The 230,686-nt window shown below is 51.2% G+C and carries 206 protein-coding genes and 1 tRNA gene (2 of these 207 cut by a window edge); 73 read left to right on the top strand and 134 right to left on the bottom strand.

What is annotated here, in order from left to right; translation table 11 throughout:
- Window positions 1-2,100, bottom strand: partial view of a class I SAM-dependent DNA methyltransferase gene (locus AC4QZR_RS05880; RefSeq protein ID WP_494480066.1) — the 5' portion only. Its footprint begins 1,419 nt before the window's first position; only the first 2,100 of its 3,519 coding nucleotides appear in the window; its start codon is at window positions 2,098-2,100; the stop codon falls past the left edge of the window.
- Between the two features lie 61 nt (window positions 2,101-2,161).
- On the opposite strand from AC4QZR_RS05880, the gene AC4QZR_RS05875 reads away from it, so the two are divergent.
- Both AC4QZR_RS05875 and AC4QZR_RS05870 read left to right on the top strand, forming a co-directional pair.
- Window positions 2,162-2,986, top strand: coding sequence for a hypothetical protein (locus AC4QZR_RS05875; RefSeq protein WP_494480065.1), 825 nt, complete (start codon window positions 2,162-2,164; stop codon window positions 2,984-2,986).
- Between the two features lie 299 nt (window positions 2,987-3,285).
- Entirely contained in the window at window positions 3,286-4,560 is a 1,275-nt protein-coding gene (locus AC4QZR_RS05870) for a DUF937 domain-containing protein (protein WP_494480064.1), read from the top strand.
- Window positions 4,561-4,647: 87 nt separating this feature from the next.
- Here the strand turns inward: AC4QZR_RS05870 and cls are convergent, their stop codons facing one another.
- The 21 genes from cls to AC4QZR_RS05765 form a co-directional block, all read right to left on the bottom strand.
- The gene (gene cls, locus AC4QZR_RS05865; protein ID WP_494480063.1) at window positions 4,648-6,120 is read right to left on the bottom strand and encodes a cardiolipin synthase; all 1,473 of its coding nucleotides are present in this window, start codon (window positions 6,118-6,120) and stop codon (window positions 4,648-4,650) included.
- A 188-nt stretch (window positions 6,121-6,308) separates the two neighbouring features.
- A complete protein-coding gene (locus AC4QZR_RS05860) occupies window positions 6,309-6,572 on the bottom strand; it encodes a hypothetical protein (RefSeq protein ID WP_494480062.1) in 264 nt (87 codons plus the stop codon).
- Window positions 6,573-6,726: 154 nt separating this feature from the next.
- On the bottom strand, window positions 6,727-7,686 hold the full coding sequence (locus AC4QZR_RS05855; protein WP_494480061.1) for a calcium/sodium antiporter: 960 nt from the start codon (window positions 7,684-7,686) through the stop codon (window positions 6,727-6,729).
- 62 nt (window positions 7,687-7,748) lie between these two features.
- A complete protein-coding gene (locus AC4QZR_RS05850) occupies window positions 7,749-8,216 on the bottom strand; it encodes a COG2426 family protein (protein WP_494480060.1) in 468 nt (155 codons plus the stop codon).
- 147 nt (window positions 8,217-8,363) lie between these two features.
- The gene (locus AC4QZR_RS05845; RefSeq protein WP_494480059.1) at window positions 8,364-9,794 is read right to left on the bottom strand and encodes a dicarboxylate/amino acid:cation symporter; all 1,431 of its coding nucleotides are present in this window, start codon (window positions 9,792-9,794) and stop codon (window positions 8,364-8,366) included.
- Between the two features lie 30 nt (window positions 9,795-9,824).
- Window positions 9,825-10,484: a DedA family protein gene (locus AC4QZR_RS05840; RefSeq protein WP_494480058.1), complete on the bottom strand. Its 660-nt coding sequence runs from the start codon at window positions 10,482-10,484 to the stop codon at window positions 9,825-9,827.
- A gap of 33 nt (window positions 10,485-10,517) precedes the next feature.
- Window positions 10,518-10,730 carry a Sec-independent protein translocase subunit TatA/TatB gene (locus AC4QZR_RS05835; protein WP_494480057.1) on the bottom strand — a complete coding sequence of 71 codons (213 nt, stop codon included), beginning with the start codon at window positions 10,728-10,730 and terminating at the stop codon, window positions 10,518-10,520.
- 250 nt (window positions 10,731-10,980) lie between these two features.
- On the bottom strand, window positions 10,981-11,322 hold the full coding sequence (locus AC4QZR_RS05830) for a hypothetical protein (RefSeq protein WP_494480056.1): 342 nt from the start codon (window positions 11,320-11,322) through the stop codon (window positions 10,981-10,983).
- 235 nt (window positions 11,323-11,557) lie between these two features.
- Window positions 11,558-12,286 carry a VIT1/CCC1 transporter family protein gene (locus tag AC4QZR_RS05825; RefSeq protein WP_494480055.1) on the bottom strand — a complete coding sequence of 243 codons (729 nt, stop codon included), beginning with the start codon at window positions 12,284-12,286 and terminating at the stop codon, window positions 11,558-11,560.
- A 682-nt stretch (window positions 12,287-12,968) separates the two neighbouring features.
- A complete protein-coding gene (locus AC4QZR_RS05820; protein ID WP_494480054.1) occupies window positions 12,969-13,913 on the bottom strand; it encodes a sterol desaturase family protein in 945 nt (314 codons plus the stop codon).
- A gap of 109 nt (window positions 13,914-14,022) precedes the next feature.
- Window positions 14,023-14,652 carry a TlpA family protein disulfide reductase gene (locus AC4QZR_RS05815; protein WP_494480053.1) on the bottom strand — a complete coding sequence of 210 codons (630 nt, stop codon included), beginning with the start codon at window positions 14,650-14,652 and terminating at the stop codon, window positions 14,023-14,025.
- Between the two features lie 249 nt (window positions 14,653-14,901).
- Window positions 14,902-15,264: a hypothetical protein gene (locus AC4QZR_RS05810; RefSeq protein WP_494480052.1), complete on the bottom strand. Its 363-nt coding sequence runs from the start codon at window positions 15,262-15,264 to the stop codon at window positions 14,902-14,904.
- A gap of 55 nt (window positions 15,265-15,319) precedes the next feature.
- Window positions 15,320-16,582 (bottom strand): MFS transporter, encoded by a 1,263-nt coding sequence (locus AC4QZR_RS05805; RefSeq protein WP_494480051.1) that lies wholly within the window; start codon window positions 16,580-16,582, stop codon window positions 15,320-15,322.
- A gap of 87 nt (window positions 16,583-16,669) precedes the next feature.
- Window positions 16,670-17,083, bottom strand: a complete 414-nt coding sequence (locus AC4QZR_RS05800; RefSeq protein WP_494480050.1) for a DUF6691 family protein — start codon at window positions 17,081-17,083, stop codon at window positions 16,670-16,672.
- Between the two features lie 26 nt (window positions 17,084-17,109).
- Window positions 17,110-17,667: a YeeE/YedE family protein gene (locus AC4QZR_RS05795; RefSeq protein WP_494480049.1), complete on the bottom strand. Its 558-nt coding sequence runs from the start codon at window positions 17,665-17,667 to the stop codon at window positions 17,110-17,112.
- 97 nt (window positions 17,668-17,764) lie between these two features.
- Window positions 17,765-18,094 carry a rhodanese-like domain-containing protein gene (locus AC4QZR_RS05790; protein ID WP_494480048.1) on the bottom strand — a complete coding sequence of 110 codons (330 nt, stop codon included), beginning with the start codon at window positions 18,092-18,094 and terminating at the stop codon, window positions 17,765-17,767.
- A gap of 159 nt (window positions 18,095-18,253) precedes the next feature.
- Window positions 18,254-19,666 carry an MBL fold metallo-hydrolase gene (locus tag AC4QZR_RS05785; protein ID WP_494480047.1) on the bottom strand — a complete coding sequence of 471 codons (1,413 nt, stop codon included), beginning with the start codon at window positions 19,664-19,666 and terminating at the stop codon, window positions 18,254-18,256.
- A gap of 122 nt (window positions 19,667-19,788) precedes the next feature.
- Window positions 19,789-20,646, bottom strand: coding sequence for a sulfite exporter TauE/SafE family protein (locus AC4QZR_RS05780; RefSeq protein WP_494480046.1), 858 nt, complete (start codon window positions 20,644-20,646; stop codon window positions 19,789-19,791).
- A 131-nt stretch (window positions 20,647-20,777) separates the two neighbouring features.
- Window positions 20,778-21,425: a Crp/Fnr family transcriptional regulator gene (locus AC4QZR_RS05775; protein ID WP_253404247.1), complete on the bottom strand. Its 648-nt coding sequence runs from the start codon at window positions 21,423-21,425 to the stop codon at window positions 20,778-20,780.
- A 334-nt stretch (window positions 21,426-21,759) separates the two neighbouring features.
- Window positions 21,760-23,097 (bottom strand): MBL fold metallo-hydrolase, encoded by a 1,338-nt coding sequence (locus AC4QZR_RS05770; RefSeq protein WP_494480045.1) that lies wholly within the window; start codon window positions 23,095-23,097, stop codon window positions 21,760-21,762.
- Window positions 23,098-23,221: 124 nt separating this feature from the next.
- Window positions 23,222-24,064, bottom strand: coding sequence for a universal stress protein (locus AC4QZR_RS05765; RefSeq protein ID WP_494480044.1), 843 nt, complete (start codon window positions 24,062-24,064; stop codon window positions 23,222-23,224).
- A gap of 186 nt (window positions 24,065-24,250) precedes the next feature.
- Between AC4QZR_RS05765 and AC4QZR_RS05760 the strand changes: the two genes are divergently transcribed.
- The 6 genes from AC4QZR_RS05760 to AC4QZR_RS05735 all read left to right on the top strand — a co-directional run bounded on the left by AC4QZR_RS05760 (window position 24,251) and on the right by AC4QZR_RS05735 (window position 28,181).
- Window positions 24,251-24,499: a hypothetical protein gene (locus tag AC4QZR_RS05760; RefSeq protein WP_494480043.1), complete on the top strand. Its 249-nt coding sequence runs from the start codon at window positions 24,251-24,253 to the stop codon at window positions 24,497-24,499.
- A 6-nt stretch (window positions 24,500-24,505) separates the two neighbouring features.
- The gene (locus AC4QZR_RS05755; RefSeq protein ID WP_494480042.1) at window positions 24,506-25,009 is read left to right on the top strand and encodes a DUF2243 domain-containing protein; all 504 of its coding nucleotides are present in this window, start codon (window positions 24,506-24,508) and stop codon (window positions 25,007-25,009) included.
- Window positions 25,010-25,181: 172 nt separating this feature from the next.
- Window positions 25,182-25,652 carry a thioredoxin family protein gene (locus AC4QZR_RS05750; RefSeq protein ID WP_494480041.1) on the top strand — a complete coding sequence of 157 codons (471 nt, stop codon included), beginning with the start codon at window positions 25,182-25,184 and terminating at the stop codon, window positions 25,650-25,652.
- A gap of 32 nt (window positions 25,653-25,684) precedes the next feature.
- The gene (locus AC4QZR_RS05745; RefSeq protein WP_494480040.1) at window positions 25,685-26,746 is read left to right on the top strand and encodes an FAD:protein FMN transferase; all 1,062 of its coding nucleotides are present in this window, start codon (window positions 25,685-25,687) and stop codon (window positions 26,744-26,746) included.
- Between the two features lie 5 nt (window positions 26,747-26,751).
- Window positions 26,752-26,979, top strand: coding sequence for a DUF4266 domain-containing protein (locus AC4QZR_RS05740; RefSeq protein WP_253404271.1), 228 nt, complete (start codon window positions 26,752-26,754; stop codon window positions 26,977-26,979).
- Window positions 26,970-28,181 (top strand): DUF3570 domain-containing protein, encoded by a 1,212-nt coding sequence (locus tag AC4QZR_RS05735; RefSeq protein WP_494480039.1) that lies wholly within the window; start codon window positions 26,970-26,972, stop codon window positions 28,179-28,181. The genes AC4QZR_RS05740 and AC4QZR_RS05735 overlap by 10 nt, the downstream gene beginning before the upstream one ends.
- A gap of 46 nt (window positions 28,182-28,227) precedes the next feature.
- On the opposite strand, the gene AC4QZR_RS05730 is transcribed toward AC4QZR_RS05735, so the two are convergent.
- Complete coding sequence (locus tag AC4QZR_RS05730; protein WP_494480038.1) at window positions 28,228-30,894, bottom strand: cation-translocating P-type ATPase; 2,667 nt, start codon at window positions 30,892-30,894, stop codon at window positions 28,228-28,230.
- Window positions 30,895-30,977: 83 nt separating this feature from the next.
- The gene (locus AC4QZR_RS05725; protein ID WP_494480037.1) at window positions 30,978-31,862 is read right to left on the bottom strand and encodes a patatin-like phospholipase family protein; all 885 of its coding nucleotides are present in this window, start codon (window positions 31,860-31,862) and stop codon (window positions 30,978-30,980) included.
- A gap of 237 nt (window positions 31,863-32,099) precedes the next feature.
- Between AC4QZR_RS05725 and AC4QZR_RS05720 the strand changes: the two genes are divergently transcribed.
- The 6 genes from AC4QZR_RS05720 (at window position 32,100) to AC4QZR_RS05695 (ending at window position 41,435) form a co-directional block, all read left to right on the top strand.
- Window positions 32,100-33,161, top strand: coding sequence for an NAD-dependent epimerase/dehydratase family protein (locus AC4QZR_RS05720; protein ID WP_494480036.1), 1,062 nt, complete (start codon window positions 32,100-32,102; stop codon window positions 33,159-33,161).
- Between the two features lie 40 nt (window positions 33,162-33,201).
- Entirely contained in the window at window positions 33,202-33,978 is a 777-nt protein-coding gene (locus tag AC4QZR_RS05715; RefSeq protein WP_494480035.1) for a glycosyltransferase family 2 protein, read from the top strand.
- Window positions 33,965-34,615, top strand: coding sequence for a lipid-A-disaccharide synthase N-terminal domain-containing protein (locus AC4QZR_RS05710; protein WP_494480034.1), 651 nt, complete (start codon window positions 33,965-33,967; stop codon window positions 34,613-34,615). Before AC4QZR_RS05715 ends, AC4QZR_RS05710 begins: the two co-directional genes overlap by 14 nt.
- A 6-nt stretch (window positions 34,616-34,621) precedes the next feature.
- Window positions 34,622-36,253, top strand: coding sequence for an ArnT family glycosyltransferase (locus AC4QZR_RS05705; protein WP_494480033.1), 1,632 nt, complete (start codon window positions 34,622-34,624; stop codon window positions 36,251-36,253).
- 169 nt (window positions 36,254-36,422) lie between these two features.
- On the top strand, window positions 36,423-40,433 hold the full coding sequence (locus AC4QZR_RS05700) for an Ig-like domain-containing protein (protein ID WP_494480032.1): 4,011 nt from the start codon (window positions 36,423-36,425) through the stop codon (window positions 40,431-40,433).
- A gap of 6 nt (window positions 40,434-40,439) precedes the next feature.
- On the top strand, window positions 40,440-41,435 hold the full coding sequence (locus tag AC4QZR_RS05695) for a PorP/SprF family type IX secretion system membrane protein (protein WP_494480031.1): 996 nt from the start codon (window positions 40,440-40,442) through the stop codon (window positions 41,433-41,435).
- 3 nt (window positions 41,436-41,438) lie between these two features.
- On the opposite strand, the gene AC4QZR_RS05690 is transcribed toward AC4QZR_RS05695, so the two are convergent.
- The 3 genes from AC4QZR_RS05690 to AC4QZR_RS05680 all read right to left on the bottom strand — a co-directional run bounded on the left by AC4QZR_RS05690 (window position 41,439) and on the right by AC4QZR_RS05680 (window position 44,303).
- A complete protein-coding gene (locus AC4QZR_RS05690; protein ID WP_494480030.1) occupies window positions 41,439-42,689 on the bottom strand; it encodes a GAF domain-containing sensor histidine kinase in 1,251 nt (416 codons plus the stop codon).
- A gap of 12 nt (window positions 42,690-42,701) precedes the next feature.
- Window positions 42,702-43,769 carry a COX15/CtaA family protein gene (locus AC4QZR_RS05685; RefSeq protein WP_494480029.1) on the bottom strand — a complete coding sequence of 356 codons (1,068 nt, stop codon included), beginning with the start codon at window positions 43,767-43,769 and terminating at the stop codon, window positions 42,702-42,704.
- A gap of 75 nt (window positions 43,770-43,844) precedes the next feature.
- Window positions 43,845-44,303 carry a hypothetical protein gene (locus AC4QZR_RS05680; protein ID WP_494480028.1) on the bottom strand — a complete coding sequence of 153 codons (459 nt, stop codon included), beginning with the start codon at window positions 44,301-44,303 and terminating at the stop codon, window positions 43,845-43,847.
- Window positions 44,304-44,528: 225 nt separating this feature from the next.
- Between AC4QZR_RS05680 and AC4QZR_RS05675 the strand changes: the two genes are divergently transcribed.
- The 4 genes from AC4QZR_RS05675 (at window position 44,529) to AC4QZR_RS05660 (ending at window position 52,145) form a co-directional block, all read left to right on the top strand.
- Window positions 44,529-44,948: an HYC_CC_PP family protein gene (locus AC4QZR_RS05675; protein WP_494480027.1), complete on the top strand. Its 420-nt coding sequence runs from the start codon at window positions 44,529-44,531 to the stop codon at window positions 44,946-44,948.
- 100 nt (window positions 44,949-45,048) lie between these two features.
- On the top strand, window positions 45,049-48,810 hold the full coding sequence (locus AC4QZR_RS05670) for an efflux RND transporter permease subunit (protein WP_494480026.1): 3,762 nt from the start codon (window positions 45,049-45,051) through the stop codon (window positions 48,808-48,810).
- Complete coding sequence (locus AC4QZR_RS05665; RefSeq protein ID WP_494480025.1) at window positions 48,807-50,237, top strand: TolC family protein; 1,431 nt, start codon at window positions 48,807-48,809, stop codon at window positions 50,235-50,237. Before AC4QZR_RS05670 ends, AC4QZR_RS05665 begins: the two co-directional genes overlap by 4 nt.
- A 135-nt stretch (window positions 50,238-50,372) precedes the next feature.
- Window positions 50,373-52,145: an efflux RND transporter periplasmic adaptor subunit gene (locus AC4QZR_RS05660; protein WP_494480024.1), complete on the top strand. Its 1,773-nt coding sequence runs from the start codon at window positions 50,373-50,375 to the stop codon at window positions 52,143-52,145.
- A 398-nt stretch (window positions 52,146-52,543) separates the two neighbouring features.
- Here the strand turns inward: AC4QZR_RS05660 and AC4QZR_RS05655 are convergent, their stop codons facing one another.
- The 18 genes from AC4QZR_RS05655 to AC4QZR_RS05570 form a co-directional block, all read right to left on the bottom strand.
- Entirely contained in the window at window positions 52,544-53,062 is a 519-nt protein-coding gene (locus tag AC4QZR_RS05655) for a GreA/GreB family elongation factor (protein ID WP_494480023.1), read from the bottom strand.
- Window positions 53,063-53,198: 136 nt separating this feature from the next.
- A complete protein-coding gene (locus AC4QZR_RS05650; RefSeq protein ID WP_494480022.1) occupies window positions 53,199-54,119 on the bottom strand; it encodes a lytic transglycosylase domain-containing protein in 921 nt (306 codons plus the stop codon).
- 279 nt (window positions 54,120-54,398) lie between these two features.
- Window positions 54,399-55,541 carry an alpha/beta hydrolase-fold protein gene (locus AC4QZR_RS05645; RefSeq protein WP_494480021.1) on the bottom strand — a complete coding sequence of 381 codons (1,143 nt, stop codon included), beginning with the start codon at window positions 55,539-55,541 and terminating at the stop codon, window positions 54,399-54,401.
- A 43-nt stretch (window positions 55,542-55,584) separates the two neighbouring features.
- A complete protein-coding gene (locus AC4QZR_RS05640) occupies window positions 55,585-56,535 on the bottom strand; it encodes a GNAT family N-acetyltransferase (RefSeq protein WP_494480020.1) in 951 nt (316 codons plus the stop codon).
- Between the two features lie 313 nt (window positions 56,536-56,848).
- Window positions 56,849-58,303: an NADH-quinone oxidoreductase subunit N gene (locus tag AC4QZR_RS05635; RefSeq protein WP_494480019.1), complete on the bottom strand. Its 1,455-nt coding sequence runs from the start codon at window positions 58,301-58,303 to the stop codon at window positions 56,849-56,851.
- Complete coding sequence (nuoM, locus tag AC4QZR_RS05630) at window positions 58,300-59,892, bottom strand: NADH-quinone oxidoreductase subunit M (RefSeq protein ID WP_494480018.1); 1,593 nt, start codon at window positions 59,890-59,892, stop codon at window positions 58,300-58,302. The genes AC4QZR_RS05635 and nuoM overlap by 4 nt, the downstream gene beginning before the upstream one ends.
- Window positions 59,889-61,775: an NADH-quinone oxidoreductase subunit L gene (nuoL, locus tag AC4QZR_RS05625; protein WP_494480017.1), complete on the bottom strand. Its 1,887-nt coding sequence runs from the start codon at window positions 61,773-61,775 to the stop codon at window positions 59,889-59,891. The genes nuoM and nuoL overlap by 4 nt, the downstream gene beginning before the upstream one ends.
- Before the next feature lie 4 nt (window positions 61,776-61,779).
- Window positions 61,780-62,088, bottom strand: a complete 309-nt coding sequence (gene nuoK / locus AC4QZR_RS05620) for an NADH-quinone oxidoreductase subunit NuoK (RefSeq protein WP_494480016.1) — start codon at window positions 62,086-62,088, stop codon at window positions 61,780-61,782.
- A complete protein-coding gene (gene nuoJ / locus AC4QZR_RS05615; RefSeq protein WP_494480015.1) occupies window positions 62,085-62,642 on the bottom strand; it encodes an NADH-quinone oxidoreductase subunit J in 558 nt (185 codons plus the stop codon). Before nuoJ ends, nuoK begins: the two co-directional genes overlap by 4 nt.
- Window positions 62,643-62,645: 3 nt before the next feature.
- Window positions 62,646-63,161, bottom strand: a complete 516-nt coding sequence (gene nuoI, locus AC4QZR_RS05610) for an NADH-quinone oxidoreductase subunit NuoI (protein ID WP_494480014.1) — start codon at window positions 63,159-63,161, stop codon at window positions 62,646-62,648.
- A gap of 221 nt (window positions 63,162-63,382) precedes the next feature.
- Window positions 63,383-64,354, bottom strand: coding sequence for an NADH-quinone oxidoreductase subunit NuoH (nuoH, locus tag AC4QZR_RS05605; RefSeq protein WP_494480013.1), 972 nt, complete (start codon window positions 64,352-64,354; stop codon window positions 63,383-63,385).
- On the bottom strand, window positions 64,324-67,059 hold the full coding sequence (gene nuoG, locus AC4QZR_RS05600) for an NADH-quinone oxidoreductase subunit NuoG (protein ID WP_494480012.1): 2,736 nt from the start codon (window positions 67,057-67,059) through the stop codon (window positions 64,324-64,326). The genes nuoH and nuoG overlap by 31 nt, the downstream gene beginning before the upstream one ends.
- Window positions 67,041-68,342: an NADH-quinone oxidoreductase subunit NuoF gene (gene nuoF / locus AC4QZR_RS05595; protein WP_494480011.1), complete on the bottom strand. Its 1,302-nt coding sequence runs from the start codon at window positions 68,340-68,342 to the stop codon at window positions 67,041-67,043. The genes nuoG and nuoF overlap by 19 nt, the downstream gene beginning before the upstream one ends.
- A gap of 19 nt (window positions 68,343-68,361) precedes the next feature.
- Window positions 68,362-68,826 (bottom strand): NADH-quinone oxidoreductase subunit NuoE, encoded by a 465-nt coding sequence (gene nuoE / locus AC4QZR_RS05590; RefSeq protein WP_494480010.1) that lies wholly within the window; start codon window positions 68,824-68,826, stop codon window positions 68,362-68,364.
- An 18-nt stretch (window positions 68,827-68,844) separates the two neighbouring features.
- A complete protein-coding gene (nuoC, locus tag AC4QZR_RS05585) occupies window positions 68,845-70,593 on the bottom strand; it encodes an NADH-quinone oxidoreductase subunit C/D (protein ID WP_494480009.1) in 1,749 nt (582 codons plus the stop codon).
- A gap of 591 nt (window positions 70,594-71,184) precedes the next feature.
- On the bottom strand, window positions 71,185-71,823 hold the full coding sequence (locus AC4QZR_RS05580) for an NADH-quinone oxidoreductase subunit B (RefSeq protein WP_256488590.1): 639 nt from the start codon (window positions 71,821-71,823) through the stop codon (window positions 71,185-71,187).
- Window positions 71,824-71,936: 113 nt separating this feature from the next.
- Window positions 71,937-72,371 (bottom strand): NADH-quinone oxidoreductase subunit A, encoded by a 435-nt coding sequence (locus AC4QZR_RS05575; protein WP_253404366.1) that lies wholly within the window; start codon window positions 72,369-72,371, stop codon window positions 71,937-71,939.
- 29 nt (window positions 72,372-72,400) lie between these two features.
- Window positions 72,401-72,838, bottom strand: coding sequence for a CBS domain-containing protein (locus tag AC4QZR_RS05570; protein ID WP_494480008.1), 438 nt, complete (start codon window positions 72,836-72,838; stop codon window positions 72,401-72,403).
- A gap of 316 nt (window positions 72,839-73,154) precedes the next feature.
- Here AC4QZR_RS05570 and ppsA point away from each other — a divergent pair, with 316 nt between their 5' ends.
- Window positions 73,155-75,563 carry a phosphoenolpyruvate synthase gene (gene ppsA / locus AC4QZR_RS05565; protein ID WP_494480007.1) on the top strand — a complete coding sequence of 803 codons (2,409 nt, stop codon included), beginning with the start codon at window positions 73,155-73,157 and terminating at the stop codon, window positions 75,561-75,563.
- Here the strand turns inward: ppsA and AC4QZR_RS05560 are convergent.
- The 5 genes from AC4QZR_RS05560 to AC4QZR_RS05540 form a co-directional block, all read right to left on the bottom strand.
- Window positions 75,560-76,438, bottom strand: coding sequence for a ribose-phosphate pyrophosphokinase (locus AC4QZR_RS05560; RefSeq protein WP_494480006.1), 879 nt, complete (start codon window positions 76,436-76,438; stop codon window positions 75,560-75,562). The two genes, ppsA and AC4QZR_RS05560, sit on opposite strands and share 4 nt — an antisense overlap.
- A complete protein-coding gene (locus AC4QZR_RS05555; protein ID WP_494480005.1) occupies window positions 76,435-77,946 on the bottom strand; it encodes a thymidine phosphorylase family protein in 1,512 nt (503 codons plus the stop codon). The genes AC4QZR_RS05560 and AC4QZR_RS05555 overlap by 4 nt, the downstream gene beginning before the upstream one ends.
- Window positions 77,939-78,796, bottom strand: coding sequence for a restriction endonuclease (locus tag AC4QZR_RS05550; protein WP_494480004.1), 858 nt, complete (start codon window positions 78,794-78,796; stop codon window positions 77,939-77,941). Before AC4QZR_RS05550 ends, AC4QZR_RS05555 begins: the two co-directional genes overlap by 8 nt.
- Window positions 78,797-78,874: 78 nt before the next feature.
- Window positions 78,875-79,738 carry a DUF4488 domain-containing protein gene (locus tag AC4QZR_RS05545; protein ID WP_494480003.1) on the bottom strand — a complete coding sequence of 288 codons (864 nt, stop codon included), beginning with the start codon at window positions 79,736-79,738 and terminating at the stop codon, window positions 78,875-78,877.
- 72 nt (window positions 79,739-79,810) lie between these two features.
- Window positions 79,811-80,332: a DUF2911 domain-containing protein gene (locus tag AC4QZR_RS05540; protein ID WP_494480002.1), complete on the bottom strand. Its 522-nt coding sequence runs from the start codon at window positions 80,330-80,332 to the stop codon at window positions 79,811-79,813.
- A gap of 193 nt (window positions 80,333-80,525) precedes the next feature.
- On the opposite strand from AC4QZR_RS05540, the gene AC4QZR_RS05535 reads away from it, so the two are divergent.
- The gene (locus AC4QZR_RS05535) at window positions 80,526-81,626 is read left to right on the top strand and encodes a hypothetical protein (protein WP_494480001.1); all 1,101 of its coding nucleotides are present in this window, start codon (window positions 80,526-80,528) and stop codon (window positions 81,624-81,626) included.
- Between the two features lie 205 nt (window positions 81,627-81,831).
- On the opposite strand, the gene AC4QZR_RS05530 is transcribed toward AC4QZR_RS05535, so the two are convergent.
- The 3 genes from AC4QZR_RS05530 to AC4QZR_RS05520 all read right to left on the bottom strand — a co-directional run bounded on the left by AC4QZR_RS05530 (window position 81,832) and on the right by AC4QZR_RS05520 (window position 84,829).
- On the bottom strand, window positions 81,832-83,490 hold the full coding sequence (locus tag AC4QZR_RS05530; protein WP_494480000.1) for a M1 family metallopeptidase: 1,659 nt from the start codon (window positions 83,488-83,490) through the stop codon (window positions 81,832-81,834).
- Between the two features lie 153 nt (window positions 83,491-83,643).
- Complete coding sequence (locus tag AC4QZR_RS05525; RefSeq protein WP_007659836.1) at window positions 83,644-83,835, bottom strand: cold-shock protein; 192 nt, start codon at window positions 83,833-83,835, stop codon at window positions 83,644-83,646.
- A 226-nt stretch (window positions 83,836-84,061) separates the two neighbouring features.
- On the bottom strand, window positions 84,062-84,829 hold the full coding sequence (locus AC4QZR_RS05520) for a S1/P1 nuclease (protein WP_494479999.1): 768 nt from the start codon (window positions 84,827-84,829) through the stop codon (window positions 84,062-84,064).
- Between the two features lie 174 nt (window positions 84,830-85,003).
- Between AC4QZR_RS05520 and AC4QZR_RS05515 the strand changes: the two genes are divergently transcribed.
- From AC4QZR_RS05515 to AC4QZR_RS05505, 3 genes are all read left to right on the top strand, one after another.
- Window positions 85,004-86,113: a DmpA family aminopeptidase gene (locus tag AC4QZR_RS05515; RefSeq protein ID WP_494479998.1), complete on the top strand. Its 1,110-nt coding sequence runs from the start codon at window positions 85,004-85,006 to the stop codon at window positions 86,111-86,113.
- The gene (locus AC4QZR_RS05510; protein ID WP_494479997.1) at window positions 86,097-86,957 is read left to right on the top strand and encodes an aminotransferase class IV; all 861 of its coding nucleotides are present in this window, start codon (window positions 86,097-86,099) and stop codon (window positions 86,955-86,957) included. Before AC4QZR_RS05515 ends, AC4QZR_RS05510 begins: the two co-directional genes overlap by 17 nt.
- Before the next feature lie 122 nt (window positions 86,958-87,079).
- Window positions 87,080-87,901, top strand: coding sequence for a phosphatase PAP2 family protein (locus tag AC4QZR_RS05505; protein ID WP_494479996.1), 822 nt, complete (start codon window positions 87,080-87,082; stop codon window positions 87,899-87,901).
- Between the two features lie 38 nt (window positions 87,902-87,939).
- Here the strand turns inward: AC4QZR_RS05505 and AC4QZR_RS05500 are convergent, their stop codons facing one another.
- From AC4QZR_RS05500 to AC4QZR_RS05480, 5 genes are all read right to left on the bottom strand, one after another.
- On the bottom strand, window positions 87,940-89,214 hold the full coding sequence (locus tag AC4QZR_RS05500; RefSeq protein ID WP_494479995.1) for an SdiA-regulated domain-containing protein: 1,275 nt from the start codon (window positions 89,212-89,214) through the stop codon (window positions 87,940-87,942).
- Window positions 89,215-89,291: 77 nt separating this feature from the next.
- Window positions 89,292-90,566 (bottom strand): sensor histidine kinase, encoded by a 1,275-nt coding sequence (locus AC4QZR_RS05495; RefSeq protein WP_494479994.1) that lies wholly within the window; start codon window positions 90,564-90,566, stop codon window positions 89,292-89,294.
- Window positions 90,566-91,240 (bottom strand): response regulator transcription factor, encoded by a 675-nt coding sequence (locus AC4QZR_RS05490; RefSeq protein ID WP_253404417.1) that lies wholly within the window; start codon window positions 91,238-91,240, stop codon window positions 90,566-90,568. The genes AC4QZR_RS05495 and AC4QZR_RS05490 overlap by 1 nt, the downstream gene beginning before the upstream one ends.
- Before the next feature lie 400 nt (window positions 91,241-91,640).
- A complete protein-coding gene (locus AC4QZR_RS05485) occupies window positions 91,641-94,148 on the bottom strand; it encodes a penicillin-binding protein 1A (RefSeq protein ID WP_494479993.1) in 2,508 nt (835 codons plus the stop codon).
- A gap of 475 nt (window positions 94,149-94,623) precedes the next feature.
- A complete protein-coding gene (locus AC4QZR_RS05480) occupies window positions 94,624-95,412 on the bottom strand; it encodes a hypothetical protein (RefSeq protein WP_494479992.1) in 789 nt (262 codons plus the stop codon).
- A 522-nt stretch (window positions 95,413-95,934) separates the two neighbouring features.
- On the opposite strand from AC4QZR_RS05480, the gene AC4QZR_RS05475 reads away from it, so the two are divergent.
- On the top strand, window positions 95,935-97,458 hold the full coding sequence (locus AC4QZR_RS05475; protein ID WP_494479991.1) for a malate:quinone oxidoreductase: 1,524 nt from the start codon (window positions 95,935-95,937) through the stop codon (window positions 97,456-97,458).
- A gap of 230 nt (window positions 97,459-97,688) precedes the next feature.
- On the opposite strand, the gene AC4QZR_RS05470 is transcribed toward AC4QZR_RS05475, so the two are convergent.
- From AC4QZR_RS05470 to AC4QZR_RS05460, 3 genes are all read right to left on the bottom strand, one after another.
- Window positions 97,689-99,620, bottom strand: coding sequence for a M13 family metallopeptidase (locus tag AC4QZR_RS05470; protein ID WP_494480383.1), 1,932 nt, complete (start codon window positions 99,618-99,620; stop codon window positions 97,689-97,691).
- A 381-nt stretch (window positions 99,621-100,001) separates the two neighbouring features.
- Window positions 100,002-100,451 carry a GNAT family N-acetyltransferase gene (locus AC4QZR_RS05465; RefSeq protein ID WP_494479990.1) on the bottom strand — a complete coding sequence of 150 codons (450 nt, stop codon included), beginning with the start codon at window positions 100,449-100,451 and terminating at the stop codon, window positions 100,002-100,004.
- A gap of 9 nt (window positions 100,452-100,460) precedes the next feature.
- Window positions 100,461-102,074, bottom strand: coding sequence for an AprA-related methyltransferase (locus tag AC4QZR_RS05460; RefSeq protein WP_494479989.1), 1,614 nt, complete (start codon window positions 102,072-102,074; stop codon window positions 100,461-100,463).
- A gap of 102 nt (window positions 102,075-102,176) precedes the next feature.
- Between AC4QZR_RS05460 and AC4QZR_RS05455 the strand changes: the two genes are divergently transcribed.
- The 3 genes from AC4QZR_RS05455 (at window position 102,177) to AC4QZR_RS05445 (ending at window position 105,777) form a co-directional block, all read left to right on the top strand.
- Window positions 102,177-102,734, top strand: a complete 558-nt coding sequence (locus AC4QZR_RS05455) for a fasciclin domain-containing protein (RefSeq protein WP_494479988.1) — start codon at window positions 102,177-102,179, stop codon at window positions 102,732-102,734.
- Between the two features lie 182 nt (window positions 102,735-102,916).
- Complete coding sequence (locus AC4QZR_RS05450) at window positions 102,917-104,371, top strand: M16 family metallopeptidase (RefSeq protein WP_494479987.1); 1,455 nt, start codon at window positions 102,917-102,919, stop codon at window positions 104,369-104,371.
- A gap of 5 nt (window positions 104,372-104,376) precedes the next feature.
- Complete coding sequence (locus AC4QZR_RS05445; protein WP_494479986.1) at window positions 104,377-105,777, top strand: M16 family metallopeptidase; 1,401 nt, start codon at window positions 104,377-104,379, stop codon at window positions 105,775-105,777.
- Window positions 105,778-106,295: 518 nt separating this feature from the next.
- On the opposite strand, the gene AC4QZR_RS05440 is transcribed toward AC4QZR_RS05445, so the two are convergent.
- From AC4QZR_RS05440 to AC4QZR_RS05400, 9 genes are all read right to left on the bottom strand, one after another.
- Window positions 106,296-106,535 (bottom strand): hypothetical protein, encoded by a 240-nt coding sequence (locus tag AC4QZR_RS05440; RefSeq protein ID WP_253404442.1) that lies wholly within the window; start codon window positions 106,533-106,535, stop codon window positions 106,296-106,298.
- A 197-nt stretch (window positions 106,536-106,732) separates the two neighbouring features.
- Window positions 106,733-109,276 (bottom strand): ATP-dependent helicase HrpB, encoded by a 2,544-nt coding sequence (gene hrpB / locus AC4QZR_RS05435; RefSeq protein WP_494479985.1) that lies wholly within the window; start codon window positions 109,274-109,276, stop codon window positions 106,733-106,735.
- Window positions 109,277-109,310: 34 nt separating this feature from the next.
- A complete protein-coding gene (locus tag AC4QZR_RS05430; RefSeq protein WP_494479984.1) occupies window positions 109,311-109,814 on the bottom strand; it encodes an ankyrin repeat domain-containing protein in 504 nt (167 codons plus the stop codon).
- A gap of 48 nt (window positions 109,815-109,862) precedes the next feature.
- The gene (locus AC4QZR_RS05425; protein ID WP_494479983.1) at window positions 109,863-110,159 is read right to left on the bottom strand and encodes an antibiotic biosynthesis monooxygenase family protein; all 297 of its coding nucleotides are present in this window, start codon (window positions 110,157-110,159) and stop codon (window positions 109,863-109,865) included.
- 33 nt (window positions 110,160-110,192) lie between these two features.
- Window positions 110,193-114,308, bottom strand: coding sequence for a chemotaxis protein CheB (locus tag AC4QZR_RS05420; RefSeq protein WP_494479982.1), 4,116 nt, complete (start codon window positions 114,306-114,308; stop codon window positions 110,193-110,195).
- A 34-nt stretch (window positions 114,309-114,342) separates the two neighbouring features.
- Window positions 114,343-115,905, bottom strand: a complete 1,563-nt coding sequence (locus AC4QZR_RS05415; protein ID WP_494479981.1) for a GAF domain-containing protein — start codon at window positions 115,903-115,905, stop codon at window positions 114,343-114,345.
- Window positions 115,906-116,138: 233 nt separating this feature from the next.
- Window positions 116,139-116,885, bottom strand: coding sequence for a carboxypeptidase regulatory-like domain-containing protein (locus AC4QZR_RS05410; protein ID WP_494479980.1), 747 nt, complete (start codon window positions 116,883-116,885; stop codon window positions 116,139-116,141).
- The gene (locus tag AC4QZR_RS05405) at window positions 116,872-117,444 is read right to left on the bottom strand and encodes an RNA polymerase sigma factor (protein ID WP_494479979.1); all 573 of its coding nucleotides are present in this window, start codon (window positions 117,442-117,444) and stop codon (window positions 116,872-116,874) included. Before AC4QZR_RS05405 ends, AC4QZR_RS05410 begins: the two co-directional genes overlap by 14 nt.
- Before the next feature lie 157 nt (window positions 117,445-117,601).
- Window positions 117,602-117,742: a hypothetical protein gene (locus AC4QZR_RS05400; RefSeq protein WP_494479978.1), complete on the bottom strand. Its 141-nt coding sequence runs from the start codon at window positions 117,740-117,742 to the stop codon at window positions 117,602-117,604.
- 23 nt (window positions 117,743-117,765) lie between these two features.
- On the opposite strand from AC4QZR_RS05400, the gene AC4QZR_RS05395 reads away from it, so the two are divergent.
- Complete coding sequence (locus tag AC4QZR_RS05395; RefSeq protein ID WP_494479977.1) at window positions 117,766-118,377, top strand: hypothetical protein; 612 nt, start codon at window positions 117,766-117,768, stop codon at window positions 118,375-118,377.
- A gap of 80 nt (window positions 118,378-118,457) precedes the next feature.
- Here AC4QZR_RS05395 and AC4QZR_RS05390 read toward each other — a convergent pair whose 3' ends face one another.
- Entirely contained in the window at window positions 118,458-118,961 is a 504-nt protein-coding gene (locus AC4QZR_RS05390) for an ExbD/TolR family protein (RefSeq protein ID WP_494479976.1), read from the bottom strand.
- A 174-nt stretch (window positions 118,962-119,135) separates the two neighbouring features.
- On the opposite strand from AC4QZR_RS05390, the gene AC4QZR_RS05385 reads away from it, so the two are divergent.
- Both AC4QZR_RS05385 and AC4QZR_RS05380 read left to right on the top strand, forming a co-directional pair.
- Window positions 119,136-120,158: an alcohol dehydrogenase catalytic domain-containing protein gene (locus tag AC4QZR_RS05385; protein WP_494480382.1), complete on the top strand. Its 1,023-nt coding sequence runs from the start codon at window positions 119,136-119,138 to the stop codon at window positions 120,156-120,158.
- A 109-nt stretch (window positions 120,159-120,267) separates the two neighbouring features.
- On the top strand, window positions 120,268-120,975 hold the full coding sequence (locus AC4QZR_RS05380) for a hypothetical protein (protein ID WP_494479975.1): 708 nt from the start codon (window positions 120,268-120,270) through the stop codon (window positions 120,973-120,975).
- Here the strand turns inward: AC4QZR_RS05380 and AC4QZR_RS05375 are convergent.
- From AC4QZR_RS05375 to tatA, 5 genes are all read right to left on the bottom strand, one after another.
- Window positions 120,972-121,790: an anti-sigma factor gene (locus AC4QZR_RS05375; RefSeq protein ID WP_494479974.1), complete on the bottom strand. Its 819-nt coding sequence runs from the start codon at window positions 121,788-121,790 to the stop codon at window positions 120,972-120,974. The genes AC4QZR_RS05380 and AC4QZR_RS05375 overlap by 4 nt on opposite strands.
- Complete coding sequence (locus AC4QZR_RS05370) at window positions 121,783-122,340, bottom strand: RNA polymerase sigma factor (protein WP_494479973.1); 558 nt, start codon at window positions 122,338-122,340, stop codon at window positions 121,783-121,785. The genes AC4QZR_RS05375 and AC4QZR_RS05370 overlap by 8 nt, the downstream gene beginning before the upstream one ends.
- Window positions 122,341-122,505: 165 nt before the next feature.
- Entirely contained in the window at window positions 122,506-123,306 is an 801-nt protein-coding gene (locus AC4QZR_RS05365; RefSeq protein WP_494479972.1) for a ferritin-like domain-containing protein, read from the bottom strand.
- Between the two features lie 8 nt (window positions 123,307-123,314).
- The gene (locus AC4QZR_RS05360; protein ID WP_494479971.1) at window positions 123,315-124,025 is read right to left on the bottom strand and encodes a ferritin-like domain-containing protein; all 711 of its coding nucleotides are present in this window, start codon (window positions 124,023-124,025) and stop codon (window positions 123,315-123,317) included.
- Between the two features lie 169 nt (window positions 124,026-124,194).
- Window positions 124,195-124,428, bottom strand: a complete 234-nt coding sequence (tatA, locus tag AC4QZR_RS05355) for a twin-arginine translocase TatA/TatE family subunit (protein WP_494479970.1) — start codon at window positions 124,426-124,428, stop codon at window positions 124,195-124,197.
- A 322-nt stretch (window positions 124,429-124,750) separates the two neighbouring features.
- Between tatA and arsB the strand changes: the two genes are divergently transcribed.
- Window positions 124,751-125,794 carry an ACR3 family arsenite efflux transporter gene (gene arsB / locus AC4QZR_RS05350; protein WP_494479969.1) on the top strand — a complete coding sequence of 348 codons (1,044 nt, stop codon included), beginning with the start codon at window positions 124,751-124,753 and terminating at the stop codon, window positions 125,792-125,794.
- Window positions 125,795-125,811: 17 nt separating this feature from the next.
- Here the strand turns inward: arsB and AC4QZR_RS05345 are convergent, their stop codons facing one another.
- Entirely contained in the window at window positions 125,812-127,449 is a 1,638-nt protein-coding gene (locus tag AC4QZR_RS05345) for a mechanosensitive ion channel family protein (RefSeq protein WP_494479968.1), read from the bottom strand.
- Window positions 127,450-127,783: 334 nt separating this feature from the next.
- Between AC4QZR_RS05345 and AC4QZR_RS05340 the strand changes: the two genes are divergently transcribed.
- Entirely contained in the window at window positions 127,784-128,908 is a 1,125-nt protein-coding gene (locus AC4QZR_RS05340) for a hypothetical protein (protein WP_494479967.1), read from the top strand.
- A gap of 93 nt (window positions 128,909-129,001) precedes the next feature.
- Here the strand turns inward: AC4QZR_RS05340 and AC4QZR_RS05335 are convergent, their stop codons facing one another.
- The gene (locus AC4QZR_RS05335; protein WP_494479966.1) at window positions 129,002-130,396 is read right to left on the bottom strand and encodes an MATE family efflux transporter; all 1,395 of its coding nucleotides are present in this window, start codon (window positions 130,394-130,396) and stop codon (window positions 129,002-129,004) included.
- 251 nt (window positions 130,397-130,647) lie between these two features.
- Entirely contained in the window at window positions 130,648-131,730 is a 1,083-nt protein-coding gene (locus tag AC4QZR_RS05330; protein WP_494479965.1) for a sensor histidine kinase, read from the bottom strand.
- A 289-nt stretch (window positions 131,731-132,019) separates the two neighbouring features.
- Between AC4QZR_RS05330 and ypfJ the strand changes: the two genes are divergently transcribed.
- Window positions 132,020-132,919 carry a KPN_02809 family neutral zinc metallopeptidase gene (gene ypfJ, locus AC4QZR_RS05325; RefSeq protein WP_253404490.1) on the top strand — a complete coding sequence of 300 codons (900 nt, stop codon included), beginning with the start codon at window positions 132,020-132,022 and terminating at the stop codon, window positions 132,917-132,919.
- A gap of 112 nt (window positions 132,920-133,031) precedes the next feature.
- Here ypfJ and AC4QZR_RS05320 read toward each other — a convergent pair whose 3' ends face one another.
- Window positions 133,032-134,177: a serine hydrolase domain-containing protein gene (locus tag AC4QZR_RS05320; RefSeq protein WP_494479964.1), complete on the bottom strand. Its 1,146-nt coding sequence runs from the start codon at window positions 134,175-134,177 to the stop codon at window positions 133,032-133,034.
- A gap of 216 nt (window positions 134,178-134,393) precedes the next feature.
- On the opposite strand from AC4QZR_RS05320, the gene AC4QZR_RS05315 reads away from it, so the two are divergent.
- The gene (locus AC4QZR_RS05315; RefSeq protein WP_253404494.1) at window positions 134,394-134,984 is read left to right on the top strand and encodes a fasciclin domain-containing protein; all 591 of its coding nucleotides are present in this window, start codon (window positions 134,394-134,396) and stop codon (window positions 134,982-134,984) included.
- Between the two features lie 275 nt (window positions 134,985-135,259).
- Window positions 135,260-136,231 (top strand): aldo/keto reductase, encoded by a 972-nt coding sequence (locus AC4QZR_RS05310; protein ID WP_494479963.1) that lies wholly within the window; start codon window positions 135,260-135,262, stop codon window positions 136,229-136,231.
- A gap of 3 nt (window positions 136,232-136,234) precedes the next feature.
- On the opposite strand, the gene AC4QZR_RS05305 is transcribed toward AC4QZR_RS05310, so the two are convergent.
- From AC4QZR_RS05305 to AC4QZR_RS05295, 3 genes are read right to left on the bottom strand one after another with little or no spacing between them, the layout of a single operon-like run.
- On the bottom strand, window positions 136,235-137,128 hold the full coding sequence (locus tag AC4QZR_RS05305; RefSeq protein ID WP_494479962.1) for a DUF5777 family beta-barrel protein: 894 nt from the start codon (window positions 137,126-137,128) through the stop codon (window positions 136,235-136,237).
- Between the two features lie 2 nt (window positions 137,129-137,130).
- Entirely contained in the window at window positions 137,131-137,697 is a 567-nt protein-coding gene (locus tag AC4QZR_RS05300) for a YceI family protein (RefSeq protein ID WP_494479961.1), read from the bottom strand.
- Between the two features lie 9 nt (window positions 137,698-137,706).
- Complete coding sequence (locus AC4QZR_RS05295; RefSeq protein WP_494479960.1) at window positions 137,707-138,093, bottom strand: hypothetical protein; 387 nt, start codon at window positions 138,091-138,093, stop codon at window positions 137,707-137,709.
- 207 nt (window positions 138,094-138,300) lie between these two features.
- Here AC4QZR_RS05295 and AC4QZR_RS05290 point away from each other — a divergent pair, with 207 nt between their 5' ends.
- Window positions 138,301-140,856 carry a beta-N-acetylhexosaminidase gene (locus AC4QZR_RS05290; protein ID WP_494479959.1) on the top strand — a complete coding sequence of 852 codons (2,556 nt, stop codon included), beginning with the start codon at window positions 138,301-138,303 and terminating at the stop codon, window positions 140,854-140,856.
- Between the two features lie 94 nt (window positions 140,857-140,950).
- Here AC4QZR_RS05290 and AC4QZR_RS05285 read toward each other — a convergent pair whose 3' ends face one another.
- The 5 genes from AC4QZR_RS05285 to AC4QZR_RS05265 form a co-directional block, all read right to left on the bottom strand.
- Window positions 140,951-141,193 carry a hypothetical protein gene (locus AC4QZR_RS05285; RefSeq protein ID WP_494479958.1) on the bottom strand — a complete coding sequence of 81 codons (243 nt, stop codon included), beginning with the start codon at window positions 141,191-141,193 and terminating at the stop codon, window positions 140,951-140,953.
- Between the two features lie 204 nt (window positions 141,194-141,397).
- Window positions 141,398-142,207, bottom strand: a complete 810-nt coding sequence (locus AC4QZR_RS05280) for a hypothetical protein (RefSeq protein ID WP_494479957.1) — start codon at window positions 142,205-142,207, stop codon at window positions 141,398-141,400.
- Window positions 142,208-142,724: 517 nt separating this feature from the next.
- Window positions 142,725-143,528, bottom strand: coding sequence for a TspO-related membrane protein (locus tag AC4QZR_RS05275; protein ID WP_494479956.1), 804 nt, complete (start codon window positions 143,526-143,528; stop codon window positions 142,725-142,727).
- Between the two features lie 92 nt (window positions 143,529-143,620).
- Entirely contained in the window at window positions 143,621-144,478 is an 858-nt protein-coding gene (locus tag AC4QZR_RS05270; RefSeq protein WP_494479955.1) for an agmatine deiminase family protein, read from the bottom strand.
- Window positions 144,479-144,558: 80 nt separating this feature from the next.
- Complete coding sequence (locus tag AC4QZR_RS05265; protein WP_494479954.1) at window positions 144,559-144,864, bottom strand: hypothetical protein; 306 nt, start codon at window positions 144,862-144,864, stop codon at window positions 144,559-144,561.
- A gap of 198 nt (window positions 144,865-145,062) precedes the next feature.
- On the opposite strand from AC4QZR_RS05265, the gene AC4QZR_RS05260 reads away from it, so the two are divergent.
- Window positions 145,063-145,740 (top strand): hypothetical protein, encoded by a 678-nt coding sequence (locus AC4QZR_RS05260; protein ID WP_494479953.1) that lies wholly within the window; start codon window positions 145,063-145,065, stop codon window positions 145,738-145,740.
- Window positions 145,741-145,822: 82 nt separating this feature from the next.
- On the opposite strand, the gene AC4QZR_RS05255 is transcribed toward AC4QZR_RS05260, so the two are convergent.
- A complete protein-coding gene (locus AC4QZR_RS05255) occupies window positions 145,823-146,815 on the bottom strand; it encodes a DUF2382 domain-containing protein (RefSeq protein ID WP_494479952.1) in 993 nt (330 codons plus the stop codon).
- A gap of 102 nt (window positions 146,816-146,917) precedes the next feature.
- On the bottom strand, window positions 146,918-147,598 hold the full coding sequence (locus tag AC4QZR_RS05250; protein WP_494479951.1) for an OmpA family protein: 681 nt from the start codon (window positions 147,596-147,598) through the stop codon (window positions 146,918-146,920).
- Window positions 147,599-148,441: 843 nt separating this feature from the next.
- On the opposite strand from AC4QZR_RS05250, the gene AC4QZR_RS05245 reads away from it, so the two are divergent.
- The 6 genes from AC4QZR_RS05245 to AC4QZR_RS05220 all read left to right on the top strand — a co-directional run bounded on the left by AC4QZR_RS05245 (window position 148,442) and on the right by AC4QZR_RS05220 (window position 158,289).
- Window positions 148,442-149,272, top strand: a complete 831-nt coding sequence (locus AC4QZR_RS05245) for an SDR family NAD(P)-dependent oxidoreductase (protein WP_494479950.1) — start codon at window positions 148,442-148,444, stop codon at window positions 149,270-149,272.
- A gap of 51 nt (window positions 149,273-149,323) precedes the next feature.
- Window positions 149,324-149,992 (top strand): NAD(P)H-binding protein, encoded by a 669-nt coding sequence (locus tag AC4QZR_RS05240; RefSeq protein ID WP_494479949.1) that lies wholly within the window; start codon window positions 149,324-149,326, stop codon window positions 149,990-149,992.
- 848 nt (window positions 149,993-150,840) lie between these two features.
- Window positions 150,841-154,032, top strand: a complete 3,192-nt coding sequence (locus tag AC4QZR_RS05235) for a SusC/RagA family TonB-linked outer membrane protein (RefSeq protein WP_494479948.1) — start codon at window positions 150,841-150,843, stop codon at window positions 154,030-154,032.
- Window positions 154,033-154,096: 64 nt separating this feature from the next.
- Window positions 154,097-155,539 carry a SusD/RagB family nutrient-binding outer membrane lipoprotein gene (locus AC4QZR_RS05230; protein ID WP_494479947.1) on the top strand — a complete coding sequence of 481 codons (1,443 nt, stop codon included), beginning with the start codon at window positions 154,097-154,099 and terminating at the stop codon, window positions 155,537-155,539.
- Between the two features lie 91 nt (window positions 155,540-155,630).
- Window positions 155,631-157,154: a calcineurin-like phosphoesterase C-terminal domain-containing protein gene (locus AC4QZR_RS05225; RefSeq protein ID WP_494479946.1), complete on the top strand. Its 1,524-nt coding sequence runs from the start codon at window positions 155,631-155,633 to the stop codon at window positions 157,152-157,154.
- 100 nt (window positions 157,155-157,254) lie between these two features.
- Window positions 157,255-158,289, top strand: coding sequence for an endonuclease/exonuclease/phosphatase family protein (locus AC4QZR_RS05220; protein ID WP_494479945.1), 1,035 nt, complete (start codon window positions 157,255-157,257; stop codon window positions 158,287-158,289).
- On the opposite strand, the gene AC4QZR_RS05215 is transcribed toward AC4QZR_RS05220, so the two are convergent.
- The 3 genes from AC4QZR_RS05215 to AC4QZR_RS05205 form a co-directional block, all read right to left on the bottom strand.
- Window positions 158,279-159,607 (bottom strand): serine hydrolase domain-containing protein, encoded by a 1,329-nt coding sequence (locus AC4QZR_RS05215; protein WP_494479944.1) that lies wholly within the window; start codon window positions 159,605-159,607, stop codon window positions 158,279-158,281. The two genes, AC4QZR_RS05220 and AC4QZR_RS05215, sit on opposite strands and share 11 nt — an antisense overlap.
- A 613-nt stretch (window positions 159,608-160,220) precedes the next feature.
- Complete coding sequence (locus AC4QZR_RS05210) at window positions 160,221-161,750, bottom strand: DUF5723 family protein (protein WP_494479943.1); 1,530 nt, start codon at window positions 161,748-161,750, stop codon at window positions 160,221-160,223.
- 254 nt (window positions 161,751-162,004) lie between these two features.
- The gene (locus tag AC4QZR_RS05205) at window positions 162,005-163,891 is read right to left on the bottom strand and encodes a gamma-glutamyltransferase family protein (RefSeq protein ID WP_494479942.1); all 1,887 of its coding nucleotides are present in this window, start codon (window positions 163,889-163,891) and stop codon (window positions 162,005-162,007) included.
- A gap of 260 nt (window positions 163,892-164,151) precedes the next feature.
- On the opposite strand from AC4QZR_RS05205, the gene AC4QZR_RS05200 reads away from it, so the two are divergent.
- Genes AC4QZR_RS05200 through AC4QZR_RS05180 form a run of 5 tightly spaced genes read left to right on the top strand, consistent with a single transcriptional unit; the run spans window position 164,152 to window position 170,364 of the window.
- Entirely contained in the window at window positions 164,152-165,744 is a 1,593-nt protein-coding gene (locus AC4QZR_RS05200; protein ID WP_494479941.1) for an AAA family ATPase, read from the top strand.
- Window positions 165,732-166,694, top strand: coding sequence for a hypothetical protein (locus AC4QZR_RS05195; protein WP_494479940.1), 963 nt, complete (start codon window positions 165,732-165,734; stop codon window positions 166,692-166,694). Before AC4QZR_RS05200 ends, AC4QZR_RS05195 begins: the two co-directional genes overlap by 13 nt.
- Window positions 166,682-168,457, top strand: coding sequence for a DUF58 domain-containing protein (locus AC4QZR_RS05190; protein ID WP_494479939.1), 1,776 nt, complete (start codon window positions 166,682-166,684; stop codon window positions 168,455-168,457). Before AC4QZR_RS05195 ends, AC4QZR_RS05190 begins: the two co-directional genes overlap by 13 nt.
- Complete coding sequence (locus tag AC4QZR_RS05185) at window positions 168,450-169,025, top strand: hypothetical protein (RefSeq protein ID WP_494479938.1); 576 nt, start codon at window positions 168,450-168,452, stop codon at window positions 169,023-169,025. The genes AC4QZR_RS05190 and AC4QZR_RS05185 overlap by 8 nt, the downstream gene beginning before the upstream one ends.
- Window positions 169,012-170,364, top strand: coding sequence for an AMP-binding protein (locus tag AC4QZR_RS05180; protein WP_494479937.1), 1,353 nt, complete (start codon window positions 169,012-169,014; stop codon window positions 170,362-170,364). The genes AC4QZR_RS05185 and AC4QZR_RS05180 overlap by 14 nt, the downstream gene beginning before the upstream one ends.
- Here AC4QZR_RS05180 and AC4QZR_RS05175 read toward each other — a convergent pair.
- From AC4QZR_RS05175 to AC4QZR_RS05115, 13 genes are all read right to left on the bottom strand, one after another.
- Complete coding sequence (locus AC4QZR_RS05175) at window positions 170,340-171,359, bottom strand: AAA family ATPase (protein ID WP_494479936.1); 1,020 nt, start codon at window positions 171,357-171,359, stop codon at window positions 170,340-170,342. The two genes, AC4QZR_RS05180 and AC4QZR_RS05175, sit on opposite strands and share 25 nt — an antisense overlap.
- 200 nt (window positions 171,360-171,559) lie before the next feature.
- Window positions 171,560-172,807 carry a sulfate adenylyltransferase subunit 1 gene (locus tag AC4QZR_RS05170; protein WP_494479935.1) on the bottom strand — a complete coding sequence of 416 codons (1,248 nt, stop codon included), beginning with the start codon at window positions 172,805-172,807 and terminating at the stop codon, window positions 171,560-171,562.
- Between the two features lie 3 nt (window positions 172,808-172,810).
- A complete protein-coding gene (gene cysD, locus AC4QZR_RS05165; protein ID WP_253404580.1) occupies window positions 172,811-173,716 on the bottom strand; it encodes a sulfate adenylyltransferase subunit CysD in 906 nt (301 codons plus the stop codon).
- A gap of 1 nt (window position 173,717) precedes the next feature.
- On the bottom strand, window positions 173,718-174,440 hold the full coding sequence (locus AC4QZR_RS05160; protein ID WP_494479934.1) for a phosphoadenylyl-sulfate reductase: 723 nt from the start codon (window positions 174,438-174,440) through the stop codon (window positions 173,718-173,720).
- Window positions 174,406-174,696: a DUF2061 domain-containing protein gene (locus AC4QZR_RS05155; RefSeq protein ID WP_494479933.1), complete on the bottom strand. Its 291-nt coding sequence runs from the start codon at window positions 174,694-174,696 to the stop codon at window positions 174,406-174,408. The genes AC4QZR_RS05160 and AC4QZR_RS05155 overlap by 35 nt, the downstream gene beginning before the upstream one ends.
- Before the next feature lie 83 nt (window positions 174,697-174,779).
- Window positions 174,780-175,220: an RrF2 family transcriptional regulator gene (locus AC4QZR_RS05150; RefSeq protein WP_494479932.1), complete on the bottom strand. Its 441-nt coding sequence runs from the start codon at window positions 175,218-175,220 to the stop codon at window positions 174,780-174,782.
- Window positions 175,221-175,475: 255 nt separating this feature from the next.
- Window positions 175,476-175,916: a hypothetical protein gene (locus tag AC4QZR_RS05145; RefSeq protein WP_494479931.1), complete on the bottom strand. Its 441-nt coding sequence runs from the start codon at window positions 175,914-175,916 to the stop codon at window positions 175,476-175,478.
- Window positions 175,917-176,148: 232 nt separating this feature from the next.
- Window positions 176,149-176,556: a hydroxyisourate hydrolase gene (gene uraH, locus AC4QZR_RS05140; RefSeq protein ID WP_494479930.1), complete on the bottom strand. Its 408-nt coding sequence runs from the start codon at window positions 176,554-176,556 to the stop codon at window positions 176,149-176,151.
- A 14-nt stretch (window positions 176,557-176,570) separates the two neighbouring features.
- A complete protein-coding gene (locus AC4QZR_RS05135) occupies window positions 176,571-177,104 on the bottom strand; it encodes a heme-binding protein (protein WP_494479929.1) in 534 nt (177 codons plus the stop codon).
- A 63-nt stretch (window positions 177,105-177,167) separates the two neighbouring features.
- On the bottom strand, window positions 177,168-177,737 hold the full coding sequence (locus AC4QZR_RS05130; protein WP_494479928.1) for a Crp/Fnr family transcriptional regulator: 570 nt from the start codon (window positions 177,735-177,737) through the stop codon (window positions 177,168-177,170).
- 226 nt (window positions 177,738-177,963) lie between these two features.
- A complete protein-coding gene (locus AC4QZR_RS05125) occupies window positions 177,964-179,028 on the bottom strand; it encodes a M20 metallopeptidase family protein (RefSeq protein WP_494479927.1) in 1,065 nt (354 codons plus the stop codon).
- A gap of 21 nt (window positions 179,029-179,049) precedes the next feature.
- On the bottom strand, window positions 179,050-180,390 hold the full coding sequence (locus tag AC4QZR_RS05120; protein WP_494479926.1) for an amidohydrolase family protein: 1,341 nt from the start codon (window positions 180,388-180,390) through the stop codon (window positions 179,050-179,052).
- 77 nt (window positions 180,391-180,467) lie between these two features.
- Window positions 180,468-181,316 carry a helix-turn-helix domain-containing protein gene (locus AC4QZR_RS05115; RefSeq protein ID WP_494479925.1) on the bottom strand — a complete coding sequence of 283 codons (849 nt, stop codon included), beginning with the start codon at window positions 181,314-181,316 and terminating at the stop codon, window positions 180,468-180,470.
- A gap of 445 nt (window positions 181,317-181,761) precedes the next feature.
- Here AC4QZR_RS05115 and AC4QZR_RS05110 point away from each other — a divergent pair, with 445 nt between their 5' ends.
- From AC4QZR_RS05110 to AC4QZR_RS05070, 9 genes are all read left to right on the top strand, one after another.
- Window positions 181,762-183,516, top strand: coding sequence for a cbb3-type cytochrome c oxidase subunit I (locus AC4QZR_RS05110; protein WP_494479924.1), 1,755 nt, complete (start codon window positions 181,762-181,764; stop codon window positions 183,514-183,516).
- Window positions 183,517-183,576: 60 nt separating this feature from the next.
- Window positions 183,577-184,590 (top strand): cbb3-type cytochrome c oxidase subunit II, encoded by a 1,014-nt coding sequence (locus AC4QZR_RS05105; RefSeq protein WP_494479923.1) that lies wholly within the window; start codon window positions 183,577-183,579, stop codon window positions 184,588-184,590.
- Window positions 184,591-184,628: 38 nt separating this feature from the next.
- Complete coding sequence (locus AC4QZR_RS05100; protein WP_494479922.1) at window positions 184,629-184,874, top strand: hexameric tyrosine-coordinated heme protein; 246 nt, start codon at window positions 184,629-184,631, stop codon at window positions 184,872-184,874.
- Between the two features lie 14 nt (window positions 184,875-184,888).
- Window positions 184,889-185,146 carry a hypothetical protein gene (locus AC4QZR_RS05095; protein ID WP_494479921.1) on the top strand — a complete coding sequence of 86 codons (258 nt, stop codon included), beginning with the start codon at window positions 184,889-184,891 and terminating at the stop codon, window positions 185,144-185,146.
- A gap of 4 nt (window positions 185,147-185,150) precedes the next feature.
- The gene (locus AC4QZR_RS05090; protein ID WP_018477367.1) at window positions 185,151-185,552 is read left to right on the top strand and encodes a hypothetical protein; all 402 of its coding nucleotides are present in this window, start codon (window positions 185,151-185,153) and stop codon (window positions 185,550-185,552) included.
- A 2-nt stretch (window positions 185,553-185,554) separates the two neighbouring features.
- Entirely contained in the window at window positions 185,555-185,950 is a 396-nt protein-coding gene (locus AC4QZR_RS05085) for a group III truncated hemoglobin (RefSeq protein ID WP_494479920.1), read from the top strand.
- A 33-nt stretch (window positions 185,951-185,983) separates the two neighbouring features.
- The gene (locus AC4QZR_RS05080) at window positions 185,984-186,268 is read left to right on the top strand and encodes a cupin domain-containing protein (protein ID WP_494479919.1); all 285 of its coding nucleotides are present in this window, start codon (window positions 185,984-185,986) and stop codon (window positions 186,266-186,268) included.
- Window positions 186,269-186,420: 152 nt separating this feature from the next.
- Window positions 186,421-186,858, top strand: a complete 438-nt coding sequence (locus tag AC4QZR_RS05075; protein WP_494479918.1) for an RrF2 family transcriptional regulator — start codon at window positions 186,421-186,423, stop codon at window positions 186,856-186,858.
- A gap of 302 nt (window positions 186,859-187,160) precedes the next feature.
- The gene (locus tag AC4QZR_RS05070; RefSeq protein WP_494479917.1) at window positions 187,161-187,691 is read left to right on the top strand and encodes a cysteine hydrolase family protein; all 531 of its coding nucleotides are present in this window, start codon (window positions 187,161-187,163) and stop codon (window positions 187,689-187,691) included.
- Between the two features lie 169 nt (window positions 187,692-187,860).
- On the opposite strand, the gene AC4QZR_RS05065 is transcribed toward AC4QZR_RS05070, so the two are convergent.
- Complete coding sequence (locus AC4QZR_RS05065; RefSeq protein WP_494479916.1) at window positions 187,861-188,232, bottom strand: LLM class flavin-dependent oxidoreductase; 372 nt, start codon at window positions 188,230-188,232, stop codon at window positions 187,861-187,863.
- Between the two features lie 342 nt (window positions 188,233-188,574).
- Here AC4QZR_RS05065 and AC4QZR_RS05060 point away from each other — a divergent pair, with 342 nt between their 5' ends.
- On the top strand, window positions 188,575-189,447 hold the full coding sequence (locus AC4QZR_RS05060; protein WP_494479915.1) for a helix-turn-helix domain-containing protein: 873 nt from the start codon (window positions 188,575-188,577) through the stop codon (window positions 189,445-189,447).
- Window positions 189,448-189,516: 69 nt separating this feature from the next.
- Here the strand turns inward: AC4QZR_RS05060 and AC4QZR_RS05055 are convergent.
- A tRNA-Glu gene (locus AC4QZR_RS05055) sits at window positions 189,517-189,588 on the bottom strand.
- 139 nt (window positions 189,589-189,727) lie between these two features.
- Window positions 189,728-190,591: an SDR family oxidoreductase gene (locus tag AC4QZR_RS05050; protein WP_494479914.1), complete on the bottom strand. Its 864-nt coding sequence runs from the start codon at window positions 190,589-190,591 to the stop codon at window positions 189,728-189,730.
- 179 nt (window positions 190,592-190,770) lie between these two features.
- Between AC4QZR_RS05050 and AC4QZR_RS05045 the strand changes: the two genes are divergently transcribed.
- Window positions 190,771-192,096 carry a type IX secretion system plug protein gene (locus tag AC4QZR_RS05045; RefSeq protein WP_494479913.1) on the top strand — a complete coding sequence of 442 codons (1,326 nt, stop codon included), beginning with the start codon at window positions 190,771-190,773 and terminating at the stop codon, window positions 192,094-192,096.
- 192 nt (window positions 192,097-192,288) lie between these two features.
- Here the strand turns inward: AC4QZR_RS05045 and ychF are convergent, their stop codons facing one another.
- Window positions 192,289-193,386 carry a redox-regulated ATPase YchF gene (gene ychF / locus AC4QZR_RS05040; RefSeq protein WP_494479912.1) on the bottom strand — a complete coding sequence of 366 codons (1,098 nt, stop codon included), beginning with the start codon at window positions 193,384-193,386 and terminating at the stop codon, window positions 192,289-192,291.
- 131 nt (window positions 193,387-193,517) lie between these two features.
- Window positions 193,518-193,874: a DUF3276 family protein gene (locus tag AC4QZR_RS05035; protein ID WP_253404669.1), complete on the bottom strand. Its 357-nt coding sequence runs from the start codon at window positions 193,872-193,874 to the stop codon at window positions 193,518-193,520.
- Window positions 193,875-194,022: 148 nt separating this feature from the next.
- On the opposite strand from AC4QZR_RS05035, the gene AC4QZR_RS05030 reads away from it, so the two are divergent.
- Together AC4QZR_RS05030 and AC4QZR_RS05025 are read left to right on the top strand one after the other, a co-directional pair.
- A complete protein-coding gene (locus AC4QZR_RS05030) occupies window positions 194,023-194,433 on the top strand; it encodes a septal ring lytic transglycosylase RlpA family protein (RefSeq protein WP_494479911.1) in 411 nt (136 codons plus the stop codon).
- A gap of 13 nt (window positions 194,434-194,446) precedes the next feature.
- Entirely contained in the window at window positions 194,447-195,358 is a 912-nt protein-coding gene (locus AC4QZR_RS05025; RefSeq protein ID WP_494479910.1) for a DUF58 domain-containing protein, read from the top strand.
- 31 nt (window positions 195,359-195,389) lie between these two features.
- Here the strand turns inward: AC4QZR_RS05025 and AC4QZR_RS05020 are convergent, their stop codons facing one another.
- From AC4QZR_RS05020 to AC4QZR_RS05010, 3 genes are all read right to left on the bottom strand, one after another.
- Window positions 195,390-195,770 carry a rhodanese-like domain-containing protein gene (locus AC4QZR_RS05020; protein WP_494479909.1) on the bottom strand — a complete coding sequence of 127 codons (381 nt, stop codon included), beginning with the start codon at window positions 195,768-195,770 and terminating at the stop codon, window positions 195,390-195,392.
- A 211-nt stretch (window positions 195,771-195,981) separates the two neighbouring features.
- Window positions 195,982-196,617 carry a DNA-3-methyladenine glycosylase family protein gene (locus AC4QZR_RS05015; protein ID WP_494479908.1) on the bottom strand — a complete coding sequence of 212 codons (636 nt, stop codon included), beginning with the start codon at window positions 196,615-196,617 and terminating at the stop codon, window positions 195,982-195,984.
- A gap of 47 nt (window positions 196,618-196,664) precedes the next feature.
- Window positions 196,665-197,705 carry a threonine aldolase family protein gene (locus AC4QZR_RS05010; RefSeq protein WP_494479907.1) on the bottom strand — a complete coding sequence of 347 codons (1,041 nt, stop codon included), beginning with the start codon at window positions 197,703-197,705 and terminating at the stop codon, window positions 196,665-196,667.
- A 79-nt stretch (window positions 197,706-197,784) separates the two neighbouring features.
- Here AC4QZR_RS05010 and AC4QZR_RS05005 point away from each other — a divergent pair, with 79 nt between their 5' ends.
- Complete coding sequence (locus tag AC4QZR_RS05005) at window positions 197,785-197,967, top strand: hypothetical protein (RefSeq protein ID WP_040574265.1); 183 nt, start codon at window positions 197,785-197,787, stop codon at window positions 197,965-197,967.
- 107 nt (window positions 197,968-198,074) lie between these two features.
- On the opposite strand, the gene AC4QZR_RS05000 is transcribed toward AC4QZR_RS05005, so the two are convergent.
- Both AC4QZR_RS05000 and pyrE read right to left on the bottom strand, forming a co-directional pair.
- Window positions 198,075-198,572 (bottom strand): metallophosphoesterase family protein, encoded by a 498-nt coding sequence (locus tag AC4QZR_RS05000; RefSeq protein WP_494479906.1) that lies wholly within the window; start codon window positions 198,570-198,572, stop codon window positions 198,075-198,077.
- Window positions 198,573-198,586: 14 nt separating this feature from the next.
- Window positions 198,587-199,225: an orotate phosphoribosyltransferase gene (pyrE, locus tag AC4QZR_RS04995; RefSeq protein WP_494479905.1), complete on the bottom strand. Its 639-nt coding sequence runs from the start codon at window positions 199,223-199,225 to the stop codon at window positions 198,587-198,589.
- 109 nt (window positions 199,226-199,334) lie between these two features.
- Between pyrE and AC4QZR_RS04990 the strand changes: the two genes are divergently transcribed.
- The gene (locus AC4QZR_RS04990) at window positions 199,335-200,015 is read left to right on the top strand and encodes an NUDIX hydrolase (protein ID WP_253404705.1); all 681 of its coding nucleotides are present in this window, start codon (window positions 199,335-199,337) and stop codon (window positions 200,013-200,015) included.
- Here the strand turns inward: AC4QZR_RS04990 and coaD are convergent.
- The 3 genes from coaD to AC4QZR_RS04975 form a co-directional block, all read right to left on the bottom strand.
- Window positions 199,969-200,448 carry a pantetheine-phosphate adenylyltransferase gene (gene coaD, locus AC4QZR_RS04985; RefSeq protein WP_494479904.1) on the bottom strand — a complete coding sequence of 160 codons (480 nt, stop codon included), beginning with the start codon at window positions 200,446-200,448 and terminating at the stop codon, window positions 199,969-199,971. The two genes, AC4QZR_RS04990 and coaD, sit on opposite strands and share 47 nt — an antisense overlap.
- Window positions 200,449-200,665: 217 nt before the next feature.
- Window positions 200,666-201,553 carry a DUF3822 family protein gene (locus tag AC4QZR_RS04980; RefSeq protein ID WP_494479903.1) on the bottom strand — a complete coding sequence of 296 codons (888 nt, stop codon included), beginning with the start codon at window positions 201,551-201,553 and terminating at the stop codon, window positions 200,666-200,668.
- Window positions 201,554-201,618: 65 nt separating this feature from the next.
- On the bottom strand, window positions 201,619-202,107 hold the full coding sequence (locus AC4QZR_RS04975) for an NUDIX domain-containing protein (RefSeq protein WP_494479902.1): 489 nt from the start codon (window positions 202,105-202,107) through the stop codon (window positions 201,619-201,621).
- 37 nt (window positions 202,108-202,144) lie between these two features.
- Between AC4QZR_RS04975 and AC4QZR_RS04970 the strand changes: the two genes are divergently transcribed.
- The 3 genes from AC4QZR_RS04970 (at window position 202,145) to AC4QZR_RS04960 (ending at window position 204,714) form a co-directional block, all read left to right on the top strand.
- A complete protein-coding gene (locus AC4QZR_RS04970) occupies window positions 202,145-202,594 on the top strand; it encodes a PaaI family thioesterase (RefSeq protein WP_494479901.1) in 450 nt (149 codons plus the stop codon).
- 187 nt (window positions 202,595-202,781) lie between these two features.
- Window positions 202,782-204,188, top strand: coding sequence for an ATP-dependent DNA helicase (locus AC4QZR_RS04965; protein ID WP_494479900.1), 1,407 nt, complete (start codon window positions 202,782-202,784; stop codon window positions 204,186-204,188).
- Between the two features lie 79 nt (window positions 204,189-204,267).
- Window positions 204,268-204,714: a DUF1573 domain-containing protein gene (locus AC4QZR_RS04960; protein WP_253404716.1), complete on the top strand. Its 447-nt coding sequence runs from the start codon at window positions 204,268-204,270 to the stop codon at window positions 204,712-204,714.
- A 77-nt stretch (window positions 204,715-204,791) separates the two neighbouring features.
- Here the strand turns inward: AC4QZR_RS04960 and AC4QZR_RS04955 are convergent, their stop codons facing one another.
- The 7 genes from AC4QZR_RS04955 to AC4QZR_RS04925 form a co-directional block, all read right to left on the bottom strand.
- Entirely contained in the window at window positions 204,792-205,169 is a 378-nt protein-coding gene (locus tag AC4QZR_RS04955) for a DUF423 domain-containing protein (RefSeq protein WP_494479899.1), read from the bottom strand.
- Window positions 205,170-205,225: 56 nt separating this feature from the next.
- Window positions 205,226-206,143 (bottom strand): glycerophosphodiester phosphodiesterase, encoded by a 918-nt coding sequence (locus AC4QZR_RS04950; protein ID WP_494479898.1) that lies wholly within the window; start codon window positions 206,141-206,143, stop codon window positions 205,226-205,228.
- A 109-nt stretch (window positions 206,144-206,252) separates the two neighbouring features.
- Complete coding sequence (locus AC4QZR_RS04945) at window positions 206,253-206,708, bottom strand: DUF2750 domain-containing protein (RefSeq protein WP_494479897.1); 456 nt, start codon at window positions 206,706-206,708, stop codon at window positions 206,253-206,255.
- 42 nt (window positions 206,709-206,750) lie between these two features.
- Complete coding sequence (locus AC4QZR_RS04940; protein WP_494479896.1) at window positions 206,751-207,437, bottom strand: YggS family pyridoxal phosphate-dependent enzyme; 687 nt, start codon at window positions 207,435-207,437, stop codon at window positions 206,751-206,753.
- A gap of 142 nt (window positions 207,438-207,579) precedes the next feature.
- Complete coding sequence (locus AC4QZR_RS04935) at window positions 207,580-208,632, bottom strand: vWA domain-containing protein (RefSeq protein ID WP_494479895.1); 1,053 nt, start codon at window positions 208,630-208,632, stop codon at window positions 207,580-207,582.
- Window positions 208,613-209,524: a hypothetical protein gene (locus AC4QZR_RS04930; RefSeq protein ID WP_494479894.1), complete on the bottom strand. Its 912-nt coding sequence runs from the start codon at window positions 209,522-209,524 to the stop codon at window positions 208,613-208,615. Before AC4QZR_RS04930 ends, AC4QZR_RS04935 begins: the two co-directional genes overlap by 20 nt.
- Complete coding sequence (locus AC4QZR_RS04925; RefSeq protein ID WP_494479893.1) at window positions 209,517-210,398, bottom strand: DUF58 domain-containing protein; 882 nt, start codon at window positions 210,396-210,398, stop codon at window positions 209,517-209,519. Before AC4QZR_RS04925 ends, AC4QZR_RS04930 begins: the two co-directional genes overlap by 8 nt.
- 59 nt (window positions 210,399-210,457) lie before the next feature.
- On the opposite strand from AC4QZR_RS04925, the gene AC4QZR_RS04920 reads away from it, so the two are divergent.
- The gene (locus AC4QZR_RS04920; RefSeq protein WP_494479892.1) at window positions 210,458-210,868 is read left to right on the top strand and encodes a DUF4296 domain-containing protein; all 411 of its coding nucleotides are present in this window, start codon (window positions 210,458-210,460) and stop codon (window positions 210,866-210,868) included.
- A gap of 1 nt (window position 210,869) precedes the next feature.
- Here AC4QZR_RS04920 and AC4QZR_RS04915 read toward each other — a convergent pair whose 3' ends face one another.
- Entirely contained in the window at window positions 210,870-211,226 is a 357-nt protein-coding gene (locus tag AC4QZR_RS04915) for a tRNA-binding protein (RefSeq protein WP_494479891.1), read from the bottom strand.
- A gap of 183 nt (window positions 211,227-211,409) precedes the next feature.
- Here AC4QZR_RS04915 and AC4QZR_RS04910 point away from each other — a divergent pair, with 183 nt between their 5' ends.
- On the top strand, window positions 211,410-212,954 hold the full coding sequence (locus AC4QZR_RS04910; RefSeq protein ID WP_494479890.1) for an FAD-dependent oxidoreductase: 1,545 nt from the start codon (window positions 211,410-211,412) through the stop codon (window positions 212,952-212,954).
- A 70-nt stretch (window positions 212,955-213,024) separates the two neighbouring features.
- On the opposite strand, the gene AC4QZR_RS04905 is transcribed toward AC4QZR_RS04910, so the two are convergent.
- The 4 genes from AC4QZR_RS04905 to egtB all read right to left on the bottom strand — a co-directional run bounded on the left by AC4QZR_RS04905 (window position 213,025) and on the right by egtB (window position 217,522).
- On the bottom strand, window positions 213,025-213,612 hold the full coding sequence (locus tag AC4QZR_RS04905; RefSeq protein ID WP_494479889.1) for a DUF922 domain-containing protein: 588 nt from the start codon (window positions 213,610-213,612) through the stop codon (window positions 213,025-213,027).
- Between the two features lie 72 nt (window positions 213,613-213,684).
- The gene (locus tag AC4QZR_RS04900; protein ID WP_494479888.1) at window positions 213,685-215,025 is read right to left on the bottom strand and encodes an MATE family efflux transporter; all 1,341 of its coding nucleotides are present in this window, start codon (window positions 215,023-215,025) and stop codon (window positions 213,685-213,687) included.
- 219 nt (window positions 215,026-215,244) lie between these two features.
- A complete protein-coding gene (gene egtD, locus AC4QZR_RS04895; RefSeq protein ID WP_494479887.1) occupies window positions 215,245-216,252 on the bottom strand; it encodes an L-histidine N(alpha)-methyltransferase in 1,008 nt (335 codons plus the stop codon).
- 4 nt (window positions 216,253-216,256) lie between these two features.
- Window positions 216,257-217,522 carry an ergothioneine biosynthesis protein EgtB gene (gene egtB, locus AC4QZR_RS04890; protein ID WP_494479886.1) on the bottom strand — a complete coding sequence of 422 codons (1,266 nt, stop codon included), beginning with the start codon at window positions 217,520-217,522 and terminating at the stop codon, window positions 216,257-216,259.
- 140 nt (window positions 217,523-217,662) lie between these two features.
- Here egtB and AC4QZR_RS04885 point away from each other — a divergent pair, with 140 nt between their 5' ends.
- Window positions 217,663-218,742, top strand: coding sequence for an o-succinylbenzoate synthase (locus AC4QZR_RS04885; protein ID WP_494479885.1), 1,080 nt, complete (start codon window positions 217,663-217,665; stop codon window positions 218,740-218,742).
- An 85-nt stretch (window positions 218,743-218,827) separates the two neighbouring features.
- On the opposite strand, the gene AC4QZR_RS04880 is transcribed toward AC4QZR_RS04885, so the two are convergent.
- The 3 genes from AC4QZR_RS04880 to topA form a co-directional block, all read right to left on the bottom strand.
- On the bottom strand, window positions 218,828-221,611 hold the full coding sequence (locus tag AC4QZR_RS04880) for an outer membrane beta-barrel protein (RefSeq protein ID WP_494479884.1): 2,784 nt from the start codon (window positions 221,609-221,611) through the stop codon (window positions 218,828-218,830).
- A 297-nt stretch (window positions 221,612-221,908) separates the two neighbouring features.
- On the bottom strand, window positions 221,909-222,607 hold the full coding sequence (locus AC4QZR_RS04875) for an SIR2 family NAD-dependent protein deacylase (RefSeq protein WP_494479883.1): 699 nt from the start codon (window positions 222,605-222,607) through the stop codon (window positions 221,909-221,911).
- A gap of 194 nt (window positions 222,608-222,801) precedes the next feature.
- On the bottom strand, window positions 222,802-225,234 hold the full coding sequence (gene topA / locus AC4QZR_RS04870) for a type I DNA topoisomerase (RefSeq protein WP_494479882.1): 2,433 nt from the start codon (window positions 225,232-225,234) through the stop codon (window positions 222,802-222,804).
- A gap of 167 nt (window positions 225,235-225,401) precedes the next feature.
- On the opposite strand from topA, the gene AC4QZR_RS04865 reads away from it, so the two are divergent.
- The 4 genes from AC4QZR_RS04865 to AC4QZR_RS04850 form a co-directional block, all read left to right on the top strand.
- Window positions 225,402-225,890 carry a SixA phosphatase family protein gene (locus AC4QZR_RS04865; RefSeq protein ID WP_494479881.1) on the top strand — a complete coding sequence of 163 codons (489 nt, stop codon included), beginning with the start codon at window positions 225,402-225,404 and terminating at the stop codon, window positions 225,888-225,890.
- Window positions 225,891-225,988: 98 nt separating this feature from the next.
- Complete coding sequence (locus AC4QZR_RS04860) at window positions 225,989-226,735, top strand: ParA family protein (protein ID WP_494479880.1); 747 nt, start codon at window positions 225,989-225,991, stop codon at window positions 226,733-226,735.
- Between the two features lie 133 nt (window positions 226,736-226,868).
- The gene (locus tag AC4QZR_RS04855) at window positions 226,869-228,341 is read left to right on the top strand and encodes a HAMP domain-containing protein (RefSeq protein WP_494479879.1); all 1,473 of its coding nucleotides are present in this window, start codon (window positions 226,869-226,871) and stop codon (window positions 228,339-228,341) included.
- Between the two features lie 8 nt (window positions 228,342-228,349).
- Window positions 228,350-230,686, top strand: the 5' portion of a protein-coding gene (locus tag AC4QZR_RS04850; protein ID WP_494479878.1) for a HAMP domain-containing protein. The gene runs 741 nt beyond the window's last position; 2,337 of the gene's 3,078 nt are visible here — the first part of the coding sequence; its start codon is at window positions 228,350-228,352; its stop codon lies beyond the right edge, outside the window.

Below are 230,686 nucleotides of genomic sequence, written 5' to 3'. Positions count from 1 at the left end.
TGCACCGTCAGCACTATCTACCCATGGATGGTCAGGTATGGCAAGCGTGATAGAAAGCGGCGGATTTGCCTGCATCTGTGCTTCAATCACGCGGCGGTTAAAAGTCTGTTTTATGCTATTAGTCGTGATAAAACCAAATCGTTCAGCCTTATCTGCGCGAACAATTTCAGCAGCTTTATACCACCAAAACATCACGAAATCGGCACTATCCGGAACTGCGCCTTTGTATACCTTTCGGAGCGCTTCGGTATAGCCATCGCCCAAAGCTTCGCGCATACGGGCCGGGCCAATAAACGGTGGATTGCCGACAATAAAATCGGCTTCGGGCCAGGTGGCGGGTTTGGGGTCGAGGTAATCGTAGACGATGGTGCGGGCGGTTTCGTCGGGCACTTCCTGTCCGGTAACCGGGTGCGGTTTGGTGCTGTGGCCGTCCCAGCGGGTAACGGGCAGTCCGTTGGCGTCGAGGCGCGGTACTTTGTCGGTATAGCTTAGCACGGCGTCCTGTTGTTTGATGTTGCCGTACTCGCGCAAAATCGGGTCGCTTAGGCGAGTGGCCGAGCCGTGCGTCCGGAAGTGCCATTGCAGGTAACCGATCCAGAGCACCACATCGGCAATGGCAGCTGCGCGTGGGTTAACCTCCAGGCCGAGCAGCTGCGCCGGCGTTACGGTATAGGCGCCCGTCATGTCGAGCCCCAGCTGACCGGGGAAATGGACCAGGTGTTTCAGCACTTCGCCCTCCAGCCTTTTGAGGTGCTCCAGCGTCACGTACAGGAAATTACCGCTTCCGCAGGCCGGGTCCAGTACGCGCACCGAGCAGAGGCGGCGGTGAAAGTTCTCAATCTCTTTGCGGGCTCCGGCCTCGTCGCCGGCGTCCTCGAGTATGGCCGAAGCGGTGCGGGCCGCTTCCCACTCTTCGCGCAGCGGCTCAATCACGGTCGGCATCACGAGGCGCTCCACATAGGCGCGGGGCGTGTAGTGGGCACCCAGTTTGTGGCGCTCGCGCGGCTGCAGCGCACGCTCCAGCAAGGTGCCGAAGATGGCAGGCTCTACCTCGGCCCAGTCGGCTTCGGCAGCCAGCACGAGCAGGTCGAGCTGCGCCGCCGTAATGGGCAGCGCCTCGGGGTTTTTGAACAGGTAGCCGTTAAAACGCGGAATTTTGGTATGCAGTATAGCGGCAAATCCGCCTGTGTCCATTTTCTCCCACAGCGCCTGCAACGCATCCTGGAAGTGCTCGAGGTTCTGGCGGTAGTCCTGCAACAGTCTGGTGAAGGAGTTGTCGGGCAGCAGCTTCACGTCCTCGGCAAACATAGTAAAGAGGCAGCGCATCAGGAAACCCGCCACCTGCTCCGGGCTATGGCCGGCCTGTTCGAGCGAGGCCGCCAGCTTTGCCAGCTGCTCGGCCAGCTCGCGGGTAACACGGGCTGCACGGCGGCTCGGGTCCAGCTCCAGCGGCTCCGTGAAGAGCAGGCGCAGGCGTTCGCGCACCTCGGTAAGGTGCAGCTCGTCGAGCGTAATTCTATAGTGCTGCGGATCGGGGAAAGGCACATAGGTCTTGCCCTGTCGAGCGAAGTCAGCGTACAGATCGATGCAGTAGCCCACGTCCACCACGGCCAGAAATGGCGGCCATCCTTCGGTAGTGGGCAGGGAGCGGGCGTAGCGCAGGGCCTGTTCCTTGGCCTTTTTCATTTCGCGCTCCCAGGTACGGGTGTCGCGGGTGGCGGTGCCGGTCTTAGTTTTTACACGCTCGCCGCCCAGCAGCTCGGCCTCTGTTATACCTGCCTTGTCGGCGCCCTGCTTGGCCTCCAGCACAAAGCAGTCCTTTTTGTAGAGGTCGATGAAGTTGGTACTCGTCTTGCCCTCGCCATCGTCAAACACCACGGGCCGCTCAAAGGTATAGGTTGCCTCGTGCACCTTGTCGGTAGCCGGCTGCGGTTTCTCCACGCCCAGCAACTCGCACAGCTCCGACAAAAACAGCTGGTAATTAGCACGTTCCGAAGCGCCGGAGGCTTTCCAGCGGGTGATGAAGTTTGTAATGGCTGGGGTAGAGGTATGGGGCATGAGCAGCTTGAATTCAGGGTATAGGAGAATAGTCAGAAGCAATATATAAATTTTTAGCTATATTTGTTTAAACATCCTCATCAAACATTTATTCAAATCTTACATGAAAGCAAATTTACTCTATGCGCTATTAGCCATTCTGTTCCTGTCTTCAGGCTGTTCATTTAATGACAAAGACCCAGAGCCGGAGAAAACATACCTGCTGCAGCGGAAATTCTCAGAAGTGATTTTTCCTAATGGAGGAGGGGGCACAATCGACCTGACTTATACTTATGATGATAACAATCTGCTTACAAGAATAAGTGGAGTTACATTTTGGAAGGGTGAGTTAAAGACGATTTATACCAAACTGGCTTACGATAGCAAAGGTAGAGCAGAGCGGATTAACACTTTGTCAGGTACAGAATGGATTCTTTTTTATAATGACAAAGACCAACTGGTGAAAGTAACAAGAGCCTATCTAGGTTCGATGATGGGCTCCTATATGCACTACTACGATGATAAAGGCCGACTTTCAGAAATTAAATTTTACTCAGGAGCTTTAAGTGAGGGCAATTTATCGAATCACAGAGTAATTTCTTATCCCGGCGCTAATCAGATTAAAATAGCGATTCAAGTAGGGAATGAAAAAACAAGCGAATACACGTTGTTGACGGATGATAAAAAGAGAAACCTCCCAGCACTACCACATCAAATTTCGTCTGAATTTTTCTCAGAAGAACTGATGTCCGAAGGTATAATTACCCAGCATAACATTATAAGCTATGAGCAATTAGTTTTTAACAAAATGACTGGTACAAGTAATATAACAGGCCCAAGCTATCAAACAGAGTTTACTTATAACGATGGTGGCTACCCCTCAACATGTGTAAGAACATTTCAAGAAGGTTCAATACAGAAAGTAACCTATACCTACGCTGTGAAGTAAGTTTGATCATGTGTATAAAAGGCCCTCCTCCGCATTCGGAAGAGGGCCTTGTTTTTTTGCGGCGTAGCCTATTCCTGAGTGATCAACAAGGCGATGTAGCGCACGCATTTGGTTCGATTATAATTTCTACAAGTAGTATATGCTCCTATCAGCCAACTGCGGCAATAACAGCAGGTGTAGGGCTAAATAACAGTAAATGAATCTGTTATAAGAAATGTGCTTTGTGGTATATAGCAACAAAATTGTATTAAATCTGTATAATGTTTAATTGACTTTGTTAAACTTTAATCAAACATTATATGGCAGATTTACTCGAGTCACTGCGGGGTTTTATATCCCCAGACCTCATCTCAAGAACCAGCAGGGAGTTAGGCGAGAGCGAGCCTGCCACTGCAAAAGCGTTTGGAGGCATCATACCTGCCGTGTTGGCCGGATTGGTTAACCGCACCTCCCAGCCGGGTGCCATGAGTTCTATTTATAACATGATCCGGGGAAGCGACAGAGGTATATTGTCCAGCTTGAGCGGTACTGTTCCGGGAGCACCGGGAAGTACGGCGCCTGTTGGCAACCAGTTCCTATCCCAGATCTTTGGCAATAACATAGGCGGCGTCGAAAATGCACTCAGCAATTTTGCAGGTATAAAATCCACATCCGTATCTGCCATACTCGGTTACATAGCGCCGTTGGTGTTAGGCTTCCTGGGTAAAAAGGTGCACGATGATGAGCTGGACGAAGGTGGCCTGAGCAGTTACCTGAGCAGCCAGAAATCAGGCATTATGAGTGCCCTCCCTGCCGGACTGGGCAGTGCGCTGGGCTTAGGCAGTTTAGGTGGAGCCGCAGCTGCCGCCGCGCCACATATCGATAGACCACCAAGACCAGCAGCCACGGCCGCGACCGAAAGAGTCCATCCTGCTGCCCCTGAACCTCGCAAAAAAACAAACTGGCTCTGGCCATTGCTGGCGATTGCCGCACTCCTGTTGCTTATTTTCGGACTCCGCAATTGCAACGATGATACAGAGGATGTGACCACGGACCCAACTACCACCACAGCTCCAGCCACCACAGAGCAAAATCCGGCTACCACAGAGGAGAGAATGGATTCAAGGCAAACCGACGTGGCGATGACCGAACGAGAGATTCCGGGAGGAGTGGTGCTCAATATCCCGCCGAATGGCATCGAAAGCAAACTGGTGGCCTTTATTGAGGATGAAAACAAGGTGCCTGACAAAACCAGTTGGTTTAGTTTCGACCGATTACATTTTGAGACTGGAAGCGCCCGAATTCAACCTGAGTCCCAGGAGCAGATTGATAACATCGTCAAGATACTGCAGGCGTATCCGCAGGTTAACATCAAAATTGGAGGCTACACGGATAACGTTGGCCAACCGGCTGCCAACCTGAAGCTTTCTCAGAGCAGGGCCGACGCTGTGAAAAATGCCATACAGCAGCAAGGTATAGCAGCCAATCGCCTGGAGGCGGAAGGGTATGGCGAACAGCACCCGGTGGCAGACAACACGACCGAGGAAGGCCGTGCCCAGAACCGGCGCATTGATGTATTGGTAACCAAAAAGTAACCAATTCTGCAGTACGGCTCTTAGTGGAGCTGGCATCAGAACAGACGGGAAAACCAGGGCGGCTTTCCCGTCTGTTTTTTTATTTGATCACAGGAGCGGGGAGATGAGCTTGAATACTTTTTCGATGAGTTGCCGGTACAGGGGGCGGGCTTTCCATTCCTCCGCATTTATTTCCGTGGCATGCGTCAGGTCCTGGAAAAAGGCATTGCGTAGTTCCCCGGCAAAAGCGGTGTCGTACACCACGGCGTTCACTTCAAAATTAAGGTCAAAGCTGCGGTAGTCCATGTTGGCGGTGCCCACCATCGACAGGTTTTGGTCCACGACCAGGGTTTTGGCATGGATGAAGCCTTTCTGGTAGAGGTAAATCTGCACGCCAACCTCCAGCAGGCTTTCATAATAGGAGCGGGCCGCGGCATTTACAATATAGGAATCAGAATTTTCCGGCACCAGCAGTTTCACCGTCACGCCGCCCATGGCCGCAATTGACAAGGCATCCAGTATGCTTTCGCCAGGTATAAAGTAAGGCGTGGTGAGCAGGATCTCTTCTTTTGCCAGGGCAATGGCCTGCAGGATGGAGAACATGATGGTGGGCTTGGGAGAGTCGGGGCCACTCGACGCGATCTGCACCACGGTGTTGCCCGGCAAGGTGTCAGGTGGGAGAAAGTATTCCTTCTCCGGCTCCAGGTGTCGTTGCGACGAAAAATTCCAGTCCGTAAAGATCAGGTACTGCAGGTAAAATACGCCCGGCCCGTCGATGCGCAGGTGCGTGTCGCGCCAGTAGGGTTGACCTTTCTGATCGGGGTAATTAATATACCTGTCGCTTACGTTAATGCCGCCGATAAAGGCCGTTACGCTGTCCACCACAATGATCTTGCGATGGTTCCGGTAATTGAGCCGGTTGGCCAGCAAAAGGAAATGTACTTTGTGAAAAGGGTATACCTCCACGCCGGCAGCCTGCAACTCCTTCCTGAAAGTCCGGCGGATGGACCGGCTGCCAAAGTCATCATAGATCAAACGCACGATGACGCCTTCTTTTGCCTTCCGTATCAGCAGCGCTTTGAGTTTGTTGCCGATGTGGTCATTCCCGATAATGTAGTACTCCAGGTGAATGTGGTGCCGGGCATTTTCGATGGCTTCAAACACCTCGGCAAACTTCTGTTCCCCATTCAGCAGCAGCTTTACTTTGTTGCCTGCAGTCAGGGGGCTGAGATTATCCTGGAGCAGCAGGCGGGCTAGGGGCTTATAGTGCCGCACCTCCGCGCGGCTTTCCCTGAAGTTCTGTTTGGAAGTAGAGATGATCCTGCGCTCAATCTGGTTCATGAGCTCCACATTCTGCAGCAGCTTTTTAGAGTACAGGCTGCGCTTACGGTAGTTGATACCAAACGAGAAATAAAACAGGATACCAAAAAAGGGCACGAAAATGACCAGCAGCAGGTAGGCGAGCGTTTTGATCGAGGAGCGGGTGTCGTAAATGATGCGCAGGCACACCAGGATCAGGATGCCCAGGTATAGCGTTTCTCCGATCAGAAGCCAGTTGATGTCAGAGAGCGCCAGTTGCATGCAAAGCCGGGTTTTGGTTTTAAGAAGTGTACACACGGTACATACGCTATTGGCCACTACTTCTGCCATCCAACGCAAATTCCTGTTTTATAACCGTAAGAGGTGGTTGGAAATTGTTGGCAACAAAAAAGCCTTACACATGCAGCGTCAGGCTTTCATTGGAATTTGATATGTGCGATGAGTGAATACTACAGTAATTCGGGGGCATCTGCTTGAGTGGACGATACCAATTTTCGAAGCCTGCTGATCCCGCTGGCATCAATCTCTTCGCCTTCCCCGGAGACGTTACGTAATTCGGTGATGATGTTTTGCTCACTGATGAACATACGGTCTTTATACAGTCCGGCTTTAAAAAAACGACAGTAGAGCCGATCTTCACCGACAAAAGTAAGAACTATTAAATCGCATTCGCAGGTTTCGAGCTTTTGTAATAACTCGGTTAATTCACTCATGCTTAAAAGGCGGTAAGGTGGTATTACAGTATAAACGGAATTTGAGCTATAATGAATGATATGTTTACAGCTTAAAGTATGAAACTTTAAAGTAAATGGAAAAACAAATATAGCAAATAGCTAACGATTATAATTAGGATAATTACAAGTTTCTCTACTCCTGGCTGATCAGCAGCACGATGTAGGCTACATAGAGCAGCAACAGCACCATACCCTCACCACGCGATAGCTGACGCCCTTTGCCAACGAAAATAAAAATGAATAACAGCAAACAGGCGCCGATGTTCATAAAAATATCGGTGAAGGCAGCCGGATTAACCGGCACCGGCGCAACGACCGTCGACACGCCCAGAATAAGGAAGATGTTGAAGATGTTAGATCCCACCACGTTGCCGATGGCAATGTCCACGTTGCGTTTGCGCACCGCCACCACCGAAGTGGCCAGTTCCGGGAGCGAGGTGCCGATCGAGACGATGGTCAGGCCGATGATGCGTTCAGACAGACCAAAGGCTGCCGCGATATTCACGGCACCCGTCACGATCAGCCTGCCGCCAATCACCAGGCCTGCAAGACCCAGCACAATAAAGAGCACTGACTTCAGGTAGGTATAGTCCTTTGTTTCTGTTTGCTCGTCATCCGCATTTCCGCCCAGTCCGATCACTACATTATAAACCAGGAAAATGGCGAAAAAGAGCAGCAGTATGAGTCCGTCGGAGCGGGTGATGATATTGCTTGCAGCGCCATCGAAGTAGATATCGCTGGCTATAATGAGCACGACCACGGCCGCAAGAAAGCTTAGCGGTATCTCGAGCCAGGTGGTGTTGCGCTTGACGGTGAGGGGGAAGATGAGGGAACAGACCCCCAGAATGGCCAGGCCGTTGAACAGGTTACTACCGATGACGTTGCCCAGCACCATGTCTGTGTTCTTGTTAATGGCCGCGAACACGTTTACTACCAACTCGGGCGCTGAGGTGCCGAAGGCCACGATGGTCAGACCAATTACAATGTTCGGAACACCCAGCTTTTTAGCGAGGGCAGAGGCGGCGTCCACCAATTTGTCGGCCCCGAATATAAGGGCAACGAAGCCACCCAGGAGAAGGAGTATGTTTAGCATGCGAGGATCAATTTATCTGGGCCGTGTACCGGAAACAGATTGCGTTACGATTTAACGCAAATCTACGGGAAAGTTTTCAAACCCTCGTTTCCCAGGTACGATCCGCCCGCCATGATCAGGCACGAAATAATGACCCCGATGCTCACAGCCATAAAGGCTTTGCCGCGCTTTATTTTGAGCACGTAGGCGGCAATGGTGCCCATGTAAGCGCCTGTTCCGGGCAGCGGAATCATCACAAAGACCATCAGTCCCCAGAAGCCATACTTCTGAATTTCGGACCCAACGCCTTTCTTGGCCCTTCTGCCCAGCCTGATCACGCCTTTTTTGTAAAGGCGGTTCGGCCAGAGTTTTTTGCTGAACGACTCGATCAGCCAGGCGAGCAGGGGGAAGATGAGCAGGTTGCCGACAAGGCCCACCACAAACGCCCAGAAAACGGGCATATCATTGAGTACGGCGTACGGAATGCCTGCTCGCGCCTCGCCAAAAGGGGAGATGCTGAGCAGGAAGGTATAAATCAGGATTTCAAACATAAAAAGCGGCAGGGTAACAGAACCCTGTACAGAAAAAAGTAGGACTATAATTACAAATGTGCGAAAAAAGTTGAAGCGACGCGATCCGATCGGTTTTTATACTAATAGGACTGCTTCGCTTCAACAAAAATGGCTTAGCAATTGGGGTTAAGCGGAAACAGGTTTTTCTTCTTGTTCTACCTGCAGTTCCGGGTTCGTCGTTTCTACCAGGCCTACTTCCGGCTCCGGATTAAACTCACCTTCCCAACGCGCCACGACGGCGGTGGCCAGGCAGTTACCGGTCACGTTGATGGAAGTGCGGGCCATGTCCATGAGCTCGTCTATACCCAGGATGGCAAACAGCGGCCACACCGGCAGGTTGAACGAAGCCACGGTGCCCAGCAGGATCACAAGCGAGGCACGCGGCACACCGGCCACACCTTTGGAGGTTAACATCAGCGTAAACACCATCAGCAACTGCTGCTCCCAGCTCAGGTCGATGCCTGCGGCCTGCGCCACAAACACAGCGGCCAGCGCCAGGTATAGCGTCGTGCCATCCAGGTTAAAGCTGTAGCCAGTCGGCATCACAAAAGCCACGATACGGCGCGGCACGCCCAGTTTCTCCATCTCTTCCATGGCACGTGGCAGGGCTGCTTCCGAACTGGTGGTGGCAAAGGCAATGGAAACCGGACCGGAAATGGCTTTCAGGAAACGCACGATAGGAACGCGGGCGATGAGCGCAATCGGCAGGAGCACCAGCAACAGGAAGGCCAGCAGCGCCACGTAGAGAGTAGCCAGCAACTGGAACAGGTTCACCAGAATACCAAAGCCCATGTGCCCCACGGTATAGGCAATAGCGGCACCCACACCCACCGGGGCGAAGTACATGATGATGTTCGTGAACTTGAACATGGTCTCAGAAAGGCTCTCGCAGAAATCGATCATCGGCTTGCGCTTCTTCTCCGTCACCATGGCCAGACCAATGGCAAAGATCACGCTGAACACCACGATCTGCAGTACTTGTCCTTCAGCTACTGACTTGGCAATGTTTTCAGGAAAAATATGCAGGATGATATCTTGCCAGGTTTGTTTGGCTGGCGCCACAATCTCCTCGGTCTCGGCAATACCGGTCATATCAATGCCTTCGCCGGCTTTGCTGATGTTGATGGCAGCCAGGCCGATAAAGAGGGCAATCGTAGTCACCACCTCAAAATAGAGGAGCGCCTTCCAGCCCATGCTGCCAATCTGCTTGAGGTTGGCATGTCCGGCTATACCTACCACCAGCGTGGCGAAAATGAGCGGCGCTATGATGGTTTTGATCAGTTTCAGGAACACTTTGCTGAGCACGTTCAGGCTCTGTCCAACATCTGGGAAATCGTAGCCGATCTGGGCGCCGATTACCATACTGATCAGAATCCAGGTGGTGAGGGAGCGTTTTTGGATTCCGTAGAGTATCAGCACACCGGTGCCGGCCCAACGGATGGCGGTGAGAACCTGGGTAGGCAGGGCAATAACTTCATACTGCTGCAACACCGTCAGTAGGGCGGCAATGCTGATGCAGATCAGGGTAAAGAGTGGCAGTATGGCCTTCTTGTTCATAAATTTATTTGTCTAAAGCTTTGATTTTTATTAACTCTGCGCAGTTTTTCTCTTTGACAGCCAGCCTTTGATGGCGGCGATGATAGGAGGGGTAATGGAAAGGATGATGATGGCCAGGATAAGCAGGGAGAAATGGCGTTTCACGGCCGGCAGGTTACCAAACAGGTAGCCGATCATCATAAAGAATACCACCCACACCAGGGCTCCGATCACGTTGAAGCTGAAGAAGCGCTTGTAATTCATCTTGGCTATACCTGCCACAAAAGGAGCGAAGGTGCGGACGATGGGCACAAAACGCGCATAGATGATGGTGAGTCCACCATATTTTTCATAAAATTTCTGCGTCTGGTCGATGTGGGAGCGGCGCATAAACCAGAAGTCGCGCAGGTAAATGTGGCTTCCGATCTTACTCCCTACGTAGTAGTTGAACGAGTCGCCCATGATGGCGGCCACAACCAGCAATACCATCAGCAGCACCAGATTAAGTCCCGATGCAGGTATGGCAGCCAGCGCGCCGAGCGCAAAAAGCAGTGAGTCGCCAGGCAGGAAAGGCGTAACAACCAGGCCCGTCTCACAGAACACGATCACAAACAAAATGAAATAAATCCACTGCTCGTACTCCTGCACCAGTTCAACCAGATGCCTGTCAATGTGGAGAACAAAGTCTACTAAATAATAAATAAAATCCATCGGTATTTATGCTATGTGTGCCGGGCTTGGCTGCTATTTCTTCTCGTCGGTGTTTTGTACTGATTTGTAGATCTCGCTTTTAATCTCGTTAGTAGCGTCCTTAAACTCGCGTATACCGCGGCCCAGGCCGCGCGCCAGTTCGGGTATGCGTTTGGCGCCAAAAAGTAGTAGGAAGGCGAAAATGATAAGGACCACTTCAGAGCCCCCCAAGCCACCTATAAAGGCGAAAATTCCGATGCTGTTCATATTGAGATAAGGTAAATTCTGTATAAGTAATAAGATTTAAAGGTCCCGCTTTAAGTGCAGCCAGAGGTTTGTAGCTAGATGTCAAAGGAAGCGGGCTACAAAGCCACCCTGCAAATGCTCGAGGCTAAATGAGTAAGCGGGGGAGGATGAAGCAGAGTTTACAACAATCCACGCTATACCTGCAGGTACGAGGCGGAGCAGACAGCTGCGCTGGAGCAGGATCTAGCTGTAAAAAATGTATGTCAACATACTAGGGAGCTTGCGGCTGACTGGAGGTATAATAAAACTGGCAAAAAAAGTTATCGCCTGGCGCCCTTGCCGAGTAGGGTGGAATCGCCTGTAGGCTGGAAAACCTGATGTGAAATGATTTTGTATCCGGTGCAGAAGGCTGCAGGCTGAGCGTCAGTAGGGAGGTTGTTCCTTCCTGGGCCAGGTATAACTTACCGGATTGCAGGCCTGTAAGGGTGTTGTCTCTGCCTGCCGGGTCAGCTTGTGTTATACTGGCAGTGCTGCTCTGCGCTACTTGTGTTGTACCATGGGCATAGGTTACTGCGCTATGGAACAGAACAGCCCAAAGCAGAGCGAGCGACATGATCAAATGCCTCAGTAGGCGGTATTTAGGCAGATTCTGGGCCATAAGCCATCGCAAATATAATACAAATTGCAAGTAAGTGAGTGATCTGTGAATTAAATTTACAGACTGCTGAAAAACCGTATTTGTGCGCTTTGTCAGATCCAGGCATTTCAACTGGACCGTGTGGCAAAAAAGTGCTACCGGCAAGGCCGCAAGTGGTTAAAGCAGCATTTCATACCTGGCTGGGCGGGGCTTACAGAAACACCTGTTCCAGCACGTCGCCCACAAAATAAGCCAGCGAAGCCGCCAGGCCACCCAGCAGAAGCGTCTCCGCTATACCTGCCAGCATGTTGCGCTCTGTTACCATACTTTTCAGGGCTCCTACTATTGTAAGGGCAATGCCGGTGAGGACGCTGGAGTAAAGGAATAGTTCTTCGCCGGCTATACCTGAATCCAGGCCGGCAAAGATGTAGGCCAGCAAAGGAATGGCCCCGACTATGACAAAGCTGATAAAAGTGACCGAAGCTGTTTTGACCGGCGTCTTGTCGTCCTTGGTCATCTCCAGTTCCTCTTTCATCATGGTATCCACCCACACGTGCTTGTCCGCTGTGATCACCTCGACTACCTGGTTCAACAGCTCGCCTTTAAAACCTTTGGCCTCGTAAATCTCCCGAATTTCGTCCTTCTCCGTTGCGCTCAGGTGCTCGACCTCCCAGTACTCGCGGGCTTTGTGCCGGTCAAAATTATCGCGGGAAACCTTCGTAGAGAAGTAGTTGCCGACCGACATAGAGAAGCCGTCGGCAATCAGGTTGGCGAGCCCCAGGATGATTACCACCGATATGCCCAGGCTGGCGCCCTCCGCTCCCGCCACTACGGCAAACGTCGTGATAGCCCCATCAACGCCGCCATACACGAACTCGGAAATATATTCTTTCTTGAAGAAAAGAATTTTGTCTTGTGACTGTAATTCATGGTGTTGCATGGCGCGGAGCGTTAAGGTATTATGCTCAAGTTACAGGAAAAAAAGAATAATTCGGAAAACTGAGAGTTGAAGAGTTTGGGAAATGAAGAGTAGCGTCGTTACTAGGTAACCTCGTGCCGGTAAAAGGCGACAGGAGCAGGTAACTATAGTGGTTGTTTGCAGACGCAGGTTATGGCCTATCGGAATTGTGCAGGCGTATTTGTTTGTCTGGATCAGGATTTTCAGGATGCTCGTGCATGATTGTCATCTTCCTAGCCCCTTCGATGGGGACTTTTTGGTATTTCTGATTCTCAGGTATAGACTTTTATAGCTTCAGCAGCTCTCATGACGTACCGGGGCCAACCACCCCTAACATATTCTTATCCTTATAGAGGGCCCCTACCCCCAGGCGGGGAATCTGTCGCTGCTAATTCTCTAGGTATACGCCTTGTGGCTACAGTTTCATGTGCACGATTTTTTGCCTACTGGGGATAGGGGCCCTCGATTTTTTCATCAGGGAAAAAAGTAGGGCCTGCCCGGCGAGGGCAAGCAATGAAACAGCTTGGGAAGCTATACCTGCAAAGCATTAGCTACAGAGCAAAGTAAGCTATACCTATCCCAGTGGCCCCACCATAGCAGTTACGAGCGTGGACGCTTGCGCCATAAGCAACTACTTCTCTGGCCATAAGCAGCGTTACCAATTCTAAACCAGTGTGCTTTCCTCTGCAGCAGGTATAGACTGCTTTGCTTTCATAGGCTTCACTTCCTCTTCAGGTATAGCCGAACGCTCCTTAAAAGGATAAAACTGCTGCTCCAGAAAAGACTTCGGATAAGCCTCCACTTCTTCGAAACCAAGTTCGATGTCGCGCCCATCTTCCGGCATATAAGCCGTGCCAAACAGGTAATCCCACACGCTCAGGCTGATGCCATAATTGGCACCGTAGCGATGAGGCAGAACCTTAGCGTGGTGCCAGATGTGCATTTGCGGGTTGTTGAATAAATAGCGGAGCGGACCCAGGGGGATGTGCAGGTTGGAGTGGTTAAAATGGCCTATGGCGGTCGCGAAGATGTGCATCAGAAAGAAATCCTGAATGCCGAAACCGATCATGGCCAGCGGAATGTACTCGATGGTGCGGTAGACCACTGTTTCGCCCCAGTGGAAGCGCAGGTGCGCCGCAAAGCCCATTTGTTGCACCGAGTGGTGCACCTTGTGGAAGCGCCATAGCAAATCAGAATGGTGGAGGAGACGGTGTACGTTCCACTGAATAAAGTCGCGCAGTACAAAGAGCGTGAGCAGTTGCGCCCACACGGGCCACGACTGTATCTCGAAAGCCACTAAATTCTGAATGCCGAACAGGGCCAGGAAATCGTTGAAGGCCTCTACACCGATGTTGGAAATGGCATTGAAACCAACCAGCGAGAAGAGAAAAAAATTGAAGAACATGTAAAAGCCGTCGAGCCAGAAATCCTGCCGGATCAGTGGCTGTCCTTTCCGCCAGGGCACCACGATCTCAAGCAGCCAGAATAACAGCGAGAGCCCCAGTAGCCAATAGAAATAGTTGCCCCAGCCCGGGTGCAGTAATTCACGCCACAGGTAGTTGCCGTAGTCTGAAAAAGAGGTCGTGAAGATGTGCCAGTATTTTTCCATGCCGCGCTACTGTCAATGTTTTTTAAAGCTAAATCGTTCCAAACAGTTTGCTGAGGTAAGTATAAAAAAATAGTCGGCTTTATGTTTCAGCCGACTATTTTTGATAAGCTTATTTTGCCAGTCCCTCCAGGAACTCGCGCACTTCTTTGGTGTCGTACTCAGCCATACCTTCCTGCTTGGCCACGATCTTACCCTCCGGAGAAATAATGAACGTGGTAGGTATAGCATTGCTGTAAAACTCCTGTGGGAATTGGCTGGCCGGGATGTATACCGGGAAAGTATATTTTTTCTTGTCGATGAATTTCTTCACCTTCTCCATACCGCCTTCATCCACCGATAGCATCACGAACGCCACTTTGTTAGGGTCCATTTTTTTGTACAAACTGTGGATGTTCGGCATCTCGGCAATACAAGGTGGGCACCATGTCGCCCAAATGTTGAGGAATACTACTTTGCCTTTCAGACTTTCGAACGATACGGTTTTGCCGTTCATGTCCACCATTTTGAATCCGGCACCGGCCATGGGCGCACTGGAAGTTTCGAGGGTCGTTGTTTTGGATGTGGTGGCGACGTCCTCTATGTTCGGTACATCCGCATTCTTTATACCTGTTGCGAGCAATATGCGCTGTACCTGCCCGATGGCCTCGGTGTGCAGACCCGTCAGGTATAGGATGCCGAAAATACCGAGTGTTATTGCCCAGCCAGGTATATTTTTGATTGAAAATTTATTCTTGTTCATGCTATTATATTTTGAAGAGTTGGTCTTGCCAAATCAGTAAAAATCAATTTTGGTATATCAGTCTTATACTTTATCCTTCCAGGCTTAGAGCCGGATAGGTATATATCCATGCCATCTGTAGCTCTGTTTGCACAGAGTTGCACTTACATCTTCCATAAGTGTGTTGGTGTGGATGCTAAACTGACTGAGCTTATCATTTCAGGCTAAAGACTGTAAATTATGCAAATCCAGTTTAGTGCATGCGTAATCTTAAGATAATCGCGGCGGATCGGGGTCAGCGCCTAAATGCGGCGAGAGGTAACGGAGCTGAGCAGGCGTAGCGGACTGCTTCCCGGTAGCAGAATGGAAGAGTAAGTCAGACAGAGCAGCATCCACCACAGCGTAGAGTTGTGGACCGCAGTCAACCAGGACGGTGGCGGGAGTGTTTCGCTCCGAGTGCGTCTGATGTTTCAGGCATTTTCTGGCGCAGGGGCGCTTCAGTTTTTTATGGTCGGTTGCTGCATTCAATTCACTCTTTAAAACACAGTCAAGCCCACTCACCGGCTTTTGGGAAGTAGCCTGGGTGAAAAGGAGTAACAGAGTACCTAAAAGAAGGAGCAGCGTTTGCTTCATGGTTTTAGTGGAGGCAGCAGGTATAGCCAGCCGGTAATCACGTAAATTTACAATACTAAGTCCGGATTGCCAAGTTCGACGCACATTCCGGGCTATGCCACAAGAGCTTTTTAGTGCAGCACATGCGTATTTCGGAAAGTACACCGGCGCCTACGGTCAGGATGGCTGTGCCCAACAGTACAAATTCCACGCCAAAAAGATCGCTGAAAACACCGGCCACCACGGCGCCTGCCACATAGCCGAAGTCGCGCCAGAAACGGAAGGTGCCCAGGCTCTGCGGCCGCTGCTCCGGGTGCGTGTTTTCGGCTACTACCGACAGAAAATTAGGATATACCAACGCTGTGCCGGCCCCCAAAAGTACCAGTGCCACGATCACGACCGCATAGGCCTGACTGAAGAAGAGCACACCAATGGCTATACCTTGTAGTAGCATTCCCAGGCTCAGCAGTTGTTTTTTGCAAAGTACATCACCGAGTTTGCCTGTCACCAACTGCCCGATGCCCCACACCGCCGGGTAGATGCCTGCCAGTAAACCGACCTGCTGCAAGGTATAGCCTTTTGACATCAATAACACGGGCAGCAAACCCCATAGGATGCCGTCATTCATGTTGTTCACAAAGCCACTCAGCGTGACAGAGCCCAGGTTGGCATGCCGCCAGGTCGTGTCTTTCCAGACGCTACGCAGAAGAGGTATGCTTGTCTGTGCCGTTTCCGTTTTGACGTGGGCATGGGTATCGCGTACGAAGAACCTTGTCTGGAGTAGGCCTATGATGGAGAAAGCTATACCTGGAAAAAAGGCGTAGGTCACTTCTCCTGTTGTGGAAGCGATGTAACCGGCCAGGAACGCCACCAGACCGACAGCCAGGTAACCGGCAAATTCGTTGATGCCCATGGCCAGTCCGCGGTTCTTTTCGCCTACTAAGTCTATCTTCATAACCACGGTTGCAGACCAGGCCAGTCCCTGATTTATACCTAGCAGCAGGTTCGCAAAGATCACCCACCACCAGTTGGTGGCATACAGCAGGAGCCAGGGTACCGGCAAGGCGAAGAGCCAGCCAATTAAGAGCAGTTGCTTGCGGGTGAAGCGGAGCGTGAGCCGGCCCATCATCATGTTGGCAAATGATTTGGCCAAACCAAATGCCACGATAAATGACAAGAGCGCCGTGTGTCCGCTGATACCGAAAACTGTTTCGGCAAATTCCGGAATCACAGAGCGCTCCAGCCCAATCATGGCGCCGACAAAGCCGTTGATCAGCACCAGTAGCCAGAACTGCTGCGCATTCTCTCTTAAGCCTAGTTTTGTATCAGTTGTCGACATGGTCCTCTAGTTTTGTGGTATGCTTGAAAACCACCGCTTGTGGCAGATGGCTTTCAGCACGTACTCAACAATTAGCCAATTTCTTACTTAATGTGGTAATCTGTCTTTGAGGGCTCCGTACAGGTATGTGCCTGACAGCGCTCCGGCTATTGCAATGAAGATTGCCCAATAGCTGTAGCCTATGTTCACGAACATCGGTCCCGGGCAGGAGCCTGTAAGTGCCCAACCCAAACCGAAAATGGTACCGCCGACGATGTAACGCGGAATCGATTTTTCCTTCGGTGTGAACACAATGGGGTTGCCCTGGTAATCACGCAGTTTAAACTTCTTGATCAGGAAAGTAGCCAGCGTACCCAGCACCACTGCCGTACCAATGATACCATACATGTGGAAGTCCTGGAAACGGAACATCTCCTGAATGCGAAACCACGAAATAGCCTCCGACTTACTCATCACGATGCCGAACAAAATGCCGGCTATTATAAATTTTATACCTTTCACGATTTATACATTAAATAAGTGAGGACTTAGAAAATTAGAGGCATCAACACAAAAGTGGTGATCAAGCCACCGATGAAGAAGCCGATCACGGCGATCAGGGAGGGTAGCTGCAAGTTGGAAATACCACTGATGGCGTGTCCTGACGTACAGCCGCCTGCATAACGAGCACCAAAGCCGATGGCAAAGCCGCCCAGCAGCAGAATCAGAAATCCTTTGAGGCTGAAAGCTGCGCTCAGACTGAAAATTTCCTCAGGCTGCATACCGTCAGGAGATGAAATACCCAGTTGCTGCAGATCCTGAATCGTGGCCTGTGATATCTGAACGGCTTCCCCGTTCGAGAGAAACTCTGCCGAGATGAAACCACCGATGATGGCGCCTACCAGGAACAGCAGGTTCCAGGTCTGGGTACGCCAGTCAAAATCAAAAAACTTAACCGTTTTGCCGGCCCCGCAGGCCGAACAAATAGTGCGCAGGTTGGAAGAGAAACCAAACGACTTCCCGAAAAACAACAGCAGCACCATAATAAAAGCAATGACGATACCGGAGGTATACCAGGGCCATGGTTGTCTTAAAAGCTCTAACATTTTTTTTTAAAAATTTAATTACTGTTTAGGGTTTAGGAGAGAAGAGCAGGGAAGGAGCGAGGTCGCTTGCCCCTTCCGTATCTGCTCCGTTTTTTGGTTAGTTGTTTGGCCAGGCGCCTATACCTCCCGCGAGGTTGTAGCACTTGAAGCCCTGTGCGCTCAACAGGTCGCAGGCGGAACCGCTGCGGTTGCCACTGCGGCAGAACACGAAGTATTCTTTGTCTTTGTCGAGCGAGCTGAGCGCATTCTGAAATTGCCCTGAGGTCACGTCCAGGTTCCTGGCGCCCTTTATGGTGCCGGAGGCAAACTCACCGGCTGTTCTTACATCCAGCAGCTCCGCTTTAGGCGCGTTCTGGAATTTTGTTTTGAATGCTTTTCCGTCCAGATCTTCGTAATTCTTAGGAGCGGATTTGAAGATATTGAACATGGCTTTTTAGATCTTGTTGTTTGTGATTTGAAATTAACAATACAAAGGTACAGGTATAGCAAGCGGGGTTCAGTGACTTTGGTCACGCAACCTGGATTTAAAAAAAGTGGGGCCAGTCTCAGACCGGCCCCGCTTTCCTTATCAAAACACTAAACCATTTTACTTCAGTGTGGACGGACAAACGTAGGCTGTTCTGGGTACGTCTGTATCGGCTATGGCTTTAAAGCCGCCTTCCACGTTGATGACGTTGTCAAAGCCTCTCGCCTTCAGGATCGACGCCGCGATCATGGAACGATATCCACCGGCGCAATGGATGTACAGGTCTTCCTCTTTCGTCAGTTCGGCCAGTTGATCGTTCAGGTAATCGAGCGGGGCGTGCTGGGCTGTCTCCACGTGCTCGGCCTGGTACTCGCCGGGCTTGCGCACATCTACTACTTTTATGCTGTTGTCTTTGGCATAATCAGCCGCAAAAGTCGCTGTTGAGATCGACCTGATGGTATCCACTTCCTTGCCAGCCATCTGCCAGGCTTCAAAACCGCCCTGCAGGTAGCCAAGTGTATTGTCGTAGCCGACACGGGCCAGTCGGGTCACCACTTCTTCTTCACGGCCTTCGTCGGCAATGAACAGGATCGGCTGCTGTACATCCGGAATCAGAGCGCCTACCCAGGGAGCAAAGTTGCCGTCGATGCCGATGTTGATGGCGTTCGGGATAAATCCGGCAGCAAAAGTCTCGGGTTTGCGGGTGTCCAGCACCAGGGCGGCTGTTTCGTTCACGGCGGCTTCAAATGCCTCCGGCGACAATGCCTGCTGGCCTTGGGAGAGCACGTCGGCGATGTTGGCGTAGCCTTCCCTGTTCATCTTCACGTTCATCGGGAAGTAGCCGGGAGGAGGTAGTAAACCATCGGTTACCTCTTTTACAAATTCTTCTTTCGTCATGTCGGCGCGCAGCGCGTAGTTCACCTTTTTCTGATTGCCGAGCAGGTCGGTGGTTTCCTTGCTCATGTTTTTGCCACAGGCAGAACCGGCGCCATGCGCAGGGTATACGATCACGTCATCCGGCAAAGTCATGATCTTGTTGCGCAGCGAGTCGTAGAGGTGCGCGGCCAGCTGTTCTTCTGTCAGGTCAGATTTTACCGCCAGGTCAGGACGGCCAACGTCGCCGATAAACAGCGTGTCGCCAGAGAAGATCGCTGTTTCCTTGCCGTTCTCGTCGAGCAGCAGGTAGGTGGTCGACTCCATGGTATGACCCGGTGTGTGCAGCACCTTGATGGTCACGTTACCAAGTTTTAGCTCTTCGCCATCGGCAGCAATGTGCGCCTCAAAAGTAGGCTGCGCATTCGGTCCGAAAACGATCTGGGCGCCAGTGGCTTTGGCCAGGTCCACGTGACCCGAAACAAAGTCGGCATGGAAGTGCGTTTCCAGTACATATTTAATTTTGGCGTTGGCCTTTTTAGCCTTTTCAAGGTATGAGCTGATCTCACGTAGCGGGTCAATAATGGCCACTTCACCATTGCTTTCGATGTAGTAGGCGCCTTGTGCCAGGCAACCGGTATAGATCTGTTCTACTTTCATGGGTATAGGAGTTTAGGTCTTTTAATTTTTGATTGATGCTGTCACCTGCTTAACTGGTGACGATACAAATATCAGCATATAATCTGCGCGACACAGTGACATTGGTCACGCAAGCGTTTTTTTTAGAAGAAAAGCTCTTTCCCGATGATATAAACACCCATCATCAGGACGAACCATCCGAAAAATGTTTTGAGTTTGTCGGCTTGTATTTTAGTGGAAAGGGCGGTACCGATGAAGATACCGGCAATGGAGATGGCCGAGAAAATACCCAGGAACATCCAGTCGATCTCGTAATTGAAAATGTCACCGATAAAGCCGAAAAGGGACTTTGCTGCGATGATGAGCAGGGAAGTGCCCACCGCCATTTTCATGTCGAGCTTACTAAATAGCACCAGCGCAGGTATAATCAAAAAGCCACCGCCCGCACCGACTAATCCCGTCAGAGTACCAACTACCAGACCTTCGGCCAGAATGCCGCCGTAGTTGAATTTGGGTTGCGGGTGCACTGTGCCGTTTCCTTCCACATCAATTTCCGTATCGATGTTCTCGTCTACCATGTCCACTGGTTCAGTTGGAGCAGGATTCTTCTTTTTCCTGATCATACTGATCGAGGCGAACACCATCAGGCCGGCGAAAAGCAGCATCAGCATAATGCCTTTGGTCACCAGAAAGTCGCCTACCGAGAATAATTCTTCCGGTATGGCTGGCACCAGGTAGCGGCGCGTCAGGTATACTGCTATGATAGAAGGTATACCAAACACGATAGCTGTCTTCATGCTGACAAGACCATTTTTGTAGAATTTGTAAGAACCCACCAGGCTGGTAAGCCCCACGATAAAGAGCGAGTAGGCTGTGGAGACAACGGGGCTTAGGCCGATCAGGTATACCAGTACCGGCACAGTCAGAATAGAGCCGCCTCCACCAATCAGCCCAAGCGAAAGGCCGATAAGCATGGCCGCCAGATAACCTAGAATTTCCATTGATGTTGTCGTTTGTTTTGTAACATGCTACAAAGGTATAGCGATCCGGACGGACTGGCAGTGACTATTATCACAGAGGGAGGAGTTAAGCGTTTTATTTGTAGGAATAGGTCTAGACCTGACCCTACGAACTAAACCACCTCCAGATCATGTACTTCGATGTAGTTTCTGTGCAGTGCAATGGCACCGGTCTGTTCCAGTTTTTTGAGGAGGCGGGAAATGACTTCACGGGAGCTGTTGAGCTCGAGGGCGATCTGCTGGTGCGAAAGGCGAATCTCTTTTCCGCTCACTTTTACGTGGCGCTTGAGGTAGAATAACAAGCGCTCGTCGAGGCCTTTGAAAGCGATGCTATCGAGGGTTTGCAGCAGCTCTTCGAAGCGCTGGCGGTAGGAAGCGATCACGAAGTTGTGCCAGGTCTTATACTTAGCCAGCCACTGCTCGGAAAGGTGTGAAGGGATCAGGATAACTTCCGCTTCCGTCACGGCTTTGGCCATGATCTGGCTCTGCTCGTCGCGGGCGGTGCACATCATGGACATGGCACAGGCATCCCCCGGTTCGAGGTAGTACATCAGAAATTCATTGCCTTCGTCGTCCTCGCGGTATACCTTAAGCAGCCCGCTCAGAAGCAGCACCGTGGAACGGATGAACTGCCCGGTGCGCATTACCTCTTCACCTTCTTCCACCTGCCGGATGGTGCTGTGCGCCAGAATATCATCAAGGAGCGGCTGTTCGAACTGCGGGAATTTCTTCAGGATATTTTCTTTCTGCGTTATTTCCATGTGGTATGAATTTAATGAAGTAGAATAAGCAAGATAGACATTCCTGCTTTCAAGAGCAGTGCCTTTTATTCCTAAAAACGAGCGCAAATCCTATTCTCATTATGTTAAGAAATTTGTCAGAGATAAAGGGCCTTTACCCCCGGCGGTTAAGCTAAAACAACTGGCGGTGTAGGGGGCCTCTTTACCAGGATACTAACAGGATGACAAAAAGAATAGCATGAAACGACCCGGATCTTGTGTGAGACAAGGGTGTGTGAATGTATACGCAAATAAACAAAAAACCAGTGCAGGAACTAAAAGTCCCCACACTGGTCAAGATCAATTCATATAAAGCCTATTTAAAGTCGTTGACGGCTTCGCTCAGGTCAAGCACTTTGGTGTCAGGCAAATCGGCCTCCACAATGCTGCTACCGGCAGCTGATCGGTATCCTGCTGCACAATGTACTACCACGGGCTTATCGGTCGGAATTTCTTTGACCCGCTCACGCAATTCCGGCAATGGAATGTTGATGGAGTTGGCAAAAAGCTTGCCGCCTCTCACCTCAGAAGCATTGCGCACATCCACGATGGTATAGGCCTCCTGATTCTCTTTGAACGCTTCCACATCCATTAACTTAGATTTCTCTTCGGCGGCTTCGGTTTGCACAAATACACCCTCGATGAGCAGTTCGTATCCGATCTTAGAAGCCTTGCGGATCAGATCGTCCAGTTCATTTTCTGTTTCGGCAACCAGGTAGAAGCGCTCGTCAGGGCCTACAATGCTACCCAGCCACGTTTCGAACTTGCCTCCGTTTTGGATGTTAACCGCGCCTCTCAGGTGTCCTTTTTTGAAGACCTTTTCGCTGCGTGCATCCACAACCACCGTGCCCGCTGATGGCTTGTAGTTATTGTCAAGCCGCTTCACTTTGTCCAGACTTTGCTGGTAGGCAGGAGCGCCTTGTTTGTTCAGTCCCACGTCGTAGCCGAAGTACTTTGGTATAAATGGCTGGTCTGCTGTGAGCACTTTCACGAAAGCTTCTTGGCTCATGTCCTGCAGGGCGTAGTTGCTTATTTTCTCAGCACCGATCGTGCTGCTATTGGCTTCGCTCAGCCCCTTGCCGCAAAGAGAGCCCGCACCGTGTGCCGGGTATACCAGCACCTCATCTGCCAGCTTCATAAGTTTTTCGCGTGTGCTGTGGTACATTTGCCGGGCCAGTTCCTCGCGTTTTGCCGTTACGTTGCCGGCACTCTCACGCAAATCCGGACGGCCTACGTCACCGATGAACAAGGTATCACCCGTGAATACAGCTATGTCCTTGCCCTCATGCTCCAGTACAATGCTGATGCCATCCGGGGAGTGACCCGGCGTGTGCAGCGATTTCAGTTTGATGTCTCCCATCTCCAGTACAGCGCCCTCGTCAAAGGTTTTGTGCGGATATTCGGCACCCACCAGGCTGTGGGTATAAATAGTAGCCCCGGTTTTTTCATGGATCTCGAGGTGCGAACTCACAAAGTCTGCATGTGGGTGTGTCTCAATCACGCCAACGATCTTCGCATTGTTTTTTTCAGCGAAGTCATAGTAGGGCTGTGGATTGCGGGCCGGGTCTACCAATACGACTTCGCCGGTTTTTTCACTTAGGATGGCATAAGCGTAATGTGCCAGGCCTTTGTCTTCGAACTGCTCTATTTTCATGAGTTTTGGTTTTACGTTTTAGCAAAAATGAACGAAACGTTCTTAGTCTGTTGCAAAATTAGGGTATACACGAGCCGCACACAGTGACATAAGTTACATAGCGTTTATCACGAGTAAAATGTTGCTATTTTAAGTGATAGGTGAGGAGCGGGCGGATGCAGTGGTTGACCAGCGTCTCGGCGATACTGCCGTAGAAGACGTTGCTAAAACCTTTGCGGCCGTGTGTGCCGATCAGTACCAGGTCCATGTCTGTTTCGCGGTTAAAGTTGCGTACGCCGGCCGGAACCTTATCATCACTCTTGAAGTGAATCTCATAGTTTTGCAGGTTAAGCTTTGTGGCAAAGCGCTGCATATTCTGTATCGTTGTGTCGAGTTTAAGGTCATCTTCTTTATCGATGATCTGGAGCAGGTGCAGTTGCGCGTTAAACAGTTGCTGCAAAGTCTTGATGGTGTTAACGGACTGTTCAGGTTGTTTTTCGGCAGCGAAGTCGGCCACCCACAGGATGTTCTTGATAGGGGTAATGGAGGCGTCTTGCTGAATGGTGATGACAGGTATATGCGTATAGCGCACCACGTGCTGTGCCTCCGAACCGGAAAGGCGCTCGAACCAGCCGTCTGCTCCCTCTGTGCCCATGATGATCAGGTTAATGCGCTGCTGCTCGGCATACCTGGTCAGGCTGGTCGTCAGGCCGCCGTAAACCACGGCGCTGGTGAAACCGATACTGGTCTGCTTCCTGAGTTCGTCGAATTGGCGGTTGGCCTGTTCTTCCCGGGCTTTCATCTCCGACCTGTCAATACTTTCAGAAGATTCCATCGAGCCAGCCCATTCGGCGGCGTTCACTTGAATGACATGTACCAGGTGGAGATCGACCGGGGTTTTCTCCAGCAGTAAGTTCAGAAATTGTAGCGCTTTGAATGATACCGGTGTGAAATCCATCGGCACCATGATATTGAGTTTCTTTTCCATTGTCTGTCTCTTTGTTAGCTGTTTTATGGTTTATGTATACTAACTATACAAAGGTCATTGCTTTATCGGTAACGTTCGGTGACTTTGGTTACATAAGCAGGCAATTTTGGAAACAGGATGCCGGATGATTACCCGAATGAAAGTGGGGTGACGTGTAAAGCAACTAAACCCTTTTGTAACAGGTATATGGGTCAGTCTGATCCAAAGGATTTTACAGGTATAGCCATGATGAAAACCGCTCGTGTACTCCCTCGAATGACGTTGCTTATGTTGTTTGTCCTGCTTACCCATTTGCCTGCTTTGGCCTGCACCACCTGCAACCGCCCCCTAAAGGCGGCCATCTTCGACGATAACTTTCTGCAGCTATTCCTCTATATGCTGCTGCCTTTCTTATTCATCGGGCTGGTGGTATACCGACTCCATAAACTCAAATAAGATGCTATGAAAAGACAAATACCCATTGAAGAAGTTAAGCCCGCCCGAACCGGTCCGCTGATTGCGGCGGCCACACTCATAGGTATAGGAATGGGCGGGTTTGTGGACGGCATTGTGTTGCACCAGATCCTGCAGTGGCACCAGATGATCTCCGCCAAACTACCGCCGGACACGCTGCTCAACAAAGAGACCAACATGTTCTGGGACGGTATCTTCCACGCTTTCACCTGGCTCACTACAGCACTGGGTATCTACCTGCTCTGGCGGGTGGCTAAAGAGCGCAAAGTCGTGCTGTCGAACCGCATTTTCGGCGGCAGTCTGCTGTTTGGTTTCGGCTTGTTCAATGTCGTGGAGGGTATCATCGATCACCACATCCTGGTACTGCACAATGTGCGCGAAATCAGTCAAAGCCCCACAGCCTGGAACTTCGGCTTTCTGGGAGTATCGCTGGTGATGCTGGTTGTCGGGTGGATGCTCGTGCAGAAGGGCAGGAGAGAGACGCAGGTATAAATTGGGGAAAAAATAAATTGGCAACAGTACAACGTGCGGCGGGTGCCCGGCGTTTAAATGACAACGAACAGCCTCATCATGAAGCACTAAGTTTTACACCTTAATTTTTTGAGATTGGCCAATACCTGTCCGCAGGCATGGCTCATTATGTCAAACTACTAAAAAGGTGAATATGCAACGTGCTTTTTCTTTTGCCCTTCTCTGGGCGCTGCTCTCGCTTGGCTACACTGCCAATGCACAGGCCACTACCGACAATTTGAAATGGGAACACCGCTACGAGGAAGCCGCCAGGCAGGCCGCAGCCGATCACAAACCCATTCTGATGGTGTTCGCCGGCTCCGACTGGTGTAAGCCCTGCATCCTGCTGCGCAGGGAGGTATGGGATACGCCTGCCTTCCGGGATTATGCCAAAGAGCACTTCGTGCTGCTCGAGCTCGACTTCCCCCGTTTCAAGAAAAACCAGCTGCCGGAAGAACAGAAAAAATACAATGAGCAACTGGCAGACAAATATAACCAGGAGGGCCTGTTCCCACTCGTTGTCCTGACAGATGAAAAAGGAAATGTGTTGGGCAAAACGGGCTACCATCCTGGCGGACCCGACAAGTATATTCCGCACCTGGAGCAACTCTTGCACCAGAAGTAGATCGCCTGCTTAACCTTAACCGCTGTATTTTTATGGATAGAATCATGCAATTCTGGCTGGTAGCGTTGTTGCTAGTATGCAACGCCGCACAGGCGCAGGCTCCTGCCGGGGAGCTGAAGACGCAGAAAAAAGTACTGTTGCTGATGGGCACCCGGTTTGAACTGGTAGCTGTGTCGGAGGATGAAGAACTGGCCTATAAGGCCATTGAAGCAGGTATACAGGAAATTCAGCGGATCGAGGCGCTCATTTCAGAGTGGCAACCGACCTCCCAGACCAGCGCCATTAACCGGAGTGCCGGCGGTATGCCCGTGCCAGTGGATGAGGAACTCTACGAGCTCATCCGGCGCAGCCTTCGCATTTCCGAGCTAACGGGCGGGGCCTTTGACATTAGCTGGGCGGCCGCCGACAAGGTATGGAAGTTTGATGGGTCTATGAAGGAGATGCCGTCACCGGAAGCTGTGGAGAATTCCATCCGTCACATCGGTTACCAAAAGATCCAGCTGATTCCGGAGACGCACAGTGTATTTCTGAAGGAAGAAGGGATGAAGATCGGATTTGGTGCCATCGGCAAAGGCTATGCCGCCAACCGGGTACGCGACCTGATGCGCAGGATGGGTATACAAAGCGGCGTGGTGAATGCTGCCGGCGACCTGATCACCTGGGGCAAACAGGCCGATGGCCAGCCTTGGTACATCGGTATAGCCGACCCTGCAGCCAAGGAAAAGGTTTTCTCCTGGCTCACTGCCGACCACACTGCCGTCGTGACTTCCGGAAGCTATGAAAAGTACGCCCAGATCAATGGCAAACGCTACGGTCACATCATAGACCCACGCACCGGTTATCCGGTAAGCGGCCTGAAAAGCGTCACCATCATATGCCCTGATGCCGAGCTGGCTGATGCGCTGGCCACAGCCGTATTTGTACTGGGGAAGGAAGAGGGACTATACCTGGTCAATCAGCTAAAAGGCGTGGAGTGCCTGCTGGTGACAGATGAAAACGAAATGGTTACTTCTGACCAGTTGCACCTGCATTACTACAAAAACAAGCCGGCTTCTGCCAAAGCGGCTATACCTGCCAAAACCTCTAAAATCTAAGCCCAATGAAGTTGATTAGATGTGTCGCATTGTATGCCCTAGGTGCTGTTTTGCTCGGCTCGCTGGGCGGCTGCGAAGTCGTTAAACCTTATCAGAAAACCCTGCTGAACGAGGAGGAGATGAAGCTGAGCGCACGTAAACTGGAGGCCTTCGAGACGAATTTCCAATCGTACCGCGAAGGTGCCTCGGGTGCAAACGGTGGTAAAGTAGGAGGGGGGTGCGGATGCAACTAAGGTACATCGGCCTGATGATGGTCTGCACCATGGCCACCACAGCCTTCGCGCAAAACATAAGCACAACTGCCCCTGTGCGGCGGGTGCGTAAACTGGAACCGGCCGAGGTGAACATCCTCGGCAGCTACTATAGCCAGGACGGCAACCACTCGCCGGTGACCGGGGGCATTGGCACCGAGCAGTTGACGGATGTCACGCCGAACATTATCGTGAACGTGCCGCTCGACACGGTCACCAACCTGAATGTGAACTTCGGGATGGACTTCTACTCCTCGGCTTCCACCGACAACATAGATTTTAACGTTTCATCCGCCTCCAAATCCGATTTGCGCACACACCTCAACCTGGGTATAAGCCGCCGCAACAGTCTGACAAGGATCACGAAAAGTCTGATAATCGGAGGTTCTACCGAGTACGATTACCAGTCGTTGTCAGTGGGGGCTGGCTGGGCGCAGGAGTCGCGCGACGGCAACCGGGAACTCAGCCTGATGGGCATGATCTACTACGACACCTGGACGCTGATATACCCGGAGGAACTGCGCAATGGCAAAAGCTTGGTGAGCACCAACAAGCGGCAATCCTATAACCTTTCGGCTACCTTGTCGCAGGTGATCAACCAAAAAATGCAAGCTTCTTTAAGCGCCGACATCGTCTATCAGTCCGGTTTGCTCTCTACGCCCTTTCACAGGGTGTATTTCCGGGAGCAGGAGGCGGCGCAGGTAGAGCAACTGCCGGACCAGCGCCTGAAATACCCACTGGGGTTGCGGGTGAACTACTACGTGAATGATTATGTGACTTCGCGCTTCTTCTATCGCTTCTACAGCGACAACTGGGGCGTGACGGCCAACACCATCGAGCTGGAGACACCCATCAAATTCGGGCCATTCTTCTCGTTCTACCCTTTTTACCGCTTCCATACCCAAACGGTAGCCGACTACTTTGCACCCTACAAAGAGCACAGCCTGAGCCAGAAGTTCTATACCTCCGATTATGATCTGTCGGGCTTTACCAGCCACAAAGCAGGTTTAGGGTTGCGCTATTCACCTCTGTCTGGTATAGCCAAATTCGGACTGCCTTTCTCGAAGAACAAAACCTCGCTGAAAGGGATAGAACTGCGGTGTGCCAACTACTGGCGCAGCGACGGTATCAAGGCTTTCATCATCAGCACGGAACTCAACTTCACGCTGCCGTCCAGAAAGTGATCTGGGGACCAGGAGTAGGTGAAGGAGGGAAGAGTCCTACCCTGAATTACAAAGCTGTTGATTTTTCCCTACGCGCCCGCAGGTATATTTTGCCCAGTTCATTTACCAGCAGCGGGACTAATCCTAAGGTTAGTACCATTAACCAACCAGGTGTATCGAGCATGGTGAGGTTGAAAGCCTTCCGCATAAAAGGGACGGTTATCACCGCTAATTGCAGTGCCAGCCCCAGCACGATGGCGCCTATCAAGTACCTGTTCGAGAAAACGCCAAGCTGGAAAATGGATTTCGTATGATGCCGCATGGCCAGAGAGTAAAAGAGCTGGCAGGCCACCAGCGTCATAAAGGCCAGGGTTCTGGCGTTCTCCAGCGTGGCGACTGGCACAACATCATCAAAAGGGGTGTAGCCGTGCTCGTAGTAGCCGAACCAGAAGGAAAAAATGGTGAGCGTACCGATCAGAATGCCACCACCCAGCACACGCCAGCCTGCAATGCCGGTAAAGAAGCTTTCGTTGGGGTTGCGGGGCTTTTCCTGCATCACATCCGGGTCGCCGGGGTCCATGCCCAGTGCGACGGCCGGCATAGAGTCCGTGAGCAGGTTGATCCAGAGGAGCTGGGTTGCGATCAGAGGCGCTTCCCAGCCGATCATCAGCGTGATGAACATGGCCACTACCTCACCCAGGTTACAAGACAGCAAAAAGAGGACGGCTTTCCGGATGTTGTTGTAGATGTTCCGGCCCTGCTCGATAGCCGATACAATCGTGGCAAAATTATCATCGGTCAGAATCATGTCTGATGCATTTTTGGCCACGTCTGTCCCCGTAATGCCCATGGCCACCCCGATGTCGGCGGCATTGAGCGAGGGTGCATCGTTCACGCCGTCCCCAGTCATCGACACCACATTGCCCTGCGCCTTGAGAGCACGCACAATTTTAACTTTGTGTTCCGGCGAAACCCGCGCGAAGATGCGGTAGTCATTGACCTTTTCGCTGAATTCGTGCTCGCTTAGCCTTTCTATCTCCTGACCTGTAATAGCCTGGTCCAGATTGTCGGCTATACCTAGTTCATGGGCAATGGCGAAGGCAGTGATCTTGTGGTCGCCCGTGATCATGACGGTCTTGATACCCGCTACTTTTGCTTTACGCACGGAGTCTTTTACCTCCGTTCTCGGAGGGTCCATCATCCCGACAAGCCCCAGTAAGATCAGGTCCTGCTCCATCTCATCGGCGCCAATTACCGTGTCAACGGGCTTGTAGGCTACCCCCAGTGTACGAAGGGCTTGCTCCGACATGCGGGCGGTCGCTTCCTGCATCTGCTGTCTGTGTTTCTCAGAGAGCGGGACTACCTGCCCTTTTTCTTGTACACGCGTGGTCAGTTGCAGGAGGTTATCGATGGCGCCTTTGGTGTATACCGTATACCTGCCGTTTTCCTCGTTCAGGGTCGACATCAGCTTCCGGTCCGAATCGAACGAAAATTCGTCGATGCGTTTGCTCTGCCTGCCCAGTGCCTGGCGGTCTATACCTAAGTCGTCTCCCAGGATCAGCAGGGCGATTTCGGTGGGGTCGCCGGTGCCTTCGCCGTTTTCGTAGGTGGCGTCGGAGCAGAGCACCATGGCTTTGGCGAGCAGGGCTGCATCCTCGGTAGGGGAATTCTCTTTTTCCCGCTCCACTGTCACTTCCCCCTCGGAGTTAAAGTATCGCAGAACCGTCATCTTGTTCTGGGTGAGCGTACCCGTTTTGTCGGAACAGATGATGTTGACGGAGCCCAGTGTCTCCACCGCCGGCAAACGCCTGATGATGGCGTTGCGTCTGGACATGCTCGTGACGCCAATCGAAAGCACAATGGCCACGATGGCGGCCAGTCCCTCCGGTATAGAGGCTACGGCCAGCGAAACCGAAATAAGAAACATCTCCGCCAGGTCTCGGCCCTGCAGCAGGGCTACCACAAAGATCAGCACACAGATGCCAATCGCGAATTTGCCAAGCGATTTGCCGAGTTTGTTCAGCCGGACCTCCAGCGGGGTTTTAACATCTTCTTCGGTGTCGATGATGGTGGCGATCTTGCCCACCTCGGTCTGCCTGCCGGTGCCCACGACCACACCCACGCCTCTGCCCGCCGTCACCAAGGTGGACATGAAGGCGGCATTATCGCGGTCGCCGAGGGGTGTATTGGGCGCTTTTAAAGTAATGGTGGCATCTTTGGGGGAGGGAACGGACTCGCCGGTCAGGGCCGACTCCTCTATCTGCAGGTTGGCCGATTCAAGCAGGCGGAGGTCAGCGGCAATATACCTGCCAGCATCCAGTATCAGTACATCGCCCGGCATTACGGTATCAGAGTCAACTTCTTTCACGACTCCCTCACGGCGCACGAGGGCTTTGGGGGAGGCTATTTTTTGCAACGCTTCGATGGCATTGCCCGCCTTTACTTCCTGCACCACACCCAACACCGCATTGAGGATTATCACAGCCAGGATGATGATGGCGTCGATGTATTCGCCCATGAACAGGGTGATCACCACCGCCGCAAACAGCACATAAATGAGCCAATCCTGAAGCTGGGCCAGGAATAGCTGCAAGATGCTCTTTTTCTTTTTTGCCGTCAGCTTGTTAGGGCCATACTTTTCCAGACGGACTTTCACTTCTTGTTCAGTGAGTCCCTGAGCCGGATCTACTGCCAGTTCTTTCAGAACAGCCTCTTTTGATTTGGAGAACCACATATCATGCTATCGATTCGTGACGTCAATAAATTAAAGTTAGCGATAAGCACTGATAGTTCGTTTACATCGGCTTCAGTTTCAACTTAAAAGTTCTCAAGTGATACCAAAGCCCTGTGGCAAATCTCGCGGCCCAATTCAATCTGGCTTTTGGCCTTGTGAAATTCGAAAATGGAGCAGGAGTTCACTGGTATTTCCACCAGCACATCAGGTGGGTGCACCTGTAGCATTAAGTTGGTCAGGCGATCTTGTGTCATTTGGTAGGCCAGCAACAGAAGCTCTCTAAGAGAGTAATCTGATAGTGGTGAAAAATCACCGGAAGCGTTCTCAGTGTCCTGCCCAGTTAGCTGCAGCCATTTCCAAAGGGCTGACACAGCTTCAGGGCGTTCGTTCACCTTCAGCATCGGTTTGTCTTCGGTAGCCGGACCGTTCAGATTGACTGCCACGACCAGTTCGCCTTCCTTTTTACGCACCAGGTTAAGAGGGAGCGGATTAAGCACACCGCCGTCAACCAGAAACTGCCCGTTTTCAAGCACCGGGGTGAACACGCCAGGTATAGCAATGGAAGCACGCAGGGCCTTGTAAAGATCACCGGAAGTATAATTTACTTCCTGGTTTCGGAGCATATCAGTAGCCACAGCCGTGAAGGGAACTTTCAGATGCTCGATATCCTGCGGACCTGTTACTTCACGCAGCAGGTTAAATATCTTTTCGCCTTTGATGAAGCCTTGCCGGGTGAAGGTGAAGTCGAGCAGGTTGAAGACCGAGCTTCTGGTCAGGGTAAACATCCATTCTTTGTAAGCCTGGTTGAAGCCCGCTGCATACAAGCCGCCCACAACAGCTCCCATTGAGCAGCCGACGACGCTGGCTATTTCAAAACCTTTCTCCTCCAGCACTTCAATGACGCCGATATGAGCCAATCCGCGCGCACCGCCGCTTCCCAGCACCAAATGTACCTTCCTGTTTTCCATGCCGCAGCAATTTATGTTTTTTCATCCGGGATATTATCAAAAGACTAAAGCAACACACCTATTACTAGCACGCCCGGACTAGAGTCAATTGTTCAGTTGGCAGGTAACGTTTACGGGAGGCGAGTAAAAGGATAGTTAAATATATTTTTGTATTCTTTTGTTGATTTTTGTTGCAATACGTATTTAATGATTCTACCAGAATAGTGTTGGATTGAATTAGTAATAGCTCGCATCATTATGAGCAGGAATAAAAAGGTCTTGGTTACAGGCAGTGCAGGCTTCATCGGGCACCATGTCGTGATGGCTTTGCAGGGAGCACATTTTGAATTGGTAGGGCTTGATGTCATCAACCATTACTATGATCCGGCCTTGAAATACGATCGCCTCCAACAACAAGGCTTTGACAGAGCCTTGATCCATTACAATACCTGCATCCGAAGTGCCGACAATCCGTCCCAACAATTTATTTTGCTTGATTTAACCGATGCAAACGCCCTTGAGAAACTCTTTCAGGAACAACAATTTGACATAGTGGTGCACCTGGCCGCGCAGGCCGGGGTGTTGTACAGCCTGGAAAATCCGATGGCTTATGTGGAAAGTAATTTGGTCGGATTTGCCAACATGCTGGAAGCTTGCCGGAAACATCCGGTGAAGCACTTCCTGTTTGCCTCCTCCAGTTCGGTGTACGGCCAGCATGTGGAGATCCCTTTTTCCACCAGCCACAGGACAGACCAGCCGATTTCTTTTTATGCCGCCACCAAAAAGGCCAACGAAGTAATGGCGCACAGCTATGCTCATTTGTACGGTATACCTACCACGGGCATGCGTTTTTTCACCGTGTATGGTCCCTGGGGCAGACCGGATATGGCCTGCCTGCACTTTGCCAAATGCATTGCCGAGGAGCGTACCATCCGGCTTTACAACCAAGGGAATATGTGGCGTGATTTTACCTACATCGACGATGTGGTGACCGCCGTGACGAAACTGCTGCTACGCGCGCCAAAAGTTACTAAAAAGCGAGCTCCCGAAGCACCCTATCGCCTGTACAATATTGGCAACAACCAGCCTGTGCAGTTGCTCGAGATGGTGGCGCTCCTGGAGCGGGGCTTGCATAAAAAGGCCCGCATTGACCTGCTGCCCATGCAGCCCGGCGATGTGCCTGTGACCTATGCCGATGTAGAATCGCTGGTGACGGCTATCGGGTATAGGCCCCGCACCAGCCTGGAGGAAGGTATAGGAAAGTTTCTTGATTGGTTTAAAGCCTACTATACGGCACGCCCTGTCAAAAAAGCAGCCTGATGGGGGTGTCGGTATTCACTTGACTTAAATAGAACAAGGTATGGTAAATGAACTTTACAATGAGGGGCCTGCAAAAACTTCCCTCACGATTCTAGTACCCGTCTTTAACGAAGTGGAATGCCTCGTGCGCCTAAGTGAGGCCCTGGACGCCTTTCTTCCACAGTCTCCCATTCCGGCGGAGGTGTTGTTTATCAACGACGGGTCGACAGACAACAGCCTGTCCATGATCCGGGAGATATGCGGGCGAAAAAATCTATACAACTACATTTCGCTGAGCCGTAACAGTGGCCTGAGCACGGCCATCAAAGCAGGTATAGACCATTGCCAAAGCACTCATATTGGGTACATAGACTCCGACCTGCAGACGTCGCCAATGGATTTTCTGCTGTTCTTCGAGCACCTGTCGGAGTACCAGATGATTTGCGGCATCCGGACGAAGCGCAAGGATACGTTTGTCAAGAAAATTTCCTCCAGGATCGCCAACGGTTTCAGGCGGCGCATGATCAACGATGGGATTGTCGATACCGGTTGTCCGTTAAAGATCATGGACGCTGCCTTTGCCAGACGCGTCCCGTTTTTCGACGGTATGCACCGCTTTTTGCCGGCGCTTATACAACTGCAGGGCGGAAAAGTAAAGCAAATCCCCGTGCAGCACTTTGAACGTTATGCGGGCACTTCCAAATACCACCTGTTCAACCGCCTGTGGGGGCCGCTGAACGATACCTTCGCCTTCCGGTGGATGCGCAAACGCTACATCCGGTATACCATCTCTGAGCAATTCATCAACAAGGCGGCGGTACGGCATGAGCAGGTCTGAGATAGGCATCTTGAGTCTGGGACTGATGGCGCAAGCGCTGTTCTCTGCTCGCATACTGGTACAATGGATCACGTCGGAGCGGGCGGGTAGAGTGCTGTCACCCACTTCGTTCTGGACGTTCAGCCTGCTGGCTTCGTTCCTGCTGATGCTCTACGGTATGTTCCGCCAGGACCTGGTCATCATTGGCGGGCAAGTGATCTCTTACCTGATATACCTGCGCAATCTGCAATTTAAAGGAGTTTGGAGTGAGTTGCCTGCCTGGGTGCGTTGGCCGGCTGTTCTGTTCCCGCTGGGCGCAGTGGTCTGGTTGGTTTTCGGGGATGCGTATAGCCTGGCGTATATCTGGCAGCACAGCAAGGTATCGGGTCTGCTCATAGCCTGGGGTGGGGCAGGGCAGGTCATCTTCACGCTTCGTTTTGTGTACCAGTGGTATTACTCAGAACTAGCCCAGGAGTCCATCTTGCCGAACGGTTTCTGGGTGATTAGCCTGATAGGCAGTCTGATGATCGTGACCTATGCCGTGCTGCGCCTGGATCCGGTTCTGCTGCTGGGGCAGGTGGTAGGCGTCGTGGCCTACAGCCGTAACCTATACCTGGGGCTGCAAAAACAATCTACTAGCCAACGTACTGTTTCCTGATTGGATATGAAGCAAGCTATTGCTGGTCTGCGCCACCATACCCTTGTGGCAGCACTGCTTTTTGTGTTTTTGCTGGTCCTGCTCTATAACCTGGGCGGTTGGGGTTTGGTGGAAACCAGCGAAGCCCGCTATGCCGAGATCAGCCGCGAAATGCTGCTGAGCGGTGACTGGATGCATCCCCGCCTGCTTGGTATACAGCACTTTCATAAGCCTCCCATCACCTATATAATTTCTGCTGCAGGTATGGGCCTGTTCGGTGTGAATGAATTCGGGGTGCGTTTTTTTCTGCAACTCTCTTTGTTGGCACAGGCCCTGCTGGTATACCTCATCGGGCAGGAGCTGTTTGGGTCACGCAAAATGGCTCTAACCGCTCTTATCATTTACGTGACCATGCCCGCCGTTCTGATCGCTGCCCGTAACCTGACAACGGACTCATTTCTGGCTACCTTCGAATTGCTGGCCATTTGGGCCTGGATGAGGTATAAACCCAGCAAAAAGCCCGCCTGGCTATACCTGTTTTACCTGGCACTGGCCCTCGCTTTTCTGACCAAAGGTCCGGTGGGCCTGATATTTCCAGTGCTCGTCGTGATAGGGTATAGGGGAAAAGGTTCAACCGGAAACTCCAGTCTTGCACACCATTTGTTAGCCTTCTCGCTGTTTTTGGTGCTAAGTGCCTCCTGGTACGTATACCTGATGTGGCAGGACAGGCAGTTTGTCGATTATTTCCTGCTCAACCACATTGTCAAGCGCTATACCAGTCCGGAGGCCTTTGGGCGGTCCGAACCGTGGTGGTTTTACTTGGCGTTTATACCTGTTCTGAGCCTGCCCTGGTCTGCCATGTTGCTATTGCATCTACCTGCACTTCGAAAACTCTTGCCCGAACACAAGCGGCTTTTTGAGCTCTGGCTGCTGATACCGCTTCTTTTTTTCTCATTCTCAAGTTCCAAGCTGATCTTGTACGTCCTACCGATGCTGGCAGGTATAGCCCTGCTGATTTCCTGGTTACTCTATCAGCTGACCGCGCGCGACCTCCGGATTATCTCTCGGGTCACCTTCGTATACCTGGGCCTGGTTGTCCTTAGCCTTATACTGCTACGGTTCCTGCCTTTGGGCTTCACCGTTCCTTTTCCCCTGGTACTTTTTGCAGTGCTGATGCTGGGCGTGTTGTACCTGCTGTGGCGGTACATGCAGCAAAGTATACAACAAGTGGTGGCTGCTGTACTGGCCTTCACCGTATTTCTGATACCCTTTTCGACGCACATCCTGGGTGCCAATGCGGAGCAAATGAACTCCAGTAAAGCAGTGGCCAATTTGATCAGGGAGGAGAATCTGCAGGGGAGAACCATCATCGTCTATGACCGTCTGCTACCGTCCCTGGCCTTTGCGCTAAACAAGGATATTGTATCGGTGAGCGACCAACACCACAGCCTTAAACGCGAAACAAAGTTTGAAGCAGGTGACGCGTGGCGCAACCACCTGCTCCGGATTCAGGACAGGCAGGACTCTGCCAGACTTCGGGAGATGCTTGGCGGCCAGGCTGTCCTCGTCTCTAAAAGGGAATTGCCCGCCAACAGGAAATGGTTGAGAAGTCAGTTGACCCATAGCAGACAGGTGGGCGTCTGGATGGTGTATTACTGATCCGGAGGGTTTGTGGCAGCAGGAATAAGCTGCTATCGTGATGTCCCTCTGGTCGTCTGCACTATATATTCTGTACAAAATATAGAACCCTGAAAATCATTTTTCGTTAACCCGTGTGAACTGCCACCACGCGTTGGCAGGCTCCATTAAACGGCCATCACTATTTTGTATGAATCATAAGTACTTAGTTCACCTGCAAAGAAGGTATAGTTTTTTTTGTCTTTTTCTGCTGTTCCTTACTTTTCCATTCTCTCTTGTAGTTGCAAATAAAGTTGATTTTGGCAGTACACTAGCCGCTGCAGCGCCTGCAGCGGTAAAAGCGCAGCCCTCGCTGGTAGGTGCCATTACCCTTCAGTGGAATGCCGTAACAGGCGCTACCCAGTATGTGGTGGAGCGTTCTCTTTTCGCAAATAGTGGCTTTCAAGTGCATGCCACCGTTGCTGCCGTAAGCGGCAAAACGATCTATACCTACCGTGATAGCGGGCTAGGCTACGGGGAAAGTTACCACTACCGCGTAAAAGCGGTGACGAGCTCCGGTGACTCGCCCTGGAGCAGTACGGTGAATGCCACGACGCATGCGCAGAGCAAAATTTTTAATATCATGCCACTCGGCGACTCCAACACCCACGGCACCAAATTCAGTGACAACCGAACAGACGCTGAGCGCATCGCTTATCGCAAGCAGCTCTACGATTTGCTGATGGGGGCCAACGCCAAATTCACGTTCGTGGGCAGTGAGCGCTCGGGTAGTGCCACACTGGCGAACGACCAGCATGCGGGTTTTCCGGGATCCCGCACCGGCGACATCGCGAGTTTGCTGCGCACCAGCAGCTACCGCAACCAGGACAATGTGTTGGTATCACGTGGCTCGGGCACCTACCTGGACAAGTTCAACCCCGATGTGGTGCTCCTGCATCTGGGCACCAACGGCGGGCAGTTTGGCGTCACCGACGACGAGCAGGCCATTGCTGAAATGGCCGCTATACTAGACGAGGTGGATGCCTACGAAGCCAGGGCCAACAAAGAGGTAACCGTTGTACTGGGGCTCATCATTAACCGCGTTCCCCAAGAGAATGATCCGGCGGCGGTGGAGTATACCTCGCGTTTCAATGCGAAACTGGCTGCTATGGCTGAGAACCGCATCAAAACTAAAAGCGACCGGCTCATTGTAGTAGACATGGAAAAAGCGGCCGGCATCATCTACAAATTAGCAGGCAATGGCGGTGACATGGACGACAGCCTGCACCCGGCACCATCGGGCTACCAGAAAATGGCCAATCAGTGGTTTAAGGTCCTGAACCCGCTCCTGAAACCAGCCAGTATTACCGCTAGCAACCCGGAGACCACCATCACGAAAAAACCGACCGAAATATCAAAAGAGAAGTCTCCAACGTTTGAATTTACCAGCAATAAAAGTCCCGTATACTTTGAAGTGAGCCTGAACGGAGGCGCTTATGAAGCTGTCAGCAACCCGTATACCTTAAGCAACCTGGTCGACGGACGCTATACCTTGTCTGTGCGGGCCGTGGACGCGGGTGGCCGAAAAGACGCCACACCAGCTTCCTATACCTGGACCATCATCACAGAACCTCCAACGCCTCCTGTTTTTACAGCTGTCACCGAAGATCGTGGCCCTGTTAACAACGATCGTGTGACCTCCGATAACACCATTCGTCTGGCTGGTAAGGCGCAGAATGGAGTAGAGGTGACCGTGAGTGAAGCCGAACGTGGTGTGCTGGGCAAAGTTAACGCCAACAACAGTGGCGACTGGACTTTCAATTACGAAGGCACCGCCCTGCCAGCGGGCGTGTACCGTTTAACTGCAATTGCAACTGATATTGCGGGCAATGTGAGCAAAGTGAGCAGCACCTTTACCGTCACCATCGACCTGACCCGTCCGGATGTTGCCATCTCGACCGAGGCGAAAGCCCCGGTAACCAAAGCCTTCCCGATACAGCTTAAGTTCACGGAGGAGGTATACGGCCTTGCTGCCGCCGATATCACTATGACGGACGGTACACTGAGCGATCTGAAAGAAGTGGACAAATCCACCTATACCGCTACCATCACTCCACCTGTCAACGGGCAGGGTACAGTAGCCATAAGTCTGGCCGCTGACAAAGCGACCGACCTGGCGGGCAACGGCAACACGGCCTCCAATAAACTGGAGATCGCCTATGACCTGAAGCGTCCGAAAGTGACGCTGAGCTCGGATGCCCCGCAGCTCGTGAAAGCGCCTTTTACGGTGAAGTTTACCTTTGATGAAGCAGTAACTGGTTTTACGGCAGCTGATATCAGTGTGCAGAATGGCTCTGCCGGAAACCTGAAAGCCGAGAGTGCTACAGTGTATACGGCCACCATCAGCCCGGCTTCTGACGGGGAGGTAGTGGTGAGTCTGGCGGAAAACAAGGCAACTGACGAAGCCGGCAATGGCAATGAATCCTCTGCCGAACTGAAGCGCCTTTATGACGTGGCGCCACCAACCGTCACGCTGGCTACTACGGCGGGTGAACTGACGAATGCCGCTATACCTGTTACGATCAGTTTCAGCGAGCCCGTGACAGGTATAGCCCTGACCTCCTTTAGCGTAACTAACGGCATACTGAGCAACCTACAGAAAAAAGACAACACCACATATACGGTTGTGCTGACGCCTGAAAAAGACGGGGAAGTTAGCCTGCAACTAGCCGCTCGCAAGGTAGAAGACCAGGCCGGAAATGGCAACACCGCTTCGAACGTCCTCAAGCGCCGGTACGATGCCACAGCACCTACAGTGGTGCTGAGCACCGACGCTCCGGAACTGACCAATAAGCCTTTCACCGTGAGCTTCCGTTTCAGCGAAGCGGTAGAAGGGTTCACTGCTGCCGATATCACCGTAGCAAATGGGGCAGCCAGTGAGTTTAAGAAAACAGACGATCAAGCTTATAGCGCTCTGATCAAACCAGCAGCAGATGGCGAAGTGACTGTGCGGCTGGCGGCAGGTATAGCACAGGATGCAGCGGGCAACCCCAATGCTGCCTCTAACACGTTAAACATTAGCTATGACGGCAGAGCGCCATCCGGCTATACCGTGGCTTTCAGCACCGAGAAAGTAGATCACAGCAACCAAAAGCAGGTTTCGTTCACCGTGAAAGGAGCAGAGCAGGCCGCCACGTACTTCTACACCATCAGCAGTGACAAAGGTGGCACTGATGTGACCGGCACAGCCAGCACGACGGCTTCTTCCTTCAACGTAGAGAACCTGGACCTGAGCGGTCTGTATGACGGCACCCTCACCCTCACATTCTACCAGGTGGATGCCGCCGGTAACCGTGGTGCAGATGCCACGGCACAGGTGGTGAAAATGACCAAGAACATCGCCTCGGTAAATAGCCTGGAGGCTATCAAAGTGCCGTTCCGAACCAGCTTTGAAAATTTGCCGCTGCCTGCGCAGGTGAAGGTGAATTATACCAATGGGGAGGAAGAAGAGCTGGAAGTGAAGTGGCAACAAGGCGACTACAACAGTATGAAACCCGGCGTTTATACCTTGAGCGGGGAACTGGTGCTGCAGCCGAATACGACCAATCAGGACAACCGCATGGCCACCATTACCGTGACCGTAGAGCCGAATCTGCCACCAACAGCTATTGCCACCAGCCAGAACTCGTTCAAACCCAACGCGACTCCGGATGAGAGTTTATTGACTTTCAGCACCACCGACCCCGATGATGAAACCCATACCTATACCTTAGTGAGCGGACAGGGTGCTGAACACAACAGCTTTTTTGAGCTCAGAGACAACCAACTATACCTAAAGTCCTCGTCCGGACTGTCGGGCATCCGCAACTTCCAGATTCGGGTGCGCACCACCGATCCTTACCAGAACAGCTTTGAGCAGACCTTCACCCTCAACAAGGAGGTATACCAGCCGGCTAACCCGATCAAACTGGTCAATGCCTTTTCGCCAGATGGAGACGGGTTAAACGATACCTGGACGGTGCCGGAGCTTAAATTTTATGACGAGATCATTATCCAAGTGTTCGACCGGGCAGGCAGGAGACTCTTCCATACTACCAATCCGGAGCAGGGCTGGGACGGCCGCGGCCAGGACGGGCAGGTAAAAGAAGGTTCTTATTTCTACATCATCGAGGTGAAGGATATCAACCTGGTGCAGAAGGGTGTATTAACAGTACTTAAGTAACCGTACATGAACAGATTAATTTTAGCAGCTCTATTTTTTTTGACCGTTTCGGGGCTGCAGGCGCAGAACCGCAAGTATATCAGTAATTTTTCAGCGTATCAGCATTTCTACAACCCGGCACTCACCGGCAGCGAAGGCTCTATGCTCCGGACCTATTACCGCAACCAGTGGACGGGTTTTGAGGATGCTCCCAAGACGCTCTTTTTCTCAGGGGAGATGGATCTGGCGGATATGAACAAGAAAACAGACAAAACCAGCCACTACCAGTACCGGGACTCACGCAGCAATTACATGGGCGCCCGGCATGCGTTTGGCCTCATCGCCTTGCAGGAGCGCTTCGGCCCGACTAGAGAAACGCAGCTTGGATTGAACTATGGCACCGGTGTTCGGCTTTCGCAGTTACTCAGTCTACGTTTTGGCACCTCGCTTACCTTCAACAACTTCCGGCTCGACGGCAATAGCCTGGTGGTGGACAACACAGGCGACCCGCGCTACCAGCATGTGCTGGGCGACCAGAACAGCATGAGCAAGTTTGATTTGAACCTTGGTTTTGCCCTGACCTCCGCCAATTACTACCTGGGCTACGCCATGCAGGACATTACCAAAGGCCATTTTTTGAAGAGTGGTGACAGTTTCATGAAAGACGTGTATACCCGGAAGCACATCGCACAGGCCGGCTTCCGTGCCGCTCTGGCAGAGCCGTTTGGGTTGATCGTCAATGGCCTCTACCAGTACGACGAGCAGCTAAAAGGCACTGTGGAAGGACAGGTGAAACTGGTGTATAACGACTTGCTGTGGGCAGGCGGAGGCTATCGCAACGACCAGGCCTTTCATGTGGGAGCCGGTCTGCACTACCGCCAGTTCCGCATCACGTACGCCTACGAAAGCCCCATCCAGGAGGCCCGCTCTATCAGCCGCTCTACTAACGAGGTCGGCTTAGCCTATACCTTGCGCCCACTTACCACAGGCCGCGCAGGAAGCAGCGGACCTTTGTTCTGGTAGCGTTTAGCCAGCGTGGGAGACGGTGCCGATCGGAATGAAGAGTTCAAAAGAAGACCCACGGCCCGGCGTACTTTGTACCTGCATGGTACCGTGCAGGCTCTTGAGTAGCTGGCGTACCAATTGTAAGCCCATGCCGTAGCCAAGTTCGCCCTGCGTGCCCGAGGTGCTCGGCGATTGTCCTTTCTCCATGGCATCGACCTGCTCCGGGCTAAGGCCTATACCGGTGTCCTGCACCTGGATCTTCAGTATCCGGTTGTTTTGCGACAAGGTAAGATCCAGGTTCACATAAACTTCGCCTAAGGGAGGGGTGAACTTAAGCGCGTTCGAAACCAGATTGACGACAATCTGCATCAGCCTGGTTTTGTTGAAGGTAATGTCACTGAGATCTTCGTTGATGTGCACACCGAAGCTGATGGCTTTTTCGGTGGCCTGCGGTAGGAACAGTTGTTCGAGCGCTTCTCTAAAGCTCCCCAGTGTGATCCCATCCTGGATCTCGGATTGCTCTGCAGGCTGCTGATTGGGCTGCAGGATTTCATCTGCCAGTGCCAGCAGCGAAGAACTGCTCTTGTGAATCATCTGGCTAATCTTAAGCACTTCTTCCGGACTACTCTTGCCCTCTTTCTGAATAAGCCTTTTCGCTAGACCTATTATGCCACCGATCGGTCCGCGCACATCGTGTGCCACCCGTTTGATCACGGCTCTGGCTTCCGTCAGTTCGCTGCGCACTAGGCGCACCTCTTTCAGCAATAGCAGCCGTTTTACAATTTCTTTGGCCAGGGCTTTGAGCAGGTCAACTTTATCAGCAGAAAGTGTGATCTCGTGACTATCCAGGACACAGAGTGAACCAATATTGTGACCGTCCGGGGTGCGGAGCGGTACGCCAAAATAATAACGCATCATCGGCCCGTCTTTGATGCCGGCCAGGTCTTTGAATCGCTCGTCCTCCTGCAGGTTCTTTACCTCAAAATGGTCCTGTTCCAGGATCGTGTACTGACAAACCGAATTTTCGCGGGGCGTCTGCACCATCGGGAATCCGTGGCCGGCCACCGTCCACTGCGTGTACAGGTCGATCAGGTTGAGCAGGGAGACCTCTGTGCCGGCCACGCGTGCAGCCAGGGTAGTAAGCTCCTCAAACTCTTTTTCTAAGTCACTGTAGTCTAAGTCAAATGACATCAGATCAAAGATCCGTGTGCTTTCGTTTTCAGGATAAGATGCTTGCTGAGAGGCGGGCTGGTGCATGTAGGTAGTGGTCATGGGTACTATAAGCTAAACGCGTTGATGAGAGGTAGAGGTTGCATAACCGGCTTTCACCAACTCCGGCTGGCGCAGCTGGTGCACGGTCAGCACGGCCACGGAGAACAGGACAACTGCTACCAGTTGGTGCAGCACGCCCAGGCTGATCGGCACAACCAGAACGAGGGTGAAGATGCCCAATAGTACTTGCGCTATACCTGTAAGGAGTAATAAGCTGGCGACCTGTTGTGTGCGGCCTCTCCATACCTGTTGCTTCACCCTGTACCACAGCAGCAAAATGCCGGCAAGTGCTACAAAAGCAAACCAACGGTGCATGAACTGCACGGCCACGCCATGGTCGAAAAATTCGGAAAAGGAAACACCACTTAGGATACTTGGGAGAAACTCTCCCTGCATCAGCGGCCAGGTGTTGTAGGAGAAACCCGACTTGAGGCCGGCCACAAAAGCGCCCAGTACAATCTGTACCATTATAGCCCCCAGCACCAGCCACGATAAGGTATAAGCGGGCCGCTTGGCTGTAGATTTTTGCTCAACAGGAGCAACCAAGTCGGCTACTGTCCAAAGGATGACTCCTACTAATGACAATGCCAGCATAAGGTGTGCTGCTAGTCTGTAGTGGCTCACGTGGGGATTCTCACTGAGTCCGCTCATCACCATCACCCAGCCCATCAGGCCCTGCGCCATACCTAGCAGCAGTATGAAGACAAGTCGCTTTACCAGCCAGGGCGCCAGCATTTTGCGGAGCAGAAAATAAAGGAAAGGCACAATGAAGACGATGCCAATGATGCGGCCGAGCAGGCGGTGCAGATACTCCCACATAAAGATCTGTTTGAAGCCCGCGAGCGTCATGCTGAAGTTCAGCTTCTGGTACTCCGGAAACTGCTTGTACTTCTCGAACATGACGAGCCACTCGTTTTCTGAAAGCGGAGGCAGCGTACCCGAAATTAAATTCCACTCCGTGATAGAAAGACCGGAGCCGGTAAGGCGTGTAATGCCCCCGATGATGACCATGGCCAACACCAGCACAATACCGCTGATGAGCCATAGAACGACAGGTATAGAAACAGATTTTTGACGCATAACATGGAAAAGAACAAATATCCATGTTTTTAATCTGTCAGAAGATGATGATTGTCATTTTTATAAATTATATACCTACGTATTCCGCACTGTGTCCAGAATTTCATTGGGAGAGCTTTTAGGGGAAATGTCATCAAAGTCACCGCGCAAAGCCTTGAGAGCGTAACGTTCTTCGTCTATCTCCCGGCGACTGCGGATGCCGAGCGACCGCAGGACGGGCAGGGGAGGGCACCAGCCCTGCAGGCCGTGTTGCAGCAAAAACGTACTAACAATGCCCGGCAGAATGAACCAGCGTTTGTTTACAAAAGCGCCCAACAGCGTGCCGGACAAGGCCAATGTAGAGGCGTTTACTTCCAACGTGCGTTCGATGCTCCATTCCTGGTCGAGCTCGCGGATACGCTCGGATATCTCGCCATGACTCCGGCCTTTGTAACGGGCGATGCTCTGCCGGATGGAGCTGTCTATGCGCTCGTTTATACGGTCAGCTGTGCTCTCCCGCACTCGTCCCTGTTCTTCCTGTTCTGTAGTTGCCATCTGATTCCTGTTGTCATTATCTTACTATAGTGCTATACGTCTTTGCATGAATATTTAGTTGTGCCGGAATTGAAACATGTCCGGGCAAAGGAGCGTTATGGCGCAAATTGGAGGTCATCTGTCGTTATTTGTAAGTTTTAATACGAAATCTGTAAGCACCTCCGACTTTTACTGCCTACTTTTGTAAAAGAAACTATATCTTCGTTACAACAGACGCACAAGCATTTGAAGCTGACTCGCACCATACTGACCCTGACACTGGCTTTGCTGGTTGTTTTCTCCTCGCTGGGGATGACGATCACACAGCATTTTTGTGCGGGTGAGATTATGTCGACGGCTTTCTTCTCGCACAGCGCCGAATGCGACATGGAGAAACAGCGCGAGGCCATGCCGGATTGCCACAAGCCGGCCATGGACGACGATTGCTGCCAGGACCATACCTTGGTGCTGGAAGTAGAGGATGAGCAACAACTCAGTCCGACCTTTAAGCTCTCTGTTCCGGATATGACCTTTATTGCTGCTTTTACGGCGGTATGGTCAGCACTTTTCGAACTTTACGAACCGGCCTTTACTCATGTGCCGGACTACGCACCGCCATACCTGGCGCAGGACATCCCCGTCCTTGTGCAATCCTTCCTGCTATAACCCTGCTTTTTCGATGATGCCCGGCCTTTCTGGTCAGGTATAGCTATTGGCTTTCTCTCAGGGGAAGCGCCATTTCTTTTTGCATTCAATCGAACTGAGCATGTTAAACAGCATTATAAAATTCTTTCTGGAACAGAAGCTGGTAACCGTCCTGCTGCTGCTCCTTATCGTGGGCTGGGGCATTATCGTGGCGCCCTTCAACTGGAACGTGAGTTTCCTGCCTCGCGACCCGGTTCCGGTTGACGCCATACCTGACATCGGCGAAAACCAGCAGATCATTTTTACCGAATGGATGGGCCGTTCCCCACAGGACGTGGAGGATCAGATCACCTATCCTTTGACGACTTCCCTGCTGGGTATGCCCGGCGTGAAGACTATCCGCTCCACGTCCATGTTCGGCTTTTCTAGCATCTATGTCATTTTTGACGATGAGGTAGAGTACTACTGGAGCCGTTCCCGCATCCTCGAAAAACTTAACTCCTTACCCGCCGACCTGCTGCCTGCGGATATAACACCCAAGCTGGGACCAGATGCCACAGCACTCGGGCAGGTATACTGGTATACCCTGGAGGGGCGCGACGAGGATGGCAATCCGGCTGGCGGATGGGACTTGCACGAACTACGCAGCATCCAGGATTTTTATGTGAAGTATGCACTATCCGGATCGCAGGGCGTAGCGGAAGTTGCCTCCGTGGGCGGCTATATCAAAGAGTACCAGGTGGACCTCGACCCGGTGGCGATGAAGGCCAATAATGTCTCCATGATGGAGGTGATGAACGCCCTCAAAAACAGTAACCAGGAAGTAGGAGCAAGCACCGTTGAGATCAACCAGATCGAGTACCTGGTACGCGGGCTGGGCTATGTAAAGGAAATCAGTGACATTGAAGACGCGACGGTACGGGTGGCCAACAACGTGCCGATCCGCATCCGTGACATCGGGCGGGTGAACATTGGACCTGCTGACCGCGCTATGCTGGGCGTGCTCGACAAGGGCGGCGCTGAGGCAGTGGGTGGCGTGGTCATCGCCCGGTATGGCGACAATCCGCTGGCCGTGATCAACAACGTGAAGGAGAAGCTGGACGAAATCGCGGCGGGTTTGCCTTCCAAAAAGCTGGCCGACGGGCGAACCTCCAAAGTAACCGTAGTGCCTTTCTACGACCGCACACAGCTGATCAACGAGACACTTGGCACACTTAACTCGGCCATTATTTTACAGATTCTGATCACCATTATCGTGATCATCGTGATGGTATATAACCTCCGGGCTTCGCTGATGATTTCGGCGCTACTGCCGCTGGCGGTGCTGATGACCTTCATTATGATGAAATACTTTGATGTGGACGCCAACATTGTGGCCCTGTCAGGTATAGCCATCGCCATCGGGACCATGGTCGATCTGGGCATCATTCTTAACGAGAATATCCTGCGGCACATGAAGGAAGCGCCGCCGGGTCAGTCGCTGCTCAAATCAGTTTATGATGCCACAACAGAAGTAGCCACCGCCATCGTAACGGCCGTTTCCACCACCGTGGTTTCGTTTCTGCCGGTATTTACGCTGGAGGCGGCGGAGGGAAAACTGTTTGGTCCGCTGGCCTATACCAAAACCTTCGCGCTTGTTGCCTCGCTTGTCTTCACGCTTGTGTTCATGCCTGCCTTTGCGCATGTGGTTTTCGGTCTGAAGTCGCGCAGCATGGCGTGGAGTAAAATTCTGAACTGGGCCCTGGTAGGTATAGGTATAGCGGGTTTGTTCATTCTGCCGCTGGCGGGTGTAACGCTCATTCTGGTAGCAACAAATAACCTGCTCAACATCTACCAGCCGGAGCGTTTCGGAAAACACCACAGCCAGGTGATGGTGGGAATCATGGCGCTGGCCGTTTCGTGGCTGCTGGCCACCGAGTGGGTGCCGTTGGGGGTTTCGGTAAGCTACTTCGTCAATTTCCTTTTCATTCTCTTAATTATTGGCCTGTCACTGGGCTTGTTCCTGTTCTTTATCAAGGTATACCCGCGCGTGCTGGGCTGGTGCCTGGCCAACAAAGGCACTTTCCTGCTGATTCCGGCTTTCATCATGCTGCTTGGTCTGAATATCTGGATGGGTTTTAATGGTGTGTTTGGCTGGGTGGCGAATGGCTTCGATAAAGTAGGGGTGAACGTACGCACCTCAGCGCCATGGAGCAGTCTGGCGCATACCTTCCCAGGTATGGGCAAGGAGTTTATGCCCTCGCTCGACGAGGGGGCTTTCCTGCTGATGCCGACCTCTATGCCGCACACCGGCGTGGAGGCTAACAAGCGCTACCTGCAACAACTCGACATGCTGATTTCGGCTATACCTGAGGTAGAAATGGTGGTGGGCAAGGCCGGCCGAGCCGAGACAGCGCTCGACCCGGCCCCAATGTCGATGTACGAGAACGTCATTCAGTATAAATCAGAATACATCACCGATGCCAACGGGTATAAGCTTCGCTTTAAAGTAGACGACGAAGGCATTTTTGTGCGTGACGAAAATGGCAAACTCATTGAAGACGAGCGCGGTGAGTATTTCCGTCAGTGGCGCGACCACATCCGCACCCCTGAAGATATCTGGAACGAGATTGTGGCCGCTGCCGAATTGCCGGGCGTGACTTCCGCCCCGAAGCTGCAGCCGATCGAAACCCGACTGGTGATGTTGCAGACCGGTATGCGCGCCCCCATGGGCGTGAAGGTATACGGACCCGACCTGAAGACCATAGAGGACTTCAGTATGCAGTTGGAACGGCTACTCAAGGAGGTGCCGTCCGTGAAACCGGAGGCTGTTTTTGCCGATCGCTCGTTGGGTAAGCCCTACATGGAAATAGACCTGGACCGCCGCGCACTGGGTCGCTACGGACTAAACGTGGCCGATGTGCAGGAGTACATCGAAGTGGCGATGGGCGGCATGGCGCTGACAACCACGGTGGAAGGCCGGGAGCGCTACTCCATCCGGGCACGCTATGCCCGCGAGTACCGTAACGATCCTGAATCGGTGAACCGCATCATGATTGCCACACCGCAAGGAGGGCAGATTCCGCTGATCTCCATTGCTAAAGTCGAGTTCCGTCCGGGGCCGATGATGATTCGTTCTGAAGATTCCTTCCTGACCGGCTACGTGCTGCTCGACAAGCAGGAGGGATTTGCAGAAGGAGCGGTGGTGGAAGATGCGCAACGCTACCTGCAACAGAAGATCACTTCCGGCGAACTGGTGGTACCTGCAGGGGTGAGTTACAAATTCTCGGGCAACTACGAAAATCAGATACGGGCTGAGGAGCGGCTGGCTTTCATTGTGCCAATCAGCTTGATGATCATCTTCCTGATTCTGTACTTCCAGTTCCGATCAGTTAGCACCACGTTGTTTGTTTTCTCAGCTATTGCCATGGCTTTTGCCGGAGGCTTTATGATGCTGTGGCTCTACGGTCAGGACTGGTTCATGAACTTCTCGTTCGGCGAGACCAACATGCGGGAACTCTTCCAGATGCGCACGTTTAACCTGAGTGTGGCCGTGTGGGTGGGCTTTATTGCGCTGTTCGGCATCGCCACCGACGATGGTGTAGTGATGGGAACGTATTTGAAACAAAGCTTCGAGCGTAACAGACCACAAACACGGGACGAAGTGCGGGCATCTGTGTTAGAGGCAGGAAAGCGCCGCGTGCTTCCCTGCCTGATGACCACCGCCACCACCTTACTGGCGCTACTACCGGTGCTCACCTCTTCCGGACGTGGCTCTGACATCATGATTCCGATGGCGATCCCTTCCTTCGGGGGGATGTTCGTGGCCCTGATTACGCTGCTGATCGTGCCGGTGCTGTACAGCTGGCGAGAAGAACTCAAAATCAAAAAAGAAACCGTATGAAAAAGTTACTGGCCTATATAATACTGTTACTGGGGGCAATGCCCCTGGCACAGGCGCAGACGCTGGAGGAGTACCTGGTGGAGGCAGGCGAAAACAGCCCGACCCTGAAAGCCCGCTACGCCGAGTACCAGGCAGCTCTGCAACGTGCCCCGCAGGTGGGAGCGCTACCGGACCCGGAGGCTACTTTTAATATCTTCTTGCAACCGATGGAGCGCTACATGGGCAACGAGGTAGGCGGTGTGTCCGTGATGCAGATGTTCCCCTGGTTTGGTTCTAATAAGGCGGCCAGGGAGGAAGCGAACTACATGGCGCAGATGAAATTTTCTTCTTTTATCGAGGCGAAAATAAACCTGTACCACGACGTGCGCACTGTTTGGTACCAACTCTACCAGAACGACCAAGAAGCCGTCCTGATGGAGCGGGAAGTGGCGATCATGAAGGCACTGGAACGACTGGCGCTGGCTAAGTATACATCGGCCCCGGCGGGCGGCACTTCGGGCGCTGCCACGCCAGCTCGCAGCACGACTGGAAGTTCTAGCAGTTCAGCTGGTGCTTCCAGTGGTGGTAGCTCAGGTATGGCAGGTATGGGTGGCTCCGGTGGCAGTGCAGCAAGCGGTGCTGGCAGCATGCCCTCTGCAGGTAGCAGCATGTCGAGTATGAGCAGCTCGGGCGGCTCTTCCATGGTCGATGTGATGCTGATTCGCCTGCAGTTGAAGGAGCTCGAGAACCAGATGCTCATCCATCACGAAGCCCGCCGTCCGTTGCAGGCACAGTTTAACCAGTTGCTGCGCCGACGGCCAAGTATGACAGTACTATCAGCCGATACGCTATTGCCTGTGCCACTTCCGGCTACCTTGTCCCTTATCGAAGACTCTATACGCTCGAACCACCCGATGCTCAAAATGTACGAGTGGGACGAAAAAGCGCGCGAGTCACAATTGCGCATGGCGCAGCTGATGGGGCGGCCGATGTTCGGGTTGGGGCTGAACTACATGATTTTCAAACCTCGCCCGGATGATGGCATGCAGATGGGCGGTGAAAACATGATCATGCCGATGGTGAGCGTGTCCCTGCCAATTTACCGTAAAAAATACAATGCGGCCAAAAAGGAAGCGGAGTTCTCACAGCAGGCGGCAATTTATCAAAAAGAAGCAACCGAGCGTGAGCTTTTTACAGAGCTGGAGAATCTGCTCTACCAGTACCAAAGTGCCGTGAGCCGCATCAACTTGTTGAAAGACCAGATCACGCTGACAGAACAAACCATCCGCCTGCTCACGACCAACTACTCCGTTTCAGGCACAGGTATAGACGACATCATCCGCCAGCGCCAGTCCCTGCTCAGTTACCGGCAACAGCAGGTACAGGCCATTACGGACCAGCACATCGCCGTGTCAGGTATAAACCGGATGATGCAGGGGGATAATTGAGAGAGGCAGGTATATCCGTTCACTTCAATTATCCTGAAAGGAACTAGTCAGAAGAGAGATTATGCCTCGGCTCTACCACACAAGCTTAGAGGCGAGCAATATTTTAGAAGAACAACAGTCATTAGCAATTAAAACATGACAACTAGAAATAAAAGAATCGGAACCTATCTATTGGTGGCCCTGGGCGGATTGCTGCTGGGTTGGCTGCTGTTTGGCGGAAGAGGTTCGGAACAGGGGCATGAACATGCCGGTGAAGTAGCCGGAGCCACCGAGTATACCTGTTCCATGCACCCGCAAATCAGACAGGACGGACCAGGCAAATGCCCGTTATGCGGCATGGACCTGATACCTGTGAGCAACGGAGGAAGTAGTAATAACACAAGCCGCTATGTGCTGGAGATGACGCCGGAGGCTATCGCGCTTTCGAACATCCAAACCACCAAACTGGAGATGGTGAATCCGGAAAACGAGTTAACACTTTCAGGAAAAGTAGCTTTGAACGAACAGCAGGTTTCTTCCATCACGGCCAAATTCCCGGGTCGTATCGAGCGGCTTTATGTGAACTTCACAGGGCAGGAAGTGCGCCGCGGCGAGCGATTGGCTTCGCTTTATTCTCCGGAATTGATCACAGCCCAACGAGAACTGCAGGAGGCTGTGCGCGCCAAAGATTTAATGCCGGAACTATACCAGGCGGCCCGTGCCAAACTCAAACTCTGGAAGCTGTCAGATGCCCAGATCAAACGCATTGAAAATGCTTCGGACATCATCACTAATTTCGATATCTACTCCGATGCCGCTGGCGTGGTAACGGAGCGCCTGGTAAACACCGGGGATTACGTGAGTACAGGCTCGGCGCTTTTTGAAGTAGCGAATCTGTCTTCGGTATGGGTGGTGCTCGATGCATACGAGGCTGATCTATCCTGGATAAAGCAGGGCGGCAACATCACTTTCACGGTGCCAGGTATACCGGGCAAAGAATTTAAGGCTAAGGTAGCCTTCATCACTCCGGTTTTGGATGCTACTACACGCGCCATTGAGGTGCGGGCGGAGGTGCAGAATCCGGGCAACCAACTGAAACCGGGCATGTTTGCCGATGCCCGTATCAAGACCTCGACTGGAGCCAAAGGTCAGTCGCTGTCGGTGCCAAGCAGCGCTGTGCTGTGGACCGGCAAACGCTCGGTGGTGTATGTGAAAGTGACGGACCAGGAAATGCCGGCGTTTGAGATGCGCGAAGTGGTACTCGGTCCACGCATGGGCGAGAGGTATGTGGTGGAGTCTGGTTTGCAGGCAGGAGAGGAAGTGGTGACCAATGGCGTATTTGCCGTTGACGGCGCGGCCCAACTGCGCGGTAACTACAGCATGATGTCGCCTCCGCCAGCAGGTGGACCAAAGGCACCAGAGGCTTTCCAAAAACAGCTGACTGCGCTCGTTGACCAGTACTATACCTTAAAGAATGCGCTGGTTGCATCGGATATACCGGCGGCTCGTCAGGCGGCGGGAACCTTTGCGATGAAGCTGGGCGATGTGGACATGACCAAACTCGACGGCAAGCTGCATGACCAGTGGATGGCCTTGCTGCCAACGCTCAAGTCGAATGCCGAGGCCATTCAGAAAAGCCGTGATCTGGAAAAGCAGCGGGCAGCCTTCTCCCCCTTATCAGATCATGTGATCGAAGCCGTGAAGGTATTCGGGATGCAGCACGAAGTAGCTTACATCCAGTCCTGCCCGATGGCGCTCGGCGACAAAGGCGCTTTCTGGCTGAGTGAGATCAAGGACATCCGCAACCCATATTTCGGGGAGGCCATGCTGAGCTGTGGGGAGACGGAGGAGACGTATAGAAGAGGGCAGGGCGCAGGAGCTGCGTCAGCAGAGCAACCGGCTGCAATGCCACAGGGACATCAGCATTGATTCAGAAATGTCATTTCGAGCGAAGCGAGAAATCTGAATTCCATACGCACCTTCGGACTTCCAAATCCGAGAGCTAACTGTTGGGGATGTCCACCTCCCCGTGTGTGGGTCTGCAGGTATATGGTTTGCAGGTATACGGGGACAAGGATGTCCCCAGCAGAACTACTTCCGGACATAGATGTCCGAAAGAGCGTTGAGAAGGACCTACAGGAAAGGGCAAAGCCGGACAACCGACGCGACTGAGGCTCCTAAAGCAATGCAGGGGCATCAGAATTAATCCGGCATTAGCGCTCATGTAACATTGTCATTTCGAGCGCAGTGAGAAATCTGGAACGGTATAGTACATCCAATTCAGATTTCTCACTGCGCTCGAAATGACATTTTTGTTTTGAAGGTTCTCAGCTATACCTGATCTCCATAACCTCTACTTCCTCTTCCACCCGGCCTAATTTCAGTTGCAACCGCTGTCCAACTTTTGCGCCGGTTACAGCTTGCGCGATAGGAGCTACAAAGCCAATCAGACCCTGCATTACATCGGCTTCGTCCACGCCCACAATAGTGAATTTCCGGATAGTACCGGGTTTGCCTCCACTGATGGTGCGTAACTTAACGGTGGCGCCAAATCTGACCTTGTCGGTGGATTGTTCCTGCGGATCGATGATTCTGGCACTGGCGATTCTACCGTTCAGGGCGTTTAGTTTACCGTTGAGGATGGTGAGTTGGCGGGTCCGGTCGGCCTCGTTTTCGCGGTTGGCTTCCGCCTGGCTGCGCTCGGCTTCCAGTTCTTCAAGCTCGGCCCGGAGCTTCTCCAACCCCTGCGGACGAACGTAGTTGGGCACCCCCGCTGGAAGGGCAGCCCGGGGCGGGATGATGGGCGCTTCGCCCGTGTCGTCTTCTTTTACAAATGCACGGCTCATGCCCCGTTATACAGCAAGGGAGCGACAGATGTTTCCGCCGCTCCCTTTTCTTGTTTAAAAGGTATAGTAACTGTCGTTATACTTCCCGGAGATGTTGATATTTAATCAAATAAGCCAATCTATATTGTCAGGTAATTTACATAGGTAGTTGCAGTACATACTCCTTGCCTTCCGGCACCGTCAGCTTGTAGCCCCTGATCCATGGGTTATAGAGGCGCAGCGTTTTGTAGTTGATACCCTGCTCCAGAGCAAAGGCGGGCAGGTCGTTGATGGAATTTGAAACAGTAAGTTGCTTGCTCGGCAGCGGCTTGTAGCCATGCTCTACAGCCAGGTCGAAGCCGTATTTCTGTGGATTGCCCAGAATCTCTTTCAAAGCCAGAATACGGAACATGTAGCGGGACGTCTCGTCGTTCAGGTATAGGTCGTAGTAGTCTGTCACGCCCTGCTGTTTCATGGCGCGATCTATACCTGCCATGCCGCGGTTATAAGAGGCGGCGGCGTTGGTCCAGTTTCCAAACTTGGCTTTGGCGGTTTTAAGGTAGCGGCAGGCTGCCAGCGTGGACTTCTGAATGTGATAGCGCTCATCTATTTCACCGTTCACTACCATGCCATAGCCACGGGCCGTGTCGGGCATCAGCTGCCAGAAACCAGACGCACCCGCCGGTGATGTCACGTGGCTTAGCAAGCTCTCGGCAAGGGCAAGGTATACGAAGTCCTCGGGTATATCATTTTCCTTTAGCAGTTGCTTGATTTCAGGTACGTAGCGCTGCATCCGCTTGAGGGCCAGCAGGGTGCTGGTATGCAGATAGGAATTTGCCAGCAATTCGCGGTCGAGACGCTCGGCCACATCAGGAACGTGAAGGGGCACGGGTTCGCCCGCAAAGGTAATGGCATCGGGCAGGGCAGGGGACGTGAAAATCTGCCTGTTCGTTTCAAAAGCACGGTCGCTGCGCTCGTTAGGCGTGGCGTTCAGCTTCAGGCTGTTCTCGCCGGTGAATTGTAAAACTAACAGGGGGGCGACCAGCACCCATCCATACTTAATAAATTGTTGTTTCATAGCGTGCTCCTTTCTTATACCTATCTGTTATAACCTGAAAACCGTGGGCGAATTGTGTTTCAAGGTAAGGAAAAATGCAATAGGATGCCACTTGCTGCAGCGGTTTTTAGGTCGAAAAAACGCCTTTTTAGAAATTAATTTTACCCTGAAGTGACCTTTGAACAACACGTAGGGCATATAATGCTTGGCTGTAGGGCAACAGCCGAGGGGTGTTGAGGTGATATAAATATATATGTTTTGCAATATTTGTATGGCGAGCTTCTTTTTACAGCTATCCCCTTACTTACCAAGCATAAAGGTAAGCGCCCCCGGCATACGCTTAGACCAGGCTGCTTCGTTGTGCTGGGCATTTGTGTCCAGTATCCAAACATAGTCCTTGCCTTCGCGGTAGCCTTTTTGCTGCAGGGCTGTGAGCATCTCATCTATACCTGGCTGCAGACGCGCTTCAAGGTCCACACCGCCGTTGTCGATGTAAAATTTCAGCTTCCTCTTTTTACCAGTATAAGCCTGCACGTCTTTCACATAATTGATGTGCATAATCTTGAAAGCAGGCGACATGCAGATGGCTTTGCTGAACACCTGCGGATATTCCCATGCCAGCATAAAGGCCATGATGCCTCCAGCCGAAGAGCCACCCGTCAGGGTATGTTTCGCGCCCGGTTTGGTCCGGTAATTCTGGTCAATAAGCGGCTTGACCGTGTTCACCACAAAATCCATGTAAGCGCTTCCTTTGACACCGGGCACATACTCTTCCATGCGGTCTTGGGTGTTGTTTATACCTACAATGATGACCGGCTCCATTCGCTTGCTTCGTATCAGGCTGTCGGCTATTTCGTCGATGCGCCAATCCACACCGAAAGAGCTGGTGGCAGGATCGAACACGTTCTGGCCGTCGTGCATGTAGAGTACAGGGTATCGTTTATTGCCTTTCTCGTAGCCCGGAGGCAACCATACGATCAGGTCGCGAGTTTTCAGACTGTCGGCTGTGAGGTTGCGATGATAACGCACTGTACCCGTAATGCCACCTGTAACTTTTCGCTCTTCCTTCTTCAGCCAATACCTTAATTCGTGCTGCACGATGATGTCGCCTTCGAGCTGCAGACTGAAGTTCGGCAGGGGTTGGCCATTCGCGTCAGTAGCCTCTGTCTCCCATGAACCCAGCGTGAATTTGTAGGCAACCGATGGTTTCTGAAGGTATAGCGTCGTTTCCCATACCTGCCCGCCCACATATTGCAGCGCCACTTTGTCCGGCTGCCAGTTACCGAGCTCAGGCGTGCTGCCGCTCAGGTATACGCGCTGCGAATCCGGGAGTGTGGCAGCGTGTATCCGAAAGGTCACACGGATGCTATCGGGCTGTTGCTGGCCCCAGACAGTCTGGCACAAGCAGAGCATAGCCAACAAAATCAACAGAAAGTATCTCATAGTTTTTGCCGCAGGTGGTTCTGCCATAAAGATAGGGGAAATGTCACAGACAGCGGACGTCGAGCGTGAGCGGCTCGTCTGGATTGAGTTCTTTGGTGCCCACAATGTAGTGGCTGAAAGCGTTGAGGGCGCTTTTCTGAAGGGCATGGTATACCGCATCGCTGGGCTGACAACAGATCTGCATGTAATTGATGCCCTGCTTGTAGAGTTGCAGCGACACCTCCGGCAAGGTATGGATGTTGTCCTGGGTAAGATTGTAGATGGTTGTCGTTTTCAGCATCGAACCGACCAAGGGTACATACTTATTTGTCCGGATGAACCGGTTTCCGAGCCAGAGCCCGCCACTCAACACCGGGTTCACGGACTTCACTTTGAACTGGTATACCTGGTGCGTGTGCCACAAGCCGAGTCCACCGTCTGTCACTTCGCAGTAGTCGCTCAGTTTATCACTATCCGATAGGAGCGAAACACTAAAAATAGGCTCCCCGATGGCCGCATTTTCGACCCGTAAGGTGCGTGCTGTCGGAAAGGTCAGGTATAGAAATTCGTAGAGGAAGGTACTGCGATAGGATTTGGAGATCAGGTTCAGCATGGTGAGGTTGCCCGCCCGCAAGCTGGTGAACTGTCGTGTCAGCCCCTTTGGTTCAAAAAAACGTTTACGCAGACAAGTAGCTAGTTCACGCCCAATTCCCCTGTTCCGAACAGTCGGATCGACCACCACGTCGAAACCGAAGCCAGCCTGGTGCAGTTCGCCGTTGATGCGCATAGGTGCCTGCGCAGCGGTGACACCTGCCAGCACCTTTGCATCCGGCCCGACCGCGACAAAGGCTGTATAGTCCTCAAACAGAGCAGCCCGGCTCAAAAACTCCGAACGCACGGTTTCGAGCTTCACCATAAAGCCCTGCGGTGAAAGGCGCTCGATTTCCAAGAGGGCCTGCTCATGCTCAGGACGATAGGGCACTATTTTGAAACCCTTTTTTCTATTGGCCATCATGGTATGAAATAGCTGTCTCCTTAGCGCTTAGTGAACTTATGCGGGTTGGGCTGTTGGTAATTATAGGGGATTTAAGTGTCCTTTAGAATACGATTTATTCTATAAATAAGATAATATTAATTTTAATTATATTGAGCGTGGTAAGCTGCTCTGACTCATGGTGCAATTGTTCAAACAGATGCTTGAACTCAAAGATGAATCTAGACAAGGTTTTCTGCTAAGAGAGAGACAATAACGGTCATTTGACTCGATGACACTAAAGCAAAAAGCCCTTCATTTGAAGAGCTTTTACTAATAGCTTTTGGACGAATAGTTATGGCGCAGCAGTTGCAATTAATCCCTGAATGATCTGCAATAAGCCGGACGGGTATACGCCAATATAAACCAGTAGCAAAGCCAGTACAGTGAGGGTACCTACACTGGCCAGGTAGATGGAAGGGCGCAAACGGCCCCGCGGTTGAATGGCCGTATCCGCTTCGGGTTGCTGGAACATGACGGCTACAATGCGGATGTAGTAGAACAGACCGATAACACTATTAAGCGCCAGCATGATCACCAGCAGCCAGAGTTGCGTGTTCACGCCCGCCGCCAGGATGTAGAATTTGCCCACGAAGCCCGCCGTGAGCGGTATACCTGCCAGCGAAAGCAGCATAGCCGTGAACACCGCCGCCGTCCACGGGCGCTGCCAAAATAGGGCGCGGTAGTCTTCCAGTTGCTCTGCATCGCGTTCTGTGTCCGAGAGCATGGCGATCACGCCGAAGGCACCCACGGTAGTAATGAAGTAGGCCACCAGGTAAAAGGTCACTGCCTGCACGCCCATCTGGTTGCCGGCCAGAAAAGCCACCAGTAAGTAACCCAGATGCGCGATAGAGGAGTAGGCGAGGATGCGCTTGACATTGCGCTGCAGCAGGGCCAGCAGGTTACCGGCCAGCATGGAGGCGATGGCTACAATGGTAAATATCAGCACAAGCGTTGGGTAGCGGAAACCGTCCACTTCCATGAAAAAGCGAATCAGCACACCCAGCACGCCGCCTTTGGAAACGGTGGCTATAAAAGCTGTGACAGGGGCTGGGGCTCCTTCATATACATCCGGCGCCCACATATGGAAGGGCACGACGCTCAGCTTAAAACCTATACCTACAATCATCATCCCGAAACCTGTCAGGAGGAGTAACGGCAGTTCTGAGAAATTGGCAATGGCCGTGGCTATACCTGCAAACTCCATTGTTCCCGTACTGGCGTAGACCAATGCCATCCCGAAGAGCAGGAAAGCCGAGGAAAATGCAGCCAGTATGAGATACTTTATACCTGCCTCATCGGACCGCTCCCTTTTGCGCAGATAAGCGATAAGCGCATAAAGCGACACACTCAGTATCTCCAGGCCCAGGAAAAGTGAAGCGAAATGTTTGCTGATGACGAGCACGCAGGCCCCGATGGTTGCCAGCAAAAGCAGGATGTAAAACTCTTCCTTGCGCTCTTCCCGTTGCTCGAAATAAGCATAGGAAAGCATGCTGATGAGCAGCGCCGTGAGTAGTATCATGCCGATGTAAAACACGCCAAAACCGTCTACCACCAGCAACGGTTCTATGGTATAACGCGCCACATTTCGCAGCTCATATAATGAGGTGAAGGCAGCCAGAAAAGAGATTGCCGTAATCACGTACATGATTTTGTGGTTGCGGCCCACGGCAATCACCAGCATGGACACCAACACCGCAAAGGTGAGGATGAGCAGCGGCATGAGGTGTTGGAAATCAGTCAGTGTCATGGTGTTTTGATTTGAAGATTTGTAAATGGCTTCGCGTCCTCCGGTTTAGCTGGGCTTGCCTCAGTTTTGGACTCTTCTACATGCGCCATGTTTTCTGATTTTTCCGGCTCAGAAGCAGGTTTGGTATAAGCTTGTAGTTGCTCCTGTATACTTGGTTGGGCGGTGTCGAGGAAAGGTTGCGGGTAGAGACCGAGCCAGAGAATCATCACTACCATAGGTATAGCTATCAGCATTTCGCGGGCATTCAGGTCTGGAAGGGATTGTTCCAGTTTATACCCTTCAAAGAAAATTTTCTGCATGATGCGCAGCGAATAAATTGTGGCCATCACCAGGCCGATGGTTGCGAAAACTGTTAGCCAGTTGTTTGCCTGCCAGGAGCCGACTAGGGTTAGGAATTCGGCGATGAAGTTACCGAGTCCGGGGAGTCCGAGTGAGGCCATGACAAAGACAAGCGCAATGACGCCCATCTTGGGAGCCGTGGTCCAGAAGCCACCCATTTTCTGGATATCGCGGGTATGGAGTCGTTCGTAGAGGAAGCCGGCTATGATGAAGAGCGCGCCGGTACTCAAGCCGTGAGTAATCATCTGCATGACCACGCCCTGCAGTGCCCACTCGTTGAAGGCGAACACACCCAGTATCACAAAACCCATGTGGCTCACGCTGGTATAAGCAACTAATCTTTTGAGGTCCGTTTGTGAGAAAGCCAGCATGGCGCCGTAGATAATGCCGATTACACCGAGTAACATGGCCCATGGCGCAAACTCCACAGTGGCCGTCGGGAAGAGCGGCAGCACGAAACGCAGTAAACCATACGCTCCGGTTTTGAGTAGTAATCCCGCCAGAATCACGCTACCCGCGGTTGGCGCCTGTGAGTGTGCATCGGGGAGCCAGGAATGGAAAGGCACAACGGGCAGCTTCACTAGGAAAGCAGCCAGGAAACCGAACATCAGCAGACGAGCCGCTTCGGGTGCCAACGTGGTGTTCAGCAATTCAAAATAGTTGAAGGTATAAACGCCGGTCTGGTTGCCGTGAATGAAGTAAAGTCCAAGGATGGCTAGCAACATGAGCAAGCCCGAAGCCTGTGTGAAGAGGAAGAATTTGAAGGCGGCATAACGGCGGTTTTCGTGCCCCCAGATGCCGATGAGAAAGTACATCGGGATGAGCATGACTTCCCAGAAAAAGTAAAACAGGAAGAGGTCCATGGTGAGGAACACGCCCGCTATACCTGCCAGCACCCACAGCAGATTGAAGTGAAAGAAAGCGACCTTAGTCTGAATCTCGCGCCACGAAATGAGCACCGATAGCAAGCCCAGGAAAAAAGTGAGCAGCAGCATGAGGAGACTCAACCCATCCAGCGCCAGACGAAAACTGATTCCCCATTGCGGAATCCAGGGCTGGTTGAATTGTACCAGCCAGGCCGAGTCCAGCACAGGTATAGGGTTGCTCAGCCACAGGTATAGCGTCATCCCGAAAACAGCCAGTACCGAGCCCAGCGCTATCCAGCGGGGCAACGTGCGGTTTACCTTTCCGGATATCCAAGCCAGCACGCCGCCGGCCATCAAAATTACAATCAGCCAGACCAGTATCATAGCAGTAGACTTATGGTTAGAATCATAATCGCGCCGACGACAATGCCTGCTACATAATTGCGCATCACGCCGGTTTGGGTGCGGGAGAAGAGCTCGTGAAAGTTCTGTGTCGCGTTGGCAATGAAGGTATAGATGGAGTCGATGAAGTCATTTTTATTCACCTTGGACAGGTATACATAAGGCCGCACAAAAAGCGCGTCGTAGAGCTGGTCGAAGCCCCAGCCGGAATGCCAGAAACGGTGAACTGCCATGGCAAATTCAGAACGGTGGATGCTTTCAACCAGCTCTGGTTTTTTGTAGTAGAAAAGGTAAGCAATGAAAATGCCACCCAGCGAAACTGCCGCCGCCAGTAACTGCAACATCCACTCGTACTGATTGAAATCCGGTACCATTGTGACAGCAGGCAGGATAGGTGCCAGGAAGTCGGAGAAGAGCACGACGTGTCCGAAGTTGTGCGGCAGCTCGATGAAGCCACCAGCAAAAGACAGCACCGCCAGGATAATCAGTGGTACTGTAATCGCCCAGGTTGGCTTATGTCCGATATGCGTTTTCTCTTCGCCAAAAAAGGTGAGGAAAACCATTCGGAAGGTATAGATGGAGGTAATGAAAGCGCCTAGCAAACCAGCCAAATATAGCCAGATGTTGCCGTTCTCACCGGCCAGTTGGAGCCACAGAATCTGGTCCTTGCTGTAGAAGCCCGCCGACACCAGCGGGAAGGCCGCCAGCGAGGCTGCGCCAATCAGGAAGGTATAGAATACGACGGGCAGTTTCTTGCTCAGTCCACCCATTTTGCGCATGTCCTGTTCGTGGTGCAGCGCCAGAATTATCGCTCCAGCACAGAGGAAAAGCAGCGCCTTGAAAAAACCATGAATCATGAAGTGGAACACACCGGATGACCAAGCACCTACGCCCAAAGCCAGAAACATATAGCCCACTTGACTGATAGTAGAGTAGGCGAGCACCCGCTTGATGTCGTACTGGGTGAGCGCCGCAAATCCCGCGATGAGCAAGGTAACAGCGCCAATCACCGCCACTGCCGTCATGGCCACCGGCGACAACGCAAAAATCACATGCATGCGGGCAATCAGGTATACCCCGGCCGTCACCATGGTGGCCGCGTGTATGAGCGCACTGACCGGCGTCGGACCCGCCATCGCATCAGGTAGCCAGGTCTGCAACGGCAACTGACCAGACTTGCCAACCGCACCGCCCAGTAAAAGTAGTGCGATAATCATGGCCGTTTCATTGCCTACGCTCCATACCTGCGCAGCTTCTGTCGAGATACTCTGGATGTGCAACGTGCCGAAATGCTGGAAGAGCATGAACAAACCAATGGCCATGGCTGTGTCACCGACACGGGTGATGATGAAGGCTTTTCGGGCGGCATAGCCGTTAGCCGGCTCCTTGTACCAGAAACCGATGAGTAGGTAGGAGCAGAGACCCACGCCTTCCCAACCCAGGTATAGCAACAGCAAGTTATCGGCCATCACGAGCATGAGCATAGAGCCCACAAAGAGATTCATGCACGCGAAAAATCTTGCGTAGTCCTTATCTTCAGCCATGTACTCGGTGGAGTAAATGTGGATGAGAAAGCCTACGAAGGTGATGACGAAGATGAAGACCATCGAGAGGGCGTCGAGGTGGAAAGCAATGGACGGACTGAAGCCCGCCACATCAAACCACTGCCATACTTCCTGCCGGATAAAAGCCGGCCGTGAGCTGAGGTATTCTATACCTAGTACTAGCGTAACAGCTGCCGAAATGCCGACGCTCCCGACCCCGATGGCCGAGGCCAGCGCACGTGTAATGCGGTTGCCAAAGAGTACCAGCAAAAGGGCGCTGGCAAAGGGCAGGGCAGGGATTAACCAGAGTAATTCTCCCATCGTTTTATCCTTTCATAAAGTTAGCCGCGTCGCTGTTGAGCGTCTTCAGCTGGTGATGAATCTGCAGTATCAAGGCCAGACCAACCGACACTTCAGCGGCGGCCATCGTGAGGATGAAGATGAACATGATTTGTCCGTCCGGTTGCGCCCAATGACTACCTGCCACGATAAAAGCCAGCCCGGCAGCATTCAGCATAATCTCCACCGAAATGAGCATGAAAATGATGTTGCGGCGAATCATCACACTAATCAGCCCGAGCATGAACAACACGCCCGCCAGCAACAAACCGCTCTCCATAGGTATAGTCGTCATAGGACAGCGCTCCTTTCTTTTTGCGGTTCCTGTTTCTGCAGGAAGCGGTGGATGACTTTCTTCTTTTGCCGGCCTAAATGGTAGGCTCCCACTATACCTGCCATCAGGAGAATACCCGATAGCTGCACGCCCAGCACATAAGGTCCATACAAGGCCAAACCGACAGCCCGTGCGTCGACGTAGCTGCCGGCGGCAGGAGCGGCAGGCATTTCGGCAATGACCAACAGGTATACCAGCTCAGCCAGCAGCACAAACGAGAGGAGGGCAGGACCCATCCAGAGTTTGGGCTGGAGCCATGCTTTTTCCTGTTCCACATCTTCGCGGGTGAGGCTGAGCATCATAATCACGAAGATGATGAGCACCACAATCGCCCCGGCATAAACAATCACTTCGAGGGCTGCCATAAAAGGTGCGCCCATGGTCAGGAACACCACGGCCACAGCCAGAAAAGAGACCACCAGGTATAGCAGGGCATGAATCATGTTAAAGCGCGTGATGACCATGATGGTGGCCAGCACGGCGACGGCTGCGGCTATATAAAATGTGAGTTCCATAGGCTAAGGGATTAAGCTTTTGATGTCTACAGGAGGCGATTCGTTCTCAGCTTCGCCCTTGCCTTTTCCGCCGATGGCCAGTCCCGCTACCTTGTAGTAGTTGTAGCCGTGGTACTTGCCTTGTCCGTTGATGAGGAGGTCCTTTTTCTCGTAGACGAGGTTCTGGCGGTTGTATTCGCCCATCTCAAAATCAGGTATAAGTTGGATGGCATAAGTCGGGCAGGCGTCTTCGCAGAAACCGCAGAAAATGCAGCGCGAAAAGTTGATGCGGAAGAACTCGGGATAGCGTCGGCCGGTCGGGTCTTCGGTGGCCTGCAGCGCAATGCAGTCTACGGGGCAGGCAGCAGCGCAGAGGTTGCAGGCCACGCAGCGTTCGCCCCCGTCCGGGTCGCGCGACAGCACAATGCGGCCTCGCCAGCGGGTCGGGAGAATGGCCTTTTGCTCCGGATACTGAATGGTTTCCCGCTTGTGAAACGCATGCAGAAATGTGAGCCACATACTGCGCAATAAACTAAACATAAGTGCTCCTTTCGTTTATTGATTTTTCTTTAATTGTCTTTTGACCGCTCGCTCATTCGGATTGCAAATCCGAAAGAGCAGTTAGAGCAGTTCTGGGGTTTGTCATTTCGAGCGCAGCGAGAAATCTGGATCAATGTGATTACCGAACTATTCCAGATTTCTCATTTCATTCAAATGACATAATTATATTCACTCAATCGCTAAATCACTCATTCACTCAATCACCTAAATCCATCATTTAGCCACAACATAACCCCCGCTGTCACCACCAGATTCAATAGCGTCAGCGGTAGTAAATACTTCCAGCCGTATTCCATCAATTGGTCGTAGCGTGGTCTCGGCATGGAGGCACGCAGAAGGATGAAGATCATAAGGAAGAAAGCTGTCTTGAGGATGAACCAGACGATGGGTGGCAGGAAATCCGGGCCGAGCCAGCCGCCGAAAAACAAGACCACCATCATGCAGGAAATCAAGGTAATGCCCATGTACTCGCCGATGAAGAACATACCGAATTTCATACCGGAGTACTCGGAGTGGAAACCGGCTACGAGCTCACTTTCCGCTTCCGGCACATCAAAAGGCAGGCGGTGCGTTTCGGCTATACCTGCGATAAAGAAGATGACGAAACCGATGATTTGCGGCACCACGAACCATAGGCCCCGCTGCGCTTCCACGATGGTGCTAAGGTTGAAAGAGCCCGCCATCAGCACCACGCCCATCAGCGACAGGCCCATGAACACTTCGTAGGAAATCATCTGCGCTGCGCCGCGCATGGCACCCAGCAAACTGTACTTATTGTTGGAGGCCCAACCACCGAGTATAATGCTATAAGCGCCCATCGACGACATCGCCAGAAAGAACAGCAAACCGATGTTGAGGTCAGCTACCACGATGCCCGGAGCGAAGGGAATGACCACGAACGACATCAGCACCGTGACCACCACAATAGCCGGGGCCAGAATGAAGACCGGTTTGTCAGCAAAGGGCGGAATCCAGTCCTGTTTGAAGAACAGCTTGATGGAGTCGGCGGCTACAATCAGCAAGCCGAAGGGACCTGCTCGGTTGGGTCCATACCTGTCCTGGAACAGAGCCAGACCGCGTCGCTCTACCCAGATAAGCAGTGCCGCCACGTTGAGCATGACGAACAACACGCCACCGATAATCAGTAAGTAGTTTGGGGTTGCTGTTTCCATTTGAGTTCTCGGTTAAGTGTTGCCCAGGCAGGCAGTTCGGCATAAGGTATACCCGGCAATCCGGCGGGCATACCTGCGCTGCCGCTGCGGATAACCGGACTCATTTTTACAGGCAGTTGGTATACCTGCCCTTCGATGGTGAAACTCAAACTCTGGCCTTCCTGTAGTTTCATCTGGATGGCGTCTTCTTCATTGAGCAAAACATAAGGCTCCGGCGCCCGCTCCACAATGGGCGGGGAGTGCATGCTGAGTTCTTCGGTGCCAAAAATGTGGTGAAGTGGCTGCATGTAGAGTTGGCTTTCCAGTGGCTGAAATTTCTGAGGAACCGTTTGGGTATAAGGCTGAGTTTTGGAGGTGTCCGGTTTGATTAAGCGCAAACCCGGGTCCCCGCCTTTCAGGTGACCGCCCACTTCCTGTTGATACTTGTTGGTGGCCTGCACCGAGTTCCAGCCCGGCGCCCAGAAAAATGGAATGATGGAGGAAGGTGGTTGTCCGCGATAGCCTTCCATGGTATAGGAAAGCGGCGCATCTGGGTCCACCGGCGGTTTAGGTTCATTCACGTTGATGTTGGCCAGCATGGCGGTGCGCCCGCTAAAGCGGTGGGGCGCCCGCGGTATTTTCTGCCCGGCAATGCGGAAGTCAACTCCCGGTGCTACGGCGTCAATCCCTTTGAACTCTTTATGCTCCTTTACCAAACCATGCAATACATCGTCGAAGCCGTGCCAGTGACTGATGCGGTCGTGGGCCAGCAAAGTACCCAGTTCACCTAACCAGCGCCAGCTTTCCTGCAGGTCTTCACTGGTCGGGTATAACTGGAAGAAGCGCTGCGCACGGCCTTCGTTGTTAATCAACGTCCCATCGGCTTCCGCAAAAGTGCCGGCTGCTAGTAGAATGTCAGCTTCTTCGGTGGTGGCGTTGTGTAGGTGGTCGAGCACTAGCACGTTTTTGGCGGTCTTCAGAAAGTTGGTCACTGTACCTGCGTTGGCACGGCGGTAGAGGTCATTCTCCAAAATGATGACCGTATCAGCATAATTATTCAGAATTGCTTCGAAAGCCGACTCCAATTTATGACCGCCCAGCATCGCTAGACCCATGCTGTTACATTCCGGCAAAGTGAGCACAATGCCCGCTTCTTTTTCTTTTGCCGCCAGCGCATTGGTGATGTTTGCTGTGGCCATCAATACCCGTTCGCTGCCGCAGTGAGTTCCGGAAATAACAAGCGGTTTTTTCGCAGCCATCAATGAGTCGGCAATCTGGCGTGCCAGCTGAATTTCGTCTTCATTTAACCCTTTCACTTCCGGGAAATCAGCATGTATAAAATTGGCTACCGCAAAGCCCAGTCTCGCAATGGCGTCAGGAGAATCGTGGTAGGTATGGGTGGCGATTTCGTCGAGTTTGGTGTCGTGGATGGTGGCGATGTAGAGCGGACCCATCTCATCCTGCATCAGCTCCCGCACGGCTGCATCCTGCCACACCGGTATGTTGGCTTTGGAAATATGCTCGAGGGCCGGTTGTTTGCGCACTGATTGCCGCACGGCCAGCGCCAGCATGGGAGCGGTGTTGATCACGTCTTCACCCAAAATAAACACCGCATCGGCTTGTTCCACTTCTCGCAACGATGGAGTACGGGCAGCGCCTTCTTTCAGAATCTTCAGTGCCAGACAAACCAAATCGTGCTCCGTGTCGGAAACTCCCTGGTAAAAATTGTCTTCTCCCACCAGCGTTTTCAGCATGAAGTTCGACTCCAGTGAGGCTCGTGGTGAACCTATACCTATCACGCTGCCAGTCCGGAAAGCGGCAGCCGCAGCTTGTAGTGCAGTTAATTTATCAGTCGCTTCAGGTAGTTTTGCCCGTACCAGCGGCTTTCGGATGCGGCCCACATGGTTCACGTGCTCGTAGCCAAAGCGGCCGCGGTCGCAGAGGAAGTAGCCGTTCACTTCGCCGTTATACCTGTTTGTGATGTTGCGCAAACTGCCGTAGCGTTCGCCTGCCGTGATATTGCAACCCAGGCTGCAATGGTGGCAAACGGACGGCGCCATGGTAAGGTCCCATTTGCGGGTATAGTGCTGCTTTAGGATTTTGTCGGTGAACACGCCGGTAGGACAGACTTCCACCAGATTGCCGCTGAACTCACTCTCCAGCACACCATCTTCGTGGCGACCAAAGTAGAGGTGGTTGTGGGCGGCGAACACGTCGAGGTCCTTGCCGCCGACATAGTCTTTATAGTAGCGCACACAGCGGTAGCACTGTATGCAGCGGTTCATTTCGTGGTTGATGAAGGGCCCGAGGTACTGGTTGATATAAGTGCGTTTGTCGAAGCGGAAGGCGCGGTAGTTGTGACCGGTCATCACAGTCATGTCTTGCAAATGGCAAGAGCCACCTTCGTCACACACAGCGCAGTCGTGCGGATGGTTGGTCATGAGCCAGCCGATAATGTGCGCCCGGAACTCCTTGGCTTCCATGTCGGCAATGGAGATGCGCATGCCGTCGCGCACCTGTTCCATACACGACATAAAGAGTTTGCCCTTGGTATCGTTTTCGTCCTTGTATACCTTCACGGCGCACTGCCGACAAGCACCAATCGAGCCCATGGCCGGGTGCCAGCAAAAGTAGGGAAGATCTTTGCCGAGTGTGAGGCATGCTTCCAACAGGTTCTTGCCAGTAGGTACTTCGTAGGGTTTGTCGTCTATATAGATGGTTGCCATACTTTCGCTTTGCTCCAGGGACAGTGGTGTTCGTGAATATGTCGTTCAAAATCTTCTCTGAAGTATTTCAGAGCGCTCTGCAGGGGTTCCATAGCGCCGGGGGCAAGGGCACAAAATGTGTTGCCGGGACCAAGGTATTTGGTATGAAAGTCGAGTGTGAGGAGGTGCTCGGGTTTGCCTTCGCCCCGGTCAATGGCCAAAAGGATTTTCTCTACCCAGGGCAGTCCTTCGCGGCAAGGCGTACAAAAACCGCAGGACTCCTGCGCAAAGAAATGCTGCAGGTTGTGCACGAAACCCACCGGGCAGGTCTGGTCATCAAGGATAATCATCGTGCCCGTACCCATGCGGCTGCCGGCAGCCTGAATGGCGGTATAATCCATGGGCAAATCGAGGTGCTCTTCCACCAGAAAATCTGTGGAAGCGCCACCCGGCAAAAGTCCCTTGAAGAGGTAACCATCCTGCATGCCACCGCCATGTTCTTCAATCAGTTCGCGGATGGTCGTGCCCATTGGTAACTCCCAACAACCGGGCGTTTTCACGCGACCACTGATGCCGTAGAGTTTGGTGCCCGCATCCTGGGTTTTGCTCAGGCCTTTGAACCACTCAGCGCCGTTGTTGATGATGTGCGGGAGACAGCAAAGCGTCTCCACATTGTTCACGATAGTGGGTTTGCCAAACAGACCACTTACCTGCGGAAAAGGCGGCTTGGCGCGTGGGTTGGCCCGCTTGCCTTCGAGGGCATTGAGCAAAGCGGTTTCTTCGCCACACATATACCTGCCCACGCCGGTGTGCAGGTGCATGTCCAGACTGAATCCTGAACCCAGAATATTCTCGCCCAGATAACCCGCTTCGTAAGCTTCGTCAATGGCTTTTATTATTTCCCGGGCCGCCACTTTGTAAGCCCAGCGCATGAAGATGTAGGAAATATTCGCGTCTATGGCGTAAGCCGCCACAATCATTCCTTCTATCAGCTGGTGCGGATTTCCTTCCAAGAGCACGCGGTCCTTGAAAGTGCCAGGCTCCATCTCGTCGGCGTTGGCCACGAGGTATTTTGGCTTGGCCGCTTCGGGACCCATCGGCACGAAACTCCATTTGAGGCCGGTGTTGAAACCCGCGCCTCCACGTCCCCGCAGATCGGAGGCTTTGACTAAATTCTGCACATCTGCAGGAGCTATTTCTTTCAGGATTTTTCGCACCGACTGATAGCCGCCCACATGCTCGTATTCTTTGAGGGAGAGCGGTGCGCGTCCGGGGACAATGTGTTGGGTCAGGGGCTTCTCCATAGGTATGCCCACTTGGGTTTTAGGTATACTTTTCCAGAATCTTGTCCAGTTGTTCCACCGTCAGGTCACGGTACAAATCGTTGTCAATCATAAGGGCAGGGGCCCGGTCGCAGGTGCCCAGGCAACAGTTGGGTAGCAAGGTAAAGCGGCCATCTTCGGTGGTCTGGCCGTATTGGATGTTCAGTTTTTCGCTGAGACTGTCGCGTATACCTTCGTAGCCCATCACCCAGCAACTGATACTGTCGCACACCAGAATCACATGCCGTCCCACTGGTCTGCGGAAAATCAGGTTGTAGAAGGTGGCTACACTGTCGAGCTCCGCAGGCGACATCCCCACATAGTTCGCCACATCCTGCAGGCTCTCGTCCGACACCCAGCCATGACTGTTCTGCACGATTTTTAACGCTTCAATACAAGCGTTCTTCGGCGAAGGCACCAGGCTGATTTCGTGGTCGATTTTGTGTTTTTCTTCGGAGGTGAGCATAGGTGTTAAATTTTTGAATTATCTATCAATATCTGCCAGTACATAATCCATCGCACCCAATATCGACAGCAAGTCAGCTACGGTATAGCCTCTCGTGATGTAGGGGAGCATTTGCATGTGCGGGAAGGAGGGAGTGCGGATGCGGACCCGGTAAGGGGAAGTGTTCCCGTCACTGGTCAAGTAGTAGCCGTTGGCTCCTTTGGTCGCTTCGATGCAACTCATGGCTTCTCCCGGAGGTATCACCGGCCCCCAGGTCACACCCAAAAAGTGCGTGATTAGGGTCTCGATATCGTGCATGGTGTTTTGCTTGACAGGCGGCGTGGTGATGGGGTGCTCTGACTTGTAAGGTCCGGCCGGCATGTTCTTCACGCATTGCTCGATGATGCGTAGACTTTGCCGCATTTCCGCTACCCGCACCACAGCCCGGTCGTAACAGTCGCCGTTGCTGGCGGTGGGCACTTCGAAGTCGAACATTTCGTAACCAGAGTAGGGGCGCATTTTACGGAAGTCCCACTCAAAACCACAGGCGCGCAGGTTCGGTCCGGTCACGCCCCATTCAATGGCTTCTTCTTTGGTGAAGATGCCTATACCTACCGTGCGGGCTTTGAAGAGGCTGTTCTTCATCACCATCCCGTCATATTCTTTGAGTCGTTTCGGGAAGTAGTCGATGAAGCGTTGCACGAGTTGCTCCCAGCCTTTGGGCAGGTCCTGCGCCACACCACCGATGCGGAACCAGTTGGGGTGCATGCGGCCACCGCAGATACCTTCGATGATGTCGAAAATTTTTTCGCGGTCGGTAAACATGTAGAACACCGGCGATAACTGGCCTACGTCCTGCGCAAAGGTGCCATACCATACCAGGTGACTGGCGATGCGGAAGAGTTCGCACAACATCACCCGGATATACTTCACCCGCTCGGGTACCTCTATACCTGCCAGTTTCTCAACAGCCTGCAGGTAGGCGAGATTGTTCATTACACCGCCGAGGTAATCCACGCGGTCAGTATAAGGTATGTAGGTATGCCAGGATTGGCGCTCGCCCATTTTCTCAGCACCACGGTGGTGGAAGCCGATGTCAGGTATAGCGTCCACAATGTCTTCGCCGTCGAGCTGTAGAATGATGCGGAGCACACCGTGTGTGCCCGGATGTTGCGGACCTATATTGAGGAACATGAAGTCCGTATCATCACTCTGCTTTGCCAGTCCCCATTCTTCGGGTTTAAACTGCAGTGCAGATTGCTCCAGGTCTATCTTATCGTCATACAGTTGGAAAGGACCCATCTCCGTAGCACGGGCTGGGTGCTCTTTGCGGAGCGGATGACCTACCCACGTACGCGGCATCAGGATACGGGAGAGGTGCGGGTGGCCTTCGAAGCGAATGCCGAACATATCGTATACCTCGCGCTCATACCAATTGGCGTTTTGCCAGAGTCCGCTGATGCTTGGTGCTTTCGGGAAGTCTTCGCGAAGGCCGGCTTTCAGTCTGATAAAGGTATTGCGCTCAAAAGAGAAGAGGTGGTAGATGAGCTTGAAGCTGTAAGGTATATGGCCGTTCTCGGGTTTGCGGGTGCGTTCGTCAATGGCCGTCAGGTCGAAGAGGAGGAGGAAGGGCTGCGGCAGGTCGTGCTTCAGGAATTTCAGCACTTCCGGCACATGGTCCACAGGAAGCCAGAGGGTGAGGATGTCATCCTTGGTGGTCTGCGACTTGAACGTGTCTTCGCCGTACCGCGACTTGAGTTGCTCCAGTATGCCGCTGTTGTTGTTCATGGGAGGAGGCCATTAAAATTTGATGAATGCTTAACTCATGTACTCTCTTTCTTTTTATGCTAAATTTATACTTGTGTCTATAGCTTGCTAGCGTAGCAACGGCTGTCGCTTGTAGCTTGCTAACTTGTTTCATTGTTTCGCCTGTGCGGCGGGCACTTACTTTTTTCCTTGATGAAAAAATCGAGGGCTCCTACCCCCAGTAAGCAAAAAAATCAAGACGCTTTTAAACTCGCTGACCGCTCTTTGTCGAGGGCCCCTACCCCCAACAAAAAATCGTCGTTGGTGCACCTGGCTAAAGCGATCTGTTTCATTGTAAGCGTGCAAGTTAGTCTTGCTATACCTGCCAGTGGTCTGTGAGAGTAATAGACCTACAGCGCCTATACCTAACCCATTGCAGCCCCAGGTTCCCCGCCTTGGATAAGGAGGGGTTAGGGGTGGTTTGACCCGGCGTTTGAGAGAATCCTGTTAATCTTTAAATCCTATCAATCCCTTAATTCTGTAAATCCTGATTCCGACAAACAAGCCCTTTGCACGATTCGGACAGGTCGCGACCTGTCCCTGCAATTCCATAACTCCGCAACCCCCAAACTCCTAAAGCTCATCCGGTGACTTAAACTCATTCATCTGGCTCCAGCGTTCTTTCTTGCCTGCTTTTACTTCTATTTTTTCCGGTCTGATAACTCCTTGTTCGCCGATGGTCCAGCTCAAGGGGCGGCGCTCTTTTCCTACCCGGTCGGCCAGTAACATCAGGCCTTCCATGAAGGCGTCTGGTCGGGGAGGGCAGCCGGGAACGTAGACGTCGACTGGCAGGAATTTGTCCACGCCTTGCACCACGCTGTAGATGTCGTACATGCCGCCGGAGTTGGCACAGGAGCCCATCGAGATCACCCATTTCGGCTCCATCATTTGCTCATGTAGTCGCTTGATGATCGGGGCCATTTTGATGAAAACCGTGCCAGCGATGATCATCACGTCCGCCTCCCGGGGGGTACCCCGTATTACTTCTGCTCCGAAACGGGCAAGGTCATATTTAGGCGTCATGCTGGTGGCCATCTCTACAAAACAGCAGGAGAGACCAAAGTGAAAAGGCCACATGGAATTTTTGCGACCCCAGCCAATCAGGTCCTGCAGCGTGGTAAGCATAATGCTTTGCTGCACTGTCTCTTCGTAAGAGCTGGTGCCTGTCAGGGCATTGGCCGGCGCCTCGGGTTTGCTTAACCACCATTTCATAGCGTAGGGTGTTTCGTTATACCTTTAAGACTTAATTATTATCTGACAGTATTATACCTCTCGTCAAACAATCTTTAGTCTTTCAATTGTCTACTAGTTTTCTGTCTAAAGCCTCAATTTAGACTTGGCTTCTGCAGCAATCGTTTGTAAGCGGCCAGTATTTTCTTGCCATCCGGACCGAAGTCCAGAGCACCATTACGCCACTCGTATACCAGCACCACCACCAACATTGCAATAAAGACAAGCACGCCGAAATAGCCATACCAGCCCAGTTCGGGGAAAGCAATGGCCCATGAGAAAATAAAGATGGTCTCCACGTCGAAGATTACGAACATCATGGCGACCATGTAGAACTGAGAGGAGAAGCGGATGCGGGCACCGCCTGCGCTCACAATGCCGCCCTCGTAGGGCTCACCGGTGGCGCGTGCGTTTCCCCTTTGGCCAAGCACGTATGAAAGGCCCAGTATAAGTAGCACCAGGCTAAGCACAATGGCGCCATACACTGCCAGGGGCCACAGTAACGTTGTTGTTTCGGCTGTTTCCTGCATGGTTTCTCCTAATCATGATATCCGGGCTACTACTCGTGGTGCCCAGTTATGTATTGCTCAAGGTCTTCAATAATGCATTTTTGCTCGTCAATCATGCACTTCACGATGTCACCAATAGACACCAAACCTACGAGTTGTTGATTCTCTATAACAGGTAGATGGCGTATGTACTTTTCAGTCATCAGGCCCATGCACTGGTCTATGGTCGTGTCGGTTGTCACCACAACGGGGTGCTCACTCATGATTTCGCGCACCAGGGTATCGCGCGAGGCCTTACCCTTCAGGATAACTTTACGGGCATAGTCTCGCTCAGTGAACATACCGGCAAATTTGCCATGTTCCATCACAATGAGTGCGCCTACGTTTTGAGCCACCATCTTTTCGAGTGCGCTGTAAACAGTGCTATCGGGGGAAATGGAGATAACCCTATTTCCCTTTTTCTGGAGTAAGTGCCTGACAGTTCCCATAATACCTCCCGTATTCTTGTAATATATGCTTGAATGTTAGGGTGTTATACGAGAGTGTTTTAAAACCGGACAAAGAATTGTTTAAATAGTACTTAAAAATATTATAACCATTGAGAATTGTCGTAAAAGCTAGCTTACTTTGAACTGATGTTATGACTTAAAACAGGTGGCAGACAGCTAGTAACGGGACTGGTATTTATATAAGATTGATTTGTATATAATTCAAAACCAAGTAAATAGGCCTTCGTTATGAGATTAGGTGTGAATTTGAGAACTCACTTCGACCAGTTATACCTCAGCTTATATGTAACCAGCCATGGAACCGTTCATCAAGCACTTCAAAGACATCAGTTACAGAGACATCAGCAAAGTGGGCGGGAAGAACGCCTCGCTTGGAGAGATGTATAACCAGCTCAACCCGGAAGGTATACGTGTGCCCGATGGCTACGCAACTACTTCGGCTGCCTACTGGCAATTTCTGGAGCAGCATAATCTGAAAGTACAGTTAACAGAAGTACTAGCCAGGCTGGACACTAACGATTTTCATAACCTGTCCGAAGTGGGCAAACTGGCAAGGGAACTGATTCTGAGTAAGCCCTTGCCGGATGAGATACGGGCAGAAATTGAGAAAGGCTATACCTATTTGAAATCAGCGTATGGCCAACATATTTCGCTGGCCGTGCGCAGCAGTGCCACTGCCGAAGACCTGCCCACTGCCAGCTTTGCCGGTCAGCTCGAAACCTACCTGAATGTGAGCGGACTCCAGAATCTTTTCAACGCCTGTCACCACAGTTATGCCTCACTGTTTACGGACCGGGCCATTAAGTATCGGATAGACAATGGGTTTAAGCACATGCAGGTGGCACTCTCGGTAGGTATACAGACCATGGTGCGGTCCGATAAAGCCTGCTCCGGGGTGATGTTCACGCTCGATCCGGATACGGGATTTGAGAATGTGGTCGTGATTTCGGGCTCCTGGGGCCTTGGTGAGAACGTGGTACAGGGCGCTGTGAATACCGACGAGTTTGTCGTATTCAAGCCCATGATTGACAAAGCAAGGCAGCCGATCATATCGCGCAAGCTTGGGAGCAAGGCAAAGACCATGGTGTATGCCGAAAGGTCGGGAGATGATTTGCAAAGTCCAACAGACGCTATCGTCAATCTAGACACTCCCGCGGAAAGGCAGGAACAATATGTGTTGGCAGACGAAGAGGTGGTGCAGCTGGCGAAATGGGGCAAGCGCATCGAGGAACACTACCAGCAGCCCATGGACATTGAGTGGGCCAAAGACGGCAACTCTGGCGACCTATTTATTGTGCAGGCTCGTCCAGAAACAGTGCAGAGCCAACATAAGAACGCGGCTTTTTTCACAGAATATACCTTGCAGGAAACGGGAAAAGTGCTCTGTTCAGGTATAGGGCTGAGCAACCGCATTGTGTCAGGTATAGCCCGCGTGTTGCAGACCCCAGATGAGAGCGACAGGCTGCAAGCAGGGGAGGTGCTTGTAACCCGCAAAACCGACCCGGACTGGGATCCCATTCTAAAAAAAGCCAGTGCCATCATTACCGATCAAGGTGGTCGCACCAGCCATGCCGCCATTGTGGCACGGGAGGTAGGTGCAGTGGCTGTTCTGGGTACCAACGATGCCACCAGAACCATACAGGACGGGCAGGAGGTTACTGTGTCGACAGCGGGAGGGGAGACGGGTTATGTGTATGAAGGTAAACTCGCATGGGACGAGAAAAAGACCGATATGAGCAAGCTCGGTAAACCCCACACCAAAGCCATGCTCATTCTCGGTGATCCGGAACAAGCCTTTAAGTATTCTTTTCTGCCGAATGATGGTGTTGGGCTGATGCGCATGGAATTCATCATTACCAACTCCATCCAGATTCACCCCATGGCGCTCACCCATTTCGATCAGGTGGAGAATATTGAGGCCCGTGAAAAGATTGAACAGCTCACGCACCATTACCCAAACAAGGCAGACTATTTTGTTGACAAACTGGCCGAGGCGACTGCGGTTATTGCAGCGGCATTCTACCCCAAAGACGTGATCGTACGGATGAGCGACTTCAAGTCGAACGAGTATGCCAACCTGGTGGGGGGCCGGCAGTTTGAGCCGGACGAGGCCAATCCGATGATCGGGCTGCGTGGGGCCTCACGCTACTACCACAGGCTCTACCAGGAAGGCTTTGAACTGGAATGCCGGGCCATGAAAAAAGTAAGGGAAGAGATGGGGCTGAAGAATGTGAAACTGATGATCCCTTTTTGCCGCACCGTGCAGGAAGGCGAGAAAGTGATCAGGCTGATGGCAGACTATGGGTTGAAGCGCGGCGAGAACGGCCTGGAGGTATACGTGATGGTCGAAATCCCGAGCAATGCCTTATTGGCCGAGGAATTCGCCCAGCATTTTGATGGTTTTTCTATTGGTTCGAACGACCTGACGCAGCTGACCTTAGGTGCCGACCGCGACTCGGGTTTGCTCAGCGATATCTTTTCGCCTTTTGATCAGGCGGTGCAGCAACTCATTGTGATGACCCTGCAAAAAGCCAAAAAGACGGGTACCAAAGTCGGTCTCTGCGGCCAGGCCCCGAGTGACTACCCCGCCTATGCTGCCTTCCTGGTAGAGCACGGCATCGATAGCATTTCCTTTAACCCGGATGCTTTTTTCAAAGGCTTGGAGAACATGCTAGAGGCGGAGCAGAAAAAAGGGACGGCTTAAGCCTGGATTGCCTCTGCTAATAAAGCGTCAACCTGAATGCCATTGGAGACGTGCGGAATTGTGTTGCAGGTGATGACCTGGGCAGCTCCGGCCTGAAGCAGGGCATCATAAGCTCCTTTGGCAAAAACAGCGTGCACGCCAATGCAAACGGGTGCCTGTGGCGTGAGTTTTTTCAGGTGCTGCACGGTTTCGATCATGGTTCTGGCCGTGGAGATAATGTCGTCTACCAGCACAGGTGTATGCTGCTGGTAATTGGCCATTTCGGGTTGGGTCACCTGCACTTCACGGTCGCCGAGTCGGGTTTTGTTCAGCACCAGGTAAGGCGCCTCTGCCAGTCCGGCCACTTCACTCACCCACTGCAGACTCTCTTCATCGGGCCCAATCAGGAGGGGCTTGTTAATGTGAGCTTTCACCCAGGAAGCAACAATAGGGGCAGCATGCAGCGCCTGTGCAGGTATAGCGTATAGCTCGTGCATGTCGTGGAAGCGGTGCAGGTGCGGGTCGATGGTGTAGAGCCTGTCTACGGTGCCTGAAAGCAGGTCGGCAAAATAGCGGGAAGTGACACCCTCGCCGGGATGGAACTGCTTGTCCTGCCGCATGTAGGCCAGGTAGGGGGCTACCAGGCTTACTTCGGCTGCGCCTAGTTCTTTCGCGGTGTTGGCCATGAAGTAAAGCGGTAGCAGCTTTTGGTCCGGCTGGTGCAGCGAGCAAACCAGCACTACTTTTTGATCTTGCACATCCGATAGAATACGCACGTAGCTCTCGCCATCCGGGAAACGGCGTATAACGGCTTCTCCAATCTCAGCCTGTAAGTGCACTGCTAATGCTGCAGTAAGGGCCTCGTTTCCGGGCAGGGCAAATACGAGGGTTTTCATGAGTTAACCAGTTCTACAATATGGCCTGAGCTATGCAGGTAATTAAGGGCGTAGCTCAACTCGCCCTGCGACTCGGAAAAGATCGTAAACAGCGGCTCTCCTTTTTTTACATACCTGCCGAGCGGAGCCTGAAAACGTATACCTGCGCCCGGAGATTTTGGAGCACCCGCCAGCTTAGCGACTTTGGCCAGCTTCCGGTTGTCGATGTTACGCACCACGCCGCTTGACATGGCCATTACGACGTGCTGTAAAGGTGCGGCCATAGGCTCCCGGAAGCCTCCCTGAGCGGCGCAGATGCTGTAGAATTTTTCAAGCGCCGCACCGCTTTGCAGGATTCCCATCGCCTTTTCAAAACCACCTCCTTTGGGTACCAGTCCGGCCACTTCGAGCGACAAACCAGCCAGTTGTACTGCCCGATCACGCAAATCTGTGGGTGCTTCCGCTTCGTTGCGTAGTACCGACAAAACATCCATTGCCTCCAGGGCTGGTCCTATACCGCGGCCCACGGGCTGGGACCCGTCCGTGATCAGCACTTTCACTTCCATTCCGATAGCCAGTCCTACTGCCCGGAAGTAGTATTCCAGCAGAAAGGCCTCTTCCTTGGAGCGCACCTTGGCTGTCTGGCCCACCGGAATGTCGATGACGGTATGTGTAGAACCTGCCGCAGCTTTTTTGGAGAGGACCGAGGCGATCATTTGCCCGGCACTGTCCACGTCCAGAGCTTTTTCCACGGAGATGATAATGTCATCCACTGGGCTCAGCTTAACAGCGCCGCCCCAGGCCATGCAGCCGCCCTCTTTCTTGACGACCTCCTTTATTTGTTCCAGCGTCAGGTCAACCGGTGTCATGGTTTCGATGACGTCGGCTGTGCCAGCAGGGGAGGTGATGGCTCTTGATGAGGTTTTGGGTATAACCAGGCCAGCGGCGGCCACAATGGGTACAACGATCGGGGTGGTGCGGTTGCCCGGCAGTCCGCCTACACAATGCTTGTCTACGACCAGTTTTTCTTTCCATTGCAGACGTGAACCGGATTCTATCATGGCGCGGGTGAGGTAGATCACTTCATCGAGCCCCAGGTTGTCGCCGGAGCAAACGGTTACAAAAGCAGCGATCTCTATTTTGGAGTATAGTCCCTGCGTGATGTCGGCGATGATCCGCTGAATTGCCTCTTCGTTGAACTTCCGCCCGAACATCTTCGCCCGCACCTCGCTGAACGAAAGTATAGGCCGTAGATGGGTGACGGTGATCAGATCTCCTTCCTGTGCATGCAGGTGCCGGAATCCCTCCTCGGAAAGCACGGCTTCACCGGGTTGTATGATGTCGGAGGTGATGACATTGAGCGTCGCGATGATATGGTACGCACCATGGTTCACCGATACCCGCGTATTGGCCGTGAAGCCCTCGGAGCGGCATACCTGGCAGTCGGCCCGCATGAAGACGATGTTTTCGGTATGCGTGTCGATACCGAGGCGGCGCAGGCGCAGTATGTTGGAGTTGCTGTCAGGCATAGCGTCCGTTACAAAGGTCCTCTACTTCTTTCATCACGCCTTTGGCCCGTTCCTCGTTCAAACCAGCCCGGTGCAGGAGCTCCTCGTGGTGCAGCAGCTCACTGCAGAGCACGATTTTTAGGTCCAGTAGCCGCTGTTTTTCCGCTTTGGTAAGCGTAGTTAAGGTGGTAAGCGGGTATAGCCGGTACGAGTCCACAATGTCTTTGAGGCCCCCTTTGTGCGGATAATCCCAACCGATCAACTTCATTTGCATGCAGGATGCAAAGCGGATGGCGTCTTCTGTGAAGCGGGTGTTCGTCATCACCCAGACTTCATGAAAGCGGATTTCAAACTCATTTTCAGACGGCCATACCTTCTCCACGTCTTTGAAGCGGGAATGGATGTACATCGGGATTTTTACATCAGACTTGTTACGCTTCAGGTTGTGGTATTTGCATTCGATCATCACCCGCCTGCCATCCTTCACCGCCAGCACATCTATTTCATGTCGCACGCAGTGGCCGTCTATGAAAACGCCGATCTCTGTCAGGTAACCCTGCGCGCGCAGGATCTCGGCGACAAACTTCTCGAAAGGGAAGCCGGAAGGACCCAGTTGCATGATACCCTGCTTCAAACTGTAGCGGGCAGCAGCCGTGCTGGAAATCCGCTTGAGGATGGCAAAGGCCTTTCGGTAAATCTTTTTGGTGGAGATGCCGGGTGTGAGTTCGGGTACCAGTTGTCGGATCACCTCATCGGCCTGTTCCTCATCGGCCCCGGACTTGATGAGCGAGAGCCGAAGCTTGCCTACAGAGAAAAGTACTTTCTCTCCTGAAGCTTTTGTCACGACCAGACGGTCTAGTGTGTCCTTCATGGTGGGTGCTTGTTTAGGAAATCAATTTCAGGAAAGCGTGGCAGATATCCAATTTATACCTGCCATACCTTTTTGAAATTAATCTTTCGAGATGCGGGACCAGATCTCGTTCACCGGAGCACCCGTGCTGCTCTGGCCGGAGTGGTGCCAGTTACCGTCTTTCACCTCAAAGTTAAAGCTGAGCGACATGCCCACCCGACTGCTGTCGCGCGAAAAGAATTCGATGTTTTCGGTATACTTGCCGTTTTCGGCGGTATAGGTGCCTCCACCTGTGCCTGAAAACTGACCTGTTTCGGAATTGAAGGCGATCCACTGGAAGCGGGTGCCCGAGAGTACTTTCAGCGTCTTGCGCGGACCGGGGCGCATGGTATTCATCTGCCCGTCACGCTCGCGGCCCGTAATGCGCCAGGTACCCGCGAGCGGGGAGTTGCTGTTGCTTTCGTTGATGCGGTTCCAGGTATCTGAAGAGCCGTCCCTGCTTAAAGTCCACTGGTCCTTTTCGAGTTTAAAGTTCGCCGAAGTGCTCGTTCCTAACTGTGTAGAGTCCAGGGTGTTGAATTCATATTTGAGCTCAAACGTACCGTTGGATAAGGTATAGGTGCCCCCGGTTGTGCCCAGAAACTGCTTGTTTTGCTGGTTGAAATGGGCAAATGTCATGAAGCCGTCCTGTACCAGCATCACCACTTCATTGCCTTGTCCATCGGTTGTTCGCCAGGCACCTTCCAGTTCCGTAGCCTGCCTCGCGGCATTGGTGGCTTGCGTTGAAGCAGTAGCGGATGCAGTCGATGTGGAGCTGGCTGTAGTTTCTTCTGGAACAGCGCTACGGCCAGATGAAACTATCTGATCTTCTGAGTTGGCAGATGTCGCGTCAGAGCCGGCGCAGCCCATCAGGAACAAATAGGAGAGCCCGGCAACAGTGGTGTTTTTCAGTAGTTTTATCATCGATGCTTGAGGTTATGGGTTTGACATAAAAAAACCGCGCTATATCAGGTATAGGCGGCTTTCAAATTGAGGTTACTTTATCTTAACGGGCAACTCCAGGTTTTCCCAGCGCATCAGGATGCCGTTTTTGGCGACCACATAGGCCAGTCGCTCGTGCATCTTAGCGGCTTTGCGGGGCTTTACCGTTACCCGCAGTGCGTCCTGCCGCTCATCGTACTCCGTGCCCCACTGGCCGGTGGCTTTGTTGAAAATGACTGTCCAGCTGTTCTCGTTCGGTATGGTGTAGAGGCTGTACTTGCCTTTGGCCAGGTGTCGGCCTTCGATCTGCACATCCTGGCTGAACTCGATCGTGGTGGCCTCGTTGGCACCGGCGCGCCACACTTTGCCGTAAGGTACCAGTTCGCCCCAAACATTACGGTTTTTAACCGCCGGGCTGCTGTAATCGATGGTTACCAGGGCATCGCCGATCTTGCCGGTGGCGGTAGCTGGCGGGCTCGGACGGTTATTCCTGTTGCCGTTTTGCGCCATGGTCAGCAAGGGAGCCAGCACCAGGATGAATAAGAGTATGGGACGTAAATAAAAAGAAGTTTTCATAAAGCGATAAAAGAAATACCTGAATGGTTAGGCTAAGATAGTCAAAAGTATAGACTGGATTGCAAAAAAATAGTTTAATACTGCAGCTGATTTTATGTGGTAAAGCTCCTCCAAACTGACTGAACGAAAGCGGCCCGGGCTTCTGTTATAGGTATAGCCTCAGAAAAAAGCTCATATTCTGATCATGCATTTTATGTCCAAAAAACTTTACACCTGTACGGTTGGGTTGCTGCTGTTGCTGGTATTCTTTTACGCGAAGGCAACAGGTATAGGCAGTAACATGGAGCCTCTTGTACTGCGAGCCGAGAAGCTGCCATTTACTCCCCGCGAGTTTTATATAGCTGATATCGTCGATGACCGCAGCGACCGCAAAGCGGTTGCCTACCTGCTGCCGGTGGGTGGCGCGGGCAAGGTGCAGGCTGTCGATCTGCAAGGCGGTGTCCATGTGGCGCTTCGGACTTTTATCCAAAAAAGCCTGCCTGCAGACAAATCACTACGGCCCATCATCATCCGGCTGAAGGAACTGCAGGTAAAGGAAACACCTACGGCGAGTGGTCGGGTAGCCGGCAACATTTCGGTGATCATGTCCTTTGAAATGGAGCGGGAAGGGGAGACAGTGCCACTGCTTCAGTATAAGGGTGGCGGACGCTACGAGCGGTCAGTGACCCGAAACGAAGTGACAGAGCCCGCCATGCGCCAGTCGATTGTGGAAGCTTTGCGCTACCTCAACACCTGGATGGACCGTGAGGCCAACACCAATCCCAAGCTGGCCAAAGGTATAAAGGTGAGTTTCACAGATTACGTTGGCTCAGCCGATCAGGACACGGTTTTCTACGACCCGAACCGGCCGCTCAACTGGAATGACTTTCAGGCGGATGTCAACAAAACGAGCCGCTTTTCTGCTACCGTATTTCCAAGTTTTGCCTACGAGGGTGAGACGGAGGTACGCGATGGTATCATTCACCTGAATCTGAACATGAAGGTATACGTGCTCAAAAGCTCCTCCTGGGTAAAGGAAAACGCGCAGGATCCCTATGGGCTCAACCACGAGCAGCGTCATTTTGATATCGTCAAACTGGTGTCGGAACGCTTCAAGCAGAAAATAAAACCCGAAGAACTCTCGCTTTCAGATTACAACAGCAATATCCAGTACCACTTCATAGAGTCGTTCCGCGAAATGAACCAGTTGCAGGAGCAGTACGACGCTGAAACCCGTCACGGCCTTGACAAAACCGCCCAGGACAACTGGAACAAGCGACTGGAGCAAGAGCTCAAAGGTATAGGAGTGAAATGAGTTTAGGGGTTTTAGAGTTGAGGAGTTTGTAGAGCTACGGATTTACATTTTGTTCTACTTTGATTTTTGCTTCTAACTTAAGTTATACCTAGGTATACAGATGTGGGCACTAAGTAAAAAGAAGGCCTACCAGATTTTGCTGGCAGGCCTTCTTTTTACCTATTTGATAAAATTCTGAATTCTTTACTCCTCAACTTTTAAACTTCTAAACTTCCTTCCCTTCCTGCACATAGAAGTTCGGATCGATAGTCAGTTTGGTGCCGGCTTTCACCTTCTTTATTTCTTTCCAATCGGTTGTTGGCTCAAGCCATTGTTCCTCGCCATTCAGGTATACCTTCACCGGCATATCGAAACCTTCTACTACATTGGTCCAGCGGTAGGTTAGTTTTTTCTTTTCCAGTTTGTACTCCAGCGCAGGTAATCGGGTATCGCGCAGGTATTGGTCGAAGAAGCGGCTCAGGTCACGACCTGTGTGCTGCGAAAGGTAGTTTTCGATCTGCTCGGTTGTCACTGTCTGGTGATAGAAATCACGGTTGAGCCCGCGCAATATGCCGCGCCATTTTTCATCGTCGTTCACGACCTGGCGCAAGGTGTGGAGCATGTTGGCGCCTTTCGGGTACATATCGCCGGAACCGCTCTTGTTCACGTTATAATGGCCAATGATCGGGCGGTCGTTTCGTATGTTCTGCCGTATGCCGATCACGTATTCACTGCCCGCCTGCTTGCCGTAATGGTACTCCACAAACAAAGGCTCCGAATAAGTCGTGAAGCTCTCGTGGATCCACATATCGGCCACATCCTTGTAGGTAATGTTGTTGGCGAACCACTCGTGACCTGTTTCGTGGATGATGATGTAGTCGAATTTCATACCCCAGCCCGAGCCGCTCAGGTCGCGACCGCGGTAGCCGTTTGCGTAGCCATTGCCGTACGTTACAGAACTCTGGTGCTCCATACCTAAATAAGGGGCCTCAACGAGTTTGTAGCTGTCTTCATAAAAAGGATAAGGTCCAAACCAATGCTCAAAGGCATCCAACGTGCGGCGCACATCCTTAAACTGTACTTTTGCCTTCTCCAGATTATCGCGGATTACCCAGTAGTCGCAATCCAACACGCCTTTTTCGCCCTGGTACTTCTCGCCAAAATGCACATAGTCGCCGATGTTGATGTTGACCCCGTAGTTGTTGATCGGGTTAGTGACTGCCCAGTGGAAGGTACGTGTGCCGTCGGGGTTCTCGTCAACGCCACGCAGTCTGCCGTTCGATACATTGGTCAGGTCTTTCGGCACAGCCACACTGATCAGCATGCTGTCCGGCTCGTCGTACATATGATCTTTGCAAGGCCACCACAAACTGGCGCCGTCGCCCTGGTTTGAGCTGGCAATAAATGGTTTGCCTTGCGCATCACGCTTCCAGGTAATGCCGCCGCTCCAGGGAGGGTTTTTGCTTACCTTCGGCTTGCCGCCATAGTATACCTCCACTTCGTTTTGAGCGCCCTTTTTCTGTGCGTCTACCAGCTGTACAAAATAGGCATTGCCTTCCTGACGAACATTCAGCTGCTTTCCGTTCTGCATCACCCGTTCCATTCGCATAGGAGGCTGCAGGTCGATCTGCATGATCTGGTAGGGTTCCTGAACTTTGTAGCGAATGGTGTTTTTACCGTGGATGCTGCTGTCCGCCGGATTCACACTGATGTCGAGGTGGTAATAGGTGAGGACCCACCAGGCCCGCTCTGGGGTGATGGTGCCCCGCAGGGTGTCCTGGCGGGTAAAGGTGGGAGTTTTCTGCTGCGCCTGCGTCTCCAGGCTGCAGAGTCCCAGCAAAAGCGCAACTCCGGTAAGTGTACGCCTGGCCGATAGGTTTTTCATAGGTATAGCTTTCATTCAGAAAGCTTAAATTAAAAAGAATTTCGAAAAGGAGTAGCCTATAGTCTGTGAATTGTCACGAGATAGGTATAAACGACAAAGGGCCCCGCATGATGCGGAGCCCTTTGTTTGATTTACGCTTTATATATAACCAGACTAAGCCAGTTTCACATTTACCGCGTTTAGTCCTTTTTTGCCCTCTTTCACTTCGAATGTTACTTCGTCGTTTTCTCTGATCTCATCGATCAAACCTGTTACGTGTACGAAGTACTCTTCGTTTGTTTCACTGTCTTTGATAAAACCGAAACCTTTGGTTTCATTAAAGAATTTTACTTTTCCGTTACTCATGATATGTTGTTGTTAATACATGTTAGACACTGCATAACGGTAAAACGTTCATAGTATGTTGCAACTTTTTGCAAAAAACTTTAAAATATGCTTCTGCGCACGCTCAAGGCCTATTATTTTTTTCAATTTGGTTTCTCGCTTGCATAGTCGTTCAGAAAAAGGCATAAAAAAATCCGGCAACATGAAGTAGCTGCCGGATTTTTTTAAGGTATAAACGTTGTACTGTTTAGCCGTAGATCTGGTTCAGCAGACCCGCCAGGCGAATGCCCGCTTGCAGGATGCGTTGCTCCACGGTGCTGAAATTGTCATAGCTATACCGGTAGCCCAAGCGGCCATCTTCCGGCAGGCTGTATACCTGCTCTCTCAACTGAACCGACTCGTAAGCCCAGTCGCGCACGCCGGTAGATTGCCAGGCTTTTATTTGCTCTTTAGAAGGCGTGCCAACAAATTGAGCCAGTTCGGTAAAGCTCAGATTCTTGCCGTCGATCATGTCGCTATCCCATACCCGGTGCAAATTAGATGGCTGTCCGAACCACTGCACCTTTACCGCGTTTCCGCCTGTGTCGCCTTCTTTGCCCACGTGAAGTGGCTGGTGCAGGTCACCCACCAGGTGCACCAGGTACTTGAGGTATTCCTCTTCCTGTTGCGCTGACAGATTGCCGGCTTTCAGTACAGTCACCAGCTCCTCTAGCTTCATGATGATGTCACCGTTCGGGTTTTTCTCGGTCTGCTCATATTTCTTGCCGCCCGGTACAGTTACCCAGTGCCAATCGTGCGTGTGGTTGTAGGCTTTATCTGACTTGATATCATCCATCCAAACCGACACTTCCGCCAGTGAGTTGTCTGCCAGGATTCTGTTGATTTTCTTCTGCGCTTTTTTCTTCAGGTGCTGCTCTGCTATCAAGCCAACGGCGCGGTGTCCGTTTTGTCCCCAGGCCATTGCCTGCGTTACAAACAGAGGTATAAGTAGCAGAATACAAACTATTTTTTTCATCGATAAAATTATTGGATTTTTAATGCTGCAAAACAAAGGCTTTTTTGCTTAATTGTGTAGACCAAAGCCCATTTCTTTTACAAATTGGCTTTCAAGGTATAATAGCAGTGGCATGCAGTTACTGTTAAAGCTCCTCAGATCTCTGGCATGAAAATACTTCTTACAGGTTTACTAATGATGACAGTATTGGTAAACGCAAGCGGACAGGATCGAAAGCGAGCCCGCGACTATGGCATCCGGATCGGGGTGCTGAAGCCCGGTACGAACAATGCCATTACAGATGTGGCCGGTCTGCGGGTTGGGCACACCACTTTGGTGCAGGGAGATAATATCCGGACTGGTGTGACGGCTATATTACCACATAACGGAAACCTCTTTCAAAATAAAATACCAGCCACAGTCTATGTAGGCAATGGTTTCGGCAAACTGGCCGGCAGCACTCAGGTGCAGGAACTGGGCAACCTGGAATCTCCCATCATCTTAACAAATACGCTAGGAGTTGGTACCGCCATGAATGCCGTGGTCGGCTATACCTTGCAGCAGTCCAGTAATGAAGCCGTGCAGTCGGTGAATGCGCTGGTAGGTGAAACGAACGATGGTTACCTGAATGACATCCGCGGACGTCATGTGAAAGAGGAGCATGTGCTGCAGGCAATCAAACAGGCGGCAAGCGGACCGGTGGCGGAAGGTAATGTAGGGGCAGGAACCGGAACAGTCTGCTTCGGGTATAAGGGAGGAATAGGAACAGCATCGCGCAAACTGCCCGCTAGTCTGGGTGGCTATACCGTGGGTGTGCTGGTACAAAGTAATTTTGGCGGCGTGCTGCAGATCGACGGCGTACCTGTAGGAGAGGAGTTAGGTAAGTTTTCGTACAGCAAACAGGTATTGGAAAGTGCGGATGGTTCCTGCATGATCGTGGTGGCAACTGATGCGCCTTTGGACGCTCGCAACCTGGAACGTATCGCCAAAAGAGCTATGCTGGGACTGGCCAAAACAGGTGGAATCGCTTCCAATGGAAGCGGCGACTACGTGATCGCATTCTCCACCAACGAAGGGCTGTGTATACCTTATCAGTCTGAAGAAAAAACACAGACTTTCACGCTTCTCCGGAATGATGAGATGTCGCCGCTCTTTATGGCTACGATTGAGGCAACTGAAGAAGCGATCATCAATTCGCTTTTCCGGGCTGAGACCATGAAAGGGCAAAATAATAACACGGTAGAAGCACTTCCGATCGAATCCGTTATCAAACTATTAAAGAAACACAATGCCATCAAACGATAAGCTTTTCGCCTACAACCTGGGCCAGATCGTACCTCTGAGCGAGGCGCGACTGCATGTCAGTGACCTCTCCGTGCAGCGAGGCTACGGGGTATTCGACTTTGTGAAAGTGCAGCAGGGCTGTCCGCTTTTCCTGGACGAATACCTGGACCGCTTTTTTCAATCGGCGCAGCTGATGCACCTGGAGGTGCCATTGTCCAGGGATGAGCTGAAACAGGTGATTGCCGATCTGGTAGACCGTAACCAGTTGCCGGAAGCCGGTATGAAGATGATTCTGACCGGTGGTTACTCCGAGGATGGCTTTACACCGATGAATCCCAACCTGCTTATCACGCAGCTCCCGCTCACGCTGCCTTCCTCCGAAAAAGTGGCCAAAGGCATTCCGATCATGACGCACGACTATGTGCGGGAGGTGCCGGAAGTGAAAACGATCAACTACTCCATGGGTATACGCCTGCTGCAGGAACAAAAGGCTAGCGGGGCAGAAGAGGTGCTGTATGCTAAAAACGGAATCGTTTCGGAGTTCCCGCGCTGTAATTTCTTCATCGTGACGCATGACGATACCGTGGTGACACCTGCCAAAAACATTTTGAAGGGAATCACCCGCAAAAATGTGCTGACGCTGGCTGGCCGCAGGTATAAGACCGAAGTGCGCGACATCCGGTTGGAGGAGGTGCTACAGGCCAAAGAGTGCTTTCTGACCAGCACCACCAAGCGTGTGCTACCCATTGTTCGGGTTGATGACATTTTGATTGGTACAGGCAAGCCGGGCGAAGTGAGCCTGCAGTTATTGCAAGATCTGGTGGACCTGGAAAATGAGCAAGTGGCTGCTTTGAAAAGCAAATAACCACTCAGAACTCTTATGAAAACTTAAAGCCGCTAACTATTTGATAGGTAGCGGCTTTTTTTTAGTAGAAATCAGATTTTCTTCAGAATCGGCCTGTATATAGTAGAGAAAAGGCCTTTGCTATGAAGAAATACGTTTACTGCTTTTTCATGAGTTGGTTGGTGCTCCCCCCGGTGTTCGCTCACCAGCCTCAAATCAAAATTCCCCTCATTCCGGATACCACTGTTGTCGAACAATTAGCTGACACAACCGCGCAGGTGACTGAGACAAAGAAGTTCAGCGTGTTCACCAGGAAAGCAGCGATACCTGTTCTGCTGATCGGGCTGGGGGTGAGCCACATGGATGATGAAGGGCTTTTCGAAGGAAGCCGCGGCCTGCGCCGGGTCGTTCGGCGCGAATACGCCGATTACAACACCCGTGTGGACGACTACCTTTACCACATGCCGTTAGCACTGACGGTGGGGCTAAACCTGGCAGGCGTAAAAGGGGAGCACCACTATGCAGAACAGGCACTATTACTGGGCATGACGCACTTCGTTAACAGGGTCATCACCAACAACCTCAAATCCATCACGGCCATCAACCGCCCTGATGGCTCTAACAACGATGCCTTTCCCTCGGCGCACACCAGCAAGGCTTTCGCATACGCTACCTTTTTTCACAAGGAGTATGGTGGGCGCAGCATCTGGTATAGCATAGCAGGTTATTCCGCGGCCACGGCCACGGGTACAATGCGCATCCTCAACGATAAACATTGGCTATCTGATGTGCTGGCCGGAGCAGGTATAGGAATCCTATCAGCGGAGGTCGTATATATGGTTTACCCCAGACTTCAGGAGATCATAGATCGCAGTTTTCACAGCAAGCAGCAAAATAAACTGATCATGATGCCTTATTACGGTGGTGGGGCTGGCGGTATTGCCCTGGTATGGCAGCTGCATTAAAGCAAATCGCCCGACACTTGGGGTGCCGGGCGATTGTTCTAGTTGATGCTTTTGGTGTATTTCAAAATGACCCCTTTTCCTTTTTTCCCGCCCTCGCTGGCAATGTACATAGCGCCGTCCTGATCAAAGGTCAGGCCCTCGGCCTGCCGCAGCTGCGATTCGTCCAGCTCTAGGGTTCGGGAGAGCTTCCCATCCTTCGTCATCGCATAAAGTCGGTTGTTGACCGCATCGAGCAGGTATAGCGTGTTGTCAGACGGGTGCTTTTCGAGGGAGGAAGGCTGCAGCACATCGTAGTCCGACTTCTGCTTTTTACCCTTCTTCGGTGGCTCTACCTGATCCAGTGAAATGCTGATGAGCGGCTCTGACTGGAATTTCTTTGAGTCCAGCGAAAAAGCGTAAATGGCTTTCTGCATTTTCAGTTTCGGGTCGTGGCCTTTTGGAGCCAGCAGGAGCTGGTTTTGTTCCTGGTCATAAGCAAGGCCTTCTATGTTGATCGTGGCTGGAAAGGAGGCTTCGTATACCTTGACATTCGGCTTCTGGCCCATAAATCCGGCTACTTCAAAGAGTGTTCCGTCGCTCCGCACAATGTAGGCATTCTCGCCAGCTATGGCTATACCTTCGTAGTCGCCAGGTCCTGCAAACGGAATTTCCTTGGTGATCGCTTCTTGTTCCAGGTCATAGATGAATATCTTGCCTTCTTCGTCCTGTACACAGGCCATCGTGCCATCCGGGAGAAGAGAGATGCCCGACACTTCACGCAGTTCGGCAGGTAACTCCCAACGTGTATCTGCCATACCCAGGTCATCTGCTGTTGTTTCATTGACGGCAAGAGGCAGGAGGGAAGCAGACTGATTCAGTATCCTGGAAGCAGGGAGTGCAGATTTCTCCAACAGCTCACCCGTTTCATTGTATCGCAGCCAGATGTCGCGTCCACTTTTTTCAAGCTCCACCACAAAGCTAGTCACGTTGTTTTCCTGCACGCGATGTACTTCCTCTATTTTGTAGCGGTCAAATTCCTGCTGCAGTTGCGCCACCACTGTTTTCGGGAGGTACTGTTCTTCAATCTCTTCGGTATAGCTGATGAGTGTGCCATCTTCCCGGAAAAGAGCTTTCCGCTCCCGGCCGCTTATCTTGAATTCAGCTTCGTATACGCTATCCAATCGCTCCCAGTCCACCTGCTTGATGGTGGGGTAACTCTCCACAAATTTCACCTTTACGGCATCGGGTACGTTTCGGGCGGACCAGATCTGATCGCAGCTGTTGAGGGTGGTGCCCGCTACAAGCACCATTGCCCATAAATATGTATGTTTCATTTTTAGCTTCATAATTCTTTTATGTATCTGATAGGGTATACAGACCGAATTTGAAGCAATTCTGAAGAAACGCGATTTTATGAAATATTTTTTTGAAACTTCAGCCGGAGCACGTGCAGGCCCTCTTCGTAGGTATAGGAAGGTGTGAGCTGGTAGAGCTCGCTGATTTTGCTGACCAGTGCCAGTCCAATTCCCATTGACCCGGAAAGTTTGTTACCACTTCTGAAGCGTTCAAATAAAGTCACAGGCTCTTCCTGCAGGGGCTCACCGGAGTTCTTGATGCAAAGCTCATCTGCTTTCAGGCTGATCCGGATGATGCCGCCTGTGCTGTTGTGCCGGATGGCGTTGAGTAGCAGGTTGGAAATCAGGATCTCGCACAAACCAATGTTCATCTCCACAAATACAGGCTGCATGGCTTCGATCTCTACCTGAATGTCGTGCATCAGCATCATCTCGTGCAGTTGGTCGAGTTGCTCCTGCAGCAGTTCGTGTAGCGGGATGACCTCGTTCTCCGAAAATTCCCGGTTCTCGATGCGGGTGAGCAAAATCAGGGAGCGGTTGAGACGCGACAGGCGGTTGATGGAGGCGTGCATCTCTTCCAGCATGGATGCCTGCGCCTGCGTCAGGTTATCGGACTGCATGAAGAGCTCCAGCTTGCTGCTCACAATGGCCAGCGGCGTCTGTATTTCGTGCGATGCGTTCTCCGTGAACTCTTTTAAGTTGAGGTAGTCGTTGTGGATCTTGCCAGTCATGGCCTGCAGCACTTCGTTGAGCTCCTGGAACTCCTGGGTATCGGTTGGTTTGAGCAGCAAGGGTTTTCGCTGCGTCAGGCTGTAGCGCTTGGCCCGCTCGAGCGTGTCGTAGAAATTGCGCCAGTTGTATTTGTTGATGAAGTAGTTCACCCCGGCTAGCCCGATAAGGAGCAACACGAAGATCCAGGCCATTGCCAGCATGGTACTCTCAAAAAGGTCCTCAAAGTCCATCAGCGACTTCAGAATGGTATACTCGAAGGGTTTGCCGTCCTGGTAGGTGGTGAAGGTGAGCTTACGGAAGGGCACATACTCTTCATCGTAGGTGCTGAAGATCAGTGTGTCCGACAGCGCTTCGAGGGCTCCGGCATGGGCGCTCGTTTCCCTCACAATGATAGCCTCTGATATACCTGAAGTTACATTGGGCAGCTCGTTGTGACTCCGGATGTATTCGATGATGTTCTCTTTGTCAGTAAACAGCTGGTCGTCCACTTCGTCGTAGATCTCCGTCTGGAGGATCTTGTAAAAGCTCAGGCCACCCAGCAAAAACACGATAACGGAAACCAGCAGGTAGTAAAGACTGGTCTTGGTGAGTATGCGCATCAGAAGCTGAATTTATAGCCCATCCCGTACACGGTCGTGATCGGGTCTTCACCACCGGCCTCCACCAACTTGCGGCGCAGATTTTTGATGTGCGTGTACACAAAGTCGAGCGAGTCGAGCGATTCGATGTGGTCTCCCCACAGGTGCTCGGCAATAGAGTCTTTGGTCAGTACCCTGTTTTTGTTGGTGACGAAGTAGAGCAGCAGATCATATTCTTTCTTAGTCAAAGTGAGTTTGCGGCCCTGCACCAGCGCCTCAGCCGACTCCGGGAACACTTCCAGGTTTCCGATCTTAATTACCTTCTGCCCGTTGAAGTTCCGGCGCCGGATAACGGAGCGCAGCCTGGCGTTGAGTTCGGACAGATGGAATGGTTTGGTCAGGTAATCGTCTGCGCCCAGTTCTAAGCCAGTTATTTTATCGTCAAGGGCGTTCTTTGCTGAGATAATGATGATACCCGTATCCGGGTTGTTCTTCTTGAGCAACCTCACAAGGTCCAGCCCATTGCCGCCCGGCAGGGTGAGGTCTACCAGTACACAGGTATAGTGCTGGTCAGCGAGCATACGGGAACCGTCGTGATAGTTAAGGGCCGTATCGCAGGTATAGCCACCCGCTTGCAGGTAGGAAACCATGGAGGCATTCAGGGCTTGCTCGTCTTCAATTATCAGGAGTTTCATCCATTCGGTTTATTTCACGAAGTATACGGAAAGATTCTGAAGACAATCTGTTTCGAAGCTTCGGAAGGCAGGTAAAGGCCATACCGTGCGGACTCTACCATAGGTATATAATATCTTCAAGGTATACCAGTAACCATTTCGGAGGAAGGAGACTGATGGATCTAGGTATAGCCCAATGCCGTCAAATTAAGCACTTTTCTGTCATTTCGAACCGGGGGTGGGGGCCCTCTGTTAGTGAGAAATCTGGAATGTAGCCAAGGTCTTGAGATAAATCAGATCTTTCCTATCGTCGAGATGAAGCTTGAATTGAACATTGCTTATTTGACGGAATAGGGTATAGCCCGACTTTTTCTACTGCGGAACTACACAAAATGCATCAGGTATAGGCGCTATACCTAGTTTAGAACCATCGGATTCTGCGATTCTTTTTCTCTTCCTGCTTGCGCCGTTTTTCTTCCTTTTTTCTTTCGCGGTTGCTCTTGGCCTGGTTTTTCCAGTCTTCGTAGGTTTTCACGACCGTGTCGGCAATCCGGTCAAAGATGTTTTCCGGTTCTGGCGGGCCTTCGCGGTAAGACGGGCAGCTTACCATACCCTGCAGGTGAGAAGGGAGAGGAGCAAATCGGCCGGTCCGAAGACTGGCGAACTCTTTGTCCTGCGCCACGCGACGCATATACTCTCCCCATACAGGCATGGCTGTACGAGATCCTTGTCCCTCGGTGATCGTCCTGAACCTGACCTTCGGACTTTCTGCCCCAACCCAAACGCCCGTGACCAGTTCCGGGGTGATGCCGATGAACCAGCCATCGGCATGCTCCTGCGAGGTGCCTGTTTTACCGGCAATGTCCATGCGCAAGCCATACTTTGTCCGCAGGCGGGCAGCGCTGCCTTCTTCTACTACACCCTGTAGCAGGTGCAGCATAACGGCCGCATTGTCGCGCGACAGCACGCGCTGTGTGCCACTTCGGCTACGGTGCTGGTGAATGACACGGCTTTGCCGGTCCTCAATACGATCAATGTAAATGGGTGCTGTTTTATAACCCCCATTGGCAAAGGCCGCATAGGCGCTCACCATTTCCAGCAGCGAAAGGTCAGCGGTGCCCAGGGCCAGCGAAGGTACCCGTGGCAGGTCTTGTTGTATGCCCATACGCTTAGCTAGTGCCACGGTCCGGTCAACCCCGGTCTCCAGGATCAGGTGTGCGGATATGGTGTTCACCGATTGCGCCAGGGCACCCCGCATGGTATACTCTCCGCCGTACTGGCCGTTGGAGTTCCGTGGTGACCAGTCCTCATATTCCGGGTAGGTGGTGAGCTCGTTCGGGAAATAATCGCAAGGCTTTATACCTTTCTCCAACGCAGCGGCATACACAAAAGGCTTGAACGTGGAGCCCACTTGGCGCCGGGAGCGCACATGGTCATATTTAAAAGCATGGTGGTTGATGCCGCCCACCCAGGCACGCACAAACCCCGTGGCAGGCTCCATTGACAGCAGTCCCGTGTTCAGGAAGCGCTGGTAATATTGCAGCGAGTCCATTGGCGTCATGGGCTTGGTGGTGCTGCCTTTCCAGTTAAACACCTGCATGTTGACGGGCTGGCGGAAGTTTTCCAGTATTTCTGCTTCATCCGCACCGCCTGCTTTTAGTTTTTTGTAACGGTCAGAGCGCTGCATGGCCAGCTGAATAACCGAGGCATCGGAGCCCCATGGTTTGCGGCCTTTCCAGTGTGCATCAAACTGCTGCTGCAGCTGGGCCATCTTTTTGCGCACTGCCTGTTCGGCATGCCGCTGCATTCGCGAGTCAATGGTAGTGTAGATCTTAAGTCCGTCTGTGTACAGGTTATAGGGCTGACCATTCTGCTTGCGTTGTGTAGCGGCCCACTGCACGAGTTCCTGTCGGAGTTGCTCCCGGAAATAAGGAGCTACCCCGTCGTTGTGGGTGATATAGCGGTAGTTTAGCTTAAGTGGTATTTTCTTCAGAGAGTCAGCTTGTTGTGGCGTCAGGTAATTATACCTGGCCATCTGGTTGAGTACCACATTACGTCGCTGGAGTGAGCGCTCCGGGTACAGGCGAGGATTATAACTGGTAGTCGCTTTCAGCATACCGATTAGCACGGCGGCCTGCTCCGTCTTGAGCGAGTCGGCGGTTGTATTGAAAAATCGTCGGGAAGACCGCTCAATGCCGTAGAGATTGCCTCCCATGGGCACTGTATTCAGATATAGCTCCAGCAATTCCTGCTTGGAGTAGATGCTTTCGAGCTTGCGCGCGATGATGATCTCGCGCAGCTTATTGATCGGCATTTCCCAGATACGGCGGCCTTTGCGCGGAAAAAGGTTCTTGGCCAACTGTTGGCTCAAGGTACTGCCCCCGCCGGCACTTTCCTGACCCATCAGCAGCGTCTTCACAAACACACGCGCTAAGCTTCGGGCGTCGACGCCGCTGTGCTCGTAAAAGCGCACGTCTTCGGTCGCGACCAGAGCATCGATGGCAACGGGCGCAATATCGTCATAGCGAATGTTGGTGCGGTCCTGAATGTAGTAGCGACCCAGTAGCACATTGTCAGCAGAGTATACCTCAGAGGCCGTGTTGTTCTGGATCGCTTTCAGTTGCGCGCGCGAGGGTATGACGCCGCCCACTATACCTGTGAACACGGCCAGGTAGAAGATCGTGAAAGCGAGTACAAGAAAAAGAGCACTCTTCAGGGCAAAACGCAGGATGGCGCGCACATCTGACATTCGTGGCTTCAGGGGGTTAAACTGACGTATAGCTTGTCCTTTCTGCTGCCAGTATGTGGCTGTGAATTTGGGCTGCTGGCTCTTAAAAAAGAGACGAAACTGTGTTCCCAGAAAGGTGAGAACAGGTACAAGGAGACCGTAAGTGATTAATTTTATTAGCTTTACGAGCAAACGCTTCATATAAGGTAAGTTTTGCACAACTGCTGCGGCAGCTGCAGCCAAAAGGCAGGCAATAACCACGCCATACCTTGCCTTGTTTTTCAGAGGCCATACGAGAAAAATACTCTTCAGGACGTCCGGTTTTGGCAATTGCCATGGTTAATAACGCAATCAGACCGCATAATATTCATTTTTCTCTGGCGTATTAAAACTCCTGTGTACAATAACTCTCTCGTTTTAACTCCCATCAAAACTAAACAGCACGTGCTATTTAGCAGCTCATCTTATAAAAATAGAAAACTCCCTGAAACTAAAAAGCCTTTAACTGTGAATTAGTTAAAGGCCTAATTTACTGGTGGTTTTGTGAGAAAACGTCAGGTATAGCAGCACGCTAACCTAACTGTCGGGATTGTAGATTTTAGAACAGCCCTAGTAACTGGTAAGGCAGACTATACAACCCGCCATTCAGAAAGAATCCTGAGCTAAGCAAAAGAATTTAGTCTTGCTCCAACCACTCCAGTGCATCTTCTTCTGCCAAAAAGTATTGTGCCTGATGGTCTATTGCGGCCTGTTTCAACTTCTTGCCAATATTTTCGCTGCTCATTTGCTGCAGGGCATCAGCTGAGGTGATCACTGCCAGCTTTCTCAGGTTCATTTTGGGTAGCATTTGCTGCGATGTAGTGATCAGCCAACCTTGGTCTTCGAGTGTGAGCACGCCGAGGCGCTGGTTATTGAGCAACAAGCGCTCCAGGCGATGCGCTATCAGGGCGCGTCCCGCCTTTAGCATTCCGTAGCGGTATTGACGGCTTTGTGGTGCCTTCTTCCAGCGAATGTGCATCAGGCTTTTCGCCTTATCCAGTAGTATAGACACAAAGTCGGTTTCGATGGTGATCAGATCCGGTAGGGGCTCCGGTATGCTAGTGGGATTGCCCTGTTGGGCAGGCGCAACCGGTACGGTGGCATGTCCCTTGGCCTTCAGACCCGCGCGTATAAGCTTCAGGTTAAAATGGAGGGGTATTTGAATAAATTCTTCGTTGACAATCACCTCGTAGTTGTCGCGCAGCAGCCAGCGCAAGCCTTCTTCCCGGTTATCAAATAAACAGGCTTCGTACGGCATTTCCCCCAGGGTGAGCAGGGTCTGTCGCATCATAGTATTCAACTCGCTCGGCACCACGCGGGCCACCCGCCGGATCGAGGTATACTGCAGTGCGTCGTACATGAATTTCTTCGCCCATTGCTGATCCTCTGTCGTTACATTGTATTCGGCAGGTATTTCGACCAGCAAAAGTTCTGCTTTAAGAATAGCTGTAGCACGTGCCAGCAAACGAATCGACTGCTTTAGTTCAGCAGAAGTAGTAAAGCGGTTCCATTTTGCACAGAGAAGCTTGTAATGCGGACAAAAACTTACGGAAAGGATGTCAGTTTGATGCTCGGTTGTGGGTGAATAGGATGATTTAAAACCAGTATGCTGAGTTAGTAGGTTTTTTGAAATATTGATACTCATATTCATCATTTGTTTCATAAGACAGTAGTCCTGTCAGTAGGTATAGGCAGCGGGGCATTGTAGTTCAATGCATTAGCAACCGCAATATAAGTATTTGAGTTCAAGGAATTTATAATTTTATGTGGGCTGCTTCTTGTACCGTTCGCTACAGGTTCATTCACTGGCAAAATCCGGCTGTTCACCTGATGCCAGCAAACATTGACCATCAATACGATACTCTAACAAAGCCAAAAAATTTCAATCCAGCATACCCATTACAGCTTGCTACGTAGTATACTTTTTAAACACTAAGCTGGAATCTTTATGAGAAAGGAACGTAGATTGCCTGATATTTCGGAGGCGGATGTTGTACTGATTGGTGCTGGAATAATGAGCGCTACGCTGGGTATGATGTTAAAGGAACTACAGCCCGATTTGCGGATCACGGTACTCGAAAGGCTTGATGTAGCAGCAGCAGAAAGTTCCGACGCCTGGAACAATGCCGGAACGGGCCATGCTGCTTTCTGTGAGCTAAACTACACCCCAGAAAAAGCCGACGGCAGCATCGATATCGCCAAAGCAGTCAGTATTTCCGAATCATTTGAAATATCGCGGCAGTTCTGGTCCTACCTCATACAGGAAAATATGATCGACCTTCCGGGTAATTTTATCAATAGTATTCCGCACATGAGTTTTGTGTGGGGTGATGACAATGTCAATTATCTCCGGAAGCGCCATGCCGCCCTCACTTCCTGCCATCTTTTTGAAGGTATGGAGTATACAGAAGACCTGGATGAGTTGAAGCGCTGGATGCCGCTGGTGATGGACGGACGTGACCCGCTCGAGAAAGTGGCAGCCACACGCATGGACCTGGGCACAGATGTGAATTTTGGGGCGCTGACCCGCTCTATGTTTGAGCGACTGGGCCAAATGGAAGGGGTAAACCTGTACTTCGGCTACGAAGTCCGCAAACTGAAGCAGCGATCCGACAACCGCTGGAGTATTCGTGTTCGGCATCGGGAATCAAGAGACAAGCACAGGGTAAACGGAAATTTTGTTTTTATTGGGGCAGGCGGAGGTTCTTTGCCCTTGCTGCTGAAGTCAGGTATACCGGAAGGAGAAGGTTTTGGTGGCTTTCCGGTAAGTGGCCAGTGGCTCAAATGCATTAACCCGGATGTAATTGCGCAGCACCAGGCCAAGGTATACGGCAAGGCTTCTGTAGGCTCCCCGCCCATGTCGGTGCCGCACCTGGACACCCGCTTCATCAATGGCAAGCGCGAACTGCTTTTTGGGCCCTATGCCGGCTTCACTACCAAGTTTCTAAAAAACGGCTCTTTCTTCGACCTGCCACTGTCTATTAAAGTAAACAACCTGCGTCCGATGCTGTCTGCCGGCGTAAAGAATATCCCACTCACGCAATACCTGATTGACCAGGTGCTGCAGTCATCTGATGAGCGGTTAGAGGCGCTACGGCAATACTATCCGGAGGCAAGGGGCGAGGACTGGAAGCTGGAAGTGGCCGGACAGCGGGTGCAGGTAATTAAAAAAGACCCGGAGCATGGCGGTGTGCTGGAGTTCGGGACTGAAGTAGTTGCCGGTGCTGATGGATCGCTGGCGGCGCTGCTGGGGGCGTCTCCGGGGGCTTCCACAGCTGTTTTCATTATGATCAACCTGCTACACCGCTGTTTCCCGGAGAAGATGCAGTCAGCAGCCTGGCAGCAGAAGCTGAAGCAGATGATTCCGTCGTATGGGGAGTCGCTGGCCGATGATGCTGCGCTGCTCCACAGAGTACGCACCTGGACCGGTGAGGTGCTCGGTTTGCAGAAAACGGTAAAGGGCAAGGTATAGCCTGGGATATTGTTAATGCTATACCTGCTGCTAAGATTGCCCTTCGTAATTTGGTTGGCGATGACATCCTATACCTACCGCACAAGCTTGGCGCTCAAAGGCATCACATAAGGATTCTACTTCTATACCTGATAGAGAGTTATAGCCCAAAGTTCCGGTTCGATACTTACAAAACAAAAAGCCCTCCCGATAGCTTGATCGGGAGGGCTTTTTTATAGGCAAAGCGCCAATTACCAGATTCTGATTCTTTCTTCCGGCGATTTGTACAGCTTGTCACCTGGCTTCACATTGAAGGCCTTATACCAGGCATCCATGTTCACAGGCGCACCAATTGTGCGGTACATACCTGGCGAGTGCGAATCTGTCAGGATCAGCTGGGCAGCAGTTTCAGGCAGGATATTCGTTCTCCATACCTGTGCCCAGGCCAGGAAGAAGCGCTGATCCGGAGTGAAGCCGTCAATTTTCTTCTTGCCCTTGCCTTGCTTGGTCATTTTAAAGGCTTCGTAAGCAGCGCTCAGGCCACCCAGGTCACCAATGTTTTCACCCAGTGTCAGCTTACCATTCACGTGGATAGAATCCAGCACGGTATAGCCATTGTACTGCGCTACCAATTGGTCAGCTTTTTCCTGGAAACGGGCGCGGTCTGCATCCGTCCACCAGTTGCGCAGGTTACCATCTTTGTCGTACTGGCTGCCAGAGTCATCGAAACCGTGGGAGATCTCGTGGCCGATAACAGCACCAATACCGCCGTAGTTCACCGCATCATCGGCATTCGGGTCGAAGAACGGGAACTGCAGGATACCGGCCGGGAATACGATTTCGTTCATCACCGGGCTGTAGTAGGCGTTCACGGTAGGAGGTGTCATGCCCCACTTGGTTCTGTCAACTGGTTTGCCCAGCTGGCTGATCATGTCGTTGTAACCCCACTGGCCGGCGTTGCGCACGTTCTGGAAGAAAGCATTGCGGTTTACTTCCAGTCCATCATAGGTTTTCCACTTTTCAGGGTAGCCCACTTTCGGACGGAAGGTAGCCAGTTTAGCCAGGGCTTTGTCTTTCGTTTCGGCAGACATCCAGTCCAGACCTTTGATGCGGATCTCGTAGGCTTTGATCAGGTTAGCGATCATTTCGTCCATACGAGCTTTCGCTTCCGGCTTAAAGTGTTTCTCTACATACAGCTGGCCAAGTAGCTCACCTATAGTGCCATCTGTCAGCTGTGACATGCGCTGCCAACGTGGCGTCTGTACCTTCTGGCCAGATAACGTTTGCGTGAACGCGAAGTTCGCATCTACAAAGTCAGAGCTCAGGTATGGCGCTGCAGACTTGAGTACGTTGAACTGAAGATAGGTCTGCCAGTCAGCTACCGGCGTAGTGGTTAGCATACCATTTAGCTCCGTGAAGAACTTCGGGTTGTTTACCAGGATCGTGTCTTCGCCAGTTACCTTCAGCTCCGTCATCAGCTGCTTCCAGTCCATGTTCGGCGTGGTTTTGCTGAAGTCGGCTACGGCAAATTTGTTGTAGGTCTTGTGCGGGTCACGCATCTCTACACGGGCCATTTGCGCGGCTGCCATTTTTTTCTCAAGGTTGAAGATGGTCTCAGCGTTTTTCTTCGCAGCAGCCTCGTCTGTTCCCGTTAGGGTGAAGAGCTTCGTGATGTAGGTTTTATAGGCGTCCTGAATACGGGTGCTGCGGGCATCGTTTTTCAGGTAATAGTCACGGTCTGGCAGGGTAGTACCGCCCTGGCTCAGTTGCGGGATCATCACTTCTACGTTCTTGCGGTCCTGGCCTACATAAAAGCCAAACATGGGGGCAGCGGCACCTGTGCTACGCAGCGTCGCTACTTCATGCAGCACACCGTTCACATCCTGTATACCTTTGATGCGCTCCAAGTCAGCTTTGATAGGGGTATAGCCGAGCTTCTCGATGGCAGCGCTGTCCATGGCGGCGGCATAGAAGTCCCCCACACGGCGCTCAACTGAACCGGCTGGTGCGCTTGTTTTAGCTGCGGCATCTTTCAGGATTGTGCGAACAGCGATGATGTTGAAGTCGCGCAGCTGGTTGAAACTACCCCAGCGGGTTTCCTTAGCAGGCACCGGGTTGTTATTCAGCCAAACGCCATTGGCGTAGGTATAGAAATCGTTGCCGGGCTTCACGCTCAGGTCCATGTTCGACTTGTCGATGAACTTGGCCTGGCTGGCAGGTTTGCCACCGTTCTGGGCCGTCGCCTCAAGAGCGCAGAAAGTTGCCGCGCCGAAAAGCAGAAGTCTCAGGCGGTTTTTCCAGACAGACGACTCTCTCACGGTCTGAGACAGATTAGCAGTGTCTTTTGTGTTTTTCATGTTAGATTGATTGTTTTAAAATGCTCAAACAACGATCCTGATGGGCAGAAACCATTTGAGTGCCCTAAAATAAGGCAAATAAGCGAAAAATGCTGTTTATTTTTTGGGTAGCCCGTGTTAAGGCATGTCTTACCTGTAACACAACAAGCCCGTTTTAAGTTTAGCAGTCAATTTTGTTGCCGTTAATCAAGTATCTTACAATAATAGCTAATGATTCACTTGTCTGCTCATCAATATCCGCGGACTTTGATCCAGGTAGTAATCTGCTACTTCTTCCAGTACGCTGAAACCAAGACGGGTATAGATGCTAATGCCGGCGGCATTGTCGGGGCGCACGGTCAGGTATAGGTTTGTTACACCCCGGGCTTCCATTGTGGCCATAGTAGCGGCCATCAGTTTCTCTCCGATGCGTTTGCCCCGGTGGGCTGGCAGCACACCCAGCGAGAGCAGCCAGCTCTTTTTGTTTTCATGGTCCAGATGCGATAACATATAGCCCACCACTTCGCTTTCTGTTTCTGCTACCAGCAGGTAGTCGCCGGTGATATCGTAGAACTGACGCAGCACAAAAAGCGGATAACTATCGGGCCCGAACAAAAGCTGATCAATCGCTTTTATACCTTTCAGGTCGCTCAGCTCGGCTTTGCGGATGGTCAACATAGTATAGACTTACTGATTTCTACCCTTGAGCAGGTTGATGCTGATGGTGGCCATATCAGAGTCCGGGAAGCGATGGAAGACACCTTTCTCAGGGTATAGACCAGCCTCGCCCGCTACTTTATGGAATACTTCCACCTCTACAATGTATTGATCTGAGAATCCATGGGTTGCATCGTAAGCAGTAGCGGCTGTTTTACCCAGGTTAGCGGCTGCCAAAGCAGGGGGGATGGTATGCAGTTCCATAGTCAGCAGTCCGAACTTATCCACATAGGGCGTCCATTTTTTGAGGTGCTCCAGCAGGTTGTCTTCTACTTCGTTGTTGGGAATGCGTTTGCCCCGGAAAGCGAATGCACCGGTCGACTTGCTCAGGCGATTTTCGTTGCGCTGCAAAGGCTGCTCCCAGATGCGGTTGTGGTCGAGAAAGGTACGCACGTTGAGCAGTTCTTTCAGATCAATGTTGTAGTTATCACGCAGGTCCTCCGCCAGAAGGTCCGGGCGACCGATATCGCCCCAGATCACCTTTGCCCAGATGTCCGCTTTGATCAGGTTGGCCCGTGTTACTTTTAGCGCTGCCTGGTTGTAATCGGCTCCCACCAAAAAGAGCGGGTACTGGTCCAGCATCTTCCCGCGGGCGGTCTGCCGCTCGATCACCTCGAACATGTGCTGTAGAAAGGCCCCATTTCCGCAACCCATGTCCAGTATACCTTTGGGCTGTTCGTGTATCGGCCGGTTAAAGAGCTCGATAATGATCTCGTCAATAACATTAAAGTAGGTAGCATGCGCTCCGCCGCTTCCCCAAACGTTCATTTCGCGGTCCACGTGCAGTTCGGGTGCTCCTTCGGGTTTATTCCAGAGTACGTTCGGATTTCCAAACAGCAGCTCATCCATTTGGCGGAAGGTCGGAATATAAGAAACCGTTACCCCGTAGGCGCTTCCACGTTTAGCAAAGAAAATGCCTTCGTCGGTATACTCATACTGGTCGCGCACCTTCCGGAACCAACCCAAGTGGGCAAACAGGTCCAGAATCTTACGGAAGTCTTCGTGGTTTTCGTGGAATTCCTCGGGGCTGAAGCGGCTTTCCATGAAGTATTTATGAAACATACCGTTCATGCCCAACAGCACGATGGTCGGCCCCATCAGCAGGCCTTCGATGTGCTTTAAAACCTGCTCCTGCACACTGCGTTCTTCCAGATTCTCTGAAATTTTCAGGCTATACCTTTCTTTATACCTGTCGGCCACCTGCGCCCAAAGCTGGTAAGGTTCCTTCTCGAACTTGCGCGGGTGGTAGTTACCCGACACTTGCATAAGCTTCACAACATCCTCATACAGGTATACCAAAGGGAAGGCTATACGTCCGCGATCAGTCATGCGAAAGGTGACCTGATTAGTGGCATTATTGAGGTCCTGCTCCAGCCATCCCTGCGAGCAGAGCACACGCAGCGCCACATTCAGGTAGCCGTCGTTGGCCTTAAACTGAGCTACCAGGTCGTCAAGGGTTGCTTCCTCCTGTTGCAGCAGGTAATCCAGCAAACCGTGCTTTTGAAGGCTATAGGCTGTCGGTGCAGTTACAATACCATCAAGGTGACGGAAAATGGTTTCACGCAGTTCGTTTTTGCTTCTCATATTAAATAGTAACTAATATCATCTTTTTGACTAATCACTGTCATATTTAAATGATTGAAAATTACGGAATATTACATCATCAAACTAAACCACCTAACAAAAATGAAAAGTTTACATGTAGCCTTAATAGCGGTTGCCTTTGGTCTGATGACCTCGTGCAATACGGAAAGCCAGCCCGAGACGGCTGTAGCAGCCCCTGAAGCTGAAACCGAGCAAGCCGCAGGACAGTCTGCCGTAGCTGATGACCAGTCGCAGCAGAACGTAGTTCAGGTCGCAGCCGGATCGAAGGACCACTCTACGCTGGTAGCTGCCGTTAAAGCCGGTGGGCTAGTGGATGCACTCTCCAATGCAGGCCCGTTCACGGTATTTGCACCTACCAATGCCGCTTTTGATAAACTGCCGGCTGGTACAGTAGACGACCTCCTGAAACCAGAGAATCGCAGCAAATTACGTAACATCCTGCAGTACCATGTATATGTGGGCGTTATACCAGCTGAGCGTTTTGACAACGACATGACGCTTGGGCAGGTAAACGGAGGCCGCGTGAAACTCGGTCTGGATGGCGATCAGCCAACTGTCAATGGCGTCAAGATCATTGCTTCTATACCTGCATCAAACGGTATCATTCACGTAATAGACCAGGTCTTGTTGCCGGAATAAAGAAATTTATCGCTTAGCGACAATACAAAGCCTGTGCATAAGAGATTTATGTACAGGCTTTCTTTTTATATAGCATAAGGCTTATTTTAAACTTTAACATATTTTTTAGAATATATTTTAGTTTGTTTACGTACTATCTCCTGAATTAAGGCTTACCCGAGTTTCCACCTTAAAATCAGCGCATGATGAATCACACACCTTTTCAAAACTATGTGAGATGGGGCGCCCTGGCATTGCTGCTCAGTTGGAGTGCCTGCGGCCAGCGGACCACGACCCAGTCTCCCGAGACCACCACGGCAACCGCGGAGAGTGCCCCCGTAACCACGGAGAATACAACGACCGAATCGGCCTATCAGATTCCAGTGGACTACTATACCCTGGACAATGGTTTGAAGGTGGTACTGTCCCAAGACAAAACAGCCCCGATCGCCACCATCGCCGTGTACTATAATATTGGCTTTCGAAACGAGCCGAAAGACCGCACTGGCTTCGCTCACCTGTTTGAGCACATGATGTTCCAGGGCTCTGATAACCTGGGCAAGATGGAGTTTATTCAACTCATTCAGAAAAACGGTGGCATCCTAAATGGCTCCACCCGTTTTGACTTCACCAACTACTTTGAGATCGTACCGGCCCACAAATTGGAGACTATGCTCTGGGCTGAGGCTGACCGCATGAAGGGCCTTAACATCACACAGGAAAACCTGACCAACCAGCAGGGCGTGGTGAAAAACGAGGTGAAAGTGAACGTGCTCAACCAGCCCTACGGTGGCTTCCCCTGGCTAGACATGCCGCAGTATGCCAACAAGAACTGGTACAACGCACATAACTTTTATGGCGATCTCAAAGACCTCGATGCAGCCACGCTGGTAGATGTGCAGTCATTTTTCGACACTTTTTACTCTCCAAACAATGCCGTACTGGTCGTGGTGGGTGATTTCGAGACGGGCGATGCCAAAAACTGGGTGCAGCAATACTTCAGTGCTATACCTTCGGTTAAGTTGCCGGAGCCAGTAGACCTGACTGAACCGCGCCAGGAAAAAGAGCAGCGCTTTACCAAAGACGACAAACTGGCGAACCGCCCGGCCCTGGCTTTTGCCTACCACATGCCCGAGCGCAACTCTCCGGAGTACTACGCCATGGGTTTGCTTGATCAAATCCTGTTGCAGGGCAACGACAGCCGTCTGTACCAGGCACTGGTGCAGGAGCGGGGGTATACCGCTTCTGTAGACGGAGGCATCAACGCCTTTTTAGGCAATATGTTCAATTACAACGGGCCTATGCTTTGGATGGGCAGCTTGATACATGACCAGAACGTGAATGCCGATGAAATTGTGAAAGTGCTGGACGCAGAGATACAGAAACTGCAGCAGGAAGGAATTGACCAGGAGTTGATTGACCTGGCGATCGTGAAGATGCGCTCTTCTCTTTACGATCAGGTAAGCGCCTCCTCAGGTTTCGGCAAAGCCGATCTGCTGGCCACCTTTGCCTTGTTCGACGATGATCCGGCACGTATCAACCGCCTGGAGTCAGAGTTCCGGAAAGTGACACCAGAGCTGCTCCGCAAGACCATCGAGGAGTACCTGCGTCCGACCAACCGCACTGTTCTTGTTGTTAACCCACTCGCAAAAAGCTAAGCGCCATGAATAGAAATATCTTCACAATAGCCTTGAGTGCTATCCTGACCCTTTCGGCAGGTATGGCGATGGCTCAAAAGCAAACACCACCCGAAGGGGGCCAGCCAAAGGATTTTAAATTGCCCGCTAAACAGGAATTTGACCTGGATAATGGCCTGACAGCTGTTATGGTACCTTATGGCGATGTGCCGAAGGTGGTAGTCAGCATGGTGGTACAGGTAGGAAACGTACACGAAACTGCCCAGGAAAACGGTCTGGCCGATATTGTAGGCAACCTGATGCAGGAAGGCACCGCGACACGTAATGCTACGCAGCTTGCCCAGGAGGTTGCCCGATTGGGTGGCTCGGTATCTGTGAGTGTTGGTCCTAACGAGACATTTATCTCCGGTTCAGCACTGTCAGAGTTTGGTCCGCAGTTAGTTGAGATCATGGCTGATCTTCTCAAAAATCCGGCTTTTCCGGAGTCTGAGATGGCGCGTATAAAAAATGATTTCAAGCGCCAAAACAATCTACTTCGTCAGCAACCAGGTGCCATCGCCCAATCGAAGTTCAGGGGCGCCCTATACCCGAACCACCCCTATGGCCGTGATTTCCCGACTGATAAAATGATTGATGGCTTTACCCGGGAGCAAGTGCAGCAGTTTTACGAGCAGCAGTTCGGTGCCGACCGCACCACGGTATACCTAGCCGGCAAGTTTGATCAGAGTGCCATGAAGGAGGCGCTTACCAGTCAGCTAGGCGATTGGCGAAAAGGGGCAGCCCCTCAGATCACCGTTGCCAAGCCTGTCACTAAAAGTGAGATGATCGTCATCGATAGGCCCGGAGCCCCGCAGTCGACCATTGTTTATGGTCTGCCAGTGGTGGATCCTTCCCATCCCGATTACATGGCGCTGCGTGTGACAAACTCCCTGCTGGGTGGGTCTTTTGGTTCCCGCATCACACGCAACATCCGCGAAGACAAAGGCTATACCTACTCACCTTACAGCACGTTGGCCGCACGCTACCGGGTCGGGGACTGGGCACAGGTAGCCGACGTGACCACCGAGCACACAGGCAACTCACTTCGCGAGATACTGCATGAAATAAACCGTTTAAGTACGGAAGCACCTTCTCCGGAAGAACTGGAGGGTATAAAGAACTACGAAGCGGGCCTGTTCGTTCTGCGTAATTCTTCCCCCTGGGGCATCGTGTCGCAGCTTAACTTTCTGAAGCTGCACGGTTTGCCAGATTCTTTCCTGGAAAACCAGGTACAGAATATTCACGCGATCACCCCGCAGCAGGTGCAGCAAACCACCCAAAAGTACATGGCTCCAAAGAACATGACCCTGGTGGTAGTGGGGGATAAGAAAGCGATTGAACCACAACTGAAGAAGTTTCAGGCAGAATTGAAAAAGAATGCGCTTTGATTAGGCAGTCTTTCACACAAAAAAGGGCGCCCGGACCATAGCCGGGCGCCCTTTTTTGTGTGTGGTAAGTACAAAATAAGAACGGACTCCTCTATCAGAAGTCCGTTCTCTATTGAAAAGATTAGTTTTTATAACAATTAACTTTTCAACTTTTAGCCATTCATTTATACGGTAGCAGTTTTGCGGAGGTTACACATCTTTTGAAAATATTTTTTATTTGTCATTTATGAGTAGGCCAGGCTTACCCGTAGATAGCGCTGATGTAGAACATCCATCTGATTGAAAACGCACATCTCAGGGTAGCTCTTATACTGTATATGCCGAAACAGCTATTTGAGAAATTGGGAGTACTATAAGGAGTCGGTATAAATTGGACAAAAAAAGAAGAGCTCCTTCGGAAAGGAGCTCTTCTATATTGAAAAGATTAGTCTGTAACAATTAACTTTTCAACTTTTAGCCGTTCTTTTATACGGCGGTATTTCAGGTCGGGTTACGTTTACCCAAAAAATATTTTAATTTTAGTTGTTGTCCCGGTTGTTATCGTCATTATTATCATCAACATCCACCTTTTTAGTATTCGTGGTAGTGTCATAATCCACAACAGTTTCTGTTACTTCGTACTCGGTAGCAACAGAGTCCCGATCAACTACTTTTTCAGTATCGCTGGCTGTAGTACCAGTTCTGTCTGTGTTATCGCAGGCTACTAAAGCCATAGTGCCAAACAGCATACCGAAACCTGTATATAATATCTTTTTCATGGTCTTATAGTTTTAACTTGGTTATAATACAATGTTCGCCTTTTAGTAAAGCAGAACATATATTGATTAATTGTACGGTATTGCCGGTGTAAAAGGTTGTTATTCAGTACCTTTTAGTTTGCATGTTCTTGATAATGTTCTATTTAAAGCAGAACTCTCAATGTTCCCGTCCGTTTCAGGAATTAAGCTTGTGTAGTTTAGCTACCTTTCCTTTTTATGCTGCGGGTAGGTATGGCATTCAGCGGATCTTCTGGCCAATGATGCTTGGGGTAGCGCCCGCGCAGGTCTTTTCTGACCTCAAAATAACCTGTATTCCAAAAACTACGCAGGTCACGGGTGACCTGTACGGGGCGTGAAGCGGGAGATAACAAGTGCATGAGCAGCGGTACCTTACCTGCCGCAATCCGGGGGGTGTCGAGCAGTCCAAAAACCTCCTGCAGGCGTACGGCGAGTACGGGGGTAGCGGGGTTGGTATAGTCCAGCGCAATGCGGGAGCCACTGGGTACCTGCAGATGGGTAGGAGCCAGCTTGTCCAGTTCCTGCTGCTGTTCCCAGGTTAGCATAGATAGCAATATCGTATTTAGATCTAGCCGGCTGACCTGTTCCATACTGCGCAGGCCTGCCAGGTGCGGAAGGAGCCATTCTCCTATGGTCTTTTCCAGCGCCTCGTCTGAGACATCCGGCCATTCAGCTGGTGCAATCTGTTGTAAAAATGTGATCCGTTGGCGGGTTCGAACTGCTTCGTCAGACCAGGGGAGCCGTGCTATACCTTTGTCCTGCAAGGCTTGCATGAGAGCGGCTGCCAGCTGCTCCGGATCGGGTTGAGTAAGCCGTTTTTCTTCCAGTACCAGCGCGCCCAACTTGACAATGCGTCGGGCCTGCACACGCCCGCCGGCATCATCCCAGCGAACCTCCTCGGTTTGTATGAGTTGTGCGTCGAAGTATTCGAGCACTTCGTCTTTGCTAAGCGATGCAGCCAACAGAATGCGTGGGTGTTGCCCCGCATCGAGGTGGGCAATGCCGTAGTATGCTGCTTCCGAGAATAGCTCCGTGGGGAGTGAGGCAATCTGTCCTGTGATCAGCCGTATCCTTCCCGTGCTCTCGCGCTGTGCCAGCCGGTCGGGGTAGGCCAGTGCGGTGAGGAGGCCAGCCGCATGCACTTCGATTGTTCCTTTTGGGGCACGAAGTCGCTGCCGCAGGTGCTGGGCCTGTTCCTGCACGCGCCTTATGGCGTTCTCGTCGCGCACGTAGCCGGGTATAGGAGGGCGCTTGCCTGCCAGTAGCTCAAGTCGCAGCGCCAGATCAGGCAGTGGCGTACTGAACGGCTGTTGCGCCCGGATAATATCGCGCTCAGCTAGCAGTGCGGCCAACGTGCAGGCCGTTTCGGTTAGTCCGAGTTCGTGCCCCCGGATCACCAGGTGCCCGAGGCGGGGCGTGAGTCCCATAGAGGCGATGGCCTTTCCGTGGGCTGTAGCCTGACCTGTACTGTCAATTGCTTCCAAGCGCAAAAGCAGGTCACGTGCCAGGGAAAGGGCTGCAGCAGGCGGTGCGTCCAGCCACTGCAGGGTGGTCACGTCTTTCACGCCCCACAACGCCAGCTCCAGTGCCAGACCCGATAGGTCAGCCTCACAGATTTCAGGGTCCTGCCGCACGGGCAGTTGCAACTGATCTGCATTGGACCAAAGCCGATAGCAGACACCGGGGCACAATCGTCCGGCTCGACCGCGACGCTGGTCAGCGGCTGCTTTGGATACTGGTGTGGTAACCAATGTAGTGAGTCCGGTGCGGGGCATAAAGCGCGGCACTCGGGCATAGCCACCGTCCACCACAATTTTAACGCCTTCTATGGTTAAGCTGGTCTCGGCAATGCTGGTGGCCAGCACAATTTTCCGTTGGCCGGAAGGGGAGGGCTGGATGGCGGCCATCTGACGGCTTAGTGCCAGATCGCCGTGTAAAAGGTGCAGCTCGACATCTCCTGGCAGCCTGCTTTCCAGTTGCTCTGCTACCCGGCGCATCTCGCCCATACCCGGCAGGAAGACCAGCACGTCCCCGGTAGGCTCTTCGCGCAGCGCTCTGAAAATGGCTTTGGGCACAAGCTGCTGCAGACGCTCAGCGGGCCGTGTTCCGGCTGCGGCAATTTCAGATGGGGTCAGGTAGTGCGTTTCGACAGGGTAGAGGCGGCCATCGCTCCGGATAACGGGGGCCTGCAGCCACTTGCCTATACCTGTTGCATCGAGCGTGGCGCTCATGATCACAATGCGTAGGTCGGGGCGCAGGACGGCCTGTGCGTCCAACGCCAGCGCTAGGCCAAGGTCGGCCTGCAGACTGCGTTCATGGAACTCATCGAAAAGGATAGCGGAAACACCTTCTAAGGCGGGGTCCTCCTGCAGCATGCGGGTGAGGATGCCTTCTGTTACTACTTCTACACGGGTGCGGGAGGATACGACATGCTCCATGCGCACCCAGTAGCCCACGGTCTGGCCTAGTGGCTCCTGCATCAGGTCGGCCATCCGCCGCGCAGCGGCACGGGTCGCCAGTCGCCTGGGCTCGAGCACTAATACCTTACCACCCTGCAGCCAGTCGGCTTGTAATAAGGCCAGTGGTACCAGTGTCGTTTTACCTGCTCCCGGAGGGGCTTCTAGCACAGCACGATTGGTGGCAGCAAGTGCCTGCAACAGGCTGGGAAGGGCTTCCTTTACGGGGAGCTCCGGCAATTCAGGTATAGAAAGGGCGTACGACATGTCGCCGCAATTTGGGAAAAATAAGTTAAACTTATCAGGTGGTGCTTTCTGTAGAAGCTTCGAAAAGTTTGAGGGCTTCTTCGTTGCCGACCTGGGCAGCCATTTGCTGTGCTGTCAGGCCGCGAATGTCGCGCAATTCCCGGTTGGCACCGTTTTCGAGCATAAACCTGACCATGTTGGTACGGCCGTACATGGTGGCAAACATCAGGGCAGTGCCACCACTGCCGTTCTGCAGGTTAAGATCAGCGCCGTATTCCAGCAGGAGCTCGGCTATACCTTCATAGCCATTGAAGCACTGGCCCATAAGGGCGGTATTCCCCGCCAGGTCTTGGGCGTTTACATCAGCACCCGCTTCCAGCAGCATGCGGGCTGCCACGGGCTGGTTGTTGTAGGTCGCAATGATCAGGGGCGTGAAACCACGCGGACCCTGTTCGTTTACATCAACGCCTTCGTCAATCAGTTGTTTGAGGAGGGGGAGGTCGCCGCGCCGGGCAGCGTCGAACAGAATGTCAACGGGTCTTGTAGAGGAAAAAGTCATCGGGATAAGGGCTTTTAGTCTTTGCCTTACCTACGATAAAAAACTGATTTAGTCACTCACCATGTCAAAAAAACGTACTTTCAGGCTGCCGGGCACCAGCTTCAGGCCTTTCGGTATACCTTCGTGTGAGGCCTTCATGTGCTCTTTGTACCATTCCCTGTAACTGATTTCGTCGGTCCAGGTGGTCATTACCCAAAACTCGTTTTCGTTTTCCTGCGGAGTGAATACCTTCATGCCCAGAAAGCCCCTTTCGTGGTCGACCATGTGCGGTCGGTTCACAAATGCTTCCTTCACATCGGCTGCCATTCCGTTGGCAACCTCAAACTGGCTCATGGCTATATACATAGTTCGTTTTAAATTTGATGGATGACCGCCTTCTTACTGCTGAAATGTGAGGGTGAAGGTAGTTCCTTTGTTTGGTTCGCTTTTGACGTGCACCTGCCCGCCTGAGTTGTCCATGATGCGCTTTACAATATAAAGCCCCATGCCAGTGCCGTCTACGTGGGAGTGGAAGCGTTTGAAGAGCGTAAACATCTTACCCTGGCTTTCTTTACTGATACCGAGTCCGTTGTCTTCTATGCTCAACACGAGTTTTTTCCCTTTGTAGCTGCTTTTGATCTTGACATACGGTATGCGTTCCGGAGAACTGTACTTCAGTGCGTTGCTCATCAGATTGTACAGGATACTGTGCAGGTTCTTTTTAGAGAAACTGATATTAGGTGCCTCCGAGAAGTCAGTTTCGATTACCGCCTGTTTACGCGCTGCCTCTTCCCGCAAGCCTTCGTAGATCGTGTTGTAGACTGCTTCGATCTGGAGTGGTTCTGACTCGCCATCCACGTCGCGCTGCACTTTAGCGATATCCGTCAGGTCGCGGATCACATTTTTGAAACGTTTGATAGAGTCTTTGATCATGACAAAGAGCGGATCTGTCGGCTCGCCTGGTAGTGGTTCCGCTTCCTGTATCTGTTCTTCCAGCACCAGCATCAGTCCTTCTATGTTAGCGATAGGCGACTTCAGGTCGTGCGAGGCCGTGTACACGAAGGTGTCCAGGTCGTCGATCACGCGCATCAGGTGCTCGTTAGTTTGCTGCAGTTCCTCCTGTGCCAGTTTCAGGTCCGAAAGGTCTATAAATGAGCCGATCATCCGGTAGGGCATGCTGTACTCATTGTACAGAATGTAGGCCCTGTTTGAAACATAGGTATAACTGCCCCCTTTGTGCTGTATGCGGTATTCGGCGTTCCACTGCTTTCTGCCATTGTTGATGGCATCATTCACGCTTCGCTCCACTTCCTTCCTGTCATCGGGATGCAGTTTTGAGAACCAGCCTTCCAGTCCACCCGACATCTCCTGTTCGTCGAAGCCCAGCATTTTAAAGAGACCATCACTCCACCAGATCTCGTTGGTTGCCAGGTTCCAGTCCCAGACCACATCGTTGGTAGCCATAGCCACCAGCCTGAACCGTTCTTCGCTTTCTGCCAGCTCACGGGTACGATCCTGTACCAGGCGTTCCAGCTGATTGTTGAGTACGGTTAAGTTTTCTTCTGCCTTCTTGAGTTCCTCGTAGGCTTCCAGTGTCTGATCCTCGCTGTTTTTTTTGTCATTAATGTTAGCCATGGTAACGGCTATACCTGTACCCATTTTCACGGCGGCAATCTCGTACCAGGCTTTCTGCTCATTTAAAATGAGTAACTGCTCAATGTGCAGCGGTTTGCCAGTTTCCATTACCTGGCAAAACTTCCGGAATAAGCCGGTGTCACGCAAATGAGGTATGGTCGCTGTCACACTGCCATGCATCAGGTTGGCGCTCGACTCACCTAGCATTTCCTCTGCCTTTTTGTTGAGCAGGGTCCAGTTGAAATCCTTTATCTGCTCTTTGTTGTCGCGCACGGCCTGCATGGCCATGATGCTGCTAAGCGAACTGTCGAGCACACCCTGTACCACACTGCTCAGTGTTTTAAGCGTGGTGACATCCACAAAGCTGATCACAACCCCGTCTTTGTTGCCGTCCCGCTTCAGGTAGGGGATGATGCGCATCAGGTAATAGCGCCCATTTTCAGTCTCTACTTCCTGCTCTATCTCCTGAGAGGTATTGTTTACCTGGCGTACATCGTCAAACAGGCGGTCGTACTTAAGTTTGTGCGACAGGTGGTATACCGGTCGCCCGATATCGCCCCCGATTATGTTCATGATCTGCTCGACCGAAGGGGTGTACTTGCGGACTTCCAGGCTGTGGTCTACAAAGATTTGCCCCACATTGGAGCTGCGGAAGTAGTTGTCCAGGTCTTCGTTGAGTTCCTGCAGTTCCTTTATTTTGAGCTGATGCTCGGAGTTAACCGTGTGCAGTTCTTCGTTGAGCGACTGCATTTCCTCGTTCGAGCTTTGCAGTTCCTCGTTGCTCGACATCAGTTCTTCGTTGCTCGACTGCAGTTCTTCATTGGCCGTGCTAAGGTCCTGCACGGTCATCTGCAGGCTTTCGCGTGTCTCGCGCAGATCAGATTCCAGCGTCGTCAGCTGTTGGTAATAGTCGGCGTCTGAGAGGTGTGGCGTCTCACTTAATCTCGGCTGCGGACTCACTTCGCCCATTTCCTGCAGCAAGACCAGAATGAGCGGCGGCTGGCCTTTTTCGAGCGTGACCGGGCGCACAGAGGTGAGGATCAGGCGCTCTTTCTTGCCGAACTTCACCGCTACCTGCCGACCCACCACACTGCGCTTGGTTTTGAGGGCTTTGCGGATGCTCACGCTCAGCACCACAGCCAACTCCTCCGGCACCATCTTGATGAGGTTGAAGTGCAGGCGCTTGTCCGGAAACTTGAGGAAGCGGTTGATGTCGCCAATGCCGTGCAGCAGTTGGTAGTTTGCGTCCACGTAAAGAGCGGTCACTTTAAAGTCCTCTGCCAGGGCATCCATAAATGCCTCATTATAGCGGTTTAGCTGCGTGGTCTTAAACTGGCTAGCCTGGCTTTGCTGCATGCTGTTGGTATGGTAGTCGGTAACGCCATAGCTGCGTTGCAGGCTACTGCGGTCTTTCACTTTTCGGAAAATATTCCATTTGCGATTTTCTTCCTCAAAGTATTCCTGCATATCCCCGATGTGCTCGCTGGGGCCGAGCATCAGGTAGCCGCCCATGTTCAGAGCATAAGGAAACAGCGAGAGTACTTTATGCTGCAGGCTCGGGTTGAGGTAGATGAGCATGTTGCGACAGGTGATCAGGTCGATCTTGCTGAAAGGCGGATCCTTCTGCAAATCGTGCTGTGCAAAGATCACCATCTTGCGTATCTCATCACTTACAACGTATTTGTTACCCGTCTTTTGAAAGAAACGCTGCAGACGCGCTTCAGAAACCTGCTTCCGGATGGTGCTAGTAGGGTATGCTCCTTTTGAAGCTTTCTGCAGGGCCTGTTGGTCTACGTCAGTCGCAAAGAGTTTGACATCCAGGGGGCGACCCAGTTTATGGGAAGCCTCCTGGAAAAGGATGGCCAGTGAATAGGCTTCCTCGCCTGTGCTACAGGCCGCTATCCATATCTTTATTTGTTCGCCTTCTTCTTTTGATTTCAGAATACCCGGAATCACCTTTGTTTCCAGCAGACGAAACGCCTCCGGGTCGCGGAAGAAGCTGGTCACATTGATGAAGAATTCCTGGCAGAGGATCTTGATCTCAGCCGGATTAGCGTGCAGGTAGTCCAGGTACTCCTGCAGACTGTTCAGTTTGAGGGTTTGCATCCGCTTCTGGATGCGGCGATTCAGCGTGGGCTTTTTGTAATGCGTGAAGTCAACCTGGGTGTGGCTGCACACCAGGTCCAGGATCTCTTTCAGCACGGCCTCATCATCGATTGGCTTTTCCTGTTGCTTACTGTTCTGGATGATATTCTTGACGAGCGGGGTGCGACGCGTGTATTCCATAATCTCGTGCGGAATCTGATCTGGCGGCAGTACAAAGTCTACTTTACCCGTGTCGATGGCGCTGCGGGGCATACCGTCGAATTTTGCGCTTTCCGGGTCCTGCACCACCACCAATCCACCTGCCTCTTTAATAGCACGCACTCCTTTGCTGCCATCTGTACCAGTGCCCGATAACACCACGCCAATGGCATATGGACCGCGGTCCACGGCCAACGACTCAAAAAAGGTGTCTACTGCAAAGTTGGGCTCCCGATTGCGGGGCTTTTCGGTCAGGCGCAATCGTCCGTTCTGCAGGCTCAGCTGCTTGCCACTAGGCAGTACATATACGCAATTGGGCCTTGTAAACGTATTATCTTCCGCTTCGCGCACCTGCATGCTGGTATGCTTGGACAACAACTCGGCCATCAGGCTTTTGTGATCAGGCGAAAGGTGCTGTATGATCACGAAAGAGAAGCTGGAGTTACCGGGAAAATGGTCGAAGAGCTTGTGAATCGCTTCCAGGCCTCCCGCAGAGGCGCCTATGCCTACCAGGTAATGATCGGCAGGCTTCGGGATTACTTTTTGCCCCTGCTTTTTATCTGCTTGCTGCAACATGCTGTGTTAGCCGTAATAAAGGTAATTCGTTCTCTTAATACTTCTCGCGGATGATCTTGCTAAGCACGGCACTGCGCAGCGCTTCGGCGGCTTCCAACTCTTCCTGTTTCCAGGGGAGGGAGGTTAGCTGCACCGTTTGCTGGTAGAGGGCAAAAGAGTTGCGCGGATGATAGTTTTTACCGTCCGGTTCCATCCGGATGGCCTGATCAGGATTGCCGCTCCAGTTAACAGTTTGCAGCACTTCACCCCGGAAACACATAATGTATTCTCCCTGGTCTGGGTTAATGGACAGCGCCAGCAAGCCACTGGCCTCGTCTTTGTAGTCTTTGCTGTTTGGATAGGCCTGTGGGAGCGAATTGGTTACGTATGTACTGACAGAGCCGTTGCGGCGCAGCCAGGAAGCAAGCTCTTTTATTTTTTGAACAGGAGGGGTTTTTCCCACTGTCTGCACATTGCCTTCATAGAGCACGGCTGCACCGCTCAGTGACAATAAATCCACCAGGTTTGGCTGACCATGCAGGAGTGCTTCGGCAAAAAAATCCTGGTTGAATAGCTGCTCCAGCATGGTGGCGTGCTGTCCGCGCATGTGCGCCTGCATGATGGCGTGCTGCTCTTTTTCGTAGGCACCCAGCCGAACCGCCGCGATCGTTGAGAGTAGTTCCATGGCAGTGCGCTCCTGGTAGCTAGGGTATTTCGGGGTTTTGTGGTGGCAGGAGATCAGGCCCCACAATTTGCCTTCCATAATAAGCGGAACGGACATGGAGGCCGAAATGCCCATGTTGCCCATGTACTCCAGGTGCACACTGGCTACACTGCGCAGATTGCAATTGGTCAGGTCTGTAAAACGCCGTGTTATGGGGTTGAGAATAGGGTGGAGGCGTACCGGTTCGTAATCGCGCGCAGGTATAAGACGGTAGGGATTTTTGAAGTAAAGATCGCGCGCCTGCTTCGGCACATCGGAGGCCGGAAACCGAAGTCCCAACAAATCACTCATGTCCTCCGTTTTGGCCTGGCCAACCACGGTGCCGTTCCATTGCGGGTCAAAGCGGTAGACGAGCACCCGGTCAAAGCCAGTAAAAACTTTGAACTCATCGGCTACAATCTGCGCAATCGCCTCGGTGCTGTCGGCTTGCTTGATGCGGGATGTGATGTATTTGATCTGCTGGAAAAATGCCAGGAAAGATACATCTTCTTCGCGCTGGGCCGGCTCCATTTCAATCAGTATCTGTTCTGCTTCCGGATGCACAGTAGCTGTAAAGGCTTTGATGCTTTCTCCCGTTCTAAAGGTGAGCGAGAAGGGGATGTCCACCTGGTCCAGTTCAGACTCCTGTTCACGGCTGAGCTTTAACTGCAGGTCTGCCAGTTCTTTTTCGGGCACGAAAGCAGAGAGTGGTTGCTCCAGAATCGTATCGGGCGCAAGGCCAAGCAAGTCAGCACTGTTTTCACTTACCTGTCTGATATGTAGCGATTTGTCAAGAACCAGCAGGAGGCCGTGAGGTTGTATCAGATTAATCTGGTGCAGCGGAATGCTTCCGCAGAAGTCAGAATCGTAGTTTTTTTCGCCACCGTTTAGCAGCGCAGATGTTTTATTTTCCATAGTATGCCAAGACCTCTGCCAGGGGTGGTAGAGGAACATGAATCTAAGCAATCTTGGAGTCTATATTCTTCTGGCAAAGGGCATCAGGGTGTAAATTAAGTGTTTTTACCCTAAAATCTTGATGAAAGTACTGAATTTAGGCGCCTAGGGTTACATCCTAAAGCCGATCATGTGTGATTTTGACGCCAGGAGAAAGCAATAGAACATGCGTTGTTACGCATTTTTTTTTGGAACTACCTCTTGTTTTCCATGCGCAGTTGCAGTGTTTTGTCTGGACTTTCTATACTAAAAGTCTGCGGAACAAAGCCGGGGCTACTGACAAGTAAGGTATGGCTCCCTTCTGTGAGCGAGAGTTCGAAATAGCCCTTGTCTTTGCTCATAGTTTGCCAGGGACTGCCCTGCACCTGAATGGTAGCGTGTGCTATACCTTGTCCGTTTGCATCCAGCACCTGCCCTTGCAGACTAAATTCGGATGGGAGTCTCTGACCGTCGTTTTCAAGGTTGCTTTTACTGACAGGCGGAGCTGGAATTTCAAGCACCAGCGCAGCATCGATCGTGCGTGCCAGCAATTCTTCCGGACTAGGGGGCAGTATTTCGGCCGCATGTATGGCTGCTTTTTCCTGAGCGGATGTGAGTGTGTAAGCGTAAAAGAGGATAAGGCCCAGCGAACTGAACATCATCAGCACACCCACTGCCACACGCCAGTCTGCCAGGCTAAGGATTGTTCTGGGGCGATGTTTGCGACGCAGGCGGGTGCGCACGCGTTGCCAGATGCGGTAGCGGGCCTTGCTTGTCCGGTCCCGGTCAGCAAGCGACATGCCCGTCAGTATATCCTCGCACATCTCGCAGTCGAGCAGGTGCTTCTCGAGTTCGTAATTGGTAGCCGGCGGCAACGAACCTTCCTCGTATTGCCGCAGCAGTTCAGTGGAGGGGTGTTCCTCCAGTCCCCATTCGCTTATTTGTATTTTATCGTTGCGCATGGTTTTTTTCAATGTAAATTTTAAGGTTACGGCGCCCGTTCTGTATGTAACTCTTCACCTGTTTAAGGTCGCAGCCGGTTATCTCTTCTATCTCTCGGTAGCTTTTCTGCTGCAGGTAAAACAGCTCGATGCAGGTGCGTTGCTCGGCAGGGAGGTTTACGAGGCCGTGTTCGAGCGCTTGCCAGTCGAGGTCGGCCTGCTGTGTTTCGCCTTGCTGCAGGGTGTGCTGCTCGCGGGGCAGGGCCTGGGTCACTTTTTCTTTCAGGCGGTTGGTGCGCAGCAGTTGCAGGCAGTGGTTTTTGGTGAGTGAGTGCAGCCAAGATTTAAAGTTGCTCACCTCATGCCGCTTCAGGGCCACGATCAGTTGCTCAAAAACCTGCATGGTGGCATCTTTGCTTTCTTCTTCCTCCCCGAGGTAGCGCAGGCAGATCAGGTATACCATCTCCGTGTGCCGCTCGAAAAGTTTCCCGATCACGTCCAGGTCACCGGTGCGGCGATATTGCCGCACCAGCTCCAGGTCATCAGTGGAACGGGATTTCGAGAAGAACTTTAAAAACATAACGGGTAAAGGCTTAACGTATATTCAATAAAGTAAATATTGTTGAATGCACCATAATTTATTTGAAGGATGTTATTTTTTCCACATCCTCTTTGGCTTAATTAAAATTATTAATGATTACATGTGACTATTTAAGTTTTCTATCCGTACGCTCTAATCATAGTTCTACGTCCTCCCGACTAATCGCCTCACCGGCTATCTTTCCATCACCCACTTTCTTATACTGCTGTACTACTTGCATCTGACAGGCCTGGTCTTGCTTTTGCTTTGTAGGGGAATCGCTGCTTTTCACCATCATTCAAGACCTATTCTCTTAAATCTATGCTCACACCATCTCAACACCAGTTCGAAACATTGGTATCCTTTCTGATATTTGTCACCGCCTTTCTGTTCCTGGGCTGTGACAGTGAAAGTCAGGAAACACCTGAGCCGTTAGCTGCTCAACTTGAAGCTAATGCAGGGCCTAACCGACCTAATTCTGCTCTGCACAACAAAACTCTCGCCGAAATTCGCAGTGCCACAGCCCGCTACCATCGGGTCGAGGAGGCCATGGCAGATGGCTATGTACCCTTTAGTCCCTGCGTAACACATCCGGTACTAGGCGGAATGGGCTATCATTATGTAAATCCTACTTTGTTGGACGGTGTGCTTGACCCTAGCCAACCAGAGGCCTTGCTGTACGAGCCCCAGAAAAACGGCCGCCTGAAACTGGTAGGGGTAGAGTTCATCATCCGGGCCGATGAGTGGGGGCAGGACACTCCACCGATGCTAGGTGATCAGGAATTTGACGTGTACATCAACTCTCCTGCAAATCCACTTCCTTTCGACAATTACCAGCTACATGCCTGGGTATGGAAGCATAACCCTTCCGGTATGCACTTCCCCTTTAACCCAACCGTGAGCTGCGATTATGCCATGGAACCAGCGGAGTAATCGTAATTTCTGTTGAAGCTATACCTGTGAAGTATTTCCTATTAAAGCCCTGCTGCCCCCTGGAGCAGCAGGGCTTTTGCTTACCGGGCGGCCAGTAAAGCCTTGTCTTCTTCACGCAGCTCCACCAGGGCATATTTGCGGGTGTCAGTTATCTTGAGCTCGTCGAGTGCGTCCACCAGGTTTTTGAAACGAGAGCTTTTTGTTGCTTTCACAAGCACCACCATATCTGGATTGCTTTTCACCTGCTCGGCCAACAGTACCTGGCGAAGGCCAGTGGTGGAAAGGTCCGTTTGCTTTACTTCGGGGGCATCGCCCGGATAGCCGAAGAAGTAGTATACCTTATCTGCCTCGTCTAGCACAATGTTCAGGGCATTTTTGCCAGGTATAGGCGTGTCAGGGCCTTGTGCGGTAGGCATGTTGATCTCCATGGTCTGGAGTTTGGCAAAGGTGGTGGTGAGCATGAAGAAAGTCATCAGCAGCGAGGCCAGGTCCACCATAGGCGTCATGTCCAGGTGAAAGCCTTTGCTGCGTGCGCGTTTTCTACTGCCTTTTACCGTGTTCTGTTTTTCCTGTACCTGTGCCATGATGCGGCTCCTTTCCGTTTAGTGATGCTGATGCAAACAGGCCTTCTGCTGCATTTATATAGTAGATGAAGTAAAGCCCCGGATTCCACACGACCTTCCCATTTTTTCTTTAACCATACTGCAGCAGCTGTTTGTCGTAAGCAGGGCTAGTACATCTTTAACTAAACCTTGGCAATGATTGATCGACAGGTATACCGTATGACAAAGGCAGGCTCTATCCGCAACCTGGAGCTGCGAAAGGAATCACTTGAGTCACCTGGCCCGGATGAGGTGTGCGTGCAGGTGCGGGCCATCGGGCTCAACTTTGCTGACATCTTTGCCATGCAGGGTCTGTACAGTGCCACTCCAAGAGGCTCGTTTATACCTGGGTTGGAGTTCGCGGGCGAGATCGTGGCTGTAGGAGAGGAGGCTGGCAACTGGCAGGTCGGGGATCGGGTGATGGGCGCCACCAAGTTCGGTGGTTACGTTACACACATCAACAGCCACCACCGCTATGTGTTGCCGCTACCCGGGAACTGGAGCTTTGAGGAAGGCGCCGGTTTTCTGGTGCAGGGGCTGACGGCCTATTACGCCCTTACCGAACTTAGTAACCTTAAGCCAGGCATGAACGTGCTCATCCATAGCGCGGCCGGTGGGGTGGGGATACTGGCCAACCGCATCTGCCAGAAACTGGGGGCTTATACCATCGGCACAGTCGGCCGGCTTGACAAGGTGGATTTTCTTCGAAAGCATGAGCGCTACGGCGATGTGATTTTGCGGGACAGTGACTTCTATGACAAACTCATGCACAGTCTGCACGGCCGCCCTCTCAACCTGATCATGGAGTGCATCGGCGGACGCATACTTGAGCAGGGCTGGCAGGCGCTGGCGCCGATGGGGCGCATGGTGGTCTACGGCAATGCCTCTTTCAGCAGCCATGGCAGCAAGCCGAATTACCCGCGCCTGTTCTGGAAATACCTGCGCCGCCCCAAGATTGACCCGCTCAGGCTGCCCACCGAAAATAAGTCGCTTATGGGCTTTAACCTGATCTACCTGTACGAGCAGACCGATATGATGCACGAATTACTGCAGGGACTGCAGGCGCTGCAACTGGCACCGCAGCATGTGGGGCATACGTATGCATTCGACGAGATGCACGAGGCCATCCGATTGTTTCAGCAGGGCAGAACAGTGGGTAAAGTGGTGCTGGCTGTATGAGCTCCAAAAATACCCACTTCTGGGTATTGAATACTTGAATATGAATGCATTATATTTGATATATACCTGCATCCTGGGTGAATTCGTTAAACTTTAATGGGGCACTTCTATGAATATTCCTGAAGCCATCAAAACGACACTTCGCTTTCGGCAGGTGCCCATGACCACCCATCAGATCGCTTACTTTATATGCTTCAACCGTTTACTGAAAGCTACTGCCGGTTTCGAGGCTATGGTACAGGCCGTGGAAGAGGCGGTATACCAGAATCCGGGTTACTTCAACATCACCGAGGATCTGGTGCACATGAGCAACTGGCAGAAAGATGAGCAGCGGATAGTGGAGCACGTTTTTTGCACCGTGCAGCAGGCCATCGGTCTGTTCCGGGAACTGGGTCAGTGTAGGGATTGCTGCAACAACCTGGTGCTGGCGCTGGTGCTTTACAAGCGGCTTTCTGATATTGAGCGAAGCCAGCAGCTTGGAGCACCTATCGTACCATACCTGTGGAAGTTCGACCGCGTGACCAGCGACACGATGCTGTCCGAACTCTCTGCCCGGGTATACGAGGTGATGGATTACATTGAGCGTACCGACGAGCGGCTGGCCAATGCTTTCCTGTTCGGCAAGGAAGAACTCAACCTCATGAACGAACCCGGCAAGCTCGGAAAACTGCAGGAGGTCATGCGCCTGCTGGCTACGCTGCAGCTCGACGAAGAGCACGTTCCCACACCTCTTTTCCAGGCTATTTTCAGCCAGCTCTTCCGCAACAACGTCAAGTACACTTCTAAAGGTATAGCAGGAGAGGTAGAACTCCTTTAAGAACCTACTTTTCCCATCACCGTGATCGTTTCCAGCGTTGGAGTTGCGCTGCCTCCAACCGGCTCAACAGTAACGGCAAAAGCCTGTGCCGCAGCGATATTTTTCATTTGCTGTAGATTGGTCTTTTCCTCCGTCAGTTCAATCATACCTGCGTCAATGGGCTGTCCGTCTAATAGCGCCCATAACTGGTATTGTTTTCCACTAGGTGGGGCCGGAAGCAATATGGGATCGATATAAACTGCTGCCTGGCTCGGGTTCCAGTAAACCAGCATGGCTGCCTCCGGATTAGATTCAACCCCTTTCAGTTTCACCAGTTCAAAATCAGGGTTGCGAACGATGGCCAGGGTTTCTTCCTGCTGCTGCAAGCGTAATGAAGTCTGCTTTACTTGCTGGGCCAGCAATTGCTCTGAAGCCATAACACCGGCCAGCCTTTCCTCAGCTTGTTGCCATTTGCTATAGAAGTATAAGCTTAAAATGCCGGAAAGTAGCAGCAAAGTGACACTGGCGGCAAACATCCACTTATAAGTCCCCTGTTTATGAGTGCTGGGTTCCTGGAGACTTTCGATTGGCAGCGGGCGAACATTTGCTACTTCATCCGCCAGTTGGTCCATAATTCTGCTCTTAAGCCCACTTTTTGGGGTCTGGGCATAGAGTCCGGCATAGGCTTCCATAGCAGCGCAGGCCTCATCCAACGCCGAACGGATCTCCGGTGACTGCGCGGCCTGACGCTCAACTTCCTCCCTCTCCGCTTCGCTTAAACCACCCGCTGCGTAGAGTTCGAGGACACCCGATGCTATGTAGTCTTCGTTATGCACGTCCTTTGAATAATCTTGATAAAAGTTTCACAGCACTGCGGGCCCGGGTCTTCACGGTACCGAGCGGAATGTCATAGGAGTCCGCAATTTCACTCTGTGTCAGGCCTTCAAAATACATCAGGTCGATGATCTGCTTTTGCTCAGGGTTCAGTTTATCTACAATTTCCCGCATCCCAATATGCTCTGGTTTGAAGGTATCTGTGTAGTGGAATGTGCGGGAGTCGGCTTCTATTTTTTGTGACAGATTACTTACGCGATACTGCTTTGAGCGGATTGTGTCAATTGCCAGATTTCTGCAAATATTCAACATCCAGGTGAAAAGTCTGCCTTTGGAAGTATCATATTTATCAAAAGATACCCAAATTTTTAAAAATGCCTCCTGTAACACGTCTTCGGCTACATTTTCGATTTTTACAATTTGTAGTATAATGCCGTAGAGGGTGGGGCTATACCTGTCATAGAGCTGTGACATGGCTGAACTGTCACGGGCTCGGAGCCGTGCTACCAGATCTTCTTCTGTGAGGGTTTCTTTGGTTCTTTGATCAGCCAATTATTTAGACATTATACTACACTACAGTGAAGGGTATATATTTGTTTATAAATTTAGAGAGGCATCATGGAAAATGCCCCACAGTGAGAGCGCTGTCTAGGACAGTTCTCTCACTATGAAGCACCTATGGGAAACTTACCAGTGAGTAGTAGCTTTCAGGTAAACTTACTCAAACAGTGAAACTATCTGAGCGACCTGCTCTTTGGTCAGCGGTTCGTCAAAAGCACCGGTAGCGATCTCGGCAGAGTAACCGCTTCCGACCGTTTTCACATCATTGATGCCGCCATGCGCCACATTGTCCTCGCCGGCGTAAACAGCCGCTGCACCTGCAGGCACGTTGCTATTACCGGCAGCGCCCACTATCCAACCGGCATTATTGCGCATGCGTCTGATATGGGCTGCATGACGTGCTTCTACCGAATGTATCTGCAAGGCTGCCGTAAGAACGGCGTCGTTACTGATCAGATTGGCGGCCTGTCCTTTGTAAGCCCGCACGCCAGTATCTTCAAAGGCTTGCGCCAGTGTCAGGAAAGTCTGGTAGTTGGTGTTCCAGTCCGCAAAGTTTTTGCCGAAGTTAAATGTTGGCTCACTGATTGGAGTTCCGTTCAGACTGCGGATGGTAGCGATCAGGATGTCAACGTGCTGCGCCTCGTGCATCTTGATTTTCTGAATGGCAGCTCTGGCGGCTCCGTCTGTGATCAGGCCGTTGGCAGCCAGCCCGCCGGCGTAAAAGTTGCGCTCCAGGTACTCTAGTTTCAACGCGAAGTTGAGTACTTCCAGTACAGTGCCGGAACTCTGTCCATACGCTTTGTTGAACACCGATCCCAGGGCGACAGGTATAGCGGCCAGGGCAGCTGTTTTACCCATGTTCCCGAGGCTTTTGAAAATGCTGCGTCTGGAGTCCAGCTTGTTGTACACTTCAGGGTCGACTTTTTCGATATCTGCTATTATTCTGAATATGTTCATGGCGTGGCTTATTTAGGAAGGTTATTAGCATTGATAGAGGTACTGATGAAAGCGGAAGCCGCGCTGAGCACTTCGGCAGGCATCATGGCAGGATCCAGGCCTTTAGCGTCAGCGGTGTCGGAGAAGGTGCCGTTGGAAATAATATCCCGGATAACGGCGGCGTGCCGGGCCTCCACAGATACGATCTTGCCAGCCAGTGTCAGGAAGCCGGCGTTCTCCAGGAATCTTCCGGCGCCATTATAAGCCGCTACACCCAGATCTTCGAAAGTGCGGGCAGTTGTGAGTATGCTGTTCTTGTCGTTGAAGTTAATGGAGCTGAAGTTCACTTCCAGGTCAGGTATAGCTGCAGATCCTAGCGCTGCTTTGAGGAAATCACGGTGTATGGATTCGTGGCCTTTCAGGTCTTGCATGATCTGCTGCTCAGTTTGGTTGAAGACGCCCATCGAGCGGGCCACCACTTCGGTATAGAAGGCTGCCTCCAGCTGCTCAAGGGCGTAGGCATAGTTCAGGATGCCGGTGTCACCGGAGCCCAGGTCAACCGCCATCGGGTCCATGGGGCCATTGTCATCGTCATCATCGCACGAGGTCATGAAGAGGAGGGTGGAAGCCGCTGCGGTGGCGCTGGCATAACGCAAGAAAGTACGGCGCTGGATAGAAGCCGCCAGGCTGCCCTTCAGGCTCAGGTCTTTCTCTGCCAGCTCATTCTGTAGTTTTTTCATAAGTTTAGTTATTAGGTAAAAAATATTGGGAATTGCTACAGACAAACTGCTTGCCCGCCAGCGATGCCAGACTTACGAACTGGCTGTCTTGTCTGGATTTAGGGGAGTGAAAAAAAGTCAGAAAGAGAAGTCTACTTTCAAAAGCGGACTTCTCTTTTCATTAGGGTTGCTACTCTCGATTTATGTCAACATGTTCGGTCTCGGCCTGTACTGCGGCGGACTGTTCGAAATTATCTTTGATTTCACGTGATGATTCTTTGAACTCCCGGATACCGCGGCCCAGGCCTTTGGCCATTTCAGGAATGCGTTTCGCCCCGAAAAACAAGACAAAAACAAGGATGATCAAAATTACCTCAGGACCTCCCAGGCCCCCGATAAACAATAATATGCCTGTTAACTCCATAGTTTCTTTCAGTTTTAATTGGTGAATGGAGCATACAAACGAATTGCAGGGCTACCCGGATTTAGCTAGCTTATATTTATTTTACCGGGGACTTTTGCATATTTTGGGATATTCAGCCTACCGCCAGGTATAAAGCGGCTAAAACTTCGTTGGACACCATTTGTGGCCAACCGCAGGTGGAAGGGGTTGTAGGAAAACAGATAAACAGGCATTTCTAACTTATAATGTGATCTCCTTAGTCTCAACTATTGCCATCTTTGGTTTAAGTCATAATTATCGTAATATTACGATGCGTATTTCCTATACCTGAACGGACAGCAGCATGGCACAACCAACCCAACAATCCAAAAAGCAGATTGCCTTTTTTGAAAAATACCTCACCATCTGGGTGATCCTCTGTATTGTGGGCGGCACCCTGATCGGTTATGTGGCCGGAGACCAGATGGAGGTGCTCAGCCGGATGGAGTTATACCAGGTGAATATTCCCATTGCCATCCTGATCTGGCTGATGATCTACCCGATGATGTTGCAGATCGACTTCACCAGCCTCAAGCGCATCGGTCGCAAGCCAACTGGTATCGTGCTTACCGTGATTGTGAACTGGCTGATCAAACCTTTCACTATGGCTTTTTTTGCCTGGCTTTTCTTTTCCAACCTATACTCCGCCTTCATCACGCCAGAGCAGGCCGGCGAGTACATAGCAGGTGCCATCATTCTGGGGGCAGCCCCCTGCACGGCCATGGTATTTGTGTGGTCATACCTGAGTGACGGCGACCCGAATTATACTCTCATGCAGGTGTCAATCAACGACCTGATCATCCTGGTGGCCTTCGTGCCGATCGTGGGCCTTTTGTTGGGTATTACGGATGTAACGGTACCCTACGATACGCTGTTTCTGAGCATTGTTATTTATGTGGTGGTACCATTGGTGGCAGGTTTTCTGACGAGCCGTACCCTGATCAGATCGAGGGGTGAGGACTGGTTTACGAGAGAGTTTCTGCCCCGGCTTAAGCCTATGAGTGTGTTCGCTCTGTTGCTCACCCTGATCCTGCTTTTCGCCTTCCAGGGTGTGAACATACTCAGCAATCCGCTCATCATCATCTTCATTGCCATTCCGCTCATACTGCAGACCTACTTCATCTTTTTCCTGACCTGGTACAGTGGTCGTAAGCTCAGGCTGGGGTATGCGGTTTGCGCGCCGGCGGCTATGGTGGGGGCCAGTAATTTTTTTGAGCTGGCTGTAGCGGTGTCCATCGCGCTTTTCGGCCTCGACAGTCCGGCTGCGCTGGTATGCGTGGTGGGCGTGCTGGTAGAAGTACCGATCATGCTCTCGCTGGTGGCCTTCGCGAACAAAAACAAATATTAGACTTTATTAACCCGCTTTCACGGGGAAGTTTCTTTTTTCTCTTCTATACCTGCACCATCATTACTAACGAGCAGTTGCTGAACAGGCAGTGCAAAGCCTTTGCCTTTGCTATTGACCGCATCCATCATCGTAATGAGGAGTCCTTCCTTAATTTCTAAGTGTTCGTTGAAGTCGCTGGTCAGAATGTAGGAAAACACCTCGACTTTCAGGGCATCTGCCGTGATCTCGGTGAGGCGGACGCGGGCGCTTGTTTTTTCTATTTTAGGATGTCCGGAGAGTGTTTCCCGCAGGGAGCGCAACACGGCCTGTATCTGGGGCGGCGTGGTGTCATAGCGCAGTCGCAGGGTAGGGTTGAACAGGAAGCGGTCGCGGTGGGCGAAGTTCTCGATTTTCTGGGAAGAAAAGTCTCCGTTCGGAATAGTGACAATCGTACGCTCTGTGGTGCGCAGCCTGGTGGAGCGCATGCCGATCTGCTCCACTGTGCCGCTCGTGTCGCCTACTTTGCAATAGTCGCCCACCCGGATAGGCTGGTCGGCAATGAGCGTCACGCTTCCTACAAAATTCTCCACCGTTTTCTGAGCACCCAGCGCCAGTGCAATACCGCCTATACCCAGTGCGGCCAAACCTGTGGTCACATCAAAGCCCAGGGTGCTGAGAATGAAAATAACACCGAACACAACCAGGGCGATCTTGGCTCCGCGCTGCAGGAAAAGCACAATGGAGATGCCCCCCATGTTGTGGCGATCCACCAGGCGGCGCTTACTAAAACTCGTGATCACATCCACCAGACGCCAGAGCAGCAGCAACACTGCTATCAGGCCGATGATGATGGTTAGCTCACTGAAGCGCTGCCGCAACACAAACGAAATGCCCAGTCGCTGGCTCAGGTATACCAACAGGACGGCGGCCAGGTAGAGTCGCACCGGCAACGAGAAGGCGCTGATAAAACCATAAGTCGGCTCGTTGCGGGTTTTGCGCCAAATGTAACCTATCAGAAAAATCAATCCTGAAATGATACCCCAGGCGAGGAGATAGGATACAATGCCGATCAGCAGCAAGCCCAGCCAATGGCCTGCCGGTGCGCCTTCCCAGCGGTTTTCTTCCAGAAAGTCGGGCAACGTTTTCTCAACTACGGTTTCGGCGGGAACTTCTTCCTGCAGGGGCACCTTGCTTAATGTTTCGGCTGCTATCAGCCAGATGGGGCCGCCCGCTGGTCCCTCCGTTTTTTCGAGGAGGATGTCAACGTTGCTCTCATCCACGGTAGCCGTACCAATGCGTTCCAGGTTTTGGGGTAGGTTGTCTTCCAGGTCGCCCTCTGGTAGATTGCTGATCCAGGAGCGGGGAAGGGTTTTGCTACGCTGATCCAGCATACGTTGCAGCGCCTGTGCCATGGCGGCGCCGTCCTGTATCGTGTCGCCGGGGCTTACCAGGTTCAGGTAGAAAGCAGCCCTTGTATAATCTCCGTCGGCCACTGCTTTGATGAAACCCGAGACGGTGCCCCGCGGCGTGCGTCTGCCCAGAGAGTCTTCGGGCCACTCCGGTGCAACAACCGCTGCCGTGTCCTGTTCCGTCACTTCCTGCGCGCTCGTCACAGTGGGCAGGGCACAAAGCAGTAAGACTGCTAGCCAGAACAGGTATGGAGTTTTACTTTTCATTATAGAGTTAAGAAGACTTATTGGTACAGGGGACATGGTGCGTGGCGTGTTGGAGCTATTTAAAACTGTCTGGCATACGGCGTCTGGCAGTCAAAATTCTGTTACATCCTGCAATAACGGCTGCGCTTGTTCCGGGTTTTACAGAATACGCGCCCAGCACTTGATTATACCTTGGAACTAAATCTGATTAAATAATATTAAAGGCTATAAAATTTGGTTTAGGTACAAGAACAACTATCTTTAATACTGCTATATTGTGTTTTATCACTTCATTATCAAAAAGCGACTATTTTATAAATTTACATAATCAAAATCCTACTTAATTACGCGTAGTATGAACAAAAGAACTTCTACTCTACTTTGCCTGGGCCTTGCTTTTATCACTTTTTCCTGTGAAAAGGAAGTGGACGAGATGGGACTGGCTACCGGCAACACCCTGCAGTCCACTGCTGTTAAAAACCAGAGCGCCTCGGAGCTTGTACCCCTGAATTCAATGGACGGCCTGGTGCCGATACATGAAAATCTGCGCAGCGCTTTGATGGGCAATGTGGTGGAGCCTTCTGAGTGCGGTCCTACTGCTTTAATAGATGTTCAAAACCGTTATTTCAGGGTCCTGGGCAATGATCTGGTAGGTGTATTTGGAACGCAGGCACAAACGATCTATAGTACGTACCTTACCTTGGGGCAATATGCTGCCATCTTCGACGCTTCTACTCAGTACTTTGGCGCCAATGGTGAGTACACCGACCTGATGAACAAGCGCAAGCGGGAACTGGAGAAATTCTGGGACATGCCAAACCAGATCCGGTTGAACGGGCAGCACACCGCTACCCTGAACGACAGGGAAAGACTGGCCGATGTGTATGTGATCGCCAACGGTATAACGAAAGAACAAGCCTACCCAATTGCTGATCAGTTACTGTACTTTAACACCTTCTCAAACCAATTACCAGAATCGCCATTCTTCGCTGCTGATGGTTTTGCCACTACTTTTCGCAACCTGATCGTGATTGGCGATGGCCTGGTGCAAATGATTTCTGAAACAGGAGTAGAGCAGGACATTGTCTGGACAGGTATACTAGCACATGAGTGGGCGCACCAGGTTCAGTTCAAGAACAACAATGCCTGGTATCCGGCGGGCACTTTCGCCAGTCAGCCTGAGGCTACGCGTTACAAAGAACTGGAAGCCGATTTCCTGGCTGCCTACTACATGACACACAAGCGAGGCGCTACTTATAACAGCAAACGAGTGGCCAAGTTCTACGAACTATTCTTCGAAATTGGAGACTGTGGTTTTGAAAGCGATGGTCATCACGGCACACCGATCCAGCGAAAGGCGGCAGCTGAACTGGGTTTCCGGTTAGCTGCTGACGCCCAGAAGCAGGGCCATATCCTGACTGCGGAGCAGGCCCATGCTTATTTCGTAGCGAACTTCAATGGCTTGTTAGTGCAAAACTAGCCGGCCAGTCTTTTCATACTAAAACAGGTATAGCCGTTCGTGCTATACCTGTTTTTTGTTTTCAAACCTTTGGTGAGTTTATGAGGCTATACCTTATACCTTCACCGCTTTCCAGGTGCCGCGGCGGAAAAGCCACCAACTGACCAACGCATGGAACGAGTGGCAAAAGGCAATGGCGAGGAAGATGCCGGTTACCCCAAATCCGAATATTTTGGATAGCAGATAGGCCAGCGGAATTTCGATCAGCCAGAGCACCAGGATATTGATAATGGACGGTGTGCGGGTGTCGCCTGCACCGTTAAAGGCCTGCACCATCACCATACCCAACCCGAAAAAGACGTAGCCCAGCGTAATGATTCGAAGCGCCTCGGAGGCCACCGCAATTACGGCTTTGTCTGTTGCGAAAAAAGCGGCCAGGTACTCACCAAAGAAAAGAAACAGGAGCGTGACGGCCGCCATAAATATCACGTTGTACTTTGCCGTCAGCCATACAGCCAGTTCAGCCCGTTTCGCTTTCCGGGCGCCCAGGTTCTGGCCAACCAGCGTTGCCGCCGCTGAGGACAGTCCCCAGGCCGGCAGCAGCGCAAAGACAATCAGACGAAAAGCGATGGTATAGCCGGCCAGGGCACTGCTGCCAAACTCAGCCATGATGCGGGTCAGGAAGATCCAGCTCGCAGAGTCGATCAGGTACTGGCCCATGCCCCCCGAAGATACTGCCAGAATACGCCTGATCATCGCCAGACTAATGACCAGGTTATCGCGGCCGACTTTAAGCAGGTGCTTGCCATTGAGAAGGTGGTAAAGCTGGTAAACGACACCCACGCTTCGGCCGATGGTGGTGGCCCAGGCGGCGCCCTCCAGCCCCATACCATCGAAGCTGCCGATGCCGAAGATCAGGAGCGGGTCCAGCACGATGTTGGCGCCGTTGGCGAGCCAGAGTGCCCGCATCGCCAGGTGCGGCTGACCAGCTCCCCTGAAGATCCCGTTGATCAGGAAAAGCATGATGATAACCAGGTTTCCGGCAAAAATGATCTGCGCATAACGGAGCCCGGTTTCGAGCAGAGCGGCATCAGCGCCCATCAGCGTAAGGATATCGGCCGCAAACCAGGTGGCCAGGATACCCATGAGCAAGGCCAGCACCACACCCGTGACCAGGAGCTGGTAAGTCACGTTGCCTGCTTCATGGTAGTTCTTCTCACCAATTCGGCGTGCAACCAAGGCCGTAGCGGCAACACTCACGCCCATGCCCACCGAGTAGATCACCATCAGCACCGTTTCGGTGAGGCCGACCGTGGCCAGTGCGTGAGGCCCTAACTTTCCGACAAAAAAAATATCGACCACGGCGAAGAGCGACTCCATCATCATCTCCAGAATCATGGGCACTGCCAGCAGCACAATACTCGATCGGATGCCCAAGGTCGTAAAGTCCTGCTCCTTGCCCTTCACGGCTGACCAAACGAGCTGCAGAAAGTCTTTCAGGTTGTTCATGTGTGGTGATCAGGTATAGCAGGGGTACGGGAGAAGGAAGGAGTGGGGTTAGGGTATAGCGCAAGGCAGATGCAGAATCTTACACAGGTATAGGTATAGCCTCTCTCATATCCCACGGTGTGCATAGCTCCCGTAGGTGTCTGACTCAACACCTTTCGCTATACCTGTACCTGCTTCTTAAGAAAGGCTGTTCTGTTGTACGCTCGTGGGTCTGCAAGACGCCGTGGTTTCTCTTAAACGTAAGCTACATCCTATCGCAACGACCTGAAATACACCTTGAAAGTGGACCCTTCGCCTAACGTGCTTTCCAACTGTATCTCACCACCCATTTGCTCCACCATGCCTTTCACAATGAACAGCCCAACGCCGGTGCCTGGCACCTCGCTGTGCAAACGAGTATAGCGCTCAAATATCGAGTGTTTTTTATCTTCCGCTATACCTATCCCGTTGTCCCGCACGGTAAGCAGTATGTAATCGCCGGACTTTTCTGTTCGGATGGAGATAACAGGCGTTTTGCCCGGCTTCTGATACTTAATGGCGTTGTTGAGCAGGTTGTAAACGATGCTCCGGACATTTTTTCGGGAGAAGCTGATTTCTGGCTCCTCAATTTGCGTGTTGATCTGTGCGTTGGTTTCCGCAATCCTGTCCCGGAGGGCGAGCTTGGCGTCTTCGATGATGTTCTCGAAATTCACCCGTTCCGGTGCCTGGGCAAAGCCCGTGTCACTAGCCTGGATGTCGGCCAGATCCTCCACTGTCTGGCGCAGGTTGGCTACAGACTCGCTCAGCATGTCTTTGATTCGCTGGCTATCTTCTTCGTCCTCTGGCGCTTCCTGCATGAGCCTGATAAGCCCTTCTATATTCGAAAGAGGGCCTTTGATATCATGGGAGATGGAGTGGATGATGTTTTCATAGTTTCTGTTCAGGCTCTCGTAACCTTTCAGAATCTGAATGCGGTCGTCTATATCGATGAAGGTGACGATGACCCCATTGGTTCTGTTCTCCTTGCGCACGATGTAGGGCAGGATGTTCATCTGATACCATCGCTTGTCAGTGGTCTGGATCTCCTTTTCCAGGTCTTTGCTGCTTTCGATCACCTCGGTGATGTTTTCGATGAAAGTAGGGAAGCGGATATTGCTGGATACATCCACGATGTGCTTTCCAATGTCGTCAGAAGTCAGCTTGAAGTGCCTCATGGCTGGGGGAGTGAACTTACGCAGGATCATGTTGGCATCTACGAACAGCTGCGGGATGATCGTGTTATTGAAGTAATTTTCAAGTTCATCATTCAGCTCGATCAGTTTGCTGTGTGCCTTCCTGTTGTATGTATGATCCATAAATTTTGTGTCTAACTGCCTGCCTTCTCCCTATATGTGAGCTTTCTAAGTTCGGCAAATCCTAAAAAGCAGATAAATGAAAATGACTATACGAAGGAAATTGAAAACGTTTTATCAAGGCCTCTAAAATTAGATTTGTCGTCATTTATCTTATCATTAGGTCCTTCGTACACCGGTAGAGACAGGCTTCCTAAATTACCTATATCCAAGTGAGGTCGCTCCACGTTATAGTGTTCGATTATCAAGTATAGACTTAATAGTTTCACACCCGCATTAGAAAACAATAATTATGAAATGGCAAGGCAGAAGAAAAAGCACCAATATAGAAGACCGTAGAGGTCAGTCCGCAGGCGGTTTCGGAGGTGGCAGGGGCATCAGTCCCATGCTGCTCGTCCCTTTGTTCAAACTCCTTTTCTCGAAAGTAGGACTCATCATAGTGGGGGTTCTGATATTGATCCTGTTTCTGACAGGCACCAACCCCTTGACTCTCCTACAACAGTTTGTGGGCGGCGACGCGCAGTATGCGCAGTCAACCGACTACCAGCCCAGTCCGGAAGAGCAGGCACTAGCCGACCAGACGGCCGTGGTGCTGGCAGATACCGAAGATGTCTGGAACACGATGATACAAGGGTATAGAGAACCCACGCTGGTATTGTTTTCGGATCAGGTAAACTCGGCCTGCGGTCTTGCTTCCGCCGCCACCGGTCCCTTTTACTGCCCCGGCGATGAGAAACTGTACATTGACCTGAGCTTTTTCAGCGAAATGGATCGTAAGCTGGGCGCGGAAGGAGACTTTGCACAGGCTTATGTGGTGGGCCACGAAGTGGGGCATCACATCCAGAAACTCACCGGTACCATGGATCAGGTAAACGCCATGCGGGGCCAGTTGTCCCAAACTGAATTCAATCAGCTCATGGTGAGAGTAGAGCTACAGGCTGATTTCTATGCCGGCGTGTGGGCACATCATACCCAAAAAGAAAAAGGAATAATGGAGCCCGGCGACCTGGAAGAGGCCCTGAATGCGGCCAGTGCCATCGGCGATGACCGTCTTCAAAAGCAGTCCACCGGAAGAGTGGTACCTGACTCTTTCACCCACGGCACCTCAGCCCAACGTGTCCGTTGGTTTAAAAAAGGCTTCGAAACAGGCGATGTCAATCAGGGCGACACCTTTAACGCTACTGAGTTGTAACACCACAGTATAACGGGTATAGACTGGTCATATAAAAAGCCTCTCCATTTCCGGAGAGGCTTTTTATATGGTTAAATTATCGACAAGTTATATGGTTAAATTATCGACAAGGCTATTTCACTAAGTTATTGTAAAGGCTGTTGATGACCGCTGCCAGTGCCACGTTATACTCATTCACTTCCGGGGCGCTGGTGCCATTCGTGATCACCACAAAACCGAACTGCTCCTTTGGCTGAAAGAACATGGCGCTGTAGAGTCCGTAGGCATTGCCGGTGTGACCTACTATGGCCTTCCCCGGAATCAGGTTCTTCTCAGTTTTCAGCGCCAGACCGTAGCCATTGTCAGCGATCTTCGATTGCATCTTTTTAGCACTCTTCTTCGAGATGATCCGGGTGCCGTTATACTCGCCCTTGTTCATATGCATGGTCATGTACTTTGCCAGGTCGGTAGCCGATATTTTCATGCCGCCAGTAGGCGAAAAAATAGGCGTGCTGTAGCCCATTTTGTAGTTTCTGATTTCCTGCCGGCGTGGGTTATAGGCTGAGGGAGAAGGGGAGAATCGGCTGGAGTCAGGATTGTATTCATAAAGTGTCACGAAGCGGCTGGCGTCAAGGGAGTCTACATTATAGCCACCGTACAGCCCCAATGGGTCCAGGATGTGGTGCTTTACGTATTGATCGAAGCGCTCGCCAGTCAGTTTCTCCAGTATGGTGCCGGCCATGTTGAAGCCCAGGTTGCAGTACTCATACTTTGTGCCCGGTTCGTAGTCGTTGTAACAGGCCGCCCAGTTCGGATTTTTGGCAGGGTCGATGGTGTCTAATGTGAAGTAGCCCTGGCTGTCGTTGATGCTGGAGGTATGCGAAAGCATCATCCGCAGGGTGATAACCTTATTCGGGAATTTAGGATTCCGCACCTGAAAACCGACCAGCTTGCTCACATCATCATTCAAGGAAAGCTTGCCCGCCTCGATTAATTGCATCAGGGCCGTCACGGTAAAGGACTTGGAGATGGAAGCGATCCTGAAAATGTCGCTGTTAGAGAGCGGCGTCTGGCTTTCAACATCCTTCAAACCAAAGGATCTGTTATAGACAATATCCCCATTCTTGACTACGACAACTGCCAGCCCGACCATGTCATGCTGCTGCATAATGGCCTGCAGGTCTGCTTCCGTTTTATCATTTTGGGCATGGCTGGGTAGGGTGAGGGCTATGAGCGCAAGCGATGTGAGAGAGACTTTCTTCCAAAGGTTTTTCAGCATAGTTGTCATGGCATGTAATGTATGAGAAGTCTAATATAAGCATCTCTCCCGGAATTCCGTCATTTGCCTGCTTTGTCGGCCAGTGCTTTTTTTGCGTGCCGGGATGTGACAAGGCTAAAATTCGTGGCAGTGCCGCATCCTTTTAAAAATAGTTTTGAACAAAGGTGCTGGCTATTGGTTTTTTCCCTGTTAATCAAGCAATTAAAAATAACACTTATGAAAAAACTAAGCATTTTGTTCTTGTCGGCCCTTTTCCTGTATGGCTGCAACACCAACGAACAAGCCACCGAAAGCGAGGAAGTCGTGACAACGGACACTGAAATGACGACCGGGGATGACGCCATGACCACCGATGAAACTATGGCAACCGACGATGCCACGACTGCAGGTTCGCAGGACATTGTGGCCCTCGCTTCTGAAACTCCGTCACTCTCCACGCTGGTTCAGGCCTTACAGGCAGCTGACCTGGTGGGCGCCTTGCAGGGCGCGGGTCCTTATACCGTTTTTGCTCCAACAAACGAAGCTTTTGCTGCCTTACCAGCCGGAACTCTGGAGAACCTGCTGAAGCCCGAGAACAAGCAGCAACTCGTCGATATTCTGACCTACCACGTGGTGGAAGGAAACGTGAAATCAACCGATCTGTCGAACAACATGTCTGCCAAAACACTGAACAGTGCTGAGCTGAAGGTGATGCTAAATGGCAGCAGTGTGAAGATCAACGACGCCAACGTGACCATGGCAGATGTGGAAGCGTCGAATGGCGTGGTGCACGTGATCGACAAAGTGATGCTGCCGCCAACCAAGTAAGCAGCAGATTACACTTCATTAAAAACGGGCAGGTGCTTTTCCATAGGGCGCCTGCTCTTTTTTTTATTTAATAGTCTATACCTATACCTATCTTCTGTACTTTCTATACCTGGCCCCACCTTGCTCCGGCTGCCTTACATCCTATACCTGGCTTTCCATTAACTTTTTTATCCGGTCTATCGGAAAGCTTCGTGACTTGAGGTACCTTGGGCAGCAACTCTTGTCTGGCGGCAAGAGTATGCATGCAGAACTGAGAACTTAAAAATTAACAAGGTATGGAGTACAGAAGATTTGGCCGCACAGGCTGGCAGGTAAGCGAAGTAGGGTATGGCATGTGGGGTATGGCCGGCTGGACTGGCTCGGATGACCAGCAGTCGGACCGTTCATTGGACCTGGCCGTGGAAGGCGGCTGCAACTTTTTTGATACCGCCTGGGGCTACGGCAAAGGTAAAAGCGAGCAGATCCTAGGCCGCCTGCTCAAACGTTATTCAGACAAGCGACTATACGTGGCGACCAAGATTCCGCCTAAAAATATGAATTGGCCGTCGAGAGCAGAATACAAGCTCGAAGACTGTTTTCCTGCCGATCATATCATCTCCTATACCGAAAAAAGTTTGCAGAACCTGGGGGTGGAGACGATTGACCTGCAGCAGTTTCATGTCTGGGAAGACAGCTGGTCAGAACAGGAAGAATGGCAACGGGCCGTGGAGAAGCTGAAAGCCGATGGCAAAATTCAGCACATGGGCGTGAGCGTGAATCGGTGGGAACCGGACAATGTGCTCCAGACCCTGCGCACCGGCCACATCAGCAGCGTGCAGGTCATTTACAACATTTTCGATCAGGCGCCGGAAGACAAGCTATTCCCGCTTTGCCGCGAACTGGATATTGCTACCATCGCCCGCGTTCCCTTCGACGAAGGCACCCTCACCGGCACTTTCACAACGGAAACCACATTCCCGAAAGACGACTGGCGAAGCACCTACTTTGTGCCCGAAAACCTGAGAGCCAGTGTGGACCATGCCGACCGACTGAAACCACTTATACCTGCCGGCATGACCATGGCCGAGATGGCTCTGCGCTTTATTCTGAGTAATCCGGATGTGAGCACTACTATACCTGGTATGCGCAAAGCCCACCACGTGCAAGCCAATCTGCAGGCCAGCGATGGGAAAGGGTTGCCGGAAGAATTACTGGAGCAGCTTAAGTCGCACCGCTGGGACCGGAAACCTACGGAATGGTCGCAGTAGGCCTCACCATTCCTGTTTTTCTTTTCCCTTCAGGTCGAACACCCGCGAAATGTTAAAGCCGAAATAGATATCGCCGTCAGACCAATAGCCGGTATTCTGAGAGACAAAGAATTTCTCGACCATGCCCTGCGCATTTGTGAAAATCAGCTGGAAAACGTGTCCGCCTGTCTCAATATCAAAGCCAAGGGAAAGACCATTCCGGAAGTCCTGGCGGGTTTGGTCAGAAAGCAGGTAAAAGTATTCCGCGTTGAAAGAAGTCCGTTTGGTGATCTTGAAGCGTCCGCCGCCGCCAATCGCATAAACATTGTTCTCAGCCTGTCGCGTTGGAACGAGGTTGTGGTGAACGAGGGTGGGGGACAGCTGGAGCGAGAAACGATCTGTAAATTTCCTGGCGATGAGAACCTGTTGCGTAAAGGATAAACGGTGCCTGAACTCAAAATTGTTTTCTTCCTCCGGCCATTTCAGCGACCGGACAGCTGCGCTGGAAAAGAGCGTGAGCGTGACCGGCCGGCCCTTTTCCGTTTGTTGCCGCAGCAGTTTATACTTTAGAAAACCGTCAAAGGTCTTTTCGAGCGAGCTCCTTCCGACACCAATGTCAAGCTGATCTGTGATGCCATACTCCAGCCCCAGGCGGATAGTCGCCTGATCGAGTCCAAAAAGTTCATAGGCGCCGCTGTTTAAGGTACCGAACCGGTGGGAGATCAGAAAGAGTAGCACGCCATCGCTGTTCGTTTCTACCGTGTGCCCGTTTACCAAGCGCGTTGCCTTAAAGGTACCTGTCACATATTCTGCGATTGCACTATCACTGGCTTCCGCTATTTTAAGCAGCTCGTCCTGCGCCTGCGCAAAGGCTGTCGGCAGGCAAACCATCACCAGGAGAAACCATTTCTTTATCATATCTAAAGGCTGTTACCAATTAAGGGAGCATACACGATATCCACTGTTATGTCAATTCGCCTGGCGATGTTATTTCGAACAAGCCGCGGAATCACGATGTTGAACTCCTGGGGCGTGACGGTGAAGGTGGATTTGCCATAAAGTCGCCCTCCTTTTACTTCCAGTGTGCCAACGGTGTCGATGGCTTTGTCCTTCCCGTGTATGTTCAGCACGCCTTTTACCCGCACCAGATAGGCCGCTTCTCTGGTGATGTCAACAGTTTCCATGTTGGTTATTTTCCCCTTAAAAGTGGCCCTAGGGTATTTGTCCGACTCTACATAATTTTCGTTGAAATGCGTTTGCATCAGGGACTTCCGGAATTGAAACTCCTTCATCGGGACCGAAAAGACCATTTCGCCGGTGCTTATATCTATAACAGAGACAACTTTTTTGTTATGGGCTTCAATGTCCTCCAGGGGCGCATCTGAAAAAAACCAGATATGGCCTGTTTTGGTGAAGTAACGCGCTTGTGCCATCCCATCTGCCATCGGGAAAAGGATGATCGTCAGGAGTAGCATGAGCTGTTTCATGATGATAGATTAATTGTTCAGTGCGCCATCAGCCACCCATTTCTTTATCTTGTCAATATCACAGGCTGAGAGTTTAGAAGCGCCCTGTGGCATAGGAGCGAAGCCCAGCGCGTGCGTGATCGCGCCAATCAACCGGCCTTCGTCTACCTTTGCTTTTACACCACTGAAGTTGCTCAGGACCACTCCGCCCTCGGCAATGTTGGCAGCATGGCAGGCGTAGCAGTTGGTAGCCAGTATGGGCACCACACTACCGGAAAAAGTAACTGTATTGGTATCGCATTGCTGGGGGGACTGCTGCGGCATCAGATCTTCTTCGTTGTCATCAGCACAAGCCGCAGCAGCCATAAGGAGAATGCCCAGCATCAATTTTTTTATCGTAGAAAGAGCTCGTGCCATGTTTCCTTTTTTTGTTCCTTTTCTTCTTGATGCCCCCATCACGGAGACTTTTTTCGGATGGTTGCCTCGGGTTGAAATAAAATAATACACCTGAATGCGTTGAGTTTTCAAATCAATCTTGCGGTTTTGTGCAGGTATAAGGTTTATGTTCTACCTATTTTATGCTATATTTCAGCATAAATCGACACGCCTGTATATTTAGATAACATGAGAAAGACCCTCACTGCCGTTTTATGCGCCCTCTTTACTCTGATTTATTCAACTTCCTTTGCGCAGGAAAACAAGAGTCAATTTGACCCGAAGAAGCTTCAACTGAGCTATGAAATAGCAGACGGAAAGTACCAGAACAAGCCGCAGACACTGGCCGTCCTCACCCTCACCAACACAGGAGAAGCTACTTTACCGGCAAGTGGCTGGACCTTGTATTTCCATTCGTTTCCTGCCCTTAAACCCAAAGAAGAGAATGCACCTTTCAAGGTAGAGCATGTGAATGGCGACCTGCGTTACCTGGTTCCAACGGCCACTTTCAAGGAACTGGCTCCGGGGGCTTCGCTGCTTATAGAACTGGTGTCCGGCGGGCAGGTTGTGAACGAGTCCAGAACACCACATGGCTTTTACCTGGTTTGGGACCACGACAAGTCGAAAGGACATGCCACCGCGCAGATCAGCGTGAAAAAGCCGGACCAGCCCTGGGTAGACTGGCTGCAGGCGAAAGATGTCTATGAGCAGAACAAGGTGATCACCGACATACCCGAGGAGAAGCTAACCAAAGTATTCCCGACGCCGGCCGTTTACCACGAAACCGGAAAGCCCTTTACCATGACCGCCGCTATACCTATTGTAACGGATGCGGCTTTCATGCGCGAGGCTACTATGCTGGCAGATCACCTTGGCACGGTATTCGGAAAGAAGCCGGTGATCAGTATGCTGGGTACCGGCAAAGCGATCCGCCTGCAGCAGAAAAAAGGGCTGGGGCCGGAAGCCTACGAACTGCAGGTGAGTCCGCAGGAAGTGGTGATCAACGCCTCCACGCCGGTTGGTGCTTTTTATGGTACCCAATCGCTTAAGACGCTGATCCCGGCGGCAGCACTAACTAAAAAGCAAAGTTCTGTTTCTCTACCTGGCGTGCGGGTGTCGGATAATCCTCGATTCGGACACAGGGCCTTTATGATGGATGTGGCCAGGAACTTTCAGTCAAAGGAACAGGTGCTGAAGGTTCTGGATCTGATGGCACTCTACAAGTTGAACGTGCTTCACTTTCACCTGAATGATGACGAAGGGTGGCGCCTGGAGATTCCGGGCCTGCCGGAGCTGACCGAAGTTGGTGGCAGACGCGGCCATACAACAGATGAGTTGAATCACCTGCAGCCTTCGCTGGGTTCAGGTCCGGATGCCGACAAAACCAGCGGCAGCGGCCACTATACCGAAGCCGACTTTATCGAGATTCTGAAGTATGCGACAGAGCGCCACATCAAGGTGATTCCGGAGATTGAAACCCCGGGACATGCCCGAGCAGCGATTAAGTCGATGGATGCGCGTTATGCCCGCCTGATGCAGGAGGGGAAACCTGAAGAAGCAAAACGTTACCTGCTCCGTGACCTGGAGGATAAATCAGTGTACCGCTCGGTGCAGAACTGGAACGATAACGTGATCAATGTGGCGCTGCCTTCTACCTATACCTTCCTCGAAAAGGTGGTGGACGAGATCCTGGTGATGTATAAGGAAGCCGGTGCCCCGATCCAGACCATCCACATGGGCGGCGACGAAGTACCTAATGGCGTTTGGGAGAAGTCTCCTGCTGTTGATGCTTTGATCGCGGCTAACCCATTGATTAAGGGTAAATATGATCTTTGGGACTACTTCTTCGGTAAGGTGAACGACATGCTGAATGCCCGCAACCTATACCTGTCAGGCTGGGAAGAAATAGGCCTGACAAGGGTAGAGCAGAATGGGAAGAAAGTGTATGTGCCCAACCAGGATTTCAAGGCCAAGAACTTTCATGTGGATGTCTGGAATAACCTGTGGGGCGCAGAGGACCTGGCTTACCGCATGGCGAATGCCGGCTACAAGGTGGTGCTCACCAACGCTTCCAACCTATACCTGGACCTGACTTACCAGAAAGCCTACGAAGAGCCGGGCTTGTATTGGGCAGGCTACCTGGATCTGGACAAGCCTTTCTACTTCATCCCGTTCGACTACATGAAGAACCAGAAAGTGGACACGGACAATAAGCCGATCAATCCGGCGGTAGTGTTCAAAGGGAAAGAACGACTGACTGCCTACGGCCGGACGAACATTGTAGGCCTGCAGGCGCCGCTTTGGTCCGAGATGATCAAAACCCCGGAGCGCCTGGAGTACATGCTGCTGCCTAAACTGTTGGGCTTGGCTGAGCGCGCCTGGGCGCCCGACCCGGCCTGGGCTACAGAGCCCGATGCTGCCAAAGCCGAAGCTGCTTACAACCAGGCCTGGTCTGCCTTTGTGAATGTATTGGGTAAACGCGAGCTCCCACGCTTGAGCCATTATGCTGGCGGATTTCAGTATCGCATACCTACAGCCGGGGCTATCCTGGAAAATGGAAAAGTACTGGCTAATGTGCAGCTACCTGGCTTTATCATCCGCTATACCACAGACGGCTCGGAGCCAACCGAAAAAAGCAAGATATACACAGGCCCGATCAGTGCGAAAGGGCAGGTTAAGTTGAAGGTGTTTTCTCCTTCGGGACGGTCCGGCCGTGTCGTGACAGTTTCAAATAAGGCGAGTTGATCGGACAGCCGCCTACACCAATTGCGTGGCACGTGAAAAGGTCTGCCAGTTATATCTGCCAGACCTTTTTTAATGCGTCGACTTGATGAAGCGTTTATTCTGGACCTGCAGAAGGCTTTTGCACAGGGAAGTGATTTTTCCGGAGGTTCATGCCATAGGTATAGTTCGTTGACAGGATCACATCGTTGCAATCAAAATGCTTGATCACCCCATCTTTTTGCAAAGCAACCACCCAGCAGGTGTTCTGGTGCATGCCGTAATCGATAATGAAGATTGCCTGGCCCGTACCCAAAGGCGTTTCGACCAGAATGGTTGGTTTTAATTGAAGTATAGACATATGGTGCGTTCTAAGGTAATTGTTTTCGGCTCTTTAACCATTGAGCCAAACAATAGTTTAGGACACCTTTATACCTAACTTGTTTGTTTTATCGCGCAGCACCTATTTAAGGGCAATGCAGTTGGTTCATTCTCGTTGGGACAGGTCGCGACCTATCCGCACGCATCGTGATCGGTAATCGACGAATCATACACAAACTAATAATCAGTCAGGATAAGCAATAAAATCACACACCTCCTCATCGCAAAGCAACTGCCGAAGTTCGGGGTCCTGCAGCACCTGCGTATAATCCATCCATTTGCCGTTGACCTTTAGCTTGCGCTGTATGAGCCGGATGCCGTGGCTGTAGTCGACGTACCAGTTGATGTGTCCGGTATAAAGCGGCTGTATGGGTTTACCATCTGTGCGGTGCCAGCCATAAATGGCCACCCGGTTGGGTCGTGGGTCCCGGCTCACTTTGCTGCTTATCACGACATCTTTTTTGATGCCGGCAATAAGTCCCTTACGTCCCTGGCGCTGCCCTTCGATCAAGAGATGGTGGTGGTAGAAGGTAAGTGTACTGTCGCGGAGCGCGTAGAGCGGGAGGGGCTCTAGTTTTACGCTGGCTTGCCTGTAAATGGTGTCCACCATTTTGCGGGTAGGCAGAAAGCAACCCAAGCTGTCAGCCAGTTGCTGTGCGGCCATCGGGGTGAGGGGGATGCGGGCCCAGTTGGCGTTGTGCCCGATGCTTACGTAGTCCGGGCTGGCATAAAAAGTAGCTTCTATCGTTTTGCCCCCGGCGTTTGTAGCGGTGACAGGTATAGCCACAAATTTTTGAAGGAAGTCCGGCATATTGCCGCTCAGGATCTCCCGCACAGCCAGCGAATCGCGCTGCTGCCAGGTATAGCTGGCGGCTTGCTGGTAAAAGTCTGACCCTGACAGAGCAGCAGCCGGACGGGTTGGGAGCGTCATTTGCCGCTGGACGGTGCAGGAGAACGTAAACAGCAGCAAGGAAAAGCAAAGGAATCGTTTCATCTTTTTGTCGGTCTCCGGGCATGCAATGCGGCAGCGCCTGTTGCCGGTGATTATTTCATTAGCCAGCATAGCCGCCGTTTATCCGGATTCAAAGGCTTAAGGTAAGGAAAGATCTGTTGGTCAGGAAGGGAAGATAGCTTATTTTGATTATTTGTGAGGGAAGGTGCCAGCCCAGTTCATCAGGTATAGGAATTCAGATTGCTCCTGTCGTCGAAATGACAGGGTAGGGATCGTTTAGAAAAAGGCGTGCTGTTATGCGAAACTTTCTGTAAACAAGCTAGTTAACTATAGTAGAGGAACTTAAATGGTTCTATGTTTCACTTATAATCAGAATGGCCTATGACACCGAATACTGCACTTGCGCTGCTATTGGTAGGCTCAGTCGCTTATTTCGTTATTGAGTTGATGATCGACTAAAGAGGCCTTGCACTTTTATTAAATGAGCACCTGATGAGGCGTCCGTTCAGCTGCCTGGCGGTGGTTGAAATAGATGACCCATCTGTCAGGTATAGCCGGGCTATACTTGTTCCTGCACAATTCTCCCATACCTGAAAAACACCAGTAACGATACCAAACCTACCACCGCCAGACAGATCCAGGCTGTCGTGATGATCTGCGGGCTTTCCGCTACACTCAGTTCGCGGTGTTTGAGGATGATGCCGTAGAGTGCCCAGACTCCGACAAGACCCACCACAGGATTCGTCCGGCTAAAGACCACAAACACCACGATCAGGGTAGCCGCGACGATCATGATCATCGTCCAGAGTCCTTCACTCAGGCCAAAACCATCCCATCCCAAACCTACCAAAGCAGAACTGATGTTGGCGACCGTGGCGATGATGATCCAGCCAAAGTACAAGCTCAGCGGCACCTGCGTAAACCAAATAGATGCGGCTGAGCGGCTTCTGTCAAAAATACCCAGGCGGAGGTGGATCAGCAACAGTGTGACCAGCTGGATCAGGATCAGAACCACCGAGAGCAGCAGGCGCTCGTTTACCCAGGCAATGGTCCAGGCACCGGTAGCCAGGTTGTTGAGCATGAAAAGAAAGCCGAGTCCTTTCAGGTCCGCGTTAGCTTCGTGCAGGGCGGGTTCCTTAAATGCTTTGACGAGGTGGTAAATGCAGAAGGCAGACAGCGCCAGGTATATGATTCCCCAGATGGAAAAAGTGATACCTGCCGGGGTGAAAAGCGCCGGATATTTTGCGGACACTTCGCCGATGGTCTGGCTATTGAAAAGCTCCAGCTGCGTGAGTTGCGAAGGCACCAGATGCAGAAGGAAAAACACGGTGTTCAGAATGGCAAGTGTCTTGATATTTTTCATAGTCCGGAGGCCGTTATTTCGGGATTGTTCTATCTACGCAAAAGAAAAATACTTAACCGGCCTCTACCTGAAATGTTCGCCGATACCTGTATTTATACCTGCGCATTCCAAGTCACACAGTTGAGCACGCCGCCATCTATGGCCAGTTCGCGCGCAGGTATAGGAATCACTTCATAGTCACTGAAAATGCTTCGTGTCGACTGCAGCGCTTCTGCATCTTCGGGTATATCGAATTGCGGGAACAGGATCACCTTACCGATCCAGGCAAAGTTGATGTAGCAGCCAATGGCAGTGTACTCTCCATCGTCATCCCGCTCCTCAGAAAAGACATTGGGAAATTTGACAAGTTGTAGACCAGTTCGCCGCAGGGCCCGCTCGTACCTGGCTTTCCAGCTTTTACTATGCTTCTCGTAATCTGCCACCAGCAAGGTATGGTCATCCAGGAAGCGTACCATTCCATCAGAGTGCCCGGTCATATCATCGGACTGCTTAGGTATAAGGTATAGCTCCTCGACTTGCAACGCATGCTGCAGTTGTGCTATCACATCCTCTGTTGCAAGCTTCTTGTTTTCGCTGAATATCCGCTCTGTCAAGATAACCGCATTCCCGGAGCGAACGACGTTTCCACCATCCATGACAAGCGGATGCTGAAATAGTGAGCCGGCCAAAGGAGTCTTAAGCTGTACCTGCGAAGTATCGGTGATCGTGTGCCGGTACTCATCGTTGTCGCAGTAGGAGGGGTAGTATTTGAATTGCACGAACTTATCCTTAGCTACCTGCACCGGCATGTAGTCGCGGCACCAGATGTCACTCGTGTTCTCGATAAAGCCATACCCTATACCTGCCCGTTCAAGGGCTTTCTCCAGGTATAGCCAGAAGTCATGCAGTGCCGGGCGCTCCTTGATCAGGCTGCTGAAATAAACGAAGTTGGTGTCGCGGTCGGTGATCAAATTCAGATTTCTCCTTTCGTCGAAATGACAGGGTGGGGGACTGGCTTCAGTTTAAGGTATAGCTTGCAGGAAGGTATACCTTACAAAATTGAACTGATGATCAGTTGATCGCCGCCTTGCTTGCCGATCTTGTTCAGCTTGATCGCTTCGGTGTCCGGTGCCGGCTGCTCGCGCAATGCTTTGATGTACGCTTCGAGTTCTTCCTGTGTCTCGAAAAGCGCGTGTACTTCTTCCTTCCGTTGACTGAGGGTTTTTACGGCGTCGCTGGTGAGGCTGTAGAGTTTCCAGGCACGGAACCGCCCGCTGTAGCATTCATAACCGCCGATGCACACATAGGCGTAATAATAGCGGTCCCAGCCGAAGTCGTGGATAGATACTTGTGCCATCAGAAAAAAGGATAAAGGTATAGGGCTGCAGATTTGAAATGATGCCTAAGATACGAAAAATAACAGCAGCTATATAGGCTTGTTTTGGCATTCTGGTTAAAGTACTATATTTGTCAAATACTCGCTGGCTATACCTTGGTTAGGATCATGTAACATACAGGTCCTATGCACAGCGGGTATACCTCAAAAAACATTCTTATGAAAAATTTTACCTGGCTGCTGGTGGCAGCCCTGGGCCTGACGAGCTGTATGGGCACGAAAAAGTACGCGTCGTTTGTGGAGCAACGTGTGCAGACAGAGCAGGTAGCTCATCCGCAGCACGATGCGCTGGTGGTGAATGCACCAGCCACCGTACAGACGGGCAATCAATTCAAACAGCTGGAGCGCTCATTTATACCTGCACTGGTATACTGGGGTTGGAATTCCACCATCTCCTGCGAGCTCGATCCGGGCAAGGCCGCCTCTTCCGTGCGTCGTGGTATGTACCAGGCAGCAGATAAACTTAACCTGCAGGACAAACTGGCTGGCAGACAGTTGGTGGTTGATATCCGGCAGACGCCCGGCCAGTTTATGTACGTAAACAAGGGCAGTGTCATTTTCCTGATCTTTGCACACATCACATCGGGGGAGGAATCCATCACACCGCGCCCGACTGACCTGGTACTCCACTACCAACTCCTCGAAAACGGTGCCGTGGTAGCCAGCGGAGAGGAGCAGCTAAAGAACACGCAGGAGCCTTTGCGCAATCTCTGGAAGTCGTCGAAAAAATTTACCTGGCTATACCTGGAGCAGTTTGATCAGGAAGCCAATCGCATGGGGGAGGAGTCCCTGAATAACATTCTGCTAAAACTGGAGGGTGACATGAGTCGTCTGTAGTCAGCTGGGTTTTAAAAGCCCGTCGCTATAAATAAAAAAATCCCCTCTGATAAAGCAGAGGGGATTTTTTTATATGATCTGATTATATCCGCGAATCAGTTCGGTCTTCCCGTTTGGGCGGGTTGGTCGGATCGTCCGGATCGATTGGCCTGTTTGAGGCTTTCGGGTCTACATTCCTTCGACGCGGATCATTCGGGTCCAGTTTATCTATGTCCACCTCCGTATTTCGAACAGTGTCGCGGATGGTCTCGTCGTGCTCCGTTACGTCCTTGCGAAGGTTTATCTCTTCCACCACACGGGCTTCTTTGTTGATCACGGCCTCTTCGGCACGCTCTGTCAGGTTGATCTCACCTTCTTTGGCATTTGCCAGGTCGGCATCTGTTGCCGGACGATCAACGGGTCTGCGCTCCACATCCACGTGCTCCTCGCGTAATTTGATGTGCTCCTCAACAGGACGCTCTACAATGCGCGTGCGGATGTTGGTTGCCCCGGTTTCTACTTCCCGTTTACCAATATTCAGATCCTCCTTGATGATCGGAATCGTCTGATCGCCTTCCTGTGCGCCGGTAGGAGTTGGTCTGTTACGATAAAATCTATCTTCGTCGTAGGCAGGGTCATTGTAGAAATCATTCGTATCGCGGGTGTCCCGGCCTGCTACGGCAGCACCGGCGGCAGCACCAGCTGCCCCCATACCTCCGAATACGTTGCGGACAGACATCTCTGTATCCCGTGTCAGGCTGCCTTTCTCGTAAACCGGCAGCGCCTGCAGTTGATCAGCTGTGATATTTGGCAGGATCACATCGTCGTCCGAATCCTGTAGCTCGGCTACCCCGATAGGTATGAGCACATGGCGCGGTTCCAGATCGAGGTAGTTGCCTTCTAGGTCGAGCACGATGTAACGCACCTTGCGGCTCTGCGGATCAAAGAGGAGTTCTTCCACCTCGCCGATGGTGTTGCCCTGCGGGTCTTTCACATTCCAGCCTTTGATGTTAGGCTCTCCTTCTGCTATCTGGAAATCACTGCCGCCCAATTCCTGCAGGCGGTTTCTATCATTATAATCTTCGTTTGTATTCATCGTCGTAATAAGTTAATAGTTAATAAGCTGGCTTGGTATTAATAGGTTATACGCGTGTTCCTGGCGCACGAATAATTCTCTTTCATGCGGGGCCGCCGATGCTTAGTTTCCGCGTCGTGCCACGATCTCCACGCGTCTGTTCTGCTGACGCCCCTCGGCGGTCTGGTTGGTGGCAGCCGGATCGGCCTCACCTACCGCATGTACCGTAATGCGGTCGGCATTGATGTTGCCATTTTGTGTCAGCCAGTTTCGAACGGCCTCGGCCCGTTCTTCAGCCAGCTGCTCATTATAATTTTTGCTGGCCTTGGAGTCGGTGTAGCCATAAATGCGTATCTGCCCATCGTTGTAGCGCTGGTTCAGTGATTGTGCTACCTGCTTTAACTTCGGTGCGGCCTCAGCGCGGATCTCCTTCGAATCAGTACCGAACAGGATTGTCTCATCGACGCTGTAAATGGCATACTCATCATTGCCTCGTACAGTCACGTCCCTGTCAGTGATCTCCTGGTAGGTGGCAACCGGCGCGTTGCGGTCGATGTCATCCCAGTCGGCGTCAGTTGCTGTGCGGCTGTCGGTATCCATAGCACCGGTTGTGCCGCCGGTGGTAGCACCAGCAGTTGTGGCTGCGGTGGTGGCAGTTGTAGTATCTGTGTCCATGTCACGGTCAACGTCGTTGTCGTCACATCCACGCATTAAAAATATAATGGCCAGCAAGGCCAGAAGAGCCAGTATGAGCCATATCCAGATGGGTCTGTTCTTTTTCGGTTCAACGTTTAATTCAGCCATTTTTCAGTCGTTTTATTTTGTTTAAAAGGATTTAGATCAACATTGCGCCATCTTTGAAAAAACTAAGGCACAATAGAAAGATTACGACTTACCTGTAGAATTAGTTATATATATTGATTTATTAAATAAAAAAAGTCTAATTCTGATGCGCGTCTTAGACTGCAGCAGATTTCCTGATCCGTACACTACCTGAGCACCCTGGTAAATGCTTTTGATGAGCACTTTTATCACTCACCGTACTTTATTTTGAATACTCTTTTGAATGCTGAGACTGCTCCTGAAACGGTGTCCGGATGTATTTATAAGACTGTTGTTTCGAACATCTGTTTCCGGAAGTGTTTCTGCAGGGGACATCCTTGACCCCCGTATACCTGCAACGCCAGCTCACAGGCCCTTTCGGATTTATTAATGCGAAAGCAAACGGTAGGGGATTTCCTAATCACCGTATACCTGCAAACCTACACGCTGAGATGTGGACATCCCCAACAGAAAGCTTCGGGATATGGATGTCCCGAAGAGTTGTGTAGGCGGATTCAGTCCCCTTTTTTTCAACCTGAAATAATCTTGAGAGGCAGTGGCGAGAGCTTAACCTACTTGCCACCAAGAATTTTAACAGTATGATGGTGATTTCCGTGCAGGTTTTCCCAGCATGAAACACTCCGCTGTTTCCGTCAAAGGGACAGTTTTAATGTTACAGTTATTAGCTGAAGGCTCATATCCACCACACAGCGCAAAAGCCAGAACAATCGTATATGACCGCACCAGAATTTCTATACCTGTCAGGTATGACAGCAGCTGTTCTTACCTTAGATTTTTAATTAAAATTAATAAAGATATACCAACATGCAGGCAGACCTCAGCGGTAAAACCATCATCATTACGGGCGGCAGTTCCGGTATAGGCGCAGCGGCTGCACGAAGCCTGCGACGGCAGGGGGCGCAGGTCGTGATCACGGGTCGTTCCGGTGAAACCAAAAAGCTGGCCGAAGAGATAGGCTGCGACTATTACCTCGTGGACTACACCCGCTTTGCGGAGGTGCACGCTTTTGCCCGGGATCTGCTGGCAAAATATCCCCGTATTGATGTACTGGTCAACAACGTGGGCGGCATTATTGCTAACAGACGAATGACCGCAGACGGCCATGAAATGACATTGCAGGTCAACCATTTGTCAGGCTTTCTGCTCACACTACTGCTCCAGGAACGACTGGAGAGCTCCAAGGCAATCGTGATCAATACCTCCAGCGCTGCCAATCTCATGGGCCGCATTAAGTTCGACGACCTCGAAAACCAGAAGAACTACAAAAGCATGTCGGCTTACGGAGCAGCCAAACTGATGAACATCCTGCATGCCATGGAAATTAGCCGGCGCTTTAGAGGCGTGTGGGCGGCTTCGTTTCATCCGGGGGTTGTCGGGACAGGTTTTGCGCGGGAAGGGGGCGGCCTGATCAGGTGGGCGTATGAAGGTTTGCTGGGGCGTTTCCTGATGATCACCCCTGAGCAAGGAGCTGATACCCTGCTCTGGCTGATCAGCACCTTGCCGGGCAAGGACTGGCAGGATGGGGAGTATTATTACAAACGCAGACCCGGTCGCCGGAATCCGCAAGTTAGCCCGGAACTGGCTGCTAAATTATGGGATGTTTCTGTGCAGCTAACCGGAGACGTAAAACAATAGCCCGTGTTGCAGGTATAGAATTATAATAAGAACTGATAAACAAAGCACACGATGAAAACAGCACTCATAATAGGCGCAACCGGCCTGGTAGGAACGCAACTGGTACAGCAGCTACTGACCGACGAACGCTTCAGCAAAGTGACCGTGTTTGGCAGGCGTTCACTATGTATAACCAACACCAAACTGGAAGAGCACCTCATCGATTTTGACAAACCCGAATCGTGGCAGCACCTGGTGAAAGGCGATATATTTTTCTCCACGCTAGGCACGACGCTCAAGCAGGCAGGTGGTCAGAACGAACAGTACAAAGTAGACTACCACTACCAGTATAAGTTCGCCGAAGCAGCCGCGAAAAACGGTGTGCCGGCCTATGTGCTTGTTTCCTCATCAGGCGCTAACAAGGATTCCATGATCTTCTATTCCCGCATGAAAGGCACGCTGGAGGAGAATGTGAAGAAGCTCGACTTCCAGAGCATCAGCATCATACAGCCCGGCCTGCTGCACGGCGACCGCAAAGAGAGCCGCACCGGCGAGGAAGTAGCCTATAAGGTAATGCACTTTTTAGATAAAGTAGGTATTGCAGGCAAGTACAAACCCTACGAAGACAAGGTAGTGGCGCAGGCCATGATCAACGCAGGTATAGCCGCCCAGCCCGGCGTGCATACCTATACCTTAGGAGATATATTCACGCTGGCAGAAAGAGAGCATTTGAGCCGGTAGGTGTGGTAGAAATGACGCGAGCGTCGTAGCTTGAGTATGCTATGGTGGTTATAGGTATAGCGTACCGCAGGTTTAGCATCAGCATAACTTGTGGTGATGGCTGTTGCAGGTATAGCAAACTGAGTTGTTCTATAGCTTGCCCTGGCCGGGCGGGCCCTACTTTTTTTCTTGATAAAAAAAGTAGGCAAAAAAATCAAGACGCTTTTAAACTCGCTGACCGCTCAAACACAAAATCGTCATCGGTGCACCGTGAACTGCAGTTTGTTCCATTGCTAGCGTGCGAGTTTGTCTTGCTATACCTGACAGTGGTCTGTGACAGCAAAGACAGGGCTTATACCTGACTTTGGTAATGGCAGAAAGTCCCCCTTCGAAGGGGGCAGGGGGATGTTAATCGTTCACAAATTCCCCTCTCGAGAGGGGCAGGGGTGGGTTCATCGTGCATGACTCTTTGGGGTAGGACCCTCAATAAAAGGGGAAAGCCGGGATGGGGTTAAGTTCCCTAGAACGCCTATACCTGTGAATAAGCGATTACAGGCTCCACTTCTACCATGTGTTGCGGGTATCCTTACCCGCGCTTACCGTCTTTCATAATTCGGAGATTAGGAAATCCCCTACAGCTAACTTTCGGATTGATCAATTCGAAAGAGCAATTGCGAGCAGCTGCTTAAGTTGATGGCATTGGGTGTAAGACATCTCCTTAAATGAAGTACAGGTATTTTATACATTATTAAAAGGTCAAGATTTTCGGATACTCCTCCCGATTCCTTAACCTTTACATTTCCTTTCCTTAATATTTGGGTAACCTGCCAGGAATAGCTTTGCGACCAGATAAACCAACATCTTTCGCTATGCTATTAAGAACTTTTACACTTTTAAAACGGCAACTTTCTGCCATGTTGCTCCTGCTGCTTTGCTGTCAGGTGGCCGTGGCACAGTCGCTGTCCATTCAGGGCAAAGTAACCGACGAACAGGGCACAGGACTGCCGGGTGCCAGTGTGGCCGTGAAGGGCACCACTAATGGCACAATCACCGATGGAAATGGCAATTACAAACTGAATGTCCGCAACCAGGACGATGTACTGGTGGTGTCCTTTATCGGGTATCTCGCGCAGGAACTGCCTGTCGGAAGTAAGGATTTTATCAACATCCAGCTACAGCCCAATCAGAATCAGCTGAACGAGGTCGTGGTAACCGCCTTAGGTATAGAGCGGGAGGAGAAAGCCCTGGGGTATGCTACCCAAACAGTTAGCGGCGAAAGCCTTACCAACGCTCGCTCCAATAACTTTGCAAGCGCCCTTTCCGGTAAAGTGGCAGGTCTGAGCCTGGTGTCTCCTGGTTCAGGGCCAGTAAATTCTACACGCATATCGCTGCGCGGGGATAACTCGCTGGATCCTAACGGTAATAATGCGCTGATTATACTGGATGGTGTACCGCTCAACAGCGGAATGACCAGTTCAGGCGTTGACAATGCTTATGGGGCAGGCTCAGGCAACGATATCCCGGTGGACTTTGGCAACGGCATTGCCGATATCAACCCCGACGACATTGAAAGCATCACCGTGCTGAAGGGTCCAAGCGCGGCGGCGCTCTATGGCAGCCGTGCCGCCAACGGCGTACTAATCATCACCACCAAATCCGGCACCAACAGGAAAAAAGGCCTGGGCGTGACAGTGAACTCCAACTTCAGCTTTAACGATGTGCTGCAGTGGCCGGATTACCAGTATGAGTATGGGCAGGGAACGCATGAGCTGGACAAGAACGGAAAGCCCGTTTACTCCTACCACGTGTCAGAGGACAGCAAGAATACAGGCAGTACCAGTAGCGCCTATGGTCCTAAGTTTGACGGACAGTACTTCTACCAGTATGATCCCACCCTGGAGGGGCAATCGGCTGAGCGCCAGTTGTGGAGACCCTACAAAGACAATATCAAAGGCTTCTTTAGAACAGGTTCTACCATTGCGAACAGTGTAGCCGTGGACGGCGGCAATGACCGTGGTTCGGCACGCGCCTCGCTGACGCATTCTAAGAACGAGTGGATCATGCCCAACACCGGATTTGAGCGCATGACGGCCGCTCTGAGCCTGAACTACAACGTGTCGGATAAGCTGAAGCTGAACTCCAAAATTAACTTCACGCACAAGAAAAGCGACAACCTGCCTGGCACCGGCTACAGCAACCAGTCGATTGCCTACTTCATGATCTTCCAGAACCCGAACGTGGATCTGGCCTGGTACGAGCCAAGATGGAAAGCGGGCAAAGAGCAGCTGGAACAGATTCACCCGTTTAGCTCTTACATCGACAACCCCTATGTGATAGCCTACGAGATGACCAATGCCATGAATAACTATTCAACGGTGGGTAATCTCTCGGCTACTTATGAGTTCTCTCCGAAGTTTGACCTGCTGGTGCGCTCTGCGCTTACGACAAGACAGGAGGACCGAGCGCAGCGCCGTCCATTTAACACGGCCAACTTTCCGCTCGGTTACTACAAGGAGCAGAACATCTTCGACTATGAGATCAATAACGACTTCCTGGTTACTTACAAAGACAAGATAGGAAGCGATATTGATATCAGGACTTCATTTGGCGGCAACGCCAGACGTGAAAAATACAGACTGACAAACGGGGTGATTGATGGCCTGGTCATCCCTGCGGTATACAAACTCTCCAACGGCCTCAGCAACCCGATGATGACAACAAACCACTCAAACAAGCACGTGAACAGCTTGTATGGTCTGGCCACCTTCTCTTATCAGGACAAGGTGTTTGTAGACGTGACGGGTCGTAACGACTGGTCCTCTACACTGCCGGTACAGAACAACTCCTTTTTCTATCCTTCCATCAGCTCCAGCTTTATTCTGAGCGATATCTTCACGCTGCCGCGCCAGGTGTCTTATGCCAAGTTGAGACTCTCTGCAGCGAAAGTGGGTAACGATACACGGCCTTACAGGACCAGAAAGTACTACGGACAGAGCGACTTCGCAGCCTCTGGCTCAGTGCCTACTACACTACACAATAAGGACTTTAAGCCTGAACTAACCACCAGCTATGAGGCCGGCCTGGAGTACAGGTTGTTCCAGGGTCGCCTGGGCATGGACATTACTCTGTATCAAAGCTTCACGGAAAACCAGATCCTCGAAATCCCGCTCGACCCTACTACAGGCTATAGCAGGGCTGTAATGAACGCCGGAAAGGTGCGCAACCAGGGTGTAGAACTGATGGTGAACGCCACGCCGGTAGAAACAAGCGGTTTCCGCTGGAACACGTCGATGGTATGGTCTAAGAACGACAACAAGGTAATGGAGCTGGCGGAGGACCTCGGAACCGATCAGCAGGTGCTGCACATGGGCGGACAGGCAAGCATCATCGCTAAAGTGGGCGGAAGCACAGGCGACATCTACGGCTTTGGCTTTGTGAGAAGCCCCGACGGACAGATCGTGTACGACAAGGCAGGCCTGCCGGCTTACCCTGCTGAAACGCAGTACATCGGCAATGCCTACGCTGACTGGAAGGCCGGTTTCAATAACGAATTCTCTTACAAAAACTTCCGGTTCAATGTATTGCTTGATGGCCAGTACGGCGGCATCATTTACTCCCAGACGCACCATAAAATGGCGGAACAAGGCAAGTTGAAAAGCACGCTGATGGGCCGTGAGGATGGTTTTATTATAGGCGATGGCGTAGTGGACAACGGCGACGGTACTTTCTCGCCAAACACAGTAAAAGTAAAGCCTCAGGCCTACTACACGCGCTACTATCGTCGCGCGAACGTGGAGTCTAACTCCTTCGATGCTTCCTTCCTGAAGCTGCGCGAAGTACGCCTGGAGTATAATCTGCCAAAAACGCTGCTCGCTAAGACCAGGTTTATCAACGGGGCCAGTGTGGCACTGTACGGTCGCGACCTGGCCATGATTACCAAGTTCCCGATGTTCGATCCGGAGACGGCCGCGCTGAATGGCGGCACTATCATGCCGGGTGTGGAGATGGGGCAGATGCCTTCTACCAGAACCTTCGGTATGAACGTTACCCTGCAGCTTTAAATTGAACTTGAAAAAATAGCCTGGCCTGGGGGTTCTCAGGCCAGCTTCCTAAAATATACATGCAATGACAACACGTATAAATAAATTCCTGGCAGTGCTGGTGGTCCTGACCTGCCTTAATTCTTCCTGTACCGATGACTTCGAGGAAATCAACATCAACCCGAACCTCATCGAAAAGATCAGCCCCGGCACATTGCTCAACCTGATCATTTATGAGGTGTCGAGCTTTAACGCTACCCGTAGCAATTCCTTCACGTTTGATCTGATGCAGGTGGCACTGCCATACCCGAGCGCATCCGGTGGCGTGCACCGTTATGACATCGGGGAGAGCGCCGGCAACTCGACCTGGAACACTTACTACCGCTGGATTGCCAATATCAAGGAAATGCAGGCGGCAGCTGTAGCGGCAGAAGATCCTAACTACGAGGCGATTGCCCTTACCCTGAATGCCTGGGTATACTCGCTGTTGACGGACTCCTTCGGGGATGTGCCCATGGATGAGGCATCGCGTGGTGATGAAAAGATTTTCTACCCTGCCTTTAATACACAGCAGGAGGTTTATACCAAAATACTGGCTGACCTGGAGCGGGCAAACACCCTCTACAGCACTTCCAGGGGTATGGTGTACGGCACGGATATTCTCTATGGCAACAACGTAACAAACTGGCAGCGCTTCACCAACTCACTGCGCCTCCGCCTGCTGCTCCGGGTATCTAACAAGTCAGAGATGAATGCAGTGGCCCGCCTGGCCGAGATCATCAACAATCCGGAGGCAAACCCGGTGTTTACCAGCAACGAACAGGCGGCTATCCTTAAAATTACGGGCATACCACCGATGATATCGCCGTGGGGTCGTGCCGTTGATTTTAGAACAGGCCGTGCAGCCTCCTCTTTCTTTATCGACAAACTGAACGCGTTGAACGATCCGCGCCGTCCGAAGTTCTTTGGGGAGGCAACGTTAACAGACGGCAAAACCAAGGTGGGTTACAAGGGCATCCCGAGTGGTTTTGACAGCAACAGTGCCCAGTTCGATTTCTCCCCATCCAGTCCGAACATCGCTTTGGTAACCACACCAATGATTGCGGTTATGATGAGTTATGCCGAGGTGGAATTCATCAAGGCTGAGCTGGAGCAGAAAGGCATTGCCGGTGCCGATGCGCAGTCGCACTACGAAAGAGGCGTAAAGGCTGCCATTGCGCAGTGGGGCGCCGAAGTGCCGGCCGATTACTTTGAAAACCCGGCCGCTGCTTACGATGGCTCCCTGGAGCGCATTATGCTGCAGAAGTACCTGGGGCTGTACTTTACCGATTACCAGCAGTGGTTTGAGTACCGCCGCACGGGCCTGCCCGTGTTGCCTAAAACGGAAGGTATGATGAATAACCAGCAAGTGCCGGTGCGTTTCCGCTACCCAGCCAACGTGCAGCAGATGAACGGCGAGAACTACAAAAAAGCCGTGGAGCGCATGGGCGGCGACGATATAAATACCAAAGTTTGGTGGGAAAAGTAATCCTACAAAAGCTATGAAAACAGGGAGTCGTTGCTCGGACTGGGCGCGACTCCTTTTATAATTGTAACAACCATTTCAGACTGATTTAACAATGTCTCAGAAAAGAAGATCCTTCCTTAAATCCCTCGGCCTGGCAGGTATGGGCCTGACGCTGGCGCCTAGTATCCTGCAGGCCAAACCCGCTATACCTGTCCGCGGCAAAGACCTGAGCACCGTAACCCTGAGCGGCAAGGTATACGCCAATGGCAAAGGTATAGCCAGCGTGTCTGTAACCGACGGTATTAACGTGGTGACCACCGACTCGGCTGGCCGCTACGAACTCCTCAGCAATGCTACCGCTGACTTTGTATACCTGTCCATACCGCGCGGCTACGAGTTCGAAAACGAAAAGAGCATTACCCGTTTCTACAAAAGAATTGCACCGCAGCGGGGTCGTTTCAAAGCGGACTTTGAGCTGAAACGCCTTGCGCAGGACGACACGCAGCACAACTTCGTAGTATGGGCCGACCCGCAGATCATCTCCAAAGCAGACGCGGAGCAGCTGAAGCGCGAGTCGGCGCCTGACTTGAAAGCGCTGGTCAGCAGTTATCCCAAAGACACCCTTTTTCACGGCATTGGCTGCGGTGACCTGGTGTGGGACAAGTTTGAGCTTTTCGACGACTACCAGGAGGCGCTGGCCATAGCCGGTATCCCTTTCTTCCAGGTGATCGGCAACCACGACATGAACCTGGATGCCCGAACCGACGAAGGCTCCACAGATAAATTCAAGGAGCTGTTCGGGCCGACCTATTATTCCTTCAACAGGGGAGAGGTGCATTATGTGGTGTTGGATGATGTGTTCTTTATCGGCACGGCCAAGAAATACATAGGTTACCTGACGGAGCGGCAGCTGGCCTGGCTTGAACAGGATCTGGCGACTGTAAAGCCCGGTTCAACGGTGGTAGTTAGCTTGCACATACCGGCCTATACCCGCCAGCATGAGCGCAATAAAGAGAAAGAGCCATCCTTGGGCGGTGTGGTGTCGAACCGTAAAGAATTATACCGTCTGCTGCAGCCGTACAAAGCGCACATTATGTCGGGTCATACCCATTTCAACGAGAAGATCTTTGAGGGCGACAACATCATCGAGCACGTACACGGTACGATTTGCGGTGCCTGGTGGACCGGCCCGATCTGCTACGACGGTACGCCGAGCGGCTATGGCGTGTATGAGGTGAAGGGTAGCGAATTGCAGTGGTACTACAAATCGACGGGACTGCCGCGCGAGCACCAGTTGCGGGTATACCCGGTAGGGGCTATGGCCGCCAAGCCGGAGCAGGTGGCTGTGAACGTCTGGAACTGGGACCCAAGCTGGAAAGTGGAGTGGCTGGAAGACGGCAAGCGCATGGGCGAAATGACTCGTGAAACCGGGCTGGATCCTTTGTCAGTAGAGCTGCATGAGGGAACTGCCAAACCTTCCAAGCACAAATGGGTGGAGCCACAGCCAACCGATCACCTGTTCTTTGCCAAACCATCAGCTGGAGCAACAACTTTTGCCGTGCTTGTAACCGATCGTTTCGGAAATGTATACCGGGATGAAGTGAAACTAGCCAGGCCGGAAAGTGCCGTTCGCTAGGTATAGCTTTTTGCCAGGTATAGCTTGTATTGTCTCTTACCAGGTATAGCCTTTCACTGATGCAGGTATAGCAATTTGCCTGACCAGGTATAGCATGCAGGTGCCAGAACTCTTTTTGGGTTCTGGCACATTTGTTTGGAATCCGGTAGTGTCTGAGGTTAGTCCCTACAGGTATAAAGTTCCGGGTTCCGGCTTACGCCAAGCTATACCTGAAAAGAGCAGGCCAGATGCTGCGACCACACCAACAGATCGTTATATTTACGAAACTATACCTTTAGCTATACCTATGCGCTTCTTTTCCAATCTGTCGCTGCTGTATTTAAGTGGCCTGTTGCTGCTGATTTCCTGTGCGCCAAGCTCCCGGCAAAGCACAGCTAAACACGCATCTGAAACTCCCGTGACCCAACTTCGCGTCATGAGCTATAACATTCGCCATGCGAATCCGCCAAGTAAGAAGGGTGTGGTGGAGTTGGAGACGATTGCAAACGTGATCCGAAAGGAATCGGTGGATCTGGTGGCCCTGCAGGAAGTGGATGTGAATATTGCACGATCAGGAAATGTCAACCAGGCTAAAGCATTGGCCGAACTGCTCGGGATGCACTACTACTTTGCTAAGGCCATTGATTTTGGTGGAGGCGAGTATGGCGTAGCGATCCTGTCGCGCTTTCCACTGTCAGATACCCAGAAAGTGCCGCTGCCCGAGGAGGCCGAACCGCAAGCGGAAGACCGGGTAGTAGCACTTGCTACCGTGCAGTTACCGGGTGGGCAGCGCATTCTATTTGGCAGCACCCACCTAGATGTGCTGAGCAGTGACAACCGCCTGCAGCAGGTACAAACCATCAACAACATTGCCGAAGCTCAGGAAGGGCCTTTCATCCTGGCCGGCGACTTCAACGACTATCCAGATAGCCCCGCCATTGCTGCGCTTGACGGTGTATTTCAGCGTACCTGCCAGACCGATTGCGAACCTACTTTCCCGCAAGACAATCCCGACCGCATCATCGATTACATCGTTTTTTCGCGCACGTTTAATCTGAAAGTTCTCTCACAGCATGTGGTGCCGGAAAGCTACGCCTCAGACCATCGGCCGGTGGTGGCGGTGTTAGAGCTCCCGGCTGCTCCCGCTAGTCGTTAGTGGCCAGTTGCTCCACACCGGTAGGCCAGCTTTCCATGGACAGGATCTTCTCTCGGAGGGCATCGGTTATTTCATCAGCGATCCGGTTGGGTGAGCGGTTGTAGCGCGTATTGGCCAGCACCACAAAGCTGTACTCGTCGTTGACCCTGGACAGCACGGCCGTGGTGCCCGGGAGGGAGCCATAGTGGGTCCAGGTGTCGCCACCAAAATAAGTAGTCTGCAGCAGGTTTTCTTCTATCAGGTCAGGTATAGCCGGGTTGCGATCGATCAGGGCCATGAAGCGCATCAGGTCGCCTGTGCTCGACAGCCAGCCGCCATGCGCGTCCATACGTGCCATGTTATACGAGTAGGGATTGTGCTCCCGCTGGTAGTATTTCACCTCTTCCGGTACCTGTTCTGCTGCCGAGTCGCCCGCTATCTGCATTCCGAAAACCTTTGCCGGATGTAGAATTTCCTCCTGTACAAAATTCTGGTAAGGATTACCTGTCACTTTTTCGATTACCCGGCCCAGGATGCTATACCCCAGGTTAGAGTAAATAACAGTTGAGCCGGGCTGGTGCTCCAGGACCTGGTGCTGCACCTGCTCTGTAATGATCTCTCTGGCCGTAACAGCGCCATCGACCAGCATCGGATCGCGTTTGCTGTTGGGCCATCCGGAGGTATGGGTGAGTAAATGATTGATGGTGATCTGAGCTATGTTAGGATCAGCTGGTTCCGGGAATTCGTCTGCCAGGATGCCTTCCGGACCAAATACCTTATCTGCCAACCTAAACTTTCCGTCCTGTATCAGTTTTAGGATACCGGCGCTCGTGATGGGCTTAGATAGGCTGGCAATCCGGAACAGGCTCTGGTCGCTCACGAGCTCTCCTTTTTCCTTGTCAGCATAGCCGTAACTTCTGACAAAAACCGGCTCGCCGTTTCGGGTGATGGAAATGGCAAGTCCGGGCACATCGTAACGCTGCATGATTTCATCGAGCATCTCGTCGAAATGAATGTAAGCGGAGCCAGGTATAGCCTGCCGTTGTACCACGCTTCCGTCTGCTGCTACCACATTGTAATAGATGCTGCGTTGCGTTTCGGGATCTCTTTTAAAGGCGTTGTTACTACTAATGTCTGAAGTGGCAGGTGACATGTATACAGAGCCGCCCGTGGTGGACGCTACGGCAGTCGTCTGCTGCGAAGTGTTATAGGGGAATATAGAGAAAGGGAAGAAGCCGGTCTCTGATAAGCTGGTCTGTGAATTTGTAGGTCTCCTGATTCCGGCTTGGCATGCGAAGATGCAAAACAGAAACAGTGCGACACACAACCTTCGGTGCATACTGTAAAAAGGTAATTGGTACTAACAACGTATGGCGGCGAGGCAGTTGGGTAGTAATGATAACCCGGGCTTCGCCAATTTTCATAGTGCAGGTATAGGAGCCGGAATCTGAAAGCGCTTTCGCCGTGATTCGGATGCTAATTTAAATTATGTTTATTTCTGAAACAAAATAAATCGTAAACCGTAATTGAACTTTATTTATTAAGTTAATCCGATAATAAATCAGCAAGGGGAGCCAAAATCAAGTTTGGAGATATCAACTGGCAGTATTATTTACTGCAATCTTAAAATAAAGCCCATATACCTTGACCTGTTATCGACAAGACTATGGCCTTAGCGAACAGATTTCAATCAAAATGACCAATCCGGTTCCTTGATCCAATCATTTTGATATGCTTATAGATTATAAGTAGTCTATATATAGAGTGTTATTGGATTGTAGGATATTTCTAATATGATAAATTTAATTAAGTTTAAAAGAATTAGGCCAGCAGGTAAAAATATCTGCTCGACCAGATAACATCGTACTGCTAATTTGGTCAACTAAGTATAAAAATTAAACCCCGTGACCTTTTCCAGGTACGGGGTTTAAGGTATACAGCGCTACCTGCTCTTAACCAGGCTGTTGAACAGTGGCCGGAGTTGATTTCTTCTCTTTCGGGTTGCGTTGCAGAATAGGTAGCAACGATACGCCAATGTAGGCATTGGCGCCATATGGCTTGCCTAGGTTAAGGGCACCCCCGATGTTATCAGAGCCGATGTAAAAGTTCATGAAACGCACCATAGCACCTACAGTCAGCACTGAATAGTTGTTTTGCAGGGCCACCGGCATAGCCAGCTCAAACTTTTTGAACTCAGCACGTGGTGTAATAGCAAACAGCGAATTCTGGCGCATTCCGATTGTATTGCGGCCACGTACACCCTGGATCAGAGTGGCATTCGCGTAAATGTTTCGCGTCAGGCGATAGTCAATATTAATGTTCAGGGCGGTGGGTAAAGAGGCGCGGAAAGAAGTCTGCTTTTCGCTTTCGCTCACATCCAACTGTTCGTTTAGGTAGTCCAGCTTATCCTCAGTTGTTTCTGCGTCTCCTATGTCTGAGAGGTTCACCTCTTTGTTAGTGCGTGTTACGTCGTAAGCCCATACCAAATCCGGGTTATTGTAATGGATGCCTCCAACATCCATCAGCGACACAGCTACCCTGTATTTGTACTTGTTTTGTTCAAGGTTGGTAAGTTGCTGTCCATTGCGTGTGATCTGGTAATCCGAGTTGCTCGTGCGGTACTCGTAAGTAAAGCCCAGGTCGGCACCCCATCCGCTGCCAGCACTTTTGCCGCCTAGCAACAAACCGAGGATGTCACCACTTTCAGCCGCGTCAAATTCTGGCGCAGCCGCATAGCCATAGCGGGCATGCACTTTATCTAGTTTCACTACGTATTCTGCATCGTCAGTGCCTTCTACCATTCTTTCCTCGGCTTGCAGGTCCGTATCTTCCAGGTTAAGGAAAGCGGCCGAGCCACCGTTGAGGCGCTTCAGGGTTATACCTGCCTTCACAAAATGTGGCCCCTGGTCCAGCACTACCCGGGCATAGCTCAGGCCAAACTCCGAAAACACATTGGCATTCAGGTTCATGTTGTTGCCGGTGTAGGGTTTGTACAGGTAGCTGTCGTCTTCGCCATCCGCTACTTTATACAGTCGCGCCACTTCCTCTGACAGATTGTTTGCCTGGAAAGCGGTACGTACGCGCGTTGTTACTGCAATGCTGTGCTGGGGGCTTAACTGCCACATAAACGCCGGACCTCTGAAGTCTGCACCGGCCATCACGAGCTTCTGCTTGCCGTTCAAGTTCTCCTGAATGTACTCACTTTTAAACTCCTCGCCCTGACGAGCCAGCTTCAGCAGCGACATAGGTGCATCGTAGCGCAGATAGTTATTTGTGGCGCCAAACTCAGCTGAAAAAAGGCTCAGGTAGAACTTGTGGCGGGAATCAGCTATAGCCGAGGGATTGGTATAGAGGCCGTTTGTGCCGGCATAATTGCTGTTGGCTATACCTAACTGCTGCGCCTGTGCTGTTTCAGGCAGCAATGTTTTGGCGAGGAGACTGAGTCCAAGGGCAATTTTAACTGCGTAGATGTTTCGATTCATGCAATGCGAATAAGGGTGAGTGAATGGGACAATTAAGCTGTAAATCATAGCCCGGAAGGGCATACGTAGGTAAGTGTATTAAAAAGCGCACCAGGTAGTTGCTCAATTATATATAGAAAAAACACTATTCTTATGTGAGTGGCTGCAAAGGTAGCAGGACAGATTTGAAGTGCCAATACCTACGTTTGGGTATTTAGTGAAAAAAAACCCCTTCAATTTGAAGGGGTTTGTGATGTGAAGACAAGTATGGAAACTTACCAGGCAATGCCGTAGTCTTCGCCGTGGTTGCTGGAGCCACCCCAGAAGCTGCCGTGTTTCCAGTCAAAGAAAATGGCGTTGATCGGTCCGCTGGTGCGGTCGCCGAAACTCAAGGTATAGCCCATCTTCTTCAGTTCGTTGCGCACCGAATCCGGTGTGCTTTCATTGAGCAGGATGTGGCCGGGCTTCGGTTTGCGGTCATCGGTCTTGGTGCCGCCGAGCGAGAGCCAGAGTTGGTTGGTGTTAAAGTTGGCCGCCTCGGCTGCTTTCTGCACGTTCATGTCAAACTCCACTACGTTGAGGAAAAACTGCAATAGGTTCTGTTCCTGCGTATCGCCGCCCTGCACTGCAAAGGACAGGTAGGGGCGTCCGTCTTTCAGCGCCATGGAAGGCGTGAGGGTCACGCGCGGTCGTTTGCCCGGCTCCACCACGTTGAAAGGATTAAGCGTCTGATCAAGTACGAAGCTTTGCATGCGCTGGCTCATACCTATACCTGTGTTACCCGCGATAGTGGCCGGAAGCCAGCCCCCGCTCGGTGTGATCGAAACGATCCAACCTTCCTTGTCTGCCGCCTCAATGGTGGTGGTACCGCGCCAGAGCCGGTCCTGGTACTCAGCTTCTTCCTGAATTGAACCAGTACGCTGGTCGTGTGTCGGGGCAAAGTTGCGGCGCACGGTATCCGGTTCAAATCCTCTTTTCTTCAGCAATTTCAGGTAAGGGTTCTTGCGGCCCTCAAAAGGGTAAGGGTCTCCGGGACCAATGTTGGCGTCGTTCTTATCTTGGCGAATCAGGCTGGCCCTTTGCTTGGCGTAGTCCTTGCTGAGCAGGCCTTTCATCGGCTCCTCCGGTTTAAAGTAAGGATCGCCGTAATAGAAGTCGCGGTCGGCAAAGGAGAGGCTCATGGCCTGGTAGACGGTATGGATGTAGCGGGGGCTGTTGTAGCCCATGTCTTTCAGGTCGAAGTTCTCGAGGATGTTGAGTGCCTGTAGTAGGGTAGGTCCCTGCGTCCACTGCTGCATCTTGTATACCTCCACGCCTTTGTAATTCACCATTAGCGGCTCTTCCTCGATCGGCTTCCATTTGGCCATGTCCTGCATGGTGATCAGTCCACCTTGCTCTTTGGAGCCGCGCACAAACTCTTCCGCAATATCCCCCTTGTAGAAGCGGTCGTAAGCAGCCATGATGGCCTCCTTACGGCTCTTGCCTTGCTTCAGGGCTTCTCTTTCAGTCTCTACCAGCCTGGTGAGCGTCTGCAGCAGGTCCTTTTGTACGAAGATCTCACCGGCTGAAGGCGCTTCCCGTTCCTCCCCCGGATGCGTCAGGAACACTTTTTTGCTGTAAGGCCACTGCTTGATGAGTTCCTTGTTTCGCTCGATGCTGTTTGCGGTTTGTGCCTCGATCGGGTAGCCGGCTGCCAATTCCATGGCGGGCGCCAGCACCTCTTCCAGACTTAGCGTGCCGTAATTGGCCAGCATGTGCATCATTCCGCCGGGAGTACCGGGGGTGGTGGCTGCCAGAGGACCGTTTTCAGGCGGGAAGTTGTAGCCTTTGTCTTTGAAAAACTTGGCAGTAGCGCCGGTAGGAGCGATCCCCATCGCATTGAGAGCGATTACCTTTTTGGTTTTGGGGTTGTAGATGAGTGCCTGTGTTTCGCCGCCCCAACTCAGCACGTCCCACATGGTGCAGGTGGCAGCCAGCATGGTACAGGCCGCATCCACGGCATTGCCGCCTTTCTGGAAGGTCATGGCCCCTGCGGTGGCAGCGAGCGGCTTGCCTGTTATAGCTACCCAGTTTTTGCCGTGCAGCACCGGCTTCTGGGTCTGCTGCGCCGCAGCCGGGAACAGGGGCAGGGTCAGCAGACAAAGGGATAGGAATCGTTTCATTTGTTTCGGTTTAGGAGATCAATTTAGTGATTTTTCTCAGAGAAGACCTATGGGACCCGCCTCATTTATCCTGTTTTCCAATTGAATCTCGGTCTAAAAGGTATAACGTATCTGAATAATCAGTCCAAACTATATTTATGTGAAAATGGCTGGTAAATAAAGAGAAAATTTGCAGCTTAGCAGGGAGATACCCTGCCTTCAAGGTATAGGATTTCTGCTTTTTGAAGCAACGTGCTATCTACTAATCTATCAGCCAGCTAATGAATACAATAGTCAACAAAGCCCTTGGCTTCTTCCAGAAAGTGCCATCCGCACCCACCAATCCACAGGATGTTTCTGAGTTTGCCGCATTCGATATAAAAGATCTGTATGCCAGTGAAGACGGTGCCGATAATGGGCAGCTCCAACTCGGGTTGGACGAGAAACTGCGCCAGGCTTATTTCTGGATCACAAACTCGGCCATCATCAGTCCTTTTTATGACATTGAGTTTGAAGACGGCGAGTCGAAGCGCTTTGTATTCGGCGACAGCAAGGTGGAAGTAACCCTGCCACAGGGGCAGAGCTACTCTAGTTTCGTGCTCATCCCGCTGCTAACACTGGCCGTGCGGGGTAAATGCCTGATCGTGGGCGGACCGGGTCGCGGTAAAACAGCCACTTCCATTTTGATGGGGTTGCTGGCCGGTTACTCCAAGACAGACGTGCTACGCGCCATCCAGCATGGACAGCCTCAAATGACCATTTCAGACCTGTTGGGTCATCCGCTGCCCGCTGATATGGTGAAGGCCGAGAAAACCTCTGATATCCGGATTGCCTGGCGCAAATGGTTGGGTATGCGGGTGAAAATCATTGACGAATACAACCGCATTCCAACCCGTACGCAGTCCGCCCTGCTCACGGTGCTGTCCGATAACTACGCCGAAATATTCGACCAGATTTTCGAATGTCCGCAGGCAGCCTGGTACCTCACCGCTAACGATGATGCGGGCGGCGGCACCTACCAGGTGATCGAGGCTTTGAAAGACAGGATCGATATTGTGATCCGGGCCTTTCACTTCAACACCCGTTTTATCGAGGACCTGCAAAAGAGAATAGAGCTCAACTATAAACCGGAGTCCATGATCCCGAAAGAGATCATTTTCACGGAAGAGGAGATGGATAAGATCCATGAGCAGATCAGAGGTATAACGATTGCCGCACCGCTTCGCAAAAGACTGGAGTTCTTCTGTCGCCAGTTCGAGTTCTTTGAGTCATCTTCGGATAAGCTCGAGTACATGACCAAGGACACCGCCAAACTTTCGGGCCTGGATTTCAGAACACTTTTCAGAAAAGAGACCGGAAAGGACCATGTGAAGGACCTCGGCTCACAGACAAAAAACGGCGTGTCGGTGCGCAAGATCATGACCCTGCTCATCTATGCCAAAGCACTGGCCTATTTCAGGGGCAACAAGCAGGTAGAACTGGAAGATATCCGGCAAATTCTGCCCTTTGTGCTCCACGATTCGCTAGTGCCGCACCTGGAATCGCCTTATTTTGACCAGGCCGGTAACGAAAGCTACCGCGTAGATCGGATCGTGTGGTTGCGCAAGCTCTTCGACCTATCCTGTGAGGAGTATATGAGCCAGGACATGGACACCGAGGACCCGGTGGAATATTTTGATGCGCAGTTTCGGCAGGGACTCGAGAATGTGTCGAAGAAAGAAGTGGACAGGCGCTTGCTCGAAATTGAAAAGCAACTGCACAAATGGTCGCAGGAGAAAAAACTGTACGGCTATCGACATGACGACATTCTGAAGCTGAAGTATTTTCACCAAAGGTATACCAACTACAGACGCTGGCTGCAATGGAAAAAATAAGCTACACGCCGCTGATCCAGCATTTGCAGGACAATACGGAGCTTTATAACCAAGTGTACCGCGAGTATGAAATGAAGTACGGTTCCATCGACAAAACCGTGCTGAGCCGGTGGATGGTACAGACGGTGGAGCCTATCGTGCGTGCCGTGGATGCGCTATACCCGGATCATATGCCACAGACTTTCAGGTCCTGCTATACCTATACCTTGCAGCTGCTTGGCAATAAGTCAGGCATCGTGTACGAAGGAGAATACCAGGCCGCCTGGAGCTTATGCGCGCAAGTGCCGTCTCTGGTTGCGCTATACCCTGGCCGGTTGCTATCTGCTATCAATGCGGCGCTGGACTCTATCAGATCGCAACAGCCGGAGAGGGTGTTGCAGTGGGTGACAGCCTTGAAGAGTACCCTCTGCTATGTCCTCTCGCTGGAAGAGTTTCTGGCTTTGGGAAGAATCCATGCGTGGCGGGAAGGTATGGCACACCTGCGGGAAAGGGCGCAGCAGGAGTTCGACAATTTGAGGGACGTGCTGAAGGAAGCGCTACTGTATCAGTATGCTGACTTGAAAAGTGAACGTGCTTTTGAGCAGGAATGGCTGAACCTGGCGGCTCCCCAATTTATAGAAGCGCCTGGTGGCTATGTCGGGTATGGGGGTGCTTTTGTGGCCCCGCCTAAAGTGGCGCAGCTTGGCAGACACCTTTTGGCAACCGACGGACAGCAACCCTACGCCTTCTTTGCCGATGCCTTTGGTAGTGTGTTGCTGGCAGATGTTCCGGTGCAGCCCAAGGCAATACTGAAGCGTTCCAACCTGCAGGGACTGGAAGTTTTTAAAACCCAATTCGGAAAGCAGGCCATTCCTTTTGATGATGTGATTTCAGCTGTACTGCTACCCTCTACTTTAGTGCTCACCCGGGCTAGTTCTCACCATTTATTTGTGTACGGATGGACACGATAGCTACTAAGCAAGACTTGGAAGAAGTGCTTCAGCAATGGAAGGATAGCTGGCAACAGGCCAAACAGGTCTGGAGTCCTTTTGTGAAATTGCGTGAGCCAGTCTGGTGTGCTACTTCAGGGCAAGTCAAAAATGAAGGACTAACCGGAAGCTTTGCTATGATCAGGCTAAACGACCACCGCATTGTGATCGATCTGGAGAAAGTGCTGCAGGAAGGCGTGTCCGATTACCCTGTCGAGATTTTGGCACATGAGATCGGCCATCACATTTATACCCCGGCCAATCTGCACGAAAATGCCGTGTTACTTTCCCGGATCAGGTGGTGCCTGGCAGATATTGAAGACCGGGCTCCCTTCGTGGCCAACCTGTATGCGGACCTGCTGATTAATGACACCCTGCAGCGCAAAAAGAATTTGCAGATGGCAGCGGTTTATCAGAAGATCAACCAGCAAGGTACTTCTACCTCTAAAGTATGGCATTTTTACATGCGTACATTTGAGTACCTCTGGAAGCTGGATCGGGGCGCATTGGGAGCAAAGCCGAAGAAACAGGATCCTATGATCGATGCAGACGCCTCGCTGGCTGCTTCTTTGATCAGAAGTTATGCAAAAAATTGGCTGGAAGGTGCTGGCAGGTTTGCCGCCCTGCTTTATCCCTACCTAATTAAAGACAAGGAATATGAGAAAGCCAGGAAGATCTTCACCGTCTACCTGGATGCAGAATATGCCGGCGAAGGTGGTGGGATGATCGCTGGTCTGGTGGAGATTGATGAGGAAGGATTGGCTGGTATCATTGATCCACGCGTGGAAGCAGCCAATCGTGCGGGGAGCAAGGATGCGGGCGGCGATGCTTTTGGAAAGGTAGAAGCAGGAGGGGAAGGACCGCGGCAGCGCTACCTGAATCCCGGCCGCTACATCGACCTCTTCAAGCAGATCAATCCCAAAGCAGATGAACAGGAGCTGCTCAATAACTATTACCGCGAGATCGCCCTACCGCATTTGGTGTCTTTTCCTTTGGAAGCCGCAAATCCCGTTTCGCTCAGCCTGCCGGAAGGCTCCGAAAGCTGGGACATCAGTGATCCGATGGATGAGATTGACTGGATCGAAACAGCTGTTGGTTCGCCTGAGATATTCCCGGGCTATAATACCGTGAAAAGAATTTACGGGTCTGACATTGACGATGCGGAAACCAAAAAGCCGTTGGACGTTTACATTGGGATTGATTGCTCCGGTTCGATGGGGAACCCACGCCAACGTTTTTCATGGCCCGTTCTGGCGGCTACTGTCATTGGTTTGTCCGCTCTTAGGGCCGGGGCGAAAGTAATGGGCTGCCTGTCCGGAGAACCGGGCAGTTTCATGGAAACAGACGGCTTCCGAACTTCTGATGTCGAAGTGCTCACCGTGCTGACCTCCTACCTGGGTACAGGTTATGCCTATGGCGTGCCCCGCCTCGAAACACCCTTTGGCCAGCCGGCAAAAGATAAGTCGCATGTGGTGATCGTGACGGATGACGACATTTTCCGGATGCTGAGGGCTGTTAATGAAACCACTAACATCAGCAATTGGGTGACTATGGAAAAGGCGCTCGTTCATGCCGGTGGTGTCGGTACGCTGGTGCTGCATTCGCAGCCCAATTGGCATCGGGAAGAAGTGCAGCGCTTGCAGAAGATGGGCTGGCACGTCTATTATGTGACCAATGAGCAGCAACTGCTTGAGTTCGCGGCTGAATTTTCTCAGAACCACTACAGTGTGAGAACGGATGATTGACATCTATACCTTGTTTTACCACCTGAAGAGCTATCCGGAATACTTTTTTCAGTGTCCGCCGCTAAACCGGGGTGTTGTACCGCATACCGAAGTACTGCTCAAGGACATGTACCGAAAAGTGCATGGCGACTTCAGCGTGCAGGATGCAGCGCTTCCTGCGCTTGTCAACCTCTGGCAGTACGATGAAAATCAACTAATCTCCATGCAGGTGGGGTGCTGGCTTTTTCACCATCCTTTCTTTGCAGGCAAGCCATCATGGGTCACAGGTATAGACGTTTTTCTGAATGATGATCTGCAGGCCTTGAGCCCTTTTGTGCAGGCAAGGGAGTGGGTGGAGGACGAGGACCGGGCCGAAGAATTTATCCGACTGGCTCTGAGAAAGTGCGGGGTTATACCTGCGGGTGAGACAGCGCTGGAGTCGGCCGACAGGCTGGAGGCACTGGATACCTTGAAGCGTCAGGCGGTGCTGCGCGGCTCACAGGCCTCGTACGACAGAATACGGGAGATCAGGCGCAAAATGGCGGAACAAAAAGCCCGGGAGGCAGCAAATGTGTATGGCAGAGAATAAGAAACCAGCTATCGGGTTGAATGACGCAGAGCGCTTCCCGCTGTTGTCAGATCTGTCGTTTCTACAGCAACTACGGCAGGATGAATTCGCGCCCCGGTATAATTTCCAGAGTGGCGACAGGCTGGAAGCGACCCACCTGGAAAAGGTAAAAGCCTATGCCCATACCATCACCAATGCCAGCACTTTCTGGCAGGCAGGCGGAACACCAGACTGGCTGGAGCAATACCTAGCCTGGTGTATTGAAACGATTCCTTTTTACGAAGGCAGAACACGATTTTTTGCTGAGCAGCCCACCATCAGCAGGCGGAACCTGCATGCCGCGCCCTGGGATTTTGTCTCGGGGGAAGCGCCGCTGGACGAGTTGCTCGTGTACCAGACCTCCGGTACCACAGGTCCGGCTATGGACGTGCTCTTTGACCCGGTGTCGCAGGCCTGCTGGATTCCGCAACTGCAGTCCATTTTGCAGCAGCACGGCATCCTCCTCGACGCTGCGCCAGACAAGGTGGCCATCGCCCTGATCTGCTCCCAACAGGAAACACTTACCTACGCTTCTCTCTCCACTTACTTAAATGGGGCCGGTGTGTTGAAGGTTAACCTGAATCCGACTGGCTGGAAAGATCCGAACGACCGGTTGCTATACCTTGAAAAGTACGATCCGCAAGTACTCACCGGCGATCCCTTTGCTTTTCTGGACCTGCTGAGGTTGCAGCCCGCTCTCCATCCGAAAGTACTGGTTTCTTCTGCCATGAAACTGACGGCTGGCGTCCGAAAAAAGCTCGAAGATTACTTCCGCTGCCCTGTGCTGGATATTTACTCGATGACCGAATGCCGGATGGTGGCCTGCGCCGAAGGTGACAGGTATAGAGCGATTCGCCCGGAGCTATACCTGGAGGTGTTTGACAATGACAAAGATGTGGTGCTACCTTACGGCGAAAGAGGTGAATTGGTCATCACAGGTGGCAACAACCCATTTCTGCCCCTGATCAGGTATAGGACCGGCGACTTTTGCAGCATCGAAATGGAGCAGGGTATACCTTACCTGGTCGGGCTGGAGGCCAGGCTGCCTGTTCCTTTCTATACCCCTGGCGGAGAGTTGGTCAATAATATTGAGATCTCACGGGCGATGATGGAGCTGCCGCTTGCCGGTTTCACACTCCATCAGGACAAAAACTTCCGATTCACCTTTACCGGTTGGAGCGATGAGCCAATTGCGCCAGCTGTGCACACTGCTTTACAGAAGGTATTTAAAACAGGTATAGCGGCAGATATTGCCATACACCCAGTAGCTGCCATGAAAGAAATGAAGGTTGTGAATTATACCAGCGCTTTTGAGCTGTAGGTTATGGAAGGATAATTCGCGAAGAACTTTTGATCGATCAGGGAGATGGCTTGCGCCAGTCTTTGTTGCCAGTTACCGCTGATTTCATGATAGGCAATGTTGTAGTGTTGCAACGTAGCGCGGTGCGATTGGTCCAGCAAATTGCGGTCTGCCTCGCTGAGCCTGGTGCCGTCCTGTACATGGGGCACGTCATTTTGCAGGTATAGGTAGAGCTGCCCTTGGTTGCAGGTATAGATGTTGGCAGGTAGGTCCAGTTGTTTGCCAAACATGAAGCTGGCGTAGGATTGGGTAATGTGCACGTCGGTATCTATGAACAACAGGGGAGAATCGGAGACAGGGCAAGTGATAATGCGGTGGGCGTGTTCGTGCGCCACAGCGTAGAGGTCATCGAATGCAAACTCCTTGGAGTCCTCGATCAGGTCCCTACCCGCCTCCAGCACAAAGGGAGCGCCATAATGTTCAGCTAAAAGTTGTGTGAGGCTAGTCTTACCAGTCGATTCTGTACCGAGTAAAATGATCTTTTTCCGGAAGTATGGTTTTACGGTATCCGGCAAATACTTCCAATTTGCCACCGGATTGTTTCGGATTGCTGACGCAGAAACAGGTACCTGATGCCGCTCTTCATCAAAAGCGATGTGCCGGATACCCATAAACTCAGCGACATAGTTGCCGTAAATCTCCGAGGTGATGACTAAAGAGCAGTCCGGCACAAGCTCACTGAACTTCCGGGACCAGATGTACGAAATCGCTCTGGAAGACTCCGATGAATTCGGATACTCACTTTCCAGGTAATTAAATACCCGGATTTCAAGCCCGCTCTGTCCCTGAAAGGTATCCACCAGCCAACCCTGTCTCAGTTTTGCAGGTATAGTTTCTCTGTCACTGCAGCAAATTAGTACGGTGAGAAAATCACATTGCGTTAAAGCGAACTCGATCATCGCTTGATGCCCTTTATGGAAGGGCAGGAACTTACCAAACACAAAAGCTTTTACCATGGGAATGCTGACTAAAGTATGCAATATACAAAAGCAGCTGAAGGTATGGCACGGGAGACAGCAAGTTGAGAGGACAGGTTGAAACTATACGTAAAAAAATAGCCCTTCCAGAGGGGAAGGGCTATTGAGATATTTCTCTGTATGTCAGAAATCCTTTATGTAAGCTGAATAGTTGATCAATACCAGATTTACACGCGGTGCTACCTGATCAACCCAACCCCAACTGTAGAATTGGTCTGCTCGTCGATGAGGATGAAGGAGCCGTTGGCTCTATTATCAGCGAAGGCATCGTAGAAGAATTCCTTTGCCGTCTTCAGCTGCACATCGGCAATTTCGTTCAAGTTCAGCTCGTTGACTTGTGTATTGCTGCCTAGCGTCACCACATCTATCAGGTTGGAGAGTGTGCTCACCTTCGCCTTGGCTACATTTACCCCATGCTGCAGCAGGTACGTACTCCCGGCTCGGAGCGGCTTTTTATCCATCCAGCAGATGGTGGCCTCCAACTGTCGGCTTTGCTGTGGCAATTGGCTTAGGGGCACGATCATGTCGCCCCGACTGATGTCCACGTCGTCCTTCAACAGTACACTGACAGACTCTTTGGCTTGCGCCGCTTCAATTTCACGACCAAATTTTTCAATGCGGGCGATGGTGGTTTCCTGTCCGCTTGGCAGCACGACTACCCGCTCGCCTTTGCGCAGAAGTCCACTGGCTACCTTGCCCGCATAGGCTCTGTAGTCATGAAACTCTTCAGACTTAGGTCGCACCACATACTGCACCGGAAAACGGCTCGGCTCCTCTGACAGGTGCTGCTCCAAAGGTATAGCCTCCAGCAGACTTAGCAGTGGCGCCTCCTGGTACCAGGGCATGTGCTCTGACTGACGAACCAGGTTTTCGCCGTACAGCGATGACACAGGTATAAAGCTGATTTCCTGTCCCGGGAAGCGCACTTTTTCGGCAAAGGCCATGAAAGTGGCCTTTGTTTCCTCGAAGCTTTTTTGGTCGTAGTCCACCAGGTCCATCTTGTTCACGCACACCACCACATGGGGTATGCGCAGCAGGCAGGAGATGTAAAAGTGCCGGAACGATTGCTCCACCACCCCATTGCGGGCATCTACTAAAATCATCGAAACATTGGCATTGGAAGCGCCCGTCACCATGTTGCGGGTATACTCAAAGTGCCCCGGTGTGTCGGCGATGATGAACTTTCGCTTTGGTGTCGAGAAGTAGATGTGCGCCACATCGATTGTAATTCCTTGTTCACGTTCTGCTATAAGGCCGTCGGTGAGCAGCGACAGGTCCACATAGTCGAGGCCTTTCTTTTTGCTGCTCGCCATAATGGCTTCCAGCTTGTCGGTGGTGATCGAATTGGTTTCGAACAGGAGTCGGCCAATCAGGGTGCTTTTCCCATCGTCCACGCTTCCTGCGGTTGCAATTTTTAGAACGTCCATACCTTAAAAATATCCTGCTTGCTTTCTTTTTTCCATGGCTGCCTCGGAGCGCTTATCGTCTATACGGGCCCCTCTTTCGGATACCGTGGCACTCAGTATTTCTGCAATGATGTCTTCGATCGCAACGGCCGTTGACTCCACGGCAGCCGTACAGGTCATATCGCCCACGGTTCGGAAGCGGACCATGCGGGTGCTCACCGGCTCGTCATCAGAAACTAGCATAAAGTTAGAGTAGGGGAGAATCTGACCGTCGCGCTCAAAAGTCTCGCGCTCGTGCGAGTAGTAAATGCTAGGTATAGCCAGCTGTTCTTCTCTGATGTAATTCCACACATCCAATTCGGTCCAGTTGCTGATCGGGAATACGCGTACATTCTCGCCCATACTGATTCTGCCGTTCAGCATATCAAAGAGCTCCGGTCGCTGCTTCTTGGCGTCCCACTGGCCAAAGTCGTTTCTGACGGAGAAGATGCGCTCTTTGGCGCGGGCTTTTTCTTCGTCCCGTCGGGCGCCGCCAATGCAGGCGTCAAAGCCAAATTCTTCGATGGCATCCAACAGCGTGACGGTCTGCAGCACGTTGCGGCTGGCATATTTTCCGGTCTCTTCCACCACTTTCTGCTGGTCGATGCTGTCCTGTACATAGCGCACGATCAGCTCCAGGCCGAGTTCTTCTACCAGTTCATCTCTGAAGCGAATGGTCTCCTCAAAATTATGCCCCGTGTCAACGTGCAGCAGGGGAAAGGGAATTCTGGCCGGATAGAAGGCCTTTTGTGCCAGCCTTACCAGTGTGATGGAGTCTTTTCCGCCGGAGAACAGGAGGACCGGTTTCTCAAACTGCGCGGCCACCTCCCGCAGGATGTAAATGGCCTCGTCTTCCAGTTCTCTGGGGAATGCCGTGTTGTGAGTAGCCATATTAATTTTTTTGGTTGAAATAATTTGCATGAAGTCCGCACTCTTTCTGGGTTTGTTCCCACCACCACCTGCCGGCCCGTGGTTCTTCGCCCGGCTGGATGGCCCGTGTGCAGGGGGCACAGCCGATGCTGATGAATCCCTGGTCGTGCAACTTGTTGTAAGGAACATCGTGCTCCTGCAGGTAGGCGATCATCTGGTCGAAAGTCCAGTTGATGATCGGGTTGAATTTGATGACGTGGAAAGCCTCGTCCCATTCCAGCAGGTTGAAGCTGCTACGGTTTGCACTTTGGCCGGAACGCAGCCCAGTCACCCAGACAGCCACTCCTTGCAGCGCTCTCGTTAGTGGAAGTACCTTGCGGACATGGCAGCAGGCCTTCCGGCTTTCGACGGAGTCGTAAAAACCGTTGATGCCATCGCGGCTGATGTAGGCTTCTACATCGCTGGCCTGCGGAAAGAAGGGTTCTATTTTACTTCGATATTTTTGCTCCGTTTCGCTCCAGAGGGTGTAGGTTTCCTGAAACAGCCGTCCGGTGTCGAGCGAGAAGATCCGGATCGGAAGTTTGTCGGAAAAAATGGCGTGGGTGATGACCTGGTCTTCCTGGCCGAGCGCTGACGAGAAAGCGATGCTACCGGGGAAACGGTTTGCCATCCGGGCAAGCGCTTCGGAGAGCGGCAAGTCCGCCAACTCCTCAAGCAGGGACGGAATTTGATCTTTCAAGTTCATGGGCATGGTTTTTTGCAGTGAATCTTTCCCAGATTCGTTCGTGCACGTAGTAGAGCAGGATTTTGCTGAAGACCTCAATAGAGCCGATCGAAAAAGCCATTTTCAGCTCGCCGGTGATGAAGTAAGAGATAATGATGGTGTCCAGGGTTCCCAGGATGCGCCAGGAAAATGCCTTGGCGACGCTCTTGAATTTGCTGTCCTTCTTAGGACCTTGCTTCCTGGTAAGAGCTTTTCGAAGATATTGGTCTAATAGCATAGCGCTGCTTTGAGTACCAAAACTACATAAAACCTACAAACCAAGTAGGGTATACGATTAAAAAAAACTAAAATTATCTATGTTTAATATTTAAGATCCTGTTTATCAGTGGTTTTTGCTATAAGATCGGAGAGGGTTTTATTCTCAACAACCGCCAGCGTCTGATCCCGAACCTGGCACATGATAATGTGCATGTTGCAGGTGGCTTCATCCACGCAGTCGGCGCATTTCTCATAATAATTCAGGCTCACGCAGGGGAGCCAGGCAATGGGGCCGTTGAGCAATCGGATGATTTTGGCTAGTGTAATTTCTTCCGGCTTTTTGATGAGGTAATAACCGCCGCCTTTGCCTTTTTTGCTGCCCAGTATACCTGCCTTTTTCAATTCTAGCAGAATGTTCTCAAGGAATTTGTGCGAGATGTTCTTACTGGATGCGATTTCCTGTATCAGCACAGCGCCCTTCTCCTGGTTCTCGGCCAGGTAGGTGAGGGCATGAAAAGCATACTTTGTTTTCTTCGATAACATGTACCGTACTATTTGAAGTAATTAGAGCGATCCGAAGGTATGGACCAGGTTGCGTTACAAAACTAAGAAGTATTTTAACAAGGTACTGTTTTAGTAGCCGATAAAGTGAACGACTTAGCTTTACTGCCTTCCGAAGAAGCCTATTTGAACTATACCTGTTGTTATTGAGAGAAAACAAAAATGCCACTCCTGTTTTATAAGGAGCGGCATTGACTGGCATAGGATGATAAGGTCAGACGTGCGGTGTGTATTTGCCTATCGTTCCAGAATCACTTCTTCGGTTTCTATCACTGTCTGGCCGTCTTTCTTTTCCTGTTCCACTTTTACAAGGGTGGCTCTGTTTCCGGAAAAGGTGACCGTATAAGGTTCTTTATTCGGGTGGTCCTGGCCGATGAAGAGCTTTCCATCGGTCATCCAGGTGGGCAGCGTGGTTTGCCCCCTTCCATGGCCATCGATGATGATGAGTTTATTATTGTCAGTGAAATCGTAGGTCTTTTCACCTTTAGAGTACAATTCCTGCTCCCATTCTACCTCATTGTCACCGATTCTCTCGGTGTCTGTTTTCGACATCACGCTCCATTTACCCAGCAGCCTGTTGTCTATAGGATTGTGTCCGGTTTCATCTTTGTCCTTGCATGAGATGGTTATCAGACACATCAAAAAGATCATTGAAAGCGTGAGATTTCTTGTAAACATAGGTATGTTTTTTTGAATTGTAGAAAAAATGAATTTTAATAAGGGTATTCGATGCCGATGTTCTTGCTTTAATCTTCAGATCGAACAGTTGGGCAAAAGCAGTCCCATGCCCCACTCCAAGAAGGGAGTGGGTACAACAGGTCAGGCTAAAAGTTGTAGTGGATTCAGCCAGGGTATGGCCGGACTAGAGAAGCATCTGGTGTGGGGGACGCTCCTCTGAAAATGGTGTTAATTAGTTCCCTCTGTAAGTGGCGTAACCGTAAGGAGACAGCGTGATCGGAACGTGGTAGTGATCATTGTCTTGGATTTGGAAAACGACCTCAATGAAAGGGTAGAAACTTTCAGTTTTCTGGCTTTTGAAATAATCAGCCACTAAAAACCGGAGTCTGTAAACGCCTTTGTTATCTTTTTTATTGGATAGAAACTCCTTGATGCGACCATTTTCATCGGTGATCTTCTCATCAATCTGCTTCCATGCCTGGGTCTCTTCATCCAGCTTCTCTAACCTCACCGGAACTCCTTTGGCTGGTGTACCGGTAGAAATATCTAAAATGTGACTGGATAACTGGTAAGTATTGGTCTGTGCAAAGGCAACGCTTGTCGCGAAGACAAACAGGAGCGATAAAAGTAATTTTCTCATAGTGTAAGTATATATTAATGTATAAGTATGGCTGCGTCTTCTATGGCAGCAGCTTTTGCAATGTTGTGATCATTTTCTGGACCACCGCCTCCGGCTACTCCGATGCCTCCAATAACCTGTCCTTTATACCAAATGGGGCAACCACCGCCCAGCAGTAACAGCTCCGGCAGGTTGGCCAGGTTTTCGGTATCTGCATTCGCTTTTGAATTGCGGGCCAGTTGCAGAGTAGGTGTTTTGGTGGAAAGCGAGGTATAGGCTTTTCTGCGGGCGGCTTCGGTATTGTGTGTTCCCACCCCGTTGCCCTGCGTCAGCATAATTACCTGGCCTGAGGCATCCACGATGGCAATGCTCACGTCTTTGTTCAACGATTTGGCAGCAGCCCGGGCCCGGTTGGTCAGCTCAAAAGCAGCCTCCAGCGTAAGTTGGTGCGTTTCGCTTGCATACATTGCCTGTGCATGTTTATCCGATACCTTTTGTTTTGCACTGGTCTGTGCCAGCGATACCATCGGGATGAAAAGAAACAAAAGCAACTGCAGTTTATAGATCATAACTAAATTTTTTACAAAATTACCAGCGCTTCCTGTCAAAAGCATTGCCCTAAGTCAACGTTTTCAGAGTCTGGCTTTTATCCTGCTTAAGGTGGAAGGGGAGAGGCCTAGGTATGAAGCGGCCATTTTATTGGAAACGCGCAACAAAAAATCAGGCTGGTGCTGGATGACCCATTTTACTTTTTCCAATGCGTCAAATCCCTGAAAACCGTAAATACGCTTTTGGGCGGTGATAAAACCCAGCTCCAGAATTTGCCTGTAGATGAGTGCGAATTGTGGGGTGGTATCGACCAGGTGATAGAAATTGTCCCTGCTGATCCTGAGCAGCTCTGATTTTTCGATGGTCTGCATGTATTCACGGGCGGGTGTCTGCTCGATCAGGCTGGGCAAGGCGGTTCCGAACCCGCCTTCAAAAGCGAAGAAACGCGTTGTTTCTATACCTTCACTGCTGATCGTGAAAAGCCGGATGCAGCCTTTATTCACAAAGTAGTAGTGCTTGCAAACATCATTGTAGTTCAGTAAAAGCTCGTTGCGTTTGGTTTTTACCGGCTCGAAGAAGGAGGAGATCAATTTCAGGGAAGCGTCGTCTATCTTTGTTCTGCTTTTAATAAAAGCTTCCAACAGGTTGTACATGGTGCTGGTTTGAATTCTTTTTCTGGAAGCCCACGGCTCCGCATGTTCGTTCTTAAAACGTAGACAACCATGTACAGGCCAGAAAGGTTAAGAATTTTTGTGCACCACGTACCTATACCTGCCTGTCAGTACGGGTAGCCCTGATGATAACTGACAGGCAGGTATATGATTTTTATGACAGTAAAAACTTATTTTACTGGTTCAGATAATCTAAAATAATCTGTACTTATGCTTTTACTCCGCTCTCCAAAGCATCTTCGTCCAGATTGAATTTTGGATGGTGGTTTGCTACACTTTTGCCTATACCCAGGGTTAGAAAACAAACTGGGGCCACTTGCCGGTAATAGGAAAAGTCCTCACTTGCAGTCATCATGGGGGCATCAAATACATTGTTCTGGCCAAGTGCTGTAATGGCGCTCTGCTTTGCCAGGGAATTTAATGCTTTGTCGTTTTGAATGGAGGGATAGCTAAGGATGTAGTCGAGTTCATATGTAGCGCCGTGAGCCTTTATGATATTCTCTACAATTGATTTGACCCTGGTCTCCATCAATTTGCGGGTTGAGTCTGTAGTGGTGCGAATACTGGCTCCCAGTTCTGCTTTATCGGCAATCACATTGGGTGCATCGCCCGACTGAAATTTTCCTACAGAGATAACAGCCATCTCGCCCGGAGTCACGTTACGGGAAACGATCGTTTGTAGAGCAGTTACAATTTCAGCGCCTACCACGATCGGATCTATACCTAGTTGTGGCATAGAACCATGCGAACCCTTCCCTTTTATTGTCAGGTAGAACCCATCCGAGGTAGTGGAGGCTGCGCCATCGGGCAGAACACCAACATGACCTACAGGGAAATTAGGCATGACGTGCATCCCGAAAAAGGCGTCGACGTCTTTCAGTGCACCGGATTTAATAATGTCTAACGCTCCCCCCGGATCCTGCTCTTCAGCGTGTTGAAAAACAAAGTAAACCGTTCCGTTCACCTGGTTTTTCATCTTAGATAAAGTCGTGGCGGTTGCCAGTAACATCGCGGTATGGGCATCATGGCCACAGGCATGGCTCACGTTTTTGACCTTGGAGGCAAAGGGCAGACCGGTTTCTTCCTGTAAGGGCAGGGCATCCATATCGGCCCTGAAAGCCACTGTTTTTCCAGGCTTCGATCCTTTTAAAACGGCTATGATACTTGTTTTAGAAGGCTTGATAATTTCTAGGTTGCCAAGCTTTTTCAAAATGCCTTCAACATATTTACTCGTTGGGCTGGAAAGCAGTGTAGGTATAAGGATAGATGCCACTAGTGGGCGCTATACCTTCCGTTAATACACCACTTTGCCTTGGTGGAGGAGTGATTTTACAGGCGATATGCGGGAAACGGCCTCTGCCGAGCAACTAGCGTCCACCAGCACCAGATCGGCTTTGTCGCCTGCTTTTGGCCACTGTTGGTTTCCCTTGTCGTCGAGCGGAAGGATATTGTGTGTGGCCAGTTTCAGGCATCTGGAAAGCTCCAGCTCGGTAGAATAGCCGTAAAGCTGCGCCATCAGGTTTGCTTTCTGCAAAACGCTGCCAGAACCAAAGGTATTCCAGTGATCGATGATAGAATCGTTTCCGGTACGAACATCCACGCCATACCTGTATAGTGTCGGGATGGGCATAATGGTATTGCCGAACGGAATGGTAGAAATGATACCGATCTTGGCATTGCCCAGCTTTTCTGCCACTTCATCAAGTTTGCGCTGCTCAAGTCTGGCGAGTACGAAACAGTGGCTCAGGAAAGTTTTACCCTTCAATTCCGGATTCTCATTTACCTGGTCTATCAGGTACTCCACCGTTCTCAAGCCGGATTCTCCGCCTTCGTGCAAATGGATGTCTATACCTTTGTTATGGTCCAGTGCCAGCTGCAGGACAAAGTCCATGCTTTTCTCCAAATCCCCATCGATCGCGTGCGGGTCCAGACCACCGATGATGTCGATGCCCATGGTAGCAGCTTCTTTCATTAGTTGCTGCGTGTCGGAATGGAATATACCGTGCTGCGGGAAGGCAACCAGTTCTGCACAAAAGGAATCCTTTTTATTTTCAAGGGCCAACTGTAGATTTTTAAGGGAATCGAGTTTGGAAGTAGGCTCGATGTTGACATGGCTTCTGGCAAAGTTAGCACCATGGGATTGCAACAGCTCGATGATTTTTTCTGCCCGATGGGTAGAGGTCTTCAGCATCTCCGGGAGTACCTGCTGCTCGTAAGCGATCATGTCCTGTACCGTCCTGTTTTTCTTGCGGCGAGCCTGCCACGGTCCTCCATAAAAGGTTTTGTCCAGGTGGATGTGCATGTCCTTGAAGGTAGGCAGCAGCAGTAAGCCTTTGGCATCGATGGCCCGGGCATTCGGGTTATTGGGCAGGATGGCTTTTATTTTTCCGTCGCTGATCTCCAGGGTGAACAAGTCGGTTTTGGTGCCTGTAACTTCACCTTCCTCGTACTCAAAACCTGTCTCAAGCCTTACATTTTTCAACGTTAGTGTATCACCGGTGCTGATGTAGCCGGTCTGCTCACCAGCATCCGATTGGTTTACAGCAAGCACGCTGCTACACGACATCAGGCTGCTGCCAGCCAGAAGAATAGAAGAACTTTTTATAAAATCTTTGCGGGAAAGTAGTGGCGTCATATAGTTATCTTTTAATTACAAAGTTACCGCGACTTAATCTCGGATTAATGCAGGATTTCTGCCATAACTTGTAAATTTTATAACTGCTTCCGAAAACCGCGGGGCGAAACGCCGGTCTGATTTTTGAAAAAATTGGAGAAATAGGCCAGGTCACTGAAGCCCAGTTCGTAAGCAATATCTTTTATAGACATCTCGGAAGCTCGCAGGAGCCGCTTTGCCTCCAGCGTGATCCGGGTATGAATCAAAAACATGGCGGATACCTGTAGCTGCTTTTTACAGAGTATGTTCAGATAATTTGCTGAAATGTGGAGCTTGTCGGCGTAGGCTGCAACCGTTTTATGCTCTTTAAAATGAAGATCGACCAAGGCATGATATTTCAGTAAAGCAGGTGCTGCCCGGTACAGTGTCAAATCCTCAAACTTACTTTCTGCCTCACGACTGATTAATTGAGCAATCAGCCTGCTCCGTAAGTTCACGATTCCCCAATGAACCGGCTTGGTACTCAGCTCGTCCCGAATAGACTGAAACTCGTACTGCAGCTGCCGGAATGCTGAGGTAGAAAGATCGATAACAGGATGGTTTTGGTTCAGCACAATTGAAAACTGCAGAGAAGAGGTGAACAGCTCAAAGAACGGTTTACTGATCATGAGTTGATAGGCGAGGGTGCTGTCTTTCAAATCCCATTGGTGTACCTGACCCGGGAACAGCATGTGTAACTGATAATCGCCTACATTATACGACTGAAAGTCAATGGTGTGCACCCCACTTCCTTTCTCAAATAAAAGTATAATAAAGAAGTCGTGCTTGTGCGGTTTTTCGATGAACCTTTCCCCGTGTATTTCATGGTACTGCAAACTGTCATCTGTTTGCAGGTCAAGCTGGAATTCCTTTATTCCAAGTATAGGGAAATGGTCTTTGTTGCTCACAATTGTAAGGTATACAAATCTCTGCAGTCTTTATCAGCTGTGTCTGCTGTTATTTGTTGGGCCAGACTGGTACAGTCAATAATAATGTTCCTAACCTCGAGAGAAAATATCGAGCACAAAAAAAGCCGCTTCAGGTATAGCAAAAGTAGCTTTTGGTAGACTTAAAGATTGAATCAAAATAATAGCATAGTGATTAAGCTGCGATAGGAAACTATCAAAGGGTAGGAGAGGAATTGAAATAACTGATAAATCTATAAAGGATAACTTTATCCTTTATAGATTATTTGCGTACCTTTAGGACATGAGCATCTTATAACCTGCTGACTTGACGAACTATAAAATGGATCATATACTTCCCAAACACCGTTCAAAGCTCTTTTACGTCATACTCCTTACAACTCTTAGCCTCCTTCCGACTGCCGCCTTTGCTCAATCTGTGAGCACTGTGGACAGTGGCCTTTTCAGTTTGCCGGGTATCCTGATCACTATCACCCTGCTGATTGTACCTGTAGTCGCCGCCATTTTTCTATTGGTAGTGAAGGCAAATACACTCTTTAAGAATATTCAGAACAGAAAAGACTCCGAGGAGGCCACCCGTTTTGCCGCATACCTGAAGACGTTGAATGTGGAGCAGCTGGAAGCGCTGCAAAACGACAGGCTCCACCAGGATTACCACTTAAATAACCAGGAGCTCTCAGGGCCTTTTTCACCGGAAGATTCCAGGGGCCTTTTAAGCAGCGTTAATGAGCGAGCCAACATCCGCTTCATAGAGGCCAAACGCAAGGCCATCGTCCGGCCCGGCATCGACCCGGCCCTTTCGAGGCTCATCCTTTGGTTTTTAGGCACTGCCACGTTCTGGCTTGTCTTCGGTACATCGGTAGGGGAATATGTCGGCATTAAGTTCGTTGCTCCGGATGTGGACCAGGTGAGCTGGCTGAGCTTTGGCAGGCTGCGCCCGGTGCATACCAACGCTGTGTTCTGGGGCTGGTCGTCGCTAGCCATGCTGGGGTTAGGCTATTACGTCGTACCGCGGGTAAGCAACATTCAAATTCACAGCCTGAAGTCCGGCTGGTGGTCGCTCATCCTCATCAATGCATCAGTTGTGCTGGGCACCATCGCGCTGATGGCGGGCATTAACAACGGCGGCGGCGAGTACCGCGAGTACATCTGGCCAATCCAGTTGCTGTTCGGCATCGGCCTTGTCATAACCCTGGTCAATTACCTGAGGACCGTTGCCCGCCGGAAAACGACAGAGATTTATGTGTCGAACTGGTACATTGTGGCGGCAGTGATGTTTGCGATTGTCATTTCTATTGTGGCCTATGTGCCTAATTTCCAGAACGGACTAGGCGAAACTATTATACAGGGATACTACATGCACCAGGGCGTGGGCATGTGGTTTATGCTCTTCACGCTCGGTTTGGTTTACTATTACCTGCCGCAGCAGCTCAACAAACCCATCTACTCCTACAGCCTCGGTATACTTGCTTTCTGGTCGCAGATATTCTTCTATACCTTAATCGGAACGCACCATTTTGTGTTCAGCGCTATACCCTGGTCGCTGCAGACGGTAGCGATTGTGGGCAGTGCTGGTATGGTTATACCTGTCGTGTCTGGCACTACCAACTTTATAATGACCTTCCGAGGCGCCTGGCATAAGGTAGCCGGCAGTTATACTCTGCCATTCTTCATTGTGGGCATCATCTTCTATTTCACGGGTTCGCTGCAGGGCACGGCAGAGGCCTTCCGCAGCACTAACCTGATGTGGCACTTCACGGACTTTACGGTGGCGCACTCGCACCTGACCATGTATGGCATCATTGCTTTCTTTCTGTGGGGTGGCATCTACGCCATTGTGCCGCGGCTCACGCGTCAGGAGCCGCCACAAATCACGGTAGGCATTCACTTCTGGATGGCTTTTATCGGGATGATGTTCTATACTATTCCGCTGATGTGGGGTGGCACCATGCGCGGTCTGATGTGGATGGAAGGGCTGCCTTTTATTGAAAGTGTGACCATGATGGCCCCTTACTGGTTGTGGCGTGCCATTGGCGGATCGCTGATGTGGGTATCGCACCTGGTGTTCGCCTATAACATGTACCGGATGATAAATCCGCGCAAAACAGTGAACATTAACGACGAAGCCATCAAGAAGCTCCATGCGAACGACTATGAATTGGTGGACATCCTCGATAAATAAAAGCAGCAGACAATAGCACCCATTAAATTCCTAACAGTTGCTCTTTAGCACACACAGCATATGATGGATTTTTTTAACGACTACAGGAAACTATACCTTACGGCACTCGGCTTGTTTGTCCTGCTCACCATACTGGTTGCCATTATGCCCGCCATCAGCAACCAGAACAACAACAGCCCGCTGCCAACCGAAGAGGCGCTGAGTGAAGCCGCCATGGAAGGTAAGGCGCTCTATGTGGCCAACGGCTGCGTGGCCTGCCATACCCAGCAGGTGCGCAACCTCGACATGGACAAGGTATGGGGCAAGCGGCCCAGCATAGCTGCCGATTATGCCGATGAAAAACGCACCGATTTGTGGCGGAATACCGCTACCCTGATGGGGACTGAACGCACCGGCCCTGACTTAGCTGATGTAGGCAATCGCCAACCTAGTGCCGAATGGAACCTGTTGCACCTGTATCAGCCACGCGCAGTAGTAGAGGAGTCGATTATGCCGGCCTACCCGTGGTTGTTCGAAGAGAAAGCCGAGTTGGAGGAAGGCGATGTGGAAGTTCCCGTACCTGATGCTTTCCGGAAAGGGGTGAAAGGCAAGATTGTAGCAACAAAAGACGCCTTGAACCTGGTAGCCTACCTGCAATCGTTGAAGCAGGCGGAGCTGCCCGGCTCCATGGCCGCACCGGAGTTCCTGTATAAACGAGAAGAAAAAGCTACTGCGACCACTGGCAGCGGCGAAGACCTTGGACTGGATGGCGCTTCGCTTTACGCGGCCAACTGCCAGAGCTGCCACCAGGCCAGCGGCGAGGGCCTGAAAGGAGCCTTTCCGCCCCTGAAAGGAAGCCAGATTGCACTAGACGATAACCTGGAGGTGCTGATTGATGTGGTGATGAACGGTTACGATGCCCGTCCTGAGTTTGCGTCTATGCCGGCCATTGGCACGAATATGAAGTTATCAGCTGCGGAGGTAGCCGCCATCATCAATCACGAGCGCACCAGCTGGGGCAACAGCGCGCGCAAAGTGCCGGTAGAAGAAGTCCAGAAAATTATGGACCTGCTCGAACAGACAGCCAAGAAATAAGGAAATATAAAATTTAAATCAACAGCAAAACTATACCTATGCAAAACCAGGAAGAAGATTACCTGCCAAGTTTGATTACTGCCACGCCATTTGAAGGACGGCAACTTGCCATAAAGTTGTCCCGGAAATCTATTGGCGCTATTCAGCCGGATGCCGGTATACGGCAGCAGCTGCGAGCTGCTTACGCTTCCGATACAGCGCAGTTGATTGCATCGGCTCACGTAATAGCGGTAGAATTTCAAACGATTGCACAGGCAAACAATTACTGGCGAGCAAAAGATTAAAGAAGAATTTACCTATGAAAACATTCCTGCTAACGGTTCTCGGTATACTTTTTAGCTTGGTAGCCTATGCCTGCCCGGTTTGTGAAAAGCAGCAGCCCAAGGTGCTACAGGGCATCAGTCACGGGGCCGGCCCGCAAAGTGACTGGGACTATGTCCTTGTCTGGGCCACAGTGGTAATTGTGGTGTCTTGTTTGTTTTTTAGCATAAAATGGCTGGTCCATCCGGGTGAAAAAGGCAGTGACCACATCAAAAGAACCGTGTTAGATTTCTGATAGAATGGAAGACAAGAGCTCTGTAATAATTTTTGTGGATGATGATCCGCAGCCGGTAGGCTCCTTCAAATCGCCCATCAACTTCGAGCTGGATACCCGCAAACTTGTGGATGGAGAACATACCCTTCGTATTGTCAGTAAAGACCCGTCCGGCAAGGAGGGCATCCGCAAAATTCCGTTTGTAGTGCGTAACGGGCCGGACATTAACGTGGAAGGCATTTCTGAGAATGAAGTGGTAGATGGTGTGCTACCCATCATGGTGAGTGCCTATGGCAAAGGCGATCAGAAAGTGTTCCTGATAGAAGGCAGTGAAACGCCACGAAGTATACCCAACTGGGTATGGATATTGCACATCCTTTTTGGCGGCTGGGCATTGTATTACCTGATCACACAATTTGCAATTTAAAGATGACACAAAAACACGATATAACCGGACTGGAAGATATAAAAGTACTGGTAGATGAGTTCTATACCCTGGTACGGAATGATGAGCTGCTGGCGCCCATTTTTCTTTTCAGACTCAATACCTATTGGAAGCCGCACCTGGAAAAGATGTATACCTTCTGGAACGCGGCGCTATTCGGGGTAAAAGGCTATACCGGTAATCCGTTTGCAAAGCATGCGACCATGCCCGTAGATGGAGAACACTTCGAACGCTGGCTCTCCCTTTTCATCGGCACTGTAGATACCTACTTTGAAGGACCGATGGCAGAGGAGGCGAAGAAAAGAGCTTTAATCATGGCAACCAACTTTGAAAGGCGTATCGATGGGCTGAAGGGCACAGATAAGATAACGCTGGTATAAATAATTTTTTGTATTTGAGCTAATGAAGTTGAAATGGAAATGAAAGAAATTCATGCCAACGCTTCTTACAAAGTCTTGAGCGTAAGCTTAGCTAAAGGAGAGGAGATGCCACGGCATTATGCTACATCAGATGCATTCCTGGTTATCAAAGAAGGCAAAGCGATGCTTCAGCTTCAGGAAAGAGAAGTTGTAGTGGAATTGGGTTCAACTTTGCTCATTCCAGCTAATGAGCCGCATAGCCTGCATGTTTTGGAAGACTTTTCGGCATTCGTTGTTTTAGCTGCCGATGCGCAGATAAATTTCATCAACGTCCAGTAAGACCGAAAGATCAATGACATATTTCTAATGGCTGCAGTAGCATTCCGATCAGGTATAGCTTAGAACCGTAAGCCGGTGCGCAAAGTTTTCTGTCTTATCTTAGGGTTTATACTTTATGTTTGTAGCAGGATTATTAAAATGGGGAAAAGACTATGATTTCCAAGTCGTGCAAATATGGTATCAGGGCAGCAGTTTATATAGCCTCCAAAGCTGGAGAAGGGGTTAAACTGAATGTGAAAGCAATAGCAAAAGAGGTTGACGCGCCCGAGGCCTTTACTGCAAAAATTCTACAAATCCTCAACAAGCACCGGATCATTACTTCATTAAAAGGACCCTATGGTGGATTTTTTATCGAAGAATACCAACTGGAGCAGCCTGTTATCAATATTGTGAATGCCATAGACGGAATGGCCGTTTTCTGGGAATGCGGACTAGGTTTGAAAAAATGCTCTGAGACTCACCCATGCCCCATGCATGATAAATTTAAAGTAGCACGTGAGTCCCTGCGGGATGTGTTTCAGAACACCACCATACAGCAACTGGCCAATGAGCTGAAGGAGGGTACTTCCTTTATCAAGAACCTAACGTAACGCACTCCCAGATAGAAGTTAAACTTGCCGGAGTGTTGTTATGGTGCCTATACCTGCAGGTTGCGCGGAGCTCAACAAGAGAAGCTTGTTTGTTCGATTCTAACTGGACAATCATTCATCAAGGTTAATCATGCTTGCAAATGTAGGTAAGGGAATCATTGAATTTGAAGGCATTGATTATATCACAAGGAAACTGTTTCTGTTTATCAAATTGATAGGTATAAGCCACAATATGGTATAAGTTCTGTACAAGCAACGAGGTAATTTTGCATTATCATTCAGCTTATTAAAACAGAAACATTATGAGTAAGAAAGCATTGCTTGTCATAGACATACAGAACGATTATTTTGAAAATGGAGCTTGGGAACTGGAAGGACCGGTAGAAGCGAGCCTGAAAGCCCGTAAAATGATCGATCACTTCAGAGAAAACAACCTGCCAATCGCACATATCCAGCATTTTGCAGCTGATGTTAACATGCCTTTTTTTCAACCGGATACAAAGGGCGTAGAGATACATGAAAACGTAAAACCACTTGAAGGAGAAAAGCTTGTTAAAAAGTATTATCCGAATAGCTTCAGGGATACAGACCTACTGGAGTATCTGAAGGCCAATAAGGTAACTGAAGTGGTGGTGACAGGTATGATGACACACATGTGCGTTGATGCAACAACAAGAGCTGCAAAAGACTTTGGATTTGAGTGTACGGTAATCGGTGATGCCTGTGCTTCCCGCGATCAGGAGATCAATGGAAAACTGGTTAAGGCAGACGACGTACATCACGCATTTTTAAGCGCTCTTTCCTTCTTTTATGCTAACGTCAAGAATGCGTAGGAATTCCTTTCAGCCTAAGAAACATTTCAGATTGAGGAAAAAAACTTCCTGCCAGGTATATGGCGGGAAGTTTTTTTATTTTAATTGAATACCTGTTGGCAGATATTCAGGTAAAGCATTATGTATTAAATTTTCCTGCAGTAAAACAATGTCTGGTAATCTTCCTCAACTATGTTAGCATTGGCATTAGCAACACTAAGAACCTCGTTAAATCCCTGTTTAGGGTAATATTGATGATTACAGCTCGAGTCTGTCCATAAGTACATTTTGTTTTTGCCTTTGGCCTGGAGAGCATCACCGCTGGTGAAGAAACAGAAATGGCCGGCATAGAATGGTGTTCAGCTACCCAAAAGCGGGCAAATCCCCGGCTGTCAGCAAGCTTTGCCAGTTCTATGCTGTTTTGTATAGTTTCTATGGCAGAATAGCCTTTTTCTGTAATGGCAAAATCGAGCAAAGACACTGGGACAGGCGCATTCCCTCTTTTTGTTACTGGTTGAGAAATAGCAAGTTGTTCTCCTTTCGGGGTATTCTTATCATTCATTTCTTAAGTTAATTCCTATAGTTTCAAAAATCTGTTGCAAAATTACCCATGCAGAAGAGGTGCACTTGAATCAGGAATGGCCTGAATACTACCATTTTGATAAGGGCATTATTTTACTATATTTCATTTAAACTAATTTATACCTGACGATATAGGCCAACAGCTTCAACCATTGGTAGAAGGCATCAAGAGCCGACCGGTAGATAGGGTTTTAGATGTTCATTTTCTGTAAATTGCATATCAGCCTATCCTTGGGGTCAAGGTATAGAGCTATCTTGGTCGTAGCATTTTCATGAACAGAATATGCTACCTTTTGTGCCAAGGTATAGCATTGGTAAGCTTATGGAAACCCTTAAATTTCTTAAGACGGAATGTGGCGTAGAAGTACTCTTGAACGTACTTCACTTTAAAAGTGCTGACAGCGACTATTTAAAGAAAGTACCGTTTAACACAGATTTTTTTGAGGTCGTTTTCTTTAAGAAGGCCAAGGGGAAACTCTTGTTGAATGACCATCAAATCGAATTGACTGGTAACAGCGTCATTTTCCTTTCTCCATACCAGAAAAGGCAGTGGCATTTCGAAGAGGGCGAACAAGATTTTACCATACTCCTTTTCCAGGAGGATTTGCTGAACGACTTTTTTGCTGATAAGTTATTTGCCTATCGCTTGTTGTACTTCTACCAGCTGGATTATCCGCTGAAGATGGATGTCGGAAAAGAAACAATTCAAAGCTTCTGTACACTTTTGACCGAAATTAAATCAGAGCTTGTAAATCCCAAGGCCGACAGCGGACACATCATACGGTCGCTGCTCTATTACATTTTACAGAAGCTGAACAGGGAATATGCTGTCGTTAACCAACTAAAAATGGAAAGGGACAATGACCATTATGCCTTTCAATTCAAGCGGTTGGTTGAGATGAATATAAAGCATAAGCAGCGTGTGAGCTACTATGCTGACATGCTGGGCATCACGCGGGTTTCTCTGAACAAAGCGGTAAAAGAGCAATTCAATGTCACGGCCAAACACCTTCTCAAGCAAAGGCTGCTGCTCGAAATAAAGAACTTTCTTTTTCATTCCAAACTTACCCTCAGTGAGATTGCCTATGAACTCAATTTCCCTGAACCTAATCACCTGATGCGTTTTTTCAAAACCCAGACAGGTATGACCGCAGGAGAATTTCTGCAGGCAAATGGTAAAGATGAATCTTTATAAATGTAACATTTACTGAAGGTCAGCCTCATAAAAAAAGCCGCTTCAGTTTTACCTGAAGCGGCTTCTTAGTAGTCCGTAGGGGAATCGAACCCCTGTTGCCAGAATGAAAATCTGGAGTCCTAACCCCTAGACGAACGGACCATTCTGTCGTATTGTGATGCAAATATAGCGTGTTGCTTTTATTTTGCAAACAGTCACCCATACTTTTTATTGTATAAGAAGGCCATTACCGGCTAACTGGTTCATTTATAACTAGTAAATTCTGCCCTTTCCTGCTACTTTAACTGCTTAACTGGGGTTCCAATTCAAAATAGGCTTCTAAACTAAACTGGCCCAGTGCTGGTGCTACACAGTCTACTTTGCTGACGGATGTCATAAAAGCGAGTTTGTCATATAGGTTTCTGCTGAGCAAACGCACAAAAGGTAGAAGTGTTTCCACGTAGTCGAAAGGGATTTCAGTAACCCGGCCATTATAGCTGGCTGCTTCACACACCAGCTGCGCCAGCTCCTGTCGGGTATAGGTGACAGGTCCGCCCAGTTCAAGGGTCTGGCTTGGTTTTCCGATGCAGGAAATGGCGATGCTGGCCAGATCGCCATCGTAGATTGGGTTAATGAGTTTGTCGCCCTGGCCCAGCTGCCCGATTTGTCCTTTGCGCGCCTTGATCGCCATTTCCTCCAGCATAGAAAACAGTGCAACGGGCTTAAGAATCGTGTGAGTGATTGAACTGTGTTGCAATGCTTTCTCAAAATTGGCATGTGCCTTAAAATAGGCAAGCTGCGGAAATTGGCCGGCTCCAAAGGCAGACACATAAATGAATTGCTTCACACCTGCCTTTTCTGCTTCTTTGAGCAGATGTAGATTTGCTTTGTAATTAATGTCATGAAAAGAACCGCTGCCGGTGTGACGGAGGCTCAGATTTTTGCCAAGTGCTGATACCACCACCTCTACTTCCGTGCAACAACCTTCCAGTTCTTGTGGCCTAGTCGCATCGGCGAGCACGAGCTCTTCCGGATCAGGGAAAAGGGATTGTGCTTTTTTCAGATTGCGCGCCAATACACGCACTTCATATCCCTGTTGTTTCAGCTCCCGGAAAATATGCCTCCCCAGGTGCCCTGTTGCGCCGGCCAGTAGAACTTTTATCATATAGAAGGGGTGTTCATTTTGCGTTAATTCATAAACGTGATAAGCAATTGATTTGCAGTGAATTAAAGGAAAATACAATGCTGCATTACGTAGTACCTGCAGCTTTGTTCAAAAATTCCTATCTTCGGCTATGCTTTTTGTAGGACGGAAAATAAACCCAATTCAACTGATACTACCGAATGGTCTGCTTAAGTAAGTTCAGCAATGCCTTAGCGCTTGCTTCTATATGCCTGGGATTGGCGGCTTGTGTTCCGCTCGAGCAGCAAGGCTACGCCACATCGGGCAGTACGACGACACAACAGTCTGTACGCTACGAAGACTTTGTGTACGATACCAGCATACGCTCAGTGCAGTGCTACCGGGGCACCGGAGGGCCGGAAGCCGTGTTGGAGCCGGCCGTTGTTTCCATAGGCCAGGAGCAACCCATCCTGCTCGAATTTGACCGCCTGAATGCCGGTCCGCAGCGATTGGTGGCCAAACTCGTGCATTGCAACGCCGACTGGACTCCTTCCGGTCTGAATGACGCACAGTTTCTACACGACTTCAACGAGTTTTTTATTACCGACGTGCAGAACTCGATCAACACCCGGGTGCCGTACGTGCACTATCGTTTTCGGGTGCCGCGCGTGAAGCTTAGCGGAAATTATGTGCTGCAGGTTAGTGAGGAGGGAGGCAATCTGCTGTTGACCAGGCGTATACTGGTATACCAGAATTTGGTAGCAGTGACAGCCAAACTAGGCGCGCCAACCGGGCCGGAGGGAAGGGCTGCACGCCAGCCGGTTGATTTTAATGTATTCTACAAGGATTATGGGTTGGTAAATCCAGCGCAGGAAGTAAAAGCAGTGATGCGACAGAACCACCGCTGGGACAATGCCAAGGTATACCCGAAGCCAGCTTTTGTGCGTGACGACCAGCGCCGCCTGGAGTATGTGTTCTTCGAAGCCAAGGACCATTTTCTCGGCTTGAGCGAGTTCCGTTCATTTGATTCCCGCAGTATCCGCTTCAAAGGGCTAGGTATAGAACAGATTAACCTGGAGGCAGTGCCGGTGCATATTCAGCTTCAGCCGGAGCGTAGCCGTGCCGGGTTAGCCTACAGCCAGGACCCGGATGCTGACGGCAAAATGCTGTATGGCAACAGGGAGTATGGTAACTCCGTTGTGAATGCCGACTATACCTGGGTAGACTTTGAACTGAAGACAGGCGAGGAGCAGGGAGAGGTGTTTATACAGGGCGGCATGACCGATTGGCTGCTAAGCGATGAGAGCCGGATGCGCTACGACCATGAGCAACAGGCGTACAAAGGCAGACTGCTCCTGAAGCAGGGGTATTACAATTACTTCTATGCGCTAAGGCCATCAAAGGGGCAGGCAGCAGACGCCAGTTACTTTGAGGGAAGCCATTTTGCTACAGGCAACTCCTACGATATACTGATCTACTACCGTCCGCCGGGTTCCCGTGCCGACCTTCTGATAGGGTATGAAGAGGTCTTGTTCAACAACCGATAAAGTCTCTACATAAATACCCAGTTGTGGGTATTTCGGAAAAGGTGTGGGCGCTATACCTTTGAACATGACAATAGACTGATACGATCTGAGGTTAGCCTGCTATAAGCCCTTCTTATATGGCTAGCTTCAGTGACTATCAACTAAAAAGGCGGGATCACTCCCGCCTTTTTAGTTGATAGTATGTCTTAAACGCTATACGTTGAAGCGGAAGTGCATGATGTCACCGTCCTGTACAACATAATCTTTGCCCTCTACTGCCATTTTACCGGCCTCTTTGATTTTTGCTTCGGACTTGTACTCCTGGTAATCCTTTAGTTTGATGACTTCTGCACGGATAAAGCCTTTCTCGAAGTCGGAGTGGATAACACCCGCAGCGGCAGGGGCTTTCCAGCCTTTACCGATTGTCCAAGCACGAACTTCTTTTACACCAGCGGTAAAATAAGTGATCAGGTCAAGTAACTCATAAGACGCGCGGATCAGCTTGTTCAGGCCAGACTCTTTCAAACCGTACTCAGCCAGGAACATTTCTTTTTCTTCCGGATCTGTCAGTTCTGCGATCTGTGCTTCAATGGAGGCAGAGATCAACACAACCTGAGCATTCTCGTTTTTCACGTGTTCTGCCAAAGCTTTGGAGAATTCGTTGCCATCGTTCATGGAGTTTTCGTCCACGTTGGCAGCATAGATCACCGGCTTGTCAGTGAGCAGGTTCAGTTCGCTAACTGTTTCCTTGTCGTCTTCAGTAGCCTCGAGGCTACGGGCGTTCAGGCCCTGCTCCAGATGGTTCTTATATTTTTCGAGGCTGGCCAGCTCTTTCTTCGCTTTTGCATCACCTGCTTTTGCGGAGCGCTGTACCTTGATCATCATCTTCTCGATCGACTCCAGGTCTTTCAGTTGAAGCTCGGTATCGATGATCTCTTTATCAGAGATCGGATCTACTTTGCCGGCTACGTGCACGATGTTCGGGTCTTCGAAGCAACGCACCACGTGAATGATGGCATCTACCTCGCGGATATTGGCCAGGAACTTGTTACCAAGTCCTTCGCCTTTGCTGGCTCCTTTTACGAGGCCGGCAATATCCACAAACTCGATCACCGTTGGCAACACGCGCTGTGGGTTTACCAGTTCTTCCAGGATCTGCAGGCGCTCATCAGGCACCGTGATAACACCCACGTTTGGTTCGATGGTACAGAAAGGGTAGTTGGCAGACTCTGCCTTGGCATTCGAAATGGCGTTGAACAAAGTGGATTTGCCCACGTTTGGCAGTCCCACGATTCCGCATCTTAGTCCCATTTATCTTTATCTTGTTTTATATCAGGGTGCAAAGGTACGAAATTTCAGCAAGTTTAAAGTAGGGGGTGGGGGTATAAAAAAAGCCCGTGCTTGAAACACGGGCTCTCAGTCGCTAAACTAAAACGTGGAAACTATTCCCACTTCAATTCTTCATCAAAAGATACCTCGGCTGCGGCCACCGGTATAGGAGTCGCCTCGGTTTCGGTTGGGTTCTCGAGAGCGGCAAGCGCCTCTTCTGTCAAAAGTTCAGATTTAACATGATCGATTGTGCCCTGTAATGCTTCCATGAACTTCACGAAGTCCTCTTTGTAAAGGAAGATCTTGTGTTTCTCGTACGAGAACTCATCATCCTTAAACTTGCGCTTGCTCTCTGTGATGGTCACATAGAAGTCATTTGAGCGAGTTGATTTCACATCAAAGAAATACGTTCTCTTCCCTGCTCTTACCCTTTGGGAATAAATTTCTGCTTTGTCGTTGTTCTCTTCCACCGTGTTATAGACGTTAAATTCAACTTTCTGAACCTAAAGCTAACATATTGTTCTGATATATAAAAATTTTTGAATTTAAAATTCGGTCATTTTGCAGCCCTGCAGAGAATAAATTCTATATTTGTCACCGGACCATATATAGTATAGTATGAATTTTCTTTCACTTATACTAGTATTTCTCTTTTCTTTCAGCCCTAACACAGCGCTGTATTCTGCTGACGGCAAGGCCTCTTACTACGCCGACCGCATGCACGGACACCGGACAGCCAACGGCGAACGCTATGATAAAACGCAGCTGACAGCCGCCCACGCTACCTTGCCATTTAATACCTATATACAGGTAACCAATGTGCGGAACGGCAAAAAAGTGATCGTGCGCATTAACGATCGCATGGCCCATAGCCGGCATCGTATCATTGACCTTTCGAGGGCAGCCGCTCAGGAGATCGAGTTGATCCGGGAGGGAATCGCCTCAGTTCAGTTGCACGAAGTTCCGGATGACGGGCAACCCGAAATGACGACTGTCGTTTCTGAGATAAAGCCGACCGGAAAAAAATAAGCCCTATACCTGTATGAAGAAGCCGCTCACCTTAGCCGATGTCCAAAAATTCGAGAACATGGAATTTCTGGCTAAGCAGCTGGTAGAGGGTTTTATCACCGGGCTGCACCAGTCGCCTTACCATGGTTTTTCGGTGGAATTCTCGGAGCACCGCCTCTATAACAGCGGCGAAAGCACCCGCCACATCGACTGGAAGGTATACGCCCGCACCGACAAGCTGTTTGTGAAGCGCTTTGAGGAAGAGACCAATTTGCGCTGCCACATCCTGCTCGACGTTTCCCCTTCCATGTATTATCCGGTGGAGAACAACGGGAAACTGACCTTCAGCATACTCTGCGCGGCTGCTCTTGCCACCCTATTGCGCAAACAGCGCGATGCCGTTGGGCTGGTGACCTTCGCTGACAGCATCCGTCATCAAACGCCTGTCCGTTCCACCGCTTCGCATCTGCATACCTTGTTGTTGCTGCTCCAGAAACAGCTGGAAGAGGCCCCAGCACGCGCCCAGACCGATGTGGCTTCCGTCATTCACCAGATTGCTCAGCAGATTCCGAAGCGCTCACTGGTTGTTATTTTGAGTGATATGCTGGGCCAGCACGAAAACAGTGATGCCATTTTTGCCGCCCTGCAGCACCTCAAGCACCAAAAACACGAAGTGTTGATCTTCCATGTGATGGACCGCCGCACCGAAGAGGAATTTGACTTTGCCGAACGACCTTACGTGTTTGTGGATGTGGAGACAGGACAGGAGTTGAAGCTGCAGCCCTCGCAGGTGAAGGAGCATTACCGCAATGCCGTTGCCAACTACAAGCGCGAACTTGAGCTGAAATGCGGCCAGTACAAGATAGATTTTGTGCCAGTGGATATCAGCGAGCCGTTCGACAAGGTGCTGTACAGTTACTTGGTGAAGCGAGCAAAAGTAAGGTAGGTATAGCAGCAGGTGTTTTTTTGCTACCTCATCAAGCTACTGGTTTCCCTGCCTCCTTCCAGGCTTTGAAGCCACCATCCATATGAGCAACATTTTCATAGCCCATCTGCTTTAACGTAGCCGTTGCCAGGGCCGAACGTCCGCCGGAAGCGCAGTGCAGAATGAGGCGCTTGTTTTTGTCAAACTCCGGGCGATGGTAGGGCAAAGAGGAATCGGCGTAGAACTCCAGCATGCCGCGCGGAGCATGTACAGAGCCTGCAATCTTACCATTTTGCTGCAGTTCATCGCTCTCGCGAATGTCAATCACTGTAGCATTTCCCTTTGAAATTTCTTTTTCGACCTGGTCAGGCGAAAGGTTTTCGATTTGCTGTTTGGCCTCATTCACCAAGTCAGCAGCGGATTTGTGTGCCATCGTTTCGATATAAACTAAGTCTAAAGTAAAAGTTAGTTTTATATCGTTGTTGGTAAATGAATGTTGTGATCTTTAGTTAATATATGAAGCAACGTGGTTAATTGTTTCGTCTGTTGGTAAGGCAAAACTCACTATACAAATGGGTGATTGAATCTGTGTGGGACAACGTGTATACCTAACAAGTCCAGAAGCACCTATGATCATTCAGGTTTTAGGTAGGCATATTGTCCAGCGACTGCCACAGATATTTGCAGGCAATGGTACGGTAAGGCCGCCAGTTCTCTGCAATTTCGAGCATCCTGGCTTTGAGTGCTTTACCGCTTTCCTCCAGGCTATAGTGCCGTTTCATGGCATTCTGAATACCCAGGTCATCAACTGGCATTACATCCGGCCTTTCCAATGCAAACATCAGCAGCATTTCTACCGTCCAACGGCCGACACCCTTGATGTGGGTGAGGTGCTGGATCAATGCTTCATCCTCCATGGCGTCAATCACCGCATGTTCTAAGTTCCCGCCCTGCGCAAAAGCCGCTACGTTCCGCACATACCCGATCTTCTGAAAGGAGAGCCCGGCACCTCGCAGCGTTTCATCCGGCGTTGCGAGTACCATGTGCGGGTGCGGGTAGCGATCTGGGAAAATATCCCGGAAGCGCGTAAAGATGGTGGCGGCGGCTTTGGTGCTGAGTTGCTGCGAGACGATGGCACTGAGCAGTTTAAAATAAACGTCTTCTGATCTTGAAGATTCCAGAGGCTTTCCCCGGCCGACTATACCTACCAGTATCGGATCTTTTGAGAACACAGCCATCACCTCGGAAGCCGGAAAGTCAGGGAAATTATTTTCTGTCATGATCGGATTTTAGCAGGTATAGGTATAAAAGAAGGTATAGCCAGTGGCTATACCTCTACTTGTTTTTTGTTAAGCGAGTGCAGGACCTGCAGCACATGCTGCAGCATTTCGTCGCTCACATCCAGGTGGGTTACGAAGCGTACCATTTGTGGCCCGAAACTGGATGCCCGGATGTTGTTTTCGGCCAGCGCCGCTACAAAATCTGCATCCTTATACCTGTCGTTGAGTTTGAAAATGACGATGTTGGTCTGAACAGGGAGCACATACTCGACATAATCCGCCTCGTTTAGAACAGTCTCTAACTGCTTTGCTTTCGCATGATCTTCGGCTAGGCGCTCTACATGGTGATCGAGTGCATAAATGCCAGCTGCAGCAAGGTAACCGCCCTGACGAATGCCGCCACCCAGTACTTTACGGATACGACGCGACTTTTTGATGAAGTCTTTTTTGCCAAGCAACAGGGAGCCTACCGGCGCGCCCAGTCCCTTGGAAAGACAGATGGATATGCTGTCGAAGTACTTGCCATACTCCTGCGGATTCTCTCCCGAAGCTACCAGCGCGTTGAACACACGGGCACCATCCAGGTGCAGGGCGATGTTGTGTCGCTTGCATACCTCCGAAATGGCAGCAATTTCAGGCAAGGTATAGAAGGAACCGCCGCCTTTGTTGCAGGTGTTCTCCAAAGCCACCAGGCGGGTAGGAGGGTAGTGGATATTGTCCTGACGGATGTGCGCCTCTACCTGAGCAGGCGTCATTTTGCCGCGTTCGCCATGAACCAGTGCCACAGAGGCGCCGGAGTTGAACATGATGCCGCCTCCTTCATACTGGTAGATGTGCGCCGTGATGTCACAGATCACTTCGGTCATCGGCTCGGTATGTGCCTTGATGGCGATCTGGTTGGTCATAGTGCCGGAAGGGCAGAAAAGACCGGCATCCAAACCAAAGAGGGTAGCTGCTTTCTGCTCCAGCGCATTTATGGTCGGGTCTTCTTCGTACACGTCGTCGCCAACCTGGGCGGCGAACATCGCCTGCAGCATGTCAGGAGTGGGCCTGGTAACGGTGTCGGAACGGAGGTCTGTTATGTTCATATCGAATTTGATGCTAGATTTACTTTACTTTGTAAAAATAATAACTTACTTTTGCCCTTCAAATTTAAATTTTGCAACGATGGGAGTTACTAGACTTAAAAGAAAAGACCGTAAGAATAAGGCAAGAGCAAACAACAAGGTTGCCAGAATTAAGCAATTGCTTTTGACGCCAGTTATCAAGAACGTGGACATGGACGAGCTGCGTGCTCAGTTCGGTGAAGCGCCAAAGAACAAGAAGGAAGAAGAAGCTTCTGCTGAGTAGTCTTTTACGGCAAAGTAAAACCATCTGCCTGCCAACGCTGTGAAAGCTGCGGGTGGTGGGTTTTTCGAAGACTTCAAAGTGTGCTTGCACCCGCAGGCACGCTTTTTTTATGCCCTTTTGCCCAGTTCGATCACCTGCAGGTCGCGCACCATTCCCGCCTCTATCGTGAAGCGTACCATCGTGCGTACTTTGTGAAAGCCGTGCATGCCAGTTGCACCCGGATTGATGTGTAGCATGTTGTTCAGGCTTTTGTCCGGCATCACTTTCAGGATGTGCGAGTGACCGGTAATGAAGAGTCCGGGAGGGTTTGCCTTGATCTGATCCCTGATATCCGGATGGTACTTACCCGGATAGCCCCCGATGTGTGTCATGAGCACGTCCAGCCCGTTGGCCTCGAAGCGCAGCACCTTTGGATATAGCACCCGTATGTCCTGCCCGTCGATGTTGCCATACACGCCCCGGAGGGGGGCCACCTCGCTGAGACGCTCCGCCACCCGGGCTGTGCCGAAATCGCCGGCATGCCAGATCTCGTCCCGGTCGCCCAGCAGGCGCAGGATTTGATCGTCAACGTAGTCGTGCGTGTCAGAGAGGAGGCCTATCTTCATATTATCTTGGTTGCTTATACCTTCCAGGTTTCCGGTGATTGGCGCCATTCAGCCAGCGTTGGTAGGGCCGACTCCGGGATATAGCCGTTTTGTAGGGCCGCTTTGGTCAGTGCCTGATAATCGCTCAGGGAGTGCAATGGTATACCTGCTTCTTTAAAATTGTTTTCTGCCACCGTAAAGCCATATGTGAAAATGGCTGCCATACCGATCACATTCCCGCCCGCAGACCGCACAGCTTCAGCCGCCTTCAGCGAACTGCCGCCTGTCGAGATCAGGTCCTCCACCATCACCACTTTCTGACCCGAAATTAATTTACCTTCAATCTGGTTGGCCATACCATGACTTTTCGGTTGGGGACGTACATACAGGAAGGGCATTTCGAGCAGATCGGCCACCAGTACACCCTGCGCTATACCTGCCGTGGCCACGCCTGCTATGGCTTCGGCCTCCGGAAAGTTTTGCCTGATCAGGTCAGCCAGCTGCTGCTTGATATAGCTCCGGATGTACGGGAAGGATAAGGTTACGCGGTTGTCGCAGTAAATGGGCGAATTCCAGCCGGAGCTCCATTTAAAGGGCTGCTCTGGTCTTAATTTCACGGCCTCCGTTTCCAGCAGGAAAGAGGCTACCTGGTGTGCTGTCGTCTGATTATCCATGGCCGAATTTAAGAAATATTTCCCCTTTTTAGCGCCCTGTACTTTCTTTACATCGAAATATTGATTGATTTGTGTTAATTTCAAGCCTGATACACGAGCACCTTTCCCTATGAACGTTTTTATTAACGATATTCCGCTTATCATCAAAAAGTCAAATGAGAAGGTATACCGTCATCACTATGACCTGGTGCTCGATGCCGACAACCACTTCACGTCCAAGGATCTGGTAGGGGATGTGATGATCAAACGGGCTGATTCGCTGTTGATTGATCGAATTATCAGGTTGATGGAAGTAAAAAAGCTGAAAAAGCTGAACTCACTTACTCTGGTAGCGAATAAGAAAAAGCAGCTGATCGAGCACCTAAAGGATCAGTTCAAGATCGTAAAGGCCGGTGGCGGACTGGTGCTGAAAGATGGCAAGGTCCTGATGATTTATCGCCTGGGCGTGTGGGACCTGCCAAAAGGGAAGCTGGACAAAGGGGAGAAGTCGCAGGATGGGGCTATACGCGAAGTTGAGGAGGAGTGCAACATCACGGTAGAGGTGTTGAGTAAGCTCCCAAAAACCTGGCATTCATATGCCTTTAAGGGCAAAAAGATACTCAAGAAAACAAGCTGGTACCTGATGCAGTGTACCGATGACAGCCTGATGAAGCCGCAGGCAGAGGAATTTATCGAAGAAGTGCGCTGGATGACGCCGGAAGAGGCCATGGAAGTGCTACCCAAAGCCTATACCTCCATCGCCTTTATTGTGCGGGAATATCTCCAATCTCTGAAATCCGGAAAGGTATAAAATCATCTACGTTGCCCCCGAAACGGTGAATCTCGCGGATGATGGTGGAACTGATAGCCGCCAATGCCGGTGAGGTGATCAGAAACACTGTCTCCAGTTCCGGATTGATGTGGCGGTTGGCTTGTGCGATCGTGTTTTCGTATTCGAAGTCTGTCGTATTGCGCAGCCCACGCAGCAAAAAAGTAGCACCCACTTCCCGGGCAAACTCTGCCGTCAGCCCTTTGTATGCTTGCGCCTTGATGTGAGGCTGGTCCCTGAACACCTCGTTTATCACTTCCACCATTTTCTCAACCGGAATGTAGCGTTGCTTGCTACTGTTATTGCCGATAGCAATAATGATCTCATCAAACATTTTAGAACCACGCAATACCACGTCCAGGTGGCCATTGGTAAAAGGGTCAAACGATCCGGGAAAAATGGCGGTTCTTTTCATTTTTTAATGAGTGAGTTAGCGAATGAGTGATTGAGTGAATTGGCTGAAGGTTGAATTGTTAATAGTTAGTGGTTATATCTTGAAGCTACCTGGGTTTCGGTGTTAAAAAGCTCGCGTAGTGAAGGAAGCATCTAATTTTCGGAATGATATGGAGATCGTTTACCAATTTAACCATTTAGCAATATAACAATCATCAATCACTCATTCACTAACTCACTCACTCGCAGAAATGTAAGCTAAAGAGCTCAAAGTAGCGATGATCAAACAGGTCGTCGAACTTGTAGCTGTAGCCTACGTCGGTAGGCCGCTTGCCTAATTTTACCTGCCTGATATACTTTTTGAGCATGTTGAAGAGGCTAGAGTCTGGGGTGATGTCGCCCCAGACAGTGATGGTTTCCTGCTCGGGATTCATCTTCTGCTCCTGCATCACAAAAACAACAAAGTAGATGAAGTCCTCCGGGCTCAGGTAATGGAACACATTGCAGAACTGCAAGCCATTTTCGTCTATGACCAGCACTGTCACATAATTCCGCTCCACATACAAGTGCATGGTTCGGCCAGCCTTACGGTCCGTCTGGTGCAGCAGGCTTTTGATCAGGGTGCTGGTCTGGTGCGTGAACCGGACATTACGTTCCGGGAACAGGCTCTGAACCATGCGGTAGAGTACACCATCGATTGCAAAGATATTTACCGCCTCCAGGCCGAACGTGCGATTGTGAAGGATGACGTGGTGCTGTGGGTCGAGGGTGCTGTGCAGACGCAGGTAATCTTCCTGGTGGGCCGGGTCAAAGAGGGTTTCCGGCACGAGTGTGAAGAACTGGTTGCCGACGCTGATGCGAATGTCCAGCCAGCGCTGCTCCTGCAGGATGGGGCTTTGGTCAGCGATCAGGCGCAGTTGTTCGGCAATCTGGAGCGGTGTAAAAACTGTGATCAATTCATAATCTTCTAGCGCCACAAACTTGTTGCGCTCCACATCCGCTACAGCCAGACGCATGGCTTTGGAACTGATAGCAATGTACAGGTTGCAATTGCCCGCCTGCGAAAGCTGAAAAGCTTCGTCCTGTAGTTGGTAAGACAGCCGAAAGTGCGTGTTGATGGTATTCAAGGTATAGGAGCTCCAGGTAATGCTATATTGTGCTATGCAAGTATACTAAAAATATAGTAAAATGATCATTTCTGCATAAAGTGATGTGGCAATCCGAACAGATCGTCCAGCGAGAATAGGTAATGGAGTATACGGTGTTTGTCTGCCAAAGGAATCTGCCGGATTTCGTTCAGACTCAGAAAAGCAACCTCTTCGATCAGCTGCTGATCGGCACGCGCTTCTGGATCTATACCTGTCATCAGCTGGCCGCCGGTTAGCTCCAGCTCAAAAAAAAGCTCAACGGCCTGAAGCGGCTCCTCCAGAAATTCATTGACAAACAGGAAACGCTTTACCTTCGTCCGCAAGCCGGTTTCTTCCAGCACTTCCCGCACCAAACAGGCTTCAACGGTTTCACCATACTGCAGTCCGCCACCGGGCGACGCCCAGAAAGAGGCATTGTTGAGCGTTGGCTGGTGGCGCACGAGCAAGAGTTTATCGTCCTGCAGGCAAATGCCGCACACGCGCAGCCTTACTTTACCGGCATAGGCGGCGGCATTGGGGTTTAGTGTGTTCATGTTTGCGATAGCGGGGTATAGGTGGTAAATTTACAAAATGATTCAGACCTATAACCCCGAATTTCGGGCAGATATAAAAGAAAAACTGGAGCGCCAGGAGTTTATGAAGCTCATGGGCTTTGAAGTAACCAAAATAGAAGTGGGCAGGGTAGAGGGCGAAATGCTGTTGGAGCAGAAGCACAAGCAGCACAAAGGCTTCGCGCACGGCGGCGTTATCGCGACGCTGGCCGATATTGTGGCGGGCTTTGCTGCCGTTAGCCTGGTTCCGAAGGGCCACCATGTGGTCACAGCCGAAATCAAGGTATCCTATTTCCACCCAGGTGTGGGCGAGAAGCTACTCGCTAAAGGCTACGTGCTGAAGCAGGGGCGTAAACTTAATTTCTGCGAGGCCGAGGTATACGTAGTAAAAGGAGGCCAGGAACCGCTCCTGATCGCCAAAGCCAGCGCCTCTATGGCTAACATCGCACCCGAGGAGTTGAGGGGTTAAAGCGTTTGAAAGTTTAAGGGTTGACCAGATAGTAGGTTGCTTGAGCAGAAGGAGCGAGGCTGAATATTATTCACATTCAAAAATTAATCTACACGAGGATATCCTCTGTGAGTCACCAAATTTAAAATTTCAAACCAGCCAATCTCATTCATCAACTCAATCACTAATTCACTCAATAATTTAACTCATGCGTCCAGTAGAGGCACTTAGAACAAGTTTTCCGTTTGAGCCTACCCAGGACCAGGCACGGCTTTTTGCCAGGCTTGACGAATTTATAATGGACACCGAAGCCGAGAAATCGGTGTTCCTGCTGAAAGGCTATGCCGGTACAGGCAAGACCACGGTCGTTACCTCGCTGGTGAAAATTCTCCGCACCTTCGGGTATAAGTATGTGCTGCTGGCCCCGACAGGCCGTGCTGCCAAAGTGATGGCCTCGTACAGCGGCCGCAAGGCGTTTACCATTCACAAAAAGATCTACCGGCAAACGGCTAATCCTTATTCCGAAGGACTGGCCTTCACCCGTATGCCCAACAAAGCGGACAAGACTTTTTACATCGTGGATGAGTCCTCCATGATCTCAGATGACAGTGGCTTTGGGCAGAATGGTTTGCTGCGGGACCTGATGGGCTACGTGTTTGAGAACAAGAGTAACAAACTGCTGCTGATAGGTGATACGGCCCAGTTGCCCCCGGTTAACCAGGCGCTGAGCCCGGCACTTAATGGCGATTACCTAAAGCAGAACTTCCGTTGCCAGGTACACGAGCTGGAACTGCGCCAGGTCATGCGACAGGCGGAGGCCTCGGGAATATTGATGAATGCTACGCAGCTGCGTGACCAACTGCTAAGCGACAAGCCTGAGATAAAACTGCATACCAAAGGCTGGCGCGACATTTACCGCATGACAGGCGAAAAGCTCGAGGACGGCCTACGCTACGCGTATGATAAGTTCGGGGTCGAGAACTCCATCGTGATCTGCCGCTCTAACAAATCAGCCAACCTGTACAACCAGCACATCCGTCGCCAAATCTTTTTCTCGGAGGACGAGATTGGGGTGGGGGATTACCTGATGATCGTGCGCAACAACTATTTCTGGCTGCCAAAAGAGTCTAACATCGGCTTTATGGCCAACGGCGACTTTGTCGAGATCACCAAGATCATCCGGTATGAGGACATGTACGACCTCCGCTTTGCCGATGTGCGGGTGCGTTTTGTAGACTATCCGGAGGAAGAAGAGCTGGAAGTGAAGATCATGCTTGATACTTTGTACACCGATGCGCCAGCCTTACCCGCTGACCAGAATAAGAAACTGTATGATGCGGTGCTGCAGGATTACGCGGACATCAAAAACAAGCGGGAGCGCTCCAAAGAAATGAAGCAGAACCCTTACCTGAACGCATTGCAGGTAAAGTTTGCCTATGCCCTAACCTGCCATAAAGCGCAGGGTGGTCAGTGGAAAGCCGTGTTTGTGGACCAGGGTTTTTTGAAGGATGATATGGTGAACGAGGAATTTGCCCGCTGGCTTTATACGGCGCTCACCCGTTCGTCAGAAGAGCTATACCTGCTGAACTTTAGCAAGCAACTATTGGTTGACTGATATATTTGGATGGTCTGCCAAAACGTTAGAACTTAACAACAGACAAATCGTAACAGCAATAGCTAAACCCTTTATACGTATGAAAAAGTTAATCCTGTCTTTTGCAATGGCAGCACTGGTAGCCGGTGGTGCCGTAGCGCAGCAAGGCCCTGCAAAGCAATCCGCGGCTCCGCAGGCACAAGCCAAATCAGGTCCTGCCATCTCTTTTGAGTCGACCGAGCATAATTTCGGTGAGATCACGCAGGGCGATGTGGTGGAGCATACCTTCACTTTCACAAACACAGGCACTCAGCCGCTCATCATTGACCGCGTGGACGTAACCTGCGGCTGTACGTCTCCTGACTGGACCAAAGAAGCCGTAATGCCGGGCAAGACCGGTTTCGTAAAAGCAAAGTATAACAGCGCCGGACGTATGGGCCAGCAGAAGAAAGCCATTACGATCCATTCTAATACAGGCGAACCAACCTACGTTTACATCGTGACCAATATCAAAGAGAAAACAACTTCTGCCGCTAAAGCGCAGTAAGTTGCTATACCTTCATAAAACAGAAAGGCTCCCGGTTATTTGCCGGGAGCCTTTCTGTTTTATTGATTTTCTATACCTTAAAGCGCTTTCAAAATAGCATAGAACAGAGCAGCCCAGCCCACGATCAAGGCCGTACCACCGAGTGGCGTGATGGCACCCAGCCAGGTCACACCTGTCAGTACCAAGGTATAGAGCGAGCCGGAGAAAATAAGGATGCCGATCAGGAAAGCCCAGGCGGCAACCTGCAGGGCCGGATGTTCTACTTTAAACAGCAGCAGCCCCACCGCCAGCAGCGCCAGGGTATGGTACATCTGGTATTTCACGGCCGTTTCAAAGGTCTCGACACGGTTAGTGGCACGCAGCATAGGCGCCAGGGCATGAGCGCCGAAAGCACCGATCATTACACTAAGTGCTCCGAAGGCACTGGCTATTAAGAGTATGGCTTTTTGAGTCACGGGTTGAGAATAGTTTGGTTTATTATGACGCTAATTTCCGACATAAATCCACCATTTCATAATTCCCGGTACAAGTTCGGGTAATCAGAGATCAGGCCGTCTACGCCCATCTCTTTTAACAGCTGCATCTCCAGCAACTCGTTGATGGTCCAGGGAACAACCTTCATACCTTGTGCATGACAATCTTTGATCAGCTTTGGAGTAATCAGTTTATAATAAGGGCTGTAGATATCAGGTATAAAGCCCAGTGCCTCCAGGTTCTTGTTCAGTCCTTTCACGTTTTCAACCAGCAGGGAAGTTTTCATATGCGGGTATCGTTTATGCAGGACCTGCAGCGTGCGCACATCAAACGATTGGATGATCACCCACTCGGCTATACCTTTCGCCTCGATCACGCCCATCAGCAGGTTCACAAACTCTTCCGGAGAAGGGTGTAACTTGTCGTCGCCACTCGGTTTCGATTTTGTTTCGATGTTGTAATATACCTGCGGAAGGTCGTTCTGCTGCAGGTATACCTGTACCGAGTCGATCAGGTCGGAGAGGAGGGGTTTGTGTGTAGGCAGTTTCTCTTGCTGCGGAAACTTATCATAGAATTTGGAGCCCGCATCGAAAGTCCTGATGGTTGCATAATCCATCTGGTAGAGCACATACTTATGCTTGTCAGCAGCCGGTATTTCGCTGCCATCGGGCAGAAGGTCGTGCTCGTGATTGATGTACGGGTCATGGGACAACACCACCTGCTTGTCTTTGGTGATGTGCGTGTCCATTTCCAGCGTGGTCACACCTAATTCCAGCGCCCGGATCATGGCCGGGATGGTATTCTCAGGCATCAGTCCGCGGGCGCCGCGGTGACCTTCCAGGTCGAAAGCGGGCAGGTGGCGGACTGTGCTGTCAGGTATAGCGCCTTGTTGTGCTGGCATGATGCAGGAGCTTAGCAGGTATAGGAAAGGGGCAAAAAGCAGGTTTTTGAGCATGCGAATCTTTTGACAGCAAAGTAGGCGAATCGGCAGGCAAGGCTATACCTTATACCCGTTAAGAAATCGTTAATTCTTATACCTGCCCATTGCCCGTTTCCGCTGCAGCTTATTCGTCTTCGCCTTCCAGCGCTTCGATCACCTGCTCTTCAAATTCGTCCTGGCTATCGTATTGCGTGAATTCCAGGGTCTTGCCCTTTTGCTTCAGTTCGTGCACCACGTCAAGCGCCACCACAAGCGGCTCCATTTCGCGGCCTACCAGGCTGGCATCCCAATCCGAACCGAGCAGCAGTTGGTCACCGTACATGCCCACGCACCAGTTCTCCAAAAACTCAACCAAGGTGATGGACTCCGGCTTATAATCCTTCCAGTCATCCTCCGCGCAAGCCTTGGCACCTGCTGCGTCTGACCAGAACAGGATCACCTCGGCGTCCTCAAACTCAGCTGAACTGGAAGTAGCCCAGGTTTCGTCGTGTGTCAGGCCCCAAACGCTTTCGGAGTCGACGATGCTTTGGATGAATTTTCTGTAATTAGCCTCTATGTTCTCGTTGGTATTCTCTTGCATGGTGCAGGTTTATTTAGTGTGAAAGGATGGTGTAAGGTATAATTATTTGTTGTAATTGCGAGCGCCAAATATGCCGCTGCCAACGCGAATTAGGGTACTGCCTTCAGTTACAGCGAGTTCCCAATCGGAAGTCATGCCCATCGAGATTTCCTTGAAGTCGTCGTTGCCGGCAAAGAATGTCTCTTTCAGCTTTTCGAAATAGCCTCTCAGGGTTCTAAATTCGCCCAGAAGTTTTTCCTGTTCATCGGTGTTGGTGGCGATACCCATTACACCCGTCATACGGATAAAGTGCATGTTGCGGTACTCGTCACTCTGCAGCAGGGCAACGGCTTCGTCATAGCTCATGCCATACTTGGAATCCTCGTCGGCAATATCAAATTGCAGCATGCAGTTGACGGGCAAAGTCCGGTTAAACTGCTCGGCTCTTTTGTTGATCTCCACCAGCAGTTTCAGACTGTCAACCGATTGGATAGTATCGATGAACTGAGCGATCTGCTTTACTTTATTGGTCTGCAGGTGCCCGATCAGGTGCCAGGCGATGTCGTGGGGCAACTTGTCACGTTTCTCAAGCAACTCCTGCACTTTGTTCTCTCCAAAAATACGATGACCGGCATCATAGGCTTCCATGATCTTTTCAGGAGAGTGCGTTTTGGAAACAGCTACCAGACGGCAGGGAGTGTCGCGCAGCTTCTCATCAAAAAAACGGATATTATCAGCAATTACAGACATAGTTTTATGTGGTGTGTTCTAAATAAATTCCGCTCTCTTAAGAAACGGGTATAGGTATAAGCTAGCCGCTATACCTGATCAATAAAGCTAGCTTACAGGTATAGCAAAAAGGCTTTCTCTAATTCCTCATCTTTCTAACTCCTTAATCTTCCAGCACATTGGTCATGAAGGTGTTTTTCAGCAGCATCCAAACCAGCAGCAACAGCAAGGCCCACTTCAGGTATACCTGGTAGTAGTCGTAAGTGTCGCGGAAGCGTTTTTCCCGAACCTCGGTTTTTTCGTACTGGTTGATGTTCTGGAAAACCTCCTGCAAACCGTCACGTGAGTCGGCCCTGAAAAACTGCCCTTCACCGGTCTCGGATATGTCACGCAGGCTTTTTTCGTCTAACTGCGTTTCGACTAACAAGGTTTTGCCATTGGCATCCACGTCGTAGGGCACGAGACCGTCTTTGCCGATCCCGATCGTGTATACCTTTATCTGGTGCGCATAAGCCAGGCGGGCGGCCATGTGCGGATCCAAGCTGCCGGCTGTATTCTCACCGTCGCTGATCAGAATAGCTACTTTACTCTTCGCATTGGAGTCGCGCATGCGGTTGATGGCGACGGCCAAGGCGCTACCAATAGCCGTTCCGTCATTTGGGATCATCCCGTTTTCGATGGAGCGGATGCTCTCGCGCAGCAGTTCGTAATCGGTGGTAAGCGGAGCAAGAGAGTAGGCGTCGCCGGCAAAAACAACCAATCCGATGCGATCGGCTACACGGCCGTTTATGAAGTTGATGGCAACGTCTTTGGCTGCTTCCAGGCGGCTCGGTTTGATGTCCTGCAGTTCCATGGAGCCCGATACGTCCATGACCAGCACAATGTCTATACCTTCGGACGTTTGCTCTACCTGCTCGTTAATTCGCTGCGGTCGTGCCAAGGCCAGCAACACGAGCATCACAAACAGCATGTAAACTACTTCTGGCACAAAACGAAGCAGACTCGACCATTGCCAGTGAACGGTTCCCTCGAACATGGCCATGTCCAGTTTGCTGCGCGACTTCAGGCGGAGCAGGCCTTTGATCATAAACAGGAGAGGCACAGCCGGCAGGGCATAGAGCACCAACGGGTACACCCAGTCAAAGGAGCGCATTGTGCTCAGGCTAAACCACTCCAGGCTCAGCCAGTCTAGCATGTCATTGCTTATTCCTTGCATTTCCGGTTATTTCACGATGTGTTTTATAGCGGCTGCGGGCAAAACGGCGCAGCATACTCAAGGCTTGGTTTGTTTCCTGATCCGGCTCAGCGGTAACGTTGCCGTAAATGGCTTTGTCGCACAGGCGCAGCGCCACGTTCACCTGTTCGTCATCGTTGTAGTACTCCACGATTTCTTTTGTGGTGAAAGAGTTGATAGCGCTCCGCTCCAATTTGGTCAGGTAGTTCTTCCAAAGTGCCACGGCTTTCTCCATACTGGTGGGCACACCTGTTTTCACGAAGCGGTCGACGTGGGAATTATACCTGGAGTTGAAGTACAGGTGGTCTTTGCGAAGGCGGTAAAGCTGGTATTTGATCTTGATCGTCTGCCCGAACACCAGCCATACCAGTGTGATAAATGCGGTTATGGTGACGATCCAGAGTAGCAGGATGGGCCAGTCGAATCGTTCTTCCACCTGTGCCAACGTGGTCTGAGTGTGTATTTTAAGGGGAGTAGAGACGTCTTGAACCAGCTGTCGCAACACCACTGACCGCCTTGGCGACACGACCTGCAGCGTATCCTTGCCCTGCAGCACGATGGCCGGCAGTTCGAGCGACTGCACAGGCGCTGTCTCGAAGGTCCGCAGGGTATAGATGGTACTGTCCGTGCTGATACCTGCGCGCGTGTCGGTCGGGTAGTATTCCTGCCGTACCAATTCGAAGGGAGCGAAATTGTAGCTGGAGTCCGGAAGAATCACTTCCTGGGCTGCAGGGTGCCGGTGCACCAGGGTATAGCGCACAAGTTCCCCGATATATACCGAATCTTTGCTGAAGCCACCAGCAGGAGGAAGCAGCAGCTGCGCCTGCGTGCCAATGGAAATCAAGCAAAAGAATATAATCAGGGATTTACGCACTTTTCTTGGACGTTCGGTTACGGAGTCGGAACAGGTTCACCAACTGCATGACATAGTCTTCATTGGCCTGTATGGCCAGGTAATTAGCCTGGTATTTTTGGCAGATCCTGATCACGCGGTCCTGGTTCTGTTTATACTGGGCGAAATAATGCTCCTTAAATTCTGCCCCTGAGGTGTTGAGCCAGATCGTCTTCCCCGTTTCTTTATCCACCACCGGCACAATGCCCAGACTAGGCATGTTGCGCTCACGCAGGTCGAGCAGCTGAATCACGATCAGGTCATGGCGCTTGGCCAGCATAGCCAGCTCCCTTTCGTAGTTCACATCAATGAAATCTGAAATCAGCAGGATAATGCTGCGGCGCTTGACGATATCGAGCGTCAGTTTGATGCCGGCGGCGAGGTTTGTCTTCACCGATTTAGGCTTCAGTTCTTTCAAAGCCTTAATCAAGGTATAGGCCTGCTCAATCCCTTTGGCAGGTTTGATGTATCTTTCTTTCTGATCACTAAAACAAATAATACCGATCTGGCTTTGCTGCCGGGCGGCGGCGAGGCTGAGTACGCCGCATATCTCTTTGCCTACATCCAGTTTGTGCTGGCGGCCCGTTCCCACAGTTTGTGAGGCGCTCACATCCAGCATCAGAAATACGGACTGCTCTTTTTCCTCCCGGTAGGTTTTCACGAAGGTACCCTGTCCTTTGGCGGATACGTGCCAGTCGATTGAGCGCACGTCGTCGCCGTACTGGTAGGCGCGCACGTCATCAAATTCCAGCCCCGTACCTTTAAAAACGGAGTGGAAGTCGCCCTGCATCTGGGTGTTGATGGCTTTGCGAATGCGTATCTCGTACTTGCGCAGCTTTTGAACAAGTTCCTTCATAGGGTAGGGGCTTTGCCTCAGATTTTAAAATTAGGACATATTCCCGTAATATTACATTCGTGAAACGAATTTTATACCTACTTTCCTTTGCCGTGCTGGCCGGCTGCGGCCAAAGTCCTGAAAAGCGACCTGCTGACTTATTGCCAGAACAAAAGATGGTGCAGATTCTGGCGGATGTGCATATCGCTGAATCGCGCATCGAAACGCACGTGATGTACCCGGATACAGCGCTGATGGTCTTCAACAAAGAGCAGCAGCAGATCCTGGCGGATCATGGGGTTACGCAGGAAGACTTTCGCAAGACCTACCGCTACTACCTGAGCAACCTTACACAGATGGACAAACTCTATGAGATTATTCTGGATACGTTGAGCGTTCGCGAGGCCAAACTGCGTGCCACCGATACGACAGGCGTAGCTCCAAGACAACCGCCGGTGCCTATACTGGAAGGTATGCAGCAAGCTTATTAGCCTAAATCAGCTTGCTGCCATTCGGCACGGGGCCGGCCGGTTGCGCCAGCACAATATCTCCGTTCTCGTCAGCAAAACCTGTCACCAGCACCTCCGACATGTATTTCCCTATTTGTTTTTTGCCCAGATTGGTCACACACAGCACCTGCTTTCCGGGTAGGTCTTCCAAGGTATAGTGCTTCGTTATCTGCGCGCTGGATCTTTTCAAACCCAGTGGACCCAGGTCGATGAGCAGTTTATAAGCTGGTCTGCGCGCTTCCGGAAATTCTGTGGCTTCCACGATGGTGCCTACTCGTATATCTGTCTGTTCAAAATGTTGCCATGATATGGTCGGCATGGCTTCTGCGGGTGTATGCATTGTTATGTCTGTTTTTTACTTCCAAGTTAAGGATTCTGCTTTAAAATAAGGAACGGAAAGCCCTACCGTTGGCCTCTTGGGTAACATTAGGCTTATACCCGCGTATCCTAGGCAACTGACTTTCTTACTGTTAAAAATGCAGAAAGTGTAAGTCTGTCTAAGCTATTGCAAAACCTATAAACTATGAAAAGAGAATCCGGAGCAAGTTTACCCGTGTGGGTGGAGAATATATCGATGCCTGTGACCAGTCCCCTACAGGACAATATCCGATGTGATGTCTGCATTGTTGGGGCAGGTATAGCAGGAGTTACAACGGCCTACCTGTTGGCAAAAGAAGGGCGCGACGTTGTGTTGCTGGAGGCCAAAGAAATAGGCGGTGGCGAAACAAGCCGCACGACAGCCCATTTGTCCAATGCGCTGGATGAGCGTTTCGACGAACTGATTCGCCTGCACGGGGAGGATGGCGCGCGCCTGGCTGCCCAAAGCCATGGAAAGGCAATCGACAAGATCGAAGAGATCATAAAGGATGAAAAAATTGACTGCGATTTTGCCCGTGTAGACGGCTATCTGTTCGCCACGGACAACAAGCAACAAGATGACCTGATGAAGGAATTAGAGGCGCTGCAGAAAATCGGTTGGCTGGATGTGGTGCTTCGCAAACGCAGCCCGCTGAGTACGCAGACGGAGTTCCCTTGTCTGCAATACCCCAACCAGGCGCACTTTCACGTTTTGAAATACCTTTCTGCTCTGGCTAACGCCTTTATCAAAGCAGGTGGCCGTATCTTCACTAAAACCAAGGTTGAGCGTTTTGAGACCGGCCCGGTTGTATCGGCTGTTTCAAAAGAAGGCCATGCAGTAGCAGCCAACCATTTGGTGGTGACAACGAACACGCCGATCAATGACATGGTAACGATGCACACGAAACAGGCCCCTTACCGCACCTACGCCATCGGGCTTGCGGTACGGCAGGGCGAAGTGCCGGATGCGCTTTACTGGGACATGGAAGATCCTTATCATTATGTGCGTTTGATGAAAGGTAAAACAGGCGGTAAGAATGCAGAGGACCTCGACCTGCTTATTGTGGGAGGGGAGGACCACAAGACAGGACAGGGTGATCACCTGAGCGAGCGGTTCGAGGCCCTTGAGCGCTGGACGCGCAAGCATTTCCCTATGGCGAAAGAAGTGGTCTACCGCTGGTCAGGCCAGGTGCTGGAACCTGTCGACGGCCTTGGTTTCATAGGACGTACTCCGGGTGATTCCGAAAATGTATATATCGCTACCGGTGATTCGGGCCATGGCATGACAAACAGCACTATTGCCGGTATGTTGATTACCGATCTGATACAGGGAAGGCCAAATCCGTGGGAAAAGCTCTATGATCCGAGCCGTAAGAACACTCAATCGGTAGGTGAGTTCTTGAAGGAGAACATCAACGTGGCCGCTCAGTTCAAGGATTTCGTAACACCCGGTGAGGTGAAAGATCCTATGGAGGTGATGCCGGGAACGGGCAAAATCATGCGCAAAGGCATGAGCAAAGTAGCAGTTTACTGCGACCAAGATGGTGTGCGGCACCAATGTTCGGCGGTGTGTACGCACATGGGCTGCGTGGTGCACTGGAACGAAGTGGAAAGCTCCTGGGACTGTCCTTGCCACGGCTCCCGTTTTGATCCTTTCGGAAAGGTAATTACGGGTCCGGCTTCCAAAGACCTGGGTCCGGTTGAAGAATAACCTACTTAAAAACTTAAAAATCAAAAGCCCTGCTTTGCGATGTCGTAAAGCAGGGCTTTTGATTTTTGTCTTATTTCCAGGAGTCTAACTCTTGCAGGCGTTGTGTTATCCGCTCATCCCAATCTTGCTGAGCCTGTGCATCCAGTCCATGTCGGGACAATTTATCGAATTGATCCTGCTCAGCTTTCCAGGCTTTAAATGCGTTACCGACCGTGTTGTTAAGGTTTGTCTTCAGGTTGCCGCAAGACATTCCAAGTTCCTTCAATTCCCGGCGCAGCATACGGGCATGCACCTCCGTGAGGTCAAAATGCAGTTGCTCGTGTGCCAGTAGCTTCTCCGACTTCTTGTTCTTCGACCAGGACTCTCCCGGAAGAAACACGCACTTCACCTCGTAGTAAAACTTATTGTCTTTGCAGCGAGCGTCCACGGCCAGGTTGGCAGCCGTGAGGGCATGGTGCGGGTTAGTCGATTCAGGTATCCCTCTGAAGTCTTCCCAGTTCAATTTTCGCTCAGCAGACCAGGCCAGTTGTTCCGTATTAGAAACGGTGTGACTGGCTGAGTTCGGAACATGAATAACGGTCGCCGGCGAACCGGCTGGGGTGGGATATGGCAATAGCAAGCCCACCAGTAGGCTAAGGAGTAGAGTAATGATAAACATCGGCTAAAAGTTTAAAAAGTCTCTATCGGGGCAACAGCGTCACCTTTAAATAGGTGCCACTATTGCATTATTTTATTTACTAAGCCTGCTGCTTAGCATTTTAAAGCGCCAGAATAGCAATATTGCGGCTACTGACAAACCGACTAGCAGGCCAGTCCAGACACCGTGCACCCCGAAGCCCAGCTTAAAGCAGAGTATGTACCCTACCGGCAGGCCAATCACCCAGTAGGCAATCAGGGAGATAAGTCCAGGTATACGCACATCTTCAAGGCCTCGCAATGCACCAAGTCCCACCACCTGCACACCATCCGAGATCTGGAACAGGGCGGCAATAATGAGGAGGGTAGAGGCCAGCTCGATCACCATCGGATCGTCCAGGTATAGGGAAGGTATAAAATTTTTCCCGGCAATCATAAGCAGTCCGCTCAGAATCATGAAAAGCACACCCATCATAAAACTGCTATTGCCGGCTACCTGCATAGCTCTGAAGTTACCAAGGCCCTTCTGGTTGCCCACCCGAATGGTAGCCGCCGCCGCAATGCCACTGGCCATCATGTAAGTGACCGAAGCCACGTTGATGGCGATCTGGTGTGCGGCCAGTTCACGTGCTCCCAGCCACCCGATCATGATGGCCGAGAAACTGAAGGCACCCATTTCAAATACCATTTGTCCGGAGATGGGCAATCCCAGTCGGAAGATGTGGTACATGTGCACAAAAGACAGATGCCGGAAGGTAAGGAAGCGATGAAAGGCGGCAAAACGCTTGCCGTAAAGCACATAGCCCCCCATCATCAGGGCCATGATGACACGCGAGATCAACGTAGCCCAACCTGCACCAACCAGTCCCATCGGTTCAAACCCAAGTTTACCGTAGATTAGGATGTAGTTGAGCACCACGTTAAGTCCATTGGCAATGATGGAAATGTACATCGCCTGCTTGGTGAGCGAAAGCCCCTCAGCAAACTGCCGGAAGCCCTGAAACAACATCAGCGGCACCATCGACAGAAACAGGATATTGACGTAAGGTATAGCTTGCCTGACTACTTCTTCCGGTTGGTCGAGCCAGGTGATGTAAGGAGAGAGAAAGTACCCAGCAATGAACAGAATGACCCCAAGCAACAGGTTGGAAAACAAACCGTTGAGCAAGAGCAGGGAGATGCGGGTATAATTTCGTCGGCCGTCCGCTGCAGCGATAAGCGGTGTGATGCTGTACGAAACTCCGAGCCCGAACACCATCGTGATCGTGAAGATACTGTTGCCCAGCGAAGCAGCGGCCAAAGGTATAGTACCGATCTGACCCACCATCATACTGTCAACCACACTCACCATAATATGCCCCAACTGACTGAGCACCACAGGGTATGCCAGCAGGAAATTCTTTCGGAAGTGGTCTCGGTATTCTAACGATATCATAAAGGGAAAGGAAAAAGGACTGCAAAATTAGCCTTTTTTCCTTTCCCTAGCACAACTCCAGTTGCATTAGTCAGTTATATCGATCTGCTCAAGTGGCTTTTTTTATACCACGTAGCTTTGCCAGAATGGCTTTCGCCGGGATCGGGAGCAGCACCAGGGCAGCAGTTAAAATGATCTTTTTCGTATTCATAGGAGGCCGATTAGGTTGATCCAAGCAGGTTAGATGGCTTTAAAAAGCATATCCGCAAAGCCGCCCTCTTCGTCGAGGTAGGACGTGACGAATTCAAAGCCAGCTGAGCGGCCCATTTCGGTGGCCTGTTGCAGAGTATATTTGTGCGAGCTCTCCGTATGGATCGCCTCCCAGGCAGCAAAGGTATAACGCGTTTGTGTAGCTTCCAGGTATACCTCCTGCTCGCGCTGGCTGACCAGAAAGCTCTTCATCACGCCCAATTGCGGATCGTATAGCGCAAAGTGCTTGAATGCATCCAGGTTGAAGTTGCCCCCCAGTTCCCGGTTGATGCGCTCCAGCAAGTTCAGGTTAAAGGCAGCCGTTACACCGCTTGCGTCGTTGTAGGCAGCCAGAATGGTAGCCGGATCTTTGGCTAAGTCCACCCCCAGCAGAAACAGGTCGCCCGGCTGCAGGTGCTGCCTGATTTGGCAGAGAAAGTCCAGGCCCTCTTCAGACTCAAAATTGCCTATGTTCGAACCCAGAAACAACACTACTTTTCTTTCAGGCAGATGTTGTTGGAGCCACTGCAGACCCGTGATATACTCCGCCACGACCGCCTGTACGTGCAGATCCGGATGAGATTGCTGCAGATCTTTGCTCAGTTCCTGCATCGCTGAACCCGAAATGTCCACAGGGACGTAATTGAAGGGTTTTTCCTGCTTTACCAATTCGGATAGTAGCAGTTTCGTTTTCAGGGCATCTCCGGCACCCAGATCGACCAGATGAAAGAAACCACTGGCTGCAAAGGCACTGACCATAGCCGATCGGTGCTGCTGCATCAGGCTATACTCGGCGCGCGTCAGGTAGTACTCCGGCAAGGCCATGATCTGCTGGAAAAGCCTGCTTCCGGTAGCATCATAGAAGTAGCGGGATGATAATTGCTTCGGGGTCTGGCTCAGGCCATCTGCCACATCTTTGGCAAAAGCAGCACGATCCTGGCTACCATCGGTTTTGCGAGAGAGGTCAATCAGTGTATTAGGCGTTGTTTGTAATAGCATAGTTTTATTGTGCCAGTCGAATTCCGGTGAACTGCCAGCGTTTGTCAGGATGAAAGAAATTGCGGTAGGTGGTTCTGATGTGGTTTTCGGGAGTAGCGCAGGAACCGCCACGCAACACCATCTGATTGATCATGAACTTCCCATTGTACTCGCCCAGCGCTCCGGCAGCAGTTGTAAAGCCGGGATAAGGGTGATAAGCGCTGTAGGTCCATTCCCAAGCATCGCCGTAGAGCTGCTTCATACCTTTGCTTTGCACAGTTGCTCTGGGTTCAAACAATCCTGATTCCTGAAAGTTGCCTGAAACGGGCGGGTATACCTGTGTAGCGGCTTCCCACTCAAACTCGGTCAGGAGCCGCTTGCCTGACCAGGCGGCAAAGGCCTGTGCTTCATAAAAGCTGATGTGACTGACCGGTTTGTGAAGATCCAGTTTTTCGAGTCCATGTAATGTATACTGGAACCATTCACCGTCCTGCTCCAGCCAGTACAAGGGAGCTTTCAGATTGTCTTTTCTTACCATAGCCAGGCCTTCGTCCAGCCAGAACCGAAAATCGCTATACCCGCCGTCCTGCATAAACGCCAGGTATTCAGCGGTTGTCACAAGGCGGTTCATGATACTGCAGTCGGAAAGTAGCACGTCGTGCACACCGAGCTCGTTGTCGAAACAAAATCCTTCTTCCTTAAAACCGATGCGGTAAATGCCGCCGGGTACATCCAGGAATTCAGGTTTCCCTGGATCTTCAGTTTTCCGTGATTTACTTGTTTTGGTATAGGCCGGTAAAAGCGGATTGGTGCTCAGGATGTATTTGATATCTGTAATGAGTAGTTCCTGGTGTTGCTGTTCATGCTGCAAACCAAGCTCCAGCACGGGCAACAGCTCTTCCAGTTGATCATCGCTCACGGTTTGCAGTAACTCACCCATGTTTTCGTTCACATGACGGCGGTAGGCGTAAATATCCCGGAGGGGAGGTCGGGTGAGGGTGCTTCGTTCTGCACGCTGTACGCGGTTACCTACCGTATTGTAGTAAGAGTTGAACAGAAAGGCATAACTGGGATGAAACACCCGGTACTTTTTCAGGTATGGCCCGAGCACAAATTGTTCAAAAAACCAGGTCGTATGCGCCATGTGCCATTTTGGAGGGCTCACATCGATCATCGGCTGCACCACCGTATCTTCGGGCTCCAGCGGCGAACAGATTTTTTCAGTCTGAGCCCGAATCCGGTAAAATCGCTCAAGTATGGTCTGGCTGATGGAGGCAGTTATCGTTGTCATGGGGATGCGCTGGTTGGCAAAGTGGTAGAGAAGCAGGTGTTATTTGAGGCTTTAATGTGCTTGTGACTGTCGTGTTAACTCTTTTTCTACGTACTTTGTTTTCGATAAGCCGAATTTGGAAAGCCTAATTTTACGCCATCATGCCTTTACAATTGTCCGTTACGCCTCATCAGCTTCAGTTCAAATTCGATGCCCGCACTTCGCGCGGGGCCATGCGCACGCACCAGGTATACTACCTTCAGCTTTGCGATTCTGATGATCAGGAGATAACAGGTATAGGGGAGTGTGCGCCTCTTCCGGGCCTGAGCATCGATGCTAGACCTGATCTGGAAGCGAAACTCGGGCAGTTGGAAAAAAAAGTAAATGAGAAGCATTTTACACCAGACAATCTTTTACTGTTGCTAAAGTCTGAGGATCTGCGCGACTGGCCCGCTATCCGGTTTGCACTTGAGACGGCGCTGCTGGACATGCAGCGGGGAGGTAGAAAAATACTTTACGAAAACGACTTCAGTCAGGGGAAGGCAGGTGTACCGATCAACGGCTTGATCTGGATGGGAGAGAAGGACTTTATGCAGGAGCAAATCAGGAAGAAACTAGCGGAGGGCTATACCTGTCTGAAGTTGAAAATTGGCAGCCTGGACTTTGCTACTGAGCTCGAACTATTGCAACAGATCCGGGAAGTGGCCGGGCCGGAAGACCTGACCATCCGGGTAGACGCCAACGGAGCCTTCGCTCCCGATGAAGCTTTACGCAAACTGGAACGCCTGGCAAGGTATAGCCTGCATTCCATTGAACAACCCATCCGGCAAGGACAACCTGAGCAGATGCAACAGCTATGTGCCTATACGCCTATACCTATTGCCCTGGACGAAGAACTGATTGGGGTGCAGGAAGCGACGCAGCAGGTGGAGGTGTTAGATTTTATAAAGCCGCAATACATCATCCTAAAACCCACACTGGTAGGAGGACTTCAAGCGAGTGCGGACTGGATTAAGCTGGTGGAGCAACGCAACATCGGCTGGTGGATGACGTCGGCACTTGAATCGAATATCGGGCTAAACGCGATCAGCCAATTCACGGCTAATTATGACATTCACATGCCGCAAGGGCTTGGCACGGGACAGTTATACCACAACAACATCGACTCTCCATTGCAAATAAGAGAAGGCTGGCTATGGTATAGTGACATCATCTGGGGGCAGCTGCCGGAACAGGCATAAGCTATACCTATACCTATACCTACCCAAAACCAAAAAGGCCTGCAAGTCTTGCAGGCCTTTTTTGATATAGAAATTATTTCAATTATTACATACCCGGACGACCACGGTGCATTCCCGGGCCGCGCTGCATGTTCTCCTCAGGGGCAGGAGCTCCTTTAAAGCTGCGGATGTTGTAAGAGAACGTCAGCATGAAGAAGCGCTGCAACACAGTCGACTGCACGTCTTCCACATAAGATTCTGTGATGTTGCGGCGAATGCTCACGTTCTGGTTCATCAGGTCATTCACGCTCAGGCTAATCTCGCCTTGCTTGTCCTTGAAGATCTTCTTGCCCAGGCTCATATTCCAAAGCAGGAAGCTGTTGTCCACGCCGGCAGACAGACCAGAATTATACTGGTGGTTCAGTTCCGTGCGGTATACCAGGTCTTTCCAAAGGATCCAGTTGTAGCGAACACTCGTGTTCTGGTTGAAGAAGTTGTTATTTTGTGTCGTGCGAAGTGTGTTATTCACGATGTTGTAGCTGGAGAAAGTAGACACTGTAAAGTCTATTTTCTCGCTGATATTGCTGCTGATGTTGAAGCCGGCACCAAGGTTGGTGTTGTTAGCGTAGTTCACCTCTCCATCGATCTTTCCTGGTATTCTGGAATACCCCACCGAACCGTTCACGTTGAAGTTCGAGCTGATGAAGTTAAGCGGCTGTCCGTAGTTGAAAAATGAGCGCACGTTGTAGTAACCGTCCATGTTCTCAGGGCGGCTCAGGCGGGCCCCCGGACGGAACTCATATCCTTCGGCTATACCTTCCGGTGCACTGGTTGTGTATACACTGTTGGCCACGTAGTTGTTGGTCATGGTACCGAACATACCAATAAAGAACACGCGGTTGGTTTCGGCATTGAAGTTACGGTAGCGCGCGTTAAAACGGGTCTGGTAATCCTGCTCCAGATCTGCGTTACCAATACGAGCCTGCAGCGGGTTAGAGATATCGAGTACTTCCTGCAACTGCTCCACAGAAGGAGCGTTGGTGTTGGTTCTCAGGTTGAGCGTCAGGTTCTGTGATTGAGAAAACTTGAACTCATATTCTGCAGACGGCAGGAAGTTACTGAAGGTACGCTTCAGCGGGCTCAGGTCAACCGGGAACTGGCTGTCTGTGTCGAGTGTGGCGTACTCGTAACGGGCGTTCAACTGCAATCTGGCTTTGTCGTTACGGTACTGGTAGCTTGGACCCACGCTTTGCGAGAGGTAGTCGCTCTTGAATGAGCTGCTCAGCGGCATGTTAAAATTTGCATATTCACCGGCGGTCTCTACATAGTCGTAGGTTCTGCGGTCCGAGTCGCGTATCTGGTTGCCGATGCTGTACTCCAACTGCCAGCGTGATTTCTCACCCAAGCGCTGCGAGTAGTTGGTGCTTCCTGACCAGCTGAAGTTCTTACGGTCCAGGCGGATGAACTGGTCGCGCAATACGTTGTAGTCAGGGTTCTCAAAGTTTTGAGTTTGCTCATACTGGAAACCATCACCCTCTACATTGTTGATGCTAGTGTTGAAGTTCGTCGTCAAAATGCGACCAGAATCACCGAAGCGTTTGGAGTACAGGATGTTGTTGTTGAAACTAAATGTGGTATTGTCTGAGCTGGCTCGGTTAAGAGACTCTGACAGCGTCCCGTTTAAGTCAAAGGTTTGGGCGTTTCTTCCTGTGAAGCTCTCGTCGTTCTGGAGTCGGAGGCTTGGCGTTACGAGCAGGCGGTTGTTTTCGTTGATGTTGTATTGCAGTCGCATGTTCAGACGGTGCCCGTCCTCACGGTCTCTGTTGTTCGAATCTTCTGTGTACTGCAGCCCTGCTTCGTCTGATACGAAGTCGCGGAAACGGTACTGATCGTTGACGATGTCGCGGTTGGTATAGTTGTAGTTGGCGCTCACATCCATCTTTTTACCCCACTTGTCCTGGTAGTTCACACCGAAGTTGTTCGTGTTGATAATACCTGTCGGGGTGCCGCCGCCCCAGCCGCCTCTACGGCCGCGCATGCCGCCGCCCGGTGTTTCGCCGATTGAGAAGTCGAACATGTTGATGTTGTTGGTCAGGCCTGTTATCGTGATGCGGCGATCGTTGTTAAAGTAATTGATGGCTGCACCTGCCATGTAGCGCTCGTCCGTGCCGTAACCCGCTGAGATCTTGCCGGTATAGCCCTGGCGACGGTCTTTGCGGGTAATGAAGTTAATGGTCTTCAGACGGTTGCCATCTTCAAAGCCGCTGAACGCAGCCTGATCGCTTTGCGCGTCAAATACCTGCACATTCTCAATCATATCAGAAGAGATATTGCGCATGGCAGAAGTCACGTCTTCGCCGGTATAGCGTTTGCCGTCGATCATGACTTGGCGCACTTCCTCGCCCTGCGCCTGAATACGGCCGTCCTGTATCTGCACGCCTGGCATTTTAGTTACCAGATCTTCCGCGCTTGCATCCGGAGCTGTTTTAAAAGCTTTGGCGTTAAACTGTGAAGTGTCACCCTTTTGCTCACCGAGTGGCGCGCGACCGATAATTTGCACTTCACCCAGACGGGTGTTATGCTCCTGCATGCTCAATTCGCCCAGGTTAACAGGCGCCTGCGCTACCTGAACAGGTCTGGAAAGCAGGTCGTAACCCAGGTAACGGACTTCCAGGGTATAATTTCCGGAAGGCACCCGCTCAAAGCGGAAGGCACCTTGCACATCGGTCGAGGTGGTTAGAATCGCCTCGCTGGCGGCACGTTTCATTACCACGCTGGCGCCCGGCAAACCGCTTTTGTCTGTAGCGCTCTGCACTGTGCCGGATACGGTCTGTGCGTAAACTTGTGAAAAGCCGATCAGCATGATCAGCAGAGAGAATAACTTCCTCATTCTAAGTAGTAGTGTAGTAGTTTTGGACTTTAATGTATCGCTTTAATCGGGGTAATACTGAGCCTTCAGAAAAGTGCTTCCTTGCCTTTCCTGAACCTCTTAGAGCAGGTGGCAGCCGTAAAGGTTTAACCACCCTTCAAAAATATTTTCTGGGAATACTCCGATACACGCTGGATAGGATACTGGCGGCGCAAAAAGGTTCTTTGGCTGAGCGCAGGCCGTTCAGTCACGATATAAAAGGAAGTAATGAGTTTGAATTGGCTTTGTACCAACAGACTTCAGTTAGGAGGTATAGCCTTACAGATACCTTTCCAGAAGTAGTGTTTTAACTTTGTCCATACCTGTGCTGGCCTTCTCTTCGAACAGGTGCAGATTAGGCCGCGGGCGTACATAGGGGAGGTTTGGGTCCACAACCAGAACTGGTGCTTCGTCAGGCACCAGGTCCACCAGTCCGGCAGCGGGGTATACAACCAGTGAGGTTCCTACTACCAGAAAAATGTCAGCACGCATGGTCTCCTCCATCGCCTTCTCCATCATGGGTACGGGCTCTCCAAACCAGACAATGTTGGGTCTCAGCTGTGACCCACGTTCGCATTTATCTCCCAGGTTTAGTTGCCAGCCTTTTATCGGGTATATTAATCTTGGATCAAGCGTACTGCGGCTTTCAAATAGTTTCCCGTGCAGGTGGGTGACATCGGAAGAGCCCGCCCGCTCGTGCAGGTCGTCAACGTTTTGCGTGATGATCTTGACATCAAAGTCCTGCTCCAACTCAGCCAAAGCTTTGTGACCGGCATTAGGCTGCACGCTGTGCGCATTTTTCCGGCGCTGGTTGTAAAAGTCCAGCACGAGTTCCGGGTTTTTGCGCCATCCCTGCGGAGAGGCGACCTCCATCACATCGTGGCCCTCCCAAAGGCCGTTTGCGTCGCGGAAGGTGGCAATGCCACTTTCTGCACTTATACCTGCCCCTGAGAGCACCGCGAGTTTTTTCTTCGCCATCTGGAGTTGATTGATTTGTTCTTTTTAACTAGTTATGATACAATCAGGTTTAATCCGCTTCCCGTCATGAACGGAGCTTATACCTATACCTATACCTATACCTATACCTATACCTATACCTATACCTATACCTATACCTATACCTGCGGAATTAACAAAAAGAAGCCGCTCGGTTTGGAGCGGCTTCTTTCAGGTTATTTCTTTTTAGGTGCGGCTGCTTTTTTTGCTGCCGGTTTCTTGGCTGCTGGCTTTTTGGCAGCGGCCTTCTTTGTAGCTGGCTTCTTCTCGGCTGTGGCGTTTTCGGTTTTTTTCTTGAATCCGCCGCGGCCTTTCTTTTCCGGGGTTTGTTCTGCCAAATCCAGACATTCCTGCAGGGTCAGCTCAGCCGGTTCTTTGCCTTTCGGGATTTTCACGTTTTTCTTACCCACTACGATATAAGGACCATATCTGCCGTTGAGCACCTGCACATCCGGATTCTCCGGAAAAGATTTGATCAGCTTTTCTGCATCTGCCTTACGTTTGGCTTCGATCAGAGCAATCGCCTCCTCAGCCGTTACCGTCATCGGGTCCATCGTTTTGGGTAGGGAATAAAACTTGCTGGCATGGCTGATGTAAGGTCCGAAGCGCCCGATGGCAGCCTTCATTTCCTTTTCTTCATACATACCCACAATGCGAGGCAGTTTAAACAGATCCAGTGCATCCTCCAGTGTCAGACTTTCGAGGAACTGGCCTTTGCGCAAACTGGCATAAACAGGCTTCTCACCGGTTTCAGGGTTTTCCTCACCTAACTGCACATAAGGCCCAAAACGACCCAGCTTCGCGATGATCTGCTGGCCTGATACAGGGTCGATACCTATCTCACGTGCCCCGGAAACGTCGGCACGGTTGATATTCTCGCTGCTTTCGATACGTTCATGGAATTTCCCATAGAATTTCTCCATCATTTGTTCCCATTCCTGCTGCCCCTGTGCGATCTCATCGAACTCAGCCTCTACGCGGGCCGTGAACGAGTAGTCGATCACATTCGGGAAGTGCTCTACCAGGAAATCGTTCACCACCATAGCCGTATCCGTCGGGAAGAGTTTGTTTTTCTCCGCACCCGTGATCTCGGTTTTGGTCTGGGCTGTGATCTGGTCGCTTTTCAGGGTCAACACATTGAATTTACGCTCTTTGCCTTCGCGGCTGTCTTTCTCAACGTACCCACGCTTCTGGATCGTCGAAATGGTAGGGGCGTAGGTAGATGGTCTGCCGATGCCCATTTCTTCCAGTTTCTTCACCAGGCTTGCCTCGGTATACCTTGGGGCAGGGCGGGAGTAGCGCTGTGTCGCCTGCATCTGGCGCAAGCCAAGCGTCTGACCAATGCTCAGCGGCGGCAACATGCCTTTCACATCCTCGTCACCGCCTTCTTCATCATCCCTCGATTCGATGTATACCTTCAGGAATCCTTCAAACTTGATCACTTCACCGGTAGCCACCAGTTTTTCTGGCTGCGTCGATATATCAATTGTTGCAGTAGTTTTCTCTATTTCAGCATCCGCCATCTGGGAGGCAATCGCGCGTTTCCAGATCAGCTCATACAGGCGCTGTTCGTTGCGGTCGCTGCTGGCAGTCAGTTGCGAGAAGTCGGTCGGGCGAATGGCCTCGTGCGCTTCCTGTGCTCCCGATGATTTGGTTTTAAAGCGGCGGGTCTTCACAAACTTCTCCCCGAAAGAATTGCGTATTGCGTTGGAGGCACCCTGTATTGCTTCCTCGGAAAGGTTCAGGGAGTCCGTACGCATGTATGAGATCTTACCGGCTTCGTACAAGCGCTGCGCCACCGTCATGGTCTGGGCTACAGAGAAGTACAACTTGCGGCTGGCCTCCTGCTGTAGGGTAGAGGTGGTGAACGGAGGAGCGGGACTACGCTTGAGCGGTTTGGTCTCGAGGTTGCCAATGGTATAGCTTGCTCCGATGCAACGCTGCAAAAATGCCTGCGCTTCTTCTTCCGTCTTAAATTTTGTAGGCAGTTCGGCTTCCAGGGTCTTGCCCTGTACATCAAACTGGGCTGTAATCCGGAAAGTCGGCTCGGCGTTGAATTTCTCGATCTCACGCTCGCGTTCCACCACCAGACGCACAGCCACTGACTGCACACGTCCGGCGGAAAGACCGGTTTTGATCTTCTTCCAGAGCACCGGCGAGAGTTCAAAACCCACCAGGCGGTCGAGCACACGACGGGCTTGCTGCGCGTTCACCAGGTCCATGTCGATGCCACGGGGTGAGCTGATGGCATTCAGGATAGCGTTTTTGGTAATCTCCCGGAAAACGATGCGGCGAGTTTTGGCTACGTTCAGGTCGAGGGCTTCGGTCAGGTGCCACGAAATGGCTTCTCCTTCGCGGTCGTCGTCCGATGCAAGCCACACTGTTTCAGCTTCCTTTGCCAGTTTCTTTAATTGCGATACTATTTCCTTTTTGTCGCTCGAGATTACATAAGTCGGTTTAAACTTATTTTTGATATCGATGGCGTTGTTGTCTTTAGGCAGGTCCCGCACATGGCCGAAACTCGATTTCACCACAAAATCTTTTCCCAGGTATCCTTCAATCGTTTTGGCCTTGGCCGGTGACTCGACTATGACTAAATTTTTTATCATCCTTTATAATTAGGGGCAATTCGTTTGAATTTTGCCCAAAGTTCAAATTTTTTTTCAAACATATACAACCTGAAATTGATAACATAGGTTTAACATGCCAACATTGTCTTTATGAAAAGGCTGTTTTCTTAGCTTAAACTATCTATACGGACCACTTTTATTTTTATATGCAACGATTGTTAGTCATTTGCCGGCACGCTGAGCCAAATGATCCTTTCCCGCTCCAGCCTGACTTTGAACGGGAACTTACTAAAAATGGGCAACACCAGGCGCGTATAACCGGCAAATGGCTCCGGGATACGTTCCAGAAGGTCGATGCCATTCTGAGCAGTCCAGCCCCCCGAGCTGGCCTAACCGCCAGGTTAGTAGCTGAAAAACTTTATTTTGATGAAGATCGCATCGAATACGAGCCTGACTTTTACAATGCCCGTGAAAGTGTGCTCGTCAACATACTGGCTAAGCTTCCTGACCATCTGACGCGGGTGCTGCTGGTGGGGCACAACCCAGGTATAACAAGTCTGTCGCGCACCCTGACTGGTCAACACGTGGGGTACCTTGACCCTGCAGGGGCTTATGCTATTAAGCTGGAGCTCAACACCTGGCAGGAGCTGCATGTTACAAATGGTAAACTGGAGGCGGAGTTTACACAACCTTAGGCTCAGTACCGGCCCAACTGGCATTATTTGTCAATTTTTTTTAATAGCTTTAAACACTCTTATCTTTTTGCACCTATACTTGATCATCATAAAGCTGGATGAAAACCAAAATAGTAGCCGTTATTAATCAAAAAGGCGGCACAGGCAAGACGACTACCACCATCAACCTGGGCAGCGCCTTAAGCAAACAGGGGCACAAAGTCCTACTGGTTGATCTCGACCCACAAAGTAACTTATCGTATAGCCTCGCTGTTTCCTCGCCTGACCAGACGTTAGCCGAAGCCTTTTTAGGGACACAAAACATAAAAGATATAATGGTCGAAAAAGACGGCCTGTGGGTGGCTCCGGGTTCCAACGAATTAGTCGACGTGGAGATATCGCTCGTGTCGCAGCCGGACCGGGAGCAGTTCCTGAAAACCATGCTACAGCAGGTCAAAGGCTTTGATTATGTGTTGATTGACTGTCCACCCTCACTTTCGGTGCTTACCCTTAATGCGCTGACAGCGGCGCATGAGGTACTTATACCTTTGCAGATGGAGGTACTTACCCTGCAGGGCCTGGATCAGATCATGCAAACGATCGCGAAAGTAAAAAAGGCCTTTAATCCGAAACTTAAAATTAAGGGAATCGTAGTTGTCATGTTTGATGTGCGACGCAAGCTGAGTCAGGAAGTACTAGCCTATCTGCAGGAGAACGTGAAAGAGAAGATTTTTGACAGTCAGATCAGACTGAATGTGAAACTGGCCGAAGCACCCTCTTTCGGTAAGAGCGTGCTGGATTATGATAGCTCCTCCAACGGGGCGAAAGATTATGCCGCACTGGCCGCCGAATTCAGTCAAGCATAACAGGAGATTGCATAAAATCGCAATATTTTAAGTAAATTGCAGTAACATTCCCTTTGTACTGTTCAGCCAGTCAGCTAAAACTGATGCTGACGAAGGGCCGAACAGTTAACAAACCCTATACAACCCTAAACATATGGCCTTAGGTAAAAATTTGAAGCTGAGCAAAGACAAGCTCATTAGTGACGTAGAAACCAGCCAACCAGAAAAGACGACTCCATCGCGCGCGAAAGCGAAACAGCAGATGCCTGCTGCCACTACGACTGTGGACGAGAAACAGGAGCCGCCTCAATTGAAACAGGAAAGTACCAATGCTCCTGCAGCCAGGACGGAAGCCCCTGATACTGCTGCCAGAAAAGAAGCAGGCACTAGTTCGCTTGCTGTGAAAAGCGCACCCAACGGAAAGCAGAGCCGCAAACAGGTGCTGCCATCCAGCCCGGAATATATTGGCGAACAGCTAAACAAAGTGCTTTATGCCCTTGATGCCTTTAAGAAAGGGGATATCTCGGTTCGTCTGACCAAACAGAACGACGACATTTTCGCAGAGATCGCCGAAGCCTACAACTCGATGGTGGAAATGATCGGCGGTGTAGGTGGAGAGGTGTCACGCATCTCGAAAGTGGCAGGAGTAGAGGGGAACCTGAAAGCCCGTGCCTCGGCAGAGAACGCTTCTGGTTTCTGGAAGGACATGATCAACAACATCAACGGCCTGGTGGATTCCATTGCGGTTCCAGTGCTTGAAGTGGGTAAAGTACTGAAGAACATCTCGCGTGGTAACCTCGACGAAACATTCCAGATCCCGGTATCGGGGGACTTCAAGGTCATGGCCGAAACCATCAACCGCACGATCGACAACCTGAACCTGTTTGCCGGTGAGGTAACGCGTGTGGCGCTTGAGGTGGGTACTGAGGGTAAACTCGGTGGCCAGGCATCGGTACCGAACGTGGCAGGCGTTTGGAAAGACCTGACCGATAATGTAAATACAATGGCCAGTAACCTGACCTTGCAAATGCGTGACATCTCGAATGTGGCAACTGCAGTGGCGAAAGGTAACCTGGCTCAGAAAATATCAGTGGATGTACGCGGTGAGTTTGCCCAGTTGAAGGACAACATGAACCAGATGGTGGACTCGCTCAACATCTTTGCGGACGAAGTAACGCGTGTTGCACGTGAGGTAGGTACAGAAGGACGTCTAGGTGGCCAGGCCAAAGTGCCGAACGTGGGTGGTGTATGGAATGACCTCACCGACAACGTGAACACGATGGCGAGCAACCTGACCTCTCAGATGCGCGATATTGCAAACGTATCTACGGCAGTTGCGAAAGGCGACCTGACGCAGAAGATCACGGTGAATGTACGGGGTGAGATGGCTGAGTTGAAAGATATCATCAACCAGATGGTAGACTCACTCAACATCTTTGCCGGTGAGGTAACAAGGGTTGCCCGTGAAGTAGGAACAGAAGGTAAACTAGGCGGACAGGCAGCTGTACCGAATGTAGAAGGTACCTGGAAAGAGCTTACCGACAACGTGAACCTGATGGCCGGCAACCTGACCCTGCAGGTACGTGACATTGCTGAAGTAGCAACTGCTGTGGCGAAGGAGACCTGACTCAGAAAGTGTCTGTAGACGTGAAAGGAGAGTTGGGTGATCTGAAGGACATCCTGAATGAAATGGTGGACCGACTGAATGTGTTTGGCGCGGAAGTAACCCGTGTAGCACGTGAGGTAGGTACCGAAGGTATACTAGGCGGTCAGGCCGACGTGCCGAACGTGGCGGGTATCTGGAAAGAGCTCACCGACAATGTGAACTATATGGCCTCCAACCTGACCCTGCAGGTACGCGACATTGCCAACGTAGCAACCGCCGTGGCGAAAGGTGACCTGAGCCAGAAGATCACAGTGAATGTGAAAGGCGAACTTGCCGACCTGAAGGAGAACTTAAACCAGATGGTGGACTCGCTCAACATCTTTGCTGACGAAGTAACGAGAGTGGCCCGCGAGGTAGGTACTGAAGGTCGCCTGGGTGGCCAGGCATCCGTGCCAAACGTGGGTGGCGTATGGAAAGACCTGACCGACAACGTGAATACCATGGCCTCTAACCTGACCCTGCAGGTACGCGACATTGCCAACGTAGCGACTGCAGTAGCGAAAGGTGATTTGGCGCAGAAAGTGTCTGTGGATGTGAAAGGTGAACTGGGCGAGTTGAAGGAAAACATCAACCGCATGGTGGACTCCCTGAATATCTTTGCCGGTGAAGTAACCCGTGTGGCGCTGGAAGTGGGTACCGAAGGTAAACTGGGTGGACAAGCTACTGTTCCAAACGTGGGCGGTGTTTGGAAAGACCTAACCGATAATGTAAATACCATGGCCTCCAACCTGACCACACAGGTGCGAGGTATAGCCAAAGTAGCAACTGCCGTGGCGAAGGGTGACCTGAGCCAGAAGATCACGGTGGAGGCACGTGGCGAACTGCTTGACCTGAAAGAGAACCTTAACCAAATGGTGGATTCTCTGAACGTATTCGGTGACGAAGTAACAAGAGTGGCTCGTGAAGTGGGTACCGAAGGTAAACTGGGCGGACAGGCCAATGTACCAAACGTAGCCGGAACCTGGAAAGACCTGACTGACAACGTAAACTACATGGCTTCTAACCTGACATCTCAGGTGCGTGATATTGCCAAGGTAGCGACCGCGGTAGCTAAAGGAGACCTGAGCCAGAAAATCACGGTGGAAGCCCGCGGTGAGATTTTGGATCTGAAGGAGAACTTAAACCAGATGGTGGACTCACTCAATATCTTCGCTGACGAAGTAACGAGAGTGGCCCGCGAGGTGGGTACGGAAGGACGCCTCGGCGGCCAGGCCAACGTGCCGAAAGTACGCGGTACTTGGAAGGAACTCACCGACAACGTGAACACCATGGCCTCCAACCTGACGCTGCAGGTACGCGACATTGCTAAAGTGGCAACTGCCGTGGCGAAAGGCGACCTGACGCAGAAAGTGTCTGTGGATGTGAAGGGTGAGTTGAATGAACTGAAGGAAAACATGAATCGCATGGTGGACTCGCTCAACGTTTTCGCAGGTGAGGTAACCCGTGTGGCGCTCGAAGTGGGAACCGAGGGTAAACTGGGTGGACAAGCCAACGTACCAAATGTAGGGGGCACCTGGAAAGACCTGACTGATAATGTAAATACCATGGCCTCTAACCTGACAACCCAGGTACGAGGTATAGTACGTGTAGTAACGGCCGTATCAAAAGGTGACCTGACCCAGAAACTGACCCTCGAAGCAAGAGGAGAGGTAGCTGAACTGGCCGACACGATCAACACCATGGTGGTTGACCTGAACCGTCTGGCGGGTGAGGTTAGCCGTGTGGCGAGAGTAGCGGGTGTCGAAGGAAAACTGACCGAGCGAGCCACCCTGCAAGGTGTGGGCGGTAGCTGGAAAGAACTGGTGGATACGCTCAACGACCTGCTGGAGTCCATCGTGACGCCGGTACTGGAAGTATCCCGCGTGGTGCGCGCTATCTCAGAGGGTGATCTGACCCAGAAAGTAGAGGCCCATACCGCTGGTGATATCCTGGACATGGCCAATGCCCTGAACCTAGCGGTTGACAACCTGAACGCGCTTCTTGGTGAGATCAATGACTCATCGCTTGTAGTAGGAAGCTCTTCCGAAGAAATGGCTGATAAAGGCCTTGAAATGAACCGTGTGACGCTTGATGTGGCACTTGCAATGCAGCAAATGGCGGAAGGTGCCCAGAATCAGGCCCTCAAGACAGACCAGGCCTTCAAGCTGATCGAAGAGATCATGAAAACGACGAAGGACACGGCAGCACGTGCAGAAGTAGTGAACAAATCCGCCACGCTGGGTGAGGAAACTTCTCAGTTGGGTCTGAAAACAGTGGCCGAAGTGGTGAAGAACATGGAAGAGATCTCCAGTTCAGCCTCGCTCACC

The organism is Pontibacter sp. YIM B11418 (assembly GCF_059278805.1).
The sequence above is the reverse complement of the archived record's forward strand: the minus strand, read 5'-3'. Positions and strand labels throughout refer to the sequence as shown.

What these genes read in the sequence shown, in the direction of transcription:
- AC4QZR_RS05160 (WP_494479934.1), bottom strand. Translation starts at nt 174,440, where the DNA reads ATGAACTTGAAAGATCAAATTCCGTCCCTGCTTGAGGAGTTGGCGGAC.
- AC4QZR_RS05105 (WP_494479923.1), top strand. Translation starts at nt 183,577, where the DNA reads ATGATGGATTTTTTTAACGACTACAGGAAACTATACCTTACGGCACTC.
- AC4QZR_RS04875 (WP_494479883.1), bottom strand. Translation starts at nt 222,607, where the DNA reads ATGGCGAAGAAAAAACTCGCGGTGCTCTCAGGGGCAGGTATAAGTGCA.
- AC4QZR_RS04880 (WP_494479884.1), bottom strand. Translation starts at nt 221,611, where the DNA reads ATGAGGAAGTTATTCTCTCTGCTGATCATGCTGATCGGCTTTTCACAA.
- AC4QZR_RS05740 (WP_253404271.1), top strand. Translation starts at nt 26,752, where the DNA reads ATGAAGTTGATTAGATGTGTCGCATTGTATGCCCTAGGTGCTGTTTTG.
- coaD (WP_494479904.1), bottom strand. Translation starts at nt 200,448, where the DNA reads ATGAAAAGAACCGCCATTTTTCCCGGATCGTTTGACCCTTTTACCAAT.
- AC4QZR_RS04965 (WP_494479900.1), top strand. Translation starts at nt 202,782, where the DNA reads ATGCGTCCAGTAGAGGCACTTAGAACAAGTTTTCCGTTTGAGCCTACC.
- egtD (WP_494479887.1), bottom strand. Translation starts at nt 216,252, where the DNA reads ATGCTATTACAAACAACGCCTAATACACTGATTGACCTCTCTCGCAAA.
- AC4QZR_RS05240 (WP_494479949.1), top strand. Translation starts at nt 149,324, where the DNA reads ATGAAAACAGCACTCATAATAGGCGCAACCGGCCTGGTAGGAACGCAA.
- AC4QZR_RS05415 (WP_494479981.1), bottom strand. Translation starts at nt 115,905, where the DNA reads ATGGAAAATAAAACATCTGCGCTGCTAAACGGTGGCGAAAAAAACTAC.
- AC4QZR_RS05570 (WP_494480008.1), bottom strand. Translation starts at nt 72,838, where the DNA reads ATGGGAACTGTCAGGCACTTACTCCAGAAAAAGGGAAATAGGGTTATC.
- AC4QZR_RS05750 (WP_494480041.1), top strand. Translation starts at nt 25,182, where the DNA reads ATGCAACGTGCTTTTTCTTTTGCCCTTCTCTGGGCGCTGCTCTCGCTT.
- AC4QZR_RS05045 (WP_494479913.1), top strand. Translation starts at nt 190,771, where the DNA reads ATGGTCTGCTTAAGTAAGTTCAGCAATGCCTTAGCGCTTGCTTCTATA.
- AC4QZR_RS05490 (WP_253404417.1), bottom strand. Translation starts at nt 91,240, where the DNA reads ATGAAACTCCTGATAATTGAAGACGAGCAAGCCCTGAATGCCTCCATG.
- AC4QZR_RS05120 (WP_494479926.1), bottom strand. Translation starts at nt 180,390, where the DNA reads ATGACGCCACTACTTTCCCGCAAAGATTTTATAAAAAGTTCTTCTATT.
- AC4QZR_RS05850 (WP_494480060.1), bottom strand. Translation starts at nt 8,216, where the DNA reads ATGTTTGAAATCCTGATTTATACCTTCCTGCTCAGCATCTCCCCTTTT.
- AC4QZR_RS05785 (WP_494480047.1), bottom strand. Translation starts at nt 19,666, where the DNA reads ATGAAAGTAGAACAGATCTATACCGGTTGCCTGGCACAAGGCGCCTAC.
- AC4QZR_RS05205 (WP_494479942.1), bottom strand. Translation starts at nt 163,891, where the DNA reads ATGAAACGATTCCTATCCCTTTGTCTGCTGACCCTGCCCCTGTTCCCG.
- AC4QZR_RS05830 (WP_494480056.1), bottom strand. Translation starts at nt 11,322, where the DNA reads ATGTCGCTCGCTCTGCTTTGGGCTGTTCTGTTCCATAGCGCAGTAACC.
- AC4QZR_RS05065 (WP_494479916.1), bottom strand. Translation starts at nt 188,232, where the DNA reads ATGAATGATAAGAATACCCCGAAAGGAGAACAACTTGCTATTTCTCAA.
- AC4QZR_RS05460 (WP_494479989.1), bottom strand. Translation starts at nt 102,074, where the DNA reads ATGAGAAGCAAAAACGAACTGCGTGAAACCATTTTCCGTCACCTTGAT.
- nuoJ (WP_494480015.1), bottom strand. Translation starts at nt 62,642, where the DNA reads ATGGAACTCACATTTTATATAGCCGCAGCCGTCGCCGTGCTGGCCACC.
- AC4QZR_RS05010 (WP_494479907.1), bottom strand. Translation starts at nt 197,705, where the DNA reads ATGAACATAACAGACCTCCGTTCCGACACCGTTACCAGGCCCACTCCT.
- AC4QZR_RS05290 (WP_494479959.1), top strand. Translation starts at nt 138,301, where the DNA reads ATGAGAAAGACCCTCACTGCCGTTTTATGCGCCCTCTTTACTCTGATT.
- AC4QZR_RS05130 (WP_494479928.1), bottom strand. Translation starts at nt 177,737, where the DNA reads ATGTACAACCTGTTGGAAGCTTTTATTAAAAGCAGAACAAAGATAGAC.
- AC4QZR_RS05690 (WP_494480030.1), bottom strand. Translation starts at nt 42,689, where the DNA reads ATGACCACTACCTACATGCACCAGCCCGCCTCTCAGCAAGCATCTTAT.
- AC4QZR_RS05425 (WP_494479983.1), bottom strand. Translation starts at nt 110,159, where the DNA reads ATGTATATAGCCATGAGCCAGTTTGAGGTTGCCAACGGAATGGCAGCC.
- AC4QZR_RS05265 (WP_494479954.1), bottom strand. Translation starts at nt 144,864, where the DNA reads ATGGCACAAGTATCTATCCACGACTTCGGCTGGGACCGCTATTATTAC.
- AC4QZR_RS05485 (WP_494479993.1), bottom strand. Translation starts at nt 94,148, where the DNA reads ATGAAGCGTTTGCTCGTAAAGCTAATAAAATTAATCACTTACGGTCTC.
- AC4QZR_RS05255 (WP_494479952.1), bottom strand. Translation starts at nt 146,815, where the DNA reads ATGAATACAAACGAAGATTATAATGATAGAAACCGCCTGCAGGAATTG.
- AC4QZR_RS05405 (WP_494479979.1), bottom strand. Translation starts at nt 117,444, where the DNA reads ATGTTTTTAAAGTTCTTCTCGAAATCCCGTTCCACTGATGACCTGGAG.
- AC4QZR_RS05525 (WP_007659836.1), bottom strand. Translation starts at nt 83,835, where the DNA reads ATGAGTAACGGAAAAGTAAAATTCTTTAATGAAACCAAAGGTTTCGGT.
- AC4QZR_RS05735 (WP_494480039.1), top strand. Translation starts at nt 26,970, where the DNA reads ATGCAACTAAGGTACATCGGCCTGATGATGGTCTGCACCATGGCCACC.
- AC4QZR_RS05060 (WP_494479915.1), top strand. Translation starts at nt 188,575, where the DNA reads ATGGAAACCCTTAAATTTCTTAAGACGGAATGTGGCGTAGAAGTACTC.
- AC4QZR_RS04860 (WP_494479880.1), top strand. Translation starts at nt 225,989, where the DNA reads ATGAAAACCAAAATAGTAGCCGTTATTAATCAAAAAGGCGGCACAGGC.
- AC4QZR_RS05180 (WP_494479937.1), top strand. Translation starts at nt 169,012, where the DNA reads ATGGCAGAGAATAAGAAACCAGCTATCGGGTTGAATGACGCAGAGCGC.
- AC4QZR_RS05420 (WP_494479982.1), bottom strand. Translation starts at nt 114,308, where the DNA reads ATGTTGCAGCAAGCAGATAAAAAGCAGGGGCAAAAAGTAATCCCGAAG.
- AC4QZR_RS05720 (WP_494480036.1), top strand. Translation starts at nt 32,100, where the DNA reads ATGAGCAGGAATAAAAAGGTCTTGGTTACAGGCAGTGCAGGCTTCATC.
- nuoF (WP_494480011.1), bottom strand. Translation starts at nt 68,342, where the DNA reads ATGGAGAAGCCCCTGACCCAACACATTGTCCCCGGACGCGCACCGCTC.
- AC4QZR_RS05825 (WP_494480055.1), bottom strand. Translation starts at nt 12,286, where the DNA reads ATGCAACACCATGAATTACAGTCACAAGACAAAATTCTTTTCTTCAAG.
- AC4QZR_RS05145 (WP_494479931.1), bottom strand. Translation starts at nt 175,916, where the DNA reads ATGTTTACAAGAAATCTCACGCTTTCAATGATCTTTTTGATGTGTCTG.
- AC4QZR_RS05300 (WP_494479961.1), bottom strand. Translation starts at nt 137,697, where the DNA reads ATGAAACAGCTCATGCTACTCCTGACGATCATCCTTTTCCCGATGGCA.
- AC4QZR_RS05685 (WP_494480029.1), bottom strand. Translation starts at nt 43,769, where the DNA reads ATGCGTCAAAAATCTGTTTCTATACCTGTCGTTCTATGGCTCATCAGC.
- AC4QZR_RS05700 (WP_494480032.1), top strand. Translation starts at nt 36,423, where the DNA reads ATGAATCATAAGTACTTAGTTCACCTGCAAAGAAGGTATAGTTTTTTT.
- cls (WP_494480063.1), bottom strand. Translation starts at nt 6,120, where the DNA reads ATGCAACTGGCGCTCTCTGACATCAACTGGCTTCTGATCGGAGAAACG.
- AC4QZR_RS05455 (WP_494479988.1), top strand. Translation starts at nt 102,177, where the DNA reads ATGAAAAGTTTACATGTAGCCTTAATAGCGGTTGCCTTTGGTCTGATG.
- hrpB (WP_494479985.1), bottom strand. Translation starts at nt 109,276, where the DNA reads ATGTCGTACGCCCTTTCTATACCTGAATTGCCGGAGCTCCCCGTAAAG.
- AC4QZR_RS04865 (WP_494479881.1), top strand. Translation starts at nt 225,402, where the DNA reads ATGCAACGATTGTTAGTCATTTGCCGGCACGCTGAGCCAAATGATCCT.
- AC4QZR_RS04915 (WP_494479891.1), bottom strand. Translation starts at nt 211,226, where the DNA reads ATGCATACACCCGCAGAAGCCATGCCGACCATATCATGGCAACATTTT.
- AC4QZR_RS05215 (WP_494479944.1), bottom strand. Translation starts at nt 159,607, where the DNA reads ATGCACCGAAGGTTGTGTGTCGCACTGTTTCTGTTTTGCATCTTCGCA.
- AC4QZR_RS05805 (WP_494480051.1), bottom strand. Translation starts at nt 16,582, where the DNA reads ATGTCGACAACTGATACAAAACTAGGCTTAAGAGAGAATGCGCAGCAG.
- AC4QZR_RS04885 (WP_494479885.1), top strand. Translation starts at nt 217,663, where the DNA reads ATGCCTTTACAATTGTCCGTTACGCCTCATCAGCTTCAGTTCAAATTC.
- AC4QZR_RS05080 (WP_494479919.1), top strand. Translation starts at nt 185,984, where the DNA reads ATGGAAATGAAAGAAATTCATGCCAACGCTTCTTACAAAGTCTTGAGC.
- nuoK (WP_494480016.1), bottom strand. Translation starts at nt 62,088, where the DNA reads ATGACGACTATACCTATGGAGAGCGGTTTGTTGCTGGCGGGCGTGTTG.
- AC4QZR_RS05095 (WP_494479921.1), top strand. Translation starts at nt 184,889, where the DNA reads ATGAAAACATTCCTGCTAACGGTTCTCGGTATACTTTTTAGCTTGGTA.
- AC4QZR_RS04945 (WP_494479897.1), bottom strand. Translation starts at nt 206,708, where the DNA reads ATGCAAGAGAATACCAACGAGAACATAGAGGCTAATTACAGAAAATTC.
- AC4QZR_RS05155 (WP_494479933.1), bottom strand. Translation starts at nt 174,696, where the DNA reads ATGCTATTAGACCAATATCTTCGAAAAGCTCTTACCAGGAAGCAAGGT.
- ypfJ (WP_253404490.1), top strand. Translation starts at nt 132,020, where the DNA reads ATGAAATGGCAAGGCAGAAGAAAAAGCACCAATATAGAAGACCGTAGA.
- AC4QZR_RS04960 (WP_253404716.1), top strand. Translation starts at nt 204,268, where the DNA reads ATGAAAAAGTTAATCCTGTCTTTTGCAATGGCAGCACTGGTAGCCGGT.
- AC4QZR_RS05050 (WP_494479914.1), bottom strand. Translation starts at nt 190,591, where the DNA reads ATGATAAAAGTTCTACTGGCCGGCGCAACAGGGCACCTGGGGAGGCAT.
- AC4QZR_RS05380 (WP_494479975.1), top strand. Translation starts at nt 120,268, where the DNA reads ATGAATATTCCTGAAGCCATCAAAACGACACTTCGCTTTCGGCAGGTG.
- AC4QZR_RS05580 (WP_256488590.1), bottom strand. Translation starts at nt 71,823, where the DNA reads ATGAAATGGTGGTTAAGCAAACCCGAGGCGCCGGCCAATGCCCTGACA.
- AC4QZR_RS05795 (WP_494480049.1), bottom strand. Translation starts at nt 17,667, where the DNA reads ATGTTAGAGCTTTTAAGACAACCATGGCCCTGGTATACCTCCGGTATC.
- nuoM (WP_494480018.1), bottom strand. Translation starts at nt 59,892, where the DNA reads ATGATACTGGTCTGGCTGATTGTAATTTTGATGGCCGGCGGCGTGCTG.
- AC4QZR_RS05870 (WP_494480064.1), top strand. Translation starts at nt 3,286, where the DNA reads ATGGCAGATTTACTCGAGTCACTGCGGGGTTTTATATCCCCAGACCTC.
- AC4QZR_RS05310 (WP_494479963.1), top strand. Translation starts at nt 135,260, where the DNA reads ATGGAGTACAGAAGATTTGGCCGCACAGGCTGGCAGGTAAGCGAAGTA.
- AC4QZR_RS05860 (WP_494480062.1), bottom strand. Translation starts at nt 6,572, where the DNA reads ATGAGTGAATTAACCGAGTTATTACAAAAGCTCGAAACCTGCGAATGC.
- AC4QZR_RS05475 (WP_494479991.1), top strand. Translation starts at nt 95,935, where the DNA reads ATGAGAAAGGAACGTAGATTGCCTGATATTTCGGAGGCGGATGTTGTA.
- nuoL (WP_494480017.1), bottom strand. Translation starts at nt 61,775, where the DNA reads ATGGGAGAATTACTCTGGTTAATCCCTGCCCTGCCCTTTGCCAGCGCC.
- AC4QZR_RS05210 (WP_494479943.1), bottom strand. Translation starts at nt 161,750, where the DNA reads ATGAATCGAAACATCTACGCAGTTAAAATTGCCCTTGGACTCAGTCTC.
- AC4QZR_RS04935 (WP_494479895.1), bottom strand. Translation starts at nt 208,632, where the DNA reads ATGCAAGGAATAAGCAATGACATGCTAGACTGGCTGAGCCTGGAGTGG.
- AC4QZR_RS05225 (WP_494479946.1), top strand. Translation starts at nt 155,631, where the DNA reads ATGTCTCAGAAAAGAAGATCCTTCCTTAAATCCCTCGGCCTGGCAGGT.
- AC4QZR_RS05545 (WP_494480003.1), bottom strand. Translation starts at nt 79,738, where the DNA reads ATGATAAAACTACTGAAAAACACCACTGTTGCCGGGCTCTCCTATTTG.
- ychF (WP_494479912.1), bottom strand. Translation starts at nt 193,386, where the DNA reads ATGGGACTAAGATGCGGAATCGTGGGACTGCCAAACGTGGGCAAATCC.
- AC4QZR_RS05250 (WP_494479951.1), bottom strand. Translation starts at nt 147,598, where the DNA reads ATGGCTGAATTAAACGTTGAACCGAAAAAGAACAGACCCATCTGGATA.
- cysD (WP_253404580.1), bottom strand. Translation starts at nt 173,716, where the DNA reads ATGGCTACTCACAACACGGCATTCCCCAGAGAACTGGAAGACGAGGCC.
- AC4QZR_RS05730 (WP_494480038.1), bottom strand. Translation starts at nt 30,894, where the DNA reads ATGTGGTTCTCCAAATCAAAAGAGGCTGTTCTGAAAGAACTGGCAGTA.
- AC4QZR_RS05070 (WP_494479917.1), top strand. Translation starts at nt 187,161, where the DNA reads ATGAGTAAGAAAGCATTGCTTGTCATAGACATACAGAACGATTATTTT.
- AC4QZR_RS05025 (WP_494479910.1), top strand. Translation starts at nt 194,447, where the DNA reads ATGAAGAAGCCGCTCACCTTAGCCGATGTCCAAAAATTCGAGAACATG.
- AC4QZR_RS05760 (WP_494480043.1), top strand. Translation starts at nt 24,251, where the DNA reads ATGGGTCAGTCTGATCCAAAGGATTTTACAGGTATAGCCATGATGAAA.
- AC4QZR_RS05665 (WP_494480025.1), top strand. Translation starts at nt 48,807, where the DNA reads ATGAAAAAGTTACTGGCCTATATAATACTGTTACTGGGGGCAATGCCC.
- AC4QZR_RS05005 (WP_040574265.1), top strand. Translation starts at nt 197,785, where the DNA reads ATGGGAGTTACTAGACTTAAAAGAAAAGACCGTAAGAATAAGGCAAGA.
- AC4QZR_RS05170 (WP_494479935.1), bottom strand. Translation starts at nt 172,807, where the DNA reads ATGGACGTTCTAAAAATTGCAACCGCAGGAAGCGTGGACGATGGGAAA.
- AC4QZR_RS04990 (WP_253404705.1), top strand. Translation starts at nt 199,335, where the DNA reads ATGAACGTTTTTATTAACGATATTCCGCTTATCATCAAAAAGTCAAAT.
- egtB (WP_494479886.1), bottom strand. Translation starts at nt 217,522, where the DNA reads ATGACAACGATAACTGCCTCCATCAGCCAGACCATACTTGAGCGATTT.
- AC4QZR_RS05320 (WP_494479964.1), bottom strand. Translation starts at nt 134,177, where the DNA reads ATGCTGAAAAACCTTTGGAAGAAAGTCTCTCTCACATCGCTTGCGCTC.
- AC4QZR_RS05285 (WP_494479958.1), bottom strand. Translation starts at nt 141,193, where the DNA reads ATGTCTATACTTCAATTAAAACCAACCATTCTGGTCGAAACGCCTTTG.
- AC4QZR_RS05635 (WP_494480019.1), bottom strand. Translation starts at nt 58,303, where the DNA reads ATGACACTGACTGATTTCCAACACCTCATGCCGCTGCTCATCCTCACC.
- AC4QZR_RS04855 (WP_494479879.1), top strand. Translation starts at nt 226,869, where the DNA reads ATGGCCTTAGGTAAAAATTTGAAGCTGAGCAAAGACAAGCTCATTAGT.
- AC4QZR_RS05175 (WP_494479936.1), bottom strand. Translation starts at nt 171,359, where the DNA reads ATGGTAAAAGCTTTTGTGTTTGGTAAGTTCCTGCCCTTCCATAAAGGG.
- AC4QZR_RS05275 (WP_494479956.1), bottom strand. Translation starts at nt 143,528, where the DNA reads ATGAAAAATATCAAGACACTTGCCATTCTGAACACCGTGTTTTTCCTT.
- AC4QZR_RS05150 (WP_494479932.1), bottom strand. Translation starts at nt 175,220, where the DNA reads ATGTTATCGAAGAAAACAAAGTATGCTTTTCATGCCCTCACCTACCTG.
- AC4QZR_RS05780 (WP_494480046.1), bottom strand. Translation starts at nt 20,646, where the DNA reads ATGGAAATTCTAGGTTATCTGGCGGCCATGCTTATCGGCCTTTCGCTT.
- nuoE (WP_494480010.1), bottom strand. Translation starts at nt 68,826, where the DNA reads ATGCTCACCTCCGAAGAAAAACACAAAATCGACCACGAAATCAGCCTG.
- uraH (WP_494479930.1), bottom strand. Translation starts at nt 176,556, where the DNA reads ATGAGAAAATTACTTTTATCGCTCCTGTTTGTCTTCGCGACAAGCGTT.
- AC4QZR_RS05360 (WP_494479971.1), bottom strand. Translation starts at nt 124,025, where the DNA reads ATGAAAAAACTACAGAATGAGCTGGCAGAGAAAGACCTGAGCCTGAAG.
- AC4QZR_RS05575 (WP_253404366.1), bottom strand. Translation starts at nt 72,371, where the DNA reads ATGCAGGAAACAGCCGAAACAACAACGTTACTGTGGCCCCTGGCAGTG.
- AC4QZR_RS05820 (WP_494480054.1), bottom strand. Translation starts at nt 13,913, where the DNA reads ATGGAAAAATACTGGCACATCTTCACGACCTCTTTTTCAGACTACGGC.
- AC4QZR_RS05185 (WP_494479938.1), top strand. Translation starts at nt 168,450, where the DNA reads ATGATTGACATCTATACCTTGTTTTACCACCTGAAGAGCTATCCGGAA.
- pyrE (WP_494479905.1), bottom strand. Translation starts at nt 199,225, where the DNA reads ATGGATAATCAGACGACAGCACACCAGGTAGCCTCTTTCCTGCTGGAA.
- AC4QZR_RS05450 (WP_494479987.1), top strand. Translation starts at nt 102,917, where the DNA reads ATGATGAATCACACACCTTTTCAAAACTATGTGAGATGGGGCGCCCTG.
- AC4QZR_RS05295 (WP_494479960.1), bottom strand. Translation starts at nt 138,093, where the DNA reads ATGGCACGAGCTCTTTCTACGATAAAAAAATTGATGCTGGGCATTCTC.
- AC4QZR_RS05235 (WP_494479948.1), top strand. Translation starts at nt 150,841, where the DNA reads ATGCTATTAAGAACTTTTACACTTTTAAAACGGCAACTTTCTGCCATG.
- AC4QZR_RS05345 (WP_494479968.1), bottom strand. Translation starts at nt 127,449, where the DNA reads ATGAAAAGTAAAACTCCATACCTGTTCTGGCTAGCAGTCTTACTGCTT.
- AC4QZR_RS05495 (WP_494479994.1), bottom strand. Translation starts at nt 90,566, where the DNA reads ATGCGCATACTCACCAAGACCAGTCTTTACTACCTGCTGGTTTCCGTT.
- AC4QZR_RS05745 (WP_494480040.1), top strand. Translation starts at nt 25,685, where the DNA reads ATGGATAGAATCATGCAATTCTGGCTGGTAGCGTTGTTGCTAGTATGC.
- AC4QZR_RS05715 (WP_494480035.1), top strand. Translation starts at nt 33,202, where the DNA reads ATGGTAAATGAACTTTACAATGAGGGGCCTGCAAAAACTTCCCTCACG.
- AC4QZR_RS05510 (WP_494479997.1), top strand. Translation starts at nt 86,097, where the DNA reads ATGCCATCAAACGATAAGCTTTTCGCCTACAACCTGGGCCAGATCGTA.
- AC4QZR_RS05765 (WP_494480044.1), bottom strand. Translation starts at nt 24,064, where the DNA reads ATGGAAAAGAAACTCAATATCATGGTGCCGATGGATTTCACACCGGTA.
- tatA (WP_494479970.1), bottom strand. Translation starts at nt 124,428, where the DNA reads ATGGAGTTAACAGGCATATTATTGTTTATCGGGGGCCTGGGAGGTCCT.
- AC4QZR_RS05770 (WP_494480045.1), bottom strand. Translation starts at nt 23,097, where the DNA reads ATGAAAATAGAGCAGTTCGAAGACAAAGGCCTGGCACATTACGCTTAT.
- AC4QZR_RS05655 (WP_494480023.1), bottom strand. Translation starts at nt 53,062, where the DNA reads ATGAGCCGTGCATTTGTAAAAGAAGACGACACGGGCGAAGCGCCCATC.
- AC4QZR_RS05195 (WP_494479940.1), top strand. Translation starts at nt 165,732, where the DNA reads ATGGAAAAAATAAGCTACACGCCGCTGATCCAGCATTTGCAGGACAAT.
- AC4QZR_RS05445 (WP_494479986.1), top strand. Translation starts at nt 104,377, where the DNA reads ATGAATAGAAATATCTTCACAATAGCCTTGAGTGCTATCCTGACCCTT.
- AC4QZR_RS04925 (WP_494479893.1), bottom strand. Translation starts at nt 210,398, where the DNA reads ATGAAGGAACTTGTTCAAAAGCTGCGCAAGTACGAGATACGCATTCGC.
- AC4QZR_RS05090 (WP_018477367.1), top strand. Translation starts at nt 185,151, where the DNA reads ATGGAAGACAAGAGCTCTGTAATAATTTTTGTGGATGATGATCCGCAG.
- AC4QZR_RS05385 (WP_494480382.1), top strand. Translation starts at nt 119,136, where the DNA reads ATGATTGATCGACAGGTATACCGTATGACAAAGGCAGGCTCTATCCGC.
- AC4QZR_RS05660 (WP_494480024.1), top strand. Translation starts at nt 50,373, where the DNA reads ATGACAACTAGAAATAAAAGAATCGGAACCTATCTATTGGTGGCCCTG.
- AC4QZR_RS05305 (WP_494479962.1), bottom strand. Translation starts at nt 137,128, where the DNA reads ATGATAAAGAAATGGTTTCTCCTGGTGATGGTTTGCCTGCCGACAGCC.
- AC4QZR_RS05695 (WP_494480031.1), top strand. Translation starts at nt 40,440, where the DNA reads ATGAACAGATTAATTTTAGCAGCTCTATTTTTTTTGACCGTTTCGGGG.
- AC4QZR_RS05775 (WP_253404247.1), bottom strand. Translation starts at nt 21,425, where the DNA reads ATGGAAATAACGCAGAAAGAAAATATCCTGAAGAAATTCCCGCAGTTC.
- nuoC (WP_494480009.1), bottom strand. Translation starts at nt 70,593, where the DNA reads ATGAACAACAACAGCGGCATACTGGAGCAACTCAAGTCGCGGTACGGC.
- AC4QZR_RS05260 (WP_494479953.1), top strand. Translation starts at nt 145,063, where the DNA reads ATGAAAAATTTTACCTGGCTGCTGGTGGCAGCCCTGGGCCTGACGAGC.
- nuoH (WP_494480013.1), bottom strand. Translation starts at nt 64,354, where the DNA reads ATGGAAACAGCAACCCCAAACTACTTACTGATTATCGGTGGCGTGTTG.
- AC4QZR_RS05680 (WP_494480028.1), bottom strand. Translation starts at nt 44,303, where the DNA reads ATGGCAACTACAGAACAGGAAGAACAGGGACGAGTGCGGGAGAGCACA.
- AC4QZR_RS05710 (WP_494480034.1), top strand. Translation starts at nt 33,965, where the DNA reads ATGAGCAGGTCTGAGATAGGCATCTTGAGTCTGGGACTGATGGCGCAA.
- AC4QZR_RS05100 (WP_494479922.1), top strand. Translation starts at nt 184,629, where the DNA reads ATGCAAAACCAGGAAGAAGATTACCTGCCAAGTTTGATTACTGCCACG.
- AC4QZR_RS05465 (WP_494479990.1), bottom strand. Translation starts at nt 100,451, where the DNA reads ATGTTGACCATCCGCAAAGCCGAGCTGAGCGACCTGAAAGGTATAAAA.
- AC4QZR_RS05230 (WP_494479947.1), top strand. Translation starts at nt 154,097, where the DNA reads ATGACAACACGTATAAATAAATTCCTGGCAGTGCTGGTGGTCCTGACC.
- AC4QZR_RS05645 (WP_494480021.1), bottom strand. Translation starts at nt 55,541, where the DNA reads ATGAGATACTTTCTGTTGATTTTGTTGGCTATGCTCTGCTTGTGCCAG.
- AC4QZR_RS05020 (WP_494479909.1), bottom strand. Translation starts at nt 195,770, where the DNA reads ATGGCACACAAATCCGCTGCTGACTTGGTGAATGAGGCCAAACAGCAA.
- AC4QZR_RS05430 (WP_494479984.1), bottom strand. Translation starts at nt 109,814, where the DNA reads ATGACTTTTTCCTCTACAAGACCCGTTGACATTCTGTTCGACGCTGCC.
- AC4QZR_RS05315 (WP_253404494.1), top strand. Translation starts at nt 134,394, where the DNA reads ATGAAAAAACTAAGCATTTTGTTCTTGTCGGCCCTTTTCCTGTATGGC.
- AC4QZR_RS05500 (WP_494479995.1), bottom strand. Translation starts at nt 89,214, where the DNA reads ATGAAACATACATATTTATGGGCAATGGTGCTTGTAGCGGGCACCACC.
- AC4QZR_RS05705 (WP_494480033.1), top strand. Translation starts at nt 34,622, where the DNA reads ATGAAGCAAGCTATTGCTGGTCTGCGCCACCATACCCTTGTGGCAGCA.
- AC4QZR_RS05335 (WP_494479966.1), bottom strand. Translation starts at nt 130,396, where the DNA reads ATGAACAACCTGAAAGACTTTCTGCAGCTCGTTTGGTCAGCCGTGAAG.
- AC4QZR_RS05815 (WP_494480053.1), bottom strand. Translation starts at nt 14,652, where the DNA reads ATGAACAAGAATAAATTTTCAATCAAAAATATACCTGGCTGGGCAATA.
- AC4QZR_RS05560 (WP_494480006.1), bottom strand. Translation starts at nt 76,438, where the DNA reads ATGAAAACCCTCGTATTTGCCCTGCCCGGAAACGAGGCCCTTACTGCA.
- AC4QZR_RS05085 (WP_494479920.1), top strand. Translation starts at nt 185,555, where the DNA reads ATGACACAAAAACACGATATAACCGGACTGGAAGATATAAAAGTACTG.
- AC4QZR_RS04900 (WP_494479888.1), bottom strand. Translation starts at nt 215,025, where the DNA reads ATGATATCGTTAGAATACCGAGACCACTTCCGAAAGAATTTCCTGCTG.
- AC4QZR_RS05400 (WP_494479978.1), bottom strand. Translation starts at nt 117,742, where the DNA reads ATGATGGTGAAAAGCAGCGATTCCCCTACAAAGCAAAAGCAAGACCAG.
- AC4QZR_RS05390 (WP_494479976.1), bottom strand. Translation starts at nt 118,961, where the DNA reads ATGGCACAGGTACAGGAAAAACAGAACACGGTAAAAGGCAGTAGAAAA.
- AC4QZR_RS05000 (WP_494479906.1), bottom strand. Translation starts at nt 198,572, where the DNA reads ATGAAGATAGGCCTCCTCTCTGACACGCACGACTACGTTGACGATCAA.
- AC4QZR_RS04975 (WP_494479902.1), bottom strand. Translation starts at nt 202,107, where the DNA reads ATGAACACACTAAACCCCAATGCCGCCGCCTATGCCGGTAAAGTAAGG.
- AC4QZR_RS05845 (WP_494480059.1), bottom strand. Translation starts at nt 9,794, where the DNA reads ATGAACAAGAAGGCCATACTGCCACTCTTTACCCTGATCTGCATCAGC.
- AC4QZR_RS05135 (WP_494479929.1), bottom strand. Translation starts at nt 177,104, where the DNA reads ATGATCTATAAACTGCAGTTGCTTTTGTTTCTTTTCATCCCGATGGTA.
- AC4QZR_RS05440 (WP_253404442.1), bottom strand. Translation starts at nt 106,535, where the DNA reads ATGAAAAAGATATTATATACAGGTTTCGGTATGCTGTTTGGCACTATG.
- AC4QZR_RS04950 (WP_494479898.1), bottom strand. Translation starts at nt 206,143, where the DNA reads ATGCTCAAAAACCTGCTTTTTGCCCCTTTCCTATACCTGCTAAGCTCC.
- ppsA (WP_494480007.1), top strand. Translation starts at nt 73,155, where the DNA reads ATGGAACCGTTCATCAAGCACTTCAAAGACATCAGTTACAGAGACATC.
- arsB (WP_494479969.1), top strand. Translation starts at nt 124,751, where the DNA reads ATGGCACAACCAACCCAACAATCCAAAAAGCAGATTGCCTTTTTTGAA.
- AC4QZR_RS05520 (WP_494479999.1), bottom strand. Translation starts at nt 84,829, where the DNA reads ATGAAAAAAATAGTTTGTATTCTGCTACTTATACCTCTGTTTGTAACG.
- AC4QZR_RS04970 (WP_494479901.1), top strand. Translation starts at nt 202,145, where the DNA reads ATGATTCAGACCTATAACCCCGAATTTCGGGCAGATATAAAAGAAAAA.
- AC4QZR_RS05330 (WP_494479965.1), bottom strand. Translation starts at nt 131,730, where the DNA reads ATGGATCATACATACAACAGGAAGGCACACAGCAAACTGATCGAGCTG.
- AC4QZR_RS05790 (WP_494480048.1), bottom strand. Translation starts at nt 18,094, where the DNA reads ATGTTCAATATCTTCAAATCCGCTCCTAAGAATTACGAAGATCTGGAC.
- AC4QZR_RS05755 (WP_494480042.1), top strand. Translation starts at nt 24,506, where the DNA reads ATGAAAAGACAAATACCCATTGAAGAAGTTAAGCCCGCCCGAACCGGT.
- AC4QZR_RS05640 (WP_494480020.1), bottom strand. Translation starts at nt 56,535, where the DNA reads ATGATGGCCAATAGAAAAAAGGGTTTCAAAATAGTGCCCTATCGTCCT.
- AC4QZR_RS05855 (WP_494480061.1), bottom strand. Translation starts at nt 7,686, where the DNA reads ATGCTAAACATACTCCTTCTCCTGGGTGGCTTCGTTGCCCTTATATTC.
- AC4QZR_RS05015 (WP_494479908.1), bottom strand. Translation starts at nt 196,617, where the DNA reads ATGACAGAAAATAATTTCCCTGACTTTCCGGCTTCCGAGGTGATGGCT.
- AC4QZR_RS05840 (WP_494480058.1), bottom strand. Translation starts at nt 10,484, where the DNA reads ATGGATTTTATTTATTATTTAGTAGACTTTGTTCTCCACATTGACAGG.
- AC4QZR_RS05190 (WP_494479939.1), top strand. Translation starts at nt 166,682, where the DNA reads ATGGACACGATAGCTACTAAGCAAGACTTGGAAGAAGTGCTTCAGCAA.
- AC4QZR_RS05540 (WP_494480002.1), bottom strand. Translation starts at nt 80,332, where the DNA reads ATGAAAACTTCTTTTTATTTACGTCCCATACTCTTATTCATCCTGGTG.
- AC4QZR_RS05515 (WP_494479998.1), top strand. Translation starts at nt 85,004, where the DNA reads ATGATGACAGTATTGGTAAACGCAAGCGGACAGGATCGAAAGCGAGCC.
- AC4QZR_RS05650 (WP_494480022.1), bottom strand. Translation starts at nt 54,119, where the DNA reads ATGAAACAACAATTTATTAAGTATGGATGGGTGCTGGTCGCCCCCCTG.
- AC4QZR_RS05470 (WP_494480383.1), bottom strand. Translation starts at nt 99,620, where the DNA reads ATGGACCTGAGCGTGAAGCCCGGCAACGATTTCTATACCTACGCCAAT.
- AC4QZR_RS05395 (WP_494479977.1), top strand. Translation starts at nt 117,766, where the DNA reads ATGCTCACACCATCTCAACACCAGTTCGAAACATTGGTATCCTTTCTG.
- AC4QZR_RS05875 (WP_494480065.1), top strand. Translation starts at nt 2,162, where the DNA reads ATGAAAGCAAATTTACTCTATGCGCTATTAGCCATTCTGTTCCTGTCT.
- AC4QZR_RS05835 (WP_494480057.1), bottom strand. Translation starts at nt 10,730, where the DNA reads ATGAACAGCATCGGAATTTTCGCCTTTATAGGTGGCTTGGGGGGCTCT.
- AC4QZR_RS05530 (WP_494480000.1), bottom strand. Translation starts at nt 83,490, where the DNA reads ATGAAAAACCTATCGGCCAGGCGTACACTTACCGGAGTTGCGCTTTTG.
- AC4QZR_RS05505 (WP_494479996.1), top strand. Translation starts at nt 87,080, where the DNA reads ATGAAGAAATACGTTTACTGCTTTTTCATGAGTTGGTTGGTGCTCCCC.
- AC4QZR_RS04910 (WP_494479890.1), top strand. Translation starts at nt 211,410, where the DNA reads ATGAAAAGAGAATCCGGAGCAAGTTTACCCGTGTGGGTGGAGAATATA.
- AC4QZR_RS05340 (WP_494479967.1), top strand. Translation starts at nt 127,784, where the DNA reads ATGAACAAAAGAACTTCTACTCTACTTTGCCTGGGCCTTGCTTTTATC.
- nuoG (WP_494480012.1), bottom strand. Translation starts at nt 67,059, where the DNA reads ATGGCAACCATCTATATAGACGACAAACCCTACGAAGTACCTACTGGC.
- AC4QZR_RS05535 (WP_494480001.1), top strand. Translation starts at nt 80,526, where the DNA reads ATGTCCAAAAAACTTTACACCTGTACGGTTGGGTTGCTGCTGTTGCTG.
- AC4QZR_RS05550 (WP_494480004.1), bottom strand. Translation starts at nt 78,796, where the DNA reads ATGAAGGACACACTAGACCGTCTGGTCGTGACAAAAGCTTCAGGAGAG.
- AC4QZR_RS05075 (WP_494479918.1), top strand. Translation starts at nt 186,421, where the DNA reads ATGATTTCCAAGTCGTGCAAATATGGTATCAGGGCAGCAGTTTATATA.
- nuoI (WP_494480014.1), bottom strand. Translation starts at nt 63,161, where the DNA reads ATGTTTAGTTTATTGCGCAGTATGTGGCTCACATTTCTGCATGCGTTT.
- AC4QZR_RS04940 (WP_494479896.1), bottom strand. Translation starts at nt 207,437, where the DNA reads ATGTCTGTAATTGCTGATAATATCCGTTTTTTTGATGAGAAGCTGCGC.
- AC4QZR_RS05410 (WP_494479980.1), bottom strand. Translation starts at nt 116,885, where the DNA reads ATGCGCAACGATAAAATACAAATAAGCGAATGGGGACTGGAGGAACAC.
- AC4QZR_RS05670 (WP_494480026.1), top strand. Translation starts at nt 45,049, where the DNA reads ATGTTAAACAGCATTATAAAATTCTTTCTGGAACAGAAGCTGGTAACC.
- AC4QZR_RS05245 (WP_494479950.1), top strand. Translation starts at nt 148,442, where the DNA reads ATGCAGGCAGACCTCAGCGGTAAAACCATCATCATTACGGGCGGCAGT.
- topA (WP_494479882.1), bottom strand. Translation starts at nt 225,234, where the DNA reads ATGATAAAAAATTTAGTCATAGTCGAGTCACCGGCCAAGGCCAAAACG.
- AC4QZR_RS05725 (WP_494480037.1), bottom strand. Translation starts at nt 31,862, where the DNA reads ATGGAAAACAGGAAGGTACATTTGGTGCTGGGAAGCGGCGGTGCGCGC.
- AC4QZR_RS05280 (WP_494479957.1), bottom strand. Translation starts at nt 142,207, where the DNA reads ATGAAACGATTCCTTTGCTTTTCCTTGCTGCTGTTTACGTTCTCCTGC.
- AC4QZR_RS04905 (WP_494479889.1), bottom strand. Translation starts at nt 213,612, where the DNA reads ATGTTTATCATTACTCTACTCCTTAGCCTACTGGTGGGCTTGCTATTG.
- AC4QZR_RS05200 (WP_494479941.1), top strand. Translation starts at nt 164,152, where the DNA reads ATGAATACAATAGTCAACAAAGCCCTTGGCTTCTTCCAGAAAGTGCCA.
- AC4QZR_RS05810 (WP_494480052.1), bottom strand. Translation starts at nt 15,264, where the DNA reads ATGAAGCAAACGCTGCTCCTTCTTTTAGGTACTCTGTTACTCCTTTTC.
- AC4QZR_RS05030 (WP_494479911.1), top strand. Translation starts at nt 194,023, where the DNA reads ATGAATTTTCTTTCACTTATACTAGTATTTCTCTTTTCTTTCAGCCCT.
- AC4QZR_RS05365 (WP_494479972.1), bottom strand. Translation starts at nt 123,306, where the DNA reads ATGAACATATTCAGAATAATAGCAGATATCGAAAAAGTCGACCCTGAA.
- AC4QZR_RS05555 (WP_494480005.1), bottom strand. Translation starts at nt 77,946, where the DNA reads ATGCCTGACAGCAACTCCAACATACTGCGCCTGCGCCGCCTCGGTATC.